The sequence below is a fragment of the Geodermatophilus sp. SYSU D00703 genome, assembly GCF_054050155.1.
In genome coordinates this window covers 112,795-341,173 of the sequence record NZ_JBJGYU010000001.1, presented here as the reverse complement: position 1 = coordinate 341,173, position 228,379 = coordinate 112,795, and the positions used below count along the sequence as shown (strand labels likewise).

Below are 228,379 nucleotides of genomic sequence, written 5' to 3'. Positions count from 1 at the left end.
TGGCGCTGCGGGGCACCTGGGGGGCGGCCAAGTCCACGGCGATGGCGCTGCACTCGCTGGTGACCACCCGCTTCCCGCAGGACGCGATCCAGATCATCGGGTTCTCCTCGACCGCGCAGGTGCTGCGCCCGGAGACGCTCGCCGAGCTCTCGGTGGACACGTTGCAGGGCACCAACCTGCAGCACGGGCTGATCCTGGCCCGCCGGTTCCTCGCCCGGCACCGGGACGCCGAGCCGGTGGTCCTGGTGGTCACCGACGGCGAGCCCACCGCCCACCTGGAGGACGACGGGACGCCGTTCTTCTGCTGGCCGCCGATGCCCGAGACGATCGCCCGCACCGTCGCCGAGGTGGAGCGGGTGGCCCGGTCCGGGGCGACGATGAACGTCTTCGCCCTCGACCCCGAGCCGGGGCTGGTGCACTTCGTGCACGACATCACCCAGCGGGCCGGCGGCCGGGTGTTCACCCCCGACAGCGAGCGGCTCGGCGAGTACGTGGTGGCCGACTACCTCCGCACCCGCCGGGGCCGCCGGGTCCGCTGAAGCAGGACCACGACCGGCCGCTGACTCCCGGCCCTCCGCCGGGTCTGCCGTGCATGACCGAGTACGTGCAGACCGAGGACGGCGTCCGCATCGCCTACGACCGCGAGGGCGCCGGCCAGCCGCTGGTCCTGGTCGGCGGCGCCGGGCAGTTCCGCGCCGTCGACCCCGACACCCGCGCGCTGACCACCGAGCTGGCCGCCCGCGGGTTCGACGTCGTCCACCCCGACCGCCCCGGGCGCGGCGACAGCGGCGGCGAGCCGCCGTTCCGGCTGGCCGGGGAGGTCGCCGCGATCCGCGCGCTGCTCGGCGTGGTGGGTGGGCGGGCCTGGTTGTACGGCAGCTCCTCCGGCGGCGCGATCGCCCTGGCCGCCGCGGCCGAGCTGCCGGGTGTGGAGCGCTCGGTGCTCTGGGAGGTGCCGCTGGGTGAGGAGGAGGGCACCGACGGCGCGCAGTTCCTGGCCGCGATCCGGGAACGGGTGGCGGCCGGGGACCGCGAGGGCACCCTGCGCACCTACATGGGCGGCATGCCGCCGGAGTGGTTCGAGGCCATGCGCACCGGGCCGCAGTGGCCGCTGTTCGAACGGATGGCACCCACCGTGGAGGCCGACGCCGAGGCGCTCGCGTGGACGCAGTCGGCGCCCCGCGCGGACCTGTGGCGGTCGGTGACCGCGCCGACGGTGGTCGTGCTCGGGTCGGACCCCTTCCCGTTCTTCGTCGACGCCGCGGAGTCCGTGATCGGTGCGCTGGCGTCCGCCGAGCGCGCGGTGGTGCCCGGCAGCGGTCACCGGTGGCAGGCGGCCGACCTCGCCGCCCTCATCGCCGGGTACCTGCCGGGCAGGGTCAACGGCGCGCCGGTTGTGCCCCGCTCGAGCTGATCCCCGGGATCTCCCCCGCGCGGAACGCGTCGACGAACAGCCGGTGGTCCTCCTGGGTGCGCCGGGCGTAGGCCGCGGCGAACGCGATCACGTCCTCGGTGAACTCCTCGCGGCGGTCCCCGATCATCGCGGTGATCGCCTCCTCGGTCTGGAACGGCACCAGGGTGTGGTCGCTGTCGACGTCGCCGACGCAGTGCACCTTCGCCGTCGCCCGCCCCAGCTGCGTCATGACCGGCGCGATCTCCTCGGGCTCGGTGAGGTCCTCCCAGTCGAGGTCGACCTCGTACGGCGAGAGCTCCTGGACGACGAACCCGACGCCGTCGATCTCGGTGTGCCCCAGGAACTGCGAGGCGTTGGCCTGCAGCGCCCGCTGGCTGACCGCCGTCCGGTGGCCCTCGTGCTCGAAGTGCGCGCGGATCTCCGGGTCCCGGACGATCCGGCTCGGGGCCGGCACGTTCCCCTGCTTGAGCGAGAGGACGACGTCGTTCTCCAGCGCCTGGTCGTAGCCCTCGATGAGCACGTTGTAGGCGGGCAGCCCGGCGCTGCCGATGCCGAAGCCGCCGGTGGCCACGACGTCCTTGACGTCGTAGGCGACGTCGCGCCGCCGGCGGGGCGGGTACACCGTCTCGCGCCACCGGTCGAGGGCGGCCAGCACCCGGTCGCGCTCGGTGTCCTCCAGCGGGCGGTTGCGCGGCCCCTCGGCGAAGCGCCGCTGGAAGTTCTCCACCACGGTCATCCGGTCCAGCAGCGCCTGCCGGGTGCGCGCGGTGGTCCGGAGCACGGCCTCGTGGACGGCGCCCTCGGTGTTCTCCTTGACCAGGGCGAAGGACCGGTCGTCGTCGAGCCGGGTGAAGGCCGCGACCTGGTCGAGGTAGGCGGACAGGTACCGGCGGACCAGGTCGGCGATGACGTCGTCCCCCAGGGCCTTGCGCCACGCCAGCAGCGCGAAGCTGGCGACGAACCGGCGGAGGTCCCAGCTGACGTGGCCCAGGTAGGCCTCGTCGAAGTCGTTGACGTCGAAGACGATGCGCCCGCCGCCGTCCATGTAGGTCCCGAAGTTCTCCGCGTGCAGGTCGCCCTGGATCCACACCCGGCTGGTCCGCTCGTCGCACCAGCGGTCCTCCTGCTCGGCCATGTCGGCGTAGAACAGGCAGGCGCTGCCCCGGTAGAACGCGAACGGGTCGGCCGCCATCTTGCGGAACTTGGTGCGGAAGGCGTCGGCGTCCGCGGTCATCAACTCGGCGAAGGCGTCGACCAGCACGTCGACGATCTGCCGGGACCGGTCGCCGCTGCCCCCTGCGAGGGAATCCGCCATGGGAGCCACCGTAGGGGCGGTTAACCTGCGGGGACAGGTGCTTCGTGCAACGGGAGGACGGCGCGGCGGTGACTCGAGCGGGCAGGGCATGGCGACTGGCCACCGGTGCCGCCTACGGCGGCGGCGGGCTGGGGCTCGTCGGCGCCGGGGTGGTCGCCCTGCTGCGGGCCCAGGCACGCGCCGCCCGGCGACGGGTCGAGGCGCGGACGTCGAAGGCCGATCCGCCCTCCGGCAACGGCGTCTACGGCCGCGGCCGCGGCAAGCCGATCGTCCTCGCCGTCCTCGGCGACTCCAGCGCGGTGGGGCTGGGCGTGGAACGCGCCGCCGAGACCCCCGGCGTGCTGCTGGCCGCCGCCCTCGCCGAGCTGGCGGAACGGCCGGTCCGGCTGGTCCGGCTCGCCGTCTCCGGGGCGGAGTCCTACGAGCTCGAGGAGCAGGTCGACGAGGCCCTCGTCGAGCGCCCGGACGTCGTGACGATCATGATCGGCGCCAACGACGTCACCAGCCGCACCCGCCCCGCCGTCTCGGTGCGGCACCTGCGCGACGCCGTCCGCCGGCTGGTCGAGGCCGGCGTGGAGGTCGTCGTCGGCACCTGCCCGGACCTCGGCACGATCCGGCCGATCGGCCAGCCGCTGCGGCTGCTGGCCCGCCGGTGGAGCCGGCAGCTGGCCGCCGCGCAGACCATCGCCGTGGTCGAGGCAGGGGGGCGCACGGTGTCCCTCGGCTCGGTCCTGGGCCCGCGCTTCGCCGAGGACCGCGGCCTGTTCAGCGTCGACGAGTTCCACCCGAGCGGGGCCGGGTACGCGGCCGCGGCCGCGGTGCTGCTGCCGTCGGTCGCCGACGCGCTCGGCGTCTGGCCGGCGGCCGCCGACCGCGGTCTGCGCAACCTGCGCCGCGACACCGTCCGCCCGGTCGCCCGGGCCGCCGCACGCGCCGCCGGCCGCACCGGCACCGAGGTGCAGGCCACCGCGGTCCGGGGTTCGGAGACCGGTCCCCGGGGGCCCTGGGCGCGGCTGCGCCGCCGCCGTCCCCCGGACCTGCCGACGCCCGAGCAGGCCGAGCGCGCCGCCGAGACACCCGTGGCCTGACCCACAGCGGCGGCAGCACCGCAGCGCGCGCGGCCGCCGCGCGGAGGGCGGGCAGTGGGCGTCGCCTGACGGGCCGCATCCGCCTTCGGGTGAGCGTTACCGGGGAGTAGGTTCGGGGGCGACCCGACGTCCGGCGTGCCCCGTCGGATCCGCCTCACCGTGGAGGACCCATGCCCGAAGCCGTCATCGTCGCGACCGCCCGCTCCCCCATCGGGCGCGCGTTCAAGGGCTCGCTCAAGGACCTGCGCCCCGACGACCTGACCGCCACGATCGTGCGGGCGGCACTGGACGGGCTGGCCGGGCTCGACCCGACCGACATCGACGACCTGATCCTCGGCTGCGGCCTGCCCGGCGGGGAGCAGGGCTACAACATGGCGCGCGTGGTCAGCGTCCTGCTCGGCATGGACCACCTCCCCGGTACGACCGTCACCCGCTACTGCTCGTCCTCGCTGCAGACCACCCGCATGGCGATGCACGCGATCAAGGCTGGCGAGGGCGACGTGTTCATCTCGGCCGGCGTGGAGATGGTGTCCCGCTTCGCCAAGGGCAGCAGCGACTCCCTGCCCGACACGAAGAACCCCGCGTTCAGCGAGGCCGAGGCCCGGGTGGCCAAGACCGCCGAGAGCGGCGCCGACTCGTGGACCGACCCGCGGGAGAACGGCGAGCTGCCCGACATCTACATCGCGATGGGCCAGACCGCCGAGAACCTGGCGCTGCTCAAGGACGTCTCCCGGCAGGAGATGGACGAGTTCGCCGTCCGCAGCCAGAACCTCGCCGAGCAGGCCATCGCCGAGGGCTTCTGGGAGCGCGAGATCACCCCGGTCACCACGCCCGACGGAACCGTGGTCAGCACCGACGACGGCCCCCGGCCCGGCACGACGCTCGAGGGCATCGCCGGCCTCAAGCCGGTGTTCCGCCCCGACGGGCGGGTCACCGCCGGCAACGCCTGCCCGCTCAACGACGGCGCCGCCGCGGTCGTGGTCATGAGCGACACCAAGGCCCGTGACCTGGGGCTGACCCCGCTGGCGCGGATCGTCTCCACCGCGGTGACGGGGCTGTCGCCGGAGATCATGGGCTACGGGCCGGTGGACGCCTCCAAGCTCGCCCTGCAGCGGGCCGGCATGAGCATCGGCGACATCGACCTGGTGGAGATCAACGAGGCGTTCGCCGCGCAGGTCATCCCGAGCTACCGCGACCTGGGCATCGACATCGACCGGCTCAACGTGCACGGCGGCGCGATCGCCGTCGGCCACCCGTTCGGCATGACCGGCGCCCGCATCACCGGCACGCTGATCAACGGCCTGCAGACCAAGGACAAGACCTTCGGCCTGGAGACGATGTGCGTCGGCGGCGGCATGGGCATGGCGATGGTCCTGGAGCGGCTCTCCTGATCCCGGCACCCCGGCCCGGCGGCCCGGTCCCCTCGAGGGGCCGGGCCGCCGTCGTCCGTCGGCCCCGGTGGTCAGCCGCGCAGCGGCCGGAACGCCGCCCGGACCTCGGTCGTGAACAGCTCGGGTTCCTCCCAGGCGGCGAAGTGGCCGCCCCGATCGACCTCGTTGAAGTAGGTGAGGCGCGGATAGGACCGCTCCACCCAACTGCGCGGCGCCCGCCAGATCTCGCCGGGGAACGTGGTGAAGCCGGTCGGGACCGACACCTCCGGCGGAGCCTGGTCGGCCGCGGCCGCCGCGGGGGCGTCGGGGCCGTAGCTCTCCCAGTAGGAGCGGGCCGACGAGGCGCCGGTGCCGGTCAGCCAGTACAGCGTCACGTTGTCGAGGACGTGGTCGCGGGTGAGGTTGCCGGTGGGCTGCCCGTCGACGAAGGCGCGGGCCATCTTGTGGTAGGAGTCCGTGTCGTGGTCGAGCATCCAGGCCGCCAGGGCGATCGGTGAGTCGAGCAGGCTGTAGCCGATCGTCTGCGGGCGGGTGGCCTGCTCGAGGAAGTAGGCGAAGCCGCTGGTCCGGAAGGTCTGGACCGCGTCGGCGGCCGCGCGCTCCTGCTCGGTGTCCGTCGGCTGGGGACCGGCCAGCGCCGTCACGAGCAGGTTGAGGTGGATGCCGATCAGCCCCTCGGGTGCCTGGCGGCCCATCGCGTCGGTGACGCCGGCGCCCACGTCACCGCCCTGGGCCACGTAGCGGGGATAGCCGAGGCGGCGCATCAGCTCCGCCCACGCGCGCCCGACACGGGCGACGTCCCACCCGAGCTCCCGCGGCTTGCCGGAGAAGCCGTAACCGGGCAGCGACGGCAGCACGAGGTGGAAGGCGTCCTCGGCGCCGCCGCCGTGCGCGGTCGGGTCGGTGAGCGGTCCGACGGTCTCGAGCAGCTCGACGACCGAGCCCGGCCAGCCGTGCGTCATGACCAGCGGCAGCGCGTCCTCGTGCCGGGACCGCACGTGGACGAAGTGCACCTCCACGCCGTCGATCTCGGTCGTGAACTGCGGGAGCGCGTTGATCCGCGCCTCGCACGCGCGCCAGTCGTACTCGGTGAGCCAGTGGCGCGCGAGTGCCCGCATCGTCGCCAGCTGCACCCCCTGCGTCCGGTCGCCGACGAGCTCCGCGGAGGGCCAGCGCGTCGCGGCGACGCGGCGGCGCAGCTCGAGGATCTCCGCCTCGGGGACGGACACCTGGAACGGGCGGATCGCGGAGCGGTCGACGCCGGCGGCGGCCCGCGGCTGGGGCACGGCTCCGGGAACGGGCGCGGTGGTGGTGGTCGGATCGGTGGGAGCGGACATCCGGGGCCTCCAGGCGAGGGCTGGGCGCGGCAGCGGTCCCGTTCCGGCGTCGCGGCCGGCCGTCGCGGGGTGGAGGACCCGTCAGCCGGACTTCCGTTGCGGCGCCGTCCGGCGGTGACTGCCCGGGTCCGCCCACGACCCCACCGGAGCCGCCCCTCCCCCGCCTCATCCGGGGCGGACGAGCCGGAGCACCCACGCCGCCGACCGGCCCCCGACAGGACGGTGGCCCGGCCCCCTCGTGGGGACCGGGCCACCGTCGTGGGATGGCCCCGCTGCAGGGGTCCTCCGCCTGCGCGTGCGAGGCGTGGGGGCAGCGGGGTCCTCCCTCAGTCGTTCTGCAGGTAGGACAGCAGCCGCAGGATCTCCAGGTACAGCCAGACGACCGTCACGAGCAGGCCGAAGGCGATGTACCAGGCGAACTTCGCGGGGGCGCCGCGGCGGATCGCCTCGTCGGCCATGTCGAAGTCCAGCAGCAGCGAGAACGCCGCCACGCCGATCACGATGACGCTGAACAGGATGGCCACCGGGCCGCCGCTGCGCAGGCCGAGGGCGTCACCGCCCACGAACAGGCTGGCGACGAGGTTGACCAGGATCAGCGCCAGGACGCCGAACATCGCGCCGACGATCCAGCGGGTCAGCTTCGGGGTGACCCGGATGGCGCCGGTCTTGTAGACCACCAGCATGCCGGCGAAGACACCGAAGGTGCCGATGACCGCCTGCACGACGATGCCGGGCCAGAGGTTGTTGAACGCCTCGCTGATGGCACCGAGCGCGACACCGTAGAGCGCGCCGTAGGCCAGGGTGGCCGCCGGGTTGGCGATCTGCTTGAACGAGATCACCAGGCCCAGCACGAAGGCCACCAGGACCGCGGGCAGCGCCAGGCCGAACGCCAGCTCCTGCGGGAGCAGCGCCCAGGTGACGGCGGCCGAGAGGACGGTGACGAGGAAGGACAGACCCGTCTTCTGGACGACGTCGTCCATCGTCATGTAGCGCGTCGTCGACGGCGCGTACGGCGACCGGGCGTACGGCGACGGGGCGGCGTACGGGTCCTGCGTCGGGGCGCCGTACTGGGGGGCTCCGTACTGGGGAGCGCCGTACTGCGGTGCACCACCCCACTGGCCGTACTGCTGGCCGTTGCCGGCAGCGGCGTTCGCGAAGCCCCGGCCGAAGACCGGGTTGTGGCTGGGCATCGTCATCTCCTTGAGGTGACCGGGCGGTTCGTGGGGTCAACGGTGCTGGACTCCACTCGGTCAGGTCAACGCCCGAGGGGGCCTGCGCGTTCCGGGGAGTTCCGTTGCGCTCGTCGGTGGCGGTGCGCCCACCGCGGCACGTCCCCCGAATGGGGGACACGGCACCCCCCTCGTTCGGCCTGGTTCCGGAACGACTCGGAAACGGATCCTCGGGTCAGCCAGCGGGGCGCCCCCTTCCCCCCGCACCGACGCCAGCCAGCCCCGGAGGGCCCCATGGACGCCACCGAGACCCCGGTCTCGCGCCGCACGGCGCTCAGGTACGGCATCGGAGCGGCAGCGACGCTCGTCCTCGTCGGCGGCGGCCTGCTCGCCTCCGCCGAGCGGGCCGCCGCCGACGTGGTCGATGCGCAGCTGTTCGCGCTGAGCGGCGAGCGGATCATGATCGACGGCCTGGTGGTGCCGGTCCTCGGTTTCGGCAGCGCTCCTGACCGGGTGGAGATCCCCGGCGGCCGACTCGAGGTCGAGACCGGCGACACGGTCAACCTGACGCTCACCAACGGCACGGGCCGGCAGATCGGGCTCACCGTGCCCGGGATCCCCGGCGTCCCGGTCGACCCGGTCCCGCCGGGAGCCAGCCGCACCATCTCGTTCACCGCACCCGACCGCCCGGGCACGTTCGTGTACATCGGCACGATCGACGGCAGCGCCGACACGGGGCGTGCACTCGGTGCGACCGGAGCTCTCGTCGTCCGGGCGCGGGGAGCCGCGGGCTCCATCGAGGCGAACTTCCCCGGTGCCCTGGCCCGGGCGCGGCGCCAGCCACTGTTCGGCACCCAGCAGGTCGCGATCCCGACCCAGATCGTCCAGGAGCGCACGTGGCTGTTCGCGGAGCTGAACCCCGTCACCGCCCGGGACCTCGCCGGCGGCCGCGTCGCGCTGCCCAACGACCCCGAGCCGGAGTACTTCCTCATCAACGGGATCAGCGGGATGTTGGCGGTCGAGGACCCGGCCACGTTCCTCGAGGGCGAGGCGGGATCGCTCACCGCACCCGGGGACGCCACGCTCGTGCGGATGATCAACACCGGGCGGGCGCCGCGGTCGGTGCACTTCCACGGCAACCACATCTGGGTGCTCAGCCACCCGGACACCCCGTGGATCGTCGGCGCGAACAAGGACACCGTGCGCGTCCCCCCGGGCACCGCCGTGGACGTGCTGTTCCCGTTCAACACCCCGCCGGACTCGTTCCCCGTGGTCGACCGCGCGCAGAAGTACGTGGTGCACGACCACATCGAGATGGCCGAGACCGCCAGCGGCGGCCACTACGCGGGCGGCATGGTCTCCGAGGCCGTCTTCGACTGAGAGGAGCTGATCACGATGGCCGGCGGACTCGTCCCGATCGACCAGAACCGCCCCGCGGACCTCACCCAGTCCACGCACTTCGGGCACAACTACCCGGAGGCCAGCCCGGAGACGCCCGGGCGGGTCCGGCCGGACGCGACCTTCGTGCGGAAGGTCTTCAACGACAAGCTGGAGTTCTCCGACGGGGAGGACGTCGAGTACTGGGCCTTCAAGGACCCGGACGACGACAAGCCCTTCCCCTCCACTCCGATCCGGGTGCGGCAGGGCCAGGTGGTCCACACGGTGATCGAGCCGGCGATCAACCGGCACACCATCCACCACCACGGCATCGAGCCGTCCACCTACAACGACGGGGTGCCGGACACCTCGTTCACGGTGAACAGCGACTACACCTACCAGTGGCGGGCCTCGCGGGCCGGCACGTTCTTCTACCACTGCCACCGCAACGCCCCGCTGCACGTCCAGATGGGCATGTTCGGCTACCTCGTCATCGACCCGCCGTCCGGCCCGGGCACCCTCTACGTCGGCGGCCCGCAGTACGACGTCGAGGCGATGTGGGCCACCTACGACATCGACCCGACCTGGCGCGACTACAACCACGCCTCCGGGGAGAAGGACGCGATCGCCGACCGCACCCGGCTCAACCGGTTCCGACCGCGGTACTTCACCGTCAACGGCGTCGACGCAGGGCGCTCGCGGAACGACCGGAGGACGACGGTGCGAGCGCGGGTCGGCCAGCGGATCCTGCTGCGGCACCTGACCGGCGCCTACTTCGTCAACACGGTCCTCTTCCCGGGCGCGCTCCGGCCGGTCGTGCACATGTCCGACGGCGAACTGCTCCCCGAACCGTTCCCGCTGGCACGGCAGCAGAACCGGTTCACCAGCACCACGGCGGAGCGCTACGACCTGATCCTCACGCCGGCCTCCGCAGGGACCCACACCGTGACCTACCAGTTCCGGCACTGGCTCACCGGCGCCCTCGCCGGCACGGCCACCGCCCACGTCATCGTCACCTGACCGAGCCGAGCGGAGACGACACGATGAACACCTGGAGCCGGAGGACCACGGTGGTCGCCACCCTGGCGGCGCTCGGCCTGGCGGCCACCGTCACGACGACCCTGGCCGCGCTGGACGACGACGGCGTGCACCTGCGCGCGGACTGGCAGAACGGCGGGGAGGCGTGGCTGGAGCTGGAGGACCGCAACGCCCTGCCGGTGATCTGCTTCATCTGGGACAACGACCTGCCCCAGGACGGGGACAGCATCGAGAGCGTGGTCCTGGACCGTGCCGGCGCGGAGGTCGTCGACCTGGGGATCGGTGACCAGTGGATCGATGGTTCGGGCTCGGGGTGCGAGGTGGTGCGGGACGAGGGGTTCCGGGACGTCTTCGCCGACCCTGAGGAGTACGTCGTCGAGGTCCACGTCGTGGAGGAGCAGGGGACGCCGCCGACGCCGCCGCTCCGGTCCGGCCCGCTCGAGGCCCACGACGGCAGCATCGAGACCTCGGGCTGACCGACAGCGTGCCCCCGGTCGGGTTCGAACCGACACTCGGACCCTTTTAAGGGGCCTGCCTCTGCCGATTGGGCTACGGGGGCTGCGTCGTCGGAACGCCGACCCTGCCGGGTCGGGCGCACCGAGGCGCCGGTCAGCTCGCCTGCGCGGAGCCGGACTGGGCCCGGTCGGCCGCCGACGGCGGGGGCAGCTGGCCGGCCCGGCCGGTGTTGGCCGCCGCGACGAACTCCCGGCGCGGGTCCTGCAGCTGCCCGAGGGAGATGACCTCCCGGCGGAACACCGCCGCGAGGGTCCAGTCCGCGACCACCCGCGCCTTGCGGTTGAAGGTCGGGACCCGGCTCACGTGGTAGCTGCGGTGCATGAACCACGCCGGCCAGCCCTTGAGCTTCACCCCGTAGACCTGCGCGACGCCCTTGTGCAGGCCCAGGCTGGCCACCGACCCCGCGTACTCGTGCCGGTAGGGCACCGGCTGCTCCCCGCGCAGCGCCAGCACGACGTTGTCGGCCAGCCGCTTGGCCTGCCGGACGGCGTGCTGTGCGTTGGGCGCGGTCGTGGCGCCGGAGTCGTCCTTGGTGAGGTCCGGGACCGCGGCCAGGTCACCGGCCGACCACGCGTGCTCCAGCCCGCGCACCTGCAGGGTCGGCTCGCACACGACCCGGCCGCGCTGGTCCAGCGGCAGGTCGGTCCGGGCCAGCATCGGGTTGGGCTTGGTGCCCGCCGTCCAGACCAGGGTGTCGCTGGCGAACTCCTCGCCGTCGGACAGCCGGACCACGCAGCCGTCGGAGACCGACTCCAGCCGCGTGTTGAGCCGCACGTCCATGCCCCGGGCGGTGAGCTGCTTGACCGTCCAGGCGGCCATGTCCAGGTCCACCTCGGGGAGGATCCGGCCCATCGCCTCGACCAGCACCCAGCGCATGTCCGCCGGCGAGAGCCGCGGGTAGTAGTGCTCGACGGCGTAGCGGGCCATGTCCTCGAGTTCGGCGAACGCCTCCACCCCGGCGTACCCGCCACCGACGAAGGTGAAGGTGAGCGCCCGGCGGCGCACGTCCGGGTCGTCGGTGGAGCTGGCCGCGTCCAGCCGGGCGAGCACGTGGTTGCGCAGGTAGATCGCCTCGCCGACGGTCTTGAAGCCGATGCCGTGCTCGGCGAGCCCGGGGATGGGCAGGGTGCGCGCCACCGAACCGGCCGCCATCACCAGCACGTCGTAGGACAGCTCGAAGGGCTCCCCCTCGATGGGCGCGACGTGCGCGCGCCGGTCGGCGTGGCTGAGGCTGGTCACCGCGCCGGTGATCACCCGGCACCGCGGCAGCGTGCGGCGCAGCGGCACCACCACGTGCCGGGGCTCCACCGAGCCGGCCGCCGCCTCCGGGAGGAACGGCTGGTAGGTCATGTGCGGCTGCGGGTCGACGACGACGATCTCCGCCCGCCCCCGGGACAACCGCTTCTGCAGCCGCAGGGCGGTGTAGAGGCCGACGTAACCGCCGCCCACGACCAGGACCACGGGTCGCTGCGCCATGGGGCGAGCCTAGGGGGCCGACCCCGGTCCCGGCACCGTTGCGGCGAGTTCGGTGGCCCGCGCCAGGACCGCGTCGAGCATCGGCTCGGTGAGCCTGCCCGTGAAGGTGTTCTGCTGGCTCACGTGGTAGCTGCCCAGCAGGGTGAGCGGCCCGCGCGGCCCCTCGAGGGGCACCTCGACCCCGTGCCCGAACGCCGGCCGCGGGCGCGGCAGCCGGTAGCCGGCCTCGGCCAGCACCGGCCACAGCGCCGTCCAGCCGAAGCCGCCGAGGACGACCACGACCCGCAGCCGCGGCAGCAGGCCCAGCTCGCGGGCCAGCCACGGGGAGCAGGTGTCCCGCTCCTCCGGCGTCGGCGCGTTGGCCGGCGGCGCGCAGCGCACGGCGGCGGCCACGCGGACGTCCCGGAGCTCCAGCCCGTCCCCGACGTGGGTGGACGTGGGCTGGTTGGCCAGCCCGGCCCGCCACAGCGCGGCGAAGATCCAGTCGCCGCTGCGGTCCCCGGTGAACACCCGCCCGGTGCGGTTCCCGCCGTGCGCGGCCGGGGCCAGCCCGACGACGGCGATGCGCGCGTCGGCCGGGCCGAGCCCCGGCACCGGACGGCCCCAGTACTCCCACTCCCGGAACGAGGCCCGCTTCGTCCGGGCCACCTCCTCCCGCCAGGCCACCAGGCGCGGGCACGCCCGGCAGCCGGAGACCCGGCTGTCTAGGACGGCGAGGTCGCGGGCGCCCCGGGCCGAGCGGACGACGCCGGCCGGGGTCCGAACGGCCCCGGTGTCGGGGCCCGCGGCGAGCTTGCGAGGCGCGGGGGGCATCGGGGTCCTTTCGCGGGAGGCCGGCGGCGTCGGAGCCACGCCCCCAGTGGATCACCCGCCCCGGAGCGCGCGGACACCGGTCGGGACGGCATGATCACCGCCGTGGCCCGGAAGAAGACACAGAAGTCGCCGCTCACCTGGAAGCTCCTGGGCACCGGCATGGCGGCCGGGACGGGGGTCGCCGTCCGCAGGCTCACCGACGCCGGCTGGTACGCCGTCCGCGGCACGACCCCGCCCAAGAACCCCGCCGCGCCCGGGGTCGGCTGGGGCGAGGCGCTGGCGTGGGCGGCCGTCTCCGGCGTGGCCGTGGCGGCCGGCCGGCTCGCCGCCGCCCGCGGGGCGGCGGCGACCTACGAGAAGCTCACCGGCAGGCTGCCGCCCGGCGTGAACACCGAGAGCCCGCGTCCCTGACCCCGGCGCCGACCGGCCGCGAGCACCGCCCCGGGCTCCCCCTTTCGGGGTTCGTCAGCGCCTCGGCCCCGCTCAGCGCCACGCCTCCCACCTAGCCTCGACCGCGGTCGGCGACCGGGACGGACGACGTCTCCGGTGCCGACGGGTGAGGAGTGTGGGAACGGTGGACGGAACGGTGTCTCTCTCCGGGCGCGGCCCCGGAGTCGGTCTCCCGGTCGACGACGGGACGGCCGACGAGGAGACCACCCCGGCCGTGCCACCGGCTCCGGTGACGTCCGGCGGGGCTCCGGGCCGGGCGGACGACGGCCCCCAGCGGGGGTCCGCCGACGTCGTGCTGGTGCACGACCACGCCGGGTTCGACGCCCTGGCCGACGCCTGGGACGACCTCTGGGCCCGCTGCCCGTCGGCCACGCCGTTCCAGACGCACGCCTGGACCAGCGCCTGGGCTCGGGCCTACGTCCCTGACGGGCAGCTCGCCGTGGCCGCCGTGTGGGCGGACGGCGTCCTGGTCGCGGCCGCCGCCCTGCACCGGGTCCGCCGCGGCCTGGTGCACGCACTCGTCCCGCTCGGCGGGGACCTCTCCGACCACACCGACGTCCTCGTGGACCCGCGGGTGGCCGACGCCGGGCCCCGGCTCGTCCAGGCGCTCCTGCAGGTGCCCGGATGGCGGCTCGTCGACCTGCCGGAGGTGCTCCCGGGCGCCGCGGTGCAGGGCTGGGCGCAGGGCTGGCCGGGCCGCGTCCGGCGGACCGCCGCATCGGTGCACCTGCAGCTGCCGGCGCTGCCCGTGTCCGACGTCCTGGCCCGGGTCCCGGCGCGCACGGCCGGGACCCTCCGCCGCAAGCTCCGCAAGATCGAGCGGCTCGACGTGCAGCGGACCGAGGTCGACCCCGCCTCCGTGCCGCGGGCCGTTCCCGACCTGATCAGGCTCCACGAGGCCCAGTGGGCCGGCCGCCGCGGCAACCCCGAGCACCTCACCGACCGGTTCCGGCAGCACCTCGTCGGGGCACTGGTGCCGATGATCGAGCGCGGCCAGGCAGTGCTCGTCGAGTACCGCCTGGACGGCGAGCTGATGGCCAGCGAGGTGGACCTGGTGGGTCACGACCAGCTGGCCTACTACCTCGCCGGCATCTCCCCCGCGCTGCGCCAGCACATCGACACCGCGGTCCTCCTGGTCAGCGGCGCGCTCGAGCGCGCGACGCGGCTGGAGATGACGGAGTACTCGTTCCTCCGCGGGCTGGAGGACTACAAGCTGCGCTGGCGTCCCGACGAGGTGACGACCACGCGGGTCCTGCTCGCCCGCCCCGGGCTGCTGGGCTCCGCCGGCTACTTCACGGCGACCGCCGTCATCGGCGGCTCCCTGACGCTGGCCCGGCGGGCGCTCCGCGGCCGGCCACGCGAGCTGGCCCGCGCGGTCATGCACGGCCTGCGCACCCGGCGGGCGCGCACCTGAGTCAGCGGCCGGCCAGCCCGAGCGCGATGCCGTCGAGGATGTCGTGCTCGCTCACGACCACGTCGTCGAGGGCGAAGGCGTCCATGACCACCCGCAGGACCAGCGAGCCGGCGCCGATGACGTCGACCCGGCCGGGGTGCATGACCGGCTCGGCCGCCCGCCGCTGCCGCGTGGCGGTCAACAGCCCGGCGGTCACCGAGCGGACGGCGGCGACCGGGATCCGCGACCCGTGGATGGCGACCGGGTCGTAGGCGGGCAGCCCGAGCGCCAGGGCGGCCACCGTCGTCACCGAGCCGGCCAGCCCGACGAGCGTCGCGGCCTCCTCGACCGGCACGACCGCGGCCACCTCGGCGAGCGCGGCCCGGATGTCGGCCTCGGCCCGCTGGATCTCGTCGGCCGTGGGCGGGTCGCCGTGCAGGTGCCGCTCGGTGAGCCGGACGCAGCCGACGTCGACCGAGCGGGCCGCCCGGACACCCCCGGCGTCGCCGAGGACGAACTCCGTGGACCCGCCACCGATGTCGACGACCAGGTAGGGCGGCTCCGGTGCGGGCTGGCCGTGCGCGGCGACCGCGGCGTCCAGCGAGGCGGTGGCGCCGAGGAACGACAGCCGCGCCTCCTCGTCGCCGGCGACGACGTCGGGCAGCTGGCCGAGCGTCGCGACGACCATGTCCTCGAAGTCGGCGCGGTTGGCGGCGTCCCGGCTGGCGCTGGTGGCCACCATGCGGACCGCCGTCGCACCCAGCTCGCGCGCCTGCGCGGCGTACTCGGCGAGGACGGCGTGGGTGCGTGCGATCGCCTCCGGCGCCAGCCGTCCCGTGGCGTCGACCCCCTGGCCGAGCCGGACCACCTCCATGCGGCGCAGCAGGTCGGTGTGCGGCCCCTCGGGCGGGACGTCGGCGACCAGCAGGCGGATCGAGTTGGTCCCGCAGTCGATCGCGGCCACCCGCGTCATGCGTCGTCCACGGCTCGACTCCGGTCTCGTTCCGCTCCCCGGTCGACGCCCGCGGTCGCCTCCGCGCTCGCTCCGCTCCTCGCTCGCCGGCGCTCGCTGCGATGCTCACTCGCTGTCGGCTCCGGGCACCTCCCTGCGATGCTCCCTCGGCCGGCGTCTTCGCGGTCCTGCGCGCAGGGGCCCTGAGCCCACCACTCCCCCATCTCGGCCACCGCCCGGTCGCCGATCGGGTTGACCCCCGGCCCGGCAGCGAGCGCGTGGCCGGCGAGCGCGTGCAGGCACTTGACGCGGTCGGGCATGCCGCCGGCGGTGTTCCGGGTGGGCAGCACGCCGAGGGCGTCGCGCTCGGCCAGGTAGGCCTCGTGGGCGGCCCGGTACCCGGCGGCCAGCTCGAGGTCGGCGCCCAGGTCGGCCTGCCACTCCCGCATCCGGCCGGTGGACTCCAGCCGGCTGGCCGCGGCGCTGGCCCGCGGGCAGGTCAGGTAGTACAGCGTGGGGAACGGGGTGCCGTCCTCCAGCCGGGGCGAGGTCTGGACGACGTCGGGCTGGCCGCAGGGACAGCGGTGCGCCACCGCGCGGAGGGCCCGCGGCGGCCGGCCGAGCTGCCGGGCGACGATCCCCCGATCCTCCGGGCCGACCGGCTCCCGGACGACGTCCCCAGGGGCGCTGGGCTCGCTCACTCGGCCGGCTCCTCGTCCCCGTCGGCCACGGCGACCGACTGCAGCAGCGCGTCGTACCAGGCCAGCTCGGCGTCCGACTGCTGGGGGACGGTCCCGGCGTCGCCCTCCACCGCGTCGCCGTCGACGACCACGACCAGTCGGTCACCGGGGAGCACGTAGGTCAGCCGCTCCCGCGCCTCCCGGGCGGTGTAGGCCGGGTCGTCCTGGCGCTCCAGTTGCTCCTGGAGGTCCTCCGCGCGCCGGTCGAGGGCGGTGCCCTCGGCGGCCAGCCGGGTCAGCTCGGCCCGGCCGGCCAGGAACTGGCGGATCGGCCCGGCCAGGGTCAGCGCGAGCAGCAGCACCAGCCCGCCGAGGAGCACCGTCCGGCCGGTGAACAGCGGCCGCCGGGGCGTGCCCGTCCCGGCGACCGGCCGCGGCGTGCGGCGGCCGGCGCGGCGCGCCTCCGGCCGGCTGCCCGCGCGGGAGCCGGCCGGGACCGGGCGGGACGCCGCGCTCGACAACGGGCGCCCGGTGGAGCGACGCCGGGCGGGCGGGACGGCGCCCGCCCCGCCCCGGCGGGTGCGCGGACCGCTCATCGGCGGCCGGAGCTCATCGGCCGGCGAGCCGCGGGAAGGCCGCGGCACCCGCGTAGCGGGCGGCCTCGTCGAGCTCCTCCTCGATGCGCAACAGCTGGTTGTACTTCGCCACCCGCTCGCTGCGCGCCGGGGCGCCGGTCTTGATCTGCCCGCAGTCGGTCGCGACGGCGAGGTCGGCGATCGTGGTGTCCTCGGTCTCGCCCGAGCGGTGGCTCATCATGCAGCGGTAGCCGTTGCGGTGGGCCAGGCCGACCGCGTCGAGCGTCTCGGTGAGCGTGCCGATCTGGTTGACCTTGACCAGCAGGGCGTTGGCCGCCTTGCGCGCGATGCCGTCGGCCAGCCGCGCCGGGTTGGTGACGAACAGGTCGTCGCCGACCAGCTGCACGCGGTCGCCCAGGGCGGCGGTCAGCGCGATCCAGCCGTCCCAGTCCTCCTCGGACAGCGGGTCCTCGATCGAGACGATCGGGTAGGCGTCGACCAGTTCGCGGTAGTAGTCGGTGAGGTACTCGGCCGACCGGGTCTGGCCCTCGAAGTCGTAGCCGCCGTCGGTGTGGAACTCGGTGGCGGCGACGTCCAGGGCGAAGGCGACGTCGGTGCCGAGGCCGTAGCCGGCCTTCTCGACCGCCTCGGCGATCAGGTCGAGCGCGTCGCGGTTGCTGGGCAGGTCGGGGGCGAAGCCGCCCTCGTCGCCGAGGCCGGTGGACAGCCCGCGGCCCTTCAGCACGGCCTTGAGCGCGTGGTAGGTCTCGGTGCCCATGGCCAGCGCCTCGGTGAAGGTCGCCGCGCCGATCGGGGCGACCATGAACTCCTGCACGTCGACGTTGCTGTCGGCGTGGGCGCCGCCGTTGAGGATGTTCATCATCGGCACCGGCAGCAGGTGCGCCGAGGGGCCGCCGACGTAGCGGAACAGCGGCAGCCCGGCGGACTCGGCGGCGGCCTTGGCCACCGCGAGGCTCACGCCGAGGATCGCGTTCGCGCCGAGGCGCTCCTTGTTCGGCGTCCCGTCCAGGTCGAGCAGCCGCTGGTCGATGAGCCGCTGCTCGGCGGCGTCGTAGCCGACGAGCTCCGGGCCGATGACGTCGAGGACGTTGTCGACGGCCTTGCCCACCCCCTTGCCGCCGTAGCGCTCACCCCCGTCGCGCAGCTCCACCGCCTCGAACGCGCCGGTGGAGGCGCCACTGGGGACCGCGGCCCGGGTGATCGTCCCGTCGTCGAGGGCGACCTCGACCTCCACGGTGGGGTTTCCGCGCGAGTCGAGGATCTCCCGCGCGCCTACGGCGTCGATGCTGGGCACGGGGGCAGCCTAGCCAGCCCGCCGTCGCCAGGGGGTGAGCCCCGCTCAGGTGCCGGTGCGCTCTGCCGCTGCGGCGTCGAGCTCGCCCGCGTAGCGGCGGACCGCCTCGCGCAGCGCGTCCTCGACGTCCCAGCCGCGCGCGGCGGCGCCGCTCACCACGGCCAGCAGCCGCTCCCCCAGCTCCTCGGGGCTCCGCGCGGAGAGCTCCGCCGGCTCGGGGACGGGCAGGCCGGCCCGCGCGGCGCGGCGCACCAGCGCCGCCCCCCAGGACGCCGCCGGCTGCGACCGGGAGACGCCCTCGGTCGGTGACCGGCGCTGCTTCTCGGCCTTCTTGATCTCCTCCCAGCCCGCCTCGACCTCCGCGACGTCCCGCGGACCGGCGTCCCCGAACACGTGCGGGTGCCGGCGGACCAGCTTGTCGACCAGGTCGCCGGCGACCCCGTCGACGTCGAAGCGCCGGTCCGGGGCGGCCTCGGCGGCCACCCGCGCGTGGAAGACGACCTGGAGCAGCACGTCGCCGAGCTCCTCGCGCATCGCCACGGGGTCGTCGTCGACGATCGCGTCGTAGGCCTCGTGCGCCTCCTCCAGCAGGTACCCGCGCAGCGAGGCGTGCGTCTGCTCGGCGTCCCAGGGGCAACCGCCGGGCGAGCGCAACCGGTCCATGACCGCGACGACGTCGAGCAGCCGGGCCCCGGTCGGCAGCGGGGTGCCGCCGACGACCTCGGCGGCACCGACGTCCTCCCCGGTCACGAGGGCGACGACGTCGTCGGGCGCGGCGGCCGCGGCGGCGGCGTCCGGGACGTCGTCCACCGCCAGGCCGGCGGCCCGCAGCTCCGCGGCGGTCGCGGCGGCGGCCGGGAGCGCCACGACGCGGCGGTCGCCGGTGACCGCCCGCCAGCCGGCCGGGCCGAGCAGGCCGGGGAGGGCGGGGCTGACGGTGACGGCGAGGGCGACGGGCACCCGGTCAGTCTCCGGCAGCGGCGGCGCCGGTGTCCGCGTCGGCGTCGAGGAGGTCGACGACCCCGCCCTCGTCCGGGACCACCTGGCCCTCGTCGAGGACGCCGAAGCGCGGGTTGACCGTGACGTCGAGGCCGTCCCGGACATCGGTGACCAACTGCTGCGCGGCGCTGTCGGCCTCGGCCTGCGCGGCCTGCTCCAGCTGCGGCCGCGCCTCCTCGAACGACGGGGCCAGCGGTTCCCCGACGAAGACGACGAGGACGCCGGGGAGCTCGCTCACCGTCGTGCTGAAGGCCGTGTTCGGCGCGGCCGCGGCGACCTGGTCGGCGATGACCGTCGGCACCTCGTCGCGGCCTCGCGGCTGCACCTGCGGCAGCGTGGTGTCGCCCGGGTACTGCGCGGCGACGGCCGGGTACGCGGCCGGGTCGGCCTGCAGCGTGGCCACGGCGGCGTCGGCGGCGGCCTGGTCGGGCACGGTCACGTAGCCGAGCCGGACCTGGGAGAGGCCGGGCAGCTGTTCCTCGTAGTCGGCGCGCAGCTCCTCCTCCGACAGGCCCGCGTCGACCCCCTGCTCGGCCGCGATCTCCTGGCGGACCAGCTGCTGGCGGACGGTCTCGAAGACGTCCGCCCGCCCGACCCCCTGCGCAGCGGCCTGGGCGTAGACCTCCTCGGGGTCCTGGTCCCCGATGAGCTCGTCGATCCGCGCCTGCACCTCGGCGTCGTCGACGACGACGCCGAACTGCTGCGCCGCCTGCGCGTAGACCTCGGCCTGCACCATCCGGGTGAGCACCAGCCGGGTGAACTCGTCCTCCCGGCCCTGGGTCGCCGCGGCGAGGTCGGGGTTCTCGAGGCGCTCGTCGACCGCCGACTGCAGCTCGGCCACGGTGACCTGCTCGTCCCCGACGTACGCCGCGACGTTGGGCGAGGTCCGGCAGCCGGCCACCCCGGCCAGCGCGGCGAGGCCGACGGCCAGGGTCGTGGTCACGCGACGGGTCCGCACGTGGAGCGAGGGTGCCACACCGGGTGTGACAGACGGCGCAGGCAGGCCTCCGGCGACCGCCTACCCCCGACGAGGGATGCGTCCGGCGCACCCGCCCGGACAGCATCGCGGGGTGCCGCTCCCCGTGCCGCTCGTGCGCCCCTGGCCGGCGTCTGCCTGCGGGGACGTCGTGGTCCGGCTCGTGGACCTGGCCGCGGACGACGACACGGTGGCCCGCGCCGCCGCGGCGCTCACGCCCGGAGAGCTGGCCCGCGCCCGCCGCGGCACCCCTGCGGTCCACCGGCGCCGGGTGCTGCTCCGCGCCGCCCTGCGGTCGGTGCTCGCCGAGGAGCTGGGGACGGCGCCCGCGGACGTGCCGCTCGCCACCACCCCGGCGGGCCGCCCCGAGCTCGCGCTCGACGGCACCGGCCTGGACGCGAACTGCGCGGCGAGCGGCGCCCTCGGGCTGGTCGCCGTCGGGCGGGGCCGGAGGGTCGGCGTCGACGTGGAACGGGTGGCCCCCTGGAACCCCGAGGTGCTCGAGGAGGGCTGGCTGAGCGGCGCCGAGCGCCGGGCGCTCACCCTCCTGCCGCCCGAGTTCCGCCCGGTCGCCGCGACCCGCGCCTGGACCCAGAAGGAAGCCGTCCTCAAGGCCCGCGGGACCGGGCTGCGCGAGGACCCCGCGGCGACGGTCACCGCGATCGGCCGGGCGGACGGCGTCGTCGCCGGCTGGCAGGTCTCGTCCGTCCCCGTGCCCGACGGCTGGGTGGCCAGCCTCGCCGCCGCCCCGGAACAGGAGATGCCCTCATGACCCTCGCCCCCGCGGCCCCGGGCCGGTCCGCCGACCCCGGCGCTCCCCAGCTGGCGGAGTTCCGGGCGCGCTGCGAGGAGGTCGCCGGTCGCCCGCTCGACGGCCCCGGCGCGCTGCACGCGTTCTCCGTGGCGGAGCCGGAGCTGTTCTGGCGCACGCTGCTGGACTGGTCGGAGCTGCCGTGGTCCGGCTCGGCCGACGTCGTCCGCACCGGGGACGACGTCGAGACCGCGCGCTTCTTCCCCGGCGTCCGGCTGAACTACGCCGAGGCGCTGCTGCGGCCGCTGCCGGGTGCCGACGACGACGCCCCCGCGGTGACCGCCGTCCACGCCCGCCGCCCCGCCGACACGCTCACCCGCGGGCAGCTGCGCGCGGAGGTGGCGGTCACCGCGGCCGCCCTCGCCGGCGCGGGGCTGCGGGCCGGCGACCGGCTGGTGCTGATCGCCCCGCACGCCGCGCGGACGATCGTCGTGGCCCTGGCCGCGGCCGCCCTGGGTGCGGCGGTGTCGACGGCCGCGCCGGACATGGGTGCCCCCGCCCTGCTGGGCCGCTTCGAGCAGGTGGAGCCGGCGTTCCTCGTCGTCGACCGCACCGGGATGGGCGAGGGGACGGCGGCGGCGCTGCTGGCCGGGCTGCCGACGCTGCGCCGGCTGGTCGTCCTCGACGACCTGCCGCTGCCCGAGGGCGGGCTGCCCGCGGACCGGCTGGCGGACCTGGTCCCCGGGGCGGGGCCGTCGCCGGAGTGGGAGCGGCGGCCGTTCGACACCCCGCTGTTCGTGATGTTCTCCTCCGGGACGACCGGCCCGCCCAAGGCGATGGTGCACGGCGCGGGCGGCTCGCTGCTCGAGCACGTCAAGGAGCACCGCCTGCACGGCGACCTGACGCCGGCCGACACGCTGTACTTCCACACGACCACCGCCTGGATGATGTGGAACTGGCAGCTGTCGGCGCTGGCGGTGGGCGCCCACGTCGTCACCTACGACGGGCCGGTCACCGGCCCGCAGACGCTGTGGCAGCTGGTCGCCGAGCACCGGGTCACCGTGTTCGGGACCAGCCCGGCCTACCTGCAGCTGTGCCAGGACGCCGGCTACCGCCCCGCCGAGCACGACCTCTCCCGCGTGCGGGCGGTGCTCTCGACCGGCGCGGTGCTGCACGACTGGCAGTTCGACTGGGTGGCCGAGCAGCTCGGCCCGGTGCCGCTGCAGTCCGTCTCCGGGGGCACCGACATCATCGGCTGCTTCGTGCTGGGCAGCCCCGAGGAGCCGGTGCGGCGCGGCCGCGCGCAGACCCGCAGCCTCGGGCTGGACGTGGCCGCGGTCGACGAGGACGGCACCGAGGTCGTCGGCGCCGTCGGCGAGCTGGTCTGCCGCAACCCGTTCCCCTCGCGGCCCGTCGGCTTCCTGCGGGACCCCGACGGCGCCCGCTTCCACGCCTCCTACTTCGCCCAGCACCCCGGCATGTGGACCCACGGCGACCTGGTCGACCTCGCCGCCGACGGCTCGGCCCGGCTGCACGGCCGCTCCGACGGCGTCCTCAACATCGACGGCGTCCGCATCGGGCCGAGCGAGATCTACACCGTGCTGCGCGGCGTGCCCGAGGTGGCCGACGCGATGGCCGTCGAGCAGCGCGACCCGGACCGTCCCGGCGCCACCCGGATGGTGCTGCTCGTCGTGCTGCGGGACGGGGCCGCGCTCGACGGCGGGCTGGACCGGACCATCCGGCGCACCCTGCGCGAGCAGGCCTCCGCGGCGCACGTGCCGGCGCTGGTCGTCGCCGTCCCGGAGCTGCCCCTGACGCACAACGGCAAGCGCTCGGAGCGCGCCGCCCGCGACGCGGTGAACGGCGACGCCGTGGCCAACGCCGCCGCGCTGCGCTCGCCGGCCTGCCTGGACGCGATCCGCGCGGCCGTCGCCACGGCCGGCACCGCCCCGGCCGCACCGGCGGACGACGACGGAGACCTGCTGCTGCGCGCGGTTACCGGGCTGTGGCGCGAGGTGCTGCGGACCGGCGGTGTCGGTCCCGACGACGACTTCGCCGACCTCGGCGGCACCTCGCGGCAGGTGCTCAGCCTGCTGCGGCGGGTCCGGCTGGACCTGGGCGCCGACGTGCCGCTGGCGGTGTTCGCCGAGCAGCCCACGCCGCGAGGCCTCGCCCGCGCGGTGGCCGCCGCCGGGTCCCCGGAGGACGGCGGCGTGGCGGTGCTCCGCCCGGGCACCGGCCGGCCGGTGTTCTTCGTGGCCGACGCCTGGGGGCAGCTGAACCTGTACGCCGGCCTGGTGCAGCGGCTGGCGACCGACCGGCCGGTGCTCGGCCTGCAGCCGCGGCTGACCGGCCCCGACGGGGCGCACCTGACCATCGAGCAGGTCGCCGCGGCCGCGCTCGACCGGGTGCGGGAGGTCCAGCCGGAGGGGCCCTGCAGCCTCATCGGGTACTCGTTCGGCGGGCTGGTGGCCTCGGCGATGGCGACGTCCCTGGAGGCGGACGGGCAGGCGGTGGCCTGGCTGGGCCTGCTCGACGTCCGCCCGCCCCAGGCGGCGCTGAGCCGGCGGGAGGTCACCCGGCAACGGTGGGTCCTGCGGCTGCGCACGCTGCGGTCCCGGCGCGTGGCCGAAGCCGTGCGCCGACGGCTGGGCCTGTCCACCGGTGCCCCGACGCGGTCGCCGGCTGCCGTCGCCGACCCGGAGCTGGCGTTCTTCACCCGGTCCGAGGCGGTCGGCGAGGCCCACCGGCCGGGACCGGTCGCCGGACCGGTGACCTACTTCCTGGCCGCGGGCTCGCGGGACGCCGTGCGGGGCACGCTGGGCGCCTGGCGGCGGGTGGCCCGCGACCTGACGGTGGTCGGCGTCCCCGGGTACCACGGCGACGTCGACGACGACCGGGTGGGCATGCTCAGCGCGCAGCACGTGGGCACGCTCGCCGCCCGCGTGTCCGAGTCGTTGCGCTGAGCGCTGAGGCAAGGCCTTCCTGAGCCTCGATCGGCCCCCGTGCAGGGTCCCGCCGCGAGCCTGCGAGTGGCGGGGGGCACGGGGGTCCTCTCTCAGGCGGCGACCGGTTGCTCGAGGACGGCGGTCAGCAGCGAGTGCAGGTTCTCCAGGAGCGCGACGTCGCGCAGCGGCGTCCGGCGGTCCGGGCCGACCGGCACCCTGAGGGAGATGGTGTCGACGGCGGCCTTGTAGGTCGCCCCGTCGGCCAGCCGGGCCAGCCGCATCTGCTGCGACTCGCGCAGCGGGACCGGGGAGATGCGGATGACCCGCCCCTGCAGGGACACCTCGGTGATGCCGAAGCGCCGCATCGCGGCCCGGAAGCGGGCCACGGCGAGCAGGTTGAGCACCGGCGCCGGCGGGGCGCCGTAGCGGTCGGTGAGCTCGTCGAGCACCGCCTGGGCCTGCTCGTCGCTCTGCACGGACGCCACCTTGCGGTAGGCCTCCATCCGCAGCCGCTCGCCGGGCACGTAGTCGTGCGGCAGGTGCGCGTCGACCGGCAGGTCCACGCGGACCTCGGCCGGCTCGGCCGGGGCCTCCTCCCCGGACAGCTGCGCCCGGTAGTCGGTCACGGCCTCCCCGACCAGCCGCACGTAGAGGTCGAACCCGACGCCGGCGATGTGCCCGGACTGCTCGCCGCCGAGCAGGTTGCCCGACCCGCGGATCTCGAGGTCCTTCATCGCCACCGCCATGCCGGCGCCGAAGTCGGTGGTGTGCGCGATCGTGGTGAGCCGGTCGACCGAGGTCTCGGTGAGCGGCCGGCTCGGGTCGTAGGTGAAGTACGCGTACGCCCGCTCCCGGCCGCGGCCCACCCGGCCGCGGATCTGGTGCAGCTGGGAGAGGCCGAAGGTGTCCGCGCGGTCGACGATCAGCGTGTTGGCGTTGGGGATGTCGAGGCCCGACTCGATGATCGTCGTGGCGATCAGGACGTCGTACTCCCGCTCCCAGAAGCCGACCATGATCCGCTCGAGCTCGTGCTCCTTCATCTGCCCGTGCGCGACGGCGACGCGGGCCTCGGGCACCAGCCCCCGGATCTTCGCGGCGGCCTTGTCGATCGACTGCACCCGGTTGTGGATGACGAAGACCTGACCGTCGCGCAGCAGCTCGCGGCGGATCGCGGCGGCCATCTGCTTGTCGTTCCAGGCGCCCACGTAGGTGAGCACCGGGTGCCGCTCCTCGGGCGGGGTGAGGATCGTCGACATCTCCCGGATGCCGGTCAGGCTCATCTCCAGGGTGCGCGGGATCGGGGTGGCCGACATCGACAGGACGTCGACCGCCGTCCGCATGGTCTTCAGGTACTCCTTGTGCTCGACGCCGAAGCGCTGCTCCTCGTCGATGATCACCAGCCCGAGCTCCTTGAACCGGGTGGTCGGCTGGAGCAGCCGGTGGGTGCCGACGAGCACGTCGATCTCGCCGTCGGCCAGCTCGCGCAGGATCTGCGTGGTCTCCGCGTCGGACTGGAAGCGGGACAGCACCCCCACCTTGACCGGGAACTGGCTCATCCGCTCGGAGAAGGTCTTGAAGTGCTGGTCGGCCAGCAGCGTCGTCGGCACCAGGACGGCGACCTGCTTGCCGTCCTGCACCGCCTTGAACGCCGCCCGGACGGCGATCTCGGTCTTCCCGTAGCCGACGTCGCCGCAGATGATCCGGTCCATCGGGACCGGGTTCTGCATGTCGGCCTTGACCTCGTCGATCGCGGCCAGCTGGTCGGGGGTCTCCTGGAACGGGAAGGCGTCCTCGAGCTCGCGCTGCCAGACGGTGTCCGGGCCGAACGCGTGCCCCTTGGTGGCCATCCGGGCGGAGTACAGCCGGATCAGCTCCGCGGCGATCTGCTTGACCGCCCGCCGGGCCGAGCTCTTGGTCTTCTGCCAGTCCGCGCCGCCGAGCTTCGACAGCGCCGGCGCCTCACCGCCGACGTACCGGGTGAGCTGGTCGAGGGCGTCCGTGGGCACGAACAGCCGGTCCGGCGGCTGGTTCCGCTTCGAGGGCGCGTACTCGACGATCAGGTAGTCGCGCTGCCCGCCGTTGACGGTGCGGCTCACCATCTCGATGTAGCGGCCGATGCCGTGGGTCTCGTGGACGACGAGGTCGCCGGGCTGCAGCTGCACCAGGTCGATCGCGTTGCGGCGGCGCGCGGGCATCTTCACGGCGTCGCGCATCGTCGTCCCGCGCGAGCCGGTGAGGTCGTGCTCGGTGAGCAGCGCCAGACCCACGCCCGGGAAGGCGAAGCCGGCCTCCAGGTTGCCCTGGGTGACGTGGGTCAGCCGCGGCTCGGGCTCCCCGGCGACGTCCGGGACCAGCCGGGTGCCGAGGTCGGCCTCGGTGAACTGGTCGGCGGCGCGCTGGGCGGGGCCGGGCCCGGCGAAGGTGACGACGACCCGCCAGCCCTCGCGGTGCCAGGTGCGCATCTGGTCGACGGCCCTGGCCTGGTCGCCGTGGAACCGCTCCACGCTGGCCGCGTCGAGGGTGACGTGCGCGTCGTCGTCCTCGCTCGCCAGGCTGAACGCGCCAGTGGTCCACCACGGCAGGCCGCGGCCGCGGGCGGCGGCCTCGACGTCAGCGAGGTCCCGGAAGGACGACGCCCCGAGGTCCAGCGGCGCCTCCCCGGCCTCGGCGGCGGTGGCCCAGGAGGCGGCCAGGAACTCCTCGGCGGTGCGCACCAGGTCGGCGGCCCGGCTGCGCACCCGCTCGGGGTCGCACACCAGGACGTGGGTGCCCGTGGGCACCAGGTCGGTCAGCAGCTGCAGGTCGCCCTCGACGAGCGCCGGGGTCAGCGACTCCATGCCCTCGACGGCGATCCCCTCGGCCAGCTTGCCGAGGACCTCCAGCAGGGCGGGGTGCTCGGCGGCGAGCTCGGTCGCGCGGGCCCGGACGTCGTCGGTGAGCAGCAGCTCGCGGCACGGCGGCGCCCACAGCCGCTCCGGGCGCTCGTCGAGGGAGCGCTGGTCGGCCGCGGAGAAGTAGCGCAGCTCGTCGACCTCGTCCCCCCAGAACTCCACGCGCACCGGGTGCGGCTCGGTGGGCGGGAAGACGTCGAGCAGGCCGCCGCGGACGGCGAACTCGCCGCGCTTCTCGACCAGCTCCACCCGGGTGTAGGCCGCGTCGGCCAGCGCGCGGGCGACGTCGTCGAGCTCGGCGGTGTCGCCCGGCCGCAGCTCGACCGGTACGAGGTCGCCCAGGCCGGGGGCCAGCGGCTGCAGCACGCTGCGCACGGGCGCGACGAGCACGTCGATCGCGCCGTTGTCGCCCGGGGAGGTGAGGTCGCGGAGCACCGCGAGCCGGCGGCCGACAGTGTCCGCGCGCGGCGACAGCCGCTCGTGCGGCAGCGTCTCCCACGCCGGGAACACCTCGGTGCGCCGGTCCGGGAGGAAGCAGCGGAGCTGGTCGGCGACGGCGTCGGCGTCCCGCTCACCCGCGGTCACGACGAGCACCGGCACCCCGGCACCGCCCCGCTGCGCCGCCAGCGCGGCGGCGACCAGCGGCTGCACGGGCGGCGGGGCGGTGACCGCCAGCTCCGCGGTCCCGGCGGTGGCCACGACGCGGGCCATGCCGGGGTCGGTGAGGACGACGTCGAGCACGCCGCGCAAGGTCACGAGACCGTCTCCTGAGACTTCGGGCCACGCACGTCGCGCCGGGTGCGCGGGGGGCCGGATCCCCAGGTTAGACCGCGGACCGACGGGGTGCCGCGCGGTCAGCGGGCGGTGGCGTCGAAGAACGCGAGGAGCGCCGGGAGGTCGAAGTTGGAGGGGTCGCCGTGCTCCCCCTCGGTGGGGACGACCACCGCGCTGCCACCGCGGGCGACGACCTGGGCGGCGCAGACGTCGGCGTTGCGCCCCCTGTCCACCACCGTGTCGTCGTCGGACGCCCAGAACACCGCGGGCACGGCGTCGCCGAGGGCGACCGGTGACAGCTCCTCCAGCGCCCCCTCCACTGCGGACCCGTACGCCGCGTCGATCGACTCGGCGAAGTCGTCGTAGACCGAGCTCAGGTCGCACAGCGGGAAGATGCCGGCGTAGCCACGCAGCCCCGGGATGCGCCGCTGCTCCACCAACTGGGCGCCGGCCAGGCCGCCCATCGACTCGGCCACGAGGTACACGTCCGTCGCGTCCACGAGGTCGGTCACCGCGGCGGCGAGGTCGGCATGGGCGGCCACGCTGGCCGGGTCGCCCCAGGCGTTCCCTCCCGCGTCGCTGGCCGCGACCGCGTACCCCGCGTCGACCAGTCCCTCGGCGACCTCGCCGAACGCGACGTCGTTGAGCAGCGCGGCGGAGTCGGCCTCGTAGCCGTGCAGGTAGACCACCACCCGGCCGTTCGCCTGCTCCGGCAGGAGGACCATCGCGTCCTCGCCCCCCACCCGCACGTCGTGGACGCCGGCGCCCAGGTCGGGCAGGGGCTCGGGGGACGACGTCGGGCGGGGGGTCCCCGTGGCGACGGGACCGGCGGCCGGACCGCCGCAGGCGCCGGCCAGGAGGAGCACCGCCAGCAGCCCGGGCGCGCCCCGCCGCCCGGCGGCGTGCGCGGCCACCCGGGAGCCCCCGGCCGGCCGCGCGCTCCGCCGGATCACGCCGTGGCTGGGACGCCGCGCATGCGCACGGAGTGCCGGGCGAGCTTGGCCAGCAGGTGCGCGGTGCCGTCGCCGGGGGCGACGTAGGAGCGCGGCAGGGTGAAACGGTCCCCCGGCAGGTAGTCACCGGTCACGCAGGCGTGGTCGTAGCCCGCCGCGCGGACCGCGTCGGCGGCGGCCGCGTCGAAGTAGCCCCACGGGTAGCAGAACCCTGGCACCTCGGCCTGGAGCACGTCCTCGAGCACGCGGCGGCTGCCGGCGACCTCGCGCTCCAGGGTCGCCGCGTCGGCACCGCGCAGGTCGGCGTGGGTGAGGGTGTGGCTGCCCACCTCGTGCCCGGCCGCGGCCACGGACCGCACCCCGTCGGCGTCCAGCAGGTCGAGCCGCGGGCCGTCGTCCCACGCGTTCTGCCCGCCGAGCAGCCCGGCCACCACGTAGAGCGTGGCGGTCATCCCGTGCCGGGCGAGGACGGGGACGGCGTGCTCGACGAAGTCGGCGTACCCGTCGTCGAAGGTGAGCCCGACCAGCCCGGCCGCGGCCCCCCGCTGCTGTGCCTCGAGCAGCTCGGCCAGCGAGACGCCCCGCAGGCCCAGGCGGCGCAGCAGCCGCAGGTGCCGGTCGAGCCGGTCCGGGGCAACCCGGACCCGGTGCGGGTCGGGCCGGTCGCCCGGGCAGATCGAGTGGTACATGAGCACCGGCGGGATGGGCAGCCGCCGGCGGTCGGCGGCCAGCCGCTCGGCCGGGACGGTCACCGGCGGCCGTCCCCGGCCAGCACGGCGCCGCGGGCCTCCCGCCCGCCCGCGCCGCCCTCGAGGGCGGCCAGGGCCCGGCGCAGCGCCGTGCTCGAGGTGTGCATCGTGTACGGGAAGTAGCGGACCTCGACGCCGACCGCGGCGAAGTCCCGCTCCAGCCGGTTGCCCTTCTCCGTGCCGCGCCAGTCGTCGCCCTTGAAGATGACGTCGAACCCGACCTCGCGCCAGGTGTCGATCTTGTCGGGCACCACCTCGGCGCGGACCTCGTCGACCATGCGCAGGCTGCGGACGATCTCCATCCGCTCGGCGAGCGGGATCACCGGGGCCCGGCCCTTGGTCAGGACGAGCATCTCGTCCGAGACCACGCCGGCGACCAGGTGGTCGCACTGCTCGGCGGCGTGCCGGAGCAGGTTGAGGTGGCCGATGTGGAACAGGTCGTACGCGCCGGGCGCGTAGCCGACGACGGTCATGCGGAGCTCCCCCGTTGCTCGTGCGGTACAGCACCCAGTCGACCAGCGGCGATCACCCTGCGTCATCACCCGGAGGGAGCATTCACCCCATCTGACGTCCCCCGGCCGAGTGCCGGGGCGCAGGCCGTTCCGGCGGGTGGTGCGGGGGAGAGCAGGGCGCCGAGCAGGCCCTGCACCGCCGCCTCGATCTGCGCGACGACGCGGTCGGCCACGGCCGCGTCACGGCCGTAGGGGTCCTCGACGTCCTCGCCTCCGGCCGGGGGTCGCGCGGTGCGGCGGGCGGCCAGCAGGGCAGGCAGGTTCCGCAGCCGCTCGGCGGGGTCGGCGCCCGGCACCGTCGTCCCCGGGGTCGTGAGCAACCGGGCCAACTGGCGGAGCAGGAAGGTGCGCCGGACCGCCGCGGGGTCCACCGCGACGACCGCGGAGCGCTGGGCCGCGCTCATCACCACGACCAGGTCGGCTCCCCGGAGCGCGGCGCGGTCCAGTTGCCGGGCGGGCGTGGGCGTCACGTCGACGCCGCGGCTCCGCAGGGCAGCGGCCACCAGGGGGTCGATCGGCTCGCCCACCAGGGCGTGCGTCCCTGCGCTGACGACCGTGACGTCCGTGCCGGTCAGCCCGGCGCGCAGCAGGTGCTCGGCGGCCGGAGAGCGGCAGACGTTCCCCCGGCACACGACCAGCAGACCGCTCACGGCTGCAGGGCGCCGCGTGGGCTCGGCTGCCGAGCCGCGCTCACCGGCCGCGGACGCCCGCGGCGACCCGCTCGCCGGAGGCCGGACGGCCCCCGTCGGCGGCCGGCGCCGCGGCGCGGTCACGGACGACAGCGGTGGGCACCGCCGAGCTGTAGCTCCCGTACCCGTACACCTGCTTGCCGGCGACGAGCCGGTTGACCACGACGCCGAACAGCCGCGTCTGCACGGCCGCCAGCTGGCGCAGGGCCTCGGCGAGCTGGTGCCGCCGCACCCGCCGGCTGTCGACGACCAGCAGCGTCCCGCGGGTGCACCGGGACACCAGCAGCGCGTCGGTCACCGGCAGGAGGGGCGGGGAGTCGACCACGACGACGTCGTAGCGGCCCTCGAGCTCGGCCATGAGCGCGCGCATCCGCGGCGAGTCCAGCAGCTGCGCGGGGTTGGGCGGCACCGCACCGGAGGTCAGGACCGACAGGCCGCCGTCCCCCCAGGGCTGGACGACGTCCTCGACGTCGGCCCGGCCCACGAGCACGGTCGACAGACCGGCCGCTCCTTCCAGCCCCAGCCGCTGGGCGACAGCAGGACGGCGCAGGTCGGCGTCGACGAGGAGCACGCGATCGCACACCTCGGACAGCGCCAGCGCCAGGTTGATCGCGGTCGTCGACTTGCCCTCCTGGGGCAGCGACGACGTGACGGCCACGCTGAACGGCTCCCCCTCGGCGCGGGAGAACTCGAGGTTGGTGCGGAGCTGGCGGAACAGCTCCGCCTGCGGGCTGTGGGGGGCGTCGGCCACGACCAGGTCGGGGACGTCCCCGTCGGCGGCGAGGCGGCCGAGCACCGGTGCGTCGGTGAGGGCCTCGACCCGGTGCACGTCGCGCACGCGGGTGTCGAGGGACTCGCGCAGCAGCGCGTACAGCACCCCGAGCGCCAGCCCGGTGAGCAGGCCGGCCGCCAGGTTCATCCGCGTGTTCGGCGACGACGCGAACTCGGGCGCGGCCGCCGGGGTCACCGTCGTCGCGCGCACCGTGGCCCGGCCCTCGGTGTCAGCCGGTGCGACGTCCCCGACCACCTCGATCAGCTGGGCGGCGACGGCGTTGGCGACGTCCGCGGCCAGCTGCGGGGACGGATCGGTGACCGTCAGCTCCAGGAACACCGTCCCGCTGGGGGTCACGGCCTCCACCCGGTCGGCGAGCTCCCTGACGTCGGTCGCCAGGTCCAGCTCGTCGATCACCGGCTCGAGGACCGCAGGCGTGGTGGCCAGCGTGGCGAACGACGCCATCTGGTCCCGGGTGAACGCGCCGCCCTCGACCAGGTCACCGGCCGAGCTGGCGTTCTGCAGCGAGAAGAACAGCCCCGCGGTCGCGGCGTAGCTGGGGGTGGCCAGCAGGCTCGCGGTCAACGCGCCCGTGCCGCAGACCACGACGGCGACGACGATCGCCAGGACGTGCCTGTACAGGACCTGGAACCAGCCTCGAACGCCCACGATGGAGCCTCCCCCCGACGGTGACCACGACGGTCACGTACTACCGACTGAACCTAACCGCCGTCCCGGCGCTGACCAGGGGCTTCTCACCCCTGGGGGTGAGCGGCGACGGCGCCGGTCCCCCCGTGGGCCGACGCCCGAGAGCGTGGCTGGCGACGGCGAGACCGGCCACGAACCACAGCCACCCCGAGTACTGGGTGATCAGCGCGACGGTGGCGACGGCCGGCAGCTGGGCCACCAGCGCGACCGTCGGCGCCGTGGCGCGGCCGCACAGCACCGCACCGACCGCCAGCGCGGCCCCCACCAGGACGCACACGAGCGGGATCCAGCCGTGGTTGAGCGCCAGGAGCACCAGCGCGCTGTCGATCGACCGGAAGTCGCCGAAGAAGGCCCGCCCACTCGGGGTCACGTGGTAGCTGGGTGCCAGCCCCAGCAGTTGCACGTCGTCGAGCAGGCCGAGCAGGTCCGCGCGGTAGGCCGCGCTGTCGGACGCCTCGTCGCCGGCGGCTGCGAACACGCGCGCCACCATGGGCGCCACCGCCGCCGTGGTCACGACCAGGCCGCCGGCCAGCCACCACCGCAGCCGGGCCGGGAGGTCCACCCCCGGCAGGACCAGCAGCGCGAGCACCACACCGAGGACCGCCGTCCCCACGCCGATCCTGCTCAGGGTGACCGCGCAGGCCAGCAGGATGACGGTGGCCATGGCCGCCCTCACCAGCGGGCGGAACGGTGCCACCAGCGTCAGCGGCAGGGCCAGCGCGAGGCTCCCCCCGAGGGCGATGGAGTGCCCGAAGGCCCCCTCGACCCGCGCCTCGCCGCCGCGCTCCTGGATCACGGCCCAGGTGTCGTACAGGCCGCCGGAGCCGGGCACCGAGAGGAAGGGGTTCCAGCCGGTCCCCCACTCAACCAGGGCCAGGACCGCCACGCAGGTGAACGCGACCGCCACGGCCGCGTAGACCCGGTCGAGCGGCACCCGGTGACCCACGAGCCGGCCGAGGAGGAACGCCCCGATCCACTGGACGCACAGGACGACGACGCTCGACACCGTCGCCCGGCCGAGCACCGCCGGCACCAGCGCGCTGACGAGCAGGGCGGCCACGACCACGTCGGCGACCGTGAACCGGAAGGGGATCGCGGCGCGCACCGGCAGGAGCGCGACGAGGACCCCGAGGCCGACGACGACCTGCGGCTCCAGAGGCAGACCCGTCCCCGAGCCGAGCCACACCGGGACGGCGCAGATCGTGACGAGCCAGGCGACGAGGGCCAGCCGGGGCGCCCGGCGCGCCACCACGAGGGCGAGCACCCCGAGGGCCGCGGCGGCGCCGAGGACGAGGAGCGCGTCGATCAGTGGACCGGACACGAGCACCCCCTCCTCTCCGTGGACCCGCCCACCGGCACGGCGGGAGAGCCGACTCTCCCCCGGCCGGCGCACCAGGGCACGCGCTGACCGGCCACCGTCACTCCGCGGGGTGAGCGAGTGGCTGTTCCCGGGTGACGGCCCGGTGTCGGACACCGGCGCGCACCGCCCGGACGACCTCCCCGACGTCCCGCCGGACCGGTCGGGCGACCGCGGCGACCAGCAGGTAGACGACCGTTCCCGCTGCCACGGCGGCGACCAGGGCCAGCAGCGGTGACGAGCTCCCGGCCGCCTGGACCGCCGCGTACGCGGCCACGGCGACCGCGCACGCGAGCCCGAGGATGCGCAGGGCACCGGTGACCAGCTGGCGGAGCGGGAGCGGCGCCAGGCGGGAGAGCCACCACAGCGAGACCGGCCAGGTCAGAGCCGGGGCCAGCGCGAACCCGGCGGCCACGCCCACCACGCCGTACCCGCTGCCGACCACGATGCAGACCAGCCGGACGGCGGTCTCGAACAGCGAGTAACGGATCAGCGACGAGGTCAGCCCCCGGGAGAGGTACACCCAGTAGCCGACGAAGGCCAGCATCTGGCAGGCGCCCCCGACGGCCATCAGCCGCAGGACCGGCGCCACTCCCAGCCACTGGTCCCCGAGGAACACCGCCGTGATCGGCTCCGCCGCGCCCACGACCACGGCGAGCCCGGCGACCAGCGTGTAACCCAGGGCCTGCTGGCCGCGCCGGACGTACGCCGCCCACCGCTCGGGATCGTCGTGGAGCCGGGACAGGACCGGCAGCGCGACCTGGGTGATCGGCGCGCGCACCTGCCCCAGCGGGGCCATGAGCAGCTGGTAGGCGCGGTTGTAGAGGCCCAGCGCGGCGGCACCCGAGCGCGTGCCGATGAGCAGGGAGTCGGCGTTGCGGCTGGCGTAGCCGAGCAGCTCGATGCCCACCATGTGCCAGCCGAAGCGCAGCAGCCCGTCCATGGGGGTGCGCCGGTCCGGCCAGCGCGGGACCCACCGCCCCGCGAGGACGACCATCACCGTCATCACGAGGTACTGCGCCAGCTGCTGGCCGACCAGCGCCCAGTACCCGGCGCCGGTCGCGGCCAGGCCCAGCCCCGCGACCAGCCCGGCCGCCGGGGCGGACACGTCGACGACGGCCAGGCGGCCGAACCGCAGATGGCGGGTGAGGTCGGCGCGGTACTGCGTGGCCACGCCGTTGAGCAGGAAGACCGCCGCCAGGGCCTGCGTCATCGCACCGAGCTCGGGCCGGCCGTAGAGGGCCTCGACGAGCGGGGCGGCGGCGACGGCGAGCACGCTGAGCAGCGCCCCGGTCCCGGTGTTGACCCAGAAGAGGTTGCTGCGCTGCTGCACGGACAGGCTCGGCGCCTGCACCGCCGCCGTCGACAGGCCCAGGTCCCGGAACACGTCGGCGACCCCGATGACCGCCATGACCATCGCCAGCAGGCCGTAGTCGGTCGGCCCCAGCAGCCGGGAGAGCAGGACGACGGAGAGGACCTGCACGCCGATCCGCAGCCCCTGGCCCGTCAGCGCGACGAGCACGCCCCGGGCCGCGCTGCGCCCGAGCGCCCGCCCGTCGACCGCGCCGTCGTCGGAGCGGGCGGGGGTGGCTGTGTCGGCGCTCACCGGGCCGGTTCCTCTCGGACCGGACCGGGGGGGACGTGACCTGGCATCGCACTCTCTCCGTCGGGGCCCCGAACACCACGGGGCCTGCGGATCAGACCACGACGCCGCCGCCCGCCGACCCGGACGCCGGCGGACATCACCACGATGGGCGAGGCACCGCCGCCGTCCGCCGGGCAGAGTGGCTCTGCCGCCGGGACCGCCAGGAGGACCGGCCCGACGAGCTGGGAGGTCGCGTCGTGGGCTCACGACACCTGGACGGGGAACTCGTGGTGCTGCAGTCGTTCCCGCGCCCGCGGCCGACGACCAACCCGTACCTGGTCATGCTCGGCCGCAGCCTGGCCGAGCTGCCCGACGTCCGGGTCCTGACCTTCTCCTGGCGGCGGGCGCTGCGGGGCGGCTACTCGGTCTTCCACGTGCACTGGCCGGAGATCCTGGTCTCCGGGCACGGTCCGCTGAAGAAGCTGGTGCGCCAGCTGCTCTTCGTGGTGCTCCTGCTCCGCCTGCGGGTCACCCGGACCCCGCTGGTCCGCACCGTCCACAACCTCGAGCTGCCCAGCGGCATCTCCCGCCGAGAGGTGGCCCTGCTGCGCTGGGCCGAGCGGTGGACCACGCTGCGCATCCGGCTCAACGAGCAGACGCCGGTGCCCCCCGGGGCGCCGGTCGAGTTCGTCCGCCACGGCCACTACCGCGACTGGTTCGCCCCGCACCCTCGGGCCGCCGCCCGCCGGGGCAGGCTGGGCTTCGTCGGCCTGCTCCGCCGCTACAAGGGGGTGGACCGGCTCATCGCCGCCTTCGCGGCGACCGCCGGACGGACGGCGGAGCCGCTGGAGCTGCGCGTCGCCGGGAACCCCTCCACCCAGGAGCTGGGTGCCGACCTGACCACGGCCGCGGCCGCGGACCCTCGGGTCACGGTGGCGCTCGGCTTCCTGTCCGACGCCGACCTGGTGACCGAGATGACCTCCGCCGAACTGGTCGTCCTGCCCTACCGGGAGATGCACAACTCCGGCGGCGCGCTCGCGGCGCTCTCACTCGGGCGGCCGGTGCTCGTGCCCGACAACCCGGTCAACGAGCAGCTGGCCGACGAGGTCGGCCCGGGATGGGTGCACCGGTACTCCGGCGAGCTCACCGCCGACCACCTGGTCGACGCGGTGGCCGCCCTGCGTGCTGCGCCGCCCGCGGCGCCGCCGGACCTCAGCCTGCGGGACTGGGACCGCGTGGGCCAGGCGCACGCGGCCGCCTACCGGCGGGCGCTGCAGGTCCTCCGCGGCTGAGCCGATCGGGGAAGGACCTCCCGCCGTCCTCACCCCCCGGCGCACCCGTCAGCGGCGGACGGGTGCCGAGCCGGCCTCAGCCGGTGATCCGGGCTTCCCGGACCAGGCGCCCCCCGCGGGCCACCACGTCGCGCAGCGAGCCCGCCGTGAGGCCCCGCTCGGCGTAGCCGTCGAGCACCTCCGCGACGAGAGCACCCCTGTCGAGCACCGGGGCGGGGCCGTCGTCGACGAGGTCGTCCGGGCCCGGGAAGCCGTCGTGCGCCAGCACGATCGCCCCCTGCCGCAACCCCTGGCGGGACCGGGCCAGCCGCTGCTCCCACGGGACGTCCTTCCAGTCCCACGTCGACGGCCCCCACAGGACCGGCTGGAGCCCGGCCCGGGTGACCGCTCGCCACGTGCCCAGGGTCTGCCTGCCGTAAGGGGGGCGGTGCCAGCGGACCGGCTGACCGGTGGCGTCCTCGAGCTCGGCTCGCGCCGCCCGGGTCAGTCGCTCGACCTCCGCGACGGGGAGCGTGGGCAGGGGCCGGTGGTCCGCCCCGTGGAGGGCGACCTCGTGCCCGGCGGCGACCACCTGGTCCAGCAGGCCCCGGTGGCGGCGGACCCGGGTGAGCAGCACGAAGAAGGTGGCAGTGGCGCCGGCGTCGGCCAGGGCGGCCAGGACCCCGTCGGTGCCGCCGGGCTCGGGCCCGTCGTCGAAGGTCAGGGCGACCTGCGGCGCCGAGGTCCGGACAGCGACGACCGAGCCTGCCAGCGGGGCCCCCATGCGGCGGACGGCCCGCACGCCGGCACGCCGTCCCCACGCCACCCCGGCGCTCAGCACGGTCGCGTCCGGCCGGCCAGCCGCCACCGGCGCCCGCTGCGGGCGTACTCCTCGTAGACGACCCCCAGGGCGCCGCCGATCATCCCGGCGCCGCGGAACACCGCGCGCAGCCCCCGGGCCTGGTGCCGGAGCGAACCCGCGGCCCAGCCCAGCGCCCACCGCGCCGCCCCGCCGGCGACCCGGAGCAGCCCCCGGACCACCCCGCGAGCCCGCACGGCCAGGCGCGGCAGCGACCCCGGCGTGAGCCGCAGCTCCGTGAGCACCGTCGCGTTGCCGTGGCTCCAGGCACGGGTGAGGACCCAGCGGCGGGTCATCCGCTCCTCGGGCACCTGGTCGACCACCGCGGACTCGGCACACCACACCATGCGTCCACCCGCCCGGACCAGCGAGCGGCTGAACAGGGTGTCCTCTCCCCCGCCCAGCCCGAGGGCGGACTCGAAGCGGGTGCCGGAGGCGCGCACCTGGTCGAGGTCGAGCAGCAGGTTGCCGGTGGCCGCGGTGTCGATCTCGGTACCGCTCGGCAGGTTGCGCCGGACGAAGAAGCGACCTGCCCGGATCCACGGATCGAGCTCACCGGCGTACTCGGCGAGCACCCGGCCGGAGACGGCCACCGCCCCGGTGGCCGCCCACGTGTCGAGGAGGGCGGTCAGCCACCGCTCACGGGGCCGCTCGTCGTCGTCGATGAAGGCCAGGAGCCGGGCACCGGCAGCCTCGTCCATCGCCCGGTTGCGGACCGCGGCGATCCCCGGGCACGGCTCCACCGCGTACCGGACACCGGGGCCGGCGACCTGGGAGACCACGTCGGCGGCGCTGCGCCCGGGGTCGTTGTCCACCACGAGCACGTCGACGAGGTAGCGGCCGCCGGTCGCGGTCACGACCTCCTCCGCCTGCTCGCACAGCATGGGCAGCAGGGCACGCAGGTCGTCGGGACGGCGGTAGGTGGGGACCGCCACCGTCACACGCACGGTGCCCGTCGCCGGGTCGACAGGCGCGTCGGTCGTCAGCGTCATGCGCTCCTCCGCTGCTCCGGGCCGCTCCTCGCGGCGAGGTGTCCTCGGCGGGACGGCCCCGCCACAGCAGCGACGACCGCGACGAGGCCGTCGCGGTAGCGCTGCGGAGCGTGCCGCCGGCGGGCATCCGCGGCGTCGGCGACCGCGAGCTCCCGGGCCCGCGGCCAGTCGGCCAGCACCGCCTCGACGGCGTCGGCCCAGGCCTCGGGCCGGCCGGGCTCGACGGCCCGGGGACTCCGGAAGCCCGCCACCGCCTCGCGCAGCCCGCTCGAGTCGCTGACCAGCACCGGCCGGGCGGCCAGCACCGCCTCCACGGTGGTGTTGCCGAACGACTCCTCGGCCACGGAGGGCACCAGGACGACGTCGGCGTCGGCGAGGGCGGACCCCACGTCGGACCGGAAGCCGTGGAAGCGGACCCGACCGGCCAGCCCGGCGGCGGCGACCTGCCGGCGCAGCTCCTCCTCGAACCACTCGTAGCCGGGGAACACCGAGCCGACCAGGTCCAGCCGGGCGTCGACCCCCCGCGCGACCAGCACCTCGAGGGCGGCCACGGCGACCTGCGGCCCCTTGCGCGGGGAGAGCCGGCCGACGTACAGCAGCCGCGCGGGACCGGTCACGGCCGGACGCGCCGCGGCGGGGGCCGCCGGCCCACGGACGGCGTTGTGCACCAGGGTGCTGCGCTCGACGAGCCGCGGGGCGACCTCGGCGAGCACGTCGCGGGTGAAGGAGCTGTTGACCACCACACGGGTGGCCAGGGCCGGAGCGAGCGCCAGGGCCCGGCGCACCAGGCGAGGGAGCGACTGCTCGGCCTCGTGGACGTGGACGACGGAGGGCCGCCGGGCCACGCGGGCCAGCAGCGGCCAGGAGGGCAGGGTGACCGTGTTGACGTAGACGCCGGCCGCGCCGCAACGGCGGAGCAGACGGAGGGCGGGGACCACCCCGCGCAGGGCGTCCGCGACCAGCCGCACCGCGCCTCGCGGGCGCAGGGCGGCGTTGCGCAGCACCGGCATCGGGCAGTGGACGACGCGCACCCCGAGGGCCTGCAGCTCGGCCACCAGCGGGCCCGGACCGGGCAGGGCGACGGTGACCTCGAAGGAGGTGCGCAGCGCGTCGACGGACTCCAGGAGCATCCGGTCCGCGCCGTACAGGTCGGCCCCGGGGTGGACGACGAGCACCGGCGGCCGGCCGGTCGCCGCCGGCCGCCGCAGCGCCGCGCGCAGCACCAGCCGGGCGCCGGCGAGCGAGCCGCGGACCGCGGCCCGCAGCGGCCGGGAGGAGCGGAGCAGCTGGCGCCGGCCCCCCTGGAGCAGGATCGCCCAGCTGACCGCCGGGGTGCGCAGCAGCCAGCCGAGCATCTGCCGCCGCTCGAGGTGCCGGGCGGCGAACGCGAGCCGGTTCCGGCAGTTCCAGTAGTAGTAGAGGTCGGACTTGGCCTCGCCGCGTCGGTGCTGCGTGCCGCCCTCGTCGTGGACCGCGACCAGGTCCTCGCACAGCACGGTGCGCCCCCCGACCTGCTGCGCGCGGTAGCTGAGGTCGACGTCCTCCCAGTAGAGGAAGTAGCCGTCGTCGAACCCGCCGAGCCGGTCGAAGAGCTCGCTGTGCACGACCAGGCAGGCGCCCGTCAGCCACTCCCGCACCGAGCTCGGAGCCGCGGGGTCGGTGAGCCGCCGGCCGGTGCGTCCGTCGCGCAACCGCAGACGGGAACCGGCGAAGTACACCCGGCCGCCGGAGTCGACGATGCGCGGGCTCAGCATCGCGAGCGGGTCGGCGAGGCTCCGCTCGGCCAGCCGGTCCACCACGGCACGCTCCACGACGGCGTCGGGGTTGAGGAGCAGGAACGTGGTGCACCCGCGGGCGCGGGCGGCGGCCACGCCGGCGTTGACCCCGGCTCCGAAGCCGTCGTTGTCGGGGAGGCAGACCAGGTCCCAGCCCTCGTGCCGGGCCAGCTCGGTCACCGCCCGCCGCTCCTCGGCGGTGGAGTGGTTGTCCACCACGACCACCGGCAGGCCGGTGCGGCCGAGCGGGACGAGGTTGCGGCGCAGCAGCGCGGACGACCCGTAGTTGACGACCACGACAGCGAGCGGCCCCGCCCACCGCGGAGCGGCGGACGGGGCTGCTGCAGCCTCGGCCACGACAGGTGATGCGACGGTCACCCTGGGATGATCACGGTCCGGGTACGGCGCCGGCACGGCTGTGCCGGCGCCGCTCACCCGAGTTGGGGTGGTCAGCCGGCCTGCGGCGCGGTCCCGACGGGACCTGCCCACAGGTCGTCGACCCGGACCGTGGAGGCCCGCGTGGCGCTGCCCGAGACGTACTCGTACAGGTAGAGCGCGCCCGGCCGCTGCAGGGCCGCCGTGCTGTCGGTCCCCGTCAGCAGCCAGCCCGCGGGCTCGGCGGTCCCGGTCGCCCACAGCTTGGCCCGCAGCGTCGTCGTCCCGGTGCCCTCCGTCTCGAACCGCACCGTCAGCGACTGCCCCGCCGTGTACCTGGTGGGCAGCGTCGTCCCGGCCAGGATCGTGTCGGTGTCGTCGACCGACCGGGTCAGCATGACCTCGACCTGGCCGTCGGAGCGGTACCGCAGCGTGACCCGGTGGTCGGTCGTGCCCACGTGGCGCGTGGCCAGGCTGACGTAGGTACCCCCACCCGTTGCCAGCTGCGGCAGGGTGAGCGTCGCCTGCACGGCCACGTCGGTCTCCGAGAGGTCCCCGAGCAGCGCCGAGGCCTCCCGCGCGGCGGTGGCGGTCAGCTGGCCGGCACCACCGGTGACCGACGCGGTGCCCGTCGTCGTCCAGGCCCCGCCACGGTCGGCGGCCCCCCAGCCGGAGGACACCTCCCGGCCGAAGGCGTCGCTGGCCAGCGCAGTGTCCGGCTGCGGCTCGGGCTGGGGCTGCGGCTCGGGCTGGGGCTGCGGCTCGGGCTGGGGCTCCGGCTGCGGAGCCGGAGCGGTCACGACCACCGTGCGGGTGGCCGTCCCGGTCGCCCCGTCGTCGTCGCTCACCGTCAGGCGCACGGTGTAGGAGCCCGCCGCCGCGTAGGTGTGCGACGCGGTCGCCCCGGTGCCCGTGGACCCGTCACCGAAGTCCCACGCGTGGGAGGCGACCCGGCCGTCGGCGTCGGCCGAAGCCGAGCCGTCGACCGCGACCGTCAGGTCGGCCGGGGTGGCGGTGAACGACGCCGTCGGCGCCTGGTTGGCCGGAGCAGGGTCGACCGGGGTACCGGGCTCCTGGTCCGGCTGGCCCGGAGCGGTGCCGGCGGCCCCGACCCACAGGTCGTCGACCCGGACCGTGGAGGCCCGCGTGGCGCTGCCCGAGACGTACTCGTACAGGTAGAGCGCGCCCGGCCGCTGCAGGGCCGCCGTGCTGTCGGTCTCGGTCACCAGCCAGCCCGCGGGCTCGGCGGTCCCGGTCGCCCACAGCTTGGCCCGCAGCGTCGTCGTCCCGGTGCCCTCGGCGTCGAACCGCACCGTCAGCGACTGCCCCGCCGTGTACCCGCCCGGCAGCGTCGTCCCGGCCAGGATCGTCTCCACGTCGTTGACGTACCGGGCGAGCATGACCTCGACCTGGCGGTCAGAGCGGTACCGCAGCAGCACGCGGTAGTCGCTCGTGCCCACGGTGCGGGTGGCCAGGCTGACGTACGTGCCGCCGCCGGTCGCCACCTCGGGGAGCACCAGCTCCGCCTGGACGCCGGTGTCCAGCGCGGACACCTCACGGAGCAGGGCGTCGGCGCTCTGGCGGGGGGCGCCGGTCAGCTGACCGGTCCCGCCGGCGACCGACGTCGCGCCGTTCGTCGTCCAGGCCCCGCCGCGGTCGGCGGTGCCCCAGCCGGAGGCCACGGTCCGCTCGAAGGCGTCGGCGGCCAGCGCGCCGTTCCCCGGCTGCGGCTGCGGCTCCGGCTCCGGCTGCGGCGCCGGCGCGGAGACCGTGACGTCCCGGGTGACGGTGCTCGTGGCACCCCGGTCGTCGGTGACCGTCAGGCGCACGGTGTAGGTACCCGCCGCCGCGTAGGTGTGCGACGCGGTCGCACCCGTGCCGGTGCCGCCGTCGCCGAACTCCCACGCGTGGGAGGCCACCCGGCCGTCGGCGTCGGCCGACGCCGCCCCGTCCACCGACACCGTCAGGTCCGCCACCGACGAGGTGAAGGCCGCCGTCGGCGCGGTGTTGGGCACCTGGCCGGTGCGCGCCACCGTGTTGTGCTCGGCCACCTGCTCGGCGGTCAGCGCGGTGGGGTACACGGCGACCTCGTCGATGCGACCGGCGAACCAGTTGCTGCCGTTGCCGCTCCACACCGTGTCGCCGCCGATCCGCCAGTAGCCGGTGAGCTTCCGGCCGCTGTTGCCGTCGGCGCGGGTGCCGACCTGGACCCCGTCCACGTACAGCGTCAGCCCCTGCGGGCTCACCGTCCCGACCGCGTGGTGCCACTGACCGTCGTTGTAGGCGGCAGTGCTGCGGACGATCTTCTGTCCACCCAGGTACACCCCGAACCCGATCCGCCCGGCGGTGTCCATGAACACTTCGCGGTCGTGCAGGAAGCTGGTGCCGGTCGCACTGTCCCCCATCCCGACGATCTTGCCGCCGGCCGTCGAGGTCGTCTGGAACCACGCCTCCACCGAGAAGACGTTCGGGCCGGTGACCGCGGTGGTGGTGGACAGGAAACCGGTGGAGGAGCCGTTGAAGGCGAACGCGGTGCCCTCGTCACCGGCGATGGCGCCGCCCTGGTCGCGGGTGACCCCGGAGTTGATGGTCGTGTCCAGGGTGCCGACCCGGTCGTAGGCGGTCGGGCCGGACGTCTCACCGAGCGACCAGTGCGCGCCCGCGCCGTCGGCAGCGACCAGGGCGGCGTACGGCCCCGAGGGGCTGCTGTTGGCGGCGCCCACCGTGGCGGTGGCCCAGCTGGAGGCCAGCTCGTTGCCGGCCGCGTCGCCGGCCACGACCAGGTACCGGTGCGAGCCGGCGGCGGCCCCGGTGTCCGAGCAGGCGTAGGTGGGCAGGTCCCACCACCGCGACGGCCGGGTGACCTCGCAGACCGGCGCGGAGTCCGCGTCGTCCCGGTACACCCGGTAGGTGAGGTGCTCGTTGTCCCGGTCGTGCACGGCCTTCCACGACACACGCACGGCGCCGATGACCGCGCTGACGGTCGGGGTGAAGGTGCCGGTCGCGCGCGGGCCCACCTTGTTCGGCGCGAGGGCCGGGACGGCGAAGCGGACCAGGCCCTGCTGCTCGCTGCCGTTCACGCCGGGGAACTCACCGCCGTAGACGACGTACTGGCTGTTGCCGGTGACGCTCCAGCCGGCCTGGAACTGACCGGTGTAGGTGCCGGCGTAGAAGGTCGGGAACCACGGCAGCAGCGACGGAGCGGGCTTGCCGGTGAGCTTCGCCGAGCGGTTCCCGACCGTGCCGGTGGCGGCCAGGCTCACCGCGGTGCCGAACTGGTTGACCCGCGGGTTCTGCTCCGGGTAGCCCCCGATGGTGCTGCAGTCGTGGGCGTGCGTGGCCATGTAGAGCACACCGTTCGACGGGAAGCTCGAGTACGTGTCACCACGGCAGTCGTTGATCCACTGGACCTGCCCGCCGTTCGCGGTGACCTTGAACGAGCCCTCGAGGTTGCCGGGGCCGTTGTAGTTGTAGGCGGTCCCGTACACGGAGGTGCCGTCGTTGGTGAGGCTGTAGACGGCGGAGTTCCCACCCTGGTTGGTGACCACCTGGTTCACCGCGAACGACTTGGTCGCACCGGACGCGGCGTCCACCGCGCCGACCCCGACCGCGGCGGTCCCGTTGATGGTGCCGAACCGGCCACCGAGGACCACCTGGCTGCCGCCGCCGGTCACCGTCAGGGCCATGACCTCGGTGCTGGGCGGCGTGACGGCCCCGGCACCCAGCTTCGGGTACCACGTCTGCAGGGCGCCGTTGCTGGCGGCCACCGCCGCGATGTTCTTGCGAGCCGTCCCACCGACCGCGGTGAACCAGCCGCCGGCGTACACCTTGTCGTTGGTGGCGGCCAGCGCGGTCACCCGGCTGTTGAAGGCCGGCCGGAAGGTGCTGATCAGCTGCCCGGTCGCCGTGCTGTAGGCGGCCATGCCGGAGCGGGTTTGGCCGTCGGCCCGGGTGAAGTCACCACCCACGTAGATGCGGGACCCGTCGGGCGAGGCGGTCACGGCCAGCGCCTGGGCGTCGAGGCTGGGCGCGAAGGAGGTGACCAGCTGGCCGGTGCGGATGTCGTAGGCCAGCAGGTTGTTCCGCACCACCTCCTGCGTGCCGGGTGCGGCACCCGCCGGGCGGGCGCGGGTGAAGCTGCCCGCGACGTAGACGGTGTTGCCGACGACGGCCTGCGACCACGCGACACCGTTGATCTGGACGGTGGGCAGCGGGTCGGCGGTCACGGTCGCCGGGGTGGCCGGGTTCGCCGGGTCCAGCGGCGCGGTGTCGGCCAGCGCCGGTGCCGACAGTGTCACCGTGCCGACCCCCACCAGGAGGCTGACGAGGCCGGCCAGGAGGGACTTCCCCCAGGCGGCCAATAGTGCAGACATGCGAATTCCCCCGCTCGTGCCATCACGATTCGCCGGCCTCCACGGACCAGCAGGCGGACACTAAGCGTGACGAGAAGGAGCCTGCGATCCCCCGAACCGGTGACGAAGCCCAGCTCAGCGACGAGCACTCTCAGTAGTTCATCACTCTGGGTGAGGCCCGAGCCGATCTCCCCAACGCCTGCAGGGCCCCGGCGTCCGCCGGGGCCCTGCAGGTGGAGCTGTGGAGTGCGAGAGGTCAGCCAGCGGCCCCGGTGAAGACCAGGAACGGAGCGCCGGCCCGGTAGCCGACGGTGAGCGTCACGACGTCGCGGGCGTCCGCCGGCACGGTGAAGACGTACACGCCCTCGGCCGCCTCGCCGGGCGCCAGCGTGCCCGTGAACGGGACGCGGGAGGCGTCCTGCAGCGGCGAGGCCGGCGTGCCGTCCGTGCCGTGGGTCAGGTTGACGACCACGAGGTCCAGCGCCAAGGGCTCGTCGGTCCCGTTCTCCAGGCGCACGGTGGCACGCAGCGCGGCTCCGGCGATGTTGCCCGGACCCTGCGCGGTCCCGTCGATCGCCTCGAGGGACACCACCTGCGCGCTGACCCCGTCCGCGCCGGAGGCCTCCTCGTCGAGTGCGACCGCCGGCAGAGCGGGTGGCAGCTCGGAGGCGTCGCCGGTCGGCGCGGCCTGCTCCGGCGTCCCCGGCGCGGGCTCCTCCGGAGGTGTCGCGGAACCGGGTGCGGCGGAGCTGCTCGTGCCGGCGGGGGCCGACGTCGCCGTCCCGGCCGCCGCCACGTTGCCGGCTCCGTCGCCACCGCGCAGGGCCAGCCCCAGGAGGACCACGGCCAGCGCGACCAGCGCCGCGACCGCACCACCGATCACCCTGCGCCGGCGGAACGGCGCCGGCCGGCTGTCGTCAGGAGAACTCATCGCGGCAACCTGCCCATCTCTCGATACCACGTGACCGATCCCAGCCCCAGGTGCGCCGCCGTCGCGAGGAGGAGCACGCCGTAGCCGGCCAGGAAGACCGTCGGCGCGCCCAGCAGCAGGAACGACAGGCAGAGCACCCCGTAGTCGGTCGGGAGGTTCACCAGCGACCGCCGGAGCCCGGGGGCCGGGCCGGAGGGCTGGGCGCGGGTGGCGACGCCGTGCTGGGCACGCAGCGCCTCGTTCAGCATCATCGCGAAGAAGAGCGCGCCGTCGGCGATGCAGTAGCCGATCGGGACGAGCAGCAGCGCGCTGGTCTCGACGGCCTCGAACCGGAAGAGCCCCACCAGGACGGCGAGGTGGAGGCTCAGCAGCTTGACCGCGTCCACCATGTGGTCGAGCCACTCCCCCGCCGGCGAGCCGCCGCCGCGCAGCCGGGCGAGTTGCCCGTCCGCGGAGTCGAGCGCGTACCCGATCAGCAGGCAGGCCGTGACCGCCGTCCCGGCGAGCCAGGACGGTGGGACGAGGACGAGCAGCGCGATCCCGGTGGCGGTGAACGCGGCGCTGATGCCGGTCACCGCGTTCGGGGTGAGCCCGGCGTGGAAGGCCACCGCGGCGAACAACCGGCCGAGCCTGCGGTTGACGAAGCGCGAGTACGCGGGCGCACCCGCGGCGCCCTTCTGCGCGGCCGACAGCCGGGCGACGGTGGCCCGCAGGCTCTCGCCGGCCGGGGCGGCGGGGCGCTCGACGGTGGCGGTCACTGCTGCCCCGCCGGCAGCTGCTCGGCCACCGGGGGGGTGGCGGGTGCGGGCACCCGCACGACGTCGGCCGGCAGCGGAGCGCGGTGGGTGACCGGCCGGTCGGCGGCCGTCGGACGACGGCGGCCGGAGGGCCGGCGCCGAGGGAACCGCCGCGCGGCCAGCGCGCGGGCCAGCTCCTCGTAGCCGGCGGCGACGTCGTCCCAGTCGTAGCCGCGGGCCAGCTCGCGGGCCCGCTCCCCGGCGCGGACCGTCCCCTCCGGGTCGGCCTCCACCGCCACCACCTCGCGCGCGACGTCGGCGGGCGTGAGGAAGAAGCGGCCGGTGTCGGCCACGACCTCACGGTTGAAGTCGACGTCGAAGGCGGTGACCGCCGCGCCGGCGCCGATGGCGCGCAGCAGCGAGGGGTTGGTGCCGCCGACCGAGTGGCCGTGCAGGTAGGTGCAGCAGTTCGCGTAGAGCTGGTCGAGCAGCTCCTGGTCCCAGACGCCGCCGAGGAAGCGCACCCGCCCGTCGGCGAGGGCGTGCACGCGGCGGGTGTACTCGTCGGCGTAGGGCGCGGACCCGACCACGACCAGCGGCTCGCGCGCGGCGCTGGCGGCGTACCCCTCGACGATGACGTCGACGTGGTTCTCCGGCTCGAAGCGGGCGACCACGAGGTGGTACCCGCGCGGCTCCAGGTCGAGCTCGGCGAGCCGGTCGGACCCGGGCTCGATGAGCGGCGCGCCGTAGGAGAGCAGCGTGGTGGGCGCGGCGAACGCGTCTCGGTAGTAGTCGGCGATGCCCTGGGCGTCGGCGATGAGCGCGTCGGACCAGCGGACGGCGAGCGCCTCCGCGACCCGGTAGTAGCGGCGGCCGACCGGGCCCCACTTGGCCCGCTTCCACTCCAGGCCGTCCACGTGCGTGGCGACCGGGATCCGGGCGGCGCGCAGGGCCGGCAGCAGCGGCGAGTTGGCGGCGTTGAAGACGATCGCGGCGTCGGTCCGGTGGGTGAGCACGTGCCGCACCGACAGCGCGGTGTGGCTCAGCGTCTCCAGCGAGCGCTTGCGCGCGGCGGGCAGGTGCACGAGCTCCATGCCCAGGTGCTCCGCCGGCGGCGGCTCCTCGGCACCGGGCACGGTGCGGCAGTAGACGACGACGCGGTGTCCCCGGTCGGCCAGCCGGCGGCCGACCTCCTCGACGGCGGTCTCGAAGCCGCCGTAGCGGGCGGGGACACCACGCGTGCCCACGAGGGCGATGCTCAAGCGGTCCACGGGGTCTCCGTTCCTCGGCGTCCGAGCAGCACGGCACGGCGCACAGGGCGTGCTCGTGCGATCTCTCCTGGTGAGGTTCGGCGGTGGAGGCCGCCGACGGGAGTGCAGGGCGGACGCCCTCACCCGCACGAGTCACGTGCGGGCGGCCCCTCCCAGGGCACCGTCGGCCCCGTCCCGAGGCCCGCCCCGAGCGTGCGAGGGGTCGACGGCCCCGTCCCGAGGCCCACCCCGAGCGTGCGAGGGGTCGACGGCCCCGTCCCGAGCCTCACCCCGAGCGTGCGAGGGGTGAGGAGGACGGGGTCCTTCGAGGGGTCCTTCGAGGGGTCCTTCAGGGGGCCCTTCGAGGGGTCCTTCTTCAGTAGGCGCCGGAACGGCTGAGGACGGCGCGCACCGTCTTGGCGAGGATGAGCAGGTCCATCGCCAGCGACCAGTTCTCGACGTAGCGGAGGTCCAGGCGGACGGCCTCCTCCCACGGGAGGTCGCTGCGGCCGGACACCTGCCACAGGCCGGTCAGCCCCGGCTTGACCAGCAGCCGGCGGTGCACCGAGGTGTCGTAGCGGGCCACCTCACCGGGCAGCGGCGGGCGCGGCCCCACCAGCGACATGGACCCGCCGAGCACGTTGAACAGCTGCGGCAGCTCGTCGAGCGAGAGCCGGCGCAGCAGCCGGCCCACCGGGGTGACCCGCGGGTCGACCCGCATCTTGAACAGCAGGCCATCGGAGATGTTCTGGGCCTGCAGCACGTCCACCTGGCGGTCGGCGTCGACGACCATGCTGCGGAACTTCAGCATGGTGAACGCCTGGCCGTTCACGCCCACCCGCTCCTGGCGGTAGAGGACGGGGCCCGGGCTGGTCAGCTTGATCGCGGCCGCGATGGCGAGGAGCACCGGGGCCAGCAGGACCAGGGCGAACGCAGCGGCGGCACGGTCCAGGCCACCCTTGACCACGCGGCGCCAGCCCTCGAACCGCGGCTGCTCGACCGAGAGGAGGGGCAGCCCCTCCAGGGGGCGGATGTGCAGCCGCGGCCCGGCGACCTCGATCAGGCCCGGGGCGACGAGCAGCTCGATGCCGGTCCCCTCCAGCTGCCACGACAGCTGGCGGAGGTACTGGGCGGCGGTCTCGCTGGCCGAGGTGACCGCGATGGTGTCCGCGCCGAGCCGGCCGGCCAGCGCGACGACCTCGTCCAGGGCGCCGACGGGGACGCCGGCGGTCTCGGCGACGCGGTCGCGGTCGTCGGGGGTGACGCAGGCGGCCACGACGTCCATGCCCGCGAACTGCTCGCGGCGCACCCGGCTCACCAGCTCGAGGACGGCCGAGCCGCGGCCGACGACGACCACGCGCTTGGTGCACAGCCCGCGGGCCCGCAGGGCGCGCAGGCTGCAGCGGGCGGCCCAGCGGCCGAGGAGGGTGGCCAGGGTGAGCGCCGGGACGGCGACGACGACCAGCGCCCGGCTGAGGTCGAGGGCGGCGGCGTAGGACAGGAAGCCCGCGACGGCCAGCAGCACGAAGCCGGCCTTGCCGACGGCGCGGTACTCGTCGCTGCCGGTGCCGAACACCCGCTCCGAGTGCGCGCCGGTCGCCTGCAGGAGCACCGGCCAGACGACGACGAGCGTCAGGGCGGCCCAGAACATGGACGTCGTGGGCGCGATGCCGCCGGGGGGCGTGACGAGCACCGTCGTCCCGGCCACCGCGGCGGCCAGCACCTCGAACACGATGAGCGCGAGCGAGTACCGGCCGGCCCACGCCGGCGCGCCGGCCCGTGGCCGGCTCGGCACCGCGGCTTCGGCAGCGGGCGCACGCAGCGCCGTCCCGAGACGGATCCTGGAGTGGTCCAGCAGCACGGTTTCCCCCGAACACGCGTGACGGTGTGTAGCCGGGGTCAGGCGGACGAGGGAGCCGATGAGTCTGCCATCAGCACTTTTCCCCCGTCGCGACGCTCGGCGACCCCGTCACCATCACAGGGCGTCACAGACGGGTCAATGCGGAGAGTGAGCATTCACTCGATCGGGAGGACGCGGCGTCACCCCGTCACCGGTTGGGGTGCCCGGGTCAGCTCCGGGGGTGGACGACGTTCTGCGCCGCCTCGAGGCCGCGGACCAGGAGCTCCTCGGTCGCGTCGGCCGCCTCGGCGAGGAGCAGGTCGAGCTCCTTGCGCTCGGTCGAGGAGAAGTCCTTGAGGACGAAGTCGGCGGGGTCCTGCCGGCCGGGCGGGCGGCCGATGCCGACGCGCACCCGGAGGTAGTCCTTGGTGCCGGTGGACCGGGTGATCGACCGCAGCCCGTTGTGCCCGCCCTCGCCGCCGCCGCGCTTGAGCCGCACGCTGGCGAACGGGATGTCCAGCTCGTCGTGCAGGACGACGAGGTCGGTGGCCGGGATGGAGTGGTAGTCGAGCAGGCCGCGCACGGGGCCGCCGGACTCGTTCATGTAGCTCGTGGGCCGGGCCAGCACGACCCGGCGTCCGGCCACCCGACCCTCGCCGATCAGCGTCCGCGCGCGCTTGCCCTTGCCCGGGCTGAGCTTCACCCCGGCCCGGGCGGCCAGCTCGTCGAGGACCATCGCGCCGACGTTGTGCCGGTTCCCGGCGTAGGACGGGCCCGGGTTGCCCAGCCCGACGACGAGGAAGGGTCCCTCGGACACGGCCGCAGGGGCGCCGGCATCGCCGGCGCCCCTGCGGGTCGTGCTGTCGGTCAGCGCAGGACTCAGTTCTCTGCGGACTTCTCGGCGGAGTCCATGGACTCCCCGCTGCCCTGGTCGACCGGCTCGGGGACGACGTCGCCCTCGCCGGTGCCCGCCTCGGCCGGAGCGGACTCCTCGCGCTCGATGCCGGCCTCGGCCTCGGCCTCGGCGAGCTCGGCCTCGAGGGCCTCGGCGGTCGGGGCGGCCATGACGTTGACGACCAGCGCCTCGGGGTCGCCGTGGACGGTGGCGCCGGCCGGCAGGGAGAGCTCCGCGACCGTCACGCCGTGGCCGGCCTCGCGGCCGGTGACGTCGACCTCGACGGTCTCGGGGATGTGGGTGGCCTCGGCCTCGAGCGAGACGGTGTTCAGCTCGATGCTGACCAGGGTCTCGGGAGCGGCGTCGCCGACGACGTGCACGGGCACGTCGACGGTGACCTTCTCACCGCGGCTCACGACCAGCAGGTCGACGTGCTCGTGGACGCGGGTCAGCGGGTCGCGCTGCACGGACTTGGTGAGGGCCAGCTGCTCCTTGCCGTCGAGGACGACGGTGATGAGGGCGTTGTGGCCGCCGTTGCGCAGCGCCGCGGCGAACTCGCGGGCCGGCAGGGACAGGTGCACGACGTCCTGGCCGTGCCCGTACAGGACGGCGGGGATGCGGCCGGCCCGGCGGGTACGGCGGGCGCTGCCCTTGCCGAACTCGGTGCGGGCCTCGGCGACGAGGCGGAAGTCAGCCACGGTGGTGTGCTCCTCGGGAGGTGGATCGGGTCTGCGGCCGGCACACGGCGCGGCACACCTCGGGAGGCACACGCACGTCGATCACGGAGACGGACGAACCGCTCCCTCGCCGGGCTGTGTCATGTTACCCGGCTCCGCCGGGTGACCGCGGCCAGGTGCCGTACCCCTGCGGCGCTGAGCCCCACCCGTCCGGCGTCGGGGGACCCTGCGGGCCCCCGTTCCGCCGGACCCGCTGCGCGGAGCTGGGCCCACGGCCCGCCTCGGGGAGCCCTCCGGGCCCCCTCTCGGCGGACCGTCGATCAACTGGCGCCGTCGAAGAGGCTCGTCACCGAGCCGTCCTCGAAGACCTCCTTGATCGCCCGGGCCAGCAGCGGGGCGATGGAGAGCACGGTGAGCTTGTCGAACTGGCGGGCCGGCTCGATGGGCAGCGTGTTCGTGACGATGACCTCGCTGACCCGGCTGTTCTTCAGCCGGTCCACCGCGGGGCCGGACAGCACGCCGTGGGTCGCGGTGACGATGACGTCGGCCGCGCCGGCGTCGAACAGCGTCTCGGCGGCCTTCACGATGGTGCCGCCGGTGTCGATCATGTCGTCGACCAGGATGCAGACCCGGCCCTCGACCTCGCCGACGACACGGTTGGCGACGACCTCGTTGGGGCGCATCGGGTCGCGGGTCTTGTGGATGAAGGCCAGCGGGACCCCGCCGAGCTTGTCGGTCCACCGCTCGGCGACGCGCACCCGGCCGGAGTCGGGCGAGACGACGGTGATGTCCCGGTCGCCCCACCGCTCGCAGACGTGCGACACCAGCAGGTCGAGGGCGAACAGGTGGTCGACCGGGCCGTCGAAGAAGCCCTGGATCTGGGCGGTGTGCAGGTCGACGGTCATCAGCCGGTCGGCGCCGGCGGTCTTGAACAGGTCGGCGACCAGGCGGGCGGAGATGGGCTCGCGGCCGCGGTGCTTCTTGTCCTGACGGGCGTAGGGGAAGAACGGGGCGACGACGGTGATCCGCTTGGCCGACGCCCGCTTGAGGGCGTCCACCATGATCAGCTGCTCCATGAGCCACGTGTTGAGCGGCGCCGTGTGGCTCTGCACCACGAAGGCGTCGCAGCCGCGTACCGACTCCTCGAAGCGCACGAACAGCTCACCGTTGGCGAACTCGTAAGCCGCCGTCGGCGTCGGGGTCACCCCGAGGTGCCCGGCGATCTCGTCGGCCAACGCCGGGTAGGCCCGGCCGGAGAACAGCATCAGGCTCTTGCTCGGTGTCTGCCGGATGGCGCTCATCGGCTCAGCTACCCCTGTGGTCGAAGTTCGTCGCCGGTCGCCGCTCTACTCGGACCCCGTCGTCCCAGTGTCGGGCGCTGCCTCGGCCCCTGCATCCCCGGCCGCCTCGGCGGCCTTGGCGGCGGCCGTCCCCGGACGCCGCCGCTGCACCCAGCCTCCCACATTGCGCTGACGCGCCCGCGCGACGGCCATCGTCCCCGGCGGGACGTCGGCGGTGATCACCGACCCCGCCGCGGTGTAGGCGCCGTCCCCCACGGTGACCGGAGCGACGAGCATGGTGTCGGAGCCGATGCGCACGTGGTCCCCGACCGTCGTGTGGTGCTTGGCCACGCCGTCGTAGTTGACGAACACCGTCGCGGCGCCGATGTTCGCGCCCCGGCCGATGGTGGCGTCACCGACGTAGGACAGGTGCGGCACCTTGGACCCCTGGCCGAGCTGCACGTTCTTGGTCTCCACGAAGGCGCCGACCTTGGAGCCCGCGCCCAGGCGGGTGCCGGGCCGCAGGTAGCTGAACGGCCCGACGGTGGCCTCCGGGCCGACGACCGCCCCGAGGACGTGCGACCGCACGACACTGGCGCCCTCCCCCACCGCGGTGTCGCGCAGCGTGCTGTCCGGGCCGACGACCGCGCCGGATGCGACGGAGGTGCTCCCCTGCAGTTGCACGCCCGGCTCGAGAACCGCGTCGGGCTCGACGCTGACGGTGACGTCGACCCAGGTGGTCGCCGGGTCGACGACGGTGACGCCGGAGCGCATCAGGTCGTCGAGCACCCGGTCGTTGAGGGTGCGCCGCCGGGCGGCGAGCTCACGGCGGTCGTTGCAGCCCAGGACGTCGACGGGGTCCTCCGCGCGGGCGCCGCCGACCCGGGCGCCCTCGGCGACGAGCAGGCCCAGGACGTCGGTGAGGTACTGCTCACCCTGGTCGTTGTCCTCCCCCAGCCCACCGAGGGCCCGGCGGAGAGCCGCGGCGTCGCCCACGTAGACGCCGGCGTTGATCTCCCGGATCGCGCGCTGCTCGTCGGTCGCGTCGCGCTGCTCCACGATGGCGGTCACCGCGCCGTCGGCGTCCCGGACGATCCGGCCGAGCCCGGTGGGGTCGTCGACCTCGGCGGTGAGGACGGTCAGCACGTTGCCCGCGCCGCGGTGCTCGTCGACCAGCGCGGTGATGGTCTCCGTCCGCAGCAGGGGCGCGTCGCCGTTGACGATGAGCACCGGCCCGTCGACCTCCGGGACGGCGTCCAGCGCGACGGCGGCGGCGTGCCCGGACCCGCGCTGCTCGGCCTGGAACACCGGCCGCGCGGCGGGCGCGAGCGTGGCGAGGTGCTCCTCGACCTGCTCCCGGCCCGCGCCGACGACCACGACGGTGTGCGCAGCCGACAGCGGCTCGGCCGCGGCCAGCACGTGCCCGAGCATGCTGCGCCCGCACAGGGTGTGCAGCACCTTCGGCGTCGACGACTTCATGCGGGTGCCCTGTCCGGCGGCCAGGACCACGACGGCGGCGACGGACGGTGCGGGTGGAACGGTCACGGATCTCCTCGTGCCTGGAGTGTCGAGGTGCACAGACCTCGGGGCTGCATCGCTGGGGGACTCGGACTCGAACCGAGACTTCCCGGCTCCAAAGGCCGGCGGGCTGCCGATTACCCCATCCCCCACTGCGGTGTCGCCGGTGCCCCGGCGGCACGGACGCCGGTCGGCGTCCCCCTGGAGACTAGGGTGCCCCCTCCGTCCCGGCACCGGCCGCCCGCCCGGCGGCGGCCACCCGACCGGGCGACCCCGTGGCCCCCGTGCAGGGGCCCGCGTCAGCCGACGAGCCGGGCTCCGGACACCGGGCCGTGCACCGCCCGCACCGTGCGGTAGACCCCCTCACCGGCCAGGACGGCGGCCAGGCGCACCGCCGCCTCCTGGTCCTCGGTCAGGGCGGCGATCGTCGGGCCCGACCCGCTGACGATCGCCCCCGCCGCGCCGGCATCGGTGGCCGCGCGCAACCCGCGGCGCAGCGCCGGCCGCAGCGACAGCGCGGCCGGCTGGAGGTCGTTGGCGAGCGCGGCGGCCAGCGTGGGCGTCGGGCCGCTGCGCAGTGCCGCGATGACCGGCTCGACGGGGTCGAGGTCCTCCCCGTCGGGGACCCGGCCCTCGGCCCGCAGCCGGTCCAGCTCCGCGTAGACCGCCGGGGTGGACAGCCCCTCGCCGGCGATGCCCAGCACCCAGTCCCAGCGCTGCCGCGCGAGCACCGGGGAGAGCTGCTCGCCGTGCCCGGAGCCGAGGGCCACCCCGCCGTGCAGGCTGAACGGGACGTCGCTGCCCAGCTGCGCGGCCAGCGCGGCGAGCTCGCCGCGGGTGGCGTGGGTGCCCCACAGCGCGTCGAGGGCGACCAGGGCGGCCGCGGCGTCCGCGCTGCCCCCGGCCAGCCCCGCCGCGGCCGGGATCGCCTTGTCGATGGCGATGGCGGCGTCGGCCGGCACCCCGGCGCGCTCGGCCAGGAGCTCGGCGGCACGCCACACGAGGTTGCGCCGGTCGGTGGGGACCGCCTCGGCCCCCGCCGTCCCCTCCCCGGTCACGGTGACGGTGAGGCCCCTGCCCGGGCGCACGGTCACCGTGTCGAACAGCGAGACCGCGAGGTAGACGGTGCGCAGCTCGTGGAACCCGTCGGGCCGCAGGGGGCCGACGCCGAGGTGCACGTTGACCTTGGCCGGCGCCCGCGCCACGACCGCGCCGTCACCGGCCAGCCGTCCCGGCCCGCCGGGTGAGGACCAGCTCATGCCGGCTCCCCCGGCTCGGTGGCGGCCAGCCGGGTGAAGTCGCCGACCGACAGCTGCTCGCCGCGGGTCGCCGGGTCGATGCCCGCCGCGCGCAGCCGGGCCTCGGCGGCCGCGGGGCTGCCGGCCCAGCGCGTCAGCGCCGCACGCAGCCCCTTGCGGCGGGTGGCGAAGGCGGCGTCGACGACGGCGAAGGTGGCGGCCCGGTCACCCGGCGGCGGGGGCCGGCGCACCAGCGAGACCAGCCCGGAGTCGACGTTGGGCTCGGGCCAGAACACCCGGCGTCCGACGTTCCCCGCGCGCCGGACCTCGCCGTACCAGGCGGCCTTGACCGACGGCACGCCGTAGGCGGCCGACCCGGGGGCGGCGGCCAGCCGCTCGGCGACCTCGGCCTGGACCAGCACCAGGGCGCGGCGCAGCGTGGGCAGCAGCTCGAGCAGGTTCAGCAGGACGGGCACCGCCACGTTGTACGGCAGGTTGGCGACCAGCGCCGTGGGAGTCGGGCCGGGCAGCTCGCGGACCCGCAGCGCGTCGGCCTCGACGACGGTCAGCCGGTCGGCCAGCGACGGCAGCCGCTCGGCCACCGTCCGCGGCAGCCGGGCCGCCAGCCGGGGGTCGATCTCGACAGCGGTCACGTGCGCGGCCACCGGGAGCAGCCCGAGGGTGAGCGAGCCGAGTCCGGGGCCGACCTCCAGGACGACGTCCTCGGCGGTCAGCTCGGCGGTGCGCACGATCCGCCGGATGGTGTTGGCGTCGTGCAGGAAGTTCTGCCCGAGCGTCTTGGTGGGACGCAGCTCGAGCTGCTGGGCCAGGTCGCGGATGGCGGCCGGGCCCAGCAGCCCGTCGGTCTGCTCAGGCGGTGTGCTCAGGTCGGTCCGATCAGCTGAAGAGGCGGGGTCCGCAGTGCGGCCACTGACCGGCGCCGGAGCGCTCGTACAGGATCTGCGCCCGGCGGGTCTGCTCCTCGGCCGACGCCGCGGCCGGGTCGCCCGAACCGCCCACGGCGGCCCAGGTCGACCGCGAGAACTGGTAGAGGCCACGGTACGTGCCCGTGGAGCTCACCGCGTCCACCCGACCGCCGGACTCGCACTGCGCCAGCGCGGCCCAGTTCAGCCCGTCGGCGGTGGCGGGGATGCTGCCCGACGCTGCCGGGCGCTCCTTGGTGCCGACCGTGACCTCCTCGGCGACCGGCTCGCGGGTGACGGCGGTGGACACCTGCTCGCGGGCGGTCTCGACGCCGTCGGTGACGGTGACCCGGAAGGTGGTGACCTGCTCGCCGTCCTCGCCCGGCTTGGTGACGGTGCGCTCGCCCTCGAAGGCCTCGGGGTCGTCGGTCTCGACCGTCTCGTGCGGGACGGCGGTGGTCTCGGTGACCTCGCTGACCTGGACGCGGAAGACCTGCACCCGCATCCGGTCCATCAGCGCCTGCTCGGGGTAGACGCTGGTGCGGTCGGTCTCGCCGAGGGTCACGTCCTGCTCGGCGAGCAGGTCGGCGGCGGTAGCCGCGGTCGTGGTCACGACCCGCTGCTGGCCGTCGACGACGAGGGTGACGTCCTTGGGCGTGGTGATCGACAGCTCCATGCCGTCGAGCGGCAGGCGCTCGCTGCGGCTGGCGGAGACCTGCAGGTCCTCGGCGCGGTAGCCCAGCTGGTCGAGCGCCTCGTCGACCGACAGCGCGGTCACGTAGACCTCGCTCTCGACACCGTCCACGGTGAGCTCCAGCGGCCGGGCCCGGGTGACGACGACGGTGTCGCCGTCGGCCACGGTCGCCGCGGCGTCGGGGAGGACGACGTCGTGCGCCTGGGTCTGCAGCCCCTCCTCCTCGAGGACCTCACCGACGGTGTCGGCGTAGGTGCTCACCTCGCGCGCCTGCCCGTCGACGGTCAGCGTCAGGGACTTCTGGGCGGCGTGGTAGGCCACGGATCCGCCCACCAGTCCGAGCAGGACGAGGGCGAAGAGGGCGAGCTTCAGCGATCGGGGCACGACACTTCCAGGGGTCACGGGACCCGGGCAGAGGACCGTCCCGCACCGCGGGCGGCCGCCGATCAGGAGGGGGGCTCCCGGTCGGTCCGACGCCGCCCGGGTCGGTCCCCACCCCGGCTGGTCACGACACGATAACGACTGGTGCACCGTCGATGACGGAGCGAGAGCAGTCAACCACCGGGCGGTCGTAGCGACATGTGGGCACGCCGACACGCTGGGTGCACGACGTGCCGCGTGAGGCGGGTGGGACGGGTGCGCACCGTGGGGTCGTCGGGGTGACCAAGTTCACGGTGTGGGCGGCGTCTCGCGGGGCAGCCGGCCACGCCCGTGGGGACCGGTCGCGGAGGCGCGGAGTGCCCCGGTGCCCCTCAGCCCGCGAGCGCGCGGTCCCGCAGGCGCACCGGCCGCAGCCAGGTGATCAGGAAGACGGCGACCGCGAGCCCCGCGGCCAGGCCCGCGAACCCGCCCGCCACGAGCGCCACGGGGAGCAGGTCGACGCCCTCGGTGACCCGGTCGCCCAGGTCGATGCCGGCGGTGAGCAGCAGGGTCCCCAGCGGCAGCAGCGCGAGCACGCTGGTCGCGGCGGTCACCAGGTGCGCCGTCCAGGTGCGCAGCGCCTCGTCGACCGGGACGTCGGCGCCCTCCGCCGGCAGCGGGCGGACGATCGTCCGGAGCAGCGCCACCTCGGCCAGCAGCCAGGTCAGCAGCGGGACGACCAGGGCGACCCAGCCGACGGAGTCGGGCAGGTTGTCGTTCCGCCACATCAGCACGGTCGTCAGCACCACGGCGGCGACCACCGCCCGCGTGGTCCAGACCAGCAGCGGGGAGATCTGCTCGGAGCGGCGCGGCCGCCGCGCCGGGGAGCTGACCCGCCAGCGGGGCCGCGGGCGGGTCACCTCGGCGAGGACGACGCCCACCAGCAGGCCGATCACCAGCGCCGGCGCCCACAGGAAGACCGACGCCTCGGCGAACAGCACGATGCTCACGCCGATGCCGACCAGTCCGAGCAGCCAGCCGAGCGCGCGGATGCGCCGGCCGTGCTGCGCCTGGCGCTGCAGCGTGGCGACGCCCTCCGGCGTGGGAGTGGCGAAGTCCACGGCGGCGGCGGCCACGGCGCGGCGGCCGGCGGCCAGCGCCCAGGCGCGTGCGAGCAGGACGCCCGGGACCAGCACGGCGATGAACAGCACGACGGCGATGAGGCGGCCCACGGACACAGTGTCCACTGTTCTCCTGGGAGCGGGAGGGCCGTCCCCACCGAACTCACCGCGGGGCGGGCGCGCCGTCCTCCCAGCGGCCGAACATGCGCTCGGCGTTGGCCGTCAGCGCCGCGCAGAGCTCGGGCAGCTCCACCCCGGTGACCTCGGCCAGCACCCGGACGGTCAGCGGGACCAGCCGCGAGGCGTTGGGCCGGCCGCGGTGCGGCATCGGCGTGAGGAACGGGGAGTCGGTCTCCACCAGCAGCTGGTCGAGGGGGGTGAGGGCCGCGGCATCGCGCAGGTAGCCGGCGTTGCCGAAGGTCAGCGTGCCGGCGAAGGAGAGGACGTGTCCCCGCTCCACGCAGGCCTTGGCGAAGTCGGCGTCCCCGGAGAAGCAGTGGAAGACGGTGTGCTCCGGGGCGCCCTCGTCCTCGAGCACGCGCAGGATCCCCTCGTGCGCGTCGCGGTCGTGGATGACCAGCGCGACCCCGCGCCTCTTGGCGATCCGGATGTGCGCCCGGAACGACGCCTCCTGCGCGGCCCAGCCCTCGGGCCCGGTGCGGAAGCGGTCCAGCCCGGTCTCCCCCACCGCGCGCACCCGCGGCAGCGCGGCCAGCCGGTCGATCTCGGCCAGGGCCTCGTCGGTGGCCGCACCGGCGCCGGCCTCGTTCGGGTGCAGGGCGACGGCCGCGAGCACGTTCGGGTGCCGGGCGGCGAGGTCGGCCGACCACCGCGAGGAGCCGACGTCCACCCCGACCTGCACGAGCCGGGGGACGCCGACGGCCACAGCGGCGGCGATCTCGGCGTCCACCTGCTCGTCGGTGGCCCACTCCCCGTGCCCGTCGGCCGGGCGCTCGCCCAGCACGATGTCGAGGTGGGTGTGGCTGTCGACCGCCGGCGACGGCAGCGGCTCCGGGGACGGTGGCGGCTCGCCCCGCCGGTTGGCCCGCGAGGCGGCCGAGCGACTCACGGGGCGTTCCCCTCCAGCCGCGCCAGCTCCTCCTCGACGATCGACTCGTCGAGCTTCTTGAACACCGGGGTGGGCGGCGACAGCGGCGTCCCCGGCTGCAGCGGCCGGGACGCCCAGACCGCCTGCGCCGACGCGTAGTCGCCGGTGATGACCGGGTAGGGCGAGCCGTCGTCCAGGTCGGTGACCTCGTCGATCCGCGGGGCCGGCGACCACACGCCGGTGCCGCCGAGCAGCTCGTGGATCCGCTGCGCCGAGTGCGGGAGGAACGGGGTGAGCAGCGCGTTGCAGTCGCTGACCGCCTGCAGTGCGGTGTGCAGGACGGTGTCCCGGCGGGCCGGGTCCTCCTTGAGCTTCCACGGCGCCTGGTCGGACAGGTACTTGTTCGCCTCGCCGACCACCCGCATCGCCTCGGCGGCGGCGGCCTTCTGCCGGTTCCGGGACAGCAGCTCACCGATCGGACCGAACGCGCCCTGCGTGGTGGCCAGCAGCACACGGTCGGCGTCGGTGAGCTCGCCGGGCGTCGGGACGGCGCCGACGTTCTTGGCCGCCATCGAGACCGAGCGGTTGACCAGGTTGCCCCAGCCGGCGACCAGCTCGTCGTTGTTGCGGCGGCGGAACTCCGACCAGGTGAAGTCGGTGTCCTGGGTCTCCGGGCCGGCGGCGGCGATGAAGTAGCGCAGCGCGTCGGCGTCGTACCGGGCGAGGAAGTCCCGCACGTAGATGACGACCTGCCGGGAGGAGGAGAACTTCCGCCCCTCCATGGTGAGGAACTCGCTGGAGACCACCTCGGTCGGCAGGTTGAGCCGGCCCAGCGAGCCCGGCGTGCCGCCCTTGTCGCCCTCGCCGTCGTAGCCGAGCAGCTGGGCGGGCCAGATCTCGGCGTGGAAGACGATGTTGTCCTTGCCCATGAAGTAGTAGGCGTCGGAGTCCGGCGTCTGCCACCACTGCCGCCACGCGTCGTCGTCCCCCGACCGCCGGGCCCACTCGATGGACGCCGACAGGTAGCCAACGACGGCGTCGAACCACACGTAGATGCGCTTGTCGGGGCGATCGCGCCAGCCGTCGAGCGGCACGGGGACGCCCCAGTCGATGTCGCGCGTGTAGCTGCGCGGCTTGAGGTCGGGCAGCAGGTTCTTGGCGAAGTTCAGGACGTTGGGCCGCCACCCGGTGCGGCTGTCCAGCCAGTCGCCCAGCGCCTTGGTGAACGCCGGCAGGTCGAGGAAGTAGTGCTCCTCCTCGACGAACTTCGGCGTCTCGCCGTTGATCCGGCTCTTCGGGTTGATGAGGTCGACCGGGTCGAGCTGGTTGCCGCAGTTGTCGCACTGGTCGCCGCGGGCGCCGTCGTACCCGCAGATCGGACAGGTGCCCTCGATGTAGCGGTCGGGCAGGGTGCGCCCGGTCGACGGGCTGATCGCGCCGAGGGTCGTCTTGGGGAAGACGTACCCGTTCTTGAGCAGCCCGAGGAAGATCTCCTGGCTGATCGCCGCGTGGTTGGCCGTCGTCGTCCGGGTGAACAGGTCGTAGGAGAGCCCGAGCGACTGCAGGTCGCCGACGATGATCCGGTTGTTCCGGTCGGCGATCTCCCGCGGCGGAACGCCCTCGGCGTCGGCGGCGACGGTGATCGGCGTCCCGTGCTCGTCGGTGCCGCTGACCATCAGCACCCGGTCACCCACCATCCGGTGGTAGCGGCTGAAGACGTCCGAGGGGACACCGAAGCCGGAGACGTGGCCGATGTGCCGCGGACCGTTGGCGTAGGGCCAGGCCACGGCGGTCAGGATGTGCCGATCACTCACGCTTCCTCCTCGCTGGCGCTCGTCGGCCGCGCTCGTGACACTGCTGTGCCCCCGCGCGAGCTCGCGAGCTCGCTCGCGTGTCAACAGTACGGAGCGCCGTCCACCCGGCTCAGGGCTGGCTGGTGCCCGCCGTCGTCGCGCTGTCGGTCGTCGCCTGCGGCGTCGGGGTGAGGAGGGTGATCGCCACCAGGACCAGGCCGATCACGGCGACGGTGGCGGTGCGCAGGCCGGGGTGGGCCGGTGCCGGCTCCGGCGGTCGCTTGGCGGCGCGCGGCCCGGCGGCCACCCAGGCCACCGCCGTGGGGGCGCCGGCGAGCAGCAGCTTGCCCACCGGGACGCCGAGGGCCATCAGGACCAGGGCCGGCACCGGGAGGGAGGCGGGCAGCCCGTCCAGGAGCGGCGTCCCGAGGCTGAGCCCCAGCAGGACGGCGACCAGCCCGACCTCGGTGGTGGCCACCCCCGTGTAGAGGCGTCGACCCGAGCCGTCGGCGAGCAGGACGCCGCTGCCGGCGCACAGGACCACCCAGCCGGCCAGGCCCAGCAGGACGACCACGACGACGAGTCCGGAGGGCCGCAGCGGGGAGAGCAGCAGGCCGTCGAGGCCGGTGAGCGCGCCGGCGACCAGCGCCACGGCCTCCACGGCGGCCACCGCGGCGGCGGCCACGACGGTCACCGGCGGACGGCGCCGTCCGGGCGCCGCGGGCGCGACGGTGGTTCTGGGGTCGAGGACGCTGCTCGCCACGGGGTTGCTCTCCCTGGCCGGGGACGACGGTCACCGGTCGGGTCGGCGCGGGCCACGGCCCGCTGTACGCCCGCGGGGAGGGGCCTCACCCCTCCGGGGGAGTCAGGTCCGTTCGCCGGCGGGGCGCCGCTCCCCGGTCGCCATGCGGCTGCGCCTGCGGCCGTAGCCGAAGTACACGGCGACGCCGATCACCATCCAGACGAGGAAGCGCAGCCAGGTGTCGACGGGCAGGTTGAGCATCAGCCACAGGGAGGCCGCCGCCGACACCCACGGCAGGACGTTGATCATCGGCACCCGGAAGGAGCGGTGCAGGTCCGGCCGCTCGCGTCGGAGCCACCAGACCCCGATGGACACCAGCAGGAACGCGAAGAGCGTGCCGATGTTGACCAGCTCGGCGAGCGCCGACAGCGGGATCAACCCCGCGAGGAGGGCGACCACCACGCCGGTCGCGATCGTGATCTTGTAGGGCGTCCCGTACCGCGGGTGCACCTTGGCCAGCGTCGGGGGCAGCAGGTGGTCGCGGCTCATCGCGAACAGCACCCGCGACTGGCCGAGCAGCAGGATCATCACGACCGAGGTCAGCCCGGCCAGCGCCCCGATCGAGATGATGCTGGAGAAGACCGTGAGCCCGTTGGCCGCGAACGCCTCGGCCAACGGAGCGTCGGCGGACAGCTCCGTGTAGTTCTGCATGCCGACGACGACCAGGGAGACCGCCACGTACAGCGCGGTGCAGATGGCCAGCGAGCCGAGGATGCCGCGGGGCATGTCCCGCTTGGGGTCGCGGGTCTCCTCGGCGGCGGTCGCGACGATGTCGAACCCGATGAAGGCGAAGAACACGATCGCCGCGCCGGCCAGCACTCCACCCCAGCCGAACGTCCCCTGGTCGAAGCCGAGCAGCTGGACCAGCGGGCTGCGCAGCCCGCTGGCACCCTCCGCCGCCGGCTCGGCCGGCGGCACGAACGGGGAGTAGTTGTCCGCGTTGATGTAGAAGAGGCCGACGACGATGACCAGCGCGACGACCGCCAGCTTGATCGCGACGATGACGGCGGTGACCCGCGAGGACAGCTTGATCCCGAGGATGAGGACGGCGGTCATCGCCAGGGCGATGAGGATCGCGGGGATGTTGAAGACCGCCGTCTCCCCGGCGATCGACGCCGGCAGGGCGACCCCGATGTCCCCCAGCAACTGGTTGAGGTAGCCCGACCAGCCGACCGACACGGTGGCCGCACCGAGGGCCAGTTCGAGGACGAGGTCCCAGCCGATGATCCAGGCGACGAACTCGCCGAAGGTCGCGTACGAGAACGTGTAGGCCGACCCGGCCACCGGCACGGTCGAGGCGAACTCGGCGTAGCAGAGCGCGGCCAGCCCGCAGACCACGCCGGCGATCACGAAGGAGATCGCGACCGCGGGGCCGGCCTGGTCGCGGGCGACGAGTCCGGTGAGCACGAAGATGCCGGTGCCGATGATGACCCCGACGCCGAAGACGGTGAGGTCCAGCCCCGAGAGGTTCTTCTTGAGCCGGTGTTCGGGCTCGTCGGTGTCGCGGATGGAGTCCTCGACGGACTTGACTCGCCGCGTGTTCACGGCCACGGCCGCCTCCTCCCAGTCGGCCGGGGGGCCCGGCACTGGTTCACCCAGGTGAGCGTGGCACGGGTGCGCCGGGCGCGCATGCCTACGCTGACGTGCTGGACCGGACCGGAGGAGGAGAGCGGGATGACCGGCACGGAGATCCCCCGCAGCACGCCGGGCGGGCCGCGGCCGGATCCGCCGACCCTGCGCCCGCGCCCGGCCGGCCCGCCGCGCACGACGCCGTCCCGCTCCGACGGCGTGGGCCCCGTCGTCGACTGCGCCGTCTACGTCGACGGCCGCCGGCAGGCCCCGGTCGACCCGGAGGCGGCGCTGCAGGAGGCGGTCGCCCGGAGCGGCTTCGTCTGGCTGGGGCTCTACGCGCCCACCGAGGAGGAGCTCGGCCGGATCGCCGACCGGTACGGGCTGCACCCGCTGGCGGTCGAGGACGCCGTCTACGCCCACCAGCGGCCCAAGCTCGAGCGCTACGACGACGCCCTGTTCATGGTGCTCAAGACCGCGACGTACGTGGCGCACGACCGGCTCACCGCGACCAGCGAGGTCGTGGACACCGGCGAGGTCATGGTCTTCCTCGGCCGGGACTACGTGATCACCGTGCGGCACGGGGAGCACGGCGAGCTCGCCGAACTGCGCCGCAGCCTGGAGGCGCAGCGGGACCTGCTGTGCCTGGGCCCGGCCGCGGTCCTGTACGCGGTGGCCGACCACGTCGTCGACGACTTCGTGGACGTCGCCGCCGCGGTCGAGGAGGACGTCGACGAGCTGGAGGCGTCGGTGTTCAGCGACCGGCGCACCGACGACATCGGCCGGCTCTACCAGCTCAAGCGCGAGCTGATGTCGCTGCGGCGGGCGGTCTCGCCGCTGGAGGTGCCGCTGCAGAAGCTGGCCGAGCGGCAGGTCGACGTCGTCCCGCAGGCGATGCGCTCCTACTTCCGCGACGTCGAGGACCACGCCATCCGGGTACGCGACCAGGTCGCCGGCCTCGACGAGTTGCTGACCTCGATCCTGCAGGCGTCGCTCGCCCGGACCTCCCAGGCCGACAACGAGGACATGCGGAAGATCAGCGCGTGGGCCGGGATCGTGGCCGTGCCCACCGCGATCGCCGGGATCTACGGGATGAACTTCGAGTTCATGCCGGAACTGCACTGGCGCTTCGGCTACCCGCTGGTGCTCCTGGTGATCATCGGCGCCTGCGTGCTCCTGTACCGCGGCTTCAAGCGCAACGGCTGGCTCTGAGCCCTGGACCCGTCGGCCCTCTGGCGGTATCGGAAGCGATGCCCTGGTCCCGGGTTCCCTGACGCAGGTATCGCTTCCGATACCGCCTTCATGTCGGGCTCTGTCAACAAGTCAGGCGGTTGTCCACGGATCGACGCTTCCACGACTGCTGCTCTCCGGCCCTGGCGAGGCTTCGCCTCGTGGAATGGCGTGACGTCATCGCGGCTCTGCTGGACGAGCTGGGCGGGCTGGCAACCCGTCAGGAACTGCTGCAACGCGTGCCCGTCGCCGCGCTGGACAACGAGGTGCGGCGACGGCGGATCGTTCGCGTCTTCCCTCACGTCTACCGGAGTGCACGTCACCGGGAGAGCGACGACCTCGTGCTCCGTGCGGCCTTGCGCCATGCCGGACCGGGTGCCGCTCTCAGTCACACGACGGCGCTCGCGGTGTGGGGGCTGTCAGCCCTGCAGCGACCGCTGCACATGACCGTCGACGAGTCCGTCCGCAGAGCCGGCGCTCCAGATCTGATCGTCCACCGACGCCTGCACTTCCGGGCGGAACCGCCACAGTGCGACGTCCGCCACGGTCTCCTGATCACCGACGTGCCTCGGGCGGTCGTCGATGCTTGGCCCCTCCTGCAGCCGGAGCAGCGGCGTCCCCTCCTGCTCGAAGCCATCCGGCGCAGGATGACCACCGTGCCCCTGCTCCGCGACGCCGCGGCGGATCGGCCCAACCTCGGCGGTCACCGGTTGCTCACCCAGGCCATCGACCTGGCTGACGACGGCTGCAAGAGCGAACTGGAGGCGCTCGGCGTCCTCAATGTCTTCATCCACGGATCCCTGCCCCGCAGCGTCGGGCAGTACCGCATCGCCCTGCCGACCGGTGGGATCCGCCTCGACCGTGCATGGCCCGAGGTCAAGCTGGCCGTGGAGTTGGACGGTGCGCGGCACCACACGTCTCCGGAGGACCGGCGCAAGGACCTGGCTCGCGACGCGGCCCTGGCTGCGCTGGGATGGGTCGTCCTCCGGTTCACGTATGCCGACGTCCGTCGCGACCCCGAGGCCGTCCGCCGGCGGGTCCTCGACGTCTACGCGATGCGCGCCGCCCAACTGCGGGTGAGCTGACCCCACCCCCCGTGCGTGAGCCGCGATCATGGCCGCGCGTGTCGCGGTATCGCTTCCAATACCCCCGTCACGGCGCCCAATACGACGGTGTCGCTTCCGATACCGCGGGGTTCGGCGTCCGTCAGGGCTCCTTGGCGGCGAGGACGGCGTCGTACACGGTGCGCCGCGGCAGCCCCGTGCGGACGACGACGGCGCGGATGGCGTCCTTGCGGGTGGCTCCCGCGGCCTCCTCGTCGGCCACGAGCGCGGCCAGTTGCACCGGGTCGACCGGCGCCGGGCCCGCCGGCGCGCCGCCGACCACCAGGGTGATCTCCCCGCGCACCCCCTCGGACGCCCACGACGCCAGGTCGGCCAGCGACCCGCGGCGGACCTCCTCGTGGGTCTTGGTCAGCTCCCGGCAGACGGCGGCCGGCCGGTCCGGCCCGAACGCGGCCGCGGCGTCGGTCAGCGCGTCCGCGAGCCGGTGCGGCGACTCGAAGAAGACCATCGTGCGGCGCTCGTCGGCCAGTCCGGCCAGGCGCGACCGCCGCTCCCCGCCCTTTCGCGGCAGGAAGCCCTCGAAGCAGAACCGGTCGACCGGCAGGCCGGAGACCGCGAGCGCCGTCGTCACCGCCGACGGCCCGGGGACCGAGGTGACCGCGACGCCCGCGTCGATCGCCGCCCGCACCAGCGTGTAGCCCGGGTCGGAGACCGACGGCATCCCCGCGTCGGTGAGCAGGAGGACGGTCGCCCCGGAGGCCAGTGCGTCGAGCAGCCCCGGCAGCCGGGAGCGCTCCACCGACTCGTGGAAGGTGACCACCCGCCCGGTCAGGGTCACCTCCAGGTCGGCGGCCAGCCGGTGCAGGCGGCGGGTGTCCTCGACCGCGAGCACGTCCGCCGACGCCATCGCCGACCGCAGCCGCGGCCCGACGTCGCCGGGCTGGCCGAGCGGGGCACCGCCGAGCACCAGGCGTCCGGTCACGCGGCCGAGCCTGTCACGCCGGAGCTCGCAGGCCCGCCGGCAGGGGCCCGGCGCGAGCTCGCGAGTGCCGAGGGGCAGGCGGGTCCTGTCACTACCCTGACCCCATGGCGGTGCTGGCTCCCGATCGCACGGACCGGGAGCCCGGCGAGCCCCGGTCGGGCCGGGGACACCGCCCGCCGTTCCCTCGGCCGCGGCGCGACCGCACACCTCCGCTGCCCCCCGACCGGCGGCTGTCCTGGGTGCTCGCGGCGGTTCTGGGCGTGGTCACGTTCGTCGTCCGGATCTGGGACCTCAGCTACCCCTCGGACCTGCTGTTCGACGAGGCCTACTACCCGCCCGAGGCGCACGAGCTGCTCGAGTGGGGGCACGAGTACAACCGCGGCTACACGTTCATCGTGCACCCGCCGCTGGGCAAGTGGCTGATCGCCGGCGGCATCCACCTCTTCGGCTACGACTCGTTCGGCTGGCGGTTCCCGTCCGCGGTGGCGGGCACCGTCGCGGTCGTCGTCCTCACCCGGCTGGGCCGGCGGCTCACCGGGTCGACGCTGCTCGGGCTGGTGGCCGGCCTCCTGCTGGCGCTGGACGGGTTCGCCTTCTCGCTGTCGCGCATCGGCCTGCTCGACGTGTTCCTGCAGGTCTTCGTCGTCGGCGCGGTGGCCTGCCTGGTCGTCGACCGCGACCGGGTCCGCGAGCGCGTCCGGGCCGCGCAGTCCACCACCGGCTTCCGGCTCGGCCCGCGCGGCTGGCGGATCGCGGCCGGGTTCCTGTTCGGTTGCGCCTGCGCGGTGAAGTGGAGCGGGGTGTACTTCCTCGCCCTCTTCGCCGTCCTGTCGCTGTTCTGGGACCGCGCCGCCTGGCGCGAGGCCGGCGTCCCGCGCCCGACCCTCACCGCCGCGCGGCGCGGGCTGCCCGGAGCGCTGTGGGCGCTGGCCGCCGTCCCGGTGCTCACCTACCTGGCCAGCTTCACCGGCTGGTTCCTCGGGGAGACCTCGCAGGGCAGGGCCTGGGCGCAGCAGAACCCGGCGACGGCGGTCCCGTGGGTGCCCGACGCGCTGCGCTCGCTGTGGCACCAGCACGCCGAGTGGCTGCGGTTCCACAACGGGCTGTCGACGCCGCACCCCTGGGAGTCCGGTCCGTGGACGTGGCTGGTGAACGGCCGGCCGATCCTGCTGTGGAACCCGCAGGGGCTCACTGACGCCGCGGGCGAGCAGGTGGTCCGCTACATCCTCATGGTCGGGACGCCGACCCTGTGGCTGGCCTTCGCGCCGGCGCTGGTCTGGCTGGCCTGGCGGCTGGTCGCCCGCCGCGACCCCTCCGCGCTGGTCGTGGCCACGGCGGTCGCCGCCGGGTGGGGCACCTGGTTCCTCAACCCCGAGCGGACCATGTTCGCCTTCTACACCGCCCCGGTCGTCCCGTTCTTCGTGCTGGCGGTGGTGCTGGTTCTGCAGGACGTGCTCGGCCGGCCGGGCCGCGACCGCTGGCGCCGCCAGGTGGGACTGGGCGTGGTCGCGCTGTACGTCGGCGTCGTCGCGGCGACCTTCGTCTTCTTCTACCCGGTGCTCACCGGGCAGCCGCTCTCGCACGCCGAGTGGCTCGACCGGATGTGGTTCCCCTCGTGGTTCTGACCCGGGGTGCGCGGCGCGACACCCGCCGCGATCGACCGCGAGGTGCAGACGAGCCCGGGGCATGGCACCCGGACCTCCGTACCGTGACCCCCCACGACAACGGCGGACCGGCACGGAGGAGACGGCGATGACCAGCGCACAGGACCGACCGCGGGTGCTGACCGGGGTGGACGGCGACGTCTGGGGGATCACCCTCGACCGCCCCGAGACCGGCAACGCCCTCGACCCGGCGATGGCCGCCGAGCTGGCCGCGGCGCTGCGCGAGCGCCCGGCCGAGACCCGCACCGTGCTGCTGCTGGCCAACGGGGAGCGGTTCTGCGTGGGCGGCGACGTGCGCTCCTTCGCCGGCGCGGACGACCCGGCCGGCTACGTCGGGCAGCTGGCGCAGGACTGGCACGAGGTCATCCGGGCGCTGCTGTACTGCCCGGTGCCCGTGGTCGCCGGGGTGCAGGGCGCGGTCGCCGGCGCGGGCGTCGGGCTCATGGGGGCGTGCGACATCGTCGTCTGCGCGCGGTCAACCAAGATCCGGCCGGCGTACGGCGCGATCGGCTACTCCCCCGACGGCGGCAGCTCGTGGGCGCTGACCCGCGCGCTCGGCGCCCCGCGGGCCCTGGAGCTGATGCTCACCAACGGCGCGCTCACCGCGGCCGAGGCGCACATGTTCGGCCTGGTCGCCCGCCTCGTGGAGGACGAGGAGGTGCACCAGGCGGCGGTCGCGCTGGCGCAGGCCGTGGCGTCGGGCCCGGTGCGGGCGATGGTGCGCACCCGCGCGCTGGTGCGGCAGGCCGCCGTCCGGACCCTCGAGCAGCAGCTGGACGACGAGGCGCGGCTGATCGCCGAGTCCGCCGCCGATCCCGAGGGCCGCGAGGGCGTGCGGGCCTTCCTCGAGAAGCGGCAGCCGGACTTCCGCAGCGCGCGTTAGACGCGGTCCATCGGCAGCGCCTCGAAGGACGCGCGCGCCGTGACCCCGGCGGCGTCGGTGACGGTCGCCGTCACCACCAGCCGGGTGCCCTCGCCGTGGTCGACGAACGGGCGTGAGTACTCCGGCCCCTCGAACGACTCCCCCGGGTGCTCGTGGCACAGCCCGCCGCTGCAGTGGACCAGCACCTCGCTCCACCGGACCGTCAGCGGCCCGTCCTCGGCGTCGGTGCCCTGTGCGGTGGCCTGCACCAGGTCGCCGGGGGTGTAGCGCCGGTCCGCCGGCGGCGCGAAGAGCGTGAGCACCGGCGGGCTGTTGTCCGGGACGACGGTCAGCGTCGTGCTCGCCTCCGCCCCGCCGGGGTCGGTGACCGTGAGCCGGGCGGTGACGGGCCCGGCGTCGGCGTAGGTGTGCTGCACCACGGCGCCCTCACCGGTGCTGCCGTCGCCGAAGTCCCACCGGTGCGTCAGCGGCTCGCCGTCCCACTCGCTGGACGCGCTGCCGTCGAAGGTCACCGTGCGGGTGGCGGCGTCGACGGTGGCGGTGGCCCGCGCGGTCGGGGGGCGGTTGCCGGGCGCGTACACCAGCCGCTTGAGCACGCTGCCGCCGATGTCGGCCCAGACGACGTCGCCGTTGTCCGGGGCCGCGACGAACGCCACGGGTAGCCCGTTGCCCGCACCGAAGCCCTCGGCCTCCGGGGCGCGGACCAGCCGCCCGTCGACGTCGTGGCGCAGCGTGTAGACCCGCTGGGACGAGTAGTCGCCGAAGAAGTAGGCGCCCTGGTACTCCGCCGGGTACGCGGTGCCGGTGTAGACGACGCCGCCGGTCACCGCCGTGCCGGCCGGTCCGTGCCGGTAGGTCCACAGCGGCGCGGTGTTCGGCGCATCCTGACAGCCGGGCAGGTCGCGGTAGCCCGGGGTGCGCTCCTCCCCCTCCCAGCACGGCCAGCCGTAGCTGGCGCCGGGCCGGACGACGTCGACCTCCTCCCAGATCTCCCAGCCCACGTCGCCGAGGACGGGCACCCCGGTCACCGGGTCGAGGGTGAAGCGGAACGGGCTGCGGAAGCCGCTGGCGTACACCCGGCTCTGCCAGGACGCCGGGTCGGCCGCGTCGTAGAACGGGTTGTCCGGGACGCCGCGCCCGTCGGGCAGCAGGTGCAGCAGCTTGCCGTAGCCGCTCGCGGGGTCCAGCGCACGCAGCGCCAGCGGGTCCACGGCGCGGAAGTCGGAGCTGTCGCCGACGGTGACCCACAGGGAGCCGTCCGGGTCGGCCACCACCCCGGTCAGCCCGTGGACGTCGGACCCGGCCGGCAGCTCCAGGACGACGCGCTCGTCGACCAGGTCGGCGTCGGTGAGGGTCCACGCCGACAGCCGCATCGTCCAGCGGCCGTCGACGTCGAGCGTGCGCCCGGTGTAGACCGTCCCGTCGGGCGCGACCTCGACGGCGACCAGCCCGAGGTCCCCGGAGGTCACCACGGCCAGCTCGGCGACCGTCCGCGCCTCCCCGGACGCCGCCACCCGGGCCACCCGCCCGTTCTTGCCCGTGGTGAGCCAGCCCCCGTCGGGCAGGAAGGCGACGTCGGTGAGCAGCTCGTCCTGGCCGCTGGGCAGGTCGACGACGACGAACCCCGACGTCAGCGTCGGTGCGGCCGCGGCGGCCCCGGGCGTCATCACCACCGTCCCGGCGACCAGTGCCACGAGGACGCCGAGCCGCAGCGCGGCACGGGCCTGCCGGAGGGGAACGCCTGGGTGTCGGGTCACGCCGCGCGACGCTCCCGGACCGCACTCGCCCGCTCCAACGCAACACGCGGGGACGCCGCGACGCACGGGCGCGGGGCACGATGGGTGGCCGGTCGTGCGCGGGGAGCACCCGCGGGTGGCGAAACGGTCCCGGCCGGTGACGGAACGCCGTCCCGGGGACCAGAGGCCCTGGCACGATGAGGAGAGCCCCGCCCGGTCTCCCGGCGGGGCTCTCCTGTGTCGGGGTGGAGCTGAGGGGATTTGAACCCCTGACCCCCTCGATGCGAACGAGGTGCGCTACCGGACTGCGCTACAGCCCCTGACGGGAGACGAGTCTACCGTCCGCCCGGACCGGCGCCGCCACGGGGGCGGCACCGGTCCGGTGACGCACTGGACCGGCCACCCTCCAGGGCCCCGCGCCGAGCGTGTGAGGCGTGGGGCCCTCGGGGGTGGTCCTTCATCCGTTGGCGACCTTGCGCGGCTGGTAGACGTCGATGTCGGCGAATCCGATGTCGTCGTCGTCCAGGCCCACGACGGCGCTGTTCTGCCAGCCGGCCGGTGCTCCGGCGCGGGCCGCGACGACGCGGCCGGGGCGCAGTGGGTGCACCGGCGCGAGCGGCAGGCTCGGGTGCGGCAGGTCGACGGTGTGGTGGTGGACCTCCGCGGCGGCCGGCGCCTCCTGCACCGGCGCCGGGCGCGGCGCCGGCACCGGCCGGGCGGCGGGCCGGGCAGCCGGCTGGCGGGCGGCGCGGGCAGCGGCCCGGGCGGCCCGGCGGGCGGCCAGCCGCTCCCGGCGCGCGGCGGCGCGCAGCACCATCAGGTAGGCCACGACGGCGAGGTCGAGCACGCCCTGCGCGATCCACAGCCACGGGCTGTACACCAGCGCGCCGGCCAGGGCCAGCAGCGTGAGCGCCACGAGGCCGGCCAGCGTGCGGCGGCGCACCGCGTGCACGTCGACCCGCAGCTCGCCGGAGGTCAGCAGGGCCCCGCGGTCGATCGAGACCTTCTCGGTCTCGGCGTAGACCGACGGGTCCACCGCTCGTCGCCGCTGCAGGGTCCGGCCCGAGTCGGTCAGGCCGACCCGACCCGTCTGGGAGTCACCGCGGGTCACCACCATCGGGACCAGCACGACGAACCACAGCACGACCAGAGCGGCCAGCAGCACGCCCGAACCCATCCAGAACACCACCCGTCACACGAGTCACTTGCCGGGCGAAGTTACGGCCTGCACTCCCCCGTTCGAGGGAGGCGCGCGGGTGTGTCACTGAAGTGTCGTGTGACTGGAGTGTCGTCGGCACGGCGTGTCGACAAAGAGCCCCACGGGGGACGGCCGTCCGCGTGGTAGGGCGGCCGGCGTCAGCGCGGTGGAGCCGATCGCCAGCGGTTGAGGACCCCCTCCGGCGCGTCCTCGGCCAGCAGCGCGTAGCACCGGTGGTCGCGCCAGTCCCCGTCGATGTCCAGGTAGCGGCGCAGCAGCCCCTCGGCCCGGAACCCGAGGCGCTCCACGAGTCGCTGGCTCGGGCCGTTCTCCGGCCGGATGTCGGCCTGCAGCCGGTGCAGCCGCGCCGGCCCGAACGCGTGGTCGCAGACCATCGCCACGGCGAGCGAGGCCAGACCGCGGCCGGCCACGGAGCGGTCGATCCAGTAACCGAGGTTGCCTGAGCGCAACGCCCCCCGAACGACGTTGTCGATGGTCACCTGCCCGGCCAGCCGCCCCTCGACCCGGACGACGAACGGCAGCGTCGTCCCCGCGACGGCGCGACGCAGCACCGCGCGGCGCATCGCCCGGTACGACTGCGGGGTGTGCCGGGCCGCCCACGGCGCCGGCGCCGTCGGCTCCCACGGGGCCAGCCACTCCTCGTTGGCCAGCCGGACCCGGCTCCACTCCTCGGCGTCGCGGCGGCGCGGCGGGTGCAGCTCGACCGGCCCGAAGGACAGCCGGGCCGGCCACCCGGGGTGCTGCACGGGGTCGGGCACGGGTCGGGTCAGCCGCCCAGCAGCAGGGGCATGACGGTGACCAGCCCCCCGGCGGCCACCTCGGTGACGTCCTCGTCGATCACGATCAGGCAGTTGGCCCGGGCCATGCGCGCCAGCATCGCCCCGTCGCCGTCGCCCAGCGGCTCGACGACGTAGCCGCCGTCGGGGTGGCGCATGACCTGGCCGTGCAGGTACTGCCGGTACCCCAGCGGGGAGGTCAACTGTTCGGCGGCGATCGCCTGCACGGTGCGGCGGAACAGCTGCCGCTTGCCCAGCATGAGCCGGATCGCCGGGCGCACGAACACCTCGAAGGCGACCAGCGCCGCCACCGGCTCACCGGGCACGCAGATGACCGGGACGCCGTCACGGCCCAGCCGGCCGAAGGCCTGGACCGGTCCGGGGTGCATGAACACCTGCGAGAACCGCATGTCCCCGAGCTCGGCGAGCACCTCCCGCACCAGGTCGCCCTCGGCGGCGAGCGTGCCGGCGATGAGCACCAGGTCGCTGCGCAGCAGCTGGCTCTCCAGCACCTCCGACAGTCGGCGCCGGTCGGCGGGCACGATCCCCGACCGATAGGCCTCCGCGCCGGCGTCGCGCGCCGCGGCCGCCAGCGCGTAGCTGTTGACGTCGACGACCTGGCCGGGAGCCGGCGGGGTGCTGATGTCGACCAGCTCCGCCCCCGCCGAGAGCACGGCGACCCGCGGCCGCGGGCGCACCAGCACGCGGTCGCGGCCGACCGCTGCGAGCAGGCTGATCTGGGCCGGGCCGATCGGGGTGCCGACCTGCACCGCCGTCGTCCCCGGCGCGACGTCGTCCCCGGTGCGCCGCACGTACCCGCCGGGCGCCACGGCCGCGTGCACCGCCACCGTGGCCATGCCACGGTCGGTCCACACCGCCGGCACGACGACGTCGGCGCCGGTGGGCAGCATCGCGCCGGCGGAGACCTTCATCGCCAGCCCGGGCCCGATGGACGACGGGCCGCTGGCGCCGGTCTCGGTCTCCCCCACGACCGCCAGCGAGGCCGGCTCGCCGGGAGTGGCGCCCTCGAGGTCCATGGCGCGGGCGGCATAGCCGTCGAGGGCGGCCTGGTCGAACGCCGGCAGCGCCCGCTGGCTGACGACCTCCTCCGCGCAGAGCAGCCCCTGCGCGTCGAGGACGGCCAGCTCGATCGGGTCGGGCTGGGGCACGGCGGCGAGGATCTCGTCGAGCTGCTGCTCGACCGTCCGCGGCGTCGGCGCCTCGGGTCCGGCCGGCGGCGGCGGGACCTGGCCGCGGTCGATCGCCGTCGTCTCGTGGGTCCCCTCCGGCGCCGCGGGCACCAGCGTGCCCTGGCGCAGGTCCATCGCCGTGGTGTCCCGCTGTCCTGCGGGCGCCCCGCGCGTGCCGTCCTCGGTCATACCCGCCACGGAGGTCGATGCTCCCCCCTGAGCTGCCGCGCTCAGGCCTGCGACGCGCCCTTCGGGGACAGGTCGGCCACGAACTCGGTCAGCCAGGCCCGCAGCGGGGGGCCGAGGTCGTCGCGCTCGGAGGCCAGCCGGATGACCGCCTTGAGGTAGTCCAGCCGGTCACCGGTGTCGTAGCGCCGGCCGCGGAACACCACCCCGTGCACCGGCTCACCCTGCTCGACGAGGGCGGCCAGGGCGTCGGTCAGCTGGATCTCCCCGCCGCGACCGGGCGCGGTCCGGCGCAGCGCGTCGAAGACCTCCGGCGCCAGCACGTACCGGCCGATGATGGCCAGGCTGCTGGGCGCCTCCTCCACCGGCGGCTTCTCGACCAGCCCGGTGACGGTGACGACGTCGCCCTCGGCGTCCTCCACCGCGACCGCGCCGTACTTGTCGATGTTCTCCCGGCCGACGTCGAGCAGGGCGATCACCGAGCCGCCCTGCTGCGCCTGCACCTCCAGCATCTGCTCGAGCAGGTGGTCGCGGGCGTCGATGAGGTCGTCACCCAGCAGCACGGCGAACGGCTCGTCACCGACGAAAGCCGCCGCCTGCAGCACCGCGTGCCCCAGCCCGCGGGCCTCGCCCTGCCGCACGAAGTGCACCTGGGCCACGTCGGTCGCGGCCTGGACGGCTGCCAGCCGGTCGGCGTCGCCCTTCTTCTCCAGCGCGGCCTCGAGCTCGGGGTACCGGTCGAAGTAGTCCTCGATCGCGGCCTTGCTGCGCCCGGTGACCATGAGCACCTCGGCCAGCCCGGCGCGTGCGGCCTCCTCGACGATGTACTGCAGCGCGGGCCGGTCGACCACCGGCAGCAACTCCTTGGGCACCGCCTTGGTGGCCGGCAGGAAGCGGGTCCCCAGGCCGGCGACCGGGATGACGGCCTTCCGCGCCGGGCGGGAGCTCGAAGTCGGCATGGACGGAGCGTAGTAGGGCCCGACGACGGCCCACCCGGCCTGGTGAGGGGGCGAGCGGCGGCGCTGACTAGCCTGCGACGGTGCACCCTCCGGACGACGTGGCCGCGGCCAAGGCGGCGCTGCGCACCCGGTTCCTCGACCGGCGCGCGACGCGCCCCGCCGACGAGCGGGCCGCGGCGGCCGCCGCCGTCACCGCCGCCCTCCTGCGGGGGCTGGCCGACGTCCGGACGCTGGCGGCCTTCGTCCCCGACCCCACCGAACCCGGCGCGGGCCGGCTGCCGGCGGCCTACACCCAGCTGCGCACGCGGGTGCTGCTGCCGGTGGTCCCCCCCGACGGGCGGGAGCTGGGGTGGGCGGTCGACACCGGCCGGCTGGCGCCGGGCCGCTTCGGCCTGATGGAGCCGGTGGGCCCGCGGTTGGGGCCGACCGCGCTCGGCGCGGCCGAGGTCGTCGTCGTCCCGGCGGTGGCGGTGTCCCGGTCCGGCGTGCGGCTGGGCCGCGGCGGCGGGTACTACGACCGGGCACTCCGGCACGCCCGCCCCGAGGCCCGCTTGGTGGCCCTGGTGTTCGACGACGAGCTGGTCGACGACCTGCCGTCGGAGCTGCACGACCGGCTGGTGACCGCGGTCGTCACGCCCTCCGGGGGCTGGGAGGCGCTACCGACCGGTCACTGAGACAGTGATCACGCCCTCATCCCCCGACGCCGTGGGAGCCCACCGTGTCACCCGAGATCGTCACCATCCTCGCGCTCGTCGTGATCTTCGCGATCGCGACGTTCCTGCCGATCAACATGGGCGCACTGGCCTTCACCGCCGCGTTCATCGTCGGCACGCTGTCGGTCGGGTTGACCACCGACGACATCCTGGCCGGCTTCCCCGCCGAGCTGGTGGTGACGCTGATCGGCGTCACCTACCTGTTCGCCATCGCCCAGAACAACGGCACCGTCGACCTGCTGGTGCGGGGCGCCGTGCGACTGGTCGGGGGCCACGTCGCGGCGATCCCGTGGATCATGTTCTTCGTCACCGCGCTGCTCACCGCGATCGGCGCCCTCTCCCCCGCCGCGGTGGCGATCATCGCGCCGATCGCGCTGACCTTCGCCGTCCGGCACGGGATCAACCCGCTGCTCATGGGCATGATGGTCATCCACGGGGCCCAGGGCGGTGGGTTCTCGCCGATCAGCGTCTACGGAGTCACGGTCAACACGATCGTCGACGACGAGGGCCTGCCGAGCAGCCCGGTCGCGGTCTTCCTGGGCAGCCTGTTCTTCAACCTGGCCATCGCGGTCGTGCTCTTCATCGTGCTCGGCGGCCGCCAGTTGATCGGGCGGAAGGTCGCCGCGACGGTGCCGGCGGAGGCCGAGCACGCGGAGGCCACGGTCGTCCGCGGGCACGGTGCCTCGCCCGGCCCGGCGGTCGGTGGTGGCGACCGTCCCGCCGGAGGAGCCGGTGGAGCCGGTGGAGCCGGGGGAGCCGGTGGAGCGGACGGCGGCGACACCACGCAGCCGGAGCGGCAGAAGGTCACGGTCGACCAGATCCTGACCCTCATCGGCCTGGCCGTCGTCGCCGTCCTGGCCCTGGTGTTCGACCTCGACATCGGCTTCGTGGCGATCACCGTCGCGACGGTGCTCGCCCTGTTCGCCGCCGCCCGGCACAAGAACGCCGTCAGCCAGATCAGCTGGTCGACCGTGCTGCTCATCGCCGGCGTGCTGACCTACGTGTTCGTCCTGCAGGAGGCCGGCGCGATCGACTACGTCGGCGAGGCGGTCATCGGTCTGGGCGCACCGCTGCTGATCGCGCTGCTGCTCTGCTACATCGGCGCGGTGGTGTCGGCGTTCGCGTCGTCCGTCGCGATCATCGGGGTCGCCATCGCGCTGGCGGTGCCGTTCCTCCAGGCCGGCACCATCGGGGCCGTGGGCGTCGTGGTCGCCCTGTCGGTCTCCTCGACCATCGTCGACGTCAGCCCGTTCTCGACCAACGGTGCGCTGGTGCTCGCCAACGCGCAGGACGTCGACAAGGACCGCTTCTACAAGCAGATCCTCGCCTACGCCGGGATCGTCGTCGCCGTCGGGCCGCTGCTGGCCTGGCTGGTGTTCGTCGTCATCCCGTCGTGGTTCTGACCGGAACGGAGACCTGAACGTGTCTGGACCGCTCGACGGCGTCCTCGTCGTCGACCTGACCCGCGCCCTCGCCGGCCCGCACGCCGGGATGATGCTGGGCGACCTCGGCGCCAGGGTCATCAAGGTGGAGAGCCCCGGCACCGGGGACGACACCCGCGGCTGGGGCCCGCCGTTCGTCCAGCCCGAGGACGGCGACCGGGAGTCCACCTACTTCCTCTGCACCAACCGCAACAAGGAGTCGGTGACCCTGGACCTCAAGGACGACGGCGACAAGGAACTGCTGCGCGAGCTCGTCCGCCGCGCCGACGTGCTGCTGGAGAACTTCCGCCCGGGCACGCTGGCCCGGCTCGGTTTCGGGACCGACGTGCTCGAGTCGCTCAACCCGCGGCTGGTGACCCTGTCGATCAGCGGGTTCGGCCACGACGGGCCGGAGGGCGGGCGGGCCGGGTACGACCAGATCGCCCAGGGCGAAGCCGGCCTCATGTCGCTGACCGGTCCCGGTCCGGACGACCCGCAGCGTGTCGGCGTCCCCATCGGTGACCTGCTCGCCGGCATGTACGGCGCCTACGGCGTGCTCGCCGCGCTCATGGAGCGGGAGCGCACCGGCCGCGGCCAGGTGGTGCGCACCTCGCTGCTGGCGGCGATCGTCGGCGTGCACGCCTTCCAGGGAACGGCGTGGACGGTGGCGGGGAAGGTGGGCCGCGCGCAGGGCAACCACCACCCGTCGATCGCGCCGTACGGGCTGTTCCACTGCAAGGGCGGCAGCGTGCAGCTCTCCTGCGGCTCCGAGGGGTTGTGGCGCAAGCTGTGCGCCGAGTTCGGCCTGGACCCCGACGCCCCGGGCCTGGCCACCAACGGCGAGCGGGTCGGCAACCGCGGGCAGGTGATCGAACTGCTGGAGCGGACCTTCGCCGACATCGCTCCGGAGGAGCTGCTGGCCCGGCTGGCCGCCGCCGGCATCCCGGCGGGCAAGGTGCGCTCGATCGACGAGGTCTACACGTGGGAGCAGACCCTGTCGCAGGGCCTGCTGGTCGACGTCGAGCACGCCACCCTCGGCCGGCTGCAGCTGCCCGGCCCGCCGCTGCGGTTCTTCGCCCCCGGCCCGGACGGCGAGACCGAGACCACCCGCCGGGACCACGCCGCGCCGCCGGTGCTCGGCGCCTCGAACGAGGCGATCCGCGCCTGGCTGTCCTCGTGACCCGCCCGCTCGACGCGCGGGCGCTGCGGGACCTCGTCCTCGACCCCGGCTCGTGGAAGAGCTGGGACGCCCCGATCGACATCGGCGAGGTCCCCGAGTCCTACGCCGCCGAGCTCGCCCGCGCGGCGGAGAAGACCCAGCAGGACGAGGCGGTGATCACCGGCGAGGGCCTGCTGCGCGGCCGGCGCGTGGCCGTCATCGCCGGTGAGTTCGGCTTCCTCGCCGGCTCGATCGGCACGGCCGCCGCCGAGCGGCTGATCGCGGCGGTGGAGCGGGCGACCGAGGAGGGGCTGCCGCTGCTGGCCGCGCCGGTCTCGGGCGGCACCCGCATGCAGGAGGGCACCGTCGCGTTCCTGCAGATGATCGGGATCACCGCGGCGATCGCCCGGCACAAGGAGGCCGGGCTGCCGTACCTGGTCTACCTGCGGCACCCCACGTACGGCGGCGTCCTGGCCTCGTGGGGGTCGCTGGGCCACGTCACCATCGCCGAGCCCGGCGCCTCGATCGGTTTCCTCGGCGCGCGGGTCTACCAGGCCCTCTACGGCGAGCCCTTCCCCGAGGGGGTGCAGACCGCCGAGAACCTGGCCGCGCACGGGCTGATCGACGCCGTCGTCCCGCACGAGGAGATCGCCGACGTCGCCGACCGGGCGCTGCGCGTGCTCGCCGCCCGACAGACCTGGCACCACGACGTCCGCGACGCCGAACGGCCGAGGCCCGAGGACGGCACGGACGCCGACGATCCCGAAGACCACCGCAGCGCGTGGGAGGTCGTCACCGCGTCGCGGCGGCCGGACCGCCCCGGCGTGCGCCGGCTGCTGCGCACGGCGGCCACCGACGTCGTCGGGCTCTCGGGCACCGGCGCCGGGGAGAAGGACCCCGGGCTGCTGCTGGCCCTGGCCCGCTTCGGCGGCGCGCCCTGCGTCGTCCTCGGCCAGGACCGGCGCGGCCAGTCGCTGACCGCGCCGCTCGGCCCGGCCGCGTTGCGGGAGGCCCGGCGCGGCATGCGGCTGGCCGCCGAGCTGCGGTTGCCGCTGGTCACCCTCATCGACACCCCTGGCGCGGCGCTGTCCAAGGAGGCCGAGGAGGGCGGGCTGGCCGCCGAGATCGCCCGCTGCCTGCAGGACCTGGTCATGCTCAAGGCACCGACGCTGGCCGTGCTGCTCGGCCAGGGCACCGGCGGCGGCGCGCTGGCGCTGGTGCCGGCCGACCGCGTGCTGGCGGCGGCCAACGGCTGGCTGGGTCCGTTGCCCCCGGAGGGCGCCTCGGCGATCGTGCACCGCACGGTCGACCGCGCCGGCGAGATGGCCGAGTCGCAGGGCGTGCGCGCGACCGACCTGTGGCGCGCCGGGATCGTCGACCGGGTGGTGCCCGAGCGGCCCGACGCCGCGGACGAGCCGGCGGAGTTCTGCCAGCGGCTGGGCCGCGTGCTCGGCGAGGAGCTGGCGAACCTGCTCGGGCGGGACGACGGGGAGCGGTTCCGCAGCCGGCTGCACCGCTACCGTCACCTCGGCCGCTGACGGGAGCGGACCGACGACCCGTCGGCGACTGCGGCCCGGGAGGTCGACCGTGCTCGAGGGGCTGGGGGCGGCCCGGCGTCCTTCCTGCGGCACCTGACCTGAGGGCTCAGGCGGCGGTGTCCCGCGCGGTCAGGCCCCACGCCCGCGCGATGAGCTCGAGGCTGCGCACCCGCTCCTCGACGCCGTGGGTGGACGCCGTCACGACCAGCTCGTCGGCGACGGTGTCCGCGGCCAGCTGCCGCAGCCCGTCGACCGCCGAGGCGACGTCGCCGACGATCGCGTTGCTGGCCATCCCCTCCGCGGCTGCCCGCTCGGGGTCGACCTGGGCCTCCTCGACCGTGGGCACCGGGCGCAGCCGGCCCAGCCTGATCGACAGCCGCATGAGCTGCCCGGGCAGCGCGAGCCGGCGGGCCTCCTCGTCGGTCCCGGCGGCGAGCACGTTCGCCGTCACGATCGTGTACGGCCGCTCCAGCACCGGCGAGGGCCGGAAGGTGTCGCGGTAGAGGTCGACGGCGGTCAGCGTGTGCGGGCTGCCGAAGTGGTGGGCGAAGGCGAACGGCAGCCCGAGGTGGCCGGCCAGCTGCGCGGAGAACCCGCTGGAGCCCAGCAGCACCACCTGGGGTGCAGACGACGCCGCCGGCGTGGCGCGGAACCGCTCGGCGAGCCCGCCCTCGACGCGGGGGTCGCCGAGGAGGCCGAGCAGGTCGATGAGGTGCTGCGGGAAGTCGTCGGCGGAGAGCGCGGCCGGGTCGCGGCGCAGCGCCACCGCCGTCTGCTGGTCGGTGCCCGGGGCGCGGCCGATGCCCAGGTCGACGCGGCCCGGGTGCAGCGCCTCCAGCAACGCGAACTGCTCGGCGACGACCAGCGGCGCGTGGTTGGGCAGCATCACGCCGCCCGAGCCGACCCGGATCCGCTCGGTCACGGCGGCCAGATGCGCGATGAGCACCGGCGGGCTGGTGCTGGCCACGGCCGGCATGTTGTGGTGCTCGGCGACCCACAGCCGGGTGTACCCGAGGCGGTCGGCGGCCTGCGCCACGCGGGTGGTGGCGGCCAGCGCGTCGGCGGTGGACTGCCCCGAGCCGACGGTCGCCAGCTCGAGGACGGACAGCGGCAGCGGCTCGGACATCACCCGCGCCAACACGACGGGCCGCCCCGCCCTTCCCTCGGCCTCGCCCCCCTCGCTGCGATGCTCCCGCGGCCGTCACCCGATGGTGACCCGGGTCGGTTCCGCGCCGCGGTCCGCTCCTCGCTCGTTCCTCGCCGCGATGCTCCCACGGCCGTCACCCGACGTCGGCGCCGTGCTCCACCCGCAGGCTGTGGTCCGGGTCCAGCCGGTCGATGACGGCCTGCAGCGCCTCGCCCAGCGCCGCGACCTGCTCCTCGGTGAGCGGGTCGAACAACGCGGCCCGCACGGCCGCCACGTGGCCCGGCGCGACCGAGCGGACGACGTCCCACCCCTCACCGGTGAGGACGGCGACGTTGCCGCGACCGTCCTCGGGCGAGCGCTCCCGGCGCACCCAGCCGCGCTCCTCCAGCCGGGCGACGGTGTGCGAGAGCCGGCTCTGCGACTGGTTGGCCCGCCGCGCCAGGTCGCTCATACGGCGGCTGCGGCCGGGCGCCTCCGACAGCATCGCGAGGACGACGTACGCGGCGTGGGTGATCCCGGCGTCGCGTTGCAGCTGGGAGTCGAGCACCCGCGGGATCAGTTCGGCCACGGTCAACCAGGCCCGCCAGGTCTGCTGCTGCTGCTCGTCGAGCCACCGCTGCGCCACGGACGGAACCGTACTGGCGTGTCGCGGCAGCCCAGCGGGCCGGACGACCGGGGCCGCGGCGGGACGTTGGGCCTGCCTCGCGCCCCGCGCAACCGGCACTCCACGCGGGCCGGCGCGCGCCCGGGAATGTCCCGGCACCGGAGGCGTTGAGAGGGGTGCCGGTCCGGTACGTGCCCCCCGGGCCTCACCTCCCGCCGCCGCGAGCGGCCACTCGCCGAGAGGCGGCCGACGGACCGGCGCACCGACCCGGGCGGCTCCCCCGCTCCCGTGACACCCGTCGCGGGCACGTGGACGTCGCGCGTTCCAACCCGCATCATTGGCAGTCGCCGGGTGAGAGTGCTAGCCCGGCCCGTCCCACGAGGAGCTCCCGCCGTGCCCACGTACCAGTACGCCTGCACCAACCCCGAGGGCAGGCACGAGTTCGAGGTCGTGCAGTCCTTCACCGACGCGCCGGTGACCGAGTGCCCGTCGTGCGGCACCGCGGTGCGCAAGGTGTACGGCTCGGTGGGCGTCGTCTTCAAGGGCTCGGGCTTCTACCGCACCGACAGCCGGTCGAGCTCCTCCAGCGAGTCGTCGACCTCGGCCAAGAAGGAGACGGCGGGCGCGTCGAGCAGCAGCTCGTCCTCCTCGTCGTCGACCGCCAGCTCCTCGGCGTCGAGCTCGTCGGCCAGCAAGGCCGCCGCCGGCTGATGCGCACCGCGGGTCCACAGGCCCGCGGTCCCTCCACAACCTGGCGGTAGCCGCTCCTCGGGCGGGTCCGAGCCGCGAGCGTGGACGCATGCGTCTGCGCCGTCCCCGCTCGCCGCTGCACACCGCCAGGCGGGCCCTCGCCGGGCTCCTGGCCGCCGCCGCCCTGGTGCTGGCCCTGCGCCCGGCCCCCGTCCCGGCGGCCGCGGCGGTCCCCTCAACCGTGCCGGTCGTCGTTGCCGCGGCCGACCTGCCACCGGGCGCCGTGCTGGCCTCCGGCGACCTCTCGGTGGCCCGCTACCCGACCGCCCTGCGCCCGGCCGGGGCGGCGTCCGACCCCGCACCGCTGGTGGGCGCCACGCTCGCCGGTGGCCTGCGCGCCGGGGAACCGCTCACCGACGCCGCCGTGGTGGGTGCAGGCCTGACCGCACAGCTGGCCCCGGGGCAGGTGGCCGCGCCGGTACGGCCGGCCGACCTGGCGGTCAGCGGTCTCGTGCGGCCCGGCGACCGGGTCGACGTCCTGGCGACCGCGCCCGGAGCCGAGCGCGCCGAGGTCGTCGCCGCCGGTTCCCTCGTGCTCGCCGCACCCGGGCCGGACGATGCCGACGACGGCCTGCTGCTCCTCGCCGTGGACGACGCCACCGCCGCACACCTGGCCGCCGCGGCCGCCACCGCGACGTTGACCCTCAGTCTCCCGCCCCCGCCCTGAGTGGCGCGTGGACGAGCCCGTCACCGCTGTGGGTGGATGGGCCGCATGCTCAAGGGCTTCAAGGACTTCCTGCTCCGTGGCAACGTGGTCGACCTCGCCGTCGCGGTCGTCATCGGTGCCGCGTTCACCGCGGTCGTCAGCCAGTTCACCGCGTCGTTCCTGGAGCCGCTCATCGCGTTGTTCGGCGGCGGCGGCACCGAGGGCGGCACGTTCACGGTCAACGGCCAGGTCTTCGACTGGGCGGCGTTCGTCAACGCGGTCATCACCTTCGCGATCACCGCCGCGGTCGTCTACTTCCTCGTCGTGCTGCCGATGAAGAGGCTCTCGGAGCGGCGCCGGCGGGGCCACGAGCCCGATCCGGTCGCGCCGACCGAGGTCGAGCTGCTCGTCGAGATCCGCGACCTGCTGCGCGCCCAGCAGGGGGCCGGTCCCGGCCGCGACCCGTCCCGCCCGGGGGCGACGACGCCGCCGGGGCAGCTGTGAGGGATCAGTCGGTACCCCAGTGCGGCGGCCGGTCCTCCAGGTAGCGGCGGTCGTCGGCGGAGCGGTCGTCGCGCCGCTCACCCCAGCCGACGTCGCGGTCGTCCGGGGCCCGCTCGGCGGGGGCGGCCGGTGCCGCCGGCGGCGGGTCGACCGGCTCGCGGCCCAGCCCCTCGACGACCTCCACCGAGGGCAGCGCGGCCAGCACCGGCCCCGGGACGGCCAGCTTGCTGCCGCGGGTGCCCGACCCGACGACGACCAGGTCCGTGGCCGCCACCGCGGCGTCGACCAGCACCGGCCAGGACGACGGCAGCCCGATCGGGGTGATCCCGCCGTAGGCCATGCCGCTCTCGGCGACCGCGACGTCCTGCGGGGCGAAGGACGCCTTGCGCGCGCCCAGGTGCCGGCGCACCAGCCCGTTCACGTCGGCGCGGGTGTTCGCCAGCACCAGGCAGGCGGCCATCGTCGTCTGCCCGGCCCGGCGCGCGGCCACCACCACGCAGTTGGCCGAGGCCTGCTCGGGCACCCCGTAGGCCTCGAGGAAGGCGGCGGTGTCGGCCAGGTCGTCGTCGATCTCGGCCACCCACGCCGGCCCCGTCAGCCCCCCGAGTGCCGCGGCCACCGGAGCGGCCAGCAGGTCGGGCCGGTCGGCGGCGGGCAGCCAGGTCAGGGAGCCGAGCTGGGGAGCGGTCGAGGGGGTCGCAGCCACGGCCCGATCCTGCCGCGGCAGCCGGGACACCGCGCGGACCAGCCCGGGATCGCGCTGGTGGGCCGGGGTGCGCAGGATGGGGCCATGGTCGGCCAGCTGCACTCCGTCGTCATCGATGCCCCCGACGCGCACGCGCTCGCCACCTTCTACGCCGAACTGCTCGGCATGGAGGTCAGCAAGGGACAGCCCGGCGACGACTGGGTGGTGGTCACCGGCCAGGGGTACCGGCTGGCCTTCCAGCAGGCGCCCGACCTGCAGCCGCCGGACTGGCCCGACCCCGACCGCCCCCAGCAGTTCCACCTCGACGTCCGCGTGGCCGACGTCGAGGTGGCCGAGCCGGAGGTGCTGGCGCTGGGCGCCCGGAAGCTGCCCGGGGGCGGCGGCGACTTCCGCGTCTACGCCGACCCGGTGGGCCACCCGTTCTGCCTGGTGTGGGACGCGTGACCGGGGTGGGCGACGCCCTGCCCTCGGTCGAGCTGACCGCGGCGAGCCGGTTCGTCGCCGCCTCGGGGTTCGAGGTCACCGAGGTCAGCGGGACCCGCGTCGCCGGGCACGTCGACCTGGGGCCGGACCAGCACACGCCCTGGGGCGTGGTGCACGGCGGCGTGTACTGCACCGTCGTCGAGTCCGCCGCGAGCATCGGCGCGAGCGCGGCCGTGGTCGACCGCGGCCAGTTCGCGGTCGGCGTCAACAACAGCACCGACTTCCTCCGGCCGGTCACCACCGGGCGGGTCGACGTCCTGGCCGAGCCGATCCAGCAGGGCCGCACCCTGCAGCTGTGGCTGGTCACGCTGACCCGCAGCGACGACGGCAAGCCGGTCGCGCGCGGCCAGGTGCGGCTGCAGAACGTGCCGCTGCCCGGCAGCGCTCAGTAGGCGCGGCCGACGACGGCCAGGGTCCCCGGCTCGTCGTCGGCTGCCGGCAGCCCGCCGTCCGGCCGGACCAGACAGCGGACCGTGACGCCCTGCTCGGCCAGCCGCGCCTCCCCGTCGGGCCCGAGGCGCGCCCAGGCGATCCGAGCCCAGCCGTTCCGGGCGGCGGCGAGGGCCTCGTCGGCGGTCGCCACGTCCGCGGTCCGCTCGGTGAGCCGGGCGCGGGCCTCCGCGAGCAGCCGCGCCTGGTCCTCCTCCAGCGCGCGCCGGGCCTGCTCGGCCACGCCGGCCAGCGGCACCGCTGCGGACCCCCCGGCGACCCGGCGGACGACGGGGACCCGCCCCTCGGCGAGGTCCCGCGGACCGAGGTCGACGCGCACCGGGACGCCCTTGAGCTCCCAGTCGACGGCACGGCGCCCGAACGGGACGTCGGCCCGGTCGTCGAGCTCGACCCGCACCCCCAGCGCCCGCAGCTCGTCGGCGACGGTCCGGGCAGCCTGCGCCACGCCCTCGCCCGCGCGGGCCACGACGACCACGGCCTGCACCGGAGCCAGCCGGGGCGGCAGGCGCAGGCCGGCATCGTCGCCGTGGCTCATGACCAGCCCGCCGACCATGCGGGTGGAGGTGCCCCAGGACGTCGTCCAGGCCAGCCGCCGCTCGCCGTCGGCACCGAGGAAGTCGATGTCGAACGCGCGGGCGAAGTTCTGCCCCAGCTCGTGGCTGGTGCCCATCTGCAGGGCCTTGCCGTCGCGCATCATCGCCTCGCAGGTCAGCGTGTTGACCGCGCCGGCGAAGCGCTCCCGGCGGGTCTTGCGCCCCGGCACGACCGGAACGGCCAGCACCTCGGTCATGACGTCGGCGTAGACCTCGCGCAGGATCCGTCGCGCGTAGGCGGCGGCCTCCGCCTCGGTCTCGTGCGCGGTGTGCCCCTCCTGCCAGAGGAACTCCGTGGTGCGGAGGAAGACCCGGGGGCGCAGCTCCCACCGGACGACGTTGGCCCACTGGTTGAGCAGCAGCGGCAGGTCGCGGTGGCTCTGCACCCACTTGGCCATGTACTCGCCGATGACCGTCTCGCTGGTGGGCCGGACGACGGCGGGGACCTCCAGCTCCCGGCCGCCGGCGTGCGTCACCACCGCCAGCTCCGGGCTGAACCCCTCCACGTGCTCGGCCTCGCGCCGCAGGTACGGCTCCGGGATGAACAGCGGGAAGTAGGCGTTGCGGGCGCCGGCGGCCTTGATCCGGTCGTCGACCTCGCGCTGCAGCCGCTCCCAGATCGCGTAGCCGTAGGGCCGGATCACCATCGTCCCGCGGACCGGGCCGTTGTCGGCCAGCTCGGCCTTGGCGACGACGTCCTGGTACCAGCGCGGGAAGTCGGCGGTCTGGCTCGTGAGCACCGGTGGTCTGGCCACGCCGGCACCCTGACACAGCCGGCGGGCCGCGATCCCCTCAGTCTCCCGGCACGTGCGCGGGGTCGAGGACGACGGAGAACAGGGCGCGCGGGTCCTGCAGCGTCGCCGGCGGGCGGGCCGCCGACCGGGGCACCACGCGGTCCCAGCGGGCGGGACGGCGGTGCGGCAGGAGCTCCCGGCCCTCGAAGAGGTACTCCCCGACCACCTCGCCGAGCAGCAGTCCGGCGCCGTGCTCGATGGGCAGGCCGACCCGGTCGCCGGGGCGCACCTCGTCGAGGAAGGCCGACAGCTGGCGCAGGTCCTTGGCCGGGCGCCGGCCGGAGATCTCCTTCGACAGCACCCGCAGCTCCGCCGGGTCCAGTCCGGTGGCGTCGACGTCGATCCCCGACTGGGTGCCCAGCCCCACGACGCCGGCGGCCAGGCACGCGCCGAGCTCGTTGTGGGCGCGGGGCCGCACAACCCAGACCCGCACGCCGTCGGGCGCCGGCGGGGGTGGGACGTCGTCCGGCTCCGGCCAGACGTAGGGCAGGTCGTCGGGTTCGGACCCGAAGCGCTCGGTGAACCGCGGCCGGTAGAAGTCCGGCTCCTTCGCGAGCAGGTTGGACCGGTGCGACAGGTGCAGCGCCTCGTTCCCCACCCAGGAGGGCAGCAGCCCGGCGCGGACCAGCTCCTCCTGCGGCACGCCGACGACGTGGGGGGCGAACTCGGCGATCAGCGTGTGCGTGGTGTCGGCGAAGCCCCGCTCGCGCCACACCCGCACCATCGCCAGCCCGTAGGCGACCAGCGCCGGGGTGCGGCCCCGCCACATCCGGACGACCGGGTGCGAGACCCAGCCGTAGTCGGGCAGCTCCAGGGCACGCAGGACCTGCAGGGTCTCCACCCGCTGCTTGCCGAGCCGGGGCGAGTCCAGGAGCCGGGCGCTGTCCTCGAAGTCGGCGACGGGCAGGAAGGTCTGCATCGCGACCGATCCTCGCCGAGGACGCCGCCGAGCGCCCGGTCAGCGGCGGCGGCGGCCTCCCTGGAGGTGCCCGCCGCGAGCTCGCGAGCGGTGGGGGCAGGGAGGTCCTCTCTCACGCGGCCAGGCGGGAGACCAGCTCGGGCAGCACCGTGCCCAGCGGTGCGTCCAGGCGGACGTCGACCTTCGCGTCCCCGCGGGTGGCGCCGAGGTTGACCAGGCCCACGGGGATGCCGAGCTTCTCGGCGCGCAGCACGAACCGGTAGCCGCTCATCACCGTCAGCGAGGAGCCCAGCACGAGCAGCGCGCCGGCCTCCTCGACCCGCGCGAAACAGGCCGCCACCCGGTCCCGCGGCACCGTCTCGCCGAAGAAGACGACGTCGGGCTTGAGCGGTCCGCCGCCGCAGGCCAGGCAGTCGACCATGACGAAGTCGTCGAGGAGGTCGTCGGGCAGCTCGGCGTCGCCGTCGGGGTTGACCTCGTCCACGTGCGGACCGAAGTGCGGGTTGACCACCCGCAGCCGCCGGTCGAGCTCGCCGCGGTCGGCCACGTCGCCGCAGGCCAGGCAGATCGTCCGGTCCAGGCCGCCGTGCAGCTCGACGACGTCCCGCGCGCCGGCCGCCTGGTGCAGCCCGTCCACGTTCTGGGTGATGACCCCGGTGACCAGCCCGGCGTCCTGCAGGTCGGCGACCGCGCGGTGCCCGGCGTTGGGCCGCGCCGTCCGGATCTGCCGCCAGCCGACGAAGCTGCGCGCCCAGTACCGGTGCCGGCCGCGCGGGTCGCGCAGGAACGTCTGGTAGGTCATCGGCGTGTGCCGGCGCAGCGACCCGGAGGCGCCGCGGTAGTCGGGGATCCCGGAGTCGGTGGACAGCCCGGCCCCGGAGAGGACGACGACGTCGCCGTCCCCCACGAGGCGGGCGAGCGCGTCGAGGCCGGCCGGGTCCACGGCGGGCGGCTCGACGGCGGTGGGCACTGCGGTCACCGGGCCATCGTCCCCTCCGAACCCGGATCGCGCCGCCGGCTCAGGACGCCGACAGCTCCCGTTCGAGCCGCCCCAGCAGGTCCTCGTACACCCGGCGCAGCCCCTTCGGCGCGAAGGTCCGCTCGAAGAAGCCCCCGATGCCGCCGGCCCCGTTCCAGGTGGTGCGCACCCGCACGGTGGTCAGCCCGGCGTCGGCCGGGTGCACCGTCCACGTGGTCACCATCGAGGACCTGGTGTCGGTCTCGACCAGCGTCGAGGCGTCGGGCTGGCTGACCTCCACGAGCTGGTCGCGCACCCGCTTGGAGGTGGCGGCGAACCGCCAGGCGACGCGCGTGCCCGCGCCCTGGCCGCCGGCCTCGACGCGGTAGTCGCTGAACTGCTCGGGGAGGACGCGGCGGCGCGTCTCGGTGTAGTCGGCGAGGGCGGGCAGCACCCGCTCGGCCGGTGCCCGGACGACCCGCTCGGCGGTGGCGACGACCTGTCCCATGCCCTCCATCCTGCCGTCGCTCCCACCGGCCTCGCCGCCAGGCGCTCAGCCGCGGGTGTGTCCGGGCACCGCCTGCGGGTCCAGCCCGGTCCGCATCCGCCAGGCGGCCAGCGCCACGCCCAGGCCCACGTGCTGCACGGGGTCCGCCACCGGCGCGCCGAGCAGCTGCTCGATCCGGTCGAGCCGGGCGTAGAGCGACTGGCGGCGGATGCCGAGCAGCTCGGCGGTCCGCGTCTTGCTCAGCCCGGTGGCCAGGTGCGCGTCGAGGGTGCGCAGCAGCTCGGTGCCGTGCGCGGCGTCGTGGTCGACCAGCGGGCCGAGTTGGCCGGTGAGGAAGCGGCCCACCTCCGGCGTGGAGCTGCCGGCCGCCAGCAGCCGGTGGATGGCGACGTCCCGCGCGAGCACCACCGGCTCCCGGCTGCCGATGCGCCGGCTGAGCGCCACCACCTCTCGCGCCTCGGCCACGGCCGCCGGCACGTCGGCCAGCGCCCCGACCGCGTCGGCCACGCCGACGGTGCGGATCGCCGCGGCGAGCGGCCCGGCGCACAGCCGGGCGCGCAGGGCGGCGACCGCCTCCCGCTGACGCCGGAGCTCCGAGCGCGGCCGGCCGCGGCCCAGCACCAGCACGGCGCTGCCCGCCGCCCCGACCAGGCACTGGCCGAGGACCTCCTCGGCCGCCTGCCGCACCGCGGGCACCGCCTCCCTCGCCGGGGTCCGCCGGTCGAACTCCACCGCGGCCACGAGGACCGGCAGGCCCGGTGCCGGCACCCACCCGGCGGCGGCCAGGCGGGCCCGCAGCTCGCCCTCGGACACCAGGACGCCGGCGACGAGGTCGGTGACCACCGCCTGCGCGAGGGAGGGCCGCGAGCCGACGTCGGGGTGCCGGCCGAGCTCCAGCGCCACCGCGACGGCCGCCCGGTCGGCCACCCCGGTGCGGCGCGCGGTGCGCCGGCCGAGCAGCACCAGCCGGCCGACGGGGCCGTGCGGGCCACGGACCTCCGCGATCGTCCGGTCGGTCGGGTGCGCCTGCCCCGGCAGACGGCTGCGCTCGACCACCCGACCGTCGACGTCGACCAGCTCGGCGGGGCAGTCGGCCAAGCGGGCGACCGCGTCGAGCACCCCGGCCAGCCCCTGGCCGGAGACGACCAGCCCGAGCAGCTCCTGCCAGACCGGCTCCCCGGCGTGCCTCCAGGAGAGCTTGCGGCGCAGCAGCAGGTCGGCGAAGTCCTCGACCATCCGCACGAACGGCACGACCTCGCGCAGCTCCAGCAGGACGACGTCCCGCCGCCGCGCCGTGTCGACCAGCTCCGGCGGGACGACGGAGAACGTGCGCCCGACCTCCAACGCCAGGGCGGCGCACCCGGCGTCGGCCAGCCGCTCGACGTAGTCGACGACCTGCTGCGCGGACCGGCCGTGCAGCCCGAGTCCGGTGGTCAGCAGCAGCTCGCCGCCGGCCAGCAGCCCGCCCATCTCGTACACCTCGGAGGAGTGCACCCAGCGGACGACGGCGGCGTCCGGGTCCCCCGCCAGCACCACGGGGTCGGCGGCGCGCACTGCGGGCAGCTGGAGGACCTCGGAGACGGTGGGCAGCACGGGGGAGCAGCGTGCGCACGCGGGGGCACCGCGTCAAGCCGCACGGCGGGTTCACCGGACACCGCGCCCCTTGTCGGGCGCGGCCGCCCGCGGGTTCGCTGACGTGCGTCCCCTCCCCCGTCGAGCCAGGAGGACCCGTGACCACAGCGGACCTGCCCACCGTCCCGCCCGACCTCTCCCCCGCGGACCGCGACCGGTTCTTCCTCGGCCTCGCCGTGGACCAGGCGCGCATCGGCTGGGAGGAGGGCGGGGTCCCGATCGGCGCGGCTCTGGTCGACGGCGACCGCGTGCTGGCCGTCGGCCGCAACCGCCGCGTGCAGATGGGCAGCGCCATCCGGCACGGGGAGACCGACTGCATCGAGCGGGCGGGACGGCTGCCGGCGTCGGTGTACCGGCGCAGCGTCCTCTACACGACGCTATCGCCCTGCTTCATGTGCGCGGGGACGGCGCTGCTCTACGACATCCCGCGGATCGTCGTCGGGGAGAACCGCAGCTTCCAGGCCTCCGAGGAGCTCCTCCGGTCCAAGGGCGTGCAGGTCGACGTCCTGGACGACCCGGACTGCACCGCGCTGATGGAGCGGATGCTCGCCGAGCGGCCGGAGCTGTGGCTCGAGGACATCGGGGAGGAGTCGTGACCGCGCCCGACCGCACGACTCCGCCGGCGATCGACGCCGACGTCGTCGACCCGGACTACCCGGTCACGCCGGTCCCGGCGCACGCCCGGAAGTCGTTCTTCTCCGTGGCCGTGGTGCTGCTCGGGTTCACCGTCTTCACCCCGACGATGCTGGCCGGCGCGGCACTGGGGCCGGCATTCCGCTTCCGCGACCTCGTCCTGGTCATCCTCGCCGGGTCGGCGATCCTCGGGACCTACGTCGCCGTCATGGGCTGGATCGGCGCGCGGACCGGGCTGACCACCGTCGTGATGTCCCGCTACACGCTGGGGTCGCGCGGCGCGAAGCTGGCCTCGGTCCTGCTGGGCGGCACCCAGATCGGCTGGTACGCCGTCGTCGTCGGGACCATCGGCGACCTCACCGCCGAGGCGCTGGGCTGGCAGTCCTACGGCGCCCGGGCCGCGGTCATGGTCGTCACCAGCGCGCTCATGTGCGCAACGGCCTACTGGGGCTACCACGGCATGTACTGGGTGTCGCTGGTCTCCACGCCGCTGATCCTGGTCCTGGCCTTCTGGGTACTGGCCCGGTCGCTGCAGGAGGTGGGCGGGTTCGACGGCCTGGCCAGCGTCGAGCCGACGACGTCGATGGCGCTCGCCGTGGCCATCACGACTGTGGTGGGCACGTTCGTGTCGGCCGGCACCCAGGCGCCGAACTGGACCCGGTTCGCCCGCCGCGGCTCGCACGCGGTGTGGGCCTGCATCATCGGGTTCCTCATCGGCAACGGACTGATGATCTTCTTCGGCGCGGTCGGGGCGCTGACCTTCGGTGAGGGTGACTTCGTCCTCGTGCTGTACCAGCTCGGCCTGGTCGGCTGGGGCCTGGTGCTGCTGTTCGGCAACCTCTGGAAGAGCAACGCCGACACGGCCTACGCCTTCGGCGTGGCCGGCGCGGAGCTGTTCAACCGGCCGAGCAAGGCGCCGTTCGTCATCGGCGGGTCCGTGATCGCCACCGTGCTGGCCCTCACCGGCGTGCAGAACCACCTGGTCGACTACCTGGTGCTGCTCGGCACGTTCATCCCGCCGCTGGGCGGCGTCATCATCGGCGACTTCCTCGCCCGCTGGCGCCGCGGCATCCCCGCCGGCGCCACCCCGCCCGCGGTGCGGTGGCCGAACCTGCTCTCCTACGCGGTCGCGGCCTCCCTGGCCTGGCTCAGCGGCGAGCTCGGCGTCGGCATCCCTCCCGTGATCGGCATCGTCGTGGCCGTCGCGCTCTCGATGGGGCTCGCCCGCGCCGGCACCGGGCCGGCCGAGCCGGTCGGCGCGGGTCGCTGACCCCCGGCCCGTGGGGTGCGCACCTCACCCCACGGGCCGGGCGTGACCAGTCTCACGGCACGGTCGGCACACCCGCCGGGTAACCCGGACGGGTGACCGCCCTGCTGTCCTCCACCCGTTCCGGCTCCGGCGAGCCGCTCCTGCTGCTGCACGGCATGGGCAGCTCCCGCCGCGACTTCACCGCGGCCCTCCCCGCGCTCACCGACCGCTTCGACGTCGTCAACGTGGACCTGCCCGGCGTGGGCCGCTCGCCGCACCTCGAGCAGCGCCCCACCGTGGCCGCCCTCACCGACGCCGTCGAGCGCACGCTGGACGCCGAGGGCCTGGGCCCGGTGCACGTGCTCGGCAACTCGCTGGGCGCCCGCATCGCCCTGGAGCTCGCCGTCCGCGGCCGGGCGCGGTCGGTGGTGGCCATCGCGCCGTCCGGGCTCAACGTCCCTCGGGAGCGCGTCTACCAGGGCACCGGCATGGGGCTGGCCCGGATCGGCATGCGGGCTGCCGAGCCGCTGATCGCCACGGTGTCCCGGTCGGCGGCCGGCCGGGCGGCGCTCCTGGCCCCGCTGAAGGCGCGGCCGTGGCGCACCTCGCCGGAGGAGGCGACCGGCGCGCGTGAGGGCTTCGCCGAGTCGCGGGACTTCTGGCGCACCCTGCTGTGGGCGCTGCTGCTCGACGTCCCCCGCGGCCTGGACCGCATCGACTGCCCGGTCACCCTGGTCCAGGGCGTGGCGGACTGGGTCGCCTCCGGCCAGACGGTGCGCTACCTGCCGCTGATCCCCGGCTCCCGGTTCAGCCCGCTGCTGATGGCCGGCCACGCGCCGCAGTCGGACCGGCCGGCGACGATCGCGCGGCTGGTGGAGGAGACGGCGGCGCGGGCGGCCGGGCGGACGCCGACCCTGCGCGCCGTCGCCTAACCCCGCTCCCCCGGCGACTCCTCGGCGTTGAGGTAGGCGCAGCGGAACCGGGCGCCCGACATGGCCTCGGTGAAGCGCGCCTCCCACGCGGGGTCGGCCGCCGGGAACGTCGCGAACAACCGCTCCTCGAGGACGACCGGCAGGCCGTCCAGCCCGGTGAACGAGCGGCGCAGCAGCACCCGCGTGACCCCGTCGACCTCGTCGTGGGCCGCCGTCCAGCGCGCCTGGGCGACCGCCGCGGCCACCTCCGCGCGGGCCCGGGCGGGCAGCCGGGTGGCGCCCGAACCGGTCCGCACCGCCGGGCGGGTCGACCACACCCCGAGCGCGTACAGCAGCAGGCCGGCGAGCAGCACCAGGAGCAGCAGCTCGGCCACCGCGACCACCATGTCCAGACGGTAGTGCGCCGGTGCGGCGACGGACCAGGAGACGGCGCGGCGAGATCGCCGAGCAGGAGTACCGGCACCGGCTCGCCGTCCCCGACCTCGCCACCCGGGAGGCCGAGGCCGCCGGGCCGACGGCGCCCCGGGGACGATGGACCCGTGATCGACGTCGAGCTACCGACCGAACCCGGAGCGAGCGCGGTGGTCCGCGGGTTCGCCGCGTGCCTGGCCTCGGTCACCGAGGTCGCGGTGACCGACCTGCCGCTGCCCGACGACGACCTGGCGCACGCGCTGGGCGCCTGGCGGACCTGGCTGGCCGAGCACGGCTCGGGCCTGGTGCCGATCGCCGACCCCGCGCGCTTCCAGTGGGCCGGCTGGTGGATCGCCGTCGTCGAGGACCGGGCCGGGGAGGACGGTGAGGTCGCCGTGCTGGCCTTCGGCACCCCGCCGGGCGTCGTCCTCAGCCCCCAGGCACCCGCCCTGCTGGGCCGGGCGACCGCGGACCTGCCGATCCGCCAGGCCCACGCCGTAGCCTCCCTCGACCCCGTGCTCCGCACCGCCCCGCCCGCGGGCGACCTGCGGGGCACCGTCGCGGGGCTCGCCGTGGCGCCGGCCGCGGAGGCGGCGATGCAGCTGCTGGAGGTGGCGCGGGCCCGGGCCGGCCGCGGGCTCGACGGGGACCGCTACGCGGTGGGCGCCGGCACCTTCAGCCCCCGCGCCGCCCGGCGCCCGGGGTACGACCTGACGCTGGTGGCCGCCGAGGTGCTCGACGAGCTGGCCGCGGCCGGGCAGGAGCTGGACTTCGCCGGCACCCGGCGCAACGTCCTCACCCGGGGCATCGACGTCAACGCCCTCGTCGGCCGCACGTTCCGCATCGGGGACGTGCTGTGCGAGGGGCGCCGCCTGTGCGAGCCGTGCTCCCACCTGGAGCGGCTGAGCGGGCCGGGGACCCTGCGGCCGCTCATCCACCGGGGCGGGCTGCGCGCCGACGTCCTCGGCGACGGGGAGATCCGCGTGGGAGACGCGATCCGCCCCGTCTGACCCGTTCCGCCGGTGCATCCTCGGGCGCGTGTCACATCCGCGGCCCCGGCGGTGCTCTACCGATGTGGACCTGGTGCAGCACGAGCGATGGACGGCCCCCGCCCTCGCCGCGCCGACGGCGCGGAGCGGCACCGCCGAGCGGGTGCACCGGGCGGGCGGGGTCCGCGACGACCTCGAGCAGGTGTTCCGCGCCGAGTACCCGCGGGTGGTCGGCGTCGCCTCCCGCGTGCTCGGGTCGCGGGACCAGGCCGAGGACGTCGCCCAGGAGGTGTTCCTCTCCTTCGGCCGCTCGTCGGTCCCGGCGCGGGAGGCCGGCGGCTGGCTGAGCGTGGCCGCCGCCCACACGGCGCTCAACGTGCTGCGTTCCGGTCGCCGCCGCACCGCCCGCGAGGAGGCCGTCGGCGGCGGGGTGGGTGGGGAGCCCACCGTCGTCCCCGACGTCGCCGACACGGTGGTCTCCCGCGAGGAGCACCGCCGCGTGCGGGCCGCGCTCGCCCGGCTGCCCCGCAAGCAGGCGGTGGCCCTGGTGCTGCGGCACAGCGGCCTGGGCTACGCCGACGTGGCGGCCGCCCTCGACATGTCCGTCGGCAGCGTCGGCACCACCGTGCGGCGCGCCGAAGCTGCGCTCAAGAAGGAGTTGGACACCGATGCGTCATCCCACTGAGGGCGTGCTGCGCCGCCTGCTCGACGAACCTCTCGGCGTCTCCGACGCCGACCGCGCGCACGTCGCGGCCTGCCCGACCTGCCTGGCGGCCCTGGAGACGGTCCGGGCCGACGCGGGTGCGGCCGGTGCCGTCCTCGGCGCGGCGCCGGCGAGGACGGACGTCGACACCGCGTGGGCCCGCCTCGCCTCCGCCGCCACCGCCACCCCCGGACCGGCTCCGGCCCGCCGCGGTCGCTGGGCCCCCGCACTGCGCCGCCCGGCGGTCGCCGCGCTCGGGGTGGTCCTCGTCCTCTCGGGCGCCGGGGTGGCCGCGGCCAACGACTGGCTGCCGATCTTCCGCACCGAGCGGGTCGCGCCGGTCGCCGTCCCGACGGGTGACCTCGTCGCGCTCCCCGACCTCTCCGCGTTCGGGGACCTGGAGGTCACCGGCGGAGGTGAGCCGGCGCAGGTGCCGGACGCCGCCGCCGCGGAGGAGCGCACCGGCCTGACCCTGCCCGAGGTCGGTGAGCTGCCGACCGGCGTGAGCGGCGACCCCACCTACCAGGTGGTGGACCAGGTCAGCGCCGTCTTCACCTTCTCGGCGGAGAAGGCCGAGCAGGCCGCGGCCGCGACCGGCGAGCCCCTGCCGGCCCCACCGCCCGGGCTGGACGGCAGCCAGGTCCGGCTGGAGGCCGGGCCGGCCGCCGCGGCGGTGTGGGTGCAGCCGACCGGCCTGCCGGTCCTCGCGGTCGGTCGGGCGGTCGCGCCCACCGCGTTCTCCGACGGGGTCCCGTTCGAGACGGTGCGCGACTACCTGCTCTCCCTGCCCGGCCTGCCGCCCGAGGTCGCGGCCCAGCTGCGCGACTTCTCCGGCGACGCGACGACGCTGCCGCTGCCGGTCCCGGCCGACATGGTCACCACCAGCACGGCCGAGGTGGCCGGGCAGCCGGCGACCGTGCTGGCCTCCCGCGACGGCACCATGGCCGGCGTGGTGTGGGTGGAGGACGGCGTCGTGACCGGGGTCGCCGGGGCGGTGAGCGCCGACGAGGTGCTCGCCGTGGCGAACGACCTGCGCTGACCGTGCCGGTCGAGGACACGCGGACCGCGGCCCAGTTCGTCGCCGAGCTGCCCGGCTCCCCCGCCGTCTGGTGCTCCGGGCTGCGCAAGCGGTACGGGCGCCGGCCGGCGGTCGACGGGGTCTCGTTCACCGTCGGGCGCGGCGAGGTGCTGGGCCTGCTCGGGCCCAACGGCGCCGGCAAGACCAGCGTCATCAAGATGCTCCTCGGCCTGGTCCGGCCCGACGCCGGGGACGTGATGCTGCTCGGCCGCCCGGGCCGCGACCCGCAGTCCCGGCTGCGGGTCGGCTACCTGCCCGAGCTCTTCCGGTACCAGCAGTGGCTCACCGCCGCCGAGGTGCTGGCCCTGCACGCCCGCCTGGCGCGGGTGCCGATGAGCGCGGCCGAGGGCCGCGAGCGGCTGGCCGCGGTGGGGCTCGACGGGCGGGCCGGCGACCGGGTGGGCGGGTTCTCCAAGGGCATGCAGCAGCGGCTCGGTCTCGCCGTCGCCCTGGTCGGCCGGCCCGAGCTGGTGGTCCTCGACGAGCCGACCAGCGCGCTGGACCCGATCGGCCGGGTCGACGTCCGCGACCTGGTGCTCTCGCTCAAGGCGCAGGGCGTGGCGGTGCTGCTCAACTCGCACCTGATCGGCGAGGTGGAGCGGGTCTGCGACCGGGTGGTCATCCTCGACTCCGGGCGGGTCGCGGCGGCCGGCACGCTGGCCGAGCTGCTCGGCCGGCGGGAGGTCCGGCTGCACCTCACCGGGGTGGACGGCCGCACCGAGGCGCGGCTGCGGGCGGCCGGGACGGTCACCGGCGGCGGGGACCGGTTCACCGTCGCCCTGCCGGCGGACGACGACGGCGGCACCGTGCCTGCGCTCGTCGCCGACCTGGTGGCACTGGGCGTCGCGGTGCACGCCGTCGAGCCCGCGCGGATCAGCCTGGAGGAGCGGCTGCTCGGCATCCTGCGCGGCGGGGACGGTGCCGCATGAGCGTGCTGACCGTCGCCGGGCTCACCCTGCGCGAGGCCGTCCGCCGGAAGGTGGTGTGGGCCCTCGCCGTCCTCACCGTCGCGCTGCTGGCCCTCAGCGGCTGGGGCTTCTCCCGGCTGGCCGGCCTGGACACCGAGTTCGGGGACCTCACCTCCGGCCAGGCTCGGCTGTTCGCCTCCACGCTGCTCAACCTGGTGATGTTCGGCCTGAGCCTCATCGCCGCGCTCGGCACCGCCTTCCTGGCCGGGCCCACCCTCTCCGGGGAGATCGAGTCCGGGATGGCGCTGGCGCAGCTGGCCCGGCCGGTGCGCCGCTCGGAGGTGCTGCTCGGCAAGTGGCTCGGCCTGGTCGCGTTCGGCTCCGCGTACGTGGCGGTGGCCGGCTTCGCGATGTTCCTCGTCGTCCGCTGGGCGGTGGGCTACTGGCCGCCGGACCCGGTGGCCGGTCTCGCGCTGCTGGCCGGGCAGACGGTCGTGCTGCTCACCCTCGCCCTGCTGCTGTCGAGCGTGATCTCGCCGATGGCGTCAGGGGTGGTCGCGGTCGGGCTGTTCGGCGCCACCTGGGTGGCCGGCGTGGTCGGCAGCGTCGGGGACGTCCTCGGCAACGAGGGCGTGGCCCGCGTCGGCACGGTGTCGCGGGTCGTCCTGCCCACCGACGGGCTGTGGCGAGGGGCCATGCACGCGTTCCAGGACCCGACCCCGCTGGGGCTCGACTTCGCCGGCTCGCCGTTCCTCAGCGAGGCCCCGCTCACCCTCGCCTACCTGCTGTGGGCGGCACTCTGGGTGGCGATGGTGTGGGGGCTGACCGCGCTGGTGTTCAGCCGCCGCGACGTCTGACGCCAGTAGCCCTCTGCGCCGGGACGAACGCCCCTGGGCCATCGGCGCGGCAGCGCGCTCCGCCAGGCAGGTCCAGTCCCGCCCTCCGACGGTCTCCTCGTCCCACCCCGGCATGCGCTCGTATGCGTCCGTCGGTTCCGGGTAGGCGACGCCGTCGGCCAGCAGATGGGTGCTCCCCCAGCCCGGTGCGCAGCCCACAGCCGCCGCGGCTGCGCCGGCGACGAACAGGAGACGCCGAACCCGACGCGCGGAGAGGTCGAGTCGGCCGAGCGCCAGGCCCACCAGCCGGCCCGGAACGCCTGCAGGCGTTCGTCTGCCGAGTTCTTGCCCACCTGGCCGGACCAGCGGCCACGGACCGCCAGGAGCACCTCGTGGCGATCTCGACGCGATGACCTCGGCGAGTCCGGACCTGGTGCTCCGTCCCGGTGAACAGCCGAGGACGCCCGCGTCACCCCGGTCGACGACGTTGCCCCGGGACGTCAGGCCCCCGGCTCCTGGTGGGCGGAGGAGACTGTTCGTGTGGCACGCGTCGGCTTGGTGCTGGGCGCCGGCGGTGTGGTCGGGCAGGCCTACCACGCCGGTGTCCTCGCGGTGCTGGAGCACGACTTCGGCTTCGACCCGCGGGCGGTCGACATGATCGTCGGCACCTCGGCCGGCTCGATCACCGGCACGCTGCTGCGGCTCGGCGTCAAGGCCGAGGACCTGGCCGCCTGGACGGTGAAGGCGCCACTGTCCGGCGACGACGACGTGCTGCGCCAGATCGCCGCCACGCCGGTGCCCGAGCTGGCCCCGTTCCGCCCGCTGGAGCTGCTGCGCCGACCGATGCGGCTACCGGCACCGCGGATGGTGCACCGGGCCGTGACCCGGCCGTGGCGGTTTCGGCCGCTGGCGGCTGCGATGTCCCTGATGGCGCCCGGTCGGCACGACATCGTCGAGCAGCTGGCCGCCCTGCGAGAGCTGGAGCGTCCCCAGTGGCCGCAGCCCGCGCTGTGGATCTGCGCCGTGCACCGGCACGACGGCCGCCGGGTCGTCTTCGGCCGCCCCGGCACACCACCGGCGCCGATCCACCTGGCGGTCGCGGCCTCCTGCGCGGTGCCCGGGTACTTCGCGCCGGTCCGGATCGGCGGGCACACCTACGTCGACGGCGGCGTGCACTCCCCTACCAACGCCGCGCTGCTGCGCCGCTGCGGGCTGGACCTGGCCGTGATCGTCTCGCCGATGAGCGGGCCCGCCGGGGCGCAGCTCCACGTCTACGCGGCCTCCCGCCGGCACTCCGCCCGGCTGCTGCGGCGCGAGGTGCGGGCGCTCGAGGCGGCCGGCGTCCGGACGGTGGTCTTCGCTCCCGGCCCGGCCGAGCAGGAGGTGATGGGCGACGACATGCTGTCGCGGCACCGCCTGGACGAGGTGATCCAGCAGTCCTTCCTGGCCGCCGGCGCGCAGGCCGCGCGGCCTGGGGTCGCCGAGCTCATCCGGGCCGCGGCCGCCGCGGGCCGCCGGAACTCCACCGGCTGACCGCCAGAAGGCCGAACCCGAGCGCATGCCGGCGGCCTCGCCGGGACCTCCGCCTCGTGTCGAGACGAGGGGAATCGCTCGATGACCGAGACGGTGGTGCACGGGGCCGGTGTGGCTTCGCTGCCCGCGGGGGCGTGGCGGCGGGCGCTGGACCAGATGCCGGACGGGGCGGCGATCGTCGACGTCGACTGGGGCATCCGCTACGCCAATCCGGCCGCCGCGGCGCTGCTCGGACGACCGGCCGCGGAGTTCACCGGCTGCAACCTGTGGATCGCGCTGCCCGAGGCCGCCGGCACGATCTTCCACACGTGCCTGCTCCGCGCCCGCCCGGCCGGCGCGCCGGTGACCTGGCGGGCCTTCTACCCGCCGACCGGGCGGTGGATCGACGTCAGCGCGCACCTGGCCGACGACCTGCTGCACGTCTCCGTCCGGCAGGACACCGCACGGCGAGCGGGCCCTGGAGGCGCCGCCACCGGGACGGCGGCGCCCGAGGGCGGGACGCCGACCGGGACCGGCTGCGGTACCTGGCCGAGGTCAGCGAGTCGCTGATCACCACCCTGGACACCGGCGAGTCGGTCAAGCGGCTCGCCGAGCTGCTCGTGCCCCGACTGGCCGACTGGCCGACTGGGCGATCGTGAACACGTTCGGTGAGGGCGGCCCGCCGAAGGGGCGTGGGCGCACCGCGACCCGGCCGCCCGCGCCGACGTGGACACCGTCATGACCGGACGACGGTCGAGCGCGGGCCACAACGACGCGATGCTCGCCGCGATCCGATCCGGTGCCCCGGTGCAGGTGACCGACGTCGATCGGACCACCATCGCCGCGGCGCTGCCCACCGAGGGGGTGCGCGCGGCGCTCCGCCGGCTGGACCTCCGCTCGTACACCCTCGTGCCGCTGCGCGCCCGCGGAGAGACCTTCGGCGCGCTGGTGCTGATGAACTGCGGAAGGCGGCCGCCGCACACCGAGCTGGGGGGCATCGCCTGCGACCACCCCGGCAGCCCCGCGCTCACGCTGACCCCGGGTCGACCGGGCGCTCGCCCAGCTGGACGTCGGCACGCTGGCCACCACGGTCCTCGCGCACCTCGAGCCGACGGCCGACCGGACCAGCGGCGGGCCGTGGACGCTGCGCTGGTCCTCGGCCGGGCGCCTGCCGCCGGCGGTCCTGCAGGCCGACGGCAGCGTCCGGCTGCTGGCCACCCGGCCCGAGCGGCTGCTGGGCACCGGCCCGCCCGGCTCGCGCACCACCCACGAGACCACCCTGCACGTCGGGGACACGGTCCTGCTCTACACCGACGGGCTCGTCGAGCACGGCGGCAGCGACATCGACGCGGGCCTCGCCCGGCTCACCGCCGCCGTCGGGCAGCTGGCCGACCGGCCCCTCGACGAGTTCTGCGACCAGCTGCAGACCCGGATCGCGCCTGGCCGCACCGACGACGACATCGCCCTGCTCGCCGTCCGCTGCCGCACCGAGGCCCCTGCCCGGGTCCTGTCGGACCGGCCGCGGTGCCCGGCCCGCCTGCGGCACTGGGAGACGCCGACCGGTCTGCGCCCCGGCGATCACGTGTGCTGGACGTCGCCGACGCCGCGGAGTTCTCCGCGCCGTCCGGTCCTTCCTGGACGAGGGGCGGCGGCGCGGGGAGCAACTGCTGCTGACCGGCGAGTCCGAGCCCGACCTGCTGTCGGCGCTGGGCGCGCTGCCGGAGCGGGACGCCCTTCTGGCCAGCGGCCGGCTCGAGATCCGCCCGACCGCGGAGCGATACGGCGCCGACCGCGGCCTGGACCCGCTCGGGCAGGTGCAGGCCTTCCGCGCCGAACTCGACGCCGCCCTCGAACGGGGCCGCACCGGGCTGCGGGTGGCCGCGGACATCACCGCCCTGGCTCGGAACGGCCTGGAGAACCGTCGGCAGCTGCACGTCTACGAGCGGCTGGCCGACACCCTGATCGGCAGCTCGCCGCTGACCGGGATGTGTCTGTACGACGCCTCCCTCGGCGAGGAGGTGCTCGGCCCGCTGACCGTCCTGCACCCGGTCCAGCACCACGGCGACCGGCAGCCGCTGGCCCACTTGTCCGGCCGCGGCGCGCGACTGCCCCTGCACGGCGAGATCGCCGACCACCTGGCCGACGACGTGTTCCCCGCGCTGTTCGACCTCGCCTGCGCCGCCCCGGGCGACGTCGAGCTCGACCTGTCCGACATGATCTTCCTCGACCGCGCCGGCGCCCGCACGCTGGCCCGCACCGCTCAGCTGCTGACCGACGTCGGCGTGCGACTGCGGCTGGTCAGCGCCCAGCCACTCGTGGCCCGCGTCCTGCAGCCGGCCGGCTGACGCCCCCGGTGCTCGCCGGCTGCCGCCGGTGCGCACACGGTCGGCCGGCCGGTCAGTGGGTGTCCCGCCGCGCCGGCGGGCAGGCGGCCCATGCGGCTGTTCGTCCCTGGCCGTCCCATGCGAGAGGCCCCGTCGGCGCCCCGTCTCGGGGCCGGCGGGGCTTCTCGGCATCGCTGACCGGAGCAACGGTCAGCCGAAGGCCGACCAACGGTTGGCGACTGCCGGTGGCCCCGAGAGGATTCGAACCTCCGACACACGGTTTAGGAAACCGTTGCTCTATCCCCTGAGCTACGGGGCCGTGACGGCCCGGAGGAGGCCGGGTACGCCGTCCCCATCCTGACACGCCGCCGTTCCGGGCCGACGGGGCCGCCCCGCGGGGGCCCGGGGCCGCGCGTGTCCCCCGGCGAGGCGAAACCCGGAGGCGCTGCGAGGCGTTACCGTTCCAGTACGCATGTCGAAACCTGGCAACGGCGCCGGGCGAGCGGAGGTGGAACACGAGCATGGAGACGAGCGTGGTCGACGTCCCCGACCGGGGGCGGTTCGAGGTGAAGCTCGGTGACCGGGTCGTCGGTCTGGCGAGCTACCACATCGAGAACGGCACGATGGCCCTGCCGCACACCGAGGTGGACCCATCCGTCGGCGGGCGCGGCATCGGCAAGGCCCTGGTGAAGGGCGTCCTGGACGCCGCCCGCGAGCGCGGCCTGCACGTGCTCCCCTACTGCTCGTTCGTCCGGCACTACATCCAGCAGCACCCCGAGGAGCTCGACCTGGTCGCCGAGGACGACCGGCCGCACTTCGGCCTGGAGACCGCCGACCGCTGACCTGCAGGTCCACCTGCGCCTCCCTAGGCTGGCGCAGGTGCCCACCGCGCTGCTGTGGTTCCGCCGCGACCTGCGGCTGGCCGACCACCCTGCGCTGCTGGCTGCCGTCGACGCCGCCGGTCCCGAGGGCACCGTCGTGCCGCTGTTCGTGTTGGACCCGCGGCTGTGGGACCCCGCCGGGGCACCGCGCCGGAGCTTCCTCCTCGACTGCCTCGCCGACCTCGGCGAGGCGGTCGGCGGTGCCCTGGTGCTGCGCGCCGGGGACCCGGCGCGCGTCGTCCCGCGGCTGGCGCGCGAGCTCGGCGCGGACAGCGTCCACGTCTCGGCCGACGCCGGCCCCTACGGCCGGCAGCGCGACGCGGCGGTCGAGCGCGCCCTCGGTGCCGTGCCCCTCGTGCGGACCGGCTCGCCCTATGCGGTGACGCCCGGGCGGGTCACCAAGTCCGACGGGACGCCGTTCCGCGTGTTCTCCCCCTTCGCGCGGGCGTGGCGCGAGCACGGGTGGCGCGCTCCGGCTCCGCGGCCGCGCGCGGTGCCCTGGCTGACCGGCGTCCGGTCCGACGCCCCGCCGCCGGCTCCCGACCTGGACGGCGTCCGGCTGCCCCCGGCCGGTGAGGCCGCCGCCCGAGCCGCGTGGCGGCGGTTCCGCGACGAGCGGCTGGCCGGCTACCGTGACACCCGCAACACCCCGGGCACCGACGGCACCAGCCGGCTCTCGGCGTACCTGAAGTACGGCTGCCTCCACCCCCGCACGATGCTGGCCGACCTCGCGGAGGAGACCGGCGAGTCGGTGGCGAGCTACGCGAACGAGCTGGCGTGGCGGGAGTTCTACGCCGACGTCCTGTGGCACCGCCCCGAGACCCACCGGGAGGCGTTCGACCCGCGGATGCGGGCCATGGCCTACGACACCGGCCCGGACGCCGACGCGCGGTTCGCTGCGTGGGCGCAGGGCCGCACCGGCTACCCGATCGTCGACGCGGGGATGCGGCAGTTGCTCGGCGAGGCGTACGTGCACAACCGGGTGCGGATGGTCGTGGCGTCCTTCCTGGTCAAGGACCTCCACGTCGACTGGTGGCGCGGCGCCCGCCACTTCCTGGCCCACCTCGTCGACGGCGACCTGGCCAGCAACAACCACGGCTGGCAGTGGGTGGCCGGCACGGGCACCGACGCCTCGCCCTACCACCGGGTCTTCAACCCCGTCCGGCAGGGGCAGCAGTTCGACCCGGACGGCGCCTACGTGCGGCGCTGGGTGCCCGAGCTGCGCGACGTCCCGGCCCGGTACGTGCACGAGCCCTGGCGGGCCCCGGACGGCGTCCCCGAGGGCTACCCGCTGCCGATCGTCGACCACGCCGAGGAGCGCCGGGTGGCTCTCGACCGCTACGAGCGGGTCCGCACCGGCCGGTGACGGTCAGCCGCGGGACCGGATCCAGTCCGGCAGCAGGCCGGAGTCGAACAGCCGCTCCCGCAGCGGCGCCAGCAGCTCGACGAGCCGCTGGGTGCCGTCCCCACCGAGGTGCGCCCAGGCGGGCAGCCCGAGGACGTCGGTGGCGTCCTCGACCTCGGCGCGCAGCGCGACCCCGGCGGCGGTGAGCCCGCCGTCGTCCACCAGCCCGCGGGCCCGGCACCGCTCGACGCCCGCGGTCCACTCCTCGTCGGTCCAGCCGCGGGTGGTGCGGACGAAGTCGGTGCTGTCCGAGGCCAGACCCCCGGTCACCAGCGCCTCGACCGGGTCGAGCCCGGCGGCCATCAGCGCGCTCACGTGCCCGTCGCCGCGGTGCTCGCGCACCAGCAGCCCGGCGTGCCACAGCTGCAGCAGCGGGTCGGCCGGCCACTCCGCGCCGCTCCAGGCCGCGTACAGCGGGCGCCCGGCGACCGTCAGCCCGGCGCACGCCTCGCGGGCCAGCTCGACGGCCTCGGTGACGTCGGGCTCGCCGAGCACCCGGTGCAGGGCCGAGCCGACCCCGTCCCGCCGGGCCGCGCCCCACTCGGCCGGCGGCGCGGCCTGCCAGACGGCCGGCACCGCCCCCGCGACCAGGTCGGGCGAGAAGACGTAGAAGGTCGCGGCCACCACCGCCGGGTCGACCGGGCCGAGCGCCGAGGCGCGCGCGGCGAAGTAGCCGGCGCGGGTCGCTCGCACGCCGAACCGGTCGTAGGCGGCCTGCACCTCGGGGGCGAAGAACGCCACCACGTGCACCGTCTCCAGCGCGCCCCACGCCGTCCGCCCCAGCCGCGGTGTTCCCTGCGTCACCGGCCCATCGTGGCGGAACCGCAGGTCAGGGGGGAAGCTGGGGAGGTGACCTGCCGAGCCGCCCGTGCCTGAGGGCCACACCCTGTTCCGGCTGGCCCGGGACCAGTCACTCGCCTTCGCCGGCCGCCCGGTGCACGTCACCAGCCCGCAGGGCCGGTTCACCCAGGGAGCCGCGCTGCTCGACGGCCGCGTGCTGGAGGAGGTGACCTCGTACGGCAAGCACCTGTTCGCCTGCTTCGGCGCCGACACCGTGCACGTGCACCTGGGCCTGTACGGCTCCTACACCTCGGGCACCGGCTCCCCGCCGCCGGCGAAGGGGGCGCTGCGGATGCGCTGGGTCGGCGACGGTCCCGACGGCGGCGGCGTGTGGACCGACCTGCGCGGCGCGACCGCCTGCGAGGTGCTCACCACCGCGGAGGTGGAGGGCATCCTGGCGCGGCTGGGCCCCGACCCGCTGCGGTCGCCGCGGGGCGGGGCCGCGGCGCACCGGCGGATCGCCGGCAGCCGCACCGCGGTCGGCGCGCTGCTCATGGACCAGTCGGTGCTCGCCGGCGTCGGCAACGTCTACCGCGCCGAGCTGCTGTTCCGCCACCGGGTGTCGCCGTTCCGTCCCGGTCGGGACGTCGACGCCGACCTGTGGGCGCGGATGTGGTCGGACCTGGTCGTGCTCATGCGCGCCGGGGTCCGCCTGGGCCGGATCGTGACCACCCGGCCGGAGGACCGCAGCCGCCGGCGCGGCGCGGTGGGGCGGGAGGACGCGCACTACGTCTACCGCCGCACCGGCCTGCCCTGCCGGATCTGCGGCACGGAGGTGCGCACCGAGGAGATGGTCGGCCGCAACCTCCACTGGTGCCCGGTCTGCCAGGCGGCCTGACCCCTCGCCTTGCCCCGGGCGGGTGAGTGACCGGCTCCACGGCCGCCGGTACCGTTCCGAGGATGCCGAGCACGCTGCGCGCCCTCCTGGTCGCCGTGCTCGCGTGCGCCGGTCTCGCCGTGGGGATGCCCTCGGCGGCGGCCTCGGACGACGGCGGGGACGACGTCGGCTACGACGTCTCCCACCCCCAGTGCGGGGACGACCTGCCCGAGGAGTTCCCCTTCGCGATCGTGGGCGTCAACGGCGGGCTCGCGTCCCGCCCCAACCCGTGCCTGGCCGAGCAGCTGGCCTGGGCGTCGCAGGGCACCGGCGAGGTGCCCGGCCAGCCGGGGCTGCAGCTCTACGTCAACACCGCCAACCCCGGCGAGGTCCTCGACCAGGTGCACACCTGGCCGTTCAGCGGCCGGACGCCCTACGGCGACTGCACGGGCGACAACAGCCTGCCCTGCTCCTGGCAGTACGGCTGGCTGCGGGCCTACGTCGACGTGGAGGCGTTCTTCGCCCCCGCCGCGGAGGATGCCGACATCGACCCCGACCCGGGCGAGCACCGCTGGTGGCTCGACGTCGAGACGATGAACACCTGGCAGTCCGGATCCGCGGAGGCCCGCGAGCGCAACCGGGCGGCGCTCGAGGGGATGGCCGCCTACCTCACCGGCCGGGGCGCGGAGGTGGGCCTGTACTCCGCCGGCTCGCAGTGGCGCCGGATCGTCGGCGAGGTGCCCGAGGACAGCCCGCTCCACGGCTTGGACAGCTGGCTGGCCGGGTCGGTCAGCCACGAGGCCGCGCGGGCGAGCTGCCGGCGGGCGCCGCTGGTCGCCGGCGGGGACGTCGTCCTCACCCAGTACGTGGACCACGGGCTGGACCACGACGTCGCCTGCGACTGAGTCCTAGAGCGCACCCTTCACGTCGTCCCCGGCCGGGACGGCGCTGAGCACCTGCAGCTCCGGCTGGCCGGTGAGCTTCCCCTCCAGCGCGCGGCTCAGCGCGGTCAGCGCCTCACCCTTGCCGTGGGTGGCCAGCGCCTCGGGGCTCTCCCACTGCTCGATCATCACCAGGCGGCCGTCCTGACCCTCGTGCAGCGCGTAGCGCTCGCACCCCGGCTCGTCGTGGACCTGCGGGATCGCGGACAGCACCGCCTCCCGGACGGAGTCCCGGTGTTCGGGCTGCGGACTGATGGTCGCGACGACGACGACGGCCACGGATGCGCTCCAGGGATCGAGGAAGGGCGGCGGATGCCTGGTGCATTCCCACCCGGCCGGGTCAGGATGCCTGTCGTGTCGGTCGACGATGACGCCGGTCCCCCGTCTCCCGTGCCGCCCCTGCGGGTGGCCGTCGTCGGCGCGGGTCCGGCCGGCATCTACGCCGCCGAGGCGCTGACCCGGCAGAGCGACGTGCCGGTCGCCGTCGACCTGGTCGACCGGCTGCCCACGCCGTTCGGCCTGGTGCGGCACGGCATCGCCCCCGACCACCCGAAGATGCGCGCCATCCGCGACACCCTGCACCGCGCCCTGGACCACCCGTCGGTGCGGTTCGTCGGCAACGTCGAGGTCGGCCGGGACATCTCCTGCGCCGACCTCCTCTCCGCGGTGGACGCGGTCATCTACACCTACGGTGCGGCGCTGGACCGGCAGCTGGCCATCCCCGGCGAGGAACTGCCGGGCAGCCTGGCCGCCACCGAGCTGGTCGCCTGGTACACCGGCCACCCCGACGCCGACCGGGCCACGGTGGAGGCCGCGCTGGCCCGGGCGCGGTCGGCCGTCGTGGTCGGGGTCGGCAACGTGGCGCTCGACGTCGCCCGCGTGCTGGCCCGCACCCCGGTGGAGCTCGAGCCGACCGACATGCCGCAGCACGTGCTCGACACCCTCGCCGCGGCGCCGGTGCAGCAGGTCACCATCCTCGGACGCCGTGGCCCGGCGCACGCGGCCTTCACCACCCAGGAGCTGCGCGAGCTCGACCACCTGGAGCTGGCCACCGTGCTGGTCGACCCGGCGGACCTGGAGCTGGACCCGGCCGCGCAGGAGCGGGCCGACGCCGACCGCGTGGTGCACCGCAACCTCGACGTCCTGCACGAGTGGGCGCAGCACACGCTCGAACCCGGCCGGACGCCGATCCGGCTGCGCTTCTACTCCCGGCCGGTGCGGCTACTGGGCGAGCACCACGTGACCGGCGTCGAGGTCGAGCGCACCGTCGTCGACGGCGACGGGCGGGTCGCCGGCACCGGCGAGACCACCGTGCTCGCCGCCGACCTCGTGGTCCGCTCGGTCGGGTACCGCGGCTGCGGGCTGCCGCAGCTGCCGATCGACGAGCGCCGCGGCGTCGTGCCGAACGAGGCCGGCCGGGTGCTGCGCGACGGGCGGCCCGCGCCCGGCGAGTACGTGGCCGGGTGGATCAAGCGCGGCCCGACCGGGGTGGTGGGCACCAACAAGCACGACGCCCGCGAGACCGTCGCCGCCCTGCTGGACGACGTCGCCGCGGGTGTCCTGCGCCGCGGCAGCGGCGGGGTCGACGACCTGGTGTCGGAGCTGCGGGCGCGCGGCGCCGACCCCGTGCTGCTCGAGGACTGGCGGGCCATCGACGCCGCCGAGGTCGCCCTCGGCGCCACCCGCGGGCGGGCCCGCACCACGCTGCACGAGTGGGAGTCGCTGATGGCGGCGGTGCGGGAGGCGGCCGCCCGGGCCCACTGACCGCTCAGCGCACGGCGCCCAGCAGCTCGCGCGCGGTGTCCTCGCTCGCCGCGGCGACCAGCCGGATCAGCGTCTCGGTGTCCGGCCGCAGCAGCAGCGGCGCGCCGTCGGCGTCCAGCACCACCCCACCGGCCGCGGCGAGCACGGCCAGCCCACCGGCGACGTCGTGGACGTGCGTGCCGCTGCGGTCGACGTCGTGCCAGGCCGCGGCCGAGCCGTCGGCGACCAGGCACAGCTCCACCGCGGTGCAGCCGGTGACCCGGATCCGCCGGGCCGACGGGGGCACGTGCACGGCGTCGCCCGCCGGCGCCGAGGGGACGATCACCGTCGACCCCTCGCGGGCGTGCACGCGCGTCCCGTCCCGCCAGGCGCCGCTGCCCACCGTGGCCGCCCACCGGCGTCCCGAGGAGAGGTCGACCACGACCCCCGCCAGCGGGCGGCCGTCCTGCACCAGGGCGGCGGAGAACGCCCACGGGGGCACGCCGGCCCGGAAGTTGCCGGTGCCGTCCAGCGGGTCCAGCACGACCCACGGTTCGCCGTCCCGCACCGGGCGGTCGGGACGCTCCTCGCTGAGGACGGGCACCCCCAGCCGGCTCACGACTCCAGCGGCGGCCTCGTGCGCGGCCTCGTCCGCGGGCATGGACGGGCTGCCGTCGGCCTTGCGGACGCCCTCGCGGTCGTCGCGGGCGAGCGCCACGGCGGTCTCCACCCGGCTGGCGGCCAGCGCCGCCAGGTGCCGGAAGCGCTCGGTCAGCGGGGCGTCGTCGGCGGGGGCGGGCACCGGGAGGGTGCGGTCCTCGACCTCGTGCCGCACCCGCTCGCAGCCCCACCCGGCGGCCGCGGTCAGGATCTCCGGGTCCCCCAGGTCGACGCCGGACGACGGCAGCACCACGACCTCGGGCGTGCCGTCCGGGGACCACTGCCGCCGCAGGTGCGCGCAGCCGCCCTCCCCCACGAGCAGCCGGGCGCCGGGGTCCAGCAGCGCCGGGGCGAGGGCGTTCGGCGAGACGTCCATCCGGGCCGCGGCCGCGCGCACCTCCGCGCCGGTCGTGGCCGCGCGCAGGACCCCGCGGGCCGGCTCAGCCACTGTTGCGCAGTGCCGTGGCGATGCCGTTGATGGTCAGCTGGATGTTGCGGCGGACCAGCTCGTCGTCGTCCCCGCCGCGCCTCCGGCGCAGCATCTCCACCTGCAGGTGGTGCAGCGGCTCCAGGTAGGGGAAGCGGTTGCGGATGGAGCGGGCCAGTGACGGGTTGTCGGCCAGCAGGTGGTCGTCGCCGGTGACCGCCAGCAGCATCCGGCAGCTGCGCGCGTGCTCGGCGGTGACCTGGTCGAACACCCGGTGCCGCAGCCCCTCGTCGGGCACCAGCTCGGCGTAGCGCGCGGCCAGCCCCAGGTCGGTCTTGGCCAGCACCATGCCCATGTTCGACAGCATCGTGCGGAAGAACGGCCAGCGCTCGTGCAGCTCCCGCAGCCGCGCCAGCCGGGCGTCGTCCCCGGCCACCCAGCTCTCCAGCGCGGTGCCGGTGCCGTACCAGCCGGGCAGCATCATCCGCGCCTGCGACCAGCTGAACACCCACGGGATCGCCCGCAGGTCGGCGATGGAGTCGCCGGCCTTGCGCGACGGCGGCCGGCTGCCGATGTTGAGCTCCGAGAGCTCGCCGATCGGGGTGGCCGCCCGGAACCACTCGACGAAGCCCGGCGTCTCGTGCACCAGCGCCCGGTAGGCCGCGCGGGCGCGCTCGGCGAGGTCGTCCAGGAGCGTGTACGCGTCCTCGGCTCCGTCGCCCAGGCCCTCGACGTCGAGCAGGGTCGCCTCCAGCGTGGCGGCCACCATCGCCTCCAGGTTGCGCCGGGCACGGTCGGGCTCGGCGTACTTGGCGGCGATGACCTCGCCCTGCTCGGTGATCCGCAGCGCCCCGGACACCGCTCCCGGCGGCTGGGCCCTGATCGCGTCGTAGCTCGGCCCGCCCCCGCGGCCGACGGTGCCGCCGCGGCCGTGGAACAGCCGCAGCCGGATGCCCTCCCGGCGGGCCACCTCCACCAGCGCCAGCTCCGCCCGGTACAGCGCCCAGTTCGCGGCGAGGTAGCCGCCGTCCTTGTTGCTGTCGGAGTAGCCGAGCATGACCTCCTGCACGTCACCCCGGTTGGCCAGCAGCGACCGGTAGAGCGGCCGGCCGAGGACGGCGGTCATCGTCTCCGCCGCGCGCTGCAGGTCCTCGATCGTCTCGAACAGCGGCGAGATGCCGACCGGGCAGGTGGGGCCGCCCTCCCCGTCCGGGTCGAGCAGGCCGACCTCTTTGAGCAGGACGGCGACCTCGAGGACGTCGCTCACCGACTCGCACATGCTGATCACGTAGTTCGGGATCGCCCGCGGGCCGAGCGCCGCGACCTGGTCGGCGGCGGCGCGGAGCAGGTCGAGCTCGCCGCGGGCCAGGTCGGACAGCTGCGCGTCCGGCCGGACCAGCGGGCGGCGCATCTGCAGCTCGCCGACCAGCAACTCGACCCGCGCGTCCTCGTCCAGCGCCGCGTAGTCCGGGCAGACGCCGGCCCAGGCCAGCAGCTCGGCGAGCACGTCGGCGTGCACGGCCGAGTTCTGCCGCATGTCCAGCCCGCACAGGTGGAAGCCGAAGACCTCGACGCCCTCGCGCAGCCGCGCCAGCCGGTCGTCGGCGAGCGCGCCGGCGCCGTGGGTGCGCAGCGACGCGTCGATCGTCGCGAGGTCGGCCAGCAGCTCGTCCGGGCTCCCGTAGGGCTCGAGCTCGGCGTGCGGCGGCGGTCCCGGGACGCTGCCGAGCACCCGCTGCGCGGTGGCCGCCAGGCGGGCGTGGACCCCGTAGGTGGCGCGCCGGTAGGGCTCGTCGGCCCGGAAGGGCGAGTCGTCGCGGGAGGCCTCGGCGAGGCGGTACAGGTCCGGGGTGGGGGTGACCAGCCGGTCGGACATCGACAGCTCGTCGTGCAGCACGAGCAGCTCGGCGAGGTGGTGGCCCAGCGCCGTCTCGGCCTGCCGCGTGCTGGCCCGGCGGACGGCGTCGGCGGTGACGAACGGGTTGCCGTCGCGGTCCCCGCCGATCCAGGAACCGGGCAGCAGCATCGGCCGGGGCAGCAGGTCCACGCCGGGCCAGCGCTCCCGAAGCGCCCGGCGCAGCTCGGCGTTGATCGCCGGGACCACCTCGAACAGCGACAGCTCGTAGTACCGCAGCGCCTCGTCGATCTCGTCGGCCAGCCGCAGCCGGGACAGCCGTAGCAGCGCCGTCTGCCAGAGGGTGAGCACCGCCCGCTCCAGCTCGGCCGACCACCCCGGGTCCTCGGCCTCCCCCGGCGCGGAGCGGTCGCGGCGGCGGATCAGCTCGGCGATCTGCCGCTGCACGCGGAACACCGTCCGGCGCCGCACCTCGGTCGGGTGGGCGGTGACCACGGGGCAGACCAGCGCGCCGGCGAGCTCGCGGGCCACGACGTCGGGGTCCAGCTGCTCGGCGTCCAGCAGCGCGAACGTCGCCGCCAGGCTGCCCTTCTGCGGCGGGGAGCCCTGCCGGCGGTGGTAGCGCCGGCGGCGCTCGTGGTGGACGTCCTCGGCCAGGTTGGCCAGCAGGGAGAAGTGGCTGAAGGCGCGGATCACGTGGTTGACCGAGCGGATGTCGAGGTCGCCCAGCCGCTCGGCGAGCTCGGCGCGGTCGACCTCCGAGCGGCGGACGCGGAACGCCTCGACGCGGGTGGCCTCGACCAGGTCCAGGACGTCGTCCCCGGACTGCTCGCCGATCACCTCGCCGAGGACCCGGCCGAGCAGCCGGATGTCCTCGCGCAGCGGGGCGTCGGCGCCGTCCCCCTCCGCGCCCCCGTGGTGGCGCAGGTCCGCGACGTCGACGGTGGCTTCGGACATCGCTGCAGTATCGACCGGCCGTGTGACGCGTGCGTGTCCTGGGGACCCCTGCCCCGTGCAGCGCCTGACCGCCACCGTCGCCGCCCCGCCCGCCGCCGAGCACGGGGAGGGCCCCACCTGGGACGACGACCGCGGGGAACTGCTCTGGGTCGACATCGCCGCGGGGGCGGTCCGGCGGGCCACCCTGGCCGCGGACGGCGCGCTCACCGAGGTCGCCGCGCACCGCGCGGGCAGCACCGCGGGCGCCGTCGTCCCGGCGGCGGACGGCGGCTGGCTGGTCGCCGCGGACGGCGGGTTCACCCACCTCGCCGAGGACGGCACCGCCCGCGTGCTGCTCGCCCTCGCCGAGGAGGGCGGCGGTCCCGAGGACGGGGGCACGCGCATGAACGACGGGAAGTGCGATGGGGCCGGCCGCTTCCTCGCCGGCACCATGGCCTTCGACCAGCGGCCCGGAGCCGGCGCCCTCTACCGCCTGGACCTCGACGGCACGGTCACCACGGTGCTCGACGGGTTGACGATCTCCAACGGCATCGGCTGGTCGCCGGACGACCGCACCGTCTACCTCGCCGACTCCGGCCCGGGCCTGGTGCACGCCTTCACCTACGACCTCGCCGACGGCTCGTTCACCGACGGTCGCGTGCTGCTGGAGTTCGCCGGCGACGACGGGGTGGCCGACGGCCTCACCGTGGACGACGAGGGCTGCCTCTGGACGGCGCTGTGGGGTGCCGGGCAGGTGCGCCGGTACTCGCCGACGGGCGACCTGCTGGCGGTCGTCGAGGTCCCGGTGGCCCAGACCTCCAGCTGCGCCTTCGCCGGGCCGGGCCGGGACCTGCTGGTGATCAGCACGTCCGCGGAGGGGTTGGACGGCGCGGCGCGGGCGGCCCAGCCCGATGCGGGGCGGCTGTTCACGGCCCGCCCCGGGGTCACCGGCCCGCCGGCGTCCCCCTACCGCGGCCCGCTCGGCGGCCTCCGCGAAGTGACCTGACGCCCGGACCGTCCAGAGGCTCGCCGCGAGCGTGCGAGCGGCTCGGCGGCCCCGTCCTGGGCACCGCTCCGAGCCGGCGAGGGGCGGGGAGGACGGGGTCCTCCCCGGGGTCCTTCAACAGCCGTCGAGGTCGCGCAGCGCCTGCGCGGCGAGGTCGTCGCCGTCGGCGGCGCCGAGCCGCAGGTGCTCCACGGCGCCGTCCAGGTCGCCGCGCTGGGCCAGCAGCACCGCCAGGTTGTGGTGGCAGTACGTGTCGCCGGCCGTGATGCCCGCCCGGTAGGCCTCCTCGGCCGCCTCCTCGTCGTGCAGGTCGTCGGCGTAGAGGTTGCCCAGCGGCAGCCAGGCCTGCGCCTCCCCGAGCTTCGCCCCGCGCTCGAGCACGAAGCGCGCCTCGCCGGGCCGGCCGGTCTCGCGCAGCAGCGCGGCCAGCGCCACCCGGGTGCCCGGGAAGTGCCCCTGGCCGGCCCGCAGGTCCGCCTCGAGGGCCGGGTCGTGGGTCTCGCGCCACCGCCAGCCGGCGGCGACCGCGGCGGCCATCGGGTCGCCGGTGCCGGCCAGCTCGGCCGCGACGGCGATCGCCTGCTCGCGCTCTCCCTGCTCGTGCAGCAGGAAGGCCAGCTGCAGGGCCCCCTGGGCGTCCCCGGCCGCACCGGCGCCCCGGTAGGCCTGCATGGCGCCGGCGAGGTCACCGAGCTCCTCGAGCACCAGCCCGAGGTTCACCCACGCGTCGCGCTCGCCGCCGGCCAGCGCACGCTCGTACGCGACGGCGGCCTCCTCGACCAGCCCCCGGGCGGCCAGCGTGTTGCCCAGGTTGAACCAGCCGAGCGCGGCGCCGAGCTCGGCCGCGCGGCGGAAGCAGCGTTCGGCGTCCCGGTCGCGCCCGGCCTCGGCCAGGTCGCAACCCAGCTCGATGATCACGTCGGCGTCCCGGCAGGCGCGCAGCCGCCGGAGGCGCCCGTCGAGGTCCCTCCCCATGGCGGTGATCATCACCGGGTCCGGACCGCGGCGTCGTCCCCCGACGGTGGCGTCTCACTCCTCGGAGGCGGTGCTGCCGGTCATCCCCCGAACGCCTCCCGCCAGGCCGGCACCAGCGACTGCCGGCTCCACTCGAGGAAGGGGGTCTGCTGGTCGCCCCCGATCTGCACCAGGGCGAGGTGGGTGAAGCCCGCGTCGGCGTAGGCCTCGGCGGCGGTGACCACCGCGTCGACGTCGTCCCCGCAGGCGATGCTCTCCGCGACGTCCTCCTCGCGCACGAACTGGCTGGCCGAGTCGAAGGCCTGCGTCCCGGGCAGCTCGGCGTTGACCTTCCAGCCGAGGCCGAACCAGCGGAAGAGCGTGTGCGCCCGGGTGACGGCGGCGTCCCGGTCGGTGTCGTAGCAGATCGGCATCTGCCCGATCCGGGGCTTGCCCGCCCCGCCGGCCGCGTCGAACTGCTCGCCGAGCTCGGCATCCGGCTCGACGGCGATCATCGCGTCGGCCAGCTCGCCGGCGATACGGCAGGACTGCGGCCCGGAGACGGCGATCCCGATGGGCACCCGCTGCTCGGGGAGGTCCCAGAGCTTGGCCGACTCCACCTCGAAGTGCTCGCCGCGGAAGTTGGTGTAGCCGCCGTCGAACAGGTCGCGGATGACCTGCACGGCCTCGACCAGCATCTCCTGCCGGACGTCGGCCGGCGGCCACCCCGCGCCGACGACGTGCTCGTTGAGGTTCTCCCCCGCGCCGAGGCCGAGGGTGAACCGTCCGTCCGAGAGCAGCTGGAGGGTCGCCGCCTTCTGCGCGACGACCGCCGGGTGGTACCGGAACGTCGGGCAGGTCACGTAGGTCATCAGCGGGATGCGGCTGGTCGCCTGGGCGGCCGCGCCGAGCACCGTCCACGCGTGCGGCGCGTGACCCATCTCGTCGAGCCAGGGTGAGTAGTGGTCGCTGCAGACCGCGAAGTCGAAGCCCGCCTCCTCGGCTCCGACCGCGTGGCCGACAAGGTCCTTGGGCCCGGCCTGCTCCGTCATCATCGTGTAGCCAAGCCGCATCGCCATGCGGTCCGGTTACCCGGGGTGAGCGGGACGCAACCGAGGCGCGGCCCGCCCACCGGGTCCTTCAGGCGCCTCCGGCCCGCAGCGCCTCCCGGATCCTGGTCCTGCCGCTGGTGCGCAGCAGCGCACCGGCGTAGACCCGGCCGCCCAGCCGCACGATCAGCGCGATCGCCACGAGCATGAGGACGACGGCCAGCGCGACCTCCCAGGCCGCGGCCTCCCCCGCCGCCTGCCGCACCGGCATGACCAGCGGGGACAGGCCCGGCACGTAGGAGGTCACCGTGGCCAGGGTGCTGGTCGGGTCGCCCGCGGCCTGGATGGCGACGATGAACCCCACCACCAGCAGGATCGTCGTCGGCGTGAGCACGCTGCCGAGGTCCTCCTGGCGGCTGACCAGGGACGCCGCGACGGCGAACACCGACGCGTAGAACGCGTAGCCGAGGACGAACCAGGCGACCACGGTGAGCACGGTGCTGATCAGCTCGCCGGGCACCGCGACGACGTCGAAGGCCAGCGCCGCACCGACCCCCACGACCCCGATGACGACGATCTGGCCCAGCCCGAGCACGCCCAGGCCGATGATCTTGCCCGCGAGCAGCTGCCAGGGCCGCATGGTGGCCAGCAGGAGCTCCACCACCCGGCTGGACTTCTCCTCGACCACGCCCTGCGCCACGAACTGCGCGAACAGGATCAACAGGCCGTAGAGGACCGCCACGCCGATGACCGCCACGACCACCTGCTGGCCGTCGTCGGCCGCGTCGCCGAGCGGCGTGACCGCGACCTCGGGCAGGGACTGCAGGTCGACGCCTGCCTCCAGCAGCCGGTCGGAGATCGCCACGTTGCTGACCGCGCTGCTGACGACGGCCTCCATCGTCGCGTCGCGCTCCTCGACCAGCAGCTCGGGCGCGGTGCCGGTGCCGTCGACCAGCGCCCCGTCGACCTCGCCGTCCTCGACGGCGGCCCGTGCGGCGGCCTGGTCGGGGTACTCGACGATCTCGACGTCCACGCCGACGGCCTCGCCCTGCGCCTGGATCGCGGGGCCGAGCTGGCCGGTGCTGCCGACGATGCCCAGCCGCCCCTCGGCGTTGCCGGAGTTGACGACCACCTGGAACGCCATCACGCCGATCAGCAGCACGATGATCACGATCGAGCTGATGATGAAGTTCTTGTCGCGGATGCGGCTGGAGACCTCGCGGCCGGCGACCAGCCGCACCAGGCCGGCGCTCGACGGCGTGCGCGGCTCGATCGCCGTGTCCACCGGTGACCTCCCGAACTCGGTCACGCGGCCACGTCCTCGCCCCGCGGCGCCGGATCGGCCACGGCCTCGCGGAACAGCTCGACGAGGGTGGGCTCCCGCCAGGCGAAGTGGGTGACCCGGCCGGTGCGCAGCGCCGTGGCGAGCACCGCCTGGTCGTCACCGCCGCCGTTCAGCTCGAGCAGGGTGTCCCCGGCCTGCTGGGAGACCACCCGCACGCCGGGCAGCCCGGCCGCCCAGCCCTGCGGCGCGTCCGGGGCGACCACCCGCAGCAGGCGGCCGGCCTCCCGACGGCGCAGCTCGGCGACCGTGCCCGAGGCGACCATGTGCCCGCGGGCGAGGATCCCGACCGAGTCGCACAGCCGCTCCACGAGGTCCAGCTGGTGGCTGGAGAAGACGACCGGGACACCATCGCGGACCTGCTCGAGCAGCGCCTCGGCCAGGGCGTCGACGCCGACCGGGTCCAGGCCGGAGAAGGGCTCGTCGAGGATGAGCACCTCCGGCCGGCTGACGAGGGCCGCGGCCAGCTGGACCCGCTGCTGGTTGCCCAGCGACAGCTTCTCGACCTGGTCACGGCGTCGCGGGCCCAGTCCCAGCCGCTCGGCCCAGTGCTCGGCGGCGTGCGCGGCCGCGGGGGCGTCCAGGCCGTGCAACCGCGCGAAGTAGGCCAGCTGCTCGCCGACCCGCATCTTCGGGTAGAGGCCGCGCTCCTCGGGCATGTAGCCGATCCGCCGGCGGACCGCCTGGTCCAGCGGCCGGCCCCGCCAGCGCACCTCCCCGGCATCCGCCCGGGCCAGGCCCATGGCGATCCGCATCGTGGTCGTCTTGCCTGCGCCGTTGGCCCCGCAGAAGCCGAACATCGAGCCCGGTGCGACGGTGAACGACACCCCCTCGAGCACCCGGTGCGACCCGTAGGCCTTGACCAGGCCGTCGAACTCCAGCACCCGTACTCCTCCGATCCCCGTTCGTCCGCCCCGACCGTAACGGCCGGTCCCCCTCGCGCCGGGCGCGCCACTGGGGTGTCATTCGGACATGAGCCAGGAGAACGCCCTCGCACAGCCGCCGACCGGGGTCGGGCTGGCCGGTCTGCGCACCGCCGCGGCCGGGTGCAAGGCGTGCGAGCTGTGGCAGGGCACCACGCAGACGGTCTTCGGGGAGGGGCCGGAGACCGCCCGGATCGTCTTCGTCGGCGAGCAGCCCGGCGACCAGGAGGACCGCAAGGGCGAGCCGTTCGTCGGGCCCGCCGGGCGGCTGCTGGACAAGGCGCTCAGCGACGCCGGCATCGACCGCCGCGACGCGTACGTCACCAACGCGGTCAAGCACTTCCGGTTCACGCAGAAGGGCAAGCGGCGGATCCACCAGACCCCGGGACCGGAGCACCTGCGCGCCTGCCGGCCGTGGCTGGAGGCCGAGTTCGCCGTCCTCCAGCCCGAGGTGGTCGTCTGCCTGGGCGCGACGGCGGCCAAGGCGCTGATCTCGCCGTCGTTCCGGATCACCAAGGACCGCGGGCAGCTGATCCCCTGGACGGCGCCCGGCGTGGCCGCCGACCCGGCCGACGACGACGAGGACGCCCCGCACCAGACCTGGATGCTGGCCACCACGCACCCGTCCGCGGTCCTGCGGACGCCGGACGAGGCCCGGGACGCCGCCTACGACGCCCTCGTCGCCGACCTCCGGGTGGTCGCCGGCGCGCTGGCCTGAGGAAGGACCCTGCTCAGCGGAACGGCGCGGGGCCGGTCATGAAGGACCCGGTCCCGGCCGGTCGTCGTCACTCCCGGGGGCGGGCGAGGCCGGCCGGGACGCCGCCGGCACGGTCGCGTACGTGGACCGCGAGGCCCGGAAGTGCCAGAACGACGGCACGACCAGGGCCACGACCACCATCGCGACCACGACGACGATGCCGCCGGAGACCATCGCGGTCGTCACCCCGGCCGCGCTCGCGATCGCCCCGGCGCGGAGGTCGCCCAGCCGCGGGCCGCCGGTGACGACGACGATGAAGACGCCCTGCATCCGGCCCCGCATGTGCTCGGGCGCGGCCAGTTGCAGCATCGACGAGCGCAGGACGGCGCTGACCATGTCCCCCGCGCCGGCGACCGCGAGGCAGAGCACCGCCAGCCACAGCGTCGGCGCGAACCCGAAACCGATGATCGCCACGCCCCAGACCGCGATGGCCGCCAGCACCACCGCGCCCTGCCGGTCGACGCGCGACACCCACCCCGACGTCAGCCCCATGAGCAGCGCGCCGATCGAGACGCCGGCGAACAGCCAGCCCAGGCTGTTGGGCGAGCCGGCGTACCGCCCCTCCGACAGCTCCGGGAACACCGCCTGCGGCCAGGCGAAGAGCATCGCGATGACGTCGACCACGAAGGTCATCAGCAGCACCGGCTGGGTGCGCAGGAAGGCGAACCCCTCGCCCACCCCGCGCACGGCGGAGCCCAGCCGCAGCGGTCCGGCGTCCTGCCCCGGCGGCAGCGGCGGCAGCCCGCGCAGCAGCAGCACCGCGACGACGAAGCCCAGCGCGTCGACGGTGTAGGTGATCGGCAGGTCCCCGACCGCGATGAGGACCCCGGCCAGCAGCGGCCCGACGATCACCCCGACCTGCCGCACGGTCATCGCCAGCGCGTTGGCCGCCGGGACGCCCTCGGGCCCCACGATCGCCGGGATGACCGCGCTGCGCGTGGGCTGGTTGACCGCCGTGAACCCGGACACGCACGCGGTGAGCACCCACAGCACCGCGAGGTGCCCGCCGCCGGGCAGCAGCGCCTGGACGGCGAGCAGCGCGCTGGTCACCGCCGACCCGACGCCGGTGACCAGCATGAGCCGCCGGCGGTCCATGGAGTCGGCGATCGCCCCGCCGAGCAGGCCGAAGACGATCAGCGGCACCAGCGCGACGACGGACGTCACCCCGACCAGCAGGGACGAGCCGGTCAGGGCGTAGACCTGGTACGGGACGGCGACCAGCGTCATCTGCTGGCCGAGCATCGTCGCCGTGACGCCCCAGAACAGCCGGCGGTAGTCGGGGTTGCGCAGCGGGGTGGTGTCGATCGCCCAGGCGCGGCGGCTCCTCGGCTCGACCGGCACCGGCTCCTCGACCGGACCGCCCCCCTCGACGGGGTCGACCGGCCACTGCTGGGGGTCGCCCCCGGGACCGCTCACGGCGCGAGCCGCTGGACCACCCAGCCCCCTCCCTCCTCGTCGTCGCGCACGAACCGGATCCGGTCGTGCAGCCGGTCGGCCCCGCCCTGCCAGAACTCCACGCGCTCGGGCACCACCCGGTACCCGCCCCAGACCTCCGGCCGCGGCAGCCGGCCCTCGGTCTCGGCGTCCAGCCGGCGCAGCCGCTCCTCGAGCTCCTCGCGGGAGTCGACGACGGTCGACTGGATCGACGCGACCGCGGCCAGCTGGGCGCCGCGCGGCCGCGGGTCCCACAGGTCGTCGGAGGCGCGGCCGCCGATGCGCTCCACCCGGCCGGTCACCCGCACCTGCCGCTGCAGCGCGTGCCAGGGGAAGACCAGGGCCGCCCGCGGGTTCACCGCCAGCTGGGCGCCCTTCGCCGAGGCGTAGCTGGTGCCGAAGACGAAGCCGTACTCGTCGTAGCCCTTGACCAGCACGATCCGCGCGTCGGGGGCGCCGTCGGCATCGGCCGTGGCCACCACGACGGCGTTGGGCTCGGGCAGTTCGGCGGCGACGGCGTCGGCGAACCAGCGGTCGAACTGCTCCACCCACGTGGGGGCCAGGTCGGACTCGCGCAGGCCCCGGGTCTCGTAGTCCCTGCGCATGCGGGAGAGGTCGGGCACGACCTCCATGCTGTCACCGGCCGTTCCGGCAGGCGCGCACGGTGCGAACACCCTCCCCGGCTGTCCCGGGCGTGTCGGCACGGCCTAGGGTCTGGGCGCAGTCGTGTGCCCATCGGCGATGGGTCACGAGTCCCGCGCGCAGAGGAGCATGCGAGATGGCCGACGACTTCAAGCCGGGACTGGAGGGCGTCATCGCCTTCGAGACCGAGATCGCCGAACCGGACAAGGACGGCGGCGCGCTCCGCTATCGCGGCGTCGACATCGAGGACCTCGTCGGCACGGTCACCTTCGGCAACGTGTGGGCGCTGCTGGTCGACGGCAAGTTCGGCCCCGGGCTGCCCCCGGCCGAGCCGTTCCCCATCCCCGTGCACACCGGTGACGTCCGCGTCGACGTGCAGGCCGCGCTGGCCATGCTCGCCCCGGTCTGGGGCTACCAGCCGCTGCTGGACATCAGCGCCGAGGAGGCCCGCGACGAGCTGGCCCGCGCCGCGGTGATGGCGCTCTCCTACGTCGCGCAGTCCGCCCGCGGCATCGGCGTCCCCGCCGTGCCGCAGAAGCGCATCGACGAGGCCTCGACGATCGTCGAGCGGTTCATGGTCCGCTGGCGCGGCGAGCCCGACCCCCGCCACGTCGCCGCCGTCGACGCCTACTGGACGTCGGCCGCCGAGCACGGCATGAACGCCTCCACCTTCACCGCCCGGGTCATCGCCTCGACCGGCGCCGACGTGGCCGCCGCCCTCTCCGGCGCGATCGGCGCCATGTCCGGCCCGCTGCACGGGGGCGCGCCCTCCCGCGTGCTGCACATGCTCGACGGCGTGGAGCAGGAGGGGGACGCCGAGAAGTACGTCAAGGCCCTCCTCGACCGCGGCGAGCGGCTGATGGGCTTCGGCCACCGCGTCTACCGCGCCGAGGACCCCCGCGCCCGCGTGCTGCGCAGGGCCGCCGAGCAGCTGGGTGCGCCGCGCTTCGAGGCCGCGCGCGCTCTCGAGCAGGCCGCGCTCGCCGAGCTGCGCGAGCGCCGTCCGGACCGGCCGATCGAGACCAACGTGGAGTTCTGGGCGGCGATCGTCCTCGACTTCGCCGAGGTGCCGGCCCACATGTTCACGTCGATGTTCACCTGTGCCCGCACCGCCGGCTGGTGCGCGCACATCCTGGAGCAGAAGAACACCGGCCGCCTGGTGCGCCCCTCGGCGCGCTACGTCGGCCCGGCGCCGCGCCGTCCCGAGGAGGTCGAGGGCTGGGACACCATCCAGACCAAGGCCGTCGACCAGCCCGCGCCGGCCTGACAGAGGACCTCCCTGCCCCCGTCGCTCGCGAGCTCGCGGCGGGCCCCTGCAGGGAGGCCGCCCACACTCCCCACCCCGCGTAGAAGGCAGTTGCCCCGGATGAGCATCTCCATCCCCGCCGACCTCCTGCCCGCTGACGGCCGCTTCGGCTGCGGCCCGTCCAAGGTCCGTCCCGAGGCGTTGCAGGCGCTGGCTGACAGCGGCGCCACCCTCATGGGGACCTCCCACCGCCAGGCCCCCGTCAAGGGCCTGGTCCGTCAGGTGCGCGAGGGGCTGACCGAGCTGTTCGACCTGCCGGACGGCTACGAGGTCGTCCTGGGCAACGGCGGCACGACGGCGTTCTGGGACGCGGCGATCATCGGGCTGATCCGGGAGCGCAGCGCCCACGGCACCTACGGCGAGTTCTCCGCGAAGTTCGCCTCCGGTGTGGCCGAGGCCCCCTTCCTGGCCGACCCGGTCATCGCGAAGGCCGACCCCGGGTCGCTGGCACTGCCGAAGGCCACCGACGGCGTCGACGTGTACGCGTGGGCGCACAACGAGACCTCCACCGGCGTGATGGCCCCGGTGCAGCGCCCGGCCGGCACCGACGACGCGCTCGTGCTGATCGACGCGACCAGCGGCGCGGGCGGGCTGCCCGTCGACGTCTCCCAGACCGACGTCTACTACTTCGCCCCGCAGAAGTGCTTCGCCGCCGACGGCGGGCTGTGGGTCGCCCTCATGTCCGGCGACGCACTGGAGCGGGTCAGCGAGATCAAGGCCTCCGGCCGCTGGGTCCCCGGCTTCCTCGACCTGTCGATCGCCATCGACAACTCGGGCAAGGACCAGACCTACAACACCCCGGCGGTCGCGACGCTGTTCCTGCTGGCCGACCAGATCCGGTGGCTGCTGTCCCTCGGCGGCCTCTCCGGCGCCGTGGCCCGTACCCAGGAGTCCGCGCGCCGCCTCTACGGCTGGGCCGAGCAGTCGGAGTACGCCACGCCGTTCGTCACCGACCCCGACCAGCGCTCCTTCGTCGTCGGCACGGTGGACTTCGCCGAGTCGGTCGACGCGGCCCAGGTCGCGAAGGTGCTGCGGGCCAACGGCGTCGTCGACGTCGAGCCCTACCGCAAGCTGGGCCGCAACCAGCTGCGGGTGGGCATGTTCCCCGCCGTCGACCCGGACGACGTCAGCGCGCTGACCGCCTGCATCGACTTCGTCGTCGGCAAGCTCTGAGCGGGCCAGCGGAGGGTGAGGGTGCAGGAAACTGCGCCCTCACCCTCCGCTGCGCCCGCGCGGTACCTGCGCCACGCCGGGCGAGCCTGCCGCCTCCTCCACGCCCGCGCGGATAGCCTCGGGACCCGGAGCCGTCTCTCCCGGGCCGGCCCCGTCCCGACCCGTGCAGACCACCAGGAGGCCGCCCATGCGCACGCTGCGGCTCGTGGCGCTCTCCGACGACGGGAAGAGCCTGGTGCTGGCCCTCGACGGCGCCGAGCCCGGTGAGGAGGGCGAGCGGTTCGAGCTGCCCATCGACGAGCGGGTCCGCGCCGCCGCCCGCGGCGACGCCCGCCGGCTGGGCCAGATCGACGTCGAGATCGGCGTGTCCCTGCCCCCGAGGGTCATCCAGGCCCGCATCCGTGCCGGGGAGACCCCGGAGCAGGTCGCGCAGGCCTCGGGCATCCGGGTCGAGCGGATCATGCGGTTCGCCCATCCGGTGTTGCAGGAGCGGGAGCGGGTGGCCGAGCAGGCCCGCGAGGCCCGCGTCCGGCTCTCCGACGGCACGCCGGCGGTCCCCCTCCAGCAGTTCATGTCCGAGCGGCTGCGGCTGCTCGGCGCCGACCTGGACGCCGTTCGCTGGGACGCCTTCCGCTCCTCCGACGGCACCTGGCAGGTCACCGCCGCCTGGCAGGCCGGCGCCAAGTCCGGCGTCACGCGCTGGGCCTACGACATCCCGGCGCGCACCGTCACGCCCGTCGACGCCGCCACCACCGACTTCTCCGAGGGCACCCGCCTGGTCCGGGTCGTCCCGGACGTGCCGGCCGAGCGCGCCGCCCCGGTGCGCGGTGGGCCGGTCGCCGTCGTCCCCGACGACGACGGGGTCGCCGCTCCGGCCTCCTCCTCCCGGCTGGCGTCGGACGAGGACGCCGATGGCGACGAGCACGTGCGCCCGGTCCTGCCGCAGGACGCCCGCACCGGGGAGCGGCGCGGCGACCCGGCGTTCGACGACGACATCGCCGAGCACGACACCGTCGTCCTGGGCCGCCCGGGTGGGGGTGACGAGGACGAGGACCCGCGCGCCCGCATCCCGGCCTGGGAGGACATCGTCTTCGGGGTCCGCCGCCACCGCTGACCCGCCACGGAACAGGGCCGACGCGTCCCCCGTTCCCCAGACAGGAGGTGCGCCATGTCGGCTTCGGTGTCCATGCCGCTCGGCGGCGTCCAGGTGGGGTCCTACGACAGCTACCAGCAGGCGCAGGCTGCCGTCGACTACCTGGCCGACGAGAAGTTCGCGGTCGAGAACGTCACGATCATCGGCTCGGACCTCAAGCAGGTCGAGCGGGTGACCGGGCGGCTGAGCTGGGGCCGGGCGATCGCCGCGGGCGCCGCGGCCGGCGCCTGGTGGGGACTGTTCGTGGGCCTGCTGCTCGGCATCTTCGCCCCGAGCGGCACCAGCTGGGTCGGCTCGGTGCTGACCGGCCTGCTCATCGGCCTGGCCTTCGGCGCGCTGTTCGGCGCCGTGGGCTACGCGGCCACCCGCGGACGGCGGGACTTCACCAGCACCAGCGCGATCGTCGCCGGCCGCTACGACGTGATGTGCAACCCCGCCCGGGCGGAGGAGGCCCGCGCGCTGCTGGCCCGCTTCTCCCTGCGGGGTTGACGGCCCCCGTGCAGGCTCCCGCCGCGAGCTCGCGAGCGGGGGGCACGGGGTCCTTCCTCAGCGCAGCGCGGCGAAGGCGACCGCCGCGGCGGCGGCGACGCCGAGGGAGTCCACGCCGGCCCGCATCGGGATCCGCGCCCGCACCCGCGCGGCCCGCTGCGCCTCCGGGGTCAGCCCCGGCCCCTCCGCGCCCAGCAGCACCGCCGTGCGGGGGTGGGCGCGGGGGTCGACGTCGGCGAGGTCCACCGCGTCCGGCGCCGGCGTGAGCGCGACCGTCAGGTAGCCGGCGTCGTGCAGCCGCGCCAGCCCGCCCGGCCAGTCGGGCAGGACGGCGAACGGCAGCGCGAGCACGTGCCCCATGGAGACCCGCACCGAGCGCCGGTACAGCGGGTCGGCGCAGCGCGGGTCCAGCAGCAGCCCGTCGACCCCCAGGGCCACCGCCGACCGCGCGATCGAGCCCAGGTTCTCCGCGTCGTTGAGCCCCTCGAGCACGGCCAGCCGGCGCGGCGCGGCCGGGTCCGGACCGGCCAGCAGCGCGTCGAGGTCGGCCGGCGGACGACGGTCGGCCGAGGCGAGCACGCCGCGGGTCAGCCGGAAGCCGATCACCTCCGACAGCACCCACTTGTCCGCCTCGTAGGCGGGCACGCCCTCGGGCAGGTCCAGTGCCGCCACCCGGCCCGGCACGCCGAAGACCGCCCGCACGCGGTACGGCGAGACCAGCAGCCGCTCCACGGCCGGGACCCCCTCCACGATCACCGGCCCGGTCCCCCGCTCGGTGCCCGGACGGCGGTCCCCGGACTTGAGGTCCCGGAAGTCGGCCACCCGCTCGTCGGCGGGGTCGGTGATCAGCACGGGCACGACGTCCATCCTCGCAAGCGCCCAGCGCCTACCCGCGGTCAGCGCGGCAGGCGGGCCAGCTGCCTGCTCTGCGCGACCAGCCGACCGGTGGCGTCCCAGATGCGGTAGTCCTCGTCGAGCCAGCCGCCGGCGACCTCGCTCGCCCGGGCCTCCACCAGGCACCACCCCGGCGCCGGCAGCGCGCGCACCAGCGCCTGCAGCTGCACCGTCGGTGCCCACCCGATCCGGCCCAGGGCCCAGCTGGTCGGCGGGAGGACGTCGGCGAAGAGCAGCAGCGCGAGCGGGTCGGGTTCGCGACCGTCGGCCAGGCGCACCCACCCGCGCACCACCGGCTCGGTGCCGGGGCTCCCCGTCGCCCAGCCCGCGGTGACCGGGTCCAGCCGGGTGTGCACCCGCGAGCGCAGACCCACCTGCGGCAGCCGTGCCGCCGCGGCCGCGTCGTCGTCCACGGCGGGCAGGCACCGCTCCACGGGCGTGGCCTCCGGCGGCGGGGCGGCGGAGTACGCCGGCGGCTCGTCGGTGAGCGTCGCCGTCGTCGCCTGGACCGACAGCGTCGGGCCGTCGGCGCCGGCGAGGACCACCGCGGCGTGCGCCAGTGTGCGGCCCGTCGGCCCGGGGGTGACCGCGAGCGAGACGCGGCCGGGAGCGGTGGCCCGCAGGAAGCTCGCCGACAGCGCCACCGGGTGCGGGTGCGGGCTGTCAGCCAGCGCCGCCCGCGCGACCACGGCGAGCAGGTAGCCGCCGTTGAGCACACCGGGACCGACGTCCCACCCGGGGTCGAGCTCGGCGACCAGTCCCTCGCCCTCGACGCGGGTGACGGCGGTGGCGGCGTCGAACCGGGAGGGCCCGGGGTCGGTCTGCGGCACGGTCCCGAGACTGCCAGGGTGGTCCCCCGTGGAGTACACGCACCTGGGACGCAGCGGCCTGTCGGTCTCCCGCCTCTGCCTCGGGACCATGAACTTCGGCTGGAAGACCGCCGAGCCGGACGCGCACGCGATCATGGACCGGGCGCACGCCGCCGGGGTCAACTTCTTCGACACCGCGAACACCTACGGATTCGACGCCGGCAAGGGTCGCACCGAGGAGGTCCTCGGCACCTGGTTCGCCCAGGGGAACCGGCGGCGCGAGAAGACCGTGCTCGCCACCAAGGTGTACGGCTCGATGACCGACTGGCCCAACGACACCTTCCTCTCCGCCCGCAACCTCGTGCGCTCCTGCGAGGCCTCGCTGCGGCGGATGCGGACCGACTGGATCGACCTCTACCAGTTCCACCACGTCGACCTCGCCACGCCGTGGGAGGAGATCTGGCAGGCCTGCGAGACCCTCGTCGCCCAGGGCAAGGTCCTCTACGTCGGCTCGTCGAACCACGCCGCCTGGCAGATCGCGGCCGCGAACGAGGCGGCGGCCCGGCGGCACTCCCTCGGCCTCGTCAGCGAGCAGTCCCACTACAACCTGCTCACCCGGCACGTCGAGCTCGAGGTGCTGCCCGCGGCCGAGCACTACGGCGTCGGGATCATCCCGTGGAGTCCGCTGGCGGGCGGTCTGCTGGCCGGCGTCCTCGCCCAGGAGGGCGGCGACCGCCGGCGGTCCCGCGAGGAGCGCATCGAGCGGCACCGGCCGGCGCTGCAGGCCTACGAGGACGCCTGCCGGGAGTGGGGCCTGGCGCCGGCGGACGTCGGCGTCGCCTGGCTGCTGCACCGGCCGGCGGTCACCGCGCCCATCGTCGGCCCGCGCACGATGGAGCAGTTCGAGGGGTCGCTCACGGCGCTGGAGGTCTCCCTCGACGAGGCGCAGCTGGCCCGCCTCGACGAGGTCTTCCCCGGGTACCGGCCGGCGCCCCTGGAGTACGCCTGGTGAAGGACCCCGCTGCCCTCCGCCCACTCCCAGGCTCGCAGCGGGCCCCTGCAGCAGGACCGTTCCATCACCTCACCACCGGCCAGGCCGCCCGGCGGTCGTAGCGGGGCGTGGGCCCGAGGTGGCTCTCCCACAGCTCCACCTCGGTCACCGGCCAGCTCGGGCCGCGGTAGTCGGCCAACCGGTCGGGCAGGTCGCCGTCGCCGGGGTGGCCGGGACGCCAGCGGCCGAGGGTCAGGTGAGCCCGGAACGGCCGGTCCTCGACCGGCAGCCGCAACCGCCGTGCCACGCGGGCCAGCCGGCCGGCCAGGGCGCTGAGCACCTCGCCGTCCCCGGCGACGCCGGCCCAGCACACCGAGGGACGGCGGCGCGAGCCGAACCGGCCGCCTCCGGCCAGGCGCAGCGTGAGCGGGGGCGTGGCCGCCACGGCGGGGCCGGCTGCCTCGACCAGGGGCGCCACGGTCTCCTCGGGGACGCTGCCGAGGAACAGCAGGGTCAGGTGCCAGCGCTCGGGGACGGTCCAGCGCGGCCCGCCCGGCAACGCGCGCAGCGGCTCGAGCGCATCGTCCAGGTCGGCGCGCGCCGCGGGCGGCGGCGTGACGGCGAAGAACAGCCGGTGTCCCCGCGGTGCGGCGTCCGCGGTGCTCAGCGGCGGACCACCAGTCCGGCGTCGGCGAGGGCGGTCTGCAGGCGCAGCCGCTCCGCGTCCCGGGCCGCCCCGGGGGGCCGCTCGGTCAGCGCGTGCGGCACCTCGAGGACCCGCGCGGCCTCGACCAGGACGTCGTCGTAGGCCGCCTGCAGGCCGCGCCGCCGGGCCATCGGCGCACCGGCGGGCACCCGGGACAGCTGGCCGGCCAGCCGGCGCAGGTCGGCGGCGACCACCTCGATCGGGCGGGAGGACGGCGCCGGCTCCTCCCGCGGCGATCGGCGCACCGGCAGCCGTGCGGACCCGAACACCAACCGGGCGAGCCACCCCAGCAGGGCCACCGCCCCGACCACCCCGGCGACGATCGACCCGAGGTGGAGCAGCTGTGCAGCCATGCCGCCTCCGCGGACGACTCGACGGGCGCGTGGCGACACCGTACGTCCGCGGGCCCGGTCGGTCACGCCCGTCAGTCGTGCGCCGCCGGCCGGCCCGGGGCCTGCCCGGCGGCGGCCTCCGCCGCCGTGCGCACCGGTACCGACGGGGCGGCGGCGCGGGGACCCACGTGCAGCTGCAGCCGCGGCGGCGAGATCCGCGCCTCCAGGCGCACCCGCCGGCCACGGGCGAGCCAGGCGGCCGCGCCGAGCCCGGCCAGCACCGCGACCGCCCCGCCGAGGATCAGCCCCCACGGGGCGCCCAGGTGCTCGGAGACCCAGCCGACGACCGGCGCGCCCAGCGGCGTGCCCCCCATGAAGCACATGAAGTACAGCGCCATCACCCGGCCGCGCATCTGGGGGTCAACCCCGAGTTGCACGAAGCTGTTGTTGGCCACGCTGAACACCAGGCCGGCCGCCCCGGTCGGCACCAGCAGGGCCGCGAAGGCCCAGTACCCGGGCACCAGGCCGCAGGCGATGGTGAGCAGCCCGAACACGATCGCCGCGCCGACCAGGAACCGCTGCCGCGGCCGGGTGCTGCGGCGGGTGGACAGCAGCGCGCCGGAGAGCGACCCGACGGCGAAGCAGGTGGAGAGCAGCCCGAAGGCCTCCGCCCCCAGGTCGAACGCCTCGCGGGCCATCAGCGCGATGGTGACCTGGTAGTTGAAGGCGAAGGTGCCCAGGACGAACGCCAGGCCCATGGCCAGCACCAGGTCCGGGTGGGCCCAGGTGTAGCGCAGTCCCTCCCGCAGCTGGCCCTTCCCCCGCGCGACCGGTGGGCTCGGGTGCAGCTCGTCGGCCCGCATGGCCAGCAGCGCCCCGATGGTGAACGCGAAGCTCGCGGCGTTGACCAGGAACGCCGGCGCGGTGTCGCCGCCCGCCGCCCCGATGACCAGCCCGGCGATCGACGGGCCCACCAGCCGTGCCCCGTTGAAGATCGTCGAGTTCAGGCTGACGGCGTTGGCCAGGTACTCGGGCCCGACCATCTCGGACACGAACGACTGCCGCACCGGCGCGTCGATCGCGGACACCGCGCCCAGACCCCCGGCGAGCACGAACACGTGCCACAGGGCGATCCCGTCCGCGGCGACCAGCACGCCGAGCACCAGGGCGAGCAGCCCCATCAGCGACTGGGTGGCGACGAGCATCCGCCGCTTGGCGTACCGGTCGGCCAGCACGCCGCCGTACATGCTCAGCAGCAGGGTCGGGCCGAACTGCAGCGCCGTGATCAGGCCCAGGGCGACGCCGCTGTCGCCGGAGAGCTGCAGGACCAGCCAGTCCTGGCCGATCCGCTGCATCCAGGTGCCGGTGAGGCTCACCAGGTTGGCCGAGGCGTAGATCCGGTAGTTGCGCACCCGCAACGACCGGAACGCCCCTCCGCGGTCAGCTCGGTCGCTCACCCACTCGCCAGCTTGTCCATGATCGCCGACGCCTCGCGCAGCACCGCCCGCTCCTCCGCCGTGAGTTCCTGCAGCCGGCCGGCCAGCCACGCCTCCCGGGCCCGCGCCTCGACGGCGAGCAGCTCCTCGGCGGCCGCGGTCAGCTCGATGACCACCTGGCGGCCGTCGGTCGGGTGCGGGCTGCGGGTGACCAGGCCCATCCCCTCGAGCGCCACGACGACGCGGGTCATCGACGGCGGCTGCACCCGCTCGTGCGCCGCCAGCTCGCCCGGGCTCATCCGGCCGTGCCGCTGCAGCGTGGACAGCGCGGCCAGGTGGGTGAGGGTGACCGACTGGTCGACCCGCTGGTTGCGCAGCCTGCGGGAGAACCGCATGACCGCGAGCCGCAGGTCGTGGGCCAGCGCCGCGGTGTCCAGCGTCGTCCGACCCACGATAGTCAGCCTAGCTAATGAACCCGCGGCCCGTGGCTCAGAACAGCTGCTGCAGCGGCTCCAGGGCGAAGTAGACGAGGAAGAGCACCGTGATCACCCACATCAGCGGGTGGATCTGGCGAGCTCGACCGGTCACCGCGCGCAGCAGCACGAAGCTGATCACGCCGGCGCCGATGCCGTTGGTGATCGAGTAGGTGAACGGCATGAACGCGATGGTGAGGAATGCCGGGATCACCAGGGACATGTCGTCCCACTCCAGGTGCCGGATCTGGCTGATCATCAGCGCCCCGACGATCACCAGCGCCGGCGCCGCCGCCTCCGAGGGGACGACCTGGACCAGCGGCGTGAAGAACATCGCCAGCAGGAACAGGACGCCGGTCGCCACGCTGGCCAGGCCGGTGCGGGCGCCGTCGGCGACACCGGAGGCGCTCTCGATGTAGGTGGTGTTGGACGAGACGCTGCCCGCGCCACCGGCCGCGGCGGCGAGCGAGTCCACCAGCAGGACCGGCTGCGACCGGGGCAGGTTGCGCTTCTCGTCGAGGAGGTCACCCTCGGCGCCGACGGCGGTCACCGTGCCGACGGTGTCGAAGAAGTCGGCGATCATGATCGAGAAGACGATGAGCAGCGCTGCGATGACGCCGATCCGCTCGAAGCCGCCGAACAGCGAGAAGTCGCCCACCAGCGACAGGTCGGGGGCGCTCACCACGTCGTCGGGCAGGGTCGGCACCTGCAGCGCCCAGCCGCGGGCGTTCTCGGCGCCGCCGGCAGCGAAGCGCGGGCCGACCTGGGCGACGGCCTCGATGAGGATGGCCAGCAGGGTGGCCACGACGATGCCGATGAGCAGGGCGCCCTTGACCTTGCGCACCACCAGGACGCTGGTAAGCAGCAGGCCGACGACGAAGACCAGCAGCGGCCAGCTGGCCAGCTGCCCGTTGATCCCGAAGCTGATCAGCGGGTTGCCGGGGCGGATCACGCCGGCGTCGGCCAGGCCGATGATCGTCAGGAAGAAGCCGATGCCGACCGCGATCGCCGTCTTCAGCTGCGGCGGGATGGCCTCGAAGACCGCCTTGCGGAAGCCGGTGAGCACCAGGACGGTGATCAGCAGGCCCTCGAGCACGACCAGGCCCATGATCTCCGGCCAGGACAGCTGGGTGGCCGCGTAGACGGCGACGATCGCGTTGATGCCCAGCCCGGTGGCCAGCGCGAAGGGGTACCGGCCGACGATGCCCATGACGATCGTCATGACGCCGGCGATCAGCGCGGTGACCGCGGCGACCGAGGCGAAGGGCAGCGAGGTCCCGGTGACGTCGGCGCCGGACAGGATGATCGGGTTGAGCACCACGATGTAGGCCATCGTGAAGAACGTCGTCAGGCCGCCGCGCACCTCGCGGGCGACCGTGGAGCGCCGGGCGCTGATGCCGAAGTAGCGGTCCAGCCCGTTCTTCGGCCGCACCCGCGGCCCCTCACTGCGGCGGGGCGTCCGGGCCGCGGCGACGTCGGCGGGCGTGCCCCCGTGCGCCGCGGTGGCGTTGCTGCCGTTCCCCGCGGTGGCGTTGCCCCCGGAGGGGCGGGACTTGTCGGTCATCACGGACTCCACGAGCGGGGGTGGGCAGGCGGCGGCGGGGGGAAGCACGCCGGCCGACAGGTGCAGCTTGCAACGAGCGGCGACAGCGTGCCACACCCACGTTTCCACCACGTGCCCGCGGGGCGGACACCGGGGGCCTAGGGTCGGGGTGTGCCCGCCCCGACCAGACAGGCCCCGCCTCCCCTGCAGGTGGACACCGTCCGCGTGGTGCTGGTCGGGACGGCGTTGTGGACGATCGCCCTCGTCGTCCTGCTGCTGCTCGGCGACCGCGTCGACCGCGTGTGGACCTGGACCTGCGTCGCGGGCATCCTGCTGGCCGGCGTCGGCCTGGCGATCATGCGCCTGCAGGGCCAGATCGGCCGCAAGGACTGAGGAAGGGCCTCCCCGCCCCCGCTCGTCGGAGGAGCTCGCCGACCTCAGTCGGTCAACAGGTCGAAGGCTCCGGTGTCGTAGCGGGCCGACGTCACGACCTCGGTCGCCTCGTCGGCCACCAGCGTCGCCTGGCTGTGCGCGCCGCACCCGTAGTCGACGGTGACCACCCGCCCGTCCGCCGGGGCGTACGCGTTGCCGCAGGCGCCGAGGACGTACCGCAGCGAGCCGGCCAGCGGGAGGAAGAACCCGCAGGTGCCGCACGGGCCGGGCGCGTGCCGGGCCATCGCCGAGCGCGGCCCGAAGTCGCCGGCGTTCCACCGGGCCACCGCCTCGCTGCGCCCCTGCGGTGACATGACCCGCTCCCGGCCGAGCCCGACCTCCCGCGCGACGACGGCGCCCTGCGGGTCGTCGTCCGCGTCGTCGTCGGTGGTGTAGGCCGGGACCAGCCGCGGGTCGTCCTCGGTGGAGGGCAGCACGTCGCCGACGGACAGGTCGCCCGGCCGGAGCCGCTCGTGCCACGGCACCCACGCCGGCGCCAGCAGCGCCTGCTCGCCCGGCAGGAGGACCACCTCGTCGACGGTGACGGCGTCCTCGCCGGGCACCCGGGCCACGGTGACCGCCCAGTGCCAGCCGACGTACCCGGGCACCGCGCTGGCGAAGGAGTGCGTGGCGACCTCGCCGAGCGCCGCCGGGTCGACGTCGGCGGCCACCGGCTCGGCCGAGACGCCCAGGTGCTCGCCGACCAGGTCGGGCGAGCCCGCGGTCTCGACCGCCGCGGCCCGCGCCTGCTCGACCGCCGCGGACAGCACATCGCTCCCCGCGCCGGCGGGGTGGAGGTAGTCGGCCACGACACCAGTGTCCCTGACGCGACGACACCCCGGTCGGCACGGGGCACCTGCTCCGACCGCGCGTCCAGGATGGTGCGGCACGATGGGCCGGTGCCCAGCTCCCGCCCGTTCGGTGCCCGCCGCGGCGCCCCGCGCCGGCACCCGCTGCCACCGGGCGCGGAAGGCATGGACACCACCCCGCTGGACGTGGGCCGGCCGGCCACGCGGCCGCAGCCGTCCGCACCGCCGCCCTGGTCCGACGGCCCTGCCCCGGGCGGCGACCGGCCGCCGACCGCCGTCCTCCCGCCCTCCGGGCGCCGGCCGCCGGACGGCGCTCCCCCGTCCGCACCGACGTCGCCACGGAAGCTGACCGTCACCCGGGTCGCCGCCGTCCGCACCCGGGAGCTGACCGGCGCGGCCGTGCGCCGCGTGCGCACGGCCAGCCGCGCCGACGGCGCCGGCGAGAGCGGCCTGACCCACCTGCTCTGGGTCAACGCCCTGCACATGGCCGGCGACGCGATGGTCGCGGTGTCGCTGGCCGGCACGCTGTTCTTCGCCGCCACCACCGACGCCCAGCGCAGCAACGTGGCCCTCTACCTGCTGGTGACCATGGCGCCGTTCGCCGTCGTCGCGCCGGTCATCGGGCCGCTGCTGGACAAGCTGCAGCGCGGCCGCCGCTGGGCGATGGCGGCCAGCCTGCTGGGCCGGGCGGTGCTCGCGCTCGTCATGGCCGCGCACTACGACGACTTCGTCCTCTACCCGGCGGCGCTCGGGGTCCTGGTGCTGTCCAAGGCGCACAACGTGCTGCGCGCCGCCGTCGTCCCCCGGGTGCTGCCCGGCGCAATGTCGCTGACCTCGGCCAACTCCCGGACGTCGGTGTTCGGGCTGCTCACCGCGGCGGTGTTCGGTGGCCTGGGGGGCGGGCTGGCCTGGGCGTTCGGGTTCCCGCCGGAGCTGTGGGCCACCGCGGTGGTGTTCGCGGCGGGCGCGGTCCTCGCGGTGCGGTTGCCCGGCCACGTCGACGTCCCGACCGGCGAGCTGCCCGCCGACGTGTTCACCACCGCGCCGGTGCCGGTGGTGGTCCCCGGCCGTCGGCGCCGGCCGGTGAACCCCCGGGTGGTGCTGGCGCTGCGGGCCAACGCCGCCCTGCGCGGCCTCGGGGGCTTCCTGACCATCTTCTCGGCGTTCCTGGTGCAGGCGACCGTCGACGGCGGCTGGCAGGCCACCGTCGCCCTGGGCGCGATCGCCGCGGCCGCCGGCGTGGGCAGCGTGGTCGGCACCGCGGTCGGCTCCCGGCTGCACCGCGTCGCCCCGGACCCGATCGTGCTGTGGTCGGCCGGCACCGCGGCGGCGGTGACCGTCGTCGCCGCGGTCTTCTTCAGCCTGCCCATGGCCGCGCTGGTCGCCGGCGTGGCGGCGGTGGCCAACGCCCTGGGCAAGGTGGCCCTCGACGCGATCATCCAGCGCGAGGTGCCCGAGAGCCTGCGCGCGTCGGCGTTCGCCCGCTCCGAGACGGCGCTGCAGCTGGCCTGGGTGGCCGGCGGCGCGCTGGGCATCGCCCTGCCGCCGACCGGGTGGATCGGCTTCACCGTGGCGGCCGGTCTGCTCGTGCTGGCCATGGGCCTGGTGCTGTGGGGACCCCGCCGCCGCCCCGCACCCGGGCCGTCCCCGGTCGCGGTCCCCGACCGGGTGGGACCGGCGTGAGGCGCTGCACCGTGCCGGTCCCCCTCGTGCTCCTGGCCGGCGTGGCCGGGTGCGGCTCCGCCGAGCCGGAGGGCCCGCCGGACGTCGTCGTCCAGGCCGGCACGCAGCAGGTGGACGTCGCGCCCTCGCAGTACTGCCTGGACGGCGAGGGACAGCGCTACGAGCGGACCCCGCCGAGGATCGAGGTGCCCACCGACACGACGATCCGCATCACCGTGCCGCAGGCGGTGGCGGAGCGGGGCTGGAGCGTCCAGGTCTTCGACGACCGGCTGGAGGAGCAGCTCGGGGAGGTCGAGGTCGAGCAGGGCGCGGCGGTCCTGGACGAGATCAACTCCGACGACGTCGTCCCGCCCGCCTTCTACCTGGTCGTCGTGGAGGACGCCGGCGAGGAGTGCGGGGGCTTCAGCGGGGCCTGGCCGATGGGCTTCTTCCGCAGCGGAGGTTCCGAGGGCGGAACGGCGACCGCGACCCCCGAAGGCGCGCCCGCCGACTGACCCCGGGGCCGGCCCCGTCCAGAGGCTCGCCGCGAGCCTGGTGACGTGCTGGAACGGCCACCCTCCAGGGACCCTCCGCCTGCGCGGGCGAGGCGTGGGGGGAAGGGTGGTCCTTCTAGTGCTCCAGGTCGGTGGCGACGGCGCGCAGCACCGAGGCGACCTTGCGGGCCACCTGCCGGTCGGGGTGGCGACCTCGGCGCAGGCCGTTGGAGACGTCGTCGAGCAGCTTGATGAGGTCCTCGATGATCGGGACCAACTCGTCGGGCTTCTTGCGGGTCCGCTCCGCGTGCGCCGCCGCCACCGACGGCAGCGGGTCGAGCACGCGCACCTGCAGCGCCTGGTCACCGCGACGGCCGGCGACGATGCCGAACTCCACCCGCTGCCCCGGCTTGAGCTCGCTCGTCCCGGCCGGCAGCGCGTCCTTGTGCACGAAGACGTCGGGACCGTCCTCGCGGGAGACGAAGCCGAACCCCTTCTCCGGGTTGAACCACTTGACTCTGCCGGTGGGCACGTTGATCCCTCAGTCGGTCGGGGGCGGACCCGGCGCGGGCCGGGAGGACGGTGGCGGCGCGGACGGCCGCCGGTGCCCAGGTTAGTCGCCGCCCCCGCCGTCGAGCGCCCCCTCTCGGGCCGCCCCCGCGACGCGGCCGAGCAGGTCGCGACGCTCAGCCGGCGTCGCCCGGCTGCTCCACCACCGCGAGCCGGTCGAGCAGGACGAGGAAGACCACGGCGAAGTCGTTGGCCTGCACGTCCCGGCGCACGCGGTCCCAGTCGACCTGCTCGCGCAGCGCACGGGCCACCGGCAGCAGCCGCGAGTAGTCGCAGTAGTGCTCGTCGAGGGCCATGAGCTTGGTGACGAGGATGTCGGTCGCCTCGAGGACGGGCATGTGCACCGACAGCACGGGCAGTTCCTCGGCGCGCTCGATGAGGTCCATCTCGACCGGGGCGCCGCACGTGCGCCACAGGACGTCGACGAACGAGTTGCCCTGCACCACCTTGGTCAGCCAGTCCTCCGCCGGGTCGACGACCTCCAGGCCCGCCTCGGCCATGACCTTGGCCGCCCGCTCGGACTCCGCCGCCGGCACCAGGAAGTCGGCGTCGTGGTCCGGTTCCGGGGCGCCGCGCACCCACGCCGCGTACCCGCCGCAGAGGGCGAAGGGCACGTCGCCCTGCTTCAGCGCCACGGCGACGCGCTTGAGGAGGTCACGGATCTCTTCCCGGTCCGACGGCTGCACGCCGTACCTGCTACCCGACGTTGCGTCGTCGGAACGTGGCGGTGTGGACGGCGGCGTCCGGGGCACAGGAGCCTGCGTGCGGATCGCGACGTTCAACATCCTCCACGGCCGCTCCCCCGTCGACGACCGGGTCGACGTGGAGCGGCTCGCCACGGCGGTGAAGACCCTCGACGCGGACGTGCTCGGCCTGCAGGAGGTCGACCGCGACCAGCCGCGGTCGATGGGCGCGGACCTCACCGCGGTCGCGGCCGAGGCGATGGGGGCCGTGGACTCCCAGTTCGTGGCGGCGCTGCACGGGACGCCGGGGGGCACCTGGATGGCGGCCACCGGCGACGAGCAGCCCGGGTCGGCGACCTACGGCATCGCGCTGCTGTCCCGGTACCCGGTGGTGTCCTGGCGGGTCGTGCGGCTGCCGGCGCTGCGCAGCCGGGTGCCGGTGTGGTTCCGCGGGGCGCCGCGGCCGAAGATGGTGGGCGACGAGCCGAGGGTCGCCGTCGCCGCCGTCCTCGAGGGGCCGGCGGGGCAGTTCACCGTGTGCAACACGCACCTGTCGTTCGTGCCGGGCTGGGGCGCGCTGCAGCTGTCGAAGCTGGTGCGCTCGCTCACCGGCACCCGGGAGCCGCTGGTCCTCATGGGCGACCTGAACATGCAGGCGCCCCAGGCGGTGCGGGTGAGCGGTCTGCGGCCGCTGGGCACCGGCGCCCCGACCTTCCCGATCGACACACCGACCCGCCAGCTGGACCACGTGCTCGCCCGCGGCCCCGTCACCGCGACCGGCCGGGCCGAGGCGGTACGCCTGCCCCTGTCGGACCACCGCGCCCTCGTCGTCCCCTGCGCCCACACCTGAGGACCCCCTGCAGGGTCCCGCCGCGAGCCTGCGAGCGGTGGGGGCAGGGGGTCCTTCTTCAGGCGTTCTTGACGGCGGCGGCGGCCTGGAGGCCGAGGTCCTCGATGGAGACCTCGCGCATCTCGACCTTGCGGACCTTCCCGGTGACCGTCATGGGGAAGCCGTCGACGATCTTCAGGTACCGCGGGACCTTGTAGTGGGCCAGCTTGCCGTTGCAGAACTCCCGCAGCGCCTCGACGGTCAGCTCCGCGGCGCCCTCGCGCAGCCGCACCCAGGCCATGAGCTCCTCACCGAAGCGCTCGTCGGGCACCCCGATGACCTGGGCCTCGATGATGTCCGGGTGGGTGAAGAGGAACTCCTCGACCTCCCGCGGGTACACGTTCTCGCCGCCGCGGATGACCATGTCCTTGATCCGGCCGACGATGTTGAGGTAGCCCTCGTCGTCCATCACCGCGAGGTCGCCGGTGTGCATCCACCGGGCCGCGTCGATGACCTCGGCGGTCTTCTCCGGCTCGTTCCAGTAGCCGAGCATCACCGAGTAGCCGCGGGTGCAGAACTCGCCGGGGGTGCCGCGCGGGACGGTCAGCCCGGTATCGGGGTCGACGACCTTGACCTCCAGGTGCGGGTGCACCCGGCCGACCGTGGAGGTGCGCCGGTCGAGGTCGTCGTCCGCGCCGGTCTGGGTGGAGACCGGTGAGGTCTCGGTCATGCCGTAGCAGATGGTCACCTCGGTCATGCCCATCTCGGCGACGACCCGCTTCATCACCTCGACCGGGCACGGCGAGCCGGCCATGATCCCGGTCCGCAGGCTCGACAGGTCGTAGGTGCCGAAGTCGGGCAGCGCCAGTTCCGCGATGAACATCGTCGGGACGCCGTACAGCGAGGTGCACCGCTCGTCCTGGACCGCCTGCAGGGTCAGCGCCGGGTCGAAGCCGGGTGCGGGGATGACCATGGTCGCGCCGTGGCTGGTGGCCGCGAGGTTGCCCATGCCCATGCCGAAGCAGTGGTAGTAGGGCACCGGGATGCAGATCCGGTCGGCCTCGGTGTAGCCGCAGCCCTCGCCCACGAAGAACCCGTTGTTGAGCAGGTTGTGGTGGGTGAGCGTGGCGCCCTTCGGGAAGCCGGTGGTGCCCGAGGTGTACTGGATGTTGATCGGGTCGTCGGCCGACAGCTGGGTCTCCCGCTCGGCGAGCAGGCCCCGGTCGCCGTCCCGGCCGGTGGCGACCAACTGGTCCCACTCCGCCGAGCCGAGGAAGACCACCTCGCGCAGGTCGGCGCACTGGTCGCGGACCTGCTCGACCATCGCCCGGTAGTCGCTGGTCTTGAACGACGGCGCGCTGACCAGCACCGAGATGCCCGCCTGCTGCAGCACGTAGGCCAGCTCGTGGGTGCGGTAGGCCGGGTTGATGTTGACCAGGATCGCGCCGAGCTTCGCCGTCGCGAACTGGACGAAGGCCCACTCCGCGCAGTTGGGCGCCCAGATGCCGACCCGGTCGCCCTTGCCGACGCCGAGCGCGTCCAGGCCGAGGGCGACCGCGTCGACCTCGGCGACGAACTGCGGATAGGTGAAGCGGCGACCGGTGGCGCACTCGACGAGCGCCTCGTGGTCGCCCACCCGCGCTGCCGTCCGGTCGAGGTTCGCCCCGATGGTGTCACCGAGCAGGGGGACCGTGGAGGTCCCGCTGCTGTAGGACGGCAGCGCGGGGGCGGTCACCGGTTGACCACCTGCACGCCGGCGCGGTTGGGCTTGTCGGTCGGGTGCGCGTAGCGGAGGCGGTTGACCGGCAGCGGGAAGTCGTGGTCCTCACCGAAGGGCGACAGCGGGCCGGCCGGCTCGGCGGTGAGCTCGGTCAGGGGCGGGCCACCGTCCACCGACTGCCCCCAGGTGGGCTCCACCAGGTGCGCGTGCTTGGTCTTCCGCTTGGCCATCTCGCCGTTGCCTCCGTTGCTCTGGTGCGGACACCGCGTGGTGCCGCGTCGGGGGACATCTTCTCGGAAGCGGTACCCCGAACGCACGCACTACGCCCCTCGGGCCCCGGGAGCCGTACGACGGCGGGTCACCCGGGCGCCGTACACGGTCGGCAGCCCGTCGGCGGTGAGCACCCACTCGCGCGGCCCGACGGGGGCGGCGCGGACCTCCACGTCGCGCAGTTGCTGCACCGCGCGCGCCCGCCACACCGCGGTGCTGGCCAGCCGCAGCCGCACCGGGTCGGCGTGGGGATCGGTCTCGTCGTAGCCCTCGGGCTCGAACGCCAGCACTGCCGGGCCGGCGGCGCGCAGCACTCCGCGCTGCCAGGGCACCCGGCGCAGGGCCCGCTGCCAGCGCTGGTGACGGACCAGCGCCCCGGCGCCGGCGACGGCCGCCACGGTGCCGACGACGACGAGCACGACGACGACCAGCCCGGCGCCCGGCACGCGTCGGCCGGAGTCCTCGAAGATGCCGACCGCGGCGGCGCCGAGCAGCACACCGAGCACCACCGCGATCACCCCGCCGGCCAGCCAGCGCCACGCGCCGGCCTGGTAGCCGGTCAGCGCCGCCTGGGTCTGGGGGTCCTCGGCCGCCGGGTGCACCCCGCCATGCTGGCGCACCCGCGCGGGCGACGTCCGGCCACCGCTGCACGGCCACGCGGACGACGTCCGGCCACGGCTGCACGGTCGTCGGCGGGACCCGGTCGCGAGGCCGACGTAACGTGGACCGGATGCCTGCCGAACGCCCCGCCACGCTGTCGGCCTGGCTGCGCACCCGCAGCGACGAGCAGCTCGCCGCGCTGCTGGCCGCCCGCCCCGACGTCGCCCGGCCGGCCCCCTCCGACGTCGTCGCCCTCGCCAGCCGGCTGGCGGTGCCGGTGTCGGTCGACCGCGCCCTCGACGAGCTCGACGCCGCGACCCTGCAGGTGCTCGACGTCGTGCTGCTGGCCGTGGCCGACGGGGTGGACGCCGCGGAGCTGCCCGGCGCGCTGCCCGAGGTGCCCGACGACGTCGTGGGGACCGCGCTCGATCGGCTGACCGGCCGGGCGCTGCTGTGGGGCGACGACGTCCTGCACGCCCCCGACCCGGTGCGCCGCGCCGTCCGGTACCCGGCGGGGCTGGGCCGGCGGGCGGCCGAGCTGCGCCTGACCCTGCCGGCCGACCTCCCCGCCGCACTCGGGGAGCTGCCCGCCGAGGAGCGCGAGGTCCTGGATCGGCTGGCCGGCGACCGCCCGGTCGGCCACCTCCCCGACACGCCCGGCACCGCCTCCTCCCCCGCCCGGCGGCTGCTGCAGCGTGGCCTCCTCACCCGGATCGACGCGCTCAACGTGGAGCTGCCGCGCGAGGTCGGGCTCGCCCTGCGCGGCGGCCGCCCCTACGGCCCGCCGCGGGTGCGCCCCGAGCCGGCGACCGTCGAGCGCGACCCGGCGGTCGTGGACCGGCAGGCCGCCGGCGCCGCGCTGGAGACCATCGGCCGGGTCGGCGAGCTGCTGGTCCTGCTCGAGGAGGAGCCGGCCGGGCTGCTGCGCAGCGGCGGGATCGGCGTCCGCGACCAGAAGCGGCTGGCCCGCGCGCTGCACGTCCCCGAGCCGGAGGCCGGCTGGTTGCTGGAGCTCGCCCACGTCGCCGGGCTGCTCGACGTCGGGGGGCCGCACCGCGACGAGTGGCTGCCCACCCGGGCCTACGACCTCTGGAGGGAGCAGGACCTCCCCGACCGGTGGGCCGCGCTCGCCGCCGGCTGGCTGGACGCCGTCCGGCTGCCCGCGCTGGCCGGTCAACGGGACGTGTCGGGCAAGGCGGTCAACGCCCTCTCCCCCGACCTGGTGCGGCACACCGCCCCGGCGATCCGCCGCTCGGCGCTGGCCGCGCTCGCCGAGTACCCGCCCGGCTCCGGACTGGCTCCCGACGACCTGGTCGCACTGCTGCGCTGGCGCACCCCGCGGCGGGCCGACCGGCTGGCCCCGGTGCCCGACCTGCTCGCCGAGGCCGCCCGGCTGGGCGTGCTGGTCGGCGGGGTGCTCTCCACCGGCGGCCGCGGCCTGCTCGCCGGCGGGGAGGACGGCGCCGCCGATGGCGTGCGCGGCCTGATGCCCGAGCCGGTCGACCACGTGCTCGCCCAGCCCGACCTGTCGCTGATCGCCCCGGGGCCGCTGGTCGCCGAGCTCGCCGACACCCTCGCCGTCGTCGCCGACGTCGAGTCCTCCGGCGGGGCGACGGTGTTCCGGGTGTCGGAGGGCAGCGTCCGGCGGGCGCTGGACTCCGGGTGGTCGGCGACCGACCTGCACGAGTTCCTCGCCCGGGCCTCCCGGACGCCGGTCCCCCAGGCGCTGGACTACCTGGTCGACGACGTCGCCCGCCAGCACGGCCGGCTGCGGGTCGGGGCGATCGAGAGCTACGTGCGCTCCGACGACCACGGGCTGCTCTCCCAGGTGCTCAACGACCGGCGGACGGCGGAGGCGGAGCTGCGCCGCCTGGCCCCCGGGGTGCTGGTCAGCGGGCTGGGCGCCGACGAGGTGCTCACCGTGCTGCGCGCCGCGGGCTACGCGCCGGCCGGCGAGTCCCCGGGCGGCGCCGTCCTCACCCGGCCCCCGGCCCGGCCGCGCGCCGCCGGCCGCCGGCCGGGCACAGCCGCCCCGCAGGCCCCGCGGCCGCTCACCGGCGAGGAGGTGCAGGCCACCGTCCGCGAGATCCGCGCGGGCGACGCCGCCCTCGCCGCCCGCCGCGGCGAGGCGGTGCGCCAGGTGCCCGGGGTGACCACCGCCGGCACGCTCGAGCTGCTGTCCCGCGCCGTCCGCGAGGGCGTGCCGGTGTGGCTGGGCTACGTGGACGCGCAGGGCAGCGGCAGCCAGCGGGTGGTGCAGCCGGTGTCCCTGGCCGGTGGGTACCTGCAGGGGTACGACGAGCGCCGCGGGGAGAGCCGCACCTTCGCCGTCCACCGGATCACCTCGGTCGCTCTCGTGGAGGACGGTGGGTCCGCCGCGTCCGGGTGACCCCGTGCGGCAACCGCTTGTCCCGGCCAACGGATCGCACGACCCTCGCTCGACATGGGGATCGAGCAGACTGTGGCGGACCGCCTGGCAGCGGCCGTGCAGGGGGTCCTGGGAGTCGACGAGTTGCCGATCCGGTTGCGGGCGTGGGACGGATCCGTGGCCGGGCCCGAGGGCGCGCCGGTGGTCGCCGTCCGCTCGCGGCGGGCGGTGCGCCGGCTGGTGTGGTCGCCCGGGGAGCTGGGGCTGGGGCGGGCCTACGTCGCCGGTGAGCTCGACCTGGAGGACGACGTCTTCGACACGCTGTCGGCGCTGTCCTCGGCCGGACGGCTGGCCGGGGAGGAGGCGCCGGCGCTCCCGCCGGCCGAGCGGCTGGCGCTGGTGCGCACCGCGGCCTCCCTCGGCGCGCTCGGCCCCGAGCCGGCGCCGCCACCGGAGGAGGTCCGGCTGCGGCGGTTCGGACGGCGGCACTCGAAGGCCCGGGACGCCGCCGCGATCTCCCACCACTACGACCTGAGCAACGACTTCTACCGGCTCGTGCTCGGCCCCTCGATGGTCTACTCGTGCGCCGTCTGGGAGTCGCCGGCCACCGGCCTGGAGGCGGCCCAGGAGGCCAAGCTCGACCTCGTCTGCCGCAAGCTCGCCCTCGCCGAGGGGACGCGGCTGCTCGACGTGGGGTGCGGCTGGGGCAGCCTGGCGCTGCACGCCGCGCAGCGGTACGGCGCGCGAGTCGTCGGGGTCACGCTCTCCGCCGCGCAGGCCGAGCTGGCCCGGGCGCGGGTGGCCGAGGCCGGGCTGGCCGACCGGGTGGAGATCCGGGTCCAGGACTACCGCGACGTCGCCGACGGCCCCTTCGACGCGATCAGCTCGATCGGGATGGCCGAGCACGTGGGCGCGGCCGGGATGGCCGGGTACGCCCGCGCGCTGCACGACCTGCTCCGCCCCGGCGGCCGGCTGCTCAACCACGCGATCTCGTGGAACGCTGGGGCGGCCGACTGGGACAACGACACGTTCATCACCCGGTTCGTCTTCCCCGACGGCGAGCTGCTCAGCCTGGCCGGCACGGTGGCCGCCCTCGAGGACGAGAGGCTGGAGGTGCTCGACGTCGAGGCCCTCCGCCGGCACTACGGGCTGACGCTGCGGGCGTGGGTCGAGCGGCTGGAGAAGCACTGGGACGCCGCGGTCGCGCTCACCACGCCCGGCCGGGCGCGGGTGTGGCGGCTGTACATGGCCGCCAGCGCGCTGGCGTTCGAGGCCGGGCGGATGGGCGTCAACCAGGTGCTGCTGCGGCGGCCGGGCGGGGACGAGCCCCCGCTGCGGCTGCGGTCCTGGATCTGACGCCCGCCGGCGGGAAGGCCCCGTCGGTCCCCGTGGTTACGGTGTCGGAGGCCCTGCGGGGCCGCCGTCCCCCCACGTCTGCCGAGAGGTCCTCGTGAGCGAGCGTGCGAGCTCAGCAATGAACACAGCAACGCCGTTCGCGCGGCCGACGAGCGCCAGCGAGGAGAACGCGTGAACGACGGACCCCTCATCGTCCAGTCGGACAAGACCCTCCTGCTCGAGGTCGACCACCCGCTGGCCCGTGAGTGCCGAGCCGCCATCGCGCCGTTCGCCGAGCTGGAGCGCTCGCCCGAGCACGTGCACACCTACCGGGTCACCCCGCTGGCGCTGTGGAACGCCCGCGCCGCGGGGCACGACGCCGAGCAGGTGGTCGACGCGCTGGTGCGGTACTCCCGCTACCCGGTCCCGCACGCGCTGCTGGTCGACGTCGCCGACACCATGGACCGGTTCGGCCGGCTCACCCTGGTGAACAACCCGGTGCACGGGCTGGTGCTGACCTCGTCGGACCGGGCCGTGCTCGAGGAGGTCGTCCGCTCCAAGCGGGTCGCCCCCATGCTGGGCGCCCGCATCGACGACGACACCGTCGTCGTCCACCCGTCGGAGCGCGGGCGACTCAAGCAGGCGCTGCTCAAGGTCGGCTGGCCGGCCGAGGACCTCGCCGGCTACGTCGACGGCCAGGCGCACCCGATCGAGCTCGACCAGTCCGGCTGGCACCTGCGCGACTACCAGCAGGAGGCCGTGGACGGCTTCTGGGCCGGTGGCTCCGGCGTGGTCGTCCTGCCCTGTGGGGCGGGGAAGACGCTGGTCGGGGCCGCGGCGATGGCCGAGGCCAAGGCCACCACGCTGATCCTGGTCACCAACACCGTCGCCGGACGGCAGTGGAAGCGGGAGCTGATCGCGCGCACGTCGCTGACCGAGGACGAGATCGGCGAGTACTCGGGCGAGCGCAAGGAGATCCGCCCGGTCACCATCGCGACCTACCAGGTGATCACCACCCGCCGGAAGGGCGAGTACCGGCACCTGGACCTGTTCGACGCGCAGGACTGGGGCCTGATCGTCTACGACGAGGTGCACCTGCTGCCGGCGCCGATCTTCCGGCTGACCGCGGACCTGCAGTCCCGCCGGCGGCTGGGCCTCACCGCCACCCTGGTGCGCGAGGACGGCCGGGAGGACGACGTGTTCTCCCTGATCGGCCCGAAGCGCTACGACGCGCCCTGGCGGGACATCGAGGCCCAGGGCTACATCGCCCCGGCCGAGTGCATCGAGGTCCGGGTGTCGCTCGACGACGAGGAGCGGATGACCTACGCGGTCGCCGAGCCCGAGGAGCGGTACCGGATCGCGGCGACGGCGTCGTCCAAGCTGCCGGTGATCCGCCGCGTGCTGGACCGCCACCCCGACGAGCAGAAGCTGGTCATCGGCGCCTACCTCGACCAGCTCGAGGAGCTCGGCCAGGCGCTGGACGCCCCGGTCATCCAGGGCTCCACGACCAACCGCGAGCGGGAGAAGCTCTTCGACGCCTTCCGCGCCGGGGAGATCCGCACGCTCGTCGTGTCGAAGGTGGCCAACTTCTCCATCGACCTGCCCGAGGCCGCCGTCGCCGTCCAGGTGTCGGGGACCTTCGGCTCGCGGCAGGAGGAGGCCCAGCGCCTCGGCCGCGTGCTTCGCCCCAAGGCCGACGGCCGGCAGGCGCACTTCTACACGGTCGTCAGCCGCGACACCCTCGACGCCGAGTACGCCGCCCACCGGCAGCGCTTCCTGGCCGAGCAGGGCTACGCGTACACGATCGTCGACGCCGACGACCTGGCCGGCCCCGGCGAGGTCAACGGCCCCGACTGGGTGGACGAGCCCGCCGACTGAAGAAGGACCCCCGCCCCCCACCGCTCGCACGCTCGCGGCGGGACCCTGCAGGGGGCCGCCGGTCGTGGGCTGCGGGACGGCTGGGGCGTGCGAGACGGAACGGCCCGTCCGCGGCCGCGAGACCATCACCACACCCTCGGCCCCCTGCGCACATCCGACCAGGTCAGAAGCCCGCGGACGGCCCCCATACGACGCCGGGGCGGGGGCGCGCGGGAGGTGGCCGGTTGGGCGTGTTGCCTCCACCGCAGGCAGGATGGCCGACGACATGGGGAGTGCAGCACGCGCGGAGGCGGTCGCCCCGCAGAGGACCAGCCGACCGCTCCGGGCCTGGCAGCAGGCCGCTCTGGAGAAGTACGAGCAGGAGTCGCCGAAGGACTTCCTCGTCACCGCGACCCCGGGCGCGGGCAAGACGACCTTCGCCCTCACCCTGGCCGCCCGGCTGCTCCAGCGCCGCGAGGTCGCCCGCGTCATCGTCGTCTGCCCGACCGACCACCTGCGGCTGCAGTGGGCCGACGCGGCCGACCGGATGGGCATCGTCCTCGACCCGGGCCTGACCAACGCCGTCGGCCCGGTGCGCGCCGGCACCCAGGGCTACGTGACCACCTACGCGCAGGTCGCCGGCAAGCCGATGCTGCACGCCGCCCGTGCCACCGCGGTCAAGACGCTGGTCATCCTCGACGAGGTCCACCACGCCGGTGACGGCCTCTCCTGGGGCGAGGCCATCGAGGAGGCCTACGGCTTCGCCGCCCGCCGGCTGTGCCTCACCGGGACCCCGTTCCGCACCAAGGCCGACGAGCGCATCCCCTTCGTCCGCTACGAGGAGGACGGGTTCGAGGGGGACGACGGCGAGGGCGGCACCGGCCTGGTCAGCCGCGCGGACTACACCTACGGCTACAAGGAGGCGCTGGCCGACAACGTCGTCCGCCCGGTGGTCTTCGCCGCCTACACCGGGACCTCCCGCTGGCGGAACTCCGCCGGCGAGGTGGTCGCGGCGTCCCTGTCGGAGGCCGGCACCCGCTCGGTCGAGATGCAGGCCTGGCGGACCGCGCTGGACCCCAAGGGCCAGTGGGTGCCGCACGTCATCGCCGCGATGGACGACCGGATCACGCACCTGCGCGAGGAGGGCGGCATGCCCGACGCCGCCGGGCTGATCCTCGCCAGCGACCAGGACGACGCCCGCGCCTACGCCCGCATCGTCAAGCGCGTCACCGGCAAGGCACCCGAGGTGATCCTCTCCGACGACCCCAAGGCGTCGAAGAAGATCGAGCGGTTCGCGACGGGATCGGCGCGGATCGCCGTCTGCGTGCGGATGATCTCCGAAGGGGTCGACGTCCCGCGGGCCGCCGTCCTGGCGTGGATGACCTCCTACCGGACGCCGCTGTTCTTCGCCCAGGCCGTCGGCCGCGTCGTCCGCTCACGCGCGCCGCACGAGTCCGCGACCGTGTTCCTCCCCGCCGTCCGGCCCCTGCTGGGCCTCGCCGCGTCGCTGGAGAAGGAACGCAACCACGTCATGCCGCCGCCCAAGGCGCAGGACCCGGAGGCGCTCGACCTCGACCCGCTGCCGCCCAAGGAGCGGGAGGTGCCCGACGGCGTCAAGCAGTTCGAGGCGCTCGAGGCCGACGCCCGCTTCGCGCACGTGCTGCACGGCGGCACCGCGCACACCGGCGAGGGCCGGCCGGCCACCGTGTCGCTGGGCGCCGAGGACGAGGAGTTCCTCGGCATCCCCGGTCTGCTCACCGCCGAGCAGACCGCCTCGCTGCTCGCCAGGCGGGACGACGAACTGCGGGCCCGCATCGCCGAGCGCGCCCACCACGACGACGAGGACGGCGGCCTCTTCCCGGTCGAGGACCACCCGGACGAGGACGACGCCGGCCGCTCCTGGCGCGACGCCGCCGAGCTGCGCCGGGAGATCAACCGGCTGGTGAGCCGGGTGGCGGCGAAGACGTCCACGCCGCACGCGGTGGTGCACACGCAGCTGCGCAAGTCCGTCCCCGGGCCGCCGTCGGCCTCGGCGTCGGTCGACGTGCTCCGCGCCCGCCGCGAGCGCCTCCGCACGATGCTCTGACACTGTCGTCCTCCGGACGACGACCGCGGCCAGGTGCCGTCCCCGACCGGCGCTGAGCCCACCCGGCCGCTCGTCGGGGACCCTCCGGGCCCCACTCCTCCCGACCAGGGGGTGCTGAGCGTCAGGGGATCAGCGTGCGGCGGCGTCGGGGGTGGGCAGCAGACCGCGGGCGGCGGCGATCGCCACCGCCTCGGTCCGGCCGCCGGCGCCCAGCTTCGCCAGGATGTTGCTGACGTGCACGCTGGCGGTCTTCTCGCTGATGTAGAGCTCCGCGCCGATCTGCCGGTTGGTCCGCCCCTGCGCCAGCAGCCGCAGCACCTCGGTCTCCCGCGGCGTGAACACCGCCGCCGGACCGGCCGGGCGATCGGCACCCGGCAGGTCCAGCCGCCCGCGCCGGGCCAGCGCCGTGACCGCACCCCGCAGCGGAGCCGCGCCCAGCCGCTCGGCCACCTCGGCGACCGCCCGCAGCTCCTCCGCCGCGCCGGTCCGGTCGTCGGCGGCCAGCAGCGCCTCGGCCAGGCGGAGGCGGGACCGCGCCTGCTCGTACACGTGCCCGTAGCCGAACGCGTCCACGGCCGCCCGCCACAGCCCGGGTTCGGCCCGGCCGGCCAGCCGGGCGGCCTCGGCCTCCAGGCGGGCCAGCCACGCGGCCGCCTCCACGCCGTACTCGCCGACCGCGCGCAGGTGGTCCTCGACGGCCGAGCGGCCCAGCGCGGCCAGCTCCTCCCCCACCGATCCCCAGCGGCGCACGCCGTCGTCGTCGCCGACCAGCCGGGCGCCCGCCGCCGCGTCGGACACCGGCGCGAGCGCCGTCGCGACCAGCCGCACCACCGCCAGGCGGTCGTGGTTCCAGTACGTGTGCACCTGCTGCACCGCGGTGCGGGCCCGCTCGGCGGCGGTGCCGGCGTCCCCGGCCCACGCGGCGAGGTCGATCTCGGCACCGGCGGTGGCCAGGAGCAGCAGCACGTGCGCGTCCAGCCGCGCGGTCAGACCCCGGGCCCAGGCCACCCGTTCCGCGGCCGCCGGGTCGCCACGGCCGACCTGCACGAGCAGCCCGGCCGCCCGCACGTGCGCCGACATCTCCGGCACGCGGGCCAGCCCCTCCGCCAGCTGCAGGCTGCCGTCCCAGTCGCCGGAGACGTAGCGCGCCACGACGCCCAGGTGGCGCAGCTCGGCCGGGTAGAACGCCCACTCCACCCCCCGGGCGCGGGCCCGCGCGAGCCCGGCGTCGATCCAGGCCAGCGCCTCGTCCAGCGCACCGTCCTCGTACGGGACGACGGCCAGGTTGAACAGCACCCGCATCTCGACGTCGGTGTCGCCCGACCGGCGGGCCCGCGCCAGGGCCTCCTCCAGCCGGGTCCGCACCGCGGCGCGGTCCCCGAACCCCCGGACCCGTGCCAGCGACACCGCCGTGTCGGCCCACGCGCTGTCCAGGCCCAGGGCGTCCGCGGCGGCGAGCGCCTCGTCAGCCGCGGCGTCCCCCTCCGCCCAGCGGCTCAGGTCGTAGCTGGTGCGCGCGTGCGTCGCCGCGGCCCAGGTCCGGACGACGGACGGCGGCGCGGCCGGGACCAGTTCCATCGCCCGGGTGCTCTCCCGGTGCGCGGCGGCCTGGTCCTCGATCCGGCCGAGCGCCTGGGCCAGGGTGTAGTGCACCCGCGCCCGGGCTGCTTGGTCGCCGTCCTCGCCGAGCAGCTCCAGCGCCGAGCGCAGCAGCGCGACCGCTCGATGCAGCTCACCGCCGCGCCGGGCCGCCGCCGCGGTGTCCAGCAGCAGCGTGGGCTGGTCCCGCCCGGCGCGCTCGGCCGCGTCCGGTACCGCGGGCCACAGCGCGAGGGCCGCCTCGAGGTGCTGCAGCTGCTCCGCCGGGGCACCGACCGCGGCGGCGTCCGCGGCCGCCTCCAGCGACGCCGAGAAGGCGCCCGCGAGGTCGTTGCTGCCCCGGGTGTGGTGGGCCAGCTCGGCGGCCGTGCCCGCGCCCGGGGTCGCGGTCAGGTGGGCGGCGAACGCCGCGTGCAGCCGCACCCGCTCCCCCGGCAACAGGTCGGCGAGGACCGCCTCGCGCAGCAGCGCGTGCCGGAAGCGGTAACGGCCGTCGTCGGAGACCACCAGCAGGTGGTGGTGCACCGCCTCGGCCAGCGCCGCCTCCAGCTCGGCCGGGGACAGGCCGCTGACGGCGGCGACCAGGTCGTGCCGCACGAGCCGTCCGGCGACCGCGGCCACCCGCAGCACCCGCTGGGCCGCCTCCCCGAGCTGCTCGACCCGGGCCAGGAGCAGGTCGGTCAGCGCCAGCGGCAGCGTCTCCCCCGCCAGACCCGCCGCCAGCAGCTCCTCGGCGTAGAAGGCGTTGCCCTCGGCGCGGGCCACGACGTCGTCGACGGTGCGCCCCGGGACACCGGTGGCCAGCCCGCGGACCAGCTCGCCGACCGCCGCGTCCGGCAGCGGGCCGAGCTCCAGCCGCTCCACACCGGGCAGCCGCACCAGCTCGGCGAGCAGCGGCCGCAGCGGGTGCCGGCGGTGCAGGTCGTCGGCGCGGTAGGAGACGACCAGCGCGATCGGCTCGTCGGCCAGCCGGGCCAGCAGGTAACGCAGCAGGTCGCGGCTGGAGTGGTCGGCCCAGTGCACGTCCTCCAGCACGACCAGCAGCGGAGCGCGCGCGGCCAGCTCGCCCAGCAGCGCGGCCACCGACTCGAACAGCTGCAGCCGGCCGTCGTCGAGACCCGCCCGGGGCGCCAGGCGCGCCAAGGGTCGGCCGAGGTCGGCGGCGTCCCCCGCGGGGAGCTCAGGGACCTCGGCCACGCCCCGGCCGGTGAGCAGCCCGGTCAGGGCCGGCTGCCCCGCGGCAGCCGGGTCGGCGGCCACCGGGCGGAGCAGGTCCACGAACGGCAGGTAGGGCAGCCCGACGTCGCCGAGGTCCACGCAGTGGCCGGTGAGCACCCGCAGGCCCCGCTCGCCCGCCCGGGCGGCCAGCTCGTCGAGCAGGCGGGTCTTGCCGACCCCGGCGTCACCGGAGAGGAGCACCGCGCAGGTGCGCCCCTCCAGCGCCCGGTCGACCGTCGTGAGCAGGCGGGCGAGCTCCTCGGCCCGGCCCACCAGCGGTCGGTCGTCCCACTGCGGCACGAGGCCGATCGTGGCAGAAGGACCCTCCTGCCCCCGCCACTCGCCGGCTCGCGGCGGGTCCCGGCAGGAGGGCCGCTGCGAGGGGTGGGGAGGAGGAGGTCCTTCGTCACCTCGTCCGGCGGCGGGTGAACCAGGGGCCGCGCCGGGTGCGGGTGTTGCGGCCGATCTGCTGGAGCACCTCCCGCCGGTAGGCCAGCTCGGCCTCGAGCCCGGGGTTCGGGTAGGTCGCCATCGTCGTCTCCCGTCGTCGTCGTCCGTTCCGACGACGTCGACGGTCGTGCTGAGGCGGCCGCCCCGGCATCGGGCGGTCGGGCAGTCCGGCGGGACTCCCCGGCGTCTGAGGCCCCTCAGAGACGCCTCAGAGCAGCTCGGTGCCCTTGGTCTCCCGGAGGGTGAGGACGACGGAGAAGGTGACGACGGCGGCGATCGCCACGTACCAGAAGAACCACAGCGGGTGGCCGGCGTCGGAGAGCGCGGTGATGACCAGCGGCGCCGTCCCACCGAACGTGGCGACCGTGAGATTGTACCAGGCGCCGATGCCGATGGCCCGCAGCTCGGTGGGGAACAGCTCGCTCATGATCGCCGGCGCGATCGAGGCCATGAGCGCGTAGAGGCCCAGGCCGGTGCAGAAGACCACGATGAGCGAGAACAGGTTGTCCCTGACCAGGAAGGACAGGGGCACGATCAGGACGGCGAGCGCACCGGACCAGACCAGCAGCTGCGGCTTGCGCCCGAACCGGTCCGACAGCGCCCCGAACGGGTAGCAGAGGGCCACGAACAAGGCGGTGCCGAGGGAGAGGGCGAGGAAGACGTCGCTCTCGTCGGCGTCGCGGAAGCTGATCGCGAACGGCGTGAGGGCGCTGAAGAACGTGTAGTACGACAGCGTGTTCAGCAGCGTGATCGCGACCAGCTGGGCCACGGCCTTCGGGTGGTGCTTGATCGTCTGCAGCAGCGGGTGCTTGGTCGCCCGGGCCTTCTCCGCGTTCTCCTCGAACTGCTCGGTCTCCACCAGCGACCGGCGCAGCCACATGCCGATCAGGCCGAGCAGGCCGCCGATGAAGAAGGCGATCCGCCAGCCGTAGGACTCGAGCTGGTTGTCGTCGAGCGTGCTGGTCAGCAGCACGCCGAGCAGCGAGGCGGCCAGCAGCGCCGACCCCGTGGAGATGTAGAAGAACGACGAGTAGCGGCCGCGGTGGTCCGGCGGGGCGATCTCACCGAGGTAGGCCGAGGCGTTGGACACCTCGCCGCCCAGCGACATGCCCTGCGCGATCCGCGCGAGCAGCAGCAGGATCGGGGCGAGCCAGCCGACCTGCTCGTAGGTGGGCAGGATCGCGATGACCATCGAGCCGCCGGCCATCAGCAGGATCGTGAGCAGCATCCCCGCCTTGCGGCCGCGCAGGTCGGCGAACCGGCCGAGCAGGATGCCGCCGAGCGGGCGGAAGAAGAAGGCCAGGGCGTAGGTCGACGTCGCCCCGATCAGCGCCAGGGCCTCGTTCTCGGCCGGGAAGAACTGCCCGGCGAAGAAGACGACGAAGGTCGCGTAGACCGTCCAGTCGAACCACTCGACGGCGTTGCCGATGCTCGCCGAGACGAGGGTCTTGATCGGCAGCCGGTGTCGCTCGTCGACCGTCGTCCCGCCGCGTCCCTGCTGTACCGCGCCTGCCATGGGAACTCCCGATGTCGCCTCGGTCACACCTGTGGACGACGGTAGGCGGGAGTTCCCGACGCGGCATGTCGGAGACGGGGTCCGGACCTGCCCGAGGTCACCGGATCGGGCGGTGTTCCGGGGCGGGGTTTCTCCGCACCGCCTTCCTGGGCACCGGAGACCGGCGGAGACGCCGCCGGTCGGCCGTCGGCAGCAACGTGCCCGGCGCGACCCCGAGGAAGGGAGTTCCCATGCGGCTCGGAACGGCCATCGTCCTGCTCGCGCTCGGCGCAGTCCTCACCTTCGCCCTCAGGGTGGACCTCAGCGGGATCGACCTGCAGGTGGTCGGGTGGATCCTCATGCTCGCCGGCGTCCTCGGCATCGTGCTCGAGGTCGCCGTCTGGGGACCCCGACAGCGTCGTCGGGTGGTGCAGACCGACGCCTACGGCGATACCGCCGCGGGGGGTCCCACCCGCCGGACGACGACCGACGAGACCTACTGACACCGTCCCCCCACGCAGGGAGCACCCGGCCAGGCGGACGGGTGTGCCCTGCGCGATGAGGGTCCGGACCGGGTGACGGCCGCCTCGCGGCGAGAAGCACAACGCGGCTCCAGACCCCCGACCGGAGTCGGGGCGGTGGTCCGCGAAGGCGATAACCAATTGGCACCCGGGGGCACGATGCACCCGGCCCGGACGTCCTCGAGGCTACCCCCGGTCACGAGTGCTCACACGGTCCGGGACCGATCAGTTGAAGCCGCGGTCGTCCTGCTTCAGGGCGGTGTCGACGGTGAGCGCCGAGGCGATGACCATGCTGGCCAGGGGCTCGGGCAGCCGGTGGTGCACCAGGACGACGTACCGGTCGGCCGTGGTGAACAGGGTCCGCGCCAGGCCCTCCCACTTCTTCGTGATCCTGGCCACCTCGGTGCCCGCGGCGTCGGTGACGGCGAAGTCCCAGGCCCGCCAGTTCTCCGCCCGGATCGCCCCGACCACCTGGCCGCCCACCACGAGGTCGAACCGGATCCGCCCGAAGACGTTGGCCTGGACGATCTCGCCCAGCACCTCCCCCGTCGGCCGCTCGACGACGACCCGGGACCTCACCAGCTTGGCCGGACGCGTCAGGACGAGGACGACCCCGGTGCCGTCACGGACCTCCAGCCGGTGGGTGAGGAACTGGTCGAACTCGGTCAGGAACCGCAGCGCCTTCTTCAGCCCGCTCTGCCCGACCTGGACGACGGCGCCGATCTGCGTGCTGTTGCCGTCGAGCACCGCGTACTCGTTGGTCAGCTCGACCAGCTTGGTCCTCTGGTTCACCAGCAGCACCGGCTGGTCGTAGAGCGAGGGCCCGTGCTGCGGAGGGGCCTGCTGCGCCGGGGCCCGCGCCGCGGACGGCGAACCGGCGCCCGGGGGCGGCGGGGGCAGCTGGACGGCGACCGTGGGCGCCGGCGGGGGTGACGGCGGCGCCTGGACGTGCTCGGTCCAGCCCTGCCCGTCCCACCAGCGGGTGCCGCCGCCCCCGGCAGGGTCGGGGTACCAGCCGGGCGGTGGGGGCGGTGGCGTCACGGCGGGTCACGCTACTGCCCGTGGCGCCGGGCGCCCGGCAGGCCGCGTGCCAGACTCCGCCCGTGCGCGAACTGACCGACGCCGAGACCCGCGTGCTGGCCGCCGTGGACGAGGAGTGGGCGGTCGACCGGTTGCGCACGTTGGTCGCCGTCCCGTCGATCGGCGGGACCCCGGCCGAGAGCGAGGTGCAGCACCTCGTCGGCGACTGGCTGGAGGAGCTCGGCTGCACCGTCGACCGGTGGGAGGTCGACCTCGCCGAGGCCGCCACCGCCCCCGACGCACCCGGCCAGGAGGTGGTGCGCACCGAGGCGTGGGGGGTCGTCGGCACCGCGCCGGCCGCCGAGGACGGCGTCCCCGCCCTGGTCTTCACCGGCCACACCGACGTCGTCCCGCCCGGGGACCTGGACCTGTGGCCCGCCCCTCCGTTCGACCCGCGGGTCACCGACGGCGCCGTCCACGGCCGCGGGGCCTGCGACATGAAGGCCGGGGTGGTCGCCTCCCTGGCCGCCCTGGCGGCGGTGCGGACGGCGGGGGTGCGGCTGGCCCGGCCGCTGGCGGTGCACGCCGTCGTCGGCGAGGAGGACGGCGGGCTCGGCGCCTGGGCCACGCTGCGGCGTGGGCACCGCGGCGACCTGTGCGTGATCCCGGAGCCGACCGCCGGCGCGGTCGTGACCGCCAACGCCGGGGCGCTCACCTTCCGGCTGGAGGTCACCGGGCTGGCCGCGCACGCCGCGCACCGCGACCAGGGCGTGAGCGCGGTGGAGCTGTTCGCCGAGGTGCACGCGGCGCTGCGGGAGTTCGAGGCCGAGCGGCAGCGCGACGCCGACCCCCGGTTCGGCGGCGCCCGCTTCCCGTACGGCATCAACATCGGGCGGGTGCAGGCCGGCGACTGGGCCAGCTCGGTGCCCGACCGGCTGGTCGCCGAGGGCCGCTACGGCGTGCGGCTGGGCGAGCCGGTCGAGGAGGCGCGCGCGGCCTTCGAGGCGCGGCTGGCGGCGGTCTGCGCGGGCCACCCGTGGCTGGCGGCGCACCCGGTCCGCCTCACCTGGACCGGCGGCGCGTTCGCCAGCGGCTCGCTGCCCGGCGGGCAGCCGCTGCTGCCCGCCGTCCAGCGGGCGGTCGACGACGCCGGCGCCGGCGTCCCCCCGGAGCGCGCCATCCCGGCCGGCAGCGACCTGCGGCTGTACGCCGCCGCGGGGATCCCGACCCTGCACTTCGGGCCGGGCGACCTCCACCTCGCCCACGGGCCGATGGAGCGCGTGCCGGTCGCCGAGGTCGTCACCGCGGCGCGGGCGTTCGCGCTGCTGACCCTGCGCACCTGCGGGGTGGCATGAACCTCGTCGGGTTCGAGGCCTGGGCCGAGCTGGCCGGCGACTCCCCCACCGCCCGCACCGAGTGGGCGGCCGTCGTCGCGGCGTGGAGCGAGCCGCACCGCCGGTACCACGACCTCGCCCACCTGGCCGCCGTGCTCGGGCTGGTCGGGGAGCTGGGCGGGGCGGCGCGCGACCCCGCCGCCGTCCGGCTCGCCGCCTGGTACCACGACGTCGTCTACGACCCGCGCCGCGACGACAACGAGCAGGCGAGCGCGGAGCGGGCGCGGGCCGGGCTGCGCGGGCTGGTACCGGACGAACGGGCCGAGGAGGTCGTGCGGCTGGTGCTGCTGACCGCCGGCCACGACCCCGCGCCGGACGACGCGAACGGCGCGGTGCTGTGCGACGCCGACCTCGCGGTGCTGGCCGGACCGCCCGAGGCCTACGCCGCCTACGCCTCGGCGGTGCGCGAGGAGTACGGGCACCTCTCCGACGCCGAGTTCACCGACGGGCGGATCGCCGTCCTGGAGCACCTGCTGGCCCTGCCGCGGCTCTACCGGCTGCCCGCGGTGGCCGCGGAGTGGACCCCGCGCGCCCGGGCGAACCTGGCCGCCGAGCTCAGCCTGCTGAGGAGGCGGGCCGCGTCTTCCTGAGCCGCAGCCCGGCGTCCACGAGGCGGGACAGCAGCTCGCGGGAGCCGACCGGCAGCGCCCCGGCGGACACGGCGACCTCGTGCAGCTCCTCGGGGACGTCGTAGTGGTCGCCCTGGAACGCCCGGCGCGGGATGCCGAGCTCCGCGGCGACGAAGGCGTGCAGCTCGTCGTAGGACACGTCGCTGACCAGGTGCGACCACCGCCGCCCGCGCCAGGGCCACACGGGAGGGTCGATCAGCAGCGCCACGGCACCTCCTCGCTGCGCTCGTCGGCACGTGCCGGGCGCGCTGTCCACCTGGACGACCTCGCACGCTCGGTCGTCTGCGCCAGTGTGCCCGGGCCGATAGCGTCGTGCCGGTGATCGCCGAGATCCGCTGGGGCATCGTGGGACCGGGCCGCATCGCGGAGAACGTGATGGGCGACTTCGCCCACGTCCCCGGCGCCCGGCCGGTGGCGGTCGCCTCCCGGTCGATCCACCGCGCGACGGTGTTCGCCCAGCTGCACGGCCTCGAGCGGGCGCACGGCTCCTACGCCGACATCCTGGCCGACCCGGACGTCGACGTCCTCTACGTCGCCACCCCGCACCCGCAGCACCACGCGGTGGCGCTGGGCGCCATCGAGGCGGGCAAGGCGCTGCTGGTGGAGAAGGCCTTCACCGCGACCCCCGCGGGGGCCGCCGAGGTCGTCGAGCGGGCGCGGGAGCGCGGGGTCTTCGTCATGGAGGCGATGTGGACCCGCTTCCAGCCGGTGGTCGTGGCCCTGCGCGAGCTGGTGGCCGACGGCACGATCGGCGAGGTCCGCTCGGTGCAGGCCGACCTCGGGGTGTCCCGCGCGTACGACCCGCACGACCGGCTGTTCGCCCCGGAGCTCGGCGGCGGGGCGCTGCTGGACCTCGGCGTCTACGTCGTCTCGTTCGCGCAGATGCTGCTGGGCACCCCGGACACGGTGACCGTGACCGGCTCCCGCTTCCCGACCGGCGTCGACGCCGAGGCCGCGCTCCTGCTGGGCTACGCCGACGGCCGCTCGGCCACGCTGACCACCTCGCTGCGGTACCCGACTCCTGGGCAGGCCCGCGTCTTCGGGACCGCGGGCTGGATCGACGTCCTCCCCCGCTTCCACCACCCGCAGACCATCGTGCTGCACCGCACCGGCGCCGAGCCGGAGACCATCACCCGGCCGGCGACCGGCACCGGCTACGCGCACGAGATCGCCGAGGTGACCGAGTGCCTGCGGGCCGGCCGGACCGAGAGTGCGGTCATGCCGCTGGCCGACACCCTCGCGGTGCAGACCGTGCTCGACCAGGCCGCCGAGGCGCTCGGCATCCGGCACGCGGAGGACCCCGCCGTCCTCCGATAGCGGGACAAATCTGCTGCAAGGTTCAAGTTCCCCGCCGGGCTGCCGATGGATGGAGTGACTCCAGTCACTCCACCCAGGGGGCCCCTCGTGTTCCTGCTCCACGGCATCACCGCACTCGTGACCAAGATCGGATCCGCCTCGGTCGTCGTCCAGGCCGCCACCGGTCTCGGGATCGCCGTGGCCGGCGTGACCGGGGCCGGCGCCGTCGGCGTCCTGCCCGGCGCCGTCCAGGACGGCGTGGCCGGCGCGATCGAGGCGGTCACCCCGTTCGACGCCCCCTCCTCCGACGACCCGGCCGGCGACTCCGGCCGCGGCGACGACGACGGCACCGAGGACCGGGGCTCGGGCGACGAGGGCGCTACCGACGACCGCGGCTCCGACGACGACCTGTCCGGCTCCGACGACGTCCCGGGGGCCGACGACGACGGCACCGTGGACCGGGGTCCGGGCGACCGCGGCGCCGCGAGCACCGACGACGGCACCGATGACGACGGCACGGACGACGACGGGACCGACGACCGCGGGTCGGGCGATGCCGGCGCGACGCACGCCCCCGACGACTCCGACGACCCGGCCCGGGTGGCCCGCGAGGCGGAGGAGGAGGCCCGCGAGGCCGAGGAGGAGGCCCGCGAGGCTGCCGAGGAGGCCGCCGAGCAGGCCCGTGAGGCGGAGGAGGAGGCCGCCGAGCAGGCGCGCGAGGCCGAGGAGGAGGCCCGCGAGGCTGCCGAGGAGGCCGCTGAGGAGGCCGCCGAGCAGGCGCGCGACGCCGAGGATGACGCCCGCGAGGAGGCCGCCGAGCGCACCCGTGATCGCGCGGACGACGACTCCGACGACCGCTCCGGCCGCGACGACGACTAGTCAGGCAGCGGCCCAGGCGCCGCCGGTCGCCTGCTCGGGCGTGGGCACGCGGGTCGGCGTCCGGCCGGTGCGGCGGACCGCCTCGGCGAAGGCGACCGCGTCGACGACCGCGGCGCACCCCGGGTCGTTGTTGAAGTAGACGAACACGTCCTCGTCGTCCGCCCACGTCGCCGCCAGCCGGTCGGCCCACACCTGCAGGGCCTCCGGCCGGTAGCGGGGCCACGGCGAGGCGGCGCCGGTGTGCATCCTCAGGTAGCCCCACCCGGTGGTGCGCCACAGCGGGGCGACCGGCTGCTCGTCGCGGTCGGCCCAGCACAGCGCCGCGCCGTAGCGCTCCAGCAGGGCCCGGACCTCGTCGGTCCACCAGCTGTCGTGCCGCGGCTCGACGGCCACCCGGGTGCCGGCCGGGAACTGCGCCAGGCAGGTCCGGAGCAGCTCGGGGTCGCCCTTGAGCGTGGGCGGCAGCTGCAGGAGGACGACGTCGAGCCGCTCCCCCAGCCCGGCCGCGCGCTCCATCAGCCGGGCGACCGGCTCCTCGGGCTCGCGCAGCCGCTTGACGTGCGTGAGGAAGCGGCTGGCCTTGACCGCCCACCGGAAGTCGGCCGGGGTGCGTGCCCGCCACGCCTCGAACGTCGACCGCTCCGGCAGCCGGTAGAAGGCGTTGTTGCTCTCCACCGTGGCGAAGTGCTCGGCGACGTGCTCGAGCCACAGCCGCTGGGGCAGCCGCTGCGGGTAGAAGCGGCCGCGCCAGTCGCGGTACTGCCACCCCGACGTCCCGATCACCACGACCACGTCGCAGCGCCTACCCGCCGGCCGCCAGGACGACGCGCGGGAGGAGTGACCGTCGTCCGGCCCGGGCACTGGTCCGGCGAGCGCTCCCAGCAGCGAGGAGGAGACGTGGCCGACCTGCCGCCCACCGTGTTCGTGCTCTTCGGCGCCACCGGGGACCTGTCCCGGCGCATGGTGCTGCCCGCCTTCTTCCAGCTCGCCCAGGAGGGCCTGCTCCCCGAGGAGTGGCGGCTGGTCGGCAACGGTCGCGGGGACGTGTCGCACGAGGACTTCGCCGGGCGCGTGCGAGAGGCGCTCGAGGAGTTCGGGCCGCACCCCGACCAGGGGCCCTGGGACGACTTCGCCGGCCGGCTGCGGTTCGCCGGGGGCGGCTTCGAGGAGTCCGACCCCGGCAGCCTGCTCGACGTGCTCGCGGAGGCCCGCGACGAGCTGGGCGGCGACCCGCAGGTGGTCCACTACCTCGCCGTCCCGCCGTCGGCGTTCGAGAAGCTGACCCGGGGCCTGGACGAGCACGGGCTGGCCGAGGGTGCGCGGGTGGTCTACGAGAAGCCCTACGGCACCTCGCCGGACACCTTCCGCGAGCTCGACGAGCTGGTGCACTCCGTCCTGGACGAGGACCAGGTGTTCCGGATCGACCACTTCCTGGGGAAGGAAGGCACCCAGGACCTGCACGTGATGCGGTTCGCCAACGGGCTGTTCGAGCAGCTGTGGCACCGCGAGCACGTCGTCCAGGTGCAGATCGACGTCCCGGAGGACCTCGGCGTCGCCCAGCGCGCCGAGTTCTACGACGCCACGGGCGCGGCGCTGGACATGCTGGTCACCCACCTGTTCCAGCTCGCCGCCGAGGTGGCGATGGAGCCGCCGGTCAGCTTCGCCCCCGCCGATCTGCTGGACGCGCGGGAGGCCGTGCTCGCCGCCTTCCGCCCGCTGGACCCCGAGGACGTCGTGCTCGGGCAGTTCGACGGCTACACCGACATCGAGGGCGTGGCCGACGACTCCCGGACCGACACCTTCGTCGCGGCCCGGCTGTGGGTGGACACCGACCGCTGGCACGGCGTCCCGTTCGTCCTGCGCACCGGCAAGCGGATGGCGGCCAGCGAGCAGCGCGTGAGCCTGCTGCTCCGCAAGCCGGAGGGGCCGGTCCACGGCGTCCCCGGGCACGGCAACGTGGTCTCGCTGTCGCTCTCCGGGTCCGGCGCCGTGGACCTGACGCTGGTCGCCAAGGAGCCGGGCCCGGACCTCTCACTGGCCCGTGCGACGGCGACCCTGGAGCTCTCCGACGTCCCCGGCGGGACGCCGCTGCCGCCGTACGTCTCCTTGCTGCACGACGTCCTGACCGGGGACCGCTCCCTGTTCACCAGCAGCAGCGGGCTGGCCAGCGCATGGCGGGCGTTCGCCCCGCTGCAGGAGCACCCGCCGCAGGTGCACCGGTACGCACCGGGGTCGTGGGGACCGGACGAAGCCGCGGCCCTGGCTGCGCCGTGCGGGTGGCTGCTCGGCCCGACCGGACACTGACCCGCCTCCCCGCAGGTCAGGGCGGCCCCGGGCGCGCGGGAGCCGGACGGTCCACGGGGTCGTACGACATCGGTCTCCCCCGGCTTTGGGGTGAGGCGTCCCCCCTCGCGACGGGTCCCTGCGCACACGCCTCTCAGGCGACCGTCTCCGCAACCCTCCGGTGTCCGGGGGGAGCCATGACGGCTCGACTGCGGAGAGAGACCATGACCAGGAGACGACCGACGCACCACGGCGGTCACGGGGGCGGGACTGCAACTGCGGCTCCCTCGCACTCGCGACTGCCCCAGCACAGCAAGCGAGCCCGCCTGGCCGCGGCCGGCCTGGTGGCCGCCACGGCCACCGGCGGGGTCATCGGGTTCGCCACCAGCGCCTCGGCCGGCACCCCGCCGACCGGGCCGGGCAACATCGAGGTGTTCCCCTCGCGCGACATGGTCGCCATCGAGGGCTACACCGCCCAGGCCGGGCAGACCGCCACCCTGACGGTCACCCGTGGCGGCCAGACCGTCGGCACCGCGACGGGCGAGGTGGACGCGACCGGCTTCATGGAGTGGAACCACGAGGCGACCCCGAACGGCGACGGCACGTTCGCGGGCTGCTTCACCGACGTCACCCCGGACATCCAGCCCGGTGACGACGTGTCCGTCTCGTTCAGTGCCTCGCCCCTCGTCGACGGCATGAAGGTCAGCTCGGCGGAGGTCACCGGGGTGACCGCCAGCACGCCGGCCGAGGGGAACGTCAACACCGTCACGATCACCGGCACCTACGGTGCGGACGTCGACCTGAACCGGTTCGCCGTCGAGGTGGTCAACCCGGCGATGCGGGACGCCCCGAGCGCCATCGGCGAGCGGGCGATCGGCTGGAGCCCGAACGAGCCGCCGGAGGCCGTGCAGGGCTACACCGTCGAGGGCACCGCGGCCAACGGCGAGTTCTCGGTGACCTTCGGCGGCCTGTCGCCGTCCGACCAGCAGCTGGTCTTCGACGGCGAGAAGGTGGCGCTGGCCTGGATGGCCGACCGGACCGGCGTCGAGCAGCAGCTCGGCCTGACGCTGGCGGAGTACGGGCTGGTCGGCGGCGGGGCACCCGGCTGCGCGCCGGGACCGGACGGCGCACGGCCCCCCGCGGGCGAGTTCTCCGTGGTGTGGAACAACCAGAGCCAGGCCACGGTCACCTGGGCGGCGGCCGCACCCGTCGCCGGCGGCGCCGCCGTCACCGGCTACAGCGTCGAGGCCGTCAACCAGACGGCCGACGCGTCCGGCGCCCAGCAGCTGCAGGGCGCCCGGGTCGGCGCGAACGCCACCCAGGTCGTGCTGGACGGCCTGGACGCCGGCTCGCTGTACGACATCGAGGTCCGCTCGATGGTCGCCGGCGAGATCGGCGCTCCGTTCGCCCTCGCGGGCACCGCGGAGCCCACGCCGCCCGAGGGCACCGCGCTGGAGCTGACCACGACGCCGGCCTTCAACGGGGACACTGCGGTCATCGCGGAGGACCGGCAGCTGACCCTGGCGGCCAACGCCGGGACGATCTACTACACGCTGGACGGCAGCGCGGTCACCACGCAGCCGAACGGCAACGTCCCGTCGCCGACCGCGAAGATCTACACGGAGCCGCTCCCGATCACGGCCGCCGACACGCGGGTCAACGTCGCGGTCATCGACGCGGCGGGTGGCGTGGCGCACGCCACGGGCGTGGTGTCGCCCAGGCCGGCCGCGGCTGCGGTCGCGCCCACCGGGCTGGCGGTGCTCGGCATCAACGGGGCCGGACCCGACGCGGCCAACCCGCAGGGGACGGTCAACATCGGCTGGACCGCCGTGCCCGACGCCACCGAGTACCGGGTGCGGGTCTACGACCGGGACGACGCCGCGGGCACCAACACCCTGGTCGCCTCGCGGGACGTGCTCGTGACCACGACCAACGCCCAGGTCACCGGCCTGCCCAAGAGCGCCACCGGACACCGCTGGGTGTTACGGGTGCAGGCCAAGACGCCGGCCGCGACCACCTTCGGGCCGCTGTCCACGGGTGTCAACGCCGTCGTCCCGGGTGACTCCATCGGTGTCGTGTCGGCCCAGTGGCGGGCCGGTGACGAGCTGCAGATCCGCGGCAGCGGCACCAACCCGGGCGCGACCATCACGGCCCACCGCGTGAACGCGGTCGGCGGCCCCGGGGTTGCCCTCGGGTACCCGCAGGCCACGGTCGGGGCCCTCGAGGCGCCGGGCAACACCGGGCCCTGGGAGATCGTCGTCGACCCCGCGCCGGCGGCCAACCCAGGGGACATCATCCTCAGGTCCAGCGAGGGATCCTGGGTCAAGGTCACCGTCGAGACCCGGTGACGCCGTGAGGCGCCACGACTGAACACACCCGAGGGCCCGTCACCATCCCGGTGGCGGGCCCTCGGCCTGTCCGTGTGCCGGGGTGCACGCCCGGGGGCGCGGGTGGCCGGTGCCCGTCGCCGGCCCCGCCGGGGGCCGGACCGGTCCTCCGGGTCGACCTGGTCCCCGAGCCGGAGACGGTCGAGAGCCCCGGGCACCCCCGACGTCGTCGGCGACACCGCCGCTCGGGGTGAGCCCGGGGACGGGCCCGCCCGGGAACGCCGACAGGGGCGGCCCCGCGCGATGCGGGACCGCCCCTGCCGGGCAGTGCTGGTGTTACGAGGGGGCGGGACTCAGAAGTCCATGCCGCCCATGCCGCCGTCGCCGCCGGGCATGGCCGGGGCGGCCTTCTCCGGCTTGTCGGCGATGACGGCCTCGGTGGTGAGGAAGAGCGCCGCGATGGAGGCGGCGTTCTGCAGCGCCGAGCGGGTCACCTTGGCGGGGTCGATGATCCCGTTGGCGACGAGGTCCACGTACTCGCCGGTGGCGGCGTTGAGGCCGAACCCGGTGTCCGAGTTGCGCACCTTCTCCGCGACGACGCCACCCTCGAGGCCGGCGTTGACGGCGATCTGCTTCAGCGGCGCCTCGAGCGCGACGCGCACGATGTTGGCACCAGTGGCCTCGTCACCGTCGAGCTCGAGCTTGTCGAACGCGACGGCGGTGGCCTGCGCCAGGGCGACGCCACCACCGGCGACGATGCCCTCCTCGACGGCGGCCTTGGCGTTGCGCACCGCGTCCTCGATGCGGTGCTTGCGCTCCTTGAGCTCGACCTCGGTCGCGGCGCCGGCCTTGATGACGGCGACGCCACCGGCCAGCTTGGCCAGGCGCTCCTGCAGCTTCTCGCGGTCGTAGTCGGAGTCCGACTTCTCGATCTCGGCGCGGATCTGGTTCACCCGGCCGGCGATCTGGTCGCTGTCACCGGCGCCCTCGACGATCGTCGTCTCGTCCTTGGTGACGACGACCTTGCGGGCGCGGCCGAGCAGCTCGACGCCGGCGGACTCCAGCTTGAGGCCGACCTCCTCGCTGATGACCTGGCCACCGGTGAGGATGGCGATGTCGGTCAGCATGGCCTTGCGGCGGTCACCGAAGCCGGGGGCCTTCACCGCGAGGGACTTGAAGGTGCCGCGGATCTTGTTGACCACCAGGGTCGCCAGGGCCTCGCCCTCCACGTCCTCGGCGATGATCGCCAGCGGCTTGCCCGACTGCATGACCTTCTCCAGCAGCGGGAGCAGGTCCTTGACCGAGCTGATCTTGCTGTTGACGACGAGCACGTACGGGTCGTCGAGGACGGCCTCCATGCGCTCGGCGTCGGTGACGAAGTACGGCGAGATGTAGCCCTTGTCGAAGCGCATGCCCTCGGTGAGCTCGAGCTCCAGGCCGAAGGTGTTGCTCTCCTCGACGGTGATGACGCCTTCCTTGCCGACCTTGTCCATCGCCTCGGCGATGAGCTCACCGATGGCCGGGTCAGCAGCGGAGATCGACGCGGTGGCGGCGATCTGCTCCTTGGTCTCGACGTCCTTGGCGGTCGAGAGGAGGTACTCGGTGACCGACTCGACGGCCTTCTCGATGCCCTTCTTCAGGGCCATCGGGTTCGCGCCGGCGGCGACGTTGCGCAGACCCTCGCGGACGAGCGCCTGGGCGAGCACGGTGGCGGTGGTGGTCCCGTCACCGGCGACGTCGTCGGTCTTCTTCGCGACCTCCTTGACGAGCTCGGCGCCGATCTTCTCCCACGGGTCCTCGAGCTCGATCTCCTTGGCGATGCTCACACCATCGTTGGTGATGGTGGGGGCGCCCCACTTCTTCTCGAGGACGACGTTGCGGCCCTTCGGACCGAGGGTCACCTTGACGGCGTCGGCGAGGGTGTTCATGCCCCGCTCGAGGCCGCGGCGCGCCTCTTCCTCGAAGGCGATCATCTTGGCCATGTGGTGATGTCCTCCATGCATGGATCGCTGCACGGCCGGGTTCGGCGCCCGCGACGGACGACACCAGCGGTTCGCGGGCACTCCGTCGGCCCGCCCACCAGTGCCTCACCGTTCCGACCTGATTGGCACTCGGCACTGTCGAGTGCCAATCGAGAGTCTGGCACTCGACCCTGCCGAGTGCAAGAACGGGGTGTGACCGGCGACTGTTCCCGCCCGGGTGCAGCGCGCGCCCTCCCCGGCGGGGCGCACCGAGCCCCCGCCGACCCGGCTCGTCATCGCCTCACACAGCACCGAGGCCCGGCCCCGTGAGGGACCGGGCCTCGGTGAGGACGTGCCGGTTCAGGCAGTGCGGACGGCGTCCGCCTGCGGGCCCTTCTCGCCCTGGACGACCTCGAAGGTGACCCGCTGGCCCTCGTCGAGGCTCTTGTAGCCGTCCATCTGGATGGCCGAGTAGTGGACGAAGACGTCCTGGCCGCCGTCGACGGCGATGAAGCCGAAGCCCTTCTCGGCGTTGAACCACTTCACGGTGCCCTGTGCCACGTGTGCTCCCACGTTCGTGCGTTGCGGCGACCCCCGCCTACCAGGGGGCCGGGTCTAGCTCTTCCGCCCGTCGAACACGAACGTGGAACTGGAACCGCGGGAGAAGGTACAGCACAAAAGCCGTGGTGAGAGCAACCTCACGCACGCGCCACACCGGATGGGGGACAACTCCCCCATCCGGACGAGCCCGACACTACCGGCCTACTCGATGAGCCCCGCAGCCCGCACCGAGGACAGCGACGGGTCCACCACGTGGGTGGGCCCGACGACCGGCTCCAGCGGGTCGAGCGTCTTGAGCCCCTCGCCGGTGTTGAGGACGACGGTCTCCTTGGCCGGGTCGAGCCGGCCCTCCTCGACCAACCGGCGCAGCACCGCCACGGTCACGCCGCCGGCGGTCTCGGCGAACACGCCGGTGGTGCGGGCGAGGTCGCGGATGCCCTGCACGATCTGGTCGTCACCCACCCGGCCGACCGAGCCGCCGGTGCGCCGGATGGCGTCGAGCGCGTAGGGCCCGTCGGCGGGGTTGCCGATGTTGAGCGACTTGGCGATGCCCGTGGGCTTCACCGGCTTGACGACGTCCCAGCCGTTGTCGAAGGCGGTGGCGATCGGGTCGCAGCCGGCCGACTGGGCACCGAAGATCGTCCACTCGGTGGCCTCGACGATGCCGGCGGCGGCGAGCTCGCGGAAGGCCTTGTCCACCTTGGTCAGCAGCGAGCCGGACGCCATCGGGACGACGACCTGGGCCGGGATCCGCCAGCCGAGCTGCTCGGCGATCTCGTAGCCCATCGTCTTGGAGCCCTCGGCGTAGTAGGGCCGCACGTTCTGGTTGACGAACGCGGTGTCCTCGAACTCGTCGGTCTCGGCGAGCTCGCTGGTCAGCCGGTTGACGTCGTCGTAGGAGCCCTGGACGGCGACGAGCGTCTGCCCGTACACCGCCGACTGCACGACCTTGCCCGGCTCCAGGTCGGCCGGGATGAAGACGAACGACGGCAGGCCGACCCGGGCCGCGTGCGCGGCGACGGAATTGGCCAGGTTGCCCGTGGAGGCGGCGGCGATCTTCTTGTAGCCCAGGCCCTTGGCGGCGGTCGCGGCGAGACTGACGACGCGGTCCTTGAACGAGTGGGTGGGGTTGGCCGAGTCGTCCTTGACCCACAGCCCGCCCGTGATGCCCAGCTCGGCGGCCAGCCGGTCGGCGCGGACCAGCGGCGTCAGGCCCGGGTCCAGGGAGACGCGCTCGGCCGGGTCCTGCCCCACCGGCAGCAGCGCGACGTACCGCCAGATGTTCTGCGGGCCGGCCTCGATCTGCTCACGGGTGACGGCCTTGAGCAGGTCGGGGTCGTAGTCGACCTCGAGCGGGCCGAAGCACTCCGCGCAGGCGTGCTCGGCGATGAGGCCGAACGTGGCGCCGCAGTTGCGGCAGACGAGCCCGCGAGCCGGGCAGGGCGGGATCGGCCCGCCAGCGCCGGAGTCGGCCTGCTGGGAACCGGGAGCGGTCAGGGTCATGCGACGACTACCTCCTCATCTTCCCCGCGGCGGGCCGTCGAGCCGCGCGGGACGGAATTGGCACCTCTCGCTGCGCGGGTGCGCAGGCGGCGGTTGCCGGGGCTTCGTCGGGCCGTGTCCCTCTGCCCCTCTGGATGAGTGGAACGCCTGCGACTGTACCCACGTGCTCTGCGTCGCCGCGGACCCGGTCAGGATGGCGGCGTGGCAGCGCGCATCGTCTACACCGACCTCGACGGCACGATGGTCGGTCCCCGAGGGTCCTTCTGGCACACCGCGAGCCGCGATCTGACCGCCGCCCCGGCCACCGCGCTGCTGGATCTGCACCGCTCCGGCGTGGCGCTGGTCCTCGTCAGCGGCCGGACCTTCGAGCAGGTGGTGGAGGCGGCGCGGATCTTCGCGGCGGACGGCGCGATCGCCGAGCTGGGCTCGGTCGTGAGCTGGGACGCCGGCCGCGGGGTGCACCGGCTGGACGGGGAGCTGCCGGCGGAGCACGCCGGCCGGACGCCGATGGACGTGATGGCCGAACTCGGCGTCGTCGAGGACCTGATGGCCCGCCACCCCGGCCGGCTGGAGTGGCACGCGCCCTGGCACGCCACCCACGAGGCCGACGCGCTGCTGCGAGGGCTGGTCGACCCGATGGCCGTCGACGCCGACCTCGCCCAGCGCGGGCTGGGCTGGCTCACGCTCAAGGACAACGGCGCCATCCCCACGACGTCCCGCATGACGCTGGACCCGGAGGCGCTGCCGCCGCGGGTCTACCACCTCATGCCGCGCGGGATCTCCAAGGGCGCGGCGATCGCCTGGGACCTCGAGCGCCGCGGCCTGACGCCCGACGACGCCGTGGCCATCGGCGACAGCGTGAGCGACCTGGAGATGGCGCCCGCCGTCGGCCGGCTCTGGGTGACCGCCAACGGGGCCACGGTCGACGGCATGGCCGACCGGCTGGCCGACGTCCCCAACGCGGTCGTCACCGAGGCGCCGATGGGCGAGGGCTGGGCCCAGGCCGTCCGCGCCAGCCTCTAGGCCCCCTCCCGGGCACCGCCCCGAGCGTGCGAGGGTGACGAGGACGGGGCCCTCCAACCACTACGAGGTGACGTCGCGGCGGGAGAAGTGGCGGAAGGCCAGCGCGGTGAAGACCGCCGCGTAGACCAGTGACTGGACGACGCCGCGGAACAGGTCCCCGGAGTCGATCGGGGTCTGCAGCAGGTCGGTCCAGGCGAACTCCTCGGCCGTCGGGAACCAGTCCCGGATCGACCCGAGCTGCTCGACCTGGTCGAGGATGGCGAAGACGAACATGGTGAACACCGCACCACCGACGGCGGCCAGCGGCGCGTCGGTGATGGTGGAGAACCAGAACGCCAGGGTGCCGACGACCAGCAGGTGGACGGCGAGGTAGCCGACCATCCCGGCGAGCCGCAGCAGCCCCTCCCCCTGCGGCAGGGACACCCCGATCGGCGTCTGGATCGGCTCGAAGCCGAAGGCGATGCCGCCGGCGACGATCCCGGTGAGGACCAGCGCCAGCAGTGCGCCGACCGACAGCACGAGGGCTGCGTACCACTTCTGCCGGAGCAGCCGCATCCGCGGCACGGGGGTGGCCAGCGTGTAGCGCAGCGAGCCCCACTGCGCCTCGGCCGCCACGGTGTCGCCGAAGAACAGCGCGTAGACGACGACGAGGAAGAAGCTCGTCGTCGCGAACAGCACGAACAGGGTGAAGTTGAGCCCGCTCGAGGTCGCGACGTCGACCAGGTTGAGCCGGCCGTTCTCCGCCGCCTCCTCGCTCGCCCCCAGCTGCAGCGCGGCGATGAGGACCAGCGGCAGCGCCACCATGAGCGCGAAGACGCCGATGGTCCGCCGCCGCTTGAACTGCCGGCGCAGCTCGACCGACAGCCGCAGCGTGCGCTCGGGCCGGTACCCGGCGACCGCCCCGGTCGGCTGGACGTGCGCTGTGTCCATGGCTCGACTCCGGCCTCGATCCGCTCCTCGGTCGCTGGCGCTCCCCGCGATGCTCCCTCGGCCGTCGTGCTCGACGGTGCTCACGACTCCCCCACCAGTGCCAGGAACGCGTCCTCCAGCCGGCGGCGCGGGGTGAACGCGTCCACCTCGATCCCCGCCTCGACCAGCGCCTGGAGCGCCCGGGCACGGGTCGTGCCGTCGAGCTCGGCCACCAGCCCCTCGTCGGTGCGCTCCACCGACACGCCGGGCAGCGCCTCCAGGACGGCCACCGCCCGGCCGGTCTCGGCGTCGTCGGCCAGGCCGACCTGCACGGCGCCGCCGGTCCCGACGATCTCCTCCACCGTGCCCTGGGCGATCTTCTCCCCCTTGGCCATCACGACGACGTGGCTGCAGGTCTGCTCGATCTCACTGAGCAGGTGGCTGGAGACGATCACCGTGCGCCCGGTGGCGGCGTAGGAGCGCAGCACCTCGCGCATGGCGTGGATCTGGGGCGGGTCCAGCCCGTTGGTCGGCTCGTCGAGGACCAGCAGGTCGGGCAGGCCGAGCATCGCCTGGGCGATCGCGACCCGCTGCCGCATCCCCTGGCTGTACCGGCGGACCGGGCGGTCGATGGCCGCGCCGAGGCCGGCGACCTCGATCGCCTCGTCCATGTGCGCGTCCTCGGCCGGGCGGCCGGTGGCGGCCCAGTACAGCCGCAGGTTGTCGCGGCCGGACAGGTGCGGCTGCAGCCCGGTGCCCTCGACGAAGGACCCCAGCCGGGAGAGGACCGGGGCGCCGGGGCGGACCTCGTGGCCGAACACGGTGATGCGTCCGTCCGCCGGCCGGATCAGGCCCATGAGCATCCGCAGCGACGTCGTCTTGCCGGCGCCGTTGGGGCCGAGCAGGCCGAGGACCTGGCCCCGGCGCACCTCGAAGGAGAGGTCCCGGACGGCGACGAAGCCGTCCTTGTAGGCCTTGGTGACGCCGGTGAACCGCAGCGGGACGTCCTCGCCGTCGGGCTCCACCGCCGACACCCTGCGGCGGCGACGGCGGCCCCACAGGGCGGCGGTCGCCCAGCCGGCCAGGCCGAGGGCGGCGAGCACGCCGAGCAGGACCCACCACCGGGCGGTGGTGCCGGCGACCTCGGTGCGGCCGACGACCTCGGGGACGGCGAGCGCGGAACCGTCCCCGCCGGCGAGGGCCACCGAGTACACCGCCGACTCCGCCGGCAGCGCGAAGGCCTGGTCGGTCGAGGAGACGACGACCCGCATGGTGTGGCCGGCCTCGAAGCGGTGCACGATCCCCGGCAGGGTCACCGGGACCTCGGTCGCCGCGGTGGGGTCGGCCGAGAGGCCGGTAAGCGCCAGGGGTGCCACCTGGCCGGCGGGCAGGGTCATCGAGCCGTCGGGCGCGACGTCGTAGAGCTTGGCGAACAGCGTGGCGGACCCGCTGGGCGAGGCGACCGCGAGGTCGACGGTGGACGCGCCGACCACCTCCACGGCGTTCTCGAGCGGTGCGCTGTCGAAGGCGGCGAACTGGCCGGGGATCTCGAGCGTGCCGCCGGCCAGTGCCGCCGACAGCGCGCCGACCCCGGGGACGACGGTGATCGCCGCCGGCGTGCCGCCGGCCGGGGTGACGACCGGCTGCACCGACCCGCTGACCGGGATCGACGCCCGGGTCGCCGGCTCGCCGCCGTCCAGGCCGGGGTAGGCCGGCGCGACGACGGTCTGGTTGCCGCCCTGCACGCTGCCGACGCCGGCGCCGACGCCGCTGGGCACCGGGAACTCGAAGCCGGTGCCCGGGTCCTCGCCGCGAGCGGGGTCGCCGGGGTCGCGCAGGTACCAGTCGAACCAGCCGGCCACCTGCTCGCGCAGCCGCTCGGTGGTCCGCTCCGACGCCTGGCTGTCGTGGCCGCCGGTGAACCAGACGACCTTCACCGGAGTGCCGTTCGCGGCGATGCCGCGGGCGTTGGCGTCGGCCTGGCCGAGGCCGAACAGGGAGTCCTGGGTGCCCTGGACCAGCAGGGTGGGCGCCGTGACGCGGTCCAGCACGGTGGCCGGGCTGCTGCGGTCGAGCACCGCGGCGACCTCCGGCGTCAGCGTGCCGGAGGCGGCGGCGGTCTGGTACGCGGCGCAGATGTCGGTCCGGAACCGGCCGCAGGTGAGGAACTGCTGCACCGCCCGCGGGTCGACCGACGCCGGGTCGATCGGGGGCAGCCGGCCGTCGGTCCCGCCCGCCGGGGTGACGCCGTCCCCGCCGTCCCCGTCCTCGCCCGCCCCGCCGAGTGCATCGAGCAGACCCCCCGCGGGCGTCGCGCCGACGCCGAAGAACAGCCCCGACCACAGCCGCTCGTAGACCCCGCCCTCGCCCTGTGGGGTGGCCGCGACGGTGTCCGCACCGGGCCTGCCGACCTGCGAGGGGAACAGCGCCGCGGTCAGCGAGTTCCAGGTGATCTGCGGGGCGATGGCGTCGACCCGGTCGTCGTACCCGGCGGCCAGCAGCGACAGCGCCCCGCCGTAGGAGCCGCCGGCGACGCCGACGCGCGGGTCGCCCGCACCGTCGAGCAGGACGTCGTCCCGCTCGGCGAGCCGGTCGAGCAGCGTGGAGAGGTCGGCGACCTCGAACCGGGGGTCGTTCAGCCCGATCTGCCCCGTGCTGCGGCCGAACCCGCGCGCCGAGTACGTGAGGACGACGTAGCCCCGCTCGGCGAGGTCGCGGGCGTCGTCGGCGACGGAGTCCTTGCTGCCCCCGAACCCGTGGGCCAGGACGACGGCCGGCGCCGGGTCCTCGGCCGTGGCCGACCCGGGCACGAACAGCGTGGTGTCCAGCTCGACGGCGTCGGCACCGGAGCCGGAGGGGACCGTCGCCTCCTCGGTGGCGACGTCCTCGGCCGCGGCGGCCGGTGCGGCCGGGGCGGCGAGCACGAGGACGCCCGAGACCAGCGGGGTGAGCAGGGCGGCGAGCGTCGCGCGGGCGCCGGGGCGCGGGCGGGGACGCACGGGCCCGCGAACGGGACGCACGGAGCGGCCAACGGACGACCGTGCCGCGGTGTTCCGGGACGACGGCGGGTCGGTGGGGGCGCGCCCCGCGGTCAGGGCCGCCACTCGCCGGTCGTGACCACGACGAGCCCCGGATCGGCCACGTCCGGCACCTCGAAGAAGCGCACCGCCGGGCCGGTGATCTCGGGGAACTGCTCCATCATCTGGAGCGCGGCCTGCTGCTGCTCCTCGTCGTCCTCGGTGACGTAGACGGTCGTGACGGCGACGTCCCCGCCCTGGTACTGGCCGACGCCCTGCGACTGCCAGCCCTCCTCCTCCAGGGCGGCGGCGACCTCGGCGGCCAGGCCGGTGACCCCGGTGGCGTTGAGCACGGTGACCGGGACCCGCACCGGTGTGCTGGGCGCCTCCTCCGCCGGCGGGAGCGGGTCGATCTCCAGCGGCGGCAGGGCCGAGCTGGGTGCGGCGACGGCCGTGGACGTGGGGGCGGCCGTGGTGTCCTGCGACGTCGACGCCTCCTGCGCGTCGGACCCGGCGAAGGAGTAGACGCCGAGCACGACCAGCGCGACCACCGCGACGGCGAGCAGCCCGGTCGCGGCCCGGCTCACGGGCGAGGGACGCCGGCCCGCGTCGTCGTCCTCGAGGTAGGGGACGGGCGAGACGCCGTTGCGGCGGGCCTCCTTGCGCCGCTCGACCTCGGCGGCCTGGCGCTCGGCGCGGAACGCGGCGCGGCCGCCGACCACGCCGGTCGAGGGTCCGGTCACCGGGCCGCGCACGGGCTCAGGGGCGTCCTCGTCCCGGTCGAGGTCGTCCTCGAGGTCGTCCTCGACGGGGCCGTCCTCGAAGTCCTCGTCGAGGTCGGCGACCCGGCCGTGGGCGGGGGCGCGGTCGGGGATCGCCTCGGTGGCCGGCGCGGGGGTGCGGCTCCCGGCGTCCCGGGCCGGGTTGCGGTCCGGGATGGCCTCGGTCGCCGGCGGCGGGGCGTCCTTGCTCCGGGAGGGGCTGGTCCAATCGCGGTAACCCGGTGCGGCGTCGCCGTGGCCCGCGGCGGGAGCGGGTTCCCGGGCGGGGTCGGCGGCCGGCGCCGCGTCCGCGGGGTGGCCGGTCGGCGCGGAGAGAGCGGTGGCGGACCAGCGGTCGCGGCCGGTGTCCCGGTCCGGCCAGCCGGCCGGCGCGGCGGGCTCGCCGGTCCCGTGGTCGGGGGTGGGCACGGCCTGGAACGGGGCGACCGTCGTCCGGGGCGCTGCCGGCGTCGCGGGCGTCGCAGGTGCTGCGGCGGGCGGCACGGGGAGGCGCAGCCGGGTCTCCGGAGCCGGCTCCGACGGGCGGGACCGGGCGGGCGGCGCGGGTCGCGCGGGCGGCGCGGCTTGGGCAGGCGCGGTGGGTCGCGCGGACGCGGTGGGTCGCGCCGTTCCCGCAGCGGGCGGAGCGGGCGGTGCGGACGCGGACCGGGCCGGACCGGCGGCCGGAGCCCGCCGCGGCATCCCGGCTGCCGGAGCCGGGCGCGCCGGGCCGGCCGGCGGAGTGGACGTCGGCGCACCGCTCGCGGGGGTGGTCCGGGGCGGCGTGGGCGCGGCGGCGCGCGGCGCGGCCGGGCCCACCGGACGGGCGGAGCCGGGCGCCCCGGCCCGCGGGCCGGTCGACGGCAGCGGACGGGGCGACGCGGGACGGCGGCGCCCCGGGTCGTCCCCCGCGTCGAGGAGCCCGTCCCGACGACGGTCGGCGCGGCTGCGGCCGGGGGTCGTCGGGTGGTCGCTCAGGTCCTCGTCGGCCGGGCGTCCCGGCACGTCGGTCCGGCGACGACCGTGCGGGACCGGGGTCCCCCGGTCCGGTACGTCACTGCCTGACGCGGCGTGCCTGCCCACAGTGACCAAATCTAAACCGATTCGCCTCCGTTGCCCAGGATCTGAGACGAGCGACGCGAACCGCGTGCGGCCCGCAGCCGGCGCAGCCTCCGGACCAGCAGCGGATCGGCCTCCAGGGCGGCCGGGCGGTCGAGGAGGGCGTTCAGCACCTGGTAGTAGCGGGTCGGCGCGAGCCCGAAGCGCTCGCGGATCGCCGTCTCCTTGGCGCCCGGCCGCCGCCACCACTGCCGCTCGAAGGTGAGCATCTCGTGCTCGCGGCGGGTGAGGGTGCCGACCGGGGAAGCGGCGTCGGACGGGGCGGTCGTGTCGGGCGCGGGTGGCGGGAGTACCTCGCCCCCCGGCGGGGAGACCGCGGGAGCAGGTTCGGCAGACATCGACGGTCCTTCTCTACGTGGTGATGCCTCCGACGGTAGTCCGGACCACCGACATCTCCAGCCCCGCCGGCAGTCCCCGTGCAGGGTCCCGCCGCGAGCCCGCGAGTGGCGGGGGCAAGGGGGGTCCTCCTTCAGACCGGCGCGGGAGCCGCCTCGGCCGTCCGTCGGCGGGCACCGGCGCGGGCCTGCCGCAGGCTGTCGACGGTGAAGACCGCCAGGGCGATCCACACGATGACGAAGCCGGCCAGCCGCGCCGGAGGCATCGGCTCGCGGTACACGAAGACCCCGATGGCCAGCTGCATGAGCGGGGTGACGTACTGCAGCAGCCCCACCGTGGACAGCGGTACGCGGCGGGTGGCCGCGGCGAACAGCAGGAGCGGGATGGCCGTGGCGATGCCCGAGCTGACCAGCAGCAGCAGGTGGCCGACCCCCGCGGAGCCGAAGGTGCCCTCCCCCCGTGCCTGGAGCACGACCAGCACGGCCAGCGCCGGGACCACGACCAGCGCGGTCTCCACGAACAGCCCGGGCGCCGCGTCGACGCGCACCAGCTTCTTCATCAGCCCGTACAGCCCGAAGGTGGCCGCCAGGGTGAGCGCGATCCACGGCGGGCGGCCGTAGTCGACGGTCAGCACGGCCACCGCCACCGCGGCGATGCCGACGGCGACCCACTGCAGCACCCGCAGCCGCTCGGCGAACACCACCACCCCGAGCAGCACGCTGACCAGCGGGTTGATGAAGTAGCCCAGCGAGGTCTCGACGACGTGGCCGGAGTTGACGGCGTAGACGAAGACCAGCCAGTTGACGGCGATGAGCACCGCCGCACCCATGAGCACCAGGACGGTGCGGCGGTCGGTGAAGGCCGCCCGGACCTGCCCCCAGCGGCGCACCGCGGTCAGCAGGACGGCGACGAAGACCAGTGACCAGACCACCCGGTGCGCCACGATCTCCACGCCGCCGGCCGGCTCCAGCAGGGGGAAGTAGAGGGGGAACAGCCCCCAGAGACCGTAGGCGGCCAGCCCGGAGGCGACCCCCGAACGCCGCTCGTCCACCGGAGCACCGTACGCCCGGGGCGCCGCTGTCCGGCCGCCGTCTCCTGAGCCTGGCTCAGGAGATCGGTCACACGGTCTGGATGTAGTCGACGAGCTTGGCGCGCTCCTCCTCGAGCTCGTCGAGGCGCGCCTTGACGACGTCGCCGATCGAGACGATGCCGACCAGCACGCCGCCCTCCACGACCGGGACGTGGCGCACCCGGTGGTCGGTCATGGTGCGGGCGAGCTCCTCGACCCCGGCCGACGGCGGGCAGGTGTGCACCCGGGCGGTCATCACGCTGGACACCGGGTCGGCGAGCAGGCCGGCGCCCCGCTCGTGCAGCGCACGGACGACGTCGCGCTCGGAGACGATCCCGTCGACGCTCCGGCCATCGGCGGAGACGACGAGGGCACCGATCCCGTGCTCGGCGAGCATCGTGAGGGCGTCCCGCACGCTGGTCGAGGCCTCCACGGTGGCCACGTCGGAGCCCTTGCGGCGGAGCAGCTGCTTGATGTGCACGGAGACCTCCCTCGGCACGACCGGCTGGGGAAGTGTGCTCCTGGTCACACCCTTCCGGCAACGTCCGGGAGGCCTACCGTCGAGGCGTGCAGACGCCCTCCACCGCACGGCGGCCGACGCCGCTGCAGTGGTTGCGCTACGCCTACGGCGGCGGCCTCCCCCGGGAGCTCTCGCCGTGGGTCCTGGCCGACACGACCCGGCGCGGCTGGGTGCGACGGCACCTCACCCGGGCCGTCGTCCAGCTGCTGCCCCTGATGGTGCTCTGCGTCGCCGTCGTCCCCGTGCCGCTGAGCTACCGGCTCTCGGCCGCCGCGGGGGGACTGCTCCTCGGCCTGTTCTTCTCCGTCGCGTTCATGACCGAGACGACCGAGCACCGGGTGGCCAAGGCCGGGTACCCGGCCGGGACGGCGGCCCGGCTGCGCGAGCAGCGGGCCGAGCGGGAGCGACTGGAGCGCCGCTCCCCCTACCGCCGCGACGGCGCCGGCAGCTTCGACTGAGTCCCTCAGCCCTCGACGCGGAACCCGATCGACAGCCGGACCTGGAAGTAGGCCACGTCACCGTCGACGACCTGGCCGCGGATCTCCTTCGTCTCGAACCACTCGATGTGGCGGACGGTCTCGGCGGCCTTCCGGACCGCCGTGCGGATCGCGTCGTCGACGCTCGTACGGCTGCTCCCCACGATCTCGCTGAGCCGGTACACGTGGTCGTGCTCGCTCACGGCAGCCTCCTGACCTGGGCCGTCACTGGACGCCTCTCGACGCGCCCGAACGCTAGCGGCGTCCGGCGACGACCACCACGCGAGCGCCTCGGCAACGGCACACTGGGACCGCCACAGGTGTGACTGGCGTCACACAGCGTCCCGTCGTCACCACGTCTCCGGACGGAGGAGCCCCCCGTGCCCCGACCCTCCCGACGCCGCTGGGCGGCACCGGCCCTGCTCGTCCTCGCCGTCCCGGCCCTCGCTCCGCCGCCCGCCGTCGCGGCCGACGGGACCGACACCGCCGCACTGCGCGAGGCCGTGACCGTCGACGGGATCAGCGAGCACCTGGCCGTGCTCCAGGCGGTCGCGGAGGCCAACGGCGGCAACCGCGCCAGCGGGACCCCCGGCTACGACGCCTCCGCCGCCTACGTCGCCGAGCAACTAGAGGGCGCCGGCTACGAGGTCACCACCCAGGAGTTCAGCTTCCCGTTCTTCGAGGAGACCGCACCGGCCACCTTCCGGCGGACGGCGCCGACCGAGCGCGAGTACACCGCCGAGGACTTCGCCGTCGTCGCCTTCTCGGGGTCGGGGTCGGTGAGCGCCCCCGTGCAGGCGGTCGCCGACAACGTCGTCCCGCCGACCGGCCCGGCGAACTCCTCGACCGCCGGCTGCCAGCCGGAGGACTACGCCGGGTTCCAGCCGGGGAACGTCGCGCTGGTCCAGCGCGGCACCTGCACGTTCGGTGAGAAGGCCGCCGTGGCGGGAGCCGCCGGGGCGGCGGCGCTGCTGGTCTTCAACGAGGGCCAGGAGGGGCGCACCGACGTCCTGCTGGGCACGTTGGGCGGCCCGCAGCCGGCCGACGCGGCCATCCCGGTGCTGGGCACCAGTTACGCCGTCGGGGAGGAGCTGACCGGCCTGCTGGCGGCCGGCGAGGTGCGGGTGGAGATCAGCACGTCGACCCTGTCGGAGACCCGGACGACGACCAACGTCCTCGCCGACACCCGGGAGGGGGGCGAGGACCGGGTCGTGCTGGTCGGCGCCCACCTGGACTCGGTCACCGAGGGGCCGGGCATCAACGACAACGGCAGCGGCACGGCGACGATCCTGGAGATCGCCGAGCAGCTCACCGCGCTCGACGTGCACCCGCGCAACGCCGTCCGGTTCGCCTTCTGGGGCGCGGAGGAGTCGGGGCTGCTCGGCGCGGAGCACTACGTGTCCACGCTCCCCGAGGCCGAGCGCGGCCGCATCGCGCTCAACCTCAACTTCGACATGCTGGGCAGCCCCAACCACGCCCGTCTCGTCTACGACGGCGACGGGTCGGCGATCCCGCCGGCCGGCCCCGAGGGCAGCGGGAGCATCGAGCAGGTCTTCCTGGACTACTTCGCCGCCCAGGGCCTGGCCGCCGAGGCCACCGCGTTCGACGGGCGATCGGACTACGGCCCGTTCATCGCCCACGGCATCCCCGCCGGCGGGCTGTTCTCCGGCGCGGAGGGCATCAAGACCGAGGCGCAGGTGGCTCTCTACGGCGGCACGGCCGGCGTCGCCTTCGACCCCTGCTACCACCAGGCGTGCGACGACTTCGGCAACGTGTCGCCGCAGGCGCTCGACGAGCTGGGGGACGCGGCGGCCCACGCCACGCTGGTCTTCGCCCAGGCCGAGTCGCTGCCCGGACCGCCCCCGCCCGTGGCCTCGCCCTGACGTGCGGCGGTGGGCGGGGCGGACGCCGTCCCCACCCACCGCACACGGCCCGGAGCCGACGGGGGGACTCGAACCCCCAACCGCCCGATTACAAGTCGGGTGCGCTACCAGTTGCGCCACGCCGGCGGGACACGGGAACACGTCCCGGGACAAGGATAGGGACAAGGCAGCGGACGACCCCGCGGAGCCGGACCGGCGGGCACGTACCGGCATCCGGGGCCAGGGCCATGCCGTACGAGGTCATCGCCACCGAGGACGACCGTCGCGCCCGCACGACCTGCGCGTCGTCTCTCATCTCCGGGTCCGGCAGTCGACGAGGTGCGACTCCCGGTCGGCACCGCGCACCCGAGGACCACGGGCAGGAGGTCAGCGACGCCGTCCTCCAGCGCCGGTCCGGGGCGCCGGGGCTGACGACCGGTCCGGCGGGCGGCCTCAGGCGGCCGGGTCGCCGTGCCGGAGGTACCCGGCCGGATCGCTCCCCGCGACGGGCCCGGCAGCCAGCCACCGGGCGAAGCCGGCGGGGTCGCGCCGCTCGAGCTCGTCGAGGGTCTCCTGGCGACGGGCGACCAGAGCCTGCCGGGCGGCGGGCTCCAGCCGGCCGCCCAGGGCCGTCGTCGTCCGGACCCACTCCCCGCCCAGCTCGCCGGTCGACAGGTCCGCCACGGGGAGCACCGGGACGTCCGTCGCCCGGGGCGGCCCGGCGACCAGCAGGGGCCCCGGCGCGGCGGTCCGGCGCGACCGCACCGCCCACGCCCCCAGCGAGGCGGCGATCCCGATGCCGGCGACGAGCAGCGCGAGCAGCGCACCGCCGATGGTGGCGGCGCCGGAGAGCACGAGGAGCACCGCGACCGTCGCCGCAGCGGTCCGCCAGCCGGCCTCGACGGCCACCCGGCCGTTCCGCCCGCTGGACTCCCGGGCGATCCCCCAGGCCAGACAGGCGGAGACCAGGCCGGCGACGCCGACCGCGACCAGGCCGCTGGGCGGCAGGGCCAGGCCGCCGACGACCGCCAAGGCGGCACCGGCGAGCAGCCCGAGGCCGAGGAGGAGACGGGTGAGGGGGCCGCGGGTGGGCACGGGGCAGCCTCCAGGGCAGGCCGGACACGGGCTCGGGCCACGCGGGGCGGCCCGGACGGCTCCCTACCCAGATCGCCGGTTCTTGCACGCACCGTGTCGGTCCGGTCTTCCCCGCGGGCGACCGGACGAGGACGCTGCAGGTCACCCTCGAGGGACGCCGCTCCGACGGAGGTACCCCGTGTCCACGACCACCACCGCGCCCGCCGGTGCCCTGCCCGAGGCCCGGTCGGCGGACGACGACGCTCCGCCGCTGCCGGTCGTGGCCGGCGTCGACGGCAGCGAGTGCGGACTGCGCGCCGTCCGGTGGGCCGCCGACGAGGCCGCGCGCCGCGGGGCGCCGCTGCGGATCGTGCACGCCTCGCGGCGCCTGGGGCGCAGCGGCGTCGCGGGGGCAGCGCCGCCCGAGCTGCCCCGGGCCCGCGGCGTGACGGCGCAGGCGTACACGGTCGCCCGGCACACCGCGCCGTCGGTCCCCGCATCGACCGAGGTCGTGCCCGGCGACGCCGTGCTCGCGCTGCTCCGGGCCGCCGAGGACGCCGCCCTGCTGGTGATCGGCATCGCGACCACCAGTGCGCCCGACGAGATCGTGCCGGCCTCGGTCGCCCAGCGCGTGGCGGCCCGCTCCCCACGGCCGGTCGTCGTCGTGCCGCGGCAGCGGGCCACCACCGGGGGGACGCGCCCGCACGTCGCCGTCCTCGGCCTCGGGGAGCGGAGGGACGACGAACCGGTCGCCGTCTTCGCCGCCGAGGAGGCGCGGCGCTGGGACGTGCCCCTGACCGTGCTGCACGCGCGGGCGAGCGACACCCCGTGGAGCAGGGACGGCGACGGGTGGGCCGAGCGGTACCCCGGCCTGCGGGTGTCCCACCAGCCGCTGCCCCACGTCACCGGCGGCCGGGTGCTCGCCGCCGCCTGCCCGACACCCCTGCTGTCGCTCAGCGCCGGGCACGCCGGGCTGCTGCACCGCCCCATGGACGGGCTGCACCGCTGGCTGCTGCGGCACTGCACGTCGCCGATGGCCCTCGTGCCCCCGGTCCACCGGCGGACCGGGCTGGAGCCGCGCGAGGAGATCATCGCCGTCGGTTGACGGGAAGGCCCGCGGCCGCCCGGCAGGATCGGCGCCCGTGGGTCCCTCCGTCGTCGAGCTCGGTCCGCGGCTGGCCGTCGTGCTGGTCCTGCTCACCGGCCTCGCCGCGACCGTCGGCCGGGTCTCGGGTCTGGGCCAGGACCGCCCGGTCGCCGCCGCGGCGCTCCGGGCCACCCTGCAGCTCGGGATCGTGTCCACCGTCCTGCTGGTCGTGGTGCGCTCGCTGCTGCTCTCGGCCGCGTTCGTGCTCCTCATGCTCACCGTCGCCGCGGCCACCGCCGCCGGCCGGGCGACGGGGCTGCCGCTGCGGGCCCCGGGAGGGCCGCGCCGGGTGGGCACCGCGGCGGTGCCGGTCCTCGCCGGGGCGGGGCCGGTCGTGGCGCTCGTCCTGGCCAGCGGCACGGTGCCGCTCCGCGGGCAGGCGGTCATCCCGATCGCGGGGATCCTGATCGGCGGCGCGATGACCGCCACCTCGCTGGCCGGCCGCCGCCTGCGGGAGGAGCTCGCCGGGCGGCGCGGCGAGGTGGAGGCCGCCCTCGCGCTCGGGTTCCTGCGGCGGGACGCCGTCCTGGAGATCGGCCGCGCCGCCGCGGCCACGGCCCTCGTGCCGGGACTGGACCAGACCCGCACCGTCGGGCTGGTGACGCTCCCCGGCGCGTTCGTCGGCGTGCTCCTGGGCGGGGGCAGCCCCCTGGAGGCCGGCGCGGCGCAGCTGCTGGTGCTGATCGGCCTGATGGCCACCCAGGTGGTCGCGGTGTGGGTGACTACGGAGCTGGTGGCCCGCGGACGGCTGCTCGCCGACGTCCCCCGCTGACGCGTCCAGGGACCTCACAGCCGACCGTCAGCCCCGCGGCAGTCGCGGAGCCGATCGTGGTGGGCGCGAGGGCGGCGGACCGCCGCCCGATAGGAGGACTCAGGACCCGTGAACCACTACGGCACACCCACCGCCGCCCCGTGGACGCCCCCGACCTGGCAGCAGGCCCCCGTCCCGCCCGCACCGCCCGGATCCCTGCCTCCCGTCCAGTCCGAGCCCCAGGAGCCGCGCCGGCGGTCGAGCCGGTTGCGGATCGGCATCGCCGGCCTGCTCGCGGGCGCGCTCATCGGCGGCGGCGCCGGCGCGGGCGTGGTGGCGCTCACCGATGACGGCGGGACGAGCGGGACGGCGACCGCGGCCGCCCAGAACGTGACCATCAAGAACGCGGAGACGGCGACCGCGGTGACCGCCGCTGCGGCCAAGGCCGCACCCAGCGTGGTCACCGTCTACGTCACCGCGCAGTCCGGGTCGGGCAGCGGCTCGGGCGTCGTCCTGACCGACGACGGCTACGTGCTGACCAACAACCACGTGGTGAGCCTGGACGGCAGCGCCGGCTCGGCCACCGTCTCGGTGCGCACCTCCGACGGCACCCTGTACGACGCGACCGTCGTCGGCACGGAGCCCACCTACGACCTGGCCGTGCTCGAGCTGGACGGCGCCTCCGGCCTGACGCCGGCCACCTTCGCCGACTCCGACGACGTGCAGGTCGGCGATCTCGCGGTCGCGATCGGCGCCCCGCTCGGGCTGTCGGACACCGTGACCGACGGGATCGTCAGCGCCACCGGCCGTGCCGTCGCCACCGGCTCCACGCAGGACGACGCGACGGTCATCGACGCGCTGCAGACCGACGCCGCGATCAACCCGGGCAACTCCGGCGGCGCGCTGGTCAACGGCGCCGGCGAGGTCATCGGCATCAACACCGCCATCGCCACGGTGGCCGCCGGCGCTCCCGGCCAGCAGTCCGAGAGCGGCAACATCGGCGTCGGCTTCGCCATCCCCGGCAACACCGCCGAGCGGATCGCGAAGGAGATCATGGCCACCGGCTCGGCCCGGACCACCTACCTCGGCGTCAGCGCCCAGACCGCGGCCGACGACGGCAACGCCGAGATCGGCACCGGCGCGCAGATCGTGCAGGTGCAGCCGAACAGCCCGGCCGCGGACGCGGGACTGCAGGCCGGTGACGTCGTGACCGCCCTCGGCGACCGGGTGGTCACCACCTCCACCGAGCTGACCGCCGCCGTCCGCAGCGCGACGCCGGGCGACGCGGTGACCCTGACCGTCCAGCGCGGTCACGACACCTCCCAGGTGGACGTCACCCTGGGCAGCACCTCCGACTGACGACCCCAGCGCGGGTCCCCGGCGGGGTGCCTAGGCTCGGTCAGGTGCCGGCACCCCGCCCGACCGCGCCCCTGGCCCGCTCCCTCGACGACCCGGAGCGGGCCCGCGACCTCGCGCGCATGAAGCGGCTGGCGACCGGGCTGTTCCTGGCCGCCGCCGCGGTGTTCCTGACGTGTGTGCTGATCGGCCCGGAGGCGGGGGCCTGGGTCGGCTACGTGCGGGCGACCGCCGAGGCATCGATGGTGGGCGCGCTGGCCGACTGGTTCGCCGTCACCGCACTGTTCCGGCACCCGATGCGGCTGCCGATCCCGCACACCGCGATCATCCCGCGCAAGAAGGACCAGATCGGCGCCAGCCTGGGCACCTTCGTCCAGCAGAACTTCCTGACCCGCGCCGTGGTCGAGGAGAAGCTGACCACGATCGACGTCCCCGGCCGGCTCGGCGCCTTGCTCGCCGCCCCGGGCCGGGCGGAGCGGCTCTCCGGGGACGCCGGCGCCGTCCTGCAGTCGATGGCCGACCTGCTGCGGGACGACGACCTGCAGCCGGCCGTCGCCGCCCTGGTCGACCGCAAGCTGCACGCCACCCCCGCCGCCCCGGTGGTCGCCCGGGCCCTGGAGCTGGTCGTGGACGGCGACCGCCACCAGGAGGTTCTGTCGGCGGCGCTGCGTGGGCTGGCCCGGTTCCTCGACGACAACCGGGTGGTGTTCCGGGCCCAGCTGGGTGACGCGTCCCCGGCCTGGGTGCCCGACTGGGTGGACGACCGGGTCTTCGACCGGGTGTTCACCGGGGTGATGCGGTTCCTCGAGGAGGTCGGCGAGGACCCCCGGCACGAGCTGCGCCGGGTCTACGACGCCCGCCTGCGCGCCTACGTGCACGCCCTGCGCACCGACCCCGCCGCCGCGGGACGGGTCGAGGAGCTGAAGAAGGAGCTGCTCGAGCACCCCGCCGTCCGGACCTGGTCCGGGTCGCTGTGGAGCAACCTGAAGAGCGCCGTCCTGACCGCGGCCGCCGACCCGGAGTCCGAGCTGCGAGCGCGGCTGACCGGGATGGTCCGCACCCTGGCGGACAAGCTGCAGCACGACCCCACCCTCCGCGAGCTCGTGCAGCGGCACGCGCACACGGCGGCCGGCTACCTCGTCGAGCGGTTCTCCGGGGACGTGGCCGACCTGGTCGGCAGCACCGTGGCCCGCTGGGACACCGAGGAGACCAGCCGCCGGATCGAGCTCCAGGTCGGCCGGGACCTGCAGTTCATCCGCATCAACGGCACCGTCGTCGGCGGCCTGGCGGGCCTGGTGATCTACACGATCGCGCAGCTCATCGGCTGAGCGGAGTCGTACGGCGCGGTCTCCGCGCCCCGCTCACTCCGCTCGGCGCCGTGACAGGGCGGCCTGGTACAGCGCGATGCCGGCCGCGACGCTGACGTTGAGCGACTCGGTGTCCCGGGCGATGGGGATGCTGACGACGACGTCGCAACGCTCCCGCACCAGCCGGGACAGCCCCGCCCCCTCGGCGCCGACGACCAGCGCCACCGGGTCGGCGAAGCCGTCGAAGTCGTCCACGTCGACGTCGCCGTCGGCGGCCAGGCCCACCGTCATCAGCCCGGCCTCCTGGTAGGACGCGAGCGCCCGGGCGAGGTTCACCGCCCGCGCGACCGGCAGGCGGGCGGCGGCGCCGGCGCTGGTCCGCCACGCCGACGCTGTCATGCCCACCGCCCGACGCTGCGGGACGACGACGCCGTGCGCGTCGAAGGCCGCGGCCGAGCGGACGACGGCCCCGAGGTTGCGCGGGTCGGTGACGCCGTCCATCGCGACGACCAGCGGCGGGCGGCCCGAGTCGCGGGCGAGGTCGAGCAGGTCGTCGGGGTGCGCGTACTGGTACGGCGGCACCTGCAGGCCGATGCCCTGGTGCAGCGCGCCGCCGGACATCCGGTCGAACTCCGCCTTGCCGACCTCCAGCAGCGGCAGGCCGCGGTCGTTGGCCAGGTGCAGCGCCTCGGTGATCCGCTCGTCGGTCGCCGTCCGCGTGTCCCCGGTGACGACGTAGAGCGCGGTCGCCGGGATCTGCGCCCGCAGCGCCTCCACGACCGGGTTGCGGCCGAGGAGCAGCTCGGGGGCCTCCTCGGCGCGCTGCCGGCTGCGGTCGCGGTCGGCGCGGCGGCGGGCGTCGGCCTGCGCGCGCCGCTGCGCCGGGTGGCCCTTGCGCATCTCGGCGGGCGGGGTGGCGCCGCGCCCGGCGAGCGCCCGGCGGCCCTTGCCGCCCGTGCCGGCGGTGGCACTCTTCTTGCCGGCGCCGCTGGTGCGGCCCCGGCGCTGGCTGTTGCCGGCCATCAGCGGCTCAGCTCCCATCGGGGTCCCTGCGGGGTGTCCTCGACCTGGACACCGATTGCGGCCAACTGGTCGCGGATCGCGTCGGCCGCGGCGTAGTCCTTGCGGGCGCGGGCGGCCTGGCGCTGCTCCAGCGCGAGCGAGACCAGCCCGTCGGTGACCTCGGTCAGCCGGTCGTCGGCACCGGCGGCCCAGTGCGGGTCGAGCGGGTCGAGGCCGAGCACGCCGAGCATCGCCCGCACCGAGCCGAGCGCCGCGGCGGCGCCCTCGTCGTCCCCGGCGGCCAGCGCGGTGTTGCCCTGCCGCACCACCTCGTGGACGACGGCGACCGCGGCCGGGGTCCCCAGGTCGTCGTCGAGGGCGGCGGTGAACTCGGCGGCCAGCTCGGGCTTCCCGGCGTCCGCACCGACCCGCTCGGCCGCCCGCTTCACGAACGACTCCAGCCGCCGGTAGGCGGCGCCCGCCTCCTCCAGCGCCGCGTCGGTGAACTCGATCGTGGACCGGTAGTGCGGCGTGACCAGGTAGTAGCGCAGCTCCACCGGCCGGACCCGCTTGACCACCTCGTCGACCAGCGCGGTGTTGCCCAGCGACTTGCTCATCTTCTCGCCGCCGAGGGTGACCCAGCCGTTGTGCAGCCAGTACCGGGCGAAGCCGTCACCGGCGGCCATCGACTGGGCCCGCTCGTTCTCGTGGTGGGGGAAGCGCAGGTCCAGCCCACCCCCGTGGACGTCGAACTCCGGCCCCAGATAGCGCTCGGCCATCGCGGAGCACTCCAGGTGCCAGCCCGGCCTGCCGCGCCCCCAGGGCGTGGCCCAGCCGGCGGTGTCCGGCTCGTCCGCCTTGTGCGCCTTCCACAGCGCGAAGTCCCGCGGGTCGCGCTTGCGCTCGTCGGTGTCGGTGTCGGCCGCCGGCTGCAGGTCGTCGGTGCGCTGACCGGTGAGCTCCCCGTAGCCCGCGAACGAGCGGACGTCGAAGTAGACGTCGCCGCCTGCGGCGTAGGCGTGCCCGCGCTCGAGCAGCCGCTCGATCAGCGCGACCATGTCGGGGACGTGCCCGGTGGCGCGCGGCTCGTAGGTCGGCGGCAGCACGCCGAGGACGTCGTAGGCGCGGGTGCAGGCCAGCTCGTTGGTGTAGGCCCAGGCCCACCACGGAACGCCGTGCTCGGCCGCCTTGGCGAGGATCTTGTCGTCGATGTCGGTCACGTTCCGGACGTAGGTGACCTCGAACCCCTTGGCGGTCAGCCAGCGGCGGAGGACGTCGAAGTTCACCTGCGCCCGCACGTGGCCGACGTGCGGCGGGCCCTGGACGGTGAGCCCGCAGACGTACATGGAGGCCTGTCCCGCACGCAGGGGCGTGAAGTCGCGGACCGCGCGGGCGGCCGTGTCGTACAGGCGGAGGCTCACTGTGCGGAGTCTACGGAGCGCGGCGTCTGCTCTGCGCGGAGTCTGCGGACCCTCCCGAGCCCCCGCGTCCGCCGAGCCGGGCCTCAGTCGGTCCGGACCACCAGCGCCGTCGCCATCGCCGCTCGCCCCTCGCCCCGCCCGGTCAGGCCCAGGCCGTCGGTCGTGGTGGCGGCGACGCTGACGGGAGCGCCCAGCGCCGCGGAGAGCGCCGCCTCGGCCTCGGCCCGGCGGGGGCCGACCTTCGGGGTGGTGCCGACCAGCTGCACCGCGGCGTTGCCCACCCGCCAGCCGGCCGCCGCCAGCACCTCCCGGACGTGCTCGAGCACCGCCGCGCCCCGCGCCCCGGACCACCGCGGGTCGTCGGTGCCGAGCAGCCCGCCGATGTCGCCGAGCCCGGCGGCCGACAGCGCCGCGTCGGTCAGGGCGTGCGCGACGACGTCGCCGTCGGAGTGCCCCGCGCAGCCGTCGGCGTCCGGCCACCGCAGCCCGGCCAGCCAGCACTCGCGGCCGGCCTCGATCGGGTGGACGTCCACCCCGATCCCGACCCTGGGCAGGCCGGTGCTCATTGCTCGACTCCGGGCTCGTTCCGCTCCTCGGTCGACGCAGTCGGTCGCCTCTGCGCTGGCTCCGCTCCTCGCTCGCTGGCGCTCGCTGCGATGCGCACTCCCTGTCGGCTCCGGGCACCTCCCGGCGATGCTCGCTCCTCGCCCGTCGTCGTCGCGTTCACCCGCGGACCTGCATCTCGGCCATCGTCAGGTCGTGCGCCACGGTCACCTTGGCGGCCCGCTGGTCGCCGGGCACGGTGGCCACCGGGATCCCGGCCGCGCGCACGACCGCGGCATCGTCGGTGAGCTCGGCTTCGGCGGGCAACCGGCCGTAGGCGGCGACGAGCGTCTCCCGGAGGAAGCCCTGCGGGGTCTGCACCCGGCGCAGCTCCTCCCGCGGGAGGGTGCCGGCGAGCAACCCGTCGGCGTCGACGGTCACGGTGGTGTCCACGACCGGCAGCACCGGGACGACGGCGGGCGCGCCGGCGGCCACCGCGGCCAGCACCCGGGACACGACGTCGGGCGGGGTCAGCGGGCGGGCGGCGTCGTGGACGAGGACGGCGTCACAGCGGTCGGTGGCCGCGGCCAGCGCCGCACGGACCGAGGCGGTGCGGGTGGCGCCGCCGGCGACGAGCTGGACGTCCATCGGCAGCACGGTCGCGAAGGCGGCGTACTCGGCGGCCGGGATGGCGACGACGACCTCGGCCACCCCGCCGTCCCGCAACGAGTCGACGGCCCAGCAGACCAGCGCCCGGCCGCCCAAGGAGACCAGCGCCTTCGGGCGATCGGCCCCCAGACGCAGACCACTCCCGGCCGCTGCGACGATGCCGACAGCGTGCACGGGAGTGGTCGGGACGTGCTGGAGCGCAGCAGAGCTCGTGGGGACGAGCTCAGCTGGCGAGGACCTCGTCGAGGAGCACCTCGGCCTTGTCCTCGTTCGTGCCCTCGGCCAGCGCGAGCTCGCTCACCAGGATCTGGCGGGCCTTGGAGAGCATGCGCTTCTCGCCGGCGGAGAGACCACGGTCCTTGTCGCGGCGCCACAGGTCGCGGACGACCTCGGCGACCTTGTTGACGTCGCCCGAGGCGAGCTTCTCCAGGTTGGCCTTGTAGCGGCGCGACCAGTTGGTCGGCTCCTCGGTGTGCGGGGCGCGCAGGACCTCGAAGACCCGGTTCAGCCCCTCCTGACCGACGACGTCACGGACGCCGACGATCTCTGCGTTGTCGGCCGGCACGCGCACGGTCAGGTCGCCCTGGGCGACCTTCAGCACGAGGTAGGCCTTCTCTTCACCCTTGATGACCCGCTTCTCGATCGCCTCGATGAGCGCGGCACCGTGGTGCGGGTAGACAACGGTCTCGCCGACAGTGAAGCCCATGTGTGTGTGACCCCTTTCGCTGTCCACAGGTTACCACGCGAAACTGACGAACGGAGCGGGCCGGATTCGTAAAAGCGCAGGTCAGCGGCGGAATGAAGTAGTCGAGAGGGGTTGACATCGGCGTGGTGGATGTGCCTGCGCACCCCTCCCGGCCGGCGGTGACGGTCCGCGCCCTGGCGCTCGCCACCCACCCCGGCCCGGCCGTCGCGGTGACCGTCGTGGCCACCCTCCTCGGGGTCGCCGCAGGGGTCCCGGCGGGGCGCGTGGCACTGCTGACGCTCGCCGTCCTCGCAGGTCAGGCGTCCATCGGGTGGAGCAACGACTGGCTCGACGCCGACCGCGACCGCGCCGTCGCGCGGGCGGACAAGCCGGTCGTGCAGGGCGCCGTCGTCCCCTCGCTGCTGCGCACGCTGGCCCTCGGCTCGGCCGCCGCGGCCGTCGTCCTGTCCCTGCTCCTCGGCCTCGTGCCGGGGCTGCTGCTGCTCGTCCTGGTCGCCAGCGGCTGGGCCTACAACGCCGGCCTCAAGCGCACCGCCGTGTCCGTCATGCCCTACGTGACCGGGTTCGGGGCGCTGCCCGCCGGCGTCGTGGCCGCGGCCCCGGGCGCACCGGTCGCGCCCTGGTGGCTCGTGGCGGCCGGCGGCGCGCTGGGGGCCGCGGCCCACCTGGCCAACGTGGCGCCCGACCTCGAGGACGACCTGGCCACCGGCGTCCGCGGGCTGCCGCACCGGATGGGCGCCCGGGCCTCGGCGGTCACCGGTGCGGTCCTGCTGGGCGGGGCCTCCCTGGTGCTGGTCCTGGGTCCCGACGGCCCGCCGACGGCCGCCGGGTGGGCCGGGCTGACGCTCGCCGTGCCCGCCGTCGCCGTGGCCGCCCTGGCCGGTACCGCGCACTTCCGCCGGCTGGCCTTCCCGGCGGTCATGCTGCTGACCGTCCTGGACGTCGTGCTGCTGCTGGCCGGTGGGGCCGCGGTCACCTGAACGCGGCCCCACCGGACGGCGTCACTCCTGGCCGCGACCCTTGCCGTGACCGTTGCCGTGACCGTTGCCGCTGCCGCGGGACTCCACCTCGGCGGCGGGAACCGCCTCGGCGGTCTCGGGCTCCGTCTCCTCGGCCTCCGGCGCCTCGACCTCGGTCTCGGGCTCCTCCGCCTCGGCCCGCTCGGCCTCGCGGGCGTCCTTGCGCTGCTGGTTCCGGGCGTGCGCGGCGTCGCTGATCTCCTGACCGTCGACACCGCCGTCGTGCGCCTGACCGCTGACGTACGCGCCGAAGTTGTCCGGGTGCGTGGCCTCGGTCTCGTCCTCGACCGGCTGGGCGTCCTCGTCGGCCGGGACACCTTCCTCGGACGCGACGTCCGCAGTTGCGTCACCCGAGTCGTCGCCCTCCTCGACGGCGTCACCGTCGTCGTCCCCGGCGTCCTGCTGGAGGGTGTCCTCGGCGTCGCCGGCCGGGACCCGGGTGTCGTCCTCGACGGAACCAGCCGTGTTCTCGTCCGCAACGTCCTCGTCGGCAGCGGGCTGGACGACGGCGGGCGGGTCGTCCTGGGTGACGACGACGGTGGCGGTGGTCGCACCGGTGACCGCGACGACGACGACGCCGGTGCCGACGGCGGCCTTGGCGACGGCGCCGGCGGAGGCGATCTTGGCGATCAGGGCGGGGAGCAGCATGCGAGGCCTCTTCCGTGAGGTCCGGGCGGGGCGCCCGGCCGTCCCGAGGGACGGTTCCTGGTGGGGGGTGAGGAGACCGGTCGCCAGGAGTTCGGCCAGGGCCGCGTTCGGCCGCCCGGGAGCGGCGGCGTCCGATCGGACCGCGTCGGTGAACGCGGCCAGGCCGGAGGCACCGTCGGACACGGGCCGGCCGGCGAGCACGGCCTCGAAGGCCGCCTCGAGGGCTCGGTCGTCGGCTGGCATGGTCATCTCGTCCTCGTCATCGCCGGGAGGCCACGGAAGGGTGCGCGCCGGCCCCCACCCGTTCGGGGGAAGTCGTCTCGAGGATGCTGCGCAGGCTGCGCAGCCCGCGCCGCTGGAGGGCCTTGACCGAGCCGATCGAGCGCCCGAGCACGGAGGCCACCTGCTCGACGGTGAGGTCGCCGAGGACCCGCAGCAGGAGCACCGCACGCTGGTCGGTCGGCAGCGTCGCGCACAACCGGTGCACGTCCTCGGTCCCGATGCGGACGAACGCGTCGTCCTCCACGTCACCACCGCCGAGGGCACGGAGCACCGCGTCGTCGTCGCTCACCTGCGGACGGCGTCCGCGTCGGCGCCAGTCGTCGACCAGGCGGCGGTGGGCGATCGTGAAGACCCACGCGCGGAAGGCCTCCTCGTCCCCACGGAAGCCGGCCAGCCCGGTGAGGACGCCGATGAACGTCTCGCTGGCCAGGTCGTCCGGCTCAGCCGCGCCGTGGAGCCGCAGGTACCCGGTCACGGCCGGGGCGAGGTCCCGGTAGAGGACCTCGAAGGCCCACGCGGCCCCGGCCTGGCCCGCGGCCAGGACGTCGTCGAACGGCAGTCCCGTCCGCATCCCGCCTCCCGTCGTCGACCCCGTTGCCCTGAGGGATCGGCAGGCGGCGGCGCGGACTGGACCGGTGCCACCCGGTCGGGTGGCGGGGCGGCGGGCGCGGCGCGCCGGTGCGCCCCCCTTCCCTCCGGGCGGGCCCCGGGGAGCGGGCGTTAGGCTTCGGCGCGACCCGGGCCATCGACGTGCGGTGGCCGGCACGTCCCTGGAGGTCGACGGCTGTGAACCGCGCACTGCGCGCCGCCACGATGGGTGCCCTGCTCCTCAGCCCGATCGCGTTGACCGCGTGCAGCGCCGGGCAGGTCCCGCAGACCGTCACCCAGAACCGGGACAAGGTCGGCCCCGAGGCCCAGGCGGGCGACATCAGCCTGCGCCAGGTCCTGCTCGAGTACCCCACCGAGGGCCGCTACTCGGCCGGGGACGACGCGTCCCTGTCCATGACGATCGTGAACGGCGGCAACGAGGCCGACACCCTCGTCGGCATCGAGGGCGACGCCTTCACCGGGGTGGTCGTGAGCGGCCAGGCCACGCCCACCCCCGCCGTCCCGAGCTCCCCCTCGGCGGCGCCGACCGAAGGGGGGACCCCCGAGGCCGCACCGACCGAGGGCGGGACTCCCCCGGCCGCGCCGACCGACGGCGGAACTCCCTCGGCCGCGCCGACCGACGGCGGAACTCCCTCGGCCCCCGCCGAGCCGAGCGCGCCGGCCGCGCCGACGACCGCCACCGCGAGCACCCGCGTCGACATCCCCGTGCCCGCCCGATCCAGCGTCCTGGTCGGCGACGACGGCGGGCTCACCGTCGACCTCGCCGACCTGTCGGAGGAGCTGACGACCGGCCAGACCATCGACCTGACGCTGACCTTCGAGCGCGCCGGTGAGATCACCGTCGCGGCGGGCGTCGCCAACCCCGACCGGGCACTGCCCCGCGGCGAGGGCTTCGACTTCCACGAGGAGGGCGCGGAGGGCCGCGAGGCCGAGCAGGACACCGAGTCGGAGTAGCAGAAGGACCCCGCCCTCCCCACCCCTCGCGGGCTCGGGGCGGGGCCGCGTCCTCCCTGGATCTGTCGTACCCGGCGGTTAGCGTCGCCGGGTGCCTTCTGCAGGAGTGAAGTCCCGCCCCGCCCACCGCTGCACCGAGTGCGGGTACGGCGCGGCCAAGTGGGTCGGCCGCTGTCCCGAGTGTCAGGCGTGGGGCACGCTGCAGGAGGTCGGCGTCCCGGCCTCGCCGTTGCGGTCGGTGGCGGCCGGTCCGGTCACCGCCCCCGCCGTCCCCATCGCCCAGGTGGAGCTGGCCTCCGCCCGCGCCGTCCCGACCGGCATCGACGAGCTCGACCGCGTCCTCGGCGGCGGCCTGGTGCCCGGGGCGGTGCTGCTGGTCGCCGGTGAGCCCGGGGTGGGCAAGTCCACCCTGCTTCTCGAGGTCGCCCACCGGGTGGCCGCGGCCAACGGCCCGGCCCTCGTGGTGTCGGGCGAGGAGTCCGCGGCCCAGGTGCGGCTGCGGGCCGAGCGGATCGGCGCCCTGCACGAGGACCTCTACCTCGCCGCGGAGACCGAGCTGTCCGCCGTCCTCGCGCACGTCGAGCAGGTGAACCCCTCGCTGCTGGTCCTCGACAGCGTCCAGACGGTGCGCTCCCCCGCGGTCGACGGGACCGACGGCGGGTCCACCCAGGTGCGGGCGGTCGCCAGCGCGCTGACCGGCGTGGCCAAGAGCCGCGGGATGACGACGATCCTCGTCGGCCACGTCACCAAGGACGGCGCCATCGCCGGACCGCGCACGCTGGAGCACCTCGTCGACGTCGTCGTCTCGTTCGACGGCGAGCGGCACTCCACGCTGCGGCTGGTCCGCGCGACCAAGAACCGGTTCGGGCCGGCCGACGAGATCGGCTGCTTCGAGATCGGCGACCGCGGGGTCGTCGGCGTCCCCGACGCGTCGCACCTGTTCGTCTCCCGGCGGGCCGCCCCGGTCCCGGGCAGTTGCGTCACGGTGACGATGGAGGGCAGCCGGCCGCTGCTGGCGGAGGTGCAGTCGCTGGTCGCGTCCAACAGCGGGGGCGGGTCGCCCCGGCGTGCGGTCAGCGGGCTGGACTCCCAGCGGGTGGCCATGGTCAACGCCGTCGTCGAGCGGCGCGGTGGGGTCCGGCTGGCCGACGCCGACGTCTTCGCCGCCTCCGTGGGCGGCGTCCGCATCACCGAGCCCGCGGCCGACCTGGCGCTGGCGCTGGCGATCGCCTCCGCGGCCAAGGACGTCGCCCTCCCCCAGGGCCTGGTCGCGCTGGGCGAGGTCGGCCTCTCCGGGGAGATCCGCCGCGTCGGGGGCACCGGCCGCCGGCTGGCCGAGGCGGCCCGCCAGGGCTACCGGGTCGCGCTCGTCCCGGAGGACGCCGGCGCTGCCCCGAAGGGCATGCGGCTGATCGAGGTGCCCGACCTCGGAGCCGCGTTCACCCGGCTCTTCTGACTCTCCGTGACCCCCGGCGCCGGGGCTCCGCCGGATCCGGTGAGGTGGCTCACGGACCCGGACCAGTACCGTCGGGGCCACGTAGACTCAGCCGCCAACACACCGAACGTCAGGAGCGCTCGTGCCGCCCGCTGTGGACCCCGAGGTCGCGCTCCGCGAACTGCTCGGCCGCATCGCACCGGGGACCGCACTGCGCGATGGTCTGGAGCGGATCCTCGCCGGCCGCACCGGTGCGTTGATCGTCCTCGGCTACGACCGCGTGGTGGAGTCCATCTGCACCGGGGGTTTCGCGCTCGACGTCGCGCTGTCGGCCACCCGGCTGCGCGAGCTGGCCAAGATGGACGGCGCGGTGATCGTCTCCTACGACGGCGCCCGCATCGTCCGGGCCGGCGTGCACCTGATGCCCGACCCGACGGTCCCGACCGAGGAGTCCGGCACCCGCCACCGCACCGCTGAGCGGGTCGCCGTCCAGACCGGCTTCCCGGTGATCTCGGTCAGCCAGTCCATGCACATCATCAGCGTGTACGTCGCCGGGCGGCGGTACACGCTCGAGCACCCGACGACGATCCTCGCCCGCGCCAACCAGGCGCTGGCCGCACTGGAGCGGTACAAGCTGCGGCTCGACGAGGTGGCCAGCACCCTGTCGGCGCTGGAGATCGAGGACCTCGTCACCGTCCGCGACGCGATGAGCGTCAGCCAGCGGCTGGAGATGGTCCGGCGGATCGCCGACGAGATCGAGGGCTTCGTCGTCGAGCTCGGTACCGACGGCCGGCTGCTGGCCCTGCAGCTCGACGAGATGCTCGCCGGCGTGGAGGAGGACCGCGGCCTGCTGGTGCGCGACTACCTCCCCGGCGGCGCCCGCCGTCCGAAGACCATCGAGCAGGTGCTGACCGACCTGCGGGCGCTGTCGGCGACCGAGCTGCTCGACCTGTCGGCCGTGGCGCGCTGCTACGGGCTGCCGACGTCGGCCGACGCGCTGGACTCCCCGGTCAGCCCGCGCGGGTACCGGCTCCTGGCGCGGGTCCCACGGCTCCCGGCCGGCATCATCGACCGCCTGGTCGACCACTTCGGTGGCCTGCAGAAGCTGCTGGCCGCCACGATCGAGGACCTGCTCGCCGTCGACGGCGTCGGCGAGGCCCGCGCCCGCGGCATCCGCGAGGGCCTGTCGCGGCTGGCCGAGACCTCGATCCTCGACCGCTACAGCTAGGAGGGCCCCCTCCAGGGGCCCACCGCGGGCGCGCGAGTGGTGGGGAGGAGGGCAGTCCTCCTGCCCGCGGCGGACCCTGGCTCAGGTGATGGCGAAGGGCGCGTCGGCGCTGGTCCTGGTGTCCAGCCGTCCCCGCACGAGGTACTGCCCCGGCCCGAGCGCCACGCGGTCGCCGGAGCACCCCGGCTGGCTGGACAGGCCGCTCCAGACCACCGGGAAGGACACCGACTCCCCCGGTGCGAGAGTGCGGGTGTCGCTGGTGGCCTCCGGGACGCAGTCGTTGCTGCCCCACAGCCGGTCACCGGCGCCGTCGCGCAGCACGAGCTCCTGCAGGCCCTTGTCGAGGGTCCGCACGCACGGCACCGGCGACACGTTGGTGACCACCAGCTCGAACGTCGGCTTGCCGCCCACCGGTGCGCTGCCCGGGGTGCGCACCTCCAGGGCGATCATGTCGTCGCTGCACGGGCCGCCCGGCTGGGGTGCGGGTGCGGGGGCCGCCTGCGGCTCCTCGGTCACCTCGGCCGCGGGGGTGGGCGTCTGCACGCTGGCCAGCGAGGGCACCACCCGCTCCAGGGCCGGGGGTTGCGCCGGTTCGCCGGCAGCGGTGCCGGTCGCCGCCGCGGCCGATGAGTTGCTGCCGCCGTCGTCCCGGAGCGCGGCGACCAGCAGCCAGCCCCCGCCTCCCAGCAGCACCGCGACCAGGGCCAGGACGAGCAGGCGCCGCCGCCAGTAGACCGCCGCGGGGAGGGGGCCGACCGGGTGCAACACGCGGAGAACCGTAGTGCGCCGACCGGAGGGCTCCGGCGTCGGCACGCCGTCCCCGGCGGGCGGCACACTGGACCCCCGTGGACAGCACCGCCCCTCCCCTGAGCGGCACCGACCTCGGCGAGGCCCTCGTCGACTGGTACGCCACCGCCGCCCGCGACCTCCCGTGGCGGCGTCCGGACGTCGACCCGTGGGCAGTGCTGGTCAGCGAGGTGATGCTCCAGCAGACCCCCGTGGCCCGGGTGGAGCCGGTGTGGCGGGAGTGGATGGCCCGCTGGCCCACCCCGGCCGCACTCGCCGCCGCCTCCCCGGCGGAGGTGATCCGCGCCTGGGGCAAGCTCGGCTACCCGCGGCGGGCGCTGCGGTTGCGGGAGGCCGCCGTGGCCCTGGCCGAGCGACACGGCGGCGCCGTGCCCGCCGACGTGGCGGCCCTCGAGGCGCTGCCGGGCATCGGCACCTACACCGCCCGCGCGGTCGCGTGCTTCGGCCACGGGCAGCCGCAGCCGGTCGTGGACACCAACGTCCGGCGGGTGGTGGCCCGGCTCGTGCACGGCCGGGTGGAGGCGGGCACCGCGCGGGCCGGCGACCTCACCGACGTGGCCGCGCTGGCCCCCGCCGACCCGACGCGGGCGGTGCGGTTCTCCGTGGCGGCCATGGAGCTCGGGGCGCTGGTCTGCGTGGCCCGGACGCCGCGGTGCGAGGCGTGCCCGGTCCGGGAGAGCTGCGCCTGGCGGCTGGCGGGGTGCCCGGCGTCCGAGGGTCCGCCGCCCAGGGTGCAGGGGTTCGCCGGGACCGACCGTCAGGTGCGCGGCCGGCTGCTGGACGTCCTCAGGGCCGCTGAGGGGCCCGTGGAGGCCCTCCTGCTCGACGACGCCTGGGACGACGACGCCCAGCGCTCCCGGTGCCTGGACTCGCTGCTCGTCGACGGGCTGGTAGAGCAGACCCTGGACGGCCGGTTCGCCCTGCCCGGGTAGCCCGTCGACGGCCCCGCTGCAGGGGCCCCACGAGCTCGCGAGTGCTGGGGGGCGGGGCCCTCCATGACGAGGGGGCCGCCTCCCGGATGGGAGACGGCCCCTCGCCATGGCCCCCTTCCGGATCCCACCCGAGCGTGCGAGGGGTGGGTGGAGGGGGTCTTTCTACTACGGGCTCAGCCGTCCGACGTCCCGGTCGCCGGCGGCTCCTCGTCGCCGACCGACAGCGCGACCGGCGGGGTGTCGGGCACGTCGATCGGCTTGGCCTCGCCGCGGAAGACGAACTTCTGCTCGGCGCCCTCGCCCTCGACGTCCACCACGACGATCTGACCGGCGGTCAGCTCGCCGTACAGGATCTTCTCCGACAGCGTGTCCTCGATCTCGCGCTGGATGGTCCGGCGCAGCGGCCGGGCACCCAGCACCGGGTCGAAGCCGCGGTGCGCCAGGAGCTTCTTGGCCTCCTGCGTGATCTCCAGGGACATGTCCTTGTTCGCCAGCTGGCTCTCCACGCGGGCGACCATGAGGTCGACGATCTGGATGATCTCGGCCTCGGTCAGCTGGTGGAACACCACGATGTCGTCGATGCGGTTGAGGAACTCGGGCCGGAAGTGCTGCTTGAGCTCGTCGTGCACGCGCGACTTCATGCGCTCGTAGTTGGACTGCGTGTCGTTCCCGGCCTGGAAGCCGAGGCCGACCGCCTTGGAGATGTCCCGCGTCCCGAGGTTGGTCGTGAGGATCAGGATCGTGTTCTTGAAGTCCACGATCCGGCCCTGACCATCGGTGAGCCGGCCGTCCTCCAGCACCTGCAGGAGCGTGTTGAACACGTCCGCGTGCGCCTTCTCGATCTCGTCGAAGAGGACCACCGAGAACGGCTTGCGCCGCACCTTCTCGGTCAGCTGGCCACCCTCGTCGTAGCCGACGTAGCCGGGAGGGGCACCGACCAGCCGCGAGACGGTGAAGCGGTCGTGGAACTCACCCATGTCGATCTGGATGAGCGCGTCGTCCTCACCGAAGAGGAAGTTGGCCAGCGCCTTGGCGAGCTCGGTCTTACCGACACCCGAGGGGCCGGCGAAGATGAACGAGCCACCGGGACGGCGCGGGTCCTTGAGGCCCGCCCGCGTCCGCCGGATCGCCTGGCTGACGCTCTTGATGGCCTCTTCCTGGCCGATGATCCGCTTGTGGAGCTCCTCCTCCATGCGCAGGAGTCGGGTGGTCTCCTCCTCCGTCAGCTTGAAGACCGGGATGCCGGTCCAGTTGGCCAGCACCTCGGCGATCTGCTCGTCGTCGACCTCGGCGACGACGTCCATGTCGCCGGCCTTCCACTGCTTCTCGCGCTCGGCCTTCTCGCCCAGGAGCTGCTTCTCCTTGTCGCGCAGCGACGCGGCCTTCTCGAAGTCCTGCGCGTCGATGGCCGACTCCTTCTCGCGGCGGATGGCCGCGATCCGGTCGTCGAACTCGCGCAGGTCCGGCGGGGCGGTCATCCGCTTGATCCGCATCCGGGCGCCGGCCTCGTCGATCAGGTCGATCGCCTTGTCCGGCAGGAAGCGGTCGGAGATGTAGCGGTCGGCCAGCGTCGCGGCGGCGACCAGCGCGCCGTCGGTGATGCTGATCCGGTGGTGCGCCTCGTACCGGTCGCGCAGCCCCTTGAGGATCTCGATCGTGTGGGTGAGCGTCGGCTCGCCCACCTGGATCGGCTGGAACCGCCGCTCGAGCGCGGCGTCCTTCTCCAGGTGCTTGCGGTACTCGTCGAGCGTGGTGGCGCCGATGGTCTGCAGCTCACCGCGGGCCAGCATCGGCTTGAGGATGCTGGCGGCGTCGATCGCGCCCTCCGCGGCACCGGCCCCGACGAGGGTGTGGATCTCGTCGATGAACAGGATGATGTCGCCGCGGGTGCGGATCTCCTTGAGGACCTTCTTCAGCCGCTCCTCGAAGTCACCGCGGTAGCGGGAGCCGGCGACGAGCGCGCCGAGGTCGAGGGTGTAGAGCTGCTTGTCCTTCAGCGTCTCGGGGACCTCGCCCTTGACGATAGCCTGGGCCAGGCCCTCCACGACGGCGGTCTTGCCGACGCCGGGCTCGCCGATGAGCACCGGGTTGTTCTTGGTCCGCCGCGAGAGGACCTGCATGACCCGCTCGATCTCCTTGGCCCGCCCGATGACCGGGTCGAGCTTGGAGTCGCGCGCGGCCTGGGTCAGGTTGCGGCCGAACTGGTCGAGGACCAGGGAGGTCGACGGGGTGCCCTCGGAGGGGCCGCCGGCCGCGGCCGGCTCCTTGCCCTGGTAGCCGGACAGCAGCTGGATGACCTGCTGGCGGACGCGGTTGAGGTCCGCGCCCAGCTTCACGAGGACCTGGGCGGCGACGCCCTCACCCTCGCGGATCAGGCCGAGCAGGATGTGCTCGGTGCCGATGTAGTTGTGGCCGAGCTGCAGGGCCTCGCGCAGCGACAGCTCGAGGACCTTCTTGGCGCGAGGGGTGAAGGGGATGTGCCCGGACGGGGCCTGCTGGCCCTGGCCGATGATCTCCTCCACCTGCTGCCGGACACCCTCCAGCGAGATGCCCAGGGACTCGAGCGCCTTGGCTGCGACACCCTCACCCTCGTGGATCAGGCCCAGGAGGATGTGCTCGGTGCCGATGTAGTTGTGGTTGAGCATCCGGGCCTCTTCCTGGGCCAGGACGACCACGCGGCGGGCTCGGTCGGTGAACCGTTCGAACATCTGCTGCTTCTCCTCTGACCGGCTGGTCCGGCACTGCCCTCCCCGTGGCGGAGAGGAGCACCCGACGTCCGTCGGCGCGCGGGGCACCGGTCATTCCACTGTAGTCGCGGTCTCCGCCCCTCCGTCGGCACGCGCGGCCCGGTGGAGGAACAGGAGCTGACCGGTCCAACCGATGGTGGCCCAGCGGTGTTCCGGTCTCGTTACGCCCAGAGCGGACGACGCGTCAGCACGTGAGCGCCAGGCACACCCAGCACAGCGGCCACTCCTCGTCGCCGTCGTCGGGCCAGGCCCACAGGGCCGGGTCCAGGAGGGTGACCGGGGCGAGGCAGAGGGCGCGGCCGACGATCAGCCCGTCGGCGCCGACGGCGTGCAGCCGGCTCGTCGCGGCCTCGTCCGCGGCGTGCCGGCGCTCGACCGCGTCCACCCCGACCGTCCAGTGACCGTGCTCCAGGGAGCCGCGCCCCGCGCTCGTGCCCGCCGTCACTCGAGCACCACCAGCACGCCGTCGGCAGCGAGCCGCTGGGTCAGCTCGTCGAAGACCGCGCGCGCCGGGGGCTCCACGGTCGCCTGCAGCCGGACGGTGATCTGCCGGTGCCCGTGCCGCTGGAGGGCGAGGACCGTCCCGCAGAGCAGGTCGGCCCCGACCTCGTCGAGGTGGCCACGGGCCCGGACGACGCCGCGCGCCTGGTCGACGGTGGCGGTGAAGGAGGGTGCGAGGGGGGAGGTGTCTCGGACGGCCCGCTGGGAGCCTGGATCGCGACCACCCGTCGTGGTCGCCCACGCCGCGTCTTGGCTCATACCCCTAGCGTCACCGAACCGTCCGTATCTCCCCCAGGGACCTAGGGCCCTGACCTGCGGCGACGAGGCGCAACCCTCCGTTGACAACGGCGGCCCGGTCCCCTCGGGGAGCCGGGCCGCCGTCGGCCGTCGGCGGCCTCCCTGCAGGGCCCCGCCGCGAGCCTGCGAGCGGTGGGGGCAGGGAGGCCCTTTCTCAGTGGGCGGCCTCGTAGGCCTCCACCACGCTGGCCGGGATCCGCCCGCGGTCGCTCACCTGGTGGCCGTTCTTGCGGGCCCACTCGCGGATCGCGCCGGCCTGCTCACGGTCCATGCGACCGCCCCCGGTCGCGCGGGACCGCCCGCCGCCGGACGCCCGGCCCGAGCCGCGGCCGACCTTGCGAGCGGCCTGCACATAACGCGAGAACGCGTTCCGCATCTCCTCGGCGTTCTTCTCGGACAGGTCGATCTCGTAGTTCGTCCCGTCGAGGGAGAAACTCACGGTCTCGTCGGCCGGAAGATCCTCGTCGAGGTCGTCACTGAGGATCACCTGGACCTTGCGAGCCATTCCACTTCCCCACTTCCCGATGCGGCCCCTTTCGGGGGCGGTTAGTCGCCCCGGAGCGGGGCAGCTGCTTTGCCGCCTCGAACCATAGTGCATTCAGCGAGATGTGCGGGAAGGCGCGGGAAGGCGAAATACCGGAAGGGGTGAGAAACGGACGGTGTAGTTCAGGACGAAAGCGGCCGCACGAGCGGGAAGAGGATGGTCTCGCGGATTCCGAGTCCGGTCAGGGTCATCATGAGCCGGTCCATGCCCATCCCCATGCCGCCGGTGGGCGGCATCCCGTACTCGAGCGCCTCGAGGAAGTCCTCGTCGAGGGCCATCGCCTCGGGGTCGCCGGCCGCCGCCAGCGCCGCCTGGGCGGTGAACCGCTCGCGCTGGGCCACGGGGTCGACCAGCTCGGAGTAGGCGGTCGCGCGTTCGACCCCCGCGATGTAGAGGTCCCACTTCTCGGCCAGGCCCGACGCCGACCGGTGCGCCCGGGTCAGCGGCGAGGTGTCCAGCGGGTAGTCGATGACGAACGTCGGCGACTGCAGCGCGTCCTGCACCAGCGCCTCGAACAGTTCCTCGACGACCTTCCCGGGCAGCCACTTCGGGTCCACCCCGATCCCGTTGCGCTCGGCGATCGACCGCAACTGCTCGAGCGGGGTCTCGGGGGTGACCTCCTCCCCCACGGCCTCGGACACCGCCGTGTGGAGCGGGATCTGCGGCCACTCGCCCGACAGGTCGATCTCGGTGCCGTCGTTGTGCCGCGCGACGTGGTCGCCGAACAGCGCGGCGCAGCATTCCTGGACCAGTTCCCGGGTGAGGGTCGCCATCACCTGGTAGTCGGCATAGGCCTGATAGCACTCGAGCATCGCGAACTCCGGCGAGTGCGTGCTGTCGGCGCCCTCGTTGCGGAAGTTGCGGTTGATCTCGAAGACCCGCTCGAGCCCGCCGACGATGCACCGCTTCAGGAACAGCTCCGGCGCGATGCGCAGGTACAGGTCGAGGTCGAACGCGTTCATGTGGGTGCGGAACGGGCGCGCCGCGGCGCCGCCGTGCACCGTCTGCAGCATCGGCGTCTCGACCTCGAGGTAGCCGCGGGAGGCGAGGCCCGTGCGCAGCGTCGACATCACCGTGGACCGCTGCCGCACCGTGCGGCGGGCCTCGTCGCGCACGATCAGGTCCACGTACCGACGGCGGACCCGCAGTTCCTCGCTCATCGGCTTGTGGGCCACCGGCAGCGGGCGCAGCGACTTGGCGGTGAGCTGCCAGGAGTCGGCGAACACCGAGAGCTCCCCGCGCCGCGACGTCCCGACCTCCCCCTGGACGAACACGTGGTCGCCGAGGTCGACGTCGGCCTTCCAGGCGTCCAGCGCCTCGGCGCCCACCCGGTCGCGGGAGAGCATGACCTGCAGCTCGGCGTCCCCCTCGCGCAGCGTCGCGAAGCACAGCTTGCCGGTGTTGCGGCTGAATATGACCCGGCCGGTGATCCCCACCTTCTCGCCGGTCATCGTGTCCGGCGGCAGGTCGGGGTGGGCGGCGCGGACGTCGGCCAGCGTGGTCGTCCGGGCGACGGCGACCGGGTACGGGTCGACGCCGGACTCGCGCAGCCGGTCCAGCTTCGCCCGGCGGACCCGGAGCTGTTCGGGGAGTTCGTCGTCAGCCGGGCCGGACGGTACGTCTGTCACGGGAGGCGAGCCTACGGGGAGGGCGGACGCCGGGTGGGCGGGTGACGGAGACCGGCCTGCTGCCGTTCGAAGGCCAGCCGCAGCCCGTGGACGGTGAGGTCGGGCTCGCGCTCGCCGATGGACCGGCAGCTGTCGGCGACCAGCGGCGCGAGCCCGCCCGTGGCGACCACCACCGGCGGCACCCCGAACGAGTCGACCAGCTCGGCGGCGATCCGCGCGACCAGCCCGTCGACCAGGCCGGCGAAACCGAGCACCAGGCCCGACTGCAGCGCCGCGACGGTGTTCTTGCCGATGGCGTGCGCCGGCACGGTGAGCTCCACCGACCGCAGCTGGGCCGCGCGGCTGGCCAGCGCCTCCAGGCTGACCTCCACGCCCGGGGCCAGCGCGCCGCCGAGGAACTGCCCCGCGGGGCCGACGGCGTCGACGTTGGTGGAGGTGCCGAAGTCGACGACCACCACGGGCCGGTTCCCGCCGCCGGGCCCCCGGCCGTAGAGCTCGTGCGCGGCGAGCGCGGTCACGACGCGGTCCGCACCGACCTCGCGGGGGTTGTCCACGTGCAGCGGGACGCCGGTCCGGACGCCGGGACCGATGAGGACGACCGGCACCTCGAGCGAGTCCAGCAGCTGGCGCAGCGCCGGCAGCAGCGCGGGCACCGTCGAGCAGGCCGACACCCCGGTGACCTCGGTGTCGCGCAGCAGCCCGCGCCACAGCATCCGCAGCTCGTCCGCGGTCGCCCGCGGCGCCGTCGTCACCCGCCAGCAGCCCACCCGCCGGTCGCCGTCGAAGGTGGCGAGGACGGTCTGGCTGTTGCCGACGTCGACGGTGAGCAGCACGGTCAGGCCCGCAGGTCGAGGGCGAGGTCGAGGATCGGCGCCGAGTGCGTGAGCCCGCCGACCGACAGGTAGTCGACGCCGGTCCCGGCCACCTCGCGGGCGACGTCGAGGGTGAGCCCGCCGGTGGCCTCCAGCTCGGCCCGGCCCGCGACGAGCGCCACGACCTCGCGCAGGGCGTCCGGCGCCATGTTGTCGCAGAGCAGGAAGTCGGCGCCGGCCTCGACCGCCTCGACGGCCTGGGCCGGCACGTCGACCTCGACCTGCACGGTGACGCCCGGGGCCCGCTCGCGGACGGCGGCGACGGCCGCGGCGACCGAGCCGGCGGCGGCGACGTGGTTGTCCTTGACCATCGCCACGTCGTAGAGGCCCATCCGCTTGTTCGACCCGCCGCCGCAGCGGACCGCGTACTTCTCCAGCGGCCGCAGCCCCGGCGTGGTCTTGCGGGTGTCCAGGACGACGGCCCCGGTGCCGGCCACGGCGTCGACCCACCGGCGGGTGAGGGTGGCGATGCCGCTGGCCCGGCTGGCGATGTTCAGGGCGCTGCGCTCGGCGGCCAGCAGCGCGCGCACCGGCCCGCGGACGGTCAGCAGCACGTCGCTGCGGGCCACGCGGTCGCCGTCCGTCGCGCCCGCGGTGAGCGTCGCGCCGGGGGCGAGCCGGGTGAACACCCGCGCGGCGACCGGCAGGCCGGCGACCACGCCGTCGGCGCGGGCCACCAGGTCGGCGGTCCCCAGCCGGCTGGCGGGGACGGTCGCGGCGCTGGTCACGTCATGGGTCACGGCGAGGTCGGGGGCCGCGGGCAGCGGCGCGCCGCCGGTGAGGTCCTCGACGAGGGCGCGCTCCACCAGCTCGTCGACCCACGCCTCGGAGAGGCCGGTGCCGGAGAGGTCCCGCGGGTCGACCACCGAGCTCACCACGGCTGCACCACCGGGGTGCCGACCGGCCGGCGGGTCACCGTCAGGCGGCCGGACGGGTCCAGGCGGACGTCGAGGTGCACGCGCCACTCCTCCTCGGTTCCGGGGTGGTCCTCGCGCCAGTGGCAGCCGCGGGTCTCCTCGCGGGTCGCCGCCGCGGCGGTGAGGGAGCTGGCGACGGTCAACAGGTCGGTCGCCTCCCAGCTGTCCACGGCAGGAGCGGTCCCGCCCAGCCCGGCGGCGAGCGCGGCGAGCCGGTCGACCGCCTCGGCGAGCCCGGCCCCGGTGCGCAGCGCGCCGACGCGGGCGGACATGGTGTCGGTCACCGCCCGGCGCCCGGCCGGGTCCAGCAGCCCGGACGGCGCGGCCTCGGTGAGGCGCACCGCCGCGGGCGCCGGCAGCCGCCCGGCGAGCTCGGCGCCGATCCGGGCGGCGAAGACCAGGCCCTCCAGCAGCGAGTTGGAGGCCAGCCGGTTGGCGCCGTGGACGCCGGTGCAGGCGACCTCCCCGCAGGCGTAGAGCCCGGGCACCGTCGTCCGGCCCGCGAGGTCGGTGACCAGGCCGCCGGAGGCGTAGTGCGCCGCGGGGGTCACCGGGACCAGGTCGGTGACGGGGTCGATGCCGGCGGCCCGGCAGCTGGCGGTGATGGTGGGGAAGCGCGTGGCGACGTCGGGCACCTCGCGCGCGTCCAGCCAGACGTGCGGGACGCCGTCGCGCAGCTGGACGGCGGTGATCGCCTTGGCGACGACGTCGCGGGGGGCCAGCTCGGCCAGTGGGTGCACGCCCACCATGAACCGCTCCCCCGACCCGTCGCGCAGCACCGCACCCTCGCCGCGCAGCGCCTCGCTGACCAGCGGCTGCTGGCCCCGGGCGCCGGGCCCGAGGTAGAGCGAGGTCGGGTGGAACTGGACGAACTCCAGGTCGGTGGCGACCGCGCCGGCCCGCAGCCCGAGGGCCACGCCGTCGCCGGTGGAGACCGAGGGGTTGGTGGTGGCGGCGTAGACCTGCCCCATGCCGCCGGTGGCCAGCACGACCGCGCGGGCGCGGACCGCGCCGACGCCGTCCGCGCTGCCTTCCCCGAGCACGTGCAGGGTGACCCCGGCCGCGCGCCCGTCGGCGTCGGTGAGCAGGTCGAGGACCATCGCGTGCTCCACCAGCGTGACGCCCGGATCGGCGCGGACGGCGTCCTGGAGGGCGCGCTGCACCTCCGAGCCGGTGGCGTCGCCGCCGGCGTGCACGATCCGGTCGGCGGAGTGCCCGCCCTCGCGGGTGAGCAGCAGCCGGCCCGCGGGGTCGCGGTCGAAGGCGGCGCCCCAGTCCATCAGCTGGCGCAGCCGCTGCGGCCCCTCGTGGACCAGGACGGACACCGCCTCGGCCTCGCACAGGCCCACGCCGGCCACCTCGGTGTCGCGGGCGTGCGCCTCGGGGCTGTCGGCGGGGTCGAGCACGGCGGCGATGCCGCCCTGGGCCCAGCGCGTCGACCCGGCGTCCACCCGGACCTTGGTCACCACGGCGACCGACAGCCCCGCGGCGCGCGCGTGCAGCGCGACGCACAGCCCGGCCACGCCGGAGCCCACGACGCACACGTCGGCGGTGAGCTCCCAGCCGGGCGCCGGCGCCGACAGGCGCAGCGGCAGCCCGGTGAGGGTGTCGGTCGCGGCGGCGGTCACCGGACCGGGACGCCGAAGTCGCAGCGCCGGTGCGGAAGGACCCCGTCCTCCCCTCCGCTCGCACGCTCACGAGGGAACCCGGGACGGGGCCGCGACCGGGCCCCGGTGGACGACGTCGCCAGCGGGCCCCGGCGATGGTCCTCTGCGCCGGGCACCGGCGCGGACGGGTCGCCGCCGAGGTCGACGATGCGGTTGGCGCCGTCGACGTGCACGACCCTGGGGATGTGGCTCTTGGCCTCGGTCTCGTCCATCACGCCGTAGCTGATCATGATCACGAGGTCGCCGGGGTGCACGAGGTGCGCGGCGGCGCCGTTGATCCCGATCACCCCGCTGCCCCGCTCGCCGGGGATGACGTAGGTCTCCAGCCGCGCGCCGTTGGTGACGTCGACGATCGCCACCTGCTCGCCGGGCAGCAGGTCGGCCGCGTCGAGGAGGTCCTCGTCGATGGTCACCGAGCCCACGTAGTGCAGGTCGGCCTGGGTGACCGTCGCCCGGTGGATCTTGGACTTGAGCATCGTGCGCATCATCGGTCGTCTCCCAGGTGCACGGGGGTGTTGTCGATCAGGCGGGTGCTGCCGACGCGGGCGGCGACCAGCAGGCGCGCGGGTCCGGCGGCGGGCGCCGGGCCGAGGTCGGGGTCGGTGAGCTCGAGGTAGTCGGGGACCAGCTCGGGAGCGGTGGCGAGCACCTGCCGCGCGGCGGTGCGGACGGCCTCGGCGCCCTGCGAGCCGGCCGCGGCACCGGCCCGGAGCGCTCGCGACAACGCCGCGGCGGTGGCCCGCTCTTCCGGGGAGAGGTACCGGTTGCGGGAGGACAGCGCCATGCCGTCGTCCTCGCGGACGGTGGGGACGCCGACGACCTCGGGGCCGAGGGCGAGCTCGCGGGCCATGGCGCGGATGAGCACCAGCTGCTGGTAGTCCTTCTCGCCGAAGACGGCGACGTCCGGGCGGACCAGGCCGAACAGCTTGGCCACGACGGTGAGGACGCCGGCGAAGTGCCCGGGACGGACGGCGCCCTCGAGGACGTCACCCAGCGGCCCCGGGTGCACGGTCACCCCGACCGCGCCGGGCGGGTAGACCTCCTCGACCGGCGGGTGGAAGACGACGTCGGCGCCCTCCTCGGCGAGCGCGTCGAGGTCGGCGTCCCAGGTGCGGGGGTAGCGGTCGAAGTCCTCGCCCGGGCCGAACTGCGTCGGGTTGACGAACACCGAGACGACCACGGAGCCGCCCCGCTCCCGTGCGGCCCGGACCAGGGTGCGGTGGCCCTCGTGCAGCGCGCCCATCGTCGGGACGAGGACGACCGGTCCCGGCAGCCGCGCGCGCAGCCGGGCCAGCTCGGCGGTCGTCTCCGCGACGGCCGGGGTGGGAGGTGCACTCACCGGGAGCCCGCCGGATCGGCGGCCTCGTACAGCAGGTCCAGCAGCGGTGCGCCCTCGTGCCGCTTGAGCCGGCCGGCGGCCAGGGCGCGCTCGGTGGTGCGCTGGGCCATCGCGACGTAGGCGGCGACGGACTCCGGCGCCCGGTCGGTGAGCGTGTCGAGGTGGTCGCGGACGGTGCCGACGTCGCCGCGGCTGACCGGCCCGGTGAGCCCCCGGTCGCCGCGCCGGAGCCCGTTGTCCAGCGCCGCGGTGAGCAGCGGGGCCAGCACCCGCGCGGGCTCGCCGACGCCCGCGGTGCGCAGCAGGTCCGCGGCCTCAGCGACCAGCGTGACGAGGTGGTTGGCGCCGGTCACGAGGGCGGCGTGGTAGAGCCGCCGGTCGGCCTCGGCCACGAAGAACGGCTCGCCGCTCATCTCGAGCACCAGCGTCTCGGCGACCGGCCGGTGCTCGGGGGCGCTGGTGACCGCGAACGGCGTGCCGGCCAGCCGGTCGGCGTCCTCCGGGGCGCCGGTGAAGGTCATGGCCGGGTGCAGCGCCAGTGGCAGGACGCCGGCCCGCGCGGCGGGCGCGAGCACCGCGAGGCCGTGCGCCCCGGACGTGTGGAAGGTCAGCTGCCCCGCGCGCCACACCCCGGTCTCCGCCAGGCCCGAGACCAGGCCGGCGAGGGTGTCGTCGGGGACGGCGAGGACGACCAGGTCGGCGGCGGCGACCACCTCGTCGGTCGGGAGCAGCGGCGTCCCGGGCAGCAGGCGCGCGGCACGCTCGGCGGAGCCGGTGGAGAGGCCGGCGGCGGCGACCACGTCGTGGCCGGCGGCGGCGAGGGCGGCGCCCAGGACGGCGCCGACGCGTCCGGCGCCGACGACGCCGACGCGGAGCCGGGCGGGAGCGGTGCCGGCGGGCTGGAGGCCGGCAGCGTGGGGAGTCCTGCGGGCAGCAGGCATCGGTGCACCTCTCGTTCCAGTCCCTCGCGGGTACCGGACTCGGGTTCGCGGCCGTCCTCGTCGACGACCGTCAGGGCGTGCGGGTCGTTCGGGTCGATCGGTGGTGCCGGCGCCGGCCCCGCTGCGGCCGAGTCGTGCCACGCGGGTTGCGCGCCGATGGCGAGTGTGTGTCCGGCTCGCAGCCGGTGCAACGCCTGAGGCCTGTGGACTGGGTCACGCCTGCCGCACGCCTGGGCGCGGTCGCGGCCGGGTCAGCGGCCGAGCACCCGCGAGAGGACGTCGTCGGTCTCGCCGTCGTCCCGGTAGCGGCGCCGCCGGCGGCCGCCGGACGACGGGCTGACCCCGTTCGCGGCGAGGATCTCCGCCAACCGCACGGCCCCCTCGCCGGCCGCCGGCGCGGCGTCGCGCGGGACGGCGGGGCGCTGCTCGGTGGGCTGCTCGGCCGGCGCGACCGGGCGGTACGGGGCGTCGGTGTGCCGACGGCTCGGCTCGGCGGCCGTCGCGGGCTCGGCCAGGGACCGGGTCGCCGACCGGTCCCGCGGGGACTCCGGCGGCTCGGCGGAGGCTGCGGACCGCGAGCGCCGCGCCGGGGCCGCCTCGTCGGGCTCCACCATCGACCGCTCTGCCAGCCAGTCCAGCGGCGGGGGCGGGGGAGCCGGCGTCGAGCGGACCGGCGGCTCGGCCGCTGCCGTCTCGACGCGCACCTCGGCGAACTGCCGGGTCGCTCCGCCGACGGTGAGGTCCGCGAGCCGGATCGCCGGCCGGGCGGCGGTCAGCTCCGCAGCCGGCTCGACCCAGCCGGCGGCGTCGATGGTGCGGGGAGCCGGGGTCTCGGCCGTCGCCGGGGCGGTCCGGATGGACTGGGTGCGCAGCATGATCCGCTCGACCAGCATCTCGCCGGACAGCTGCTCGGTGAGCTCCGTGCGCAGGCGGCCGACGTCGGCCCGCAGCTCGGCCAGCTGCGCCAGGTCCGCCCGCAGGTCGGTGAGCTGGGCGAGACCCGCCCGCAGCTCGGCGACCCGGGCCACCTCGCCGCGCAGGGCGTCGAGGTCGGCGCGCACCGCCTGCTCGGTCTCGCGTCGCACGTCGTTCTCCACGCGCAGCTCGAGCTCCCGCCGGGCCGCGACCTCCCGCTCCAGCTGGAGCTCGTAGGCGAGCCGCAGCTCGGCCTCACGCTCGGCGGCGGACCGCTCGACGGCCGCGACCTCGTCGCGCTCGGGGGCCGCGCCGCCACCCCGCCGGGCCGTTCCCAGCGCGGCGAGCACGAAGGCCCAGGCCGCGCCGATGACCGCCAGCCGGAGCACCCGGGGGTCGTCGGTCACGAAGACGACGACGGTGGCGACGACGGCGAGGACGAACCCGACCGCCAGGCCGGCGGTCCGCAGGCCCGGGGAAGCCGCAACGGGGCCGCGTCGGACGGTGCGGGAACCGGTTCCGGAACGCTCGGCGGCCACGTCGTCCCGGTCCCCCCGCATGGCTCCAGAGTAACGGTGAGGCAGCCTCCGACCACGGGCTGGAATCGCCGGGCGCCACACACGCGAGAGGGCCCGGGACACGCCGTCCCGGGCCCTCCGGCCCCCTGCAGGGCCCGCAGTGGCCCCGTCCCGAGGCTCACCCCGAGCGAGCGAGGGGTGAGGAGGACGGGTCCTCCCACGGCGGGGGGCAGGGGGTCCTCCTACTGCGCGAGTGCTCCGTCGGAGCTGAAGACCAGGCCGATCGAGACCTCGCCCTGCTGGAGCGCGGCCTTGGTCAGCGGGCCGCCGGGGTCGAGCTCGCGGAACTCGGCGAACTGCAGCCCGTAGGTCTCCTCCAGGCCCGGCTGGCAGAACGGCCGGTCCGGGCACTCCGCCGGGCCGCCGAGCACCAGCGATCCGTCGCCGCAGGCGTCGGCCAGCTCCGACAGGGTCGCGACCCCCACCTGGTCGGCGAACTCCTGGGTGACGGCGAAGGCGTTCTGGTCAGCGGCGTTCGAGGGTTCACCGAAGACCAGGCCGACCTGCTCGGCCAGCGGCTGCAGCGCGCTGACCGTCGCCTGCGCGTCCCCGCTGGCCACCGGCTGCGCCTCGGGGCCGTTGACCTGGCGGTTGAGGAACTCGGTGACCGTCGACAGGTACTCGGGGAAGACCTGGATGTCCGAGCCGGAGATGAGCGCCGGCAGGTACAGCTCGCGGTTGCCGACCTCGCGGACGGAGGCGTCGAAGCCGGCACCGGTGAGGACGTCGGCGTAGATGCTCGCGAGCACGGTGGACTCGGTGAAGTTGGCACCGCCGACCGCGATCGCGCCGCTGCCCTGCTCCAGGGCGGCCGCGTCGACGTTGTCCTGCACCCAGGCCGCGGCGACGTCCTCGGCGCTCTGCCGCTCGATGTCCACCGCGGCGTTGAGCTCGATGAGCTCCTCGGTGGTCAGGGCGGCCGAGACCGCGTCCAGCGCCGGGAGCAGCGCCGGGTTGGCCTGGGAGGTGGCGAGGTTGACCGCCGGGACGACGTTGTCGGCGTTCTGCAGCTGCTGGTCGTCCTCGAGCACGACCAGCTGCTCGCCGGCCACGGGGGCGCAGGTGTCCCCCGCCGCGGTGGCGCCGCCGGTCTCGCCCCCGCCCGTGCCCGACGAGCCGGACTCGCCGCAGGCGGTCGCGGTGAGGAGCACCGCGGCCAGCGCGAGGGGAGGGAGGACCCGGGTACGGCTGCGCATCTCGCCCGCCTTCTGTGTCCCGTGCGGCCGTGCGGCCGCGACGCGTGTCTGGCGGGAGGAGTCCCGCGCCGATCATGCAACCGCCTGGCCACGCGCTCGGCCAACTCCCGGCCGGACCCTGTTGCGCGGTTGTTACCGAGCGGCTCAGAGGGGGACGCCCGACGCGGTCGGCTCCGGCGTCCCGGCCCGGCCGCGCGCGGACCGGAGGAGCGGCAGCCGCCGGGGGCCGGGGGTGACCGCCCACGACACCAGCACCAGCACCAGCTCGGTGAGCAGCGCGAGCCCGGCCACGAGGAAGGCACCGGCGAGGATCTGGCCGAGGTCCTGCTGGCCGAAGCCGAGGTTGATGATGCGGCCCAGCCCGCCGCCCCCGACGAGGGCGGCGAGGGTGGCGGTGGCGACCACCTGCACCGCCGCCGTCCGGACGCCGGTCATGACCAGCGGCAGCGCGAGCGGGGCGTCGACCCGCGCCAGCAGCTGGCGCGGGCTCATGCCCATCGCCCGGGCCGCCTCGCGCACGTCGCGGTCGACCTCGCGGAAGCCGACGAAGGTGTTGGTGAGCATCGGCGGGACGGCGAAGACCGCGAGGGCGATGACGGTCGCGGTGTCGCTGAAGCCGATCGGCGTCACCGCGAAGACGGTGAGGAGGGCCAGGGTCGGCACGGCTCGGCTGACGTTGGACAGGACGACGATCCCGCCCGCGCCGCGGCCGCTGCGGCCGAGGAGCACCCCCGCGGGGATCGCGAGGACCGCGGCGAGCAGCACCGCCGCGGCGGAGACCGCCAGGTGCTCGGCGAGCAGGTCGAGGATGCCGCCCGGCCGCGTCCAGTTGAACGGGTCGTTGAGGTAGACGAAGGCGTCGCCGAAGGAGCTCATGCCCGGACCGCCCGCGTCCACGGGGTGAGCAGCCGCTCGAGCCCGGCGAGCAGCACGTCGGCGACCAGCGCGAGCAGCACGCACCCGACGGCGCCGGTGACGATCTCGGCCCGGTAGAAGTTCGCGTTGAACCCGCCCACGATCAGCTGCCCCAGCCCGCCGTTGCCGGTGATGACGCCGACGGTGACCAGCGCGACGGTCGAGACGGTCGCGATGCGCAGCCCGGCCATGAAGGTCGGCAGCGCCAGCGGCAGGTCGACCTGCAGGAACATCCGCGCGGGGCCGTAGCCCATCCCCCGCGCGGCCTCGCGGACGTCGTCCGGCACGCCCTGCAGCCCGACGAGGAAGTTCCGGACCAGGATCACCAGCGTGTAGAGGGTGAGCCCGAGCAGCACGGTCGTCGCCGACAGCGGCCCGGTGAACGGCGCCAGGAAGGCGAACATGGCCAGCGAGGGGATCGTGTAGACCACCGTCGACAGGCCCAGCACCGGCCCGGACAGCAGCCGGGTGCGCCGGGCCAGCAGCGCCAGGGGCAGCGCGACGAGCGCCCCGAGCAGGACCGCGCCGACGGTGAGCCTGACGTGCTGCTCCAGGTAGACCACAATGGTGTCCCAGTTGTCGGTCACGTACGACGGGCTGAACCAGGGGTTCGGCGCTTCGTCCGCCGCGAGCACCACCGGGTCGCTCGCCGCACCCGTCGGCGGGTGCGCACCCAGGGAGGCCACGTCGTGGACGCTACTGCCACCGCCGCCGCCACGACCGCCACGGCGACGACCGGCGGGGGCGGCGCCCAGGAGATCCGGCTGGAGGGCGTCAGCAAGGTCTACCCGGACGGCACCGTCGGCGTCGCCGCGCTCGACCTGACCTTCGCGGCCGGGGAGCTGTCGGTCCTGGTCGGCCCCTCGGGCTGCGGCAAGACGACGACGATGAAGATGATCAACCGGATCATCGAGCCGTCGACCGGCCGCATCCTCCTCGGCGGGGAGGACGTCACCCGCGTGGACGCCGACCGGCTGCGCCGCCGGATCGGCTACGTCATCCAGAGCGTGGGGCTCTTCCCGCACCAGACGGTCCGGACCAACGTGGCGACCGTGCCGCGGCTGCTCGGGTGGGACCGCGGGCGCACCCGGGCGCGGGTCGACGAGCTGCTCGCGACGGTCGGCCTCGACCCGGCCGTCCACGGGGACCGCTACCCCGCCCAGCTCTCCGGGGGCCAGCGGCAGCGGGCCGGCGTGGCGCGGGCGCTGGCCGCCGACCCCGCCGTCCTGTTGATGGACGAGCCGTTCTCCGCCGTCGACCCGGTGGTGCGCGAGCGGCTGCAGGCGGAGTTCCTCCGGCTGCAGGAGACGGTGCGCAAGACGATCGTCTTCGTCACGCACGACATCGAGGAGGCGGTCCGGCTCGGCGACCGCATCGCGGTGATGAGCACCGGCGGGCACGTGGAGCAGTTCGCGCCGCCGGCCGAGGTGCTGGGCCGCCCGGCCAACCAGGTGGTGGCCGACTTCGTCGGCGGCGACCGGGCGCTCAAGCGGCTGGCGGTCACCCCCATCGACCCGGCCGTGCTGGAGCAGCCGCCGACGGTGGGTCTCCACGACGGCCTGGCCGACGTGGGCGCCGTGCTGGACCGGGCCGGCGCGGGCTGGGCCGTGGTGCTCGACGGGTCGGGCCGGCCGGTGGGCTCGCTGCCGACGGCACGGGCGGCCGGGGCCGGGACGGTCGCCTCCGCCGTCGTCCGCAGCGACGGCACCGTGCCGGCGGACACGTCGCTGCGCACGGCGCTGGCCACGATGCTGCAGTCCGACGCGGGCTGGGTGGCCGTCATGGACGGGGACCGCTACCTCGGCGTCCTCACCCCCGGGTCGCTGCACGCGGCGCTGCGGAGGTCGGTGCGGGGATGACCGCCGTCAGCCCCGGGGGTCGAGGGGCGGCTCGTCGTCCTGCGGGGACGGCGGGATCCGGCAGACCGACTCCAGCCACAGGGCGGCACCGACCAGCGCGGCCGAGCAGACGACCCCGATGACGCCGGCGACGGTGTCCCCGCCGGCGGCCTGCAGCCGCGACAGGGCCGGGACGACGTAGAGCAGCAGCCCGATCCAGATGCCGAGGAACACCGCGCCGACGTAGGCGCTGGCCTGGGCCAGCACCGCCAGCCGGGCCACCATCATCGGCTCCACCGGCCGCACCGGCGCGTGGCCGCGCTCGGCCGGTGGACGGCGGTCCCGCTGGGCGGCCAGCCGGGCGCGCAGGGTCCGGGCGCCGAGCAGCTCGGCGACGGCCAGCACCCCGATCGGCACCGGCAGCCACCAGCGCAGCGCGGGCAGGTCCCCGTAGGCCGACCGGACGACCAGCCAGGCCGCCACGGCCAGCCCGGCGACCAGGACGGTGAGGTCGCGCCGGTTCACCGGTCTCACGCGCCCTCCTCGCTGGCGCTCGTCGGCCGCGTTCGCCGCCTCGCTCTGTTCATGCGTGAGCTCGCCAGCTCGCTCACCGAAGGTGCTTCCAGCGGACCACCGCGGCGACGTCCTCGCGCGGCAGGGCGGCGACCAGGTCGACCACCCGCCCGTGGCCGGGGAGCACCGCCGTGGGGTCCAGCGACGCCCAGGGCACGAGCACGAAGGCCCGCTCGTGCGCGCGCGGGTGCGGCAGGGTCAGGGCGGGGTCGGCGGAGAGCACCGGCTGCCCGTCGTCCCCGGTGACCGCGACGACGTCGACGTCGAGCGTGCGGGGGCCCCAGCGGACGTCGCGGGTCCGTCCCGCGGCCTGCTCCAGCTCGTGGGCGCGCGCCAGCCACCCGGCCGCGTCGTGCGGCCCGCGGACGACGACGACCGCGTTGAGGTACGGCGGCTGCTCGACCGGCCCCCAGGGCGGGGTCTCGTACAGCGTGGACCGGGCCACCAGCACGCCGTCGTCCTTGAGCGCGGTGATCGCGCCGCGCAGCGTGGCGGCCCGGTCGCCGAGGTTGGCGCCGAGGGACAGGACCGCCCGGCTCACGCCCGCTCCCGCCGGATGCTCACGGTGACGTCGTCGAAGGGCACCCCGAGGTCGGCCTCGGGCTTGTGCACGGTGATCTCCACGGCGTCCACCAGCGGGTCGGCCAGGCAGACGTCGGCCAGCCGCTGGGCGAGGGTCTCCAGGAGGTCGACCGGCTCCCCGGTCAGGACCGCGTGCAGGGCCTGCGCCAGCTCGGCGTAGTTGACCGTCTTCTCGAGGTCGTCCCCCGCCGCGGCCGGGGCGGTGTCGAGCTCGAGGACGGCGTCGACGCGGAAGGTCTGCCCCCGCTCCCGCTCGACGTCGTAGACCCCGTGGTGGGCGTGGGCGGTCAGCCCGCGGACGGCGATGCGATCGGGGCGGCGGGACGGGTGGTCACCGGTCACGGCGGTTCCTCTCCCCGCGCGCGGCCTGGACGGCGGCGACCGTGCGGACCGCGTCGGCCGAGGCGGCCGCGTCGTGCACCCGCACCCCCCACGCGCCGGCCTCGGCGGCGAGCACGGTCGTGGCCAGCGTGGCCGCGTCGCGCTCCTCCGCGGGGCGCACGGCGCCGTCCGGGGCGGCGAGCAGCCGGCCGAGGAAGGTCTTGCGCGAGGCGCCGACGAGCACCGGCAGCCCGAGATCGATCAGCCGGTCCAGGCCGGCGAGCAGCGCCCAGTTGTGCTCGGCGCGCTTGGCGAACCCCAGCCCGGGGTCGAGCACCAGTTGCTCGGGCGCCACCGCCGCGGCCACGACGTCCTCCACGCGGGCGGTGAGCTCGGCGCAGACCTCGGTCACGACGTCGCCGTAGCGGGCCGCCGCGTACATCTCGCGGCTGTGCCCCCGCCAGTGCATGAGCACCCAGGGGACGCCGGCGTCGGCGACCAGTCGGGCCATGCCGGCGTCGGCCAGCCCCCCGCTGACGTCGTTCACGAGGACCGCCCCGGCCTGCAGCGCGGCCTCGGCCACCTCGGCGCGGGTGGTGTCGACGCTGACCCGCACGCCCGCGTCGGTGAGCTCGCGGACCACCGGGAGCACCCGGCGGCACTCCTCGTCGGTGTCGACCCGGTCGGCGCCGGGCCGGGTGGACTCCCCGCCCACGTCGACGTAGTCGGCACCCGCCGCGTGCATGGCCAGCCCGTGGGCGATCGCCGACGGGGCGTCGGCGAAGCAGCCGCCGTCGGAGAAGGAGTCGGGCGTGACGTTGAGGACGCCCATCACGACGCAGTGGGCGGGGCGGAGGAGCTCGACGCTCACCGGCCTCTGTCCACGGCTCGGCTCCGGGCCCGCTCCGCTCCTCGGTCGCTGTCCCCCGCAAGCGGGACGTGCCCCCAGCCTCCGGCGATGCTCACTGGCCCGTCACCCTCGCATCACGAGGCTCATCGCCTCGCTGCGCGTCGCCGGGTTGTCCCGGAAGATGCCGCGGACGGCGGAGGTCACCGTCGTCGAACCGGGCTTCCGGATGCCGCGCATGGCCATGCACAGGTGCTCGGCCTCGATGACCACCAGCACGCCACGGGGCTTGAGGACCTCGGCCAGCGCGTCGGCGATCTGGCTGGTCATCCGCTCCTGCACCTGCGGGCGCCGGGCGTAGACCTCGACCAGCCGCGCCAGCTTGGACAGCCCGGTCACCCGGCCGTCGTCGCCGGGGATGTAGCCGATGTGCGCCACCCCGTGGAAGGGCACCAGGTGGTGCTCGCAGGTCGAGTACATCGGGATGTCCTTGACCAGGACCATCTCGTCGTGGTCCTCGTCGAAGGTGGTCGCGAGGACGTCGACGGGGTCCTGCCACAGCCCGGCGAAGGTCTCCGCGTAGGCGCGGGCCACCCGGGCCGGGGTGTCCCGCAGGCCCGGGCGGTCCGGGTCCTCGCCCACCGCGAGGAGCAGCTCACGGACGGCGGCCACCGCACGCTCGTGGTCGACGCCGGCGCGGGGCGGGACCGGCAGCAGGACGTCGTCCGGCTCGGCCGGGACCTCACTCACGCGACCTCCCCGCTGGCGCTCGTCGGACGCGTTCGCGGCACTGCTGTGCTCATGGCTGAGCTCGCACGCTCGCTCACCTCTGGACGGGGGCGCCGACGTCGCCGACCGGGTTGCCCTCGCCGACGTGCCCGTTCCCGTGCTGCGCCGCCTGCTCGGCCGGCGTCAGGACCGGCGGCAGGTCGGACGGGGTGCGCTTGCCGAAGCCGTTGTACGGCGCCAGCGAGGGCCGCTTGGTCACCGGGGCGCAGATCCGCGCCATGTCCTCCTTGGAGAGCGTCTCCTTGTCGATCAGCTCGAGGACGAGCTGGTCGAGGACGGCCCGGTACTCGACCAGGATCTCCCAGGCCTCGTCGTGCGCGGCCTCGATGAGCGCCCGGATCTCGGCGTCGATGTCGGCGGCGACGGCCTCGGAGTAGTCCGGGTGCGAGCGCATGTCGCGGCCCAGGAACGGCTCGGAGTCGTTCGTGCCGTACTTCACCGCGCCGAGCTTGGCGCTCATGCCGTACTGGGTGACCATCGCCCGGGCCAGCGAGGTGGCCTTCTCGATGTCGTTGCCGGCGCCGGTGGTCGGCTCGTGGAAGACCAGCTCCTCCGCCGCCCGGCCGCCGAGGGCGTAGGCCAGCGTGTCGATCATCTCCGACCGGGTCTGGGTGTACTTGTCCTCGGTCGGCAGCACCAGCGTGTGCCCCAGCGAGCGGCCGCGCGGCAGGATCGTCACCTTGTGCACCGGGTCCAGGTTGGGCAGCGCGTGCGCCACGAGGGCGTGCCCGCCCTCGTGGTAGGCGGTGACCTTCTTCTCCTTCTCGCTCATCGCCCGCGTCTTGCGCTCCGGGCCGGCGATGACGCGGTCGATCGCCTCCTCGAGGGTGGCGTCGGTGATCGCCGTGCCGTCGTTGCGGGCGGTGAGCAGCGCCCCCTCGTTGAGCACGTTGGCCAGGTCGGCGCCGGTGAAGCCGGGGGTACGGCGGGCGACGGTCTCGAGGTCGACGTCCGGCGCGAGCGGCTTGCCCTTGGCGTGGACGGCGAGGATCGCCTTGCGCCCCTCCAGGTCGGGCCGGTCGACGGCGATCTGCCGGTCGAAGCGGCCCGGGCGCAGCAGCGCCGGGTCGAGGATGTCCGGCCGGTTGGTGGCGGCGATCATGATGACGCCGCCCTTGACGTCGAAGCCGTCCATCTCGACGAGCATCTGGTTGAGGGTCTGCTCGCGCTCGTCGTGGCCGCCGCCCATGCCGGCGCCGCGGTGCCGGCCGACGGCGTCGATCTCGTCGACGAAGATGATCGCCGGGGCGTTCTGCTTGGCCTGCTCGAACAGGTCGCGGACGCGGCTGGCACCCACGCCGACGAACATCTCGACGAAGTCCGAGCCCGAGATGGAGAAGAACGGCACCCCGGCCTCGCCGGCGACGGCGCGGGCGAGCAGCGTCTTGCCGGTGCCGGGCGGGCCGAACAGCAGCACGCCCTTGGGGATCTTCGCGCCGACGGCCTGGAACTTGACCGGGTTGGCCAGGAAGTCCTTGATCTCCTGCAGTTCCTCGATCGCCTCGTCGGCGCCCGCGACGTCGGCGAACGTCGTCTTCGGGGTGTCCTTGCTGACCACCTTGGCCTTGGACTTGCCGAAGGCCATGACGCCGCGGCCGCCGCCCTGCATCGAGTTGAACAGCCAGAACAGCAGCAGGAGGAGGATCACGAACGGCAGGAAGCTGATCAGCAGGCTGACCAGGACGCTGTCCTGCGTGACGTTGGTGTTGAAGTCGACGCCGTCCCCGTTGCCGTTCAGGCCGGAGACGAGGTCGAAGATGTCGTCGGAGGCGCCGATCGGGTAGGACGCGGTGACCTGGTCACTGCCGTCGACCGGGTTCTTCAGATCCAGGTCGAGCGTCTGTTCCTTGTCGTTGATCGTGACCTGGTCGACGTTGCCACCGGTGATCTGCTCGATCGCGGTCCGGGTGCTGACCTCCTCGTAGCCCCCGTTGCCGCGGAACAGCGAGGAGAACGCCAACGCCAGGAGGACGACGAGGACGACCCAGAACCACACGGAGCGGAAGATCTTCTTGCGTTCCATACACCGATGCCGGGCGGCCGGGGTCCCCGGCCTGACCCGTCCACCCTCCTGATCGTCCGCCGGGACGCTCCCTGCGACCTGGGCGGGCCACCCCGGCGCTCGGTGCAGCGTCGTTGCGATCGACGGTACACCGGAGAGGCTGTAGGACTGCTGTGCGAAGGCCGGAGAGGACCTGTCGACCCCCGGGCGGGGGAAGCCCGTTCAGCCGGAGTAGACCTCGGCCTTGAGCGTGGCGATGTAGGGCAGGTCGCGGTAGCGCTCGGCGTAGTCCAGACCGTATCCGACGACGAACTCGTTGGGGATGTCGAACCCGATGTAGCGCACCGGCACGTCGACCTTGACCGCGTCGGGCTTGCGCAGCAGCGCGCAGACCTCCAGTGAGGCCGGACGGCGGCTGCCCAGGTTCTTCAGCAGCCAGGACAGGGTCAGCCCCGAGTCGATGATGTCCTCGAGCACCAGCACGTGCAGGTCGCTGATGTCGCGGTCGAGGTCCTTGAGGATGCGCACGACGCCGGAGGAACTCGTCGAGGAGCCGTAGGACGAGACGGCCATGAACTCCATCTGCGTGGGCAGCTGCAGCGCCCGGGCGAAGTCGCTCATGAACAGCACCGCGCCCTTGAGGACGCCGACCAGCAGGACCTCCTTGCCGGCGTAGTCCTCGGCGATCTGGGCGGCCAGCTCAGCGATCTTGGCCTGGATCTGCTCCTCGCCGAGCAGCACGTGGTCGATGTCGGGGCCGTAGCCGTGGTGGTTGCCGAGCTCTCCGGACTCGCTGGCGGCCTTGGTCACGCCGATGGCTCCTCGAGGGTGTCTGGTGCGGCCCCGGGCTGGGGGCCCCGCGCGTCGCCGGGGGGCAGGAACACCAGCCTGCCAGACGTCCGGCCGACCCCGGCACCTCCGGGTAGGTCCACCCGCCCCTGCCCGCGCCACCCGGTGACCAGCGTCTCGACGGCGCGCAGGTGCACCGCCTGCAGGTCGGGCACCCCGGCCGCCCGCAGCCAGCCGCGCAGGACGCGCCGGCGCAGCGCCGCGGGGAGCGGCGCCAGCGGACGGGCGGGCAGGCCGCCGTCCCCGGCCTCCCCCGCCAGCCGGGCCAGCTCGGCCGCGGCGAGCGCGTCGAGGGCGTCGAGGTCCTCCCGGAGCAGCTCGGCGGTCCGGGCCAGCGCGGGCGCCACGCCGCCGCCCAGGACCTCCTCCATCAGCGGCAGCACCTCGCCGCGCAGCCGGGCCCGGGTGTAGGCGGGGTCGGTGTTCCAGGGGTCGTCCCACACCGGCAGCCCCTGGTCGGCGCAGGCCTGCCGGGTCGTGGCCCGGCGGACGCCGAGCAGCGGCCGCCACCAGGTCACCCCGGCGTCGGCCCGCTCGGCCACCATGCCCGCCACGGACCGCGGCCCGGAGCCCCGGCCCAGCCCGAGCAGCACGGTCTCGGCCTGGTCGTCGAGCGTGTGCCCGAGCGCGACGCGGGCCCCCCGCTCCCGCGCGGCGCCGGCCAGCGCGTCGTAGCGGGCCGCTCGCGCCGCCGCCTCCGGACCGCCGACGGCGCCGACGTCCACCCCCAGCACGAGGACGGGGTCGAGGCCGAGGCCGAGGAGCAGGCCGGCCGTGGCCGCCGCCCGCTCCGCCGAGCCGGGCTGCAGGCCGTGGTCGACGGTGACGCCGCCGACGGGGACGGCCGCGGACCGGGCCTCGAAGGCCAGGGCGGCCGCGAGCGCCACCGAGTCCGCTCCCCCGCTGCAGGCGGCCAGGACCGGCCGGTCGCTGCCCCGGAGCCCGGCGCGCACCGCGGACCGCAGCGCCGCGACCGCCGGCGGTGGACCGGCCACCGCGCGGCCTCAGGCGGGGATGGCCGGGCGGCCGTGCACCCGCTCGACCCAGCGGGCCGGGTCGGTCAGCTCCTCGATCCGCGGCAGGGTCTCCGGCCCCGACCAGACGCGGTTGAAGCCCTCCATGCCGACGAGGTCGACGACCCCGCCGACGAAGTGCCGCCCGTCGGCGTACTGCCGCATCTTCTGCTCCAGGCCGAGCAGCCGGCGCAGCACGCGGTCGAGCGGCCCGCGGCCCTTGCGCCGCTGGGCGAACCTCAGCCGCAGCGTCCGCACCGAGGGGACGACGTCCGGGCCGACGCCGTCCATCACGTACTCGGCGTGCCCCTCGACCAGGCTCATCACCGCGGTGACCCGGTCGAGGACGGCGCGCTGGGCCGGGTCCTGGATCAGCGCCATCAGCCCGCCCTCGTCGCCGTCCCCGCCGCGGACGGCGTCGCCGAGGCTGCGCAGCACGTCGCGCAGCCGCTCGCGCAGCACGTCGGGGTCGAGGTCCGTGGCCTCGACGAACTCGGCGATCTGGGCCTCGAGGTGGTCCTTGAGCCAGGGCACGGCGGTGAACTGCAGTTGGTGGGTCACCTCGTGCAGGCAGACCCACAGCCGGAAGTCGCTGGGGTCGACGCCGAGGCGGCGCTCGGCGTCGACGATGTTCGGCGCGACCAGCAGCAGCCGGCCGCCGGTGCCGAACACCTCGTACTGGCCGAGCACCCGCGAGGAGAGGAAGGCGAGGATGCCGCCGGCCTGCACGCCGGTGGCGCGCGAGCCGATGGCGGTGGCCAGCGGGCCGGGGCGGGTCTCCTGCTTGGCGGTCAGCGCGTCGACCAGCGGGTCCAGCAGCGCAGCCATCCCCGCCGTGTTGGCGTCCACCCAGCCGGGGCGGTCGACGACGTCGACGTCGGGAGCGGGACCACCCGGGACGGGGGCGAGCCCGGTCAGCCGCTCGACGTGGGCCACCGCCGTGGTGGCCGCCTCCCGCAGTTCCGCGACGACGGCGGCGGCCTCCTCGCGCGTCGTCTCCGGACCCGGGCCGACCAGTCGACGGGCCGTGCGTCCGGCGAGGTCCCAGTCCACCATCCGGGGAGCGCTGCTCATCGCCTCACCGTAGGCCCTCCTGCGGGCGCCTGCCGCGAGCGTGCGAGCGGTGGGGCCGGGAGAGCGCTCTTTCAGCGGCAGCCGCAGCGGGCCATCGTCGCCGCGACGTCGTCCAGCGCGTCCTCGGCGGCCTGCCCGTCCCCCGGTGCGCCGTCGGCGATGACGGCGAAGACCAGCAGCCGGCCGTCGACGGTCACCACGGTGCCGGCCAGCCCGTGGACGCCGAGCAGGGTGCCGGTCTTGGCGCGGACGCTGCCCGGCGCGGTCTGCGGATCGGCGTCGGCGCGGTCGGCGAGCGTGCCGTCGTAGCCGGCGACCGCCAGCCCGGAGAGGACGGGCGCGGCCTCGGCCAGCGAGCCGTCGGCGGCCCCGGTGAGGAGGTCGACGAGCAGCGAGACCGGCACGCGGTCCTCGAGCGACAGGCCGCTGCCGTCGGAGAGCTCCACCCCCGTCGTGTCGAGGCCGGTGTCGGACAGCGCGTCGGTGACCGCCTGCGCCGACCCCTCGAAGGTGGCCGGCAGGCCGCGGGCGATCGCCACGTGCCGGGCCAGGGCCTCGGCGAGCAGGTTGTCCGACTGGGACAGTGCCTGCTCGACCAGCCGGGCGACCGGCGCCGACCGCACCGAGCCGAGGGTCTGCGCGCCGTCGGGGGCGTCCCCCAGCGCGACCGTCGCGCCGGTGGCGCCGAGGGCGGTGGCCAGGGCGGCGCCGGCGTCGAGGCCCGGCTGGCCGCTGCGCGCGTTCTCCCCCGAGCGGACGCGGGCACCGTCGACGGCGGTGGCGGTGACCGGGGCGGCGTAGCTGGAGGGGGCGTCGTCGGGACCCCAGCCGGAGGCCGTCAGCGGGCCCTCGAACAGCGAGCTGTCGACCACCACGCGGCTGACCGCCGTGCCCCCGGGGAGGGCGGCGCGGACCTGGGCGGCGAGGTCGTCGACCGTGGGCGCGCCCGGGTAGGTGAGGGACGGCGCGGTGCGGGACAGCGTGGGGTCGCCCCCGCCGACCAGCACGACCTCGCCCGGGGTGGCACCCGCGACGACGGTCGTCTCGAGAGTGGCCTCCGCGCCGAGGGTGGTCAGCGCCGCGACGGCCGTGAGCAGCTTCGCGGTGGAGGCGGGGGTGGCCGGCTGGTCGGCGTCCCGGTCGAGGAGCACCTCGCCGGAGGCGGCGTCGACGACCTCCGCGCTGACCCCGGCGCCCAGGGCCGGCGCGGACAGCAGCGGGTCGAGCTGGGCGGTCAGCGCGTCGCCGTCCGGGACCGGGGCCTCGGAGCCCAGCGCGGCGAGCACCGGTGCGGCGGCCTCGACGTCGGGGAAGCGGGCCTCGGCGACCCCCGGGTCGGCCGGCGCGTCGTCGTCCCCGCTGCCGGGGGCGACGACGAACCAGACGACGGCGGCGACCACGAGCAGCAGCGCGAGGACGACCAGGACGAGCCGGCGGCGGAACCGCGAGTACCTCGGCGTGACGGTCGCCGACCCGCTCGACGCGATGGTGTCCACCCCCTGGAACGACCTCCGGCGGTCGCCCGGGGTCCGATCAGCCACACTACGACCCGTGCAGTTCGACGTGACGATCGAGATCCCGAAGGGCCAGCGGAACAAGTACGAGCTGGACCACGCCACCGGACGCATCCGCTTGGACCGGATGCTCTTCACCTCCACCCGCTACCCGGCGGACTACGGCTACATCGAGCACACCCTCGGCATGGACGACGACCCGCTCGACGCCCTCGTACTGCTCGACGAGCCCACCTTCCCCGGGTGCCTCATCACCTGCCGGGCCATCGGCATGTTCCGCATGACCGACGAGAAGGGCGGCGACGACAAGGTCCTCTGCGTGCCCGCGACCGACCCGCGGATGGCCCACCTCACCGACATCCACGACGTCTCGGAGTTCGACCGGCTGGAGATCCAGCACTTCTTCGAGACCTACAAGGACCTCGAGCCGGGGAAGTCGGTCGAGGGCGCCGAGTGGGTCGGCCGCGAGGACGCCGAGGCCGAGATCGTGGCCTCCCTCGCCCGGGCCAAGGAGAACGGCTCCCACTGAAGAAGGACCACCCTTCCCCCCGCGCCTCACACGCTCGGCGCGGGACCCTGAACGGTGGCCACCCTGGCCCCTCACCGAGCGGCCGCCGAGCGCACGACGGACGCCGACGGCGGCGCACCCCTCCTCCTGGGTGCGCCGCCGTCGGCGTCCTCAGCGCCGCACGTCGTGGAGGACGACGGTGAGGAAGCCGAGCTCGCCGCGGTAGCCGGCCAGCCACTGCCGGCGGTGCGTGCGGGCCAGCTCGAGGGCGGCGTCCCGGTCGCCGTCGGGCGCCTCGTCCAGCGCCCAGGCGGTGAGCGCCCCCGTCCAGCACCACTCGTACTCGTCCCACTCGGCCGGACTGCTGAGGTGTCCGTAGCCGGGTTCGAAGCCCGCGCGCGCGACCTCCACCACCAGTCCGCCGAGGTCGGGCAGCTCCCCCGGCTCGGCGCCCAGGCCGGCCAGCGCCTGCGGGCTCGGTCCGCGCTCCCAGAACCCGTCGCCGAAAAGCACCCGCCCGCCCGGCCGCAGCGGGCCGCGGACGGCGGTCAGAGTGCCGGCCGGCCCGCCGAAGACGTGGCTGGCTCCCACGCACAGGACGACGTCGAACGGGCCGCCGTCGTAGGCGGCCGCGTCGCCCTCGACGAGCTCGACCCGGTCGGCGAGCCCCCGCTGGTCCACCCGGCGCCGGGCCTCGGCCAGCGCGGGCGCCGACAGGTCGACCCCGACCCCGGTGAGGTCGGGACGGGCCGCCAGCAGCGGCAGCAGCCACGCGCCGGAACCGCAGCCCAGGTCGAGCACGCGGGCGCCGTCGGGCGGGTCGAGCCGCTCCAGCAGCAGGCGGACGCTCTCGTCGGAGAGCGGGGCGGCGACGGGGTGCCAGCGGTGCGCGACGGCGCTGGCCAGGGCTCGGTCCACACCGGGCATCGTGCTGGCCGGGCGGCCATGCGGTCACGCGGTTTCCCGGGTCGATGGCCGTCCACTGCGCCTGACGCACCCGGGAGCGGCGTACCGCTCCCGGGTGCGTCAGGCCGGCCGGAACGCCGTCCTGCCGGCCTCCCGGACGCCGGCACCCAGCCGGGCCGAGGACCGCTCCTAGCCGGCCGCTGCCTGCTGGGGCGCCTGCTGTTGCGGCCCCCCGTCGTTCGCCCGGAGCAGTTGGGCCATCGCCTCGAGGCTGTCGGCGGCCGCCGTGCCCCCGCAGGTCAGGGACGCGAGCAGGCCGCCGAGCAGACCGGCGCGATCGGCCACGATCCGGACCCGACCGATCTCCACGACCAGACCCAGCAGGTCGAGACGCAGGCCGTCGGGGATGTCGAGGATCACGCACTCTACGGGCGTCGTCATCGGGCGCTCCCTTCCGGTACTGAGCGCTTCCTGAACGCCACGGAGCCTATCGGGGACACCTGCTCCGCGTAAGCAGATCGCGCCCAGGAGGCAGCCGCGCGGCTCCGGAGACGACTCAGCGGGCCCTCCCCGGAGGAAGGACCCGCTGGTCCGTGCTGAGCCGCCTGTCGGAATCGAACCGACGACCTTCTCATTACGAGTGAGATGCTCTACCGACTGAGCTAAGGCGGCGGGCGTGCGGCGAACAGTTTACGTGACGGCTCCACCCCCGCTGCGCAGCCCCCGTCCAGGGGCCCGCCCCGAGCCTGCGACGGATCGGGAGGACGGGGTCCTCTCTCAGACGGGCAGACGCAGCGCCACGGTGAGCGCCTCGACGGCGATCTGCGGTTTCACGTTCTGCTCCAGCGCCGCCCGGCAGGCCAGGACGGCGTCGATGCGGCGCAGCGCCCCCTCCTGGCCGATCCGCCGCGCCAGCTCCTCGGCGTCCGCCCGCCGGTCGGGGTGGTTGAGCGGCAGCTGCTCGGACGCCGCGGAGCCGAGGACCAGCGCGTCCCGGTAGAGCCCGGCGAGGTCGACCAGGGCCCGATCGAGCGAGTCCCGTCCGATGCGGGTGGCCCTCGACTTCTGCCGCTTCTCCAGTTCCTTCAACTGACCTGCGCTGCCTCGGCTGGCAGCGGCGACACCCGGACCCCTGGCCCCGACCCCGAGACTGGCCTTGAGCGCCTCGGTCTCGGCGTCGTCGAGGGCCTCGGTCGCTGCACTCGTCTCCTCCTGGGCGGCGGCGACGAGGTCGTCAGCGGCGTTGAGGCAGGCCGCCAGCGAGACGAGGGACAGCGGGACGTCCAGCACGGCCTTGCGCGCCAGTCGCGCGTCCTCGTCGCGTGCCAGACGACGGGCTCGTCCGATGTGGCCGCCGCAGGCGCCGGCGGCCCAGGCCGCCATCGCGGGGTCGAAGCCGTCCCGGCGGACCAACACGTCGGCGATGGCCTCCGCCGTGGGCGTCCTCAGGCTCATGACCCGACACCGTGAGCGGATGGTCACCTTGATGTCGTCGGGGTGCAGGCTCGGCGCGCACAGCATGACCACGGTCCGCGGTGGTGGCTCCTCGATCATCTTCAGCACCGCGTTGGCCGCGGCCTCACTCATGCGGTCCGCGTCCTCGACGATGATCATCTGCCACCGTCCCTGGGACGGTGCCCGCCCCGCCACCCGCACCAGCTCGCGCGCCTCCGAGACACCGATCGACAACCCCTCGGGGTTGATGACCGCGACGTCCGCGTGCGTGCCGGCGAGCACCGTGCGGCACTCGTGGCAGGTGCCGTCGCCGCCGTCCGGGCACTGCAGCGCGGCGGCGAAGGCACGGGCGGCCACGGAGCGGCCGGAGCCCGGCGGTCCGGTGAACAGCCACGCGTGGGTCATCGCCGCTGGGTCGGCCACCGCGGCCTGCAGCTCGGCCACGACGGCCGGCTGGCCGATCACGTCCTCCCAGACGCTCATGCCCGCACCCGCAGCAGCGCGCCGACCCGGGCGCGGACGTCGGCGGCGAGGGCGTCGACCGGCCGGGTGGCGTCCAGCACGAGGTAGCGGCCGGGGTCGGCGTCGGCCAGCGCCCGGAACGTCGTCCGCACCCGCTGGTGGAAGTCCAGCGACTCGCTCTCCAGCCGGTCGGCGGCCGCCCGCCCGCGGGCGCGGGCCAGCCCGACCTCCGGGGGCAGGTCGAGCAGCACGGTGAGGTCCGGCCGCAGGCCCTCGGTCGCCCAGCGGGAGATCGCCGCGACGTCGTCCATCGGGATGGTCCGCCCGGCGCCCTGGTAGGCCAGCGAGCTGTCGATGTAGCGGTCGGTGACCACGACCTCCCCCGCGGCGAGCGCCGGCCGCAGCACGGCGTGCGCGTGCTGGGCGCGGTCGGCGGCGTAGAGCAGCGCCTCCGCTCGCGGCGCGAGGCCGGTGTGGGCGCGGTCGAGCACGATGGCGCGGACGGCGGCGCCGGCCGGCGTCCCGCCCGGTTCGAGGGTCGCCCGCGCGGTGCGCCCCTGGCCGGCGAGCCACTCGCAGAGCAGCCGCACCTGGGTGGACTTCCCCGCGCCCTCGCCGCCCTCGAAGGCGATGAACAGGCCGGGCGCCGTCGCGCCGTCGGCCACGACGGACAAGGCGGGCGGACCGTCGTCGGACACGGGGATCGGGGGCTCCAGTCGGGGGGGGCGGGAGGGGGCGGCCGCCACGGTACCGGGGCGGGACGACGGTCCCGGGCGTGTCCGGAACCGGTGGCGCGGCCCTACGGTCGCCCCGTGACGAGCACCGCCGCCTGGGACCCGGCCGGCTACCTCCGCTTCGCCGGCGAGCGCGCCCGGCCGTTCGCCGACCTGCTGGCCCGCGTCGGCGCGCAGGACCCCCGGGTGGTCGTCGACCTCGGCTGCGGGGAGGGCGCGCTCACCGCCTCGCTGGCCGGCCGCTGGCCCGGCGCGCGGGTCACCGGCGTGGACTCCTCGCCGGAGATGCTCGCTGCGGCGGCCGCCCACGCCGTCCCCGGGCGGGTGGCGTTCGCGCTGGGCGACGTGCGGGACTGGGCACCTGCCGAGCCGGTCGACGTCCTGGTGACCAACGCGGTCCTGCACTGGGTGCCCGGCCACCCGGAGCTGTTGCGCCGGTGGGCCGGCCAGCTGGCGCCGGGCGGGTGGCTGGCGCTGCAGGTGCCGGGCAACGGGCGCGCCCCGACGCACGCCCTGCTCGCCGCGTTGTGCCGGTCGACGCGCTGGGCGGGGCTGCTCGCCGGCGCTGCCCCGGCCGAGGACGCCGTCCTGGACCCCGCCGGCTACCTCGACGTCCTGACCGACGCCGGACTGGCCGTTGACGCGTGGGAGACGACGTACCTGCACGTGATCTCCGGGCCGGACCCGGTGCTGCAGTGGGTGCGCAGCACCGTGCTGCGGCCGGTGCTCGCCCTTCTGGAGGAGGACGACGCCGCCGAGCTGACCGTCGAGTACGCGGCCGGGCTGCGGGCGGCCTACCCGGCCCGGGCCGACGGCAGCACCGTGCTGCCGTTCCGGCGGGTGTTCGCGGTGGGCCGGGCGCCCGCCGGCTGAGCCGCCGTCAGCCGACCGCGTTGGCCAGGCAGCCGCGCACCCCGTTGTCGGTGCCGCGCTGGAAGGCGTCGATGCGCTCCTGGGCGCTGCCGTGGACCTCGACCTGCTCCCGGCCGTTCTCGTCGACGTAGACCGTCCCCCACGGGACGTCGCTGGCGACCGCGGCCAGCGAGTCGACGAACTCCTGGCTGTCGCCGTCCTCGAGCCGGAGCGAGCCGTCGTCGATGGCGCCCTGCAGCGCGGCCCCCGCGAGACAGTCGGCCTGCAGTTCGTAGGCGTCGGAGATCAGCGCGGGGTCGATGCGCGCGGCGACCGCGTGCGCCCACTCGTGGGCCACGACGAGGTAGACGAAGGCGTCGCCGAGGTCCTGCGACCGCATCATCAGGTCGACCTCGAAGGCCAGGAAGTCCCCGGTCCCGCAGTACCAGGCGTTCTCGCCGGCCAGCAGGACCTCGCCGCAGTACACCTGGTCCTGCGGGTAGTCGTAGAGCCCGGGCGCGCCCGAGCCCTGGACCAGGGACGGCGCGGTGTAGCTCCCGGGGAAGTACTCGCTCCAGTGGGTGTCCCACCAGGCGTCCACGGTGTCCAGCGCGACCTGGTAGTCGGTGTCGAAGTCGTCGCCGGGACTGATGCTCGGGACGGCGGCGGCCTTGTCCGGCTCGGCCAGTCCGCCGGTGTCGGCCGCGGCCGGGGCCGCCACCCCGACCAGGACGGCGGTCACGAGAGTCGTCAGCGCGTGGCCTGCGCGAGTCGGCATGGCAGCCCCTCCGTCGACGGGTCGAGCGAGGCTAGGGCCACCGGCCCCGGCGCCCGCAAGCTCCCCGCGGGAACACGAGGGCCAGCACGGATCCGGAACTGGCGCGTTCGTGACCGGCCGTGGTCGGGCAGCCTCGTCCCGTCGAGCCTGTGGACGTCACTGGGCGGGCGCGGCAAATACTTGACGGCTAGGAAAGTACTTGCCACTGTTCCGCGCACCGCCG

The 228,379-nt window shown here is 75.2% G+C and carries 210 protein-coding genes, 6 tRNA genes, 2 pseudogenes and 1 riboswitch (1 of these 219 cut by a window edge); of the genes and pseudogenes, 80 read left to right on the top strand and 138 right to left on the bottom strand.

The features are described 5' to 3' along the window. A protein-coding gene (locus ACI782_RS01675; RefSeq protein WP_456905417.1) for a VWA domain-containing protein crosses the window boundary here: on the top strand, nt 1-539 show its 3' portion. 1,447 nt of this gene lie to the left of the window's left edge; 539 of the gene's 1,986 nt are visible here — the last part of the coding sequence; the start codon falls outside the window, past its left edge; it ends in the stop codon at nt 537-539. Nucleotides 540-592: 53 nt separating this feature from the next. Continuing rightward, a complete protein-coding gene (locus ACI782_RS01670; protein ID WP_456905415.1) occupies nt 593-1,414 on the top strand; it encodes an alpha/beta fold hydrolase in 822 nt (273 codons plus the stop codon). Here the strand turns inward: ACI782_RS01670 and ACI782_RS01665 are convergent. Beyond that, nucleotides 1,380-2,729, bottom strand: a complete 1,350-nt coding sequence (locus ACI782_RS01665; protein WP_456905413.1) for a DUF2252 domain-containing protein — start codon at nt 2,727-2,729, stop codon at nt 1,380-1,382. The genes ACI782_RS01670 and ACI782_RS01665 overlap by 35 nt on opposite strands. A gap of 68 nt (nt 2,730-2,797) precedes the next feature. Here ACI782_RS01665 and ACI782_RS01660 point away from each other — a divergent pair, with 68 nt between their 5' ends. Both ACI782_RS01660 and ACI782_RS01655 read left to right on the top strand, forming a co-directional pair. Further along, complete coding sequence (locus ACI782_RS01660) at nt 2,798-3,817, top strand: SGNH/GDSL hydrolase family protein (RefSeq protein ID WP_456905411.1); 1,020 nt, start codon at nt 2,798-2,800, stop codon at nt 3,815-3,817. A 170-nt stretch (nt 3,818-3,987) separates the two neighbouring features. Continuing rightward, nucleotides 3,988-5,208 carry an acetyl-CoA C-acetyltransferase gene (locus ACI782_RS01655; RefSeq protein WP_456905409.1) on the top strand — a complete coding sequence of 407 codons (1,221 nt, stop codon included), beginning with the start codon at nt 3,988-3,990 and terminating at the stop codon, nt 5,206-5,208. A 71-nt stretch (nt 5,209-5,279) separates the two neighbouring features. On the opposite strand, the gene ACI782_RS01650 is transcribed toward ACI782_RS01655, so the two are convergent. Next, entirely contained in the window at nt 5,280-6,545 is a 1,266-nt protein-coding gene (locus ACI782_RS01650) for an epoxide hydrolase family protein (RefSeq protein WP_456905407.1), read from the bottom strand. A gap of 326 nt (nt 6,546-6,871) precedes the next feature. Further along, nucleotides 6,872-7,735 carry a Bax inhibitor-1/YccA family protein gene (locus tag ACI782_RS01645; RefSeq protein WP_456905405.1) on the bottom strand — a complete coding sequence of 288 codons (864 nt, stop codon included), beginning with the start codon at nt 7,733-7,735 and terminating at the stop codon, nt 6,872-6,874. 273 nt (nt 7,736-8,008) lie between these two features. Between ACI782_RS01645 and ACI782_RS01640 the strand changes: the two genes are divergently transcribed. Genes ACI782_RS01640 through ACI782_RS01630 form a run of 3 tightly spaced genes read left to right on the top strand, consistent with a single transcriptional unit; the run spans nt 8,009 to nt 10,605 of the window. After that, nucleotides 8,009-9,094 (top strand): multicopper oxidase domain-containing protein, encoded by a 1,086-nt coding sequence (locus ACI782_RS01640; RefSeq protein ID WP_456905403.1) that lies wholly within the window; start codon nt 8,009-8,011, stop codon nt 9,092-9,094. Between the two features lie 15 nt (nt 9,095-9,109). Next, a complete protein-coding gene (locus ACI782_RS01635; RefSeq protein ID WP_456905401.1) occupies nt 9,110-10,111 on the top strand; it encodes a multicopper oxidase domain-containing protein in 1,002 nt (333 codons plus the stop codon). 23 nt (nt 10,112-10,134) lie between these two features. Continuing rightward, nucleotides 10,135-10,605 (top strand): hypothetical protein, encoded by a 471-nt coding sequence (locus ACI782_RS01630; protein WP_456905399.1) that lies wholly within the window; start codon nt 10,135-10,137, stop codon nt 10,603-10,605. A 9-nt stretch (nt 10,606-10,614) separates the two neighbouring features. Here the strand turns inward: ACI782_RS01630 and ACI782_RS01625 are convergent. The 3 genes from ACI782_RS01625 to ACI782_RS01615 all read right to left on the bottom strand — a co-directional run bounded on the left by ACI782_RS01625 (nt 10,615) and on the right by ACI782_RS01615 (nt 12,934). Further along, a tRNA-Leu gene (locus tag ACI782_RS01625) sits at nt 10,615-10,688 on the bottom strand. A gap of 50 nt (nt 10,689-10,738) precedes the next feature. Continuing rightward, nucleotides 10,739-12,121 carry an NAD(P)/FAD-dependent oxidoreductase gene (locus ACI782_RS01620; protein ID WP_456905397.1) on the bottom strand — a complete coding sequence of 461 codons (1,383 nt, stop codon included), beginning with the start codon at nt 12,119-12,121 and terminating at the stop codon, nt 10,739-10,741. 9 nt (nt 12,122-12,130) lie between these two features. Next, a complete protein-coding gene (locus tag ACI782_RS01615; RefSeq protein WP_456905395.1) occupies nt 12,131-12,934 on the bottom strand; it encodes a uracil-DNA glycosylase in 804 nt (267 codons plus the stop codon). A gap of 90 nt (nt 12,935-13,024) precedes the next feature. Here ACI782_RS01615 and ACI782_RS01610 point away from each other — a divergent pair, with 90 nt between their 5' ends. Beyond that, on the top strand, nt 13,025-13,345 hold the full coding sequence (locus ACI782_RS01610) for a DUF4235 domain-containing protein (protein WP_456905393.1): 321 nt from the start codon (nt 13,025-13,027) through the stop codon (nt 13,343-13,345). Nucleotides 13,346-13,520: 175 nt separating this feature from the next. Further along, nucleotides 13,521-14,798 carry a GNAT family N-acetyltransferase gene (locus ACI782_RS01605; RefSeq protein WP_456905392.1) on the top strand — a complete coding sequence of 426 codons (1,278 nt, stop codon included), beginning with the start codon at nt 13,521-13,523 and terminating at the stop codon, nt 14,796-14,798. 1 nt (nt 14,799) lies between these two features. Here the strand turns inward: ACI782_RS01605 and ACI782_RS01600 are convergent, their stop codons facing one another. The 6 genes from ACI782_RS01600 to ACI782_RS01575 are packed head-to-tail and all read right to left on the bottom strand — an operon-like array spanning nt 14,800 to nt 20,241. Continuing rightward, the gene (locus ACI782_RS01600) at nt 14,800-15,750 is read right to left on the bottom strand and encodes a Ppx/GppA phosphatase family protein (protein ID WP_456905390.1); all 951 of its coding nucleotides are present in this window, start codon (nt 15,748-15,750) and stop codon (nt 14,800-14,802) included. Next, nucleotides 15,747-16,430 (bottom strand): DUF501 domain-containing protein, encoded by a 684-nt coding sequence (locus ACI782_RS01595; RefSeq protein WP_456905388.1) that lies wholly within the window; start codon nt 16,428-16,430, stop codon nt 15,747-15,749. Before ACI782_RS01595 ends, ACI782_RS01600 begins: the two co-directional genes overlap by 4 nt. Further along, entirely contained in the window at nt 16,427-17,005 is a 579-nt protein-coding gene (locus ACI782_RS01590) for an FtsB family cell division protein (protein ID WP_456905386.1), read from the bottom strand. Before ACI782_RS01590 ends, ACI782_RS01595 begins: the two co-directional genes overlap by 4 nt. A gap of 13 nt (nt 17,006-17,018) precedes the next feature. Then, nucleotides 17,019-18,299, bottom strand: a complete 1,281-nt coding sequence (eno, locus tag ACI782_RS01585; RefSeq protein WP_456905384.1) for a phosphopyruvate hydratase — start codon at nt 18,297-18,299, stop codon at nt 17,019-17,021. A gap of 45 nt (nt 18,300-18,344) precedes the next feature. Then, nucleotides 18,345-19,259, bottom strand: coding sequence for a MazG family protein (locus ACI782_RS01580; RefSeq protein WP_456905382.1), 915 nt, complete (start codon nt 19,257-19,259; stop codon nt 18,345-18,347). 4 nt (nt 19,260-19,263) lie between these two features. Next, the gene (locus tag ACI782_RS01575; RefSeq protein WP_456905380.1) at nt 19,264-20,241 is read right to left on the bottom strand and encodes a SurA N-terminal domain-containing protein; all 978 of its coding nucleotides are present in this window, start codon (nt 20,239-20,241) and stop codon (nt 19,264-19,266) included. A 127-nt stretch (nt 20,242-20,368) separates the two neighbouring features. Between ACI782_RS01575 and ACI782_RS01570 the strand changes: the two genes are divergently transcribed. Continuing rightward, entirely contained in the window at nt 20,369-21,046 is a 678-nt protein-coding gene (locus tag ACI782_RS01570; RefSeq protein ID WP_456905378.1) for a 4'-phosphopantetheinyl transferase family protein, read from the top strand. Further along, complete coding sequence (locus tag ACI782_RS01565; protein ID WP_456905376.1) at nt 21,043-23,991, top strand: acetoacetate--CoA ligase; 2,949 nt, start codon at nt 21,043-21,045, stop codon at nt 23,989-23,991. The genes ACI782_RS01570 and ACI782_RS01565 overlap by 4 nt, the downstream gene beginning before the upstream one ends. A gap of 92 nt (nt 23,992-24,083) precedes the next feature. On the opposite strand, the gene mfd is transcribed toward ACI782_RS01565, so the two are convergent. The 8 genes from mfd to ACI782_RS01525 form a co-directional block, all read right to left on the bottom strand. Further along, nucleotides 24,084-27,620: a transcription-repair coupling factor gene (mfd, locus tag ACI782_RS01560; RefSeq protein ID WP_456905374.1), complete on the bottom strand. Its 3,537-nt coding sequence runs from the start codon at nt 27,618-27,620 to the stop codon at nt 24,084-24,086. Between the two features lie 98 nt (nt 27,621-27,718). After that, nucleotides 27,719-28,591 carry an alpha/beta hydrolase family protein gene (locus tag ACI782_RS01555; protein ID WP_456905372.1) on the bottom strand — a complete coding sequence of 291 codons (873 nt, stop codon included), beginning with the start codon at nt 28,589-28,591 and terminating at the stop codon, nt 27,719-27,721. Continuing rightward, a complete protein-coding gene (locus ACI782_RS01550) occupies nt 28,588-29,343 on the bottom strand; it encodes a polysaccharide deacetylase family protein (RefSeq protein ID WP_456905371.1) in 756 nt (251 codons plus the stop codon). Before ACI782_RS01550 ends, ACI782_RS01555 begins: the two co-directional genes overlap by 4 nt. Continuing rightward, the gene (locus tag ACI782_RS01545) at nt 29,340-29,813 is read right to left on the bottom strand and encodes an adenylyltransferase/cytidyltransferase family protein (protein WP_456905369.1); all 474 of its coding nucleotides are present in this window, start codon (nt 29,811-29,813) and stop codon (nt 29,340-29,342) included. The genes ACI782_RS01550 and ACI782_RS01545 overlap by 4 nt, the downstream gene beginning before the upstream one ends. 65 nt (nt 29,814-29,878) lie before the next feature. Further along, nucleotides 29,879-30,502 carry an arsenate reductase/protein-tyrosine-phosphatase family protein gene (locus tag ACI782_RS01540; RefSeq protein WP_456905367.1) on the bottom strand — a complete coding sequence of 208 codons (624 nt, stop codon included), beginning with the start codon at nt 30,500-30,502 and terminating at the stop codon, nt 29,879-29,881. A gap of 40 nt (nt 30,503-30,542) precedes the next feature. After that, nucleotides 30,543-31,982, bottom strand: coding sequence for a polysaccharide biosynthesis tyrosine autokinase (locus ACI782_RS01535; protein ID WP_456905365.1), 1,440 nt, complete (start codon nt 31,980-31,982; stop codon nt 30,543-30,545). Nucleotides 31,983-32,022: 40 nt separating this feature from the next. After that, nucleotides 32,023-33,342 carry a hypothetical protein gene (locus ACI782_RS01530; RefSeq protein WP_456905363.1) on the bottom strand — a complete coding sequence of 440 codons (1,320 nt, stop codon included), beginning with the start codon at nt 33,340-33,342 and terminating at the stop codon, nt 32,023-32,025. A 97-nt stretch (nt 33,343-33,439) separates the two neighbouring features. After that, entirely contained in the window at nt 33,440-34,984 is a 1,545-nt protein-coding gene (locus ACI782_RS01525; RefSeq protein WP_456905361.1) for a lipopolysaccharide biosynthesis protein, read from the bottom strand. Nucleotides 34,985-35,220: 236 nt separating this feature from the next. On the opposite strand from ACI782_RS01525, the gene ACI782_RS01520 reads away from it, so the two are divergent. Continuing rightward, entirely contained in the window at nt 35,221-36,255 is a 1,035-nt protein-coding gene (locus ACI782_RS01520; protein WP_456905359.1) for a glycosyltransferase, read from the top strand. 76 nt (nt 36,256-36,331) lie between these two features. On the opposite strand, the gene ACI782_RS01515 is transcribed toward ACI782_RS01520, so the two are convergent. The 21 genes from ACI782_RS01515 to ACI782_RS01415 form a co-directional block, all read right to left on the bottom strand. Then, a complete protein-coding gene (locus ACI782_RS01515) occupies nt 36,332-37,075 on the bottom strand; it encodes a polysaccharide deacetylase family protein (protein WP_456905357.1) in 744 nt (247 codons plus the stop codon). Next, nucleotides 37,069-38,085 (bottom strand): glycosyltransferase family 2 protein, encoded by a 1,017-nt coding sequence (locus tag ACI782_RS01510; RefSeq protein ID WP_456905355.1) that lies wholly within the window; start codon nt 38,083-38,085, stop codon nt 37,069-37,071. The genes ACI782_RS01515 and ACI782_RS01510 overlap by 7 nt, the downstream gene beginning before the upstream one ends. Next, on the bottom strand, nt 38,082-40,157 hold the full coding sequence (locus ACI782_RS01505) for a glycosyltransferase (RefSeq protein WP_456905353.1): 2,076 nt from the start codon (nt 40,155-40,157) through the stop codon (nt 38,082-38,084). Before ACI782_RS01505 ends, ACI782_RS01510 begins: the two co-directional genes overlap by 4 nt. Nucleotides 40,158-40,309: 152 nt before the next feature. Continuing rightward, nucleotides 40,310-44,608, bottom strand: a complete 4,299-nt coding sequence (locus tag ACI782_RS01500) for a PKD domain-containing protein (protein ID WP_456905351.1) — start codon at nt 44,606-44,608, stop codon at nt 40,310-40,312. A 235-nt stretch (nt 44,609-44,843) separates the two neighbouring features. Next, complete coding sequence (locus ACI782_RS01495) at nt 44,844-45,518, bottom strand: hypothetical protein (protein WP_456905349.1); 675 nt, start codon at nt 45,516-45,518, stop codon at nt 44,844-44,846. Next, nucleotides 45,515-46,276, bottom strand: a complete 762-nt coding sequence (locus ACI782_RS01490) for a CDP-alcohol phosphatidyltransferase family protein (RefSeq protein ID WP_456905348.1) — start codon at nt 46,274-46,276, stop codon at nt 45,515-45,517. The genes ACI782_RS01495 and ACI782_RS01490 overlap by 4 nt, the downstream gene beginning before the upstream one ends. Further along, nucleotides 46,273-47,526 (bottom strand): DUF1972 domain-containing protein, encoded by a 1,254-nt coding sequence (locus ACI782_RS01485; protein WP_456905346.1) that lies wholly within the window; start codon nt 47,524-47,526, stop codon nt 46,273-46,275. Before ACI782_RS01485 ends, ACI782_RS01490 begins: the two co-directional genes overlap by 4 nt. 355 nt (nt 47,527-47,881) lie before the next feature. Further along, a complete protein-coding gene (locus tag ACI782_RS01480) occupies nt 47,882-49,300 on the bottom strand; it encodes a sugar transferase (RefSeq protein ID WP_456905344.1) in 1,419 nt (472 codons plus the stop codon). Nucleotides 49,301-49,574: 274 nt separating this feature from the next. Then, entirely contained in the window at nt 49,575-50,162 is a 588-nt protein-coding gene (gene pth, locus ACI782_RS01475) for an aminoacyl-tRNA hydrolase (protein WP_456905342.1), read from the bottom strand. Between the two features lie 62 nt (nt 50,163-50,224). Continuing rightward, nucleotides 50,225-50,938, bottom strand: coding sequence for a 50S ribosomal protein L25/general stress protein Ctc (locus tag ACI782_RS01470; RefSeq protein WP_456905340.1), 714 nt, complete (start codon nt 50,936-50,938; stop codon nt 50,225-50,227). A 299-nt stretch (nt 50,939-51,237) separates the two neighbouring features. Beyond that, the gene (locus ACI782_RS01465) at nt 51,238-52,218 is read right to left on the bottom strand and encodes a ribose-phosphate diphosphokinase (protein WP_456905338.1); all 981 of its coding nucleotides are present in this window, start codon (nt 52,216-52,218) and stop codon (nt 51,238-51,240) included. 45 nt (nt 52,219-52,263) lie between these two features. Beyond that, complete coding sequence (gene glmU / locus ACI782_RS01460; RefSeq protein WP_456905336.1) at nt 52,264-53,742, bottom strand: bifunctional UDP-N-acetylglucosamine diphosphorylase/glucosamine-1-phosphate N-acetyltransferase GlmU; 1,479 nt, start codon at nt 53,740-53,742, stop codon at nt 52,264-52,266. A gap of 52 nt (nt 53,743-53,794) precedes the next feature. Beyond that, a tRNA-Gln gene (locus tag ACI782_RS01455) sits at nt 53,795-53,867 on the bottom strand. A gap of 147 nt (nt 53,868-54,014) precedes the next feature. Continuing rightward, the gene (locus ACI782_RS01450) at nt 54,015-54,974 is read right to left on the bottom strand and encodes a 4-(cytidine 5'-diphospho)-2-C-methyl-D-erythritol kinase (protein WP_456905334.1); all 960 of its coding nucleotides are present in this window, start codon (nt 54,972-54,974) and stop codon (nt 54,015-54,017) included. Further along, entirely contained in the window at nt 54,971-55,702 is a 732-nt protein-coding gene (rsmA, locus tag ACI782_RS01445; RefSeq protein ID WP_456905332.1) for a 16S rRNA (adenine(1518)-N(6)/adenine(1519)-N(6))-dimethyltransferase RsmA, read from the bottom strand. The genes ACI782_RS01450 and rsmA overlap by 4 nt, the downstream gene beginning before the upstream one ends. A 148-nt stretch (nt 55,703-55,850) precedes the next feature. Next, entirely contained in the window at nt 55,851-56,954 is a 1,104-nt protein-coding gene (locus ACI782_RS01440; protein WP_456905330.1) for a ubiquitin-like domain-containing protein, read from the bottom strand. Between the two features lie 368 nt (nt 56,955-57,322). After that, a complete protein-coding gene (locus ACI782_RS01435) occupies nt 57,323-58,177 on the bottom strand; it encodes a hypothetical protein (protein ID WP_456905328.1) in 855 nt (284 codons plus the stop codon). Between the two features lie 37 nt (nt 58,178-58,214). After that, nucleotides 58,215-59,120: a TatD family hydrolase gene (locus ACI782_RS01430; protein WP_456905326.1), complete on the bottom strand. Its 906-nt coding sequence runs from the start codon at nt 59,118-59,120 to the stop codon at nt 58,215-58,217. After that, nucleotides 59,117-60,913 (bottom strand): methionine--tRNA ligase, encoded by a 1,797-nt coding sequence (metG, locus tag ACI782_RS01425; RefSeq protein ID WP_456905324.1) that lies wholly within the window; start codon nt 60,911-60,913, stop codon nt 59,117-59,119. Before metG ends, ACI782_RS01430 begins: the two co-directional genes overlap by 4 nt. 109 nt (nt 60,914-61,022) lie before the next feature. After that, the gene (locus ACI782_RS01420; protein ID WP_456905322.1) at nt 61,023-61,655 is read right to left on the bottom strand and encodes a hypothetical protein; all 633 of its coding nucleotides are present in this window, start codon (nt 61,653-61,655) and stop codon (nt 61,023-61,025) included. Nucleotides 61,656-61,757: 102 nt separating this feature from the next. Further along, on the bottom strand, nt 61,758-63,239 hold the full coding sequence (locus ACI782_RS01415) for an amino acid permease (protein WP_456905320.1): 1,482 nt from the start codon (nt 63,237-63,239) through the stop codon (nt 61,758-61,760). A 129-nt stretch (nt 63,240-63,368) separates the two neighbouring features. On the opposite strand from ACI782_RS01415, the gene corA reads away from it, so the two are divergent. Then, nucleotides 63,369-64,475, top strand: a complete 1,107-nt coding sequence (gene corA / locus ACI782_RS01410) for a magnesium/cobalt transporter CorA (RefSeq protein ID WP_456905318.1) — start codon at nt 63,369-63,371, stop codon at nt 64,473-64,475. A 179-nt stretch (nt 64,476-64,654) separates the two neighbouring features. Then, nucleotides 64,655-65,578, top strand: coding sequence for a DUF559 domain-containing protein (locus ACI782_RS01405; RefSeq protein WP_456905316.1), 924 nt, complete (start codon nt 64,655-64,657; stop codon nt 65,576-65,578). Nucleotides 65,579-65,699: 121 nt separating this feature from the next. On the opposite strand, the gene rsmI is transcribed toward ACI782_RS01405, so the two are convergent. Then, nucleotides 65,700-66,539, bottom strand: a complete 840-nt coding sequence (gene rsmI / locus ACI782_RS01400) for a 16S rRNA (cytidine(1402)-2'-O)-methyltransferase (RefSeq protein WP_456905314.1) — start codon at nt 66,537-66,539, stop codon at nt 65,700-65,702. A gap of 104 nt (nt 66,540-66,643) precedes the next feature. Between rsmI and ACI782_RS01395 the strand changes: the two genes are divergently transcribed. Then, a complete protein-coding gene (locus ACI782_RS01395; protein ID WP_456905312.1) occupies nt 66,644-68,164 on the top strand; it encodes a dolichyl-phosphate-mannose--protein mannosyltransferase in 1,521 nt (506 codons plus the stop codon). Between the two features lie 127 nt (nt 68,165-68,291). Further along, entirely contained in the window at nt 68,292-69,086 is a 795-nt protein-coding gene (locus tag ACI782_RS01390; RefSeq protein ID WP_456905310.1) for an enoyl-CoA hydratase/isomerase family protein, read from the top strand. Here the strand turns inward: ACI782_RS01390 and ACI782_RS01385 are convergent. The 6 genes from ACI782_RS01385 to galU all read right to left on the bottom strand — a co-directional run bounded on the left by ACI782_RS01385 (nt 69,083) and on the right by galU (nt 75,152). Beyond that, complete coding sequence (locus tag ACI782_RS01385) at nt 69,083-70,843, bottom strand: PQQ-dependent sugar dehydrogenase (protein WP_456905308.1); 1,761 nt, start codon at nt 70,841-70,843, stop codon at nt 69,083-69,085. The genes ACI782_RS01390 and ACI782_RS01385 overlap by 4 nt on opposite strands. Before the next feature lie 225 nt (nt 70,844-71,068). Then, nucleotides 71,069-71,142 (bottom strand) — tRNA-Ala (locus ACI782_RS01380). 137 nt (nt 71,143-71,279) lie between these two features. Further along, a complete protein-coding gene (gene sepX / locus ACI782_RS01375) occupies nt 71,280-71,999 on the bottom strand; it encodes a divisome protein SepX/GlpR (protein ID WP_456905306.1) in 720 nt (239 codons plus the stop codon). Between the two features lie 179 nt (nt 72,000-72,178). Next, a complete protein-coding gene (locus ACI782_RS01370; protein WP_456905304.1) occupies nt 72,179-72,799 on the bottom strand; it encodes a GNAT family N-acetyltransferase in 621 nt (206 codons plus the stop codon). 8 nt (nt 72,800-72,807) lie between these two features. Then, a complete protein-coding gene (glp, locus tag ACI782_RS01365; RefSeq protein ID WP_456906109.1) occupies nt 72,808-74,196 on the bottom strand; it encodes a molybdotransferase-like divisome protein Glp in 1,389 nt (462 codons plus the stop codon). A 41-nt stretch (nt 74,197-74,237) separates the two neighbouring features. After that, nucleotides 74,238-75,152 carry a UTP--glucose-1-phosphate uridylyltransferase GalU gene (gene galU, locus ACI782_RS01360; protein WP_456905302.1) on the bottom strand — a complete coding sequence of 305 codons (915 nt, stop codon included), beginning with the start codon at nt 75,150-75,152 and terminating at the stop codon, nt 74,238-74,240. A gap of 80 nt (nt 75,153-75,232) precedes the next feature. On the opposite strand from galU, the gene ACI782_RS01355 reads away from it, so the two are divergent. Genes ACI782_RS01355 through ACI782_RS01340 form a run of 4 tightly spaced genes read left to right on the top strand, consistent with a single transcriptional unit; the run spans nt 75,233 to nt 79,983 of the window. Continuing rightward, nucleotides 75,233-75,826, top strand: coding sequence for a 5-formyltetrahydrofolate cyclo-ligase (locus ACI782_RS01355; RefSeq protein WP_456905300.1), 594 nt, complete (start codon nt 75,233-75,235; stop codon nt 75,824-75,826). Between the two features lie 44 nt (nt 75,827-75,870). Beyond that, nucleotides 75,871-77,268 carry an SLC13 family permease gene (locus ACI782_RS01350; RefSeq protein WP_456905298.1) on the top strand — a complete coding sequence of 466 codons (1,398 nt, stop codon included), beginning with the start codon at nt 75,871-75,873 and terminating at the stop codon, nt 77,266-77,268. A 19-nt stretch (nt 77,269-77,287) separates the two neighbouring features. Then, nucleotides 77,288-78,466, top strand: coding sequence for a CaiB/BaiF CoA transferase family protein (locus ACI782_RS01345; RefSeq protein ID WP_456905296.1), 1,179 nt, complete (start codon nt 77,288-77,290; stop codon nt 78,464-78,466). Then, complete coding sequence (locus ACI782_RS01340; RefSeq protein WP_456905294.1) at nt 78,463-79,983, top strand: carboxyl transferase domain-containing protein; 1,521 nt, start codon at nt 78,463-78,465, stop codon at nt 79,981-79,983. Before ACI782_RS01345 ends, ACI782_RS01340 begins: the two co-directional genes overlap by 4 nt. 106 nt (nt 79,984-80,089) lie before the next feature. Here the strand turns inward: ACI782_RS01340 and ACI782_RS01335 are convergent, their stop codons facing one another. Next, entirely contained in the window at nt 80,090-81,109 is a 1,020-nt protein-coding gene (locus ACI782_RS01335) for an LLM class flavin-dependent oxidoreductase (RefSeq protein ID WP_456905292.1), read from the bottom strand. Nucleotides 81,110-81,263: 154 nt separating this feature from the next. Next, on the bottom strand, nt 81,264-81,755 hold the full coding sequence (locus ACI782_RS01330) for a MarR family winged helix-turn-helix transcriptional regulator (protein ID WP_456905290.1): 492 nt from the start codon (nt 81,753-81,755) through the stop codon (nt 81,264-81,266). Nucleotides 81,756-82,127: 372 nt separating this feature from the next. Between ACI782_RS01330 and ACI782_RS01325 the strand changes: the two genes are divergently transcribed. The 3 genes from ACI782_RS01325 to mscL all read left to right on the top strand — a co-directional run bounded on the left by ACI782_RS01325 (nt 82,128) and on the right by mscL (nt 83,634). Beyond that, on the top strand, nt 82,128-82,445 hold the full coding sequence (locus ACI782_RS01325) for an FmdB family zinc ribbon protein (protein WP_456905288.1): 318 nt from the start codon (nt 82,128-82,130) through the stop codon (nt 82,443-82,445). A gap of 88 nt (nt 82,446-82,533) precedes the next feature. Beyond that, complete coding sequence (gene cpaB, locus ACI782_RS01320) at nt 82,534-83,151, top strand: Flp pilus assembly protein CpaB (protein ID WP_456905286.1); 618 nt, start codon at nt 82,534-82,536, stop codon at nt 83,149-83,151. 45 nt (nt 83,152-83,196) lie between these two features. Continuing rightward, entirely contained in the window at nt 83,197-83,634 is a 438-nt protein-coding gene (gene mscL, locus ACI782_RS01315; RefSeq protein WP_456905284.1) for a large conductance mechanosensitive channel protein MscL, read from the top strand. Between the two features lie 4 nt (nt 83,635-83,638). Here mscL and ACI782_RS01310 read toward each other — a convergent pair whose 3' ends face one another. Beyond that, nucleotides 83,639-84,340 (bottom strand): YbaK/EbsC family protein, encoded by a 702-nt coding sequence (locus ACI782_RS01310; RefSeq protein ID WP_456905282.1) that lies wholly within the window; start codon nt 84,338-84,340, stop codon nt 83,639-83,641. An 84-nt stretch (nt 84,341-84,424) separates the two neighbouring features. Between ACI782_RS01310 and ACI782_RS01305 the strand changes: the two genes are divergently transcribed. Next, on the top strand, nt 84,425-84,784 hold the full coding sequence (locus tag ACI782_RS01305; protein ID WP_456905280.1) for a VOC family protein: 360 nt from the start codon (nt 84,425-84,427) through the stop codon (nt 84,782-84,784). Next, nucleotides 84,781-85,215, top strand: a complete 435-nt coding sequence (locus ACI782_RS01300; protein WP_456905278.1) for a PaaI family thioesterase — start codon at nt 84,781-84,783, stop codon at nt 85,213-85,215. The genes ACI782_RS01305 and ACI782_RS01300 overlap by 4 nt, the downstream gene beginning before the upstream one ends. On the opposite strand, the gene proS is transcribed toward ACI782_RS01300, so the two are convergent. The 5 genes from proS to ACI782_RS01275 form a co-directional block, all read right to left on the bottom strand. Beyond that, on the bottom strand, nt 85,209-86,621 hold the full coding sequence (proS, locus tag ACI782_RS01295; RefSeq protein ID WP_456905276.1) for a proline--tRNA ligase: 1,413 nt from the start codon (nt 86,619-86,621) through the stop codon (nt 85,209-85,211). The genes ACI782_RS01300 and proS overlap by 7 nt on opposite strands. A 37-nt stretch (nt 86,622-86,658) precedes the next feature. After that, a complete protein-coding gene (locus ACI782_RS01290) occupies nt 86,659-87,579 on the bottom strand; it encodes an MSMEG_6728 family protein (protein ID WP_456905274.1) in 921 nt (306 codons plus the stop codon). Nucleotides 87,580-87,691: 112 nt separating this feature from the next. Next, on the bottom strand, nt 87,692-88,558 hold the full coding sequence (locus ACI782_RS01285) for an NAD-dependent protein deacetylase (RefSeq protein WP_456905272.1): 867 nt from the start codon (nt 88,556-88,558) through the stop codon (nt 87,692-87,694). A gap of 40 nt (nt 88,559-88,598) precedes the next feature. Further along, on the bottom strand, nt 88,599-89,045 hold the full coding sequence (locus tag ACI782_RS01280; RefSeq protein WP_456905270.1) for an SRPBCC family protein: 447 nt from the start codon (nt 89,043-89,045) through the stop codon (nt 88,599-88,601). A gap of 45 nt (nt 89,046-89,090) precedes the next feature. Further along, nucleotides 89,091-90,638 (bottom strand): PucR family transcriptional regulator ligand-binding domain-containing protein, encoded by a 1,548-nt coding sequence (locus ACI782_RS01275; protein ID WP_456905268.1) that lies wholly within the window; start codon nt 90,636-90,638, stop codon nt 89,091-89,093. 137 nt (nt 90,639-90,775) lie between these two features. On the opposite strand from ACI782_RS01275, the gene ACI782_RS01270 reads away from it, so the two are divergent. The 3 genes from ACI782_RS01270 to ACI782_RS01260 all read left to right on the top strand — a co-directional run bounded on the left by ACI782_RS01270 (nt 90,776) and on the right by ACI782_RS01260 (nt 93,491). Continuing rightward, complete coding sequence (locus ACI782_RS01270; RefSeq protein WP_456905266.1) at nt 90,776-91,273, top strand: nucleoside deaminase; 498 nt, start codon at nt 90,776-90,778, stop codon at nt 91,271-91,273. Beyond that, complete coding sequence (gene codB, locus ACI782_RS01265; protein ID WP_456905264.1) at nt 91,270-92,580, top strand: cytosine permease; 1,311 nt, start codon at nt 91,270-91,272, stop codon at nt 92,578-92,580. The genes ACI782_RS01270 and codB overlap by 4 nt, the downstream gene beginning before the upstream one ends. 92 nt (nt 92,581-92,672) lie before the next feature. Further along, entirely contained in the window at nt 92,673-93,491 is an 819-nt protein-coding gene (locus tag ACI782_RS01260; protein ID WP_456905262.1) for an alpha/beta fold hydrolase, read from the top strand. Here the strand turns inward: ACI782_RS01260 and ACI782_RS01255 are convergent. Further along, entirely contained in the window at nt 93,488-93,877 is a 390-nt protein-coding gene (locus ACI782_RS01255; protein ID WP_456905260.1) for a hypothetical protein, read from the bottom strand. The two genes, ACI782_RS01260 and ACI782_RS01255, sit on opposite strands and share 4 nt — an antisense overlap. Before the next feature lie 153 nt (nt 93,878-94,030). On the opposite strand from ACI782_RS01255, the gene ACI782_RS01250 reads away from it, so the two are divergent. The 10 genes and pseudogenes from ACI782_RS01250 (at nt 94,031) to ACI782_RS01205 (ending at nt 102,273) form a co-directional block, all read left to right on the top strand. Continuing rightward, nucleotides 94,031-94,912, top strand: a complete 882-nt coding sequence (locus ACI782_RS01250; RefSeq protein WP_456905258.1) for an MOSC domain-containing protein — start codon at nt 94,031-94,033, stop codon at nt 94,910-94,912. A 73-nt stretch (nt 94,913-94,985) separates the two neighbouring features. Beyond that, on the top strand, nt 94,986-95,576 hold the full coding sequence (locus ACI782_RS01245) for a sigma-70 family RNA polymerase sigma factor (protein ID WP_456905256.1): 591 nt from the start codon (nt 94,986-94,988) through the stop codon (nt 95,574-95,576). Continuing rightward, nucleotides 95,560-96,633, top strand: a complete 1,074-nt coding sequence (locus tag ACI782_RS01240; RefSeq protein ID WP_456905254.1) for a hypothetical protein — start codon at nt 95,560-95,562, stop codon at nt 96,631-96,633. Before ACI782_RS01245 ends, ACI782_RS01240 begins: the two co-directional genes overlap by 17 nt. 2 nt (nt 96,634-96,635) lie before the next feature. Then, a complete protein-coding gene (locus tag ACI782_RS01235; protein ID WP_456905252.1) occupies nt 96,636-97,601 on the top strand; it encodes an ABC transporter ATP-binding protein in 966 nt (321 codons plus the stop codon). Next, a complete protein-coding gene (locus ACI782_RS01230; RefSeq protein WP_456905250.1) occupies nt 97,598-98,437 on the top strand; it encodes an ABC transporter permease in 840 nt (279 codons plus the stop codon). Before ACI782_RS01235 ends, ACI782_RS01230 begins: the two co-directional genes overlap by 4 nt. A 519-nt stretch (nt 98,438-98,956) precedes the next feature. Then, nucleotides 98,957-99,949, top strand: coding sequence for a patatin-like phospholipase family protein (locus ACI782_RS01225; RefSeq protein ID WP_456905249.1), 993 nt, complete (start codon nt 98,957-98,959; stop codon nt 99,947-99,949). 81 nt (nt 99,950-100,030) lie between these two features. Then, nucleotides 100,031-100,498, top strand: coding sequence for a PAS domain-containing protein (locus tag ACI782_RS01220; protein WP_456905246.1), 468 nt, complete (start codon nt 100,031-100,033; stop codon nt 100,496-100,498). A gap of 168 nt (nt 100,499-100,666) precedes the next feature. Further along, a pseudogene (locus tag ACI782_RS01215) lies at nt 100,667-100,846 on the top strand (histidine kinase); the annotation flags it as partial. Nucleotides 100,847-100,991: 145 nt separating this feature from the next. After that, nucleotides 100,992-101,351: pseudogene (locus ACI782_RS01210) on the top strand (PP2C family protein-serine/threonine phosphatase); the annotation flags it as partial. Nucleotides 101,352-101,367: 16 nt separating this feature from the next. Beyond that, on the top strand, nt 101,368-102,273 hold the full coding sequence (locus tag ACI782_RS01205) for an MEDS domain-containing protein (RefSeq protein WP_456906107.1): 906 nt from the start codon (nt 101,368-101,370) through the stop codon (nt 102,271-102,273). Between the two features lie 225 nt (nt 102,274-102,498). Here the strand turns inward: ACI782_RS01205 and ACI782_RS01200 are convergent. Further along, a tRNA-Arg gene (locus ACI782_RS01200) sits at nt 102,499-102,571 on the bottom strand. A gap of 163 nt (nt 102,572-102,734) precedes the next feature. On the opposite strand from ACI782_RS01200, the gene ACI782_RS01195 reads away from it, so the two are divergent. Together ACI782_RS01195 and ACI782_RS01190 are read left to right on the top strand one after the other, a co-directional pair. After that, nucleotides 102,735-103,094 (top strand): GNAT family N-acetyltransferase, encoded by a 360-nt coding sequence (locus ACI782_RS01195; RefSeq protein WP_456906105.1) that lies wholly within the window; start codon nt 102,735-102,737, stop codon nt 103,092-103,094. A gap of 37 nt (nt 103,095-103,131) precedes the next feature. Continuing rightward, entirely contained in the window at nt 103,132-104,499 is a 1,368-nt protein-coding gene (locus ACI782_RS01190) for a cryptochrome/photolyase family protein (RefSeq protein WP_456905244.1), read from the top strand. A gap of 3 nt (nt 104,500-104,502) precedes the next feature. On the opposite strand, the gene ACI782_RS01185 is transcribed toward ACI782_RS01190, so the two are convergent. Next, complete coding sequence (locus tag ACI782_RS01185) at nt 104,503-105,342, bottom strand: SCO6745 family protein (protein ID WP_456905242.1); 840 nt, start codon at nt 105,340-105,342, stop codon at nt 104,503-104,505. Between the two features lie 64 nt (nt 105,343-105,406). On the opposite strand from ACI782_RS01185, the gene ACI782_RS01180 reads away from it, so the two are divergent. Beyond that, entirely contained in the window at nt 105,407-106,216 is an 810-nt protein-coding gene (locus ACI782_RS01180; RefSeq protein ID WP_456905240.1) for an Fpg/Nei family DNA glycosylase, read from the top strand. 62 nt (nt 106,217-106,278) lie between these two features. Continuing rightward, nucleotides 106,279-107,100 carry a hypothetical protein gene (locus ACI782_RS01175; protein ID WP_456905238.1) on the top strand — a complete coding sequence of 274 codons (822 nt, stop codon included), beginning with the start codon at nt 106,279-106,281 and terminating at the stop codon, nt 107,098-107,100. Nucleotides 107,101-107,103: 3 nt separating this feature from the next. Here ACI782_RS01175 and ACI782_RS01170 read toward each other — a convergent pair whose 3' ends face one another. After that, nucleotides 107,104-107,415, bottom strand: a complete 312-nt coding sequence (locus ACI782_RS01170) for a putative quinol monooxygenase (RefSeq protein WP_456905236.1) — start codon at nt 107,413-107,415, stop codon at nt 107,104-107,106. 75 nt (nt 107,416-107,490) lie between these two features. On the opposite strand from ACI782_RS01170, the gene ACI782_RS01165 reads away from it, so the two are divergent. Next, entirely contained in the window at nt 107,491-108,900 is a 1,410-nt protein-coding gene (locus ACI782_RS01165; RefSeq protein ID WP_456905234.1) for an NAD(P)-binding protein, read from the top strand. Between the two features lie 4 nt (nt 108,901-108,904). Here ACI782_RS01165 and ACI782_RS01160 read toward each other — a convergent pair whose 3' ends face one another. Both ACI782_RS01160 and ppc read right to left on the bottom strand, forming a co-directional pair. Continuing rightward, nucleotides 108,905-109,987: an inositol monophosphatase family protein gene (locus ACI782_RS01160; RefSeq protein WP_456905232.1), complete on the bottom strand. Its 1,083-nt coding sequence runs from the start codon at nt 109,985-109,987 to the stop codon at nt 108,905-108,907. Further along, a complete protein-coding gene (gene ppc, locus ACI782_RS01155; RefSeq protein ID WP_456905230.1) occupies nt 109,980-112,778 on the bottom strand; it encodes a phosphoenolpyruvate carboxylase in 2,799 nt (932 codons plus the stop codon). The genes ACI782_RS01160 and ppc overlap by 8 nt, the downstream gene beginning before the upstream one ends. Nucleotides 112,779-112,833: 55 nt before the next feature. On the opposite strand from ppc, the gene ACI782_RS01150 reads away from it, so the two are divergent. Next, entirely contained in the window at nt 112,834-113,763 is a 930-nt protein-coding gene (locus tag ACI782_RS01150) for an SMP-30/gluconolactonase/LRE family protein (RefSeq protein ID WP_456905228.1), read from the top strand. 114 nt (nt 113,764-113,877) lie between these two features. On the opposite strand, the gene ACI782_RS01145 is transcribed toward ACI782_RS01150, so the two are convergent. From ACI782_RS01145 to ACI782_RS01130, 4 genes are all read right to left on the bottom strand, one after another. After that, nucleotides 113,878-114,738, bottom strand: a complete 861-nt coding sequence (locus ACI782_RS01145) for a tetratricopeptide repeat protein (protein WP_456905225.1) — start codon at nt 114,736-114,738, stop codon at nt 113,878-113,880. 80 nt (nt 114,739-114,818) lie between these two features. Beyond that, nucleotides 114,819-115,796, bottom strand: a complete 978-nt coding sequence (locus ACI782_RS01140) for an LLM class F420-dependent oxidoreductase (protein WP_456905223.1) — start codon at nt 115,794-115,796, stop codon at nt 114,819-114,821. Between the two features lie 61 nt (nt 115,797-115,857). Further along, on the bottom strand, nt 115,858-117,075 hold the full coding sequence (locus ACI782_RS01135) for an ABC transporter permease (protein ID WP_456905221.1): 1,218 nt from the start codon (nt 117,073-117,075) through the stop codon (nt 115,858-115,860). After that, nucleotides 117,072-117,992: an ABC transporter ATP-binding protein gene (locus ACI782_RS01130; RefSeq protein ID WP_456905219.1), complete on the bottom strand. Its 921-nt coding sequence runs from the start codon at nt 117,990-117,992 to the stop codon at nt 117,072-117,074. Before ACI782_RS01130 ends, ACI782_RS01135 begins: the two co-directional genes overlap by 4 nt. 88 nt (nt 117,993-118,080) lie before the next feature. Here ACI782_RS01130 and ACI782_RS01125 point away from each other — a divergent pair, with 88 nt between their 5' ends. After that, nucleotides 118,081-118,749 (top strand): UdgX family uracil-DNA binding protein, encoded by a 669-nt coding sequence (locus ACI782_RS01125; RefSeq protein ID WP_456905217.1) that lies wholly within the window; start codon nt 118,081-118,083, stop codon nt 118,747-118,749. A gap of 36 nt (nt 118,750-118,785) precedes the next feature. Here ACI782_RS01125 and ACI782_RS01120 read toward each other — a convergent pair whose 3' ends face one another. Together ACI782_RS01120 and pdxH are read right to left on the bottom strand one after the other, a co-directional pair. Further along, nucleotides 118,786-120,204 carry an MFS transporter gene (locus tag ACI782_RS01120; protein ID WP_456905215.1) on the bottom strand — a complete coding sequence of 473 codons (1,419 nt, stop codon included), beginning with the start codon at nt 120,202-120,204 and terminating at the stop codon, nt 118,786-118,788. Beyond that, a complete protein-coding gene (gene pdxH / locus ACI782_RS01115; RefSeq protein WP_456905213.1) occupies nt 120,201-120,854 on the bottom strand; it encodes a pyridoxamine 5'-phosphate oxidase in 654 nt (217 codons plus the stop codon). Before pdxH ends, ACI782_RS01120 begins: the two co-directional genes overlap by 4 nt. 146 nt (nt 120,855-121,000) lie before the next feature. Between pdxH and ACI782_RS01110 the strand changes: the two genes are divergently transcribed. The 4 genes from ACI782_RS01110 (at nt 121,001) to ACI782_RS01095 (ending at nt 124,985) form a co-directional block, all read left to right on the top strand. Further along, nucleotides 121,001-122,131: a citrate synthase 2 gene (locus ACI782_RS01110; protein WP_456905211.1), complete on the top strand. Its 1,131-nt coding sequence runs from the start codon at nt 121,001-121,003 to the stop codon at nt 122,129-122,131. Between the two features lie 99 nt (nt 122,132-122,230). Beyond that, the gene (serC, locus tag ACI782_RS01105) at nt 122,231-123,343 is read left to right on the top strand and encodes a phosphoserine transaminase (protein ID WP_456905209.1); all 1,113 of its coding nucleotides are present in this window, start codon (nt 122,231-122,233) and stop codon (nt 123,341-123,343) included. Between the two features lie 187 nt (nt 123,344-123,530). Next, nucleotides 123,531-124,457, top strand: coding sequence for a septation protein SepH (sepH, locus tag ACI782_RS01100; protein ID WP_456905207.1), 927 nt, complete (start codon nt 123,531-123,533; stop codon nt 124,455-124,457). A 54-nt stretch (nt 124,458-124,511) separates the two neighbouring features. Beyond that, the gene (locus ACI782_RS01095; RefSeq protein ID WP_456905205.1) at nt 124,512-124,985 is read left to right on the top strand and encodes a general stress protein; all 474 of its coding nucleotides are present in this window, start codon (nt 124,512-124,514) and stop codon (nt 124,983-124,985) included. Between the two features lie 57 nt (nt 124,986-125,042). On the opposite strand, the gene ACI782_RS01090 is transcribed toward ACI782_RS01095, so the two are convergent. Together ACI782_RS01090 and ACI782_RS01085 are read right to left on the bottom strand one after the other, a co-directional pair. Continuing rightward, a complete protein-coding gene (locus tag ACI782_RS01090) occupies nt 125,043-125,852 on the bottom strand; it encodes a TrmH family RNA methyltransferase (protein ID WP_456905203.1) in 810 nt (269 codons plus the stop codon). A 29-nt stretch (nt 125,853-125,881) separates the two neighbouring features. Continuing rightward, on the bottom strand, nt 125,882-126,709 hold the full coding sequence (locus ACI782_RS01085; protein WP_456905200.1) for a thioesterase family protein: 828 nt from the start codon (nt 126,707-126,709) through the stop codon (nt 125,882-125,884). Nucleotides 126,710-126,737: 28 nt separating this feature from the next. Here ACI782_RS01085 and ACI782_RS01080 point away from each other — a divergent pair, with 28 nt between their 5' ends. Continuing rightward, a complete protein-coding gene (locus tag ACI782_RS01080) occupies nt 126,738-127,700 on the top strand; it encodes an aldo/keto reductase (RefSeq protein WP_456905198.1) in 963 nt (320 codons plus the stop codon). Between the two features lie 64 nt (nt 127,701-127,764). Here the strand turns inward: ACI782_RS01080 and thpR are convergent, their stop codons facing one another. The 5 genes from thpR to ACI782_RS01055 all read right to left on the bottom strand — a co-directional run bounded on the left by thpR (nt 127,765) and on the right by ACI782_RS01055 (nt 132,190). Next, nucleotides 127,765-128,310 carry an RNA 2',3'-cyclic phosphodiesterase gene (thpR, locus tag ACI782_RS01075; RefSeq protein WP_456906103.1) on the bottom strand — a complete coding sequence of 182 codons (546 nt, stop codon included), beginning with the start codon at nt 128,308-128,310 and terminating at the stop codon, nt 127,765-127,767. A 32-nt stretch (nt 128,311-128,342) separates the two neighbouring features. Beyond that, a complete protein-coding gene (locus tag ACI782_RS01070) occupies nt 128,343-128,738 on the bottom strand; it encodes a hypothetical protein (RefSeq protein ID WP_456906119.1) in 396 nt (131 codons plus the stop codon). A gap of 71 nt (nt 128,739-128,809) precedes the next feature. Further along, on the bottom strand, nt 128,810-130,174 hold the full coding sequence (locus ACI782_RS01065) for an MFS transporter (RefSeq protein ID WP_456905196.1): 1,365 nt from the start codon (nt 130,172-130,174) through the stop codon (nt 128,810-128,812). Beyond that, nucleotides 130,171-130,605 carry a MarR family winged helix-turn-helix transcriptional regulator gene (locus ACI782_RS01060; protein ID WP_456905194.1) on the bottom strand — a complete coding sequence of 145 codons (435 nt, stop codon included), beginning with the start codon at nt 130,603-130,605 and terminating at the stop codon, nt 130,171-130,173. Before ACI782_RS01060 ends, ACI782_RS01065 begins: the two co-directional genes overlap by 4 nt. Nucleotides 130,606-130,642: 37 nt before the next feature. Then, complete coding sequence (locus ACI782_RS01055) at nt 130,643-132,190, bottom strand: NCS2 family permease (protein WP_456905192.1); 1,548 nt, start codon at nt 132,188-132,190, stop codon at nt 130,643-130,645. Nucleotides 132,191-132,340: 150 nt separating this feature from the next. On the opposite strand from ACI782_RS01055, the gene ACI782_RS01050 reads away from it, so the two are divergent. After that, on the top strand, nt 132,341-132,562 hold the full coding sequence (locus ACI782_RS01050) for a DUF2530 domain-containing protein (RefSeq protein WP_456905190.1): 222 nt from the start codon (nt 132,341-132,343) through the stop codon (nt 132,560-132,562). Nucleotides 132,563-132,606: 44 nt separating this feature from the next. Here the strand turns inward: ACI782_RS01050 and ACI782_RS01045 are convergent, their stop codons facing one another. Then, nucleotides 132,607-133,410, bottom strand: coding sequence for a DUF3027 domain-containing protein (locus ACI782_RS01045; protein ID WP_456905188.1), 804 nt, complete (start codon nt 133,408-133,410; stop codon nt 132,607-132,609). Nucleotides 133,411-133,500: 90 nt separating this feature from the next. On the opposite strand from ACI782_RS01045, the gene ACI782_RS01040 reads away from it, so the two are divergent. Then, complete coding sequence (locus ACI782_RS01040; RefSeq protein ID WP_456905186.1) at nt 133,501-135,093, top strand: MFS transporter; 1,593 nt, start codon at nt 133,501-133,503, stop codon at nt 135,091-135,093. Nucleotides 135,094-135,104: 11 nt separating this feature from the next. Further along, nucleotides 135,105-135,587: a DUF2771 family protein gene (locus ACI782_RS01035; protein WP_456905184.1), complete on the top strand. Its 483-nt coding sequence runs from the start codon at nt 135,105-135,107 to the stop codon at nt 135,585-135,587. A 115-nt stretch (nt 135,588-135,702) separates the two neighbouring features. Here ACI782_RS01035 and ACI782_RS01030 read toward each other — a convergent pair whose 3' ends face one another. Continuing rightward, nucleotides 135,703-136,098 carry a cold-shock protein gene (locus tag ACI782_RS01030; RefSeq protein ID WP_456905182.1) on the bottom strand — a complete coding sequence of 132 codons (396 nt, stop codon included), beginning with the start codon at nt 136,096-136,098 and terminating at the stop codon, nt 135,703-135,705. A 154-nt stretch (nt 136,099-136,252) separates the two neighbouring features. Beyond that, the gene (locus tag ACI782_RS01025) at nt 136,253-136,822 is read right to left on the bottom strand and encodes a nucleotidyltransferase family protein (protein WP_456905180.1); all 570 of its coding nucleotides are present in this window, start codon (nt 136,820-136,822) and stop codon (nt 136,253-136,255) included. 76 nt (nt 136,823-136,898) lie between these two features. Here ACI782_RS01025 and ACI782_RS01020 point away from each other — a divergent pair, with 76 nt between their 5' ends. Beyond that, nucleotides 136,899-137,669, top strand: a complete 771-nt coding sequence (locus ACI782_RS01020; protein WP_456905178.1) for an endonuclease/exonuclease/phosphatase family protein — start codon at nt 136,899-136,901, stop codon at nt 137,667-137,669. Nucleotides 137,670-137,727: 58 nt separating this feature from the next. Here ACI782_RS01020 and ACI782_RS01015 read toward each other — a convergent pair whose 3' ends face one another. The 3 genes from ACI782_RS01015 to ACI782_RS01005 all read right to left on the bottom strand — a co-directional run bounded on the left by ACI782_RS01015 (nt 137,728) and on the right by ACI782_RS01005 (nt 140,240). Beyond that, nucleotides 137,728-139,383 carry an AMP-binding protein gene (locus ACI782_RS01015; RefSeq protein ID WP_456905175.1) on the bottom strand — a complete coding sequence of 552 codons (1,656 nt, stop codon included), beginning with the start codon at nt 139,381-139,383 and terminating at the stop codon, nt 137,728-137,730. Continuing rightward, the gene (locus ACI782_RS01010) at nt 139,380-139,598 is read right to left on the bottom strand and encodes a hypothetical protein (RefSeq protein ID WP_456905173.1); all 219 of its coding nucleotides are present in this window, start codon (nt 139,596-139,598) and stop codon (nt 139,380-139,382) included. Before ACI782_RS01010 ends, ACI782_RS01015 begins: the two co-directional genes overlap by 4 nt. Before the next feature lie 90 nt (nt 139,599-139,688). Then, nucleotides 139,689-140,240 carry a hypothetical protein gene (locus ACI782_RS01005; protein WP_456905171.1) on the bottom strand — a complete coding sequence of 184 codons (552 nt, stop codon included), beginning with the start codon at nt 140,238-140,240 and terminating at the stop codon, nt 139,689-139,691. Nucleotides 140,241-140,368: 128 nt separating this feature from the next. On the opposite strand from ACI782_RS01005, the gene ACI782_RS01000 reads away from it, so the two are divergent. From ACI782_RS01000 to ACI782_RS00985, 4 genes are all read left to right on the top strand, one after another. Beyond that, nucleotides 140,369-142,627 carry a helicase-associated domain-containing protein gene (locus ACI782_RS01000; RefSeq protein WP_456905169.1) on the top strand — a complete coding sequence of 753 codons (2,259 nt, stop codon included), beginning with the start codon at nt 140,369-140,371 and terminating at the stop codon, nt 142,625-142,627. A gap of 54 nt (nt 142,628-142,681) precedes the next feature. Beyond that, nucleotides 142,682-143,962, top strand: coding sequence for a class I SAM-dependent methyltransferase (locus tag ACI782_RS00995; RefSeq protein ID WP_456905167.1), 1,281 nt, complete (start codon nt 142,682-142,684; stop codon nt 143,960-143,962). Nucleotides 143,963-144,133: 171 nt separating this feature from the next. Next, entirely contained in the window at nt 144,134-145,819 is a 1,686-nt protein-coding gene (locus ACI782_RS00990) for a DNA repair helicase XPB (RefSeq protein ID WP_456905165.1), read from the top strand. Between the two features lie 265 nt (nt 145,820-146,084). Continuing rightward, complete coding sequence (locus tag ACI782_RS00985; protein WP_456905163.1) at nt 146,085-147,884, top strand: DEAD/DEAH box helicase; 1,800 nt, start codon at nt 146,085-146,087, stop codon at nt 147,882-147,884. 129 nt (nt 147,885-148,013) lie between these two features. Here the strand turns inward: ACI782_RS00985 and ACI782_RS00980 are convergent, their stop codons facing one another. From ACI782_RS00980 to ACI782_RS00970, 3 genes are all read right to left on the bottom strand, one after another. Beyond that, nucleotides 148,014-151,001, bottom strand: a complete 2,988-nt coding sequence (locus ACI782_RS00980; protein ID WP_456905161.1) for an ATP-binding protein — start codon at nt 150,999-151,001, stop codon at nt 148,014-148,016. Between the two features lie 106 nt (nt 151,002-151,107). Then, nucleotides 151,108-151,233, bottom strand: a complete 126-nt coding sequence (locus ACI782_RS00975) for a hypothetical protein (protein ID WP_456905159.1) — start codon at nt 151,231-151,233, stop codon at nt 151,108-151,110. A 126-nt stretch (nt 151,234-151,359) separates the two neighbouring features. Then, nucleotides 151,360-152,667, bottom strand: coding sequence for an MFS transporter (locus tag ACI782_RS00970; RefSeq protein WP_456905157.1), 1,308 nt, complete (start codon nt 152,665-152,667; stop codon nt 151,360-151,362). A gap of 230 nt (nt 152,668-152,897) precedes the next feature. Between ACI782_RS00970 and ACI782_RS00965 the strand changes: the two genes are divergently transcribed. After that, nucleotides 152,898-153,149: a DUF6458 family protein gene (locus ACI782_RS00965; RefSeq protein ID WP_456905155.1), complete on the top strand. Its 252-nt coding sequence runs from the start codon at nt 152,898-152,900 to the stop codon at nt 153,147-153,149. A 243-nt stretch (nt 153,150-153,392) separates the two neighbouring features. On the opposite strand, the gene ACI782_RS00960 is transcribed toward ACI782_RS00965, so the two are convergent. Then, nucleotides 153,393-154,208, bottom strand: a complete 816-nt coding sequence (locus tag ACI782_RS00960; RefSeq protein WP_456905152.1) for a phospholipid scramblase-related protein — start codon at nt 154,206-154,208, stop codon at nt 153,393-153,395. Nucleotides 154,209-154,270: 62 nt separating this feature from the next. Between ACI782_RS00960 and ACI782_RS00955 the strand changes: the two genes are divergently transcribed. Together ACI782_RS00955 and ACI782_RS00950 are read left to right on the top strand one after the other, a co-directional pair. After that, a complete protein-coding gene (locus ACI782_RS00955) occupies nt 154,271-155,542 on the top strand; it encodes an ArgE/DapE family deacylase (RefSeq protein WP_456905150.1) in 1,272 nt (423 codons plus the stop codon). Then, nucleotides 155,539-156,171 (top strand): HD domain-containing protein, encoded by a 633-nt coding sequence (locus ACI782_RS00950; protein WP_456905148.1) that lies wholly within the window; start codon nt 155,539-155,541, stop codon nt 156,169-156,171. The genes ACI782_RS00955 and ACI782_RS00950 overlap by 4 nt, the downstream gene beginning before the upstream one ends. Here ACI782_RS00950 and ACI782_RS00945 read toward each other — a convergent pair. Next, nucleotides 156,137-156,418: a DUF4031 domain-containing protein gene (locus ACI782_RS00945; RefSeq protein ID WP_456905146.1), complete on the bottom strand. Its 282-nt coding sequence runs from the start codon at nt 156,416-156,418 to the stop codon at nt 156,137-156,139. The two genes, ACI782_RS00950 and ACI782_RS00945, sit on opposite strands and share 35 nt — an antisense overlap. Nucleotides 156,419-156,528: 110 nt before the next feature. Here ACI782_RS00945 and ACI782_RS00940 point away from each other — a divergent pair, with 110 nt between their 5' ends. After that, nucleotides 156,529-157,527, top strand: coding sequence for a Gfo/Idh/MocA family protein (locus ACI782_RS00940; protein WP_456905145.1), 999 nt, complete (start codon nt 156,529-156,531; stop codon nt 157,525-157,527). An 87-nt stretch (nt 157,528-157,614) separates the two neighbouring features. Further along, nucleotides 157,615-158,385: a hypothetical protein gene (locus ACI782_RS00935; protein ID WP_456905143.1), complete on the top strand. Its 771-nt coding sequence runs from the start codon at nt 157,615-157,617 to the stop codon at nt 158,383-158,385. Here the strand turns inward: ACI782_RS00935 and ACI782_RS00930 are convergent, their stop codons facing one another. Next, a complete protein-coding gene (locus ACI782_RS00930; protein ID WP_456905141.1) occupies nt 158,386-159,177 on the bottom strand; it encodes a DUF72 domain-containing protein in 792 nt (263 codons plus the stop codon). Between the two features lie 105 nt (nt 159,178-159,282). Here ACI782_RS00930 and ACI782_RS00925 point away from each other — a divergent pair, with 105 nt between their 5' ends. Further along, complete coding sequence (locus ACI782_RS00925) at nt 159,283-160,689, top strand: glucose-6-phosphate dehydrogenase (RefSeq protein WP_456905139.1); 1,407 nt, start codon at nt 159,283-159,285, stop codon at nt 160,687-160,689. Between the two features lie 323 nt (nt 160,690-161,012). Continuing rightward, nucleotides 161,013-163,016: a fibronectin type III domain-containing protein gene (locus tag ACI782_RS00920; protein WP_456905137.1), complete on the top strand. Its 2,004-nt coding sequence runs from the start codon at nt 161,013-161,015 to the stop codon at nt 163,014-163,016. 332 nt (nt 163,017-163,348) lie between these two features. On the opposite strand, the gene groL is transcribed toward ACI782_RS00920, so the two are convergent. The 3 genes from groL to thrC all read right to left on the bottom strand — a co-directional run bounded on the left by groL (nt 163,349) and on the right by thrC (nt 167,020). Then, entirely contained in the window at nt 163,349-164,977 is a 1,629-nt protein-coding gene (gene groL / locus ACI782_RS00915) for a chaperonin GroEL (RefSeq protein WP_456905135.1), read from the bottom strand. Nucleotides 164,978-165,316: 339 nt separating this feature from the next. Continuing rightward, entirely contained in the window at nt 165,317-165,517 is a 201-nt protein-coding gene (locus ACI782_RS00910) for a cold-shock protein (protein ID WP_091109274.1), read from the bottom strand. Nucleotides 165,518-165,718: 201 nt separating this feature from the next. Beyond that, nucleotides 165,719-167,020: a threonine synthase gene (gene thrC, locus ACI782_RS00905; RefSeq protein ID WP_456905133.1), complete on the bottom strand. Its 1,302-nt coding sequence runs from the start codon at nt 167,018-167,020 to the stop codon at nt 165,719-165,721. A 12-nt stretch (nt 167,021-167,032) separates the two neighbouring features. Next, nucleotides 167,033-167,161: riboswitch (SAM riboswitch) on the bottom strand. 60 nt (nt 167,162-167,221) lie between these two features. On the opposite strand from thrC, the gene ACI782_RS00900 reads away from it, so the two are divergent. Further along, nucleotides 167,222-168,043: an HAD family hydrolase gene (locus ACI782_RS00900; protein WP_456905131.1), complete on the top strand. Its 822-nt coding sequence runs from the start codon at nt 167,222-167,224 to the stop codon at nt 168,041-168,043. A 60-nt stretch (nt 168,044-168,103) separates the two neighbouring features. Here the strand turns inward: ACI782_RS00900 and ACI782_RS00895 are convergent, their stop codons facing one another. The 6 genes from ACI782_RS00895 to ACI782_RS00870 all read right to left on the bottom strand — a co-directional run bounded on the left by ACI782_RS00895 (nt 168,104) and on the right by ACI782_RS00870 (nt 175,735). Further along, on the bottom strand, nt 168,104-168,973 hold the full coding sequence (locus ACI782_RS00895; RefSeq protein WP_456905129.1) for an ABC transporter permease: 870 nt from the start codon (nt 168,971-168,973) through the stop codon (nt 168,104-168,106). An 80-nt stretch (nt 168,974-169,053) separates the two neighbouring features. Beyond that, nucleotides 169,054-171,951, bottom strand: a complete 2,898-nt coding sequence (locus tag ACI782_RS00890; protein ID WP_456905127.1) for an alpha/beta fold hydrolase — start codon at nt 171,949-171,951, stop codon at nt 169,054-169,056. A 92-nt stretch (nt 171,952-172,043) separates the two neighbouring features. Continuing rightward, on the bottom strand, nt 172,044-173,159 hold the full coding sequence (locus ACI782_RS00885) for a LytR C-terminal domain-containing protein (protein WP_456905125.1): 1,116 nt from the start codon (nt 173,157-173,159) through the stop codon (nt 172,044-172,046). A gap of 665 nt (nt 173,160-173,824) precedes the next feature. Then, nucleotides 173,825-174,187 carry a DUF3263 domain-containing protein gene (locus ACI782_RS00880; RefSeq protein ID WP_456905123.1) on the bottom strand — a complete coding sequence of 121 codons (363 nt, stop codon included), beginning with the start codon at nt 174,185-174,187 and terminating at the stop codon, nt 173,825-173,827. Nucleotides 174,188-174,318: 131 nt separating this feature from the next. Then, a complete protein-coding gene (rarD, locus tag ACI782_RS00875) occupies nt 174,319-175,236 on the bottom strand; it encodes an EamA family transporter RarD (protein ID WP_456905121.1) in 918 nt (305 codons plus the stop codon). A gap of 67 nt (nt 175,237-175,303) precedes the next feature. Then, nucleotides 175,304-175,735 carry a CBS domain-containing protein gene (locus ACI782_RS00870; RefSeq protein ID WP_456905119.1) on the bottom strand — a complete coding sequence of 144 codons (432 nt, stop codon included), beginning with the start codon at nt 175,733-175,735 and terminating at the stop codon, nt 175,304-175,306. 86 nt (nt 175,736-175,821) lie between these two features. On the opposite strand from ACI782_RS00870, the gene ACI782_RS00865 reads away from it, so the two are divergent. Continuing rightward, entirely contained in the window at nt 175,822-176,232 is a 411-nt protein-coding gene (locus tag ACI782_RS00865; RefSeq protein WP_456905117.1) for a DUF5313 family protein, read from the top strand. 5 nt (nt 176,233-176,237) lie between these two features. On the opposite strand, the gene ACI782_RS00860 is transcribed toward ACI782_RS00865, so the two are convergent. Continuing rightward, nucleotides 176,238-176,453, bottom strand: a complete 216-nt coding sequence (locus ACI782_RS00860) for a dodecin (protein ID WP_456905115.1) — start codon at nt 176,451-176,453, stop codon at nt 176,238-176,240. A gap of 177 nt (nt 176,454-176,630) precedes the next feature. On the opposite strand from ACI782_RS00860, the gene ACI782_RS00855 reads away from it, so the two are divergent. After that, nucleotides 176,631-178,133: a M20/M25/M40 family metallo-hydrolase gene (locus ACI782_RS00855; RefSeq protein ID WP_456905113.1), complete on the top strand. Its 1,503-nt coding sequence runs from the start codon at nt 176,631-176,633 to the stop codon at nt 178,131-178,133. Nucleotides 178,134-178,186: 53 nt separating this feature from the next. Here the strand turns inward: ACI782_RS00855 and ACI782_RS00850 are convergent. Both ACI782_RS00850 and ACI782_RS00845 read right to left on the bottom strand, forming a co-directional pair. After that, a tRNA-Thr gene (locus tag ACI782_RS00850) sits at nt 178,187-178,259 on the bottom strand. A gap of 306 nt (nt 178,260-178,565) precedes the next feature. Beyond that, nucleotides 178,566-179,207, bottom strand: coding sequence for a hypothetical protein (locus tag ACI782_RS00845; protein WP_456905111.1), 642 nt, complete (start codon nt 179,205-179,207; stop codon nt 178,566-178,568). A 178-nt stretch (nt 179,208-179,385) separates the two neighbouring features. Between ACI782_RS00845 and ACI782_RS00840 the strand changes: the two genes are divergently transcribed. The 4 genes from ACI782_RS00840 to ACI782_RS00825 all read left to right on the top strand — a co-directional run bounded on the left by ACI782_RS00840 (nt 179,386) and on the right by ACI782_RS00825 (nt 183,768). Next, nucleotides 179,386-180,291, top strand: coding sequence for a universal stress protein (locus ACI782_RS00840; protein WP_456905109.1), 906 nt, complete (start codon nt 179,386-179,388; stop codon nt 180,289-180,291). Nucleotides 180,292-180,328: 37 nt separating this feature from the next. Further along, nucleotides 180,329-181,105 (top strand): ABC transporter permease, encoded by a 777-nt coding sequence (locus tag ACI782_RS00835; RefSeq protein ID WP_456905107.1) that lies wholly within the window; start codon nt 180,329-180,331, stop codon nt 181,103-181,105. 108 nt (nt 181,106-181,213) lie between these two features. Then, nucleotides 181,214-182,443 (top strand): S1C family serine protease, encoded by a 1,230-nt coding sequence (locus ACI782_RS00830; protein WP_456905105.1) that lies wholly within the window; start codon nt 181,214-181,216, stop codon nt 182,441-182,443. Nucleotides 182,444-182,487: 44 nt separating this feature from the next. Further along, nucleotides 182,488-183,768, top strand: a complete 1,281-nt coding sequence (locus ACI782_RS00825) for a DUF445 domain-containing protein (RefSeq protein WP_456905103.1) — start codon at nt 182,488-182,490, stop codon at nt 183,766-183,768. Nucleotides 183,769-183,801: 33 nt separating this feature from the next. Here ACI782_RS00825 and rlmB read toward each other — a convergent pair whose 3' ends face one another. From rlmB to ACI782_RS00800, 5 genes are all read right to left on the bottom strand, one after another. Beyond that, on the bottom strand, nt 183,802-184,788 hold the full coding sequence (rlmB, locus tag ACI782_RS00820) for a 23S rRNA (guanosine(2251)-2'-O)-methyltransferase RlmB (RefSeq protein ID WP_456905101.1): 987 nt from the start codon (nt 184,786-184,788) through the stop codon (nt 183,802-183,804). Further along, nucleotides 184,770-186,170 carry a cysteine--tRNA ligase gene (cysS, locus tag ACI782_RS00815; protein WP_456905099.1) on the bottom strand — a complete coding sequence of 467 codons (1,401 nt, stop codon included), beginning with the start codon at nt 186,168-186,170 and terminating at the stop codon, nt 184,770-184,772. Before cysS ends, rlmB begins: the two co-directional genes overlap by 19 nt. 83 nt (nt 186,171-186,253) lie before the next feature. After that, on the bottom strand, nt 186,254-186,736 hold the full coding sequence (gene ispF, locus ACI782_RS00810) for a 2-C-methyl-D-erythritol 2,4-cyclodiphosphate synthase (RefSeq protein ID WP_456905097.1): 483 nt from the start codon (nt 186,734-186,736) through the stop codon (nt 186,254-186,256). A gap of 157 nt (nt 186,737-186,893) precedes the next feature. Beyond that, nucleotides 186,894-187,556, bottom strand: coding sequence for a 2-C-methyl-D-erythritol 4-phosphate cytidylyltransferase (gene ispD, locus ACI782_RS00805; protein ID WP_456905095.1), 663 nt, complete (start codon nt 187,554-187,556; stop codon nt 186,894-186,896). A 49-nt stretch (nt 187,557-187,605) separates the two neighbouring features. After that, a complete protein-coding gene (locus tag ACI782_RS00800) occupies nt 187,606-188,088 on the bottom strand; it encodes a CarD family transcriptional regulator (RefSeq protein WP_097206868.1) in 483 nt (160 codons plus the stop codon). 158 nt (nt 188,089-188,246) lie between these two features. On the opposite strand from ACI782_RS00800, the gene ACI782_RS00795 reads away from it, so the two are divergent. Then, a complete protein-coding gene (locus ACI782_RS00795) occupies nt 188,247-189,068 on the top strand; it encodes a UbiA family prenyltransferase (protein WP_456905093.1) in 822 nt (273 codons plus the stop codon). 21 nt (nt 189,069-189,089) lie between these two features. Here ACI782_RS00795 and ACI782_RS00790 read toward each other — a convergent pair whose 3' ends face one another. Together ACI782_RS00790 and ACI782_RS00785 are read right to left on the bottom strand one after the other, a co-directional pair. Further along, the gene (locus ACI782_RS00790) at nt 189,090-190,004 is read right to left on the bottom strand and encodes a hypothetical protein (RefSeq protein ID WP_456905091.1); all 915 of its coding nucleotides are present in this window, start codon (nt 190,002-190,004) and stop codon (nt 189,090-189,092) included. A gap of 10 nt (nt 190,005-190,014) precedes the next feature. Beyond that, nucleotides 190,015-190,608 (bottom strand): RNA polymerase sigma factor, encoded by a 594-nt coding sequence (locus tag ACI782_RS00785; protein WP_456905089.1) that lies wholly within the window; start codon nt 190,606-190,608, stop codon nt 190,015-190,017. Nucleotides 190,609-190,823: 215 nt separating this feature from the next. On the opposite strand from ACI782_RS00785, the gene ACI782_RS00780 reads away from it, so the two are divergent. The 3 genes from ACI782_RS00780 to disA all read left to right on the top strand — a co-directional run bounded on the left by ACI782_RS00780 (nt 190,824) and on the right by disA (nt 194,263). Then, entirely contained in the window at nt 190,824-191,600 is a 777-nt protein-coding gene (locus ACI782_RS00780; protein WP_456905087.1) for a hypothetical protein, read from the top strand. A 91-nt stretch (nt 191,601-191,691) separates the two neighbouring features. Beyond that, a complete protein-coding gene (gene radA / locus ACI782_RS00775) occupies nt 191,692-193,056 on the top strand; it encodes a DNA repair protein RadA (protein ID WP_456905085.1) in 1,365 nt (454 codons plus the stop codon). 121 nt (nt 193,057-193,177) lie between these two features. Then, complete coding sequence (gene disA, locus ACI782_RS00770; protein WP_456905083.1) at nt 193,178-194,263, top strand: DNA integrity scanning diadenylate cyclase DisA; 1,086 nt, start codon at nt 193,178-193,180, stop codon at nt 194,261-194,263. Between the two features lie 81 nt (nt 194,264-194,344). On the opposite strand, the gene ACI782_RS00765 is transcribed toward disA, so the two are convergent. After that, nucleotides 194,345-195,031 (bottom strand): MucR family transcriptional regulator, encoded by a 687-nt coding sequence (locus ACI782_RS00765; RefSeq protein WP_456905081.1) that lies wholly within the window; start codon nt 195,029-195,031, stop codon nt 194,345-194,347. Nucleotides 195,032-195,108: 77 nt separating this feature from the next. Here ACI782_RS00765 and ACI782_RS00760 point away from each other — a divergent pair, with 77 nt between their 5' ends. Beyond that, entirely contained in the window at nt 195,109-196,002 is an 894-nt protein-coding gene (locus tag ACI782_RS00760) for an A/G-specific adenine glycosylase (RefSeq protein WP_456905079.1), read from the top strand. Nucleotides 196,003-196,175: 173 nt separating this feature from the next. Here the strand turns inward: ACI782_RS00760 and ACI782_RS00755 are convergent, their stop codons facing one another. From ACI782_RS00755 to ACI782_RS00685, 15 genes are all read right to left on the bottom strand, one after another. Continuing rightward, on the bottom strand, nt 196,176-198,710 hold the full coding sequence (locus tag ACI782_RS00755; RefSeq protein WP_456905077.1) for an ATP-dependent Clp protease ATP-binding subunit: 2,535 nt from the start codon (nt 198,708-198,710) through the stop codon (nt 196,176-196,178). Nucleotides 198,711-198,933: 223 nt separating this feature from the next. Then, the gene (locus ACI782_RS00750; RefSeq protein ID WP_456905075.1) at nt 198,934-199,194 is read right to left on the bottom strand and encodes a hypothetical protein; all 261 of its coding nucleotides are present in this window, start codon (nt 199,192-199,194) and stop codon (nt 198,934-198,936) included. Then, entirely contained in the window at nt 199,191-199,508 is a 318-nt protein-coding gene (locus ACI782_RS00745) for a hypothetical protein (RefSeq protein WP_456905073.1), read from the bottom strand. Before ACI782_RS00745 ends, ACI782_RS00750 begins: the two co-directional genes overlap by 4 nt. 193 nt (nt 199,509-199,701) lie before the next feature. Next, a complete protein-coding gene (locus ACI782_RS00740) occupies nt 199,702-200,052 on the bottom strand; it encodes a histone-like nucleoid-structuring protein Lsr2 (RefSeq protein WP_456905071.1) in 351 nt (116 codons plus the stop codon). Between the two features lie 161 nt (nt 200,053-200,213). Next, nucleotides 200,214-201,719: a bifunctional lysylphosphatidylglycerol synthetase/lysine--tRNA ligase LysX gene (gene lysX, locus ACI782_RS00735; RefSeq protein WP_456905069.1), complete on the bottom strand. Its 1,506-nt coding sequence runs from the start codon at nt 201,717-201,719 to the stop codon at nt 200,214-200,216. Nucleotides 201,720-201,730: 11 nt separating this feature from the next. After that, nucleotides 201,731-202,552: a type III pantothenate kinase gene (locus tag ACI782_RS00730; RefSeq protein ID WP_456905067.1), complete on the bottom strand. Its 822-nt coding sequence runs from the start codon at nt 202,550-202,552 to the stop codon at nt 201,731-201,733. Between the two features lie 2 nt (nt 202,553-202,554). Continuing rightward, complete coding sequence (gene nadC / locus ACI782_RS00725; protein ID WP_456905065.1) at nt 202,555-203,466, bottom strand: carboxylating nicotinate-nucleotide diphosphorylase; 912 nt, start codon at nt 203,464-203,466, stop codon at nt 202,555-202,557. Beyond that, nucleotides 203,463-205,136, bottom strand: a complete 1,674-nt coding sequence (locus ACI782_RS00720) for an L-aspartate oxidase (RefSeq protein WP_456905063.1) — start codon at nt 205,134-205,136, stop codon at nt 203,463-203,465. Before ACI782_RS00720 ends, nadC begins: the two co-directional genes overlap by 4 nt. After that, nucleotides 205,133-205,651 carry an aspartate 1-decarboxylase gene (panD, locus tag ACI782_RS00715; protein ID WP_456905061.1) on the bottom strand — a complete coding sequence of 173 codons (519 nt, stop codon included), beginning with the start codon at nt 205,649-205,651 and terminating at the stop codon, nt 205,133-205,135. The genes ACI782_RS00720 and panD overlap by 4 nt, the downstream gene beginning before the upstream one ends. Nucleotides 205,652-205,659: 8 nt before the next feature. Continuing rightward, on the bottom strand, nt 205,660-206,514 hold the full coding sequence (gene panC / locus ACI782_RS00710) for a pantoate--beta-alanine ligase (RefSeq protein WP_456905059.1): 855 nt from the start codon (nt 206,512-206,514) through the stop codon (nt 205,660-205,662). Further along, entirely contained in the window at nt 206,511-207,455 is a 945-nt protein-coding gene (locus ACI782_RS00705) for a Rossmann-like and DUF2520 domain-containing protein (RefSeq protein ID WP_456905057.1), read from the bottom strand. Before ACI782_RS00705 ends, panC begins: the two co-directional genes overlap by 4 nt. A 251-nt stretch (nt 207,456-207,706) precedes the next feature. Then, nucleotides 207,707-208,930, bottom strand: a complete 1,224-nt coding sequence (locus ACI782_RS00700; RefSeq protein WP_456905055.1) for a DUF6779 domain-containing protein — start codon at nt 208,928-208,930, stop codon at nt 207,707-207,709. A 200-nt stretch (nt 208,931-209,130) separates the two neighbouring features. After that, complete coding sequence (locus ACI782_RS00695) at nt 209,131-210,144, bottom strand: glycine betaine ABC transporter substrate-binding protein (RefSeq protein WP_456905053.1); 1,014 nt, start codon at nt 210,142-210,144, stop codon at nt 209,131-209,133. 144 nt (nt 210,145-210,288) lie between these two features. Next, nucleotides 210,289-211,020, bottom strand: a complete 732-nt coding sequence (locus ACI782_RS00690; protein ID WP_456905050.1) for an ABC transporter permease — start codon at nt 211,018-211,020, stop codon at nt 210,289-210,291. After that, nucleotides 211,017-211,745, bottom strand: coding sequence for an ABC transporter permease (locus tag ACI782_RS00685; RefSeq protein WP_456905048.1), 729 nt, complete (start codon nt 211,743-211,745; stop codon nt 211,017-211,019). The genes ACI782_RS00690 and ACI782_RS00685 overlap by 4 nt, the downstream gene beginning before the upstream one ends. A 3-nt stretch (nt 211,746-211,748) precedes the next feature. Between ACI782_RS00685 and ACI782_RS00680 the strand changes: the two genes are divergently transcribed. Continuing rightward, nucleotides 211,749-212,918, top strand: a complete 1,170-nt coding sequence (locus tag ACI782_RS00680) for an ABC transporter ATP-binding protein (protein ID WP_456905046.1) — start codon at nt 211,749-211,751, stop codon at nt 212,916-212,918. A gap of 6 nt (nt 212,919-212,924) precedes the next feature. Here the strand turns inward: ACI782_RS00680 and ACI782_RS00675 are convergent, their stop codons facing one another. The 10 genes from ACI782_RS00675 to dacB all read right to left on the bottom strand — a co-directional run bounded on the left by ACI782_RS00675 (nt 212,925) and on the right by dacB (nt 222,443). Further along, nucleotides 212,925-213,431, bottom strand: coding sequence for a DUF3180 domain-containing protein (locus ACI782_RS00675; protein ID WP_456905044.1), 507 nt, complete (start codon nt 213,429-213,431; stop codon nt 212,925-212,927). A 73-nt stretch (nt 213,432-213,504) separates the two neighbouring features. Further along, complete coding sequence (gene folK / locus ACI782_RS00670) at nt 213,505-214,011, bottom strand: 2-amino-4-hydroxy-6-hydroxymethyldihydropteridine diphosphokinase (protein WP_456905042.1); 507 nt, start codon at nt 214,009-214,011, stop codon at nt 213,505-213,507. Then, the gene (folB, locus tag ACI782_RS00665; RefSeq protein WP_456905040.1) at nt 214,008-214,394 is read right to left on the bottom strand and encodes a dihydroneopterin aldolase; all 387 of its coding nucleotides are present in this window, start codon (nt 214,392-214,394) and stop codon (nt 214,008-214,010) included. The genes folK and folB overlap by 4 nt, the downstream gene beginning before the upstream one ends. Then, nucleotides 214,384-215,244 carry a dihydropteroate synthase gene (gene folP, locus ACI782_RS00660; RefSeq protein WP_456905038.1) on the bottom strand — a complete coding sequence of 287 codons (861 nt, stop codon included), beginning with the start codon at nt 215,242-215,244 and terminating at the stop codon, nt 214,384-214,386. The genes folB and folP overlap by 11 nt, the downstream gene beginning before the upstream one ends. Before the next feature lie 102 nt (nt 215,245-215,346). Continuing rightward, nucleotides 215,347-215,970, bottom strand: a complete 624-nt coding sequence (folE, locus tag ACI782_RS00655) for a GTP cyclohydrolase I FolE (RefSeq protein ID WP_456905036.1) — start codon at nt 215,968-215,970, stop codon at nt 215,347-215,349. Nucleotides 215,971-216,043: 73 nt separating this feature from the next. Further along, nucleotides 216,044-218,032: an ATP-dependent zinc metalloprotease FtsH gene (gene ftsH, locus ACI782_RS00650; RefSeq protein WP_456905034.1), complete on the bottom strand. Its 1,989-nt coding sequence runs from the start codon at nt 218,030-218,032 to the stop codon at nt 216,044-216,046. Nucleotides 218,033-218,233: 201 nt separating this feature from the next. Then, the gene (hpt, locus tag ACI782_RS00645; protein ID WP_456905032.1) at nt 218,234-218,821 is read right to left on the bottom strand and encodes a hypoxanthine phosphoribosyltransferase; all 588 of its coding nucleotides are present in this window, start codon (nt 218,819-218,821) and stop codon (nt 218,234-218,236) included. Then, nucleotides 218,818-219,855: a tRNA lysidine(34) synthetase TilS gene (gene tilS, locus ACI782_RS00640; RefSeq protein WP_456905030.1), complete on the bottom strand. Its 1,038-nt coding sequence runs from the start codon at nt 219,853-219,855 to the stop codon at nt 218,818-218,820. The genes hpt and tilS overlap by 4 nt, the downstream gene beginning before the upstream one ends. A 9-nt stretch (nt 219,856-219,864) precedes the next feature. Continuing rightward, nucleotides 219,865-220,947, bottom strand: coding sequence for a zinc-dependent metalloprotease (locus ACI782_RS00635; RefSeq protein ID WP_456905028.1), 1,083 nt, complete (start codon nt 220,945-220,947; stop codon nt 219,865-219,867). 71 nt (nt 220,948-221,018) lie between these two features. After that, nucleotides 221,019-222,443 carry a D-alanyl-D-alanine carboxypeptidase/D-alanyl-D-alanine endopeptidase gene (dacB, locus tag ACI782_RS00630; RefSeq protein ID WP_456905026.1) on the bottom strand — a complete coding sequence of 475 codons (1,425 nt, stop codon included), beginning with the start codon at nt 222,441-222,443 and terminating at the stop codon, nt 221,019-221,021. 55 nt (nt 222,444-222,498) lie between these two features. Between dacB and ACI782_RS00625 the strand changes: the two genes are divergently transcribed. Further along, nucleotides 222,499-222,990: an inorganic diphosphatase gene (locus ACI782_RS00625; RefSeq protein ID WP_456905024.1), complete on the top strand. Its 492-nt coding sequence runs from the start codon at nt 222,499-222,501 to the stop codon at nt 222,988-222,990. Nucleotides 222,991-223,140: 150 nt separating this feature from the next. On the opposite strand, the gene ACI782_RS00620 is transcribed toward ACI782_RS00625, so the two are convergent. The 5 genes from ACI782_RS00620 to tmk all read right to left on the bottom strand — a co-directional run bounded on the left by ACI782_RS00620 (nt 223,141) and on the right by tmk (nt 226,457). Then, the gene (locus ACI782_RS00620; RefSeq protein ID WP_456905022.1) at nt 223,141-223,887 is read right to left on the bottom strand and encodes an SAM-dependent methyltransferase; all 747 of its coding nucleotides are present in this window, start codon (nt 223,885-223,887) and stop codon (nt 223,141-223,143) included. 177 nt (nt 223,888-224,064) lie between these two features. Further along, on the bottom strand, nt 224,065-224,316 hold the full coding sequence (locus tag ACI782_RS00615) for a hypothetical protein (protein WP_456905020.1): 252 nt from the start codon (nt 224,314-224,316) through the stop codon (nt 224,065-224,067). Nucleotides 224,317-224,474: 158 nt separating this feature from the next. Then, nucleotides 224,475-224,547: transfer RNA gene (locus ACI782_RS00610), tRNA-Thr, on the bottom strand. Between the two features lie 105 nt (nt 224,548-224,652). Beyond that, nucleotides 224,653-225,813, bottom strand: a complete 1,161-nt coding sequence (locus ACI782_RS00605; protein ID WP_456905018.1) for a DNA polymerase III subunit delta' — start codon at nt 225,811-225,813, stop codon at nt 224,653-224,655. Then, nucleotides 225,810-226,457 carry a dTMP kinase gene (gene tmk, locus ACI782_RS00600; RefSeq protein WP_456906101.1) on the bottom strand — a complete coding sequence of 216 codons (648 nt, stop codon included), beginning with the start codon at nt 226,455-226,457 and terminating at the stop codon, nt 225,810-225,812. Before tmk ends, ACI782_RS00605 begins: the two co-directional genes overlap by 4 nt. A gap of 147 nt (nt 226,458-226,604) precedes the next feature. Between tmk and ACI782_RS00595 the strand changes: the two genes are divergently transcribed. Next, a complete protein-coding gene (locus ACI782_RS00595) occupies nt 226,605-227,399 on the top strand; it encodes a trans-aconitate 2-methyltransferase (protein ID WP_456905016.1) in 795 nt (264 codons plus the stop codon). Between the two features lie 7 nt (nt 227,400-227,406). Here the strand turns inward: ACI782_RS00595 and ACI782_RS00590 are convergent, their stop codons facing one another. Then, nucleotides 227,407-228,156 (bottom strand): hypothetical protein, encoded by a 750-nt coding sequence (locus tag ACI782_RS00590; protein WP_456905014.1) that lies wholly within the window; start codon nt 228,154-228,156, stop codon nt 227,407-227,409. Nucleotides 228,157-228,379 lie beyond the last annotated feature (223 nt).

What these genes read in the sequence shown, in the direction of transcription:
- ACI782_RS00590 (WP_456905014.1), bottom strand. Translation starts at nt 228,156, where the DNA reads ATGCCGACTCGCGCAGGCCACGCGCTGACGACTCTCGTGACCGCCGTC.
- ACI782_RS01010 (WP_456905173.1), bottom strand. Translation starts at nt 139,598, where the DNA reads ATGGCCAAGCGGAAGACCAAGCACGCGCACCTGGTGGAGCCCACCTGG.
- ACI782_RS00700 (WP_456905055.1), bottom strand. Translation starts at nt 208,930, where the DNA reads ATGCGGGGGGACCGGGACGACGTGGCCGCCGAGCGTTCCGGAACCGGT.
- ACI782_RS00880 (WP_456905123.1), bottom strand. Translation starts at nt 174,187, where the DNA reads ATGTCTGCCGAACCTGCTCCCGCGGTCTCCCCGCCGGGGGGCGAGGTA.
- ACI782_RS01465 (WP_456905338.1), bottom strand. Translation starts at nt 52,218, where the DNA reads ATGAGCGCCATCCGGCAGACACCGAGCAAGAGCCTGATGCTGTTCTCC.
- ACI782_RS00950 (WP_456905148.1), top strand. Translation starts at nt 155,539, where the DNA reads ATGAACCTCGTCGGGTTCGAGGCCTGGGCCGAGCTGGCCGGCGACTCC.
- sepH (WP_456905207.1), top strand. Translation starts at nt 123,531, where the DNA reads ATGCGCACGCTGCGGCTCGTGGCGCTCTCCGACGACGGGAAGAGCCTG.
- groL (WP_456905135.1), bottom strand. Translation starts at nt 164,977, where the DNA reads ATGGCCAAGATGATCGCCTTCGAGGAAGAGGCGCGCCGCGGCCTCGAG.
- glp (WP_456906109.1), bottom strand. Translation starts at nt 74,196, where the DNA reads ATGACCGAGGACGGCACGCGCGGGGCGCCCGCAGGACAGCGGGACACC.
- ACI782_RS00785 (WP_456905089.1), bottom strand. Translation starts at nt 190,608, where the DNA reads ATGCGGACGGGACTGCCGTTCGACGACGTCCTGGCCGCGGGCCAGGCC.
- ACI782_RS01545 (WP_456905369.1), bottom strand. Translation starts at nt 29,813, where the DNA reads ATGACCGTCGTCGGCTACGCGCCCGGCGCGTACGACCTGTTCCACATC.
- ACI782_RS01390 (WP_456905310.1), top strand. Translation starts at nt 68,292, where the DNA reads ATGACCAGCGCACAGGACCGACCGCGGGTGCTGACCGGGGTGGACGGC.
- ACI782_RS01095 (WP_456905205.1), top strand. Translation starts at nt 124,512, where the DNA reads ATGTCGGCTTCGGTGTCCATGCCGCTCGGCGGCGTCCAGGTGGGGTCC.
- ACI782_RS00995 (WP_456905167.1), top strand. Translation starts at nt 142,682, where the DNA reads ATGGGGATCGAGCAGACTGTGGCGGACCGCCTGGCAGCGGCCGTGCAG.
- ACI782_RS01655 (WP_456905409.1), top strand. Translation starts at nt 3,988, where the DNA reads ATGCCCGAAGCCGTCATCGTCGCGACCGCCCGCTCCCCCATCGGGCGC.
- panD (WP_456905061.1), bottom strand. Translation starts at nt 205,651, where the DNA reads ATGCTCAAGTCCAAGATCCACCGGGCGACGGTCACCCAGGCCGACCTG.
- ACI782_RS00695 (WP_456905053.1), bottom strand. Translation starts at nt 210,144, where the DNA reads ATGCGCAGCCGTACCCGGGTCCTCCCTCCCCTCGCGCTGGCCGCGGTG.
- ACI782_RS01450 (WP_456905334.1), bottom strand. Translation starts at nt 54,974, where the DNA reads ATGAGCTGGTCCTCACCCGGCGGGCCGGGACGGCTGGCCGGTGACGGC.
- ACI782_RS01510 (WP_456905355.1), bottom strand. Translation starts at nt 38,085, where the DNA reads ATGACGCTGACGACCGACGCGCCTGTCGACCCGGCGACGGGCACCGTG.
- pdxH (WP_456905213.1), bottom strand. Translation starts at nt 120,854, where the DNA reads ATGGAGGTCGTGCCCGACCTCTCCCGCATGCGCAGGGACTACGAGACC.
- ACI782_RS00635 (WP_456905028.1), bottom strand. Translation starts at nt 220,947, where the DNA reads ATGAGCAGCGCTCCCCGGATGGTGGACTGGGACCTCGCCGGACGCACG.
- sepX (WP_456905306.1), bottom strand. Translation starts at nt 71,999, where the DNA reads ATGGGTTCGGGCGTGCTGCTGGCCGCTCTGGTCGTGCTGTGGTTCGTC.
- ACI782_RS01090 (WP_456905203.1), bottom strand. Translation starts at nt 125,852, where the DNA reads ATGGACGTCGTGCCCGTGCTGATCACCGACCCCGCCGACGAGCGGGTG.
- mscL (WP_456905284.1), top strand. Translation starts at nt 83,197, where the DNA reads ATGCTCAAGGGCTTCAAGGACTTCCTGCTCCGTGGCAACGTGGTCGAC.
- ppc (WP_456905230.1), bottom strand. Translation starts at nt 112,778, where the DNA reads ATGTCCGAAGCCACCGTCGACGTCGCGGACCTGCGCCACCACGGGGGC.
- ACI782_RS01070 (WP_456906119.1), bottom strand. Translation starts at nt 128,738, where the DNA reads ATGGCTGCACAGCTGCTCCACCTCGGGTCGATCGTCGCCGGGGTGGTC.
- ACI782_RS00895 (WP_456905129.1), bottom strand. Translation starts at nt 168,973, where the DNA reads ATGGACACAGCGCACGTCCAGCCGACCGGGGCGGTCGCCGGGTACCGG.
- ftsH (WP_456905034.1), bottom strand. Translation starts at nt 218,032, where the DNA reads ATGGAACGCAAGAAGATCTTCCGCTCCGTGTGGTTCTGGGTCGTCCTC.
- ACI782_RS00965 (WP_456905155.1), top strand. Translation starts at nt 152,898, where the DNA reads ATGCGGCTCGGAACGGCCATCGTCCTGCTCGCGCTCGGCGCAGTCCTC.
- ACI782_RS01495 (WP_456905349.1), bottom strand. Translation starts at nt 45,518, where the DNA reads ATGAGTTCTCCTGACGACAGCCGGCCGGCGCCGTTCCGCCGGCGCAGG.
- ACI782_RS01335 (WP_456905292.1), bottom strand. Translation starts at nt 81,109, where the DNA reads ATGTCCGAGCCGCTGCCGCTGTCCGTCCTCGAGCTGGCGACCGTCGGC.
- ACI782_RS01395 (WP_456905312.1), top strand. Translation starts at nt 66,644, where the DNA reads ATGGCGGTGCTGGCTCCCGATCGCACGGACCGGGAGCCCGGCGAGCCC.
- thrC (WP_456905133.1), bottom strand. Translation starts at nt 167,020, where the DNA reads ATGACCCTGACCGCTCCCGGTTCCCAGCAGGCCGACTCCGGCGCTGGC.
- ACI782_RS01125 (WP_456905217.1), top strand. Translation starts at nt 118,081, where the DNA reads ATGAGCCAGGAGAACGCCCTCGCACAGCCGCCGACCGGGGTCGGGCTG.
- ACI782_RS00740 (WP_456905071.1), bottom strand. Translation starts at nt 200,052, where the DNA reads ATGGCTCGCAAGGTCCAGGTGATCCTCAGTGACGACCTCGACGAGGAT.
- ACI782_RS00690 (WP_456905050.1), bottom strand. Translation starts at nt 211,020, where the DNA reads ATGAGCTCCTTCGGCGACGCCTTCGTCTACCTCAACGACCCGTTCAAC.
- corA (WP_456905318.1), top strand. Translation starts at nt 63,369, where the DNA reads ATGACCGGCACGGAGATCCCCCGCAGCACGCCGGGCGGGCCGCGGCCG.
- ACI782_RS01240 (WP_456905254.1), top strand. Translation starts at nt 95,560, where the DNA reads ATGCGTCATCCCACTGAGGGCGTGCTGCGCCGCCTGCTCGACGAACCT.
- ACI782_RS00790 (WP_456905091.1), bottom strand. Translation starts at nt 190,004, where the DNA reads ATGACCATGCCAGCCGACGACCGAGCCCTCGAGGCGGCCTTCGAGGCC.
- ACI782_RS01055 (WP_456905192.1), bottom strand. Translation starts at nt 132,190, where the DNA reads ATGACCGACAAGTCCCGCCCCTCCGGGGGCAACGCCACCGCGGGGAAC.
- ACI782_RS01665 (WP_456905413.1), bottom strand. Translation starts at nt 2,729, where the DNA reads ATGGCGGATTCCCTCGCAGGGGGCAGCGGCGACCGGTCCCGGCAGATC.
- rlmB (WP_456905101.1), bottom strand. Translation starts at nt 184,788, where the DNA reads ATGGGAGCTGAGCCGCTGATGGCCGGCAACAGCCAGCGCCGGGGCCGC.
- galU (WP_456905302.1), bottom strand. Translation starts at nt 75,152, where the DNA reads ATGCCGACTTCGAGCTCCCGCCCGGCGCGGAAGGCCGTCATCCCGGTC.
- ACI782_RS01645 (WP_456905405.1), bottom strand. Translation starts at nt 7,735, where the DNA reads ATGCCCAGCCACAACCCGGTCTTCGGCCGGGGCTTCGCGAACGCCGCT.
- ACI782_RS01290 (WP_456905274.1), bottom strand. Translation starts at nt 87,579, where the DNA reads ATGCAGACCTTCCTGCCCGTCGCCGACTTCGAGGACAGCGCCCGGCTC.
- ACI782_RS01305 (WP_456905280.1), top strand. Translation starts at nt 84,425, where the DNA reads ATGGTCGGCCAGCTGCACTCCGTCGTCATCGATGCCCCCGACGCGCAC.
- ACI782_RS01620 (WP_456905397.1), bottom strand. Translation starts at nt 12,121, where the DNA reads ATGGCGCAGCGACCCGTGGTCCTGGTCGTGGGCGGCGGTTACGTCGGC.
- ACI782_RS00605 (WP_456905018.1), bottom strand. Translation starts at nt 225,813, where the DNA reads ATGAGCGTCTGGGAGGACGTGATCGGCCAGCCGGCCGTCGTGGCCGAG.
- ispF (WP_456905097.1), bottom strand. Translation starts at nt 186,736, where the DNA reads ATGAGCACCGGCCTGCCCAGGGTCGGGATCGGGGTGGACGTCCACCCG.
- ACI782_RS01640 (WP_456905403.1), top strand. Translation starts at nt 8,009, where the DNA reads ATGGACGCCACCGAGACCCCGGTCTCGCGCCGCACGGCGCTCAGGTAC.
- ACI782_RS01600 (WP_456905390.1), bottom strand. Translation starts at nt 15,750, where the DNA reads ATGACGCGGGTGGCCGCGATCGACTGCGGGACCAACTCGATCCGCCTG.
- ACI782_RS01635 (WP_456905401.1), top strand. Translation starts at nt 9,110, where the DNA reads ATGGCCGGCGGACTCGTCCCGATCGACCAGAACCGCCCCGCGGACCTC.
- ACI782_RS00975 (WP_456905159.1), bottom strand. Translation starts at nt 151,233, where the DNA reads ATGGCGACCTACCCGAACCCCGGGCTCGAGGCCGAGCTGGCCTACCGG.
- ACI782_RS01565 (WP_456905376.1), top strand. Translation starts at nt 21,043, where the DNA reads ATGACCCTCGCCCCCGCGGCCCCGGGCCGGTCCGCCGACCCCGGCGCT.
- ACI782_RS01500 (WP_456905351.1), bottom strand. Translation starts at nt 44,608, where the DNA reads ATGTCTGCACTATTGGCCGCCTGGGGGAAGTCCCTCCTGGCCGGCCTC.
- ACI782_RS01630 (WP_456905399.1), top strand. Translation starts at nt 10,135, where the DNA reads ATGAACACCTGGAGCCGGAGGACCACGGTGGTCGCCACCCTGGCGGCG.
- ACI782_RS01615 (WP_456905395.1), bottom strand. Translation starts at nt 12,934, where the DNA reads ATGCCCCCCGCGCCTCGCAAGCTCGCCGCGGGCCCCGACACCGGGGCC.
- ACI782_RS01145 (WP_456905225.1), bottom strand. Translation starts at nt 114,738, where the DNA reads ATGGGGAGGGACCTCGACGGGCGCCTCCGGCGGCTGCGCGCCTGCCGG.
- serC (WP_456905209.1), top strand. Translation starts at nt 122,231, where the DNA reads ATGAGCATCTCCATCCCCGCCGACCTCCTGCCCGCTGACGGCCGCTTC.
- ACI782_RS01670 (WP_456905415.1), top strand. Translation starts at nt 593, where the DNA reads ATGACCGAGTACGTGCAGACCGAGGACGGCGTCCGCATCGCCTACGAC.
- ACI782_RS00705 (WP_456905057.1), bottom strand. Translation starts at nt 207,455, where the DNA reads ATGCCTGCTGCCCGCAGGACTCCCCACGCTGCCGGCCTCCAGCCCGCC.
- ACI782_RS00745 (WP_456905073.1), bottom strand. Translation starts at nt 199,508, where the DNA reads ATGAGCCAAGACGCGGCGTGGGCGACCACGACGGGTGGTCGCGATCCA.
- ACI782_RS01220 (WP_456905246.1), top strand. Translation starts at nt 100,031, where the DNA reads ATGACCGAGACGGTGGTGCACGGGGCCGGTGTGGCTTCGCTGCCCGCG.
- cpaB (WP_456905286.1), top strand. Translation starts at nt 82,534, where the DNA reads ATGCGTCTGCGCCGTCCCCGCTCGCCGCTGCACACCGCCAGGCGGGCC.
- ACI782_RS01610 (WP_456905393.1), top strand. Translation starts at nt 13,025, where the DNA reads ATGATCACCGCCGTGGCCCGGAAGAAGACACAGAAGTCGCCGCTCACC.
- ACI782_RS01230 (WP_456905250.1), top strand. Translation starts at nt 97,598, where the DNA reads ATGAGCGTGCTGACCGTCGCCGGGCTCACCCTGCGCGAGGCCGTCCGC.
- ACI782_RS00615 (WP_456905020.1), bottom strand. Translation starts at nt 224,316, where the DNA reads ATGACGACGCCCGTAGAGTGCGTGATCCTCGACATCCCCGACGGCCTG.
- ACI782_RS00755 (WP_456905077.1), bottom strand. Translation starts at nt 198,710, where the DNA reads ATGTTCGAACGGTTCACCGACCGAGCCCGCCGCGTGGTCGTCCTGGCC.
- ACI782_RS01140 (WP_456905223.1), bottom strand. Translation starts at nt 115,796, where the DNA reads ATGGCGATGCGGCTTGGCTACACGATGATGACGGAGCAGGCCGGGCCC.
- ACI782_RS00985 (WP_456905163.1), top strand. Translation starts at nt 146,085, where the DNA reads ATGGGGAGTGCAGCACGCGCGGAGGCGGTCGCCCCGCAGAGGACCAGC.
- ACI782_RS01280 (WP_456905270.1), bottom strand. Translation starts at nt 89,045, where the DNA reads ATGGGACAGGTCGTCGCCACCGCCGAGCGGGTCGTCCGGGCACCGGCC.
- ACI782_RS01650 (WP_456905407.1), bottom strand. Translation starts at nt 6,545, where the DNA reads ATGTCCGCTCCCACCGATCCGACCACCACCACCGCGCCCGTTCCCGGA.
- ACI782_RS00970 (WP_456905157.1), bottom strand. Translation starts at nt 152,667, where the DNA reads ATGGCAGGCGCGGTACAGCAGGGACGCGGCGGGACGACGGTCGACGAG.
- ACI782_RS01110 (WP_456905211.1), top strand. Translation starts at nt 121,001, where the DNA reads ATGGCCGACGACTTCAAGCCGGGACTGGAGGGCGTCATCGCCTTCGAG.
- ACI782_RS01255 (WP_456905260.1), bottom strand. Translation starts at nt 93,877, where the DNA reads ATGGTGGTCGCGGTGGCCGAGCTGCTGCTCCTGGTGCTGCTCGCCGGC.
- ACI782_RS00800 (WP_097206868.1), bottom strand. Translation starts at nt 188,088, where the DNA reads ATGGGCTTCACTGTCGGCGAGACCGTTGTCTACCCGCACCACGGTGCC.
- ACI782_RS01590 (WP_456905386.1), bottom strand. Translation starts at nt 17,005, where the DNA reads ATGAGCGGTCCGCGCACCCGCCGGGGCGGGGCGGGCGCCGTCCCGCCC.
- ACI782_RS01175 (WP_456905238.1), top strand. Translation starts at nt 106,279, where the DNA reads ATGCCGAGCACGCTGCGCGCCCTCCTGGTCGCCGTGCTCGCGTGCGCC.
- ACI782_RS01000 (WP_456905169.1), top strand. Translation starts at nt 140,369, where the DNA reads ATGCCTGCCGAACGCCCCGCCACGCTGTCGGCCTGGCTGCGCACCCGC.